Source organism: Streptomyces sp. NPDC034103 (genome assembly GCF_055575395.1).
The window spans coordinates 225504-456189 of the sequence record NZ_JBVISS010000008.1 but is presented as its reverse complement, the minus strand read 5'-3'; the positions used below and the strand labels follow the sequence as shown (position 1 = coordinate 456189).

The window sequence follows — 230686 nt, the reverse complement described above, 5'->3', positions numbered from 1 at the left end:
GGGCGGACAGGGCGAGGGCCTGCGGGGTCATGTGGCCGACGATGTGACCGACCCCGGCGAACGGCAGGGTCACCACCGAGGCCGCGACCATGGAGACCGCCAGCCCGCCCAGGCCCGTGAACTGGGCGCCCACCCGTTTGGTGAGCAGGATGTAGCCGGCCCAGCCCGCCGCCGCCCCGAGCGCGAAGCCGACCCCGGTCAGATCGACCTCGCCGCTCCAGGGCCGGGTCAGGGCGAGCACACCGAGCGCCGCCGTCAGCGGCCACAGCACGTCGATCCGGCGCCGCAGCCCCGCCACCGCCACCCCCAGAGGGCCGAGGAACTCCAGAGCCGTGGCCGTGCCCAGGGGGATGCGGACGACGGCCTCGAAGTACAGCAGGGTGAGCAGCCCGCTGACCGCGCCGAGCAGCAGCGCGGTCCCCGTCTGACGCCGGTCGCGGCCGCGGACGCGGGGCCGGGCGATGAGCCACAGGACGACCGCCGCCCAGGTCAGGCGCAGCCAGGCGGTGCCGGCGGGCGTGAACTTCTCGAAGAGATAGCTGGAGGCGCCGGCCCCGGTCTGCACACTGGCCATGGCCACGAGGGCGAGTGCCATGCCCCGGTAGCGCGGCCCGGCGTCCGGACCGAGGGACAGCTTCGGGCCGTGGTTCATGAGGCGCGCGCTCCGTGGGCTGCGAGGTCCGCCGGGGTGCCCGGGGCAGGCGGGGTGGTGACGGCGCCGGCGTCCGCCGGTTCGTCCCGGACCGGCGGTGTGGTGACGACGGTGGCGATCGGGTGTCCGGTGGCGTGCCCGGCGGCCGGTGCGGCCTCCTCGTGGTGGCCCTCGGTGAGGGCGAGCAGCCACCGGCCCACCTCGGGCGCCCAGGGCACCCCCAGGGTCTCGGCGTCCCGCTCCACGCGCTGCGGACGGTCCGCCGCCTGCCGGGCGAGGTAGAGCTGTGCGCGGTCCGGGTCGACGGCGGGCAGCGAGGGCAGCCGGGCGGTGACGAAGTCGAGCCAGTGCGCGTCGCCGTCCTCCAGGGCGTCGTCCAGCAGTGCCCCCACGTCCTCGGCACGCAGGCGCACCCCGCCGCGCTCGCACGCCAGCTCGACCAGGGTGCGGTCACCGACCGAGGCGCCCAACGCATAGGCCTGCGGGGCGTGTTGGGCGAGCAGGTCGGCGTCGTCGTAGCGTTCGAAGGCGAAGCGGACGGCGGGGGCGCTGTCCGAGGACAGCAGCCGCCGCCACAGCGGGGCGTCGAGGTACCACCAGTCGGCGTCCGCGAACACCGTGAACAGGGCGGGCAGTTCGGCGAAGCGGTCCTCGGACACCAGGCGCCGGAACACCTCCGCGAAGCCCTCGACACGGGGCGGCGGACGCAGACAGGCGAGGGCCTTGGCCAGGTCGTTCAGGGTGCCGTCGGTGACCGCCTCGGCGACGGCGCGGTGGATCTCCCGGGCGTCGAGGCGGACTTCCACGTCGGCGAGGCGGGCCAGCTTGCGCAGCGGTCCGTATCTGCCGCTGGCGAGCAGAGTGCGGATGCCGGTCGCGGCGGCCTCCGGGTCGAAGCGCACGCGCACACCGGAGAGTTGGCGCATGTAGTCCACGGCCCCGAGGCGGCCGGCGGCCACCAGGACGTCGTAGGACCGCAGGACCGTCTCCTCGTCCAGGGTGGGCCGCACCCCGGTCGCGGTGATGATCTGCTCGATGCCGCCGGCGTTGCCCCGGCGCGCGAGGCGGGCACAGGCCCGGTCGATGCGTTCGGGGGCCGTCCGTACGGCGGCCGGCAGATGCGCGTACAGAAAGCAGAAGTCGTCGACCACGCCCCGGTCCAGCGCCCGCTCGGCCGCACGGGCCACTGCCTCGGTGGGCAGCCCGGCCATGACGGGTACGTGTTTGTTCACCTGCTCGAGGACGTATATCTCGTCCCTTTCGAGCAGCCGTCGCACCTGCTCGGTGAGGAATTCCGCCGGCAGCCGGGTGAGCTTCTCGGGGGCGTCCTCGGAGAGTTTTTTGAAGAGATTCCGGTACGCGCGCATCGTCCTATCCCGCCAGCGCCATTTGCTTGGGCACGAAAGGCAGCAGGTGGCCGAAGTCGTGGTCACGGTTGAAACGCACCATGGCCTTGCGCAGTTCGGGGTCGTACCCTTCGCGGCCGCGGAAGTCGGTGCTCTCATCGGCGAGTTCCTCGCTCCACAGACCCGTGTAGACGGGAAGCCCCAGGGCGTGACCGGCCAGGACGACCTCGAAGATGCCCTGAATGGTGGGCGGCGTCCAGTCGCCCGGCTGCGTGGTCTGCTGGAGATGCGAACCCTCGGCGACATACGTGGGCGTCAGATAGATGACCAACTCGGTGCCGTGGCGGTCACAAAGGTCCTTGAGGTACTCCATCGTCGCGACCGCCTCGCGCACCCCGTGCTCGTCCGACATCCGCGGCGCCGGCTTGATCAGGACGTACGACGTCAGACGCACCCCCAGCGCGCCCAGCAGCGCGACCCGGTCCTCCATCACCCGGCGGGAGATCTTCTTCTTCAGGACGGTCTGCCGGATGAAGTCGTCCTGCGTCTCGAACCCGACCGTCACATCGAGCCGTGGCGCGTGCGTGGTCCGGGCGATGTGCTCCAGGTAGTCCCGCTTGACGTACTCGGGCCGGGTCTCGATCGACAGCACCTCGAGGTTCTCCATCTCCCGGGCGCGGTGCAGCAGATGATCGACGGACTCCCGGTGGAAGCGCCGCGGGTCGAGGGCGGAACCCTCGTTGCCGAAGCACAACTGACGGTACTCGCCCAGCTCACCGGCTTTGCTGTCGAAGACGTGGTCGATCTGGTTGTTGATCTGCTCGGCCGTCACCTCGAAGGTCGCCGAGCGGGTCGGCAGAGCGCAATACGTGCACTGGAACTGGCATTTCGTCGTGTAGAACGACAGGACGAGGTCGCGCCTGCCGAGGAACTTCCGAGTGCCGACGTAGAGCGGTGTGTTCGGATCGTGGGTCTCGATGTTCTCAGACATGGTGTGGCTGCCTTCCGTCGATGTACGGCCGTTCGGATTGAGGTCGGTCGTTCGTGCGTCAGCGCCACGGATACAGAACGATCTTTCCGCATTCCCTGGTGAGCTGGAGTTTCCAGGCCTGCTCGATGTCGTCGAGCGCGAAGGTGTGGGTGATGAACCGGTCGATCAGCGGGCCGGTGCGGGAGATGACGTCGAGCATTCCCGGCGCGTGCTGGAGATACAGATCGAGGCTGCCGCGGAGGGTGACACCCTTCTGGATCAGGTCCCGGTCGACGTGGAGCGACAGCTCGCCGGACTCCCCGAGGAAGGTGACCCGCCCGCCGCGCCCCACCGCGTCCAGGCCGAACCGCTGGTGGGTGGCCTGCGCCGAACAGTCGATGACGTGGTCGACGCCCCGGCCCCCGGTGAACACCCGTACTACGGACAGGGCGTCCGGCGCACCCAGGTCCACGATCGACTCCGCGCCCAACTCCCGTGCCAGTTCCCGGCGGTAGGGGCTGCGGCCGGCGCAGATCACCCGGGCTCCTCTGGCCCGCCCGTTGATCACGGCGCCGAGCCCCACCTGACCGAGCCCGGTGACCAGGACCGTGTCGCCCGCGGCGACGCCCATGTTCTCCATCGCCGTGTACGTCGCGCCCATCCCGCAACAGGCCATCGCGGCATGCTCGTACGGCATCCCGTCGGGGATCCGGAGCAGCAGCCGCTCCCCCTTGATCATGTACTGCGCGAAGCCGCACTCACCGGACTCGCCGGCGCACACCGCGAGCGGGTCCTCGGTGTCGTCGCAGTGCGCGTACCGGCCCGAGACGCACATCGCGCAGCGCCCGCACGGATAGCCGCTGAGCACCACCACCCGGTCACCCGGCCGGAACGGGCTGCCGGGGCGGGCCTCGACCACCTCGCCGGCCGCCTCGTGCCCGAGCGAGTCCCAGCGGTTGCGGTCCCTGAAGTCCCAGTGCTCGTACGCCAGATGCTCATTGCACATCGGGGCCGCGATCACCTTCACCAGGACGTAGTCCTCGGCGATCCGCGGCAGCGGCTTGTGGATGATCCGGCTGACGCCGGGGCCGTCCAGTGCGGCGACTTTCATACGTGCCTCTTCGGCCATGGTCGGTGCTCCAGGAGGTCGGGGAGGTCGTCGATCCGGTCCGGGGCGGCGCGGCCCACGCGGCTCGTGGCGTGCTGGTCGAGGAACCGGAGTCGGCGCGCGCTGTGTGCTGTTCGTGGCCGGACGGCGCACCGTGTGGGTGGGGGCGCGACCGGGGCACCGCGAGGGGTGGGGGGTGCCGCCGGCGATCGCCGCCGCACACCCGCGCGGCACACGGATCCCGACGCCTTGGCTGGACGCCGCCTCGTGCGGGGTCGCAGCGCCTCGCCAGATCCGCTGGAGCGATCGTTCACAGTCTCTGTGGACCCACTAGGGCTCGACTCGACCGACGGCGGAGCGGTCCTCTTCAAGGGCCGGCACCCTGCCGCGTACGGCGATAATTCGGGTGCCCCACACCTTTAGCGCTCCCTACACTCGCCACGCACCCCCACATCGGGCAGGTGCACGCCATGACGAGCATCGACGAGTGAGGGGAGACCGGCCGTGCGAGACCGCGCCGCTGTCGTCGTTCCCCCGTCGTACGACGTGATCCTCGTGTCCTTCTCCGTCCGGTGCCCGCTGCGCGGCCGGTACCGGATGCCCCGGACACTCGTCTGACCTTCAACGCACGCTCTCTGTACTTTTATTGACGTGCCGTCAGCCATGCAACCCTGTCCGGGAATCGCGCCACCCTGTCACCTCGCACCCGAAAGGCCTTGGGCCGTGCGCACCCACCTCAACACCCTCGCCGTCGTCCGCAATCTCGGCATCCTCGCCCACGTCGACGCCGGCAAGACCACCGTCACCGAGCGGATCCTCTTCGCGACCGGCACCACGCACCGGCGCGGTGAGGTCCACGACGGCACGACCGTCACCGACTTCGACCCGCAGGAGCGCGACCGTGGCATCACGATCTTCGCGGCGGCCGTCAGTTGTGCCTGGGACGGCCACCGGATCAACCTGATCGACACACCGGGGCACGTCGACTTCGCCGACGAGGTGGAGCGCTCGCTGCGGGTGCTCGACGGGGCGGTCGCGGTCTTCGACGCCGTGGCGGGGGTCGAGCCGCAGAGCGAGTCGGTCTGGCGGCAGGCCGACCGGTACGGCGTACCGAGGATCGCGTTCGTCAACAAGCTGGACCGCGCGGGCGCCGACCTCGACACCGCCGTCGAGTCGATCCGTGCGCGACTGCACCCGGCCCCGCTGGTCGTGCAGTTGCCCATCGGCGCGGAGGACGGCTTCCGCGGTGTCGTGGACCTGGTGCGGATGCGGGCGCTGACCTGGACCGACGGCGGCGAGATGGTCGTAGGGGAGGTGCCCGGGGAACTGCGTGAGGAGGCGCTGCGGCGGCGCCGGGTCCTGGAGGAGACGGTGGCCGAACTGCATCCGGCCGCACTGGAGGAGTTCTGCGCACGGTCGACATCCGACGCGCGGGCGCTCGACACGCAGGCACTCGACACGCGCACGCTCGTCCGCGCCCTCCGCGACCTCACCCGCAGCGGCGACGGTGTGGTCGTCCTGTGCGGCTCGGCCTACCGCAACCGCGGGATCGAGCCGCTGCTGGACGCGGTGGTGGCCTACCTGCCGTCGCCGCTGGACGTGCCGCCGGTGCGGGGCACGCTCGGCGAGACCCCGCAGGAACGGCCCGCCGACCCGGCGGCGCCCTTCGCGGCGCTGGTGTTCAAGGTGAACGCCACCCCGACCGGGCGGCTCACCTACCTGCGGGTCTACTCCGGAACGATCGAGAAGGGAGACACGGTCATGGACACCGGCGCGCGACGCAGCGAACGCGTGGGCCGCATCCTGCGGGTGCGGGCCGACCGGCACGCCCAGCTGGAGCGGGCCGTCGCCGGTGACATCGTGGCCGTCGTGGGGCTGAAGTCCGCGCGGGCCGGGGCGACCCTGTGCGCGCCGCAGGCCCCGCTCGTCCTCGAACCGCCGAGCGTCGCCGAACCGGTCGTCTCGGTGGCGGTCGAGGCGGTCCGGTCCACCGACACCGACCGGCTGGCCACGGCTCTCGCGCGGCTCGCGGAGGAGGATCCGTCGCTGGTCGTGCGGACCGACCCGGAGACCGGGCAGACGGTGCTGTCCGGCATGGGCGAACTGCATCTGGAGGTCGCGCTGGAGAAGGTGCGGCGGGACCAGGGGCTGGACGTCAACACCGGGCGGCCGAGAGTCGCACACCGTGAGACCGTCGTGCGCGGGGTGTCCGGGCATGTCTTCCGGCACGTCAAACAGGACGGCGGCGCGGGTCAGTTCGCGCATGTCGTGCTCGACGTGGAGCCGTGGGACGGTGACGCCGGGTTCGAGTTCCGGTCGGCCGTCACCGGCGGGCGGGTGCCGCAGGAGTACGTGCGGGCGGTCGAGGCCGGCTGCCGGGACGCGCTGGCCGAGGGGCCGATCGGCGGCCATCCGGTGACCGGGGTGCGCGTCACGCTCACCGACGGGGCGACCCACGTGAAGGACTCCTCCGACACGGCGTTCCGTACGGCGGGCCGGCTCGGGCTGCGGCAGGCCCTGCGCGCCTGTGCGACGGTCCTGCTGGAGCCGGTGGCCGAGGTCACGGTCACCGTGCCCGAGGCCGCGGTCGGGGGAGTGCTCGGCGACCTCGCGGCACGGCGCGGCCGGGTCACCGCGTCGGCCACGCGGGCCGGCTCGGCGGTCGTCACGGCCACCGTGCCACTGGCCGAACTCTTCGGTTACGCCACCCGGTTGCGCAGCCGGACCCAGGGCCGCGGCACCTTCACGGCCCGCCCGACGGGCTACGCCCCGGCACCGACAGCCACGACACCGGCCCAGCGGTAACGCCGACGGGGGCGGGCAGCGGTGACGCCGGCGCGGGTGGCCCAGCGGTGACGCCGGCGCGGGTGGCCCAGCGGTGACGCCGGCGCGGGCGGACCAGTGGACGTCGGCGCGGGCGGACCAACGGATGCCGGCGTGGGCGGACCAACGGATGACGGCGCGGGCGGCCCTCCCGATCCGGGCACGGGCGGGCCGCCTCGCGCGGGGGCAGCGGTAGCGGCAGGGCGGGCGGCCCTCCCGTACGTGAGACGGGTGGGCCGCCCGTGTCCTGCACGGGTGGGGCGCCCGCGTCCTGCACGGCCAACCCGTACGCACCCCGCGCGGACGGGGCGCCAGAACGACACGCGGCCTGCCCGCACCGGCTCGTCTGCCCGTACCCCCCACTGGCGGCCAGCCCGTACGCACCCCGCACGGGTGGGGCGCCCGCGCCCCGTACTGGCGGCCCACCCGTCCGTACCCCGCGGATGGGGCGCCACCGTCCCGCACGGGCGGCCCACCCACATCCCGCACGGATGGGACGTCCGCACCCCACTCTCGGCCCGCCCACACCCCGCACGGGCGGGCCGCCCGGACGCACCCCGCACGGGCGGCCCGTCCACACCCGGCACGGATGGGCACCCGCACCCCGCCCGCGCGCCCCGCCCACCCGCCCCCACCCGCACCCCCCCTTCAGAAAACGACCCCCCCAACACAGAACGCGCTTTCCCCTCGAACTGCGCTCGCGCAACCCCTTGACGTCCTGAAGCCGTGGCAGTTAACTCACGTCCTAAATTAAGCCGTGAGTGCATTCCCTGAAGGGACACCAGGAGCCATGCGCAGCATCCGAGCCGCGGCCGTAGGCGCCGTCACCATGTCTCTCGCCCTGGCCGCGTCGGCCTGCGGAGGCGGTTCGTCCACGGACGGCGGGTCCAACGACTCGCCGAAGACCCTCACCTACTGGGCCTCCAACCAGGGGGCGAGCATCGAGGTCGACAAGAAGGTCCTGCAACCCGAACTCGACAAGTTCGAGAAGCAGACCGGCATCAAGGTCAAACTGGAGGTCGTGCCCTGGTCGGACCTGCTCAACCGGATCCTCACCGCCACCACCTCGGGCCAGGGCCCCGACGTGCTGAACATCGGCAACACCTGGAGCGCCTCGCTCCAGGCCACCGGCGGGCTGCTGCCGTGGGACGCCAAGAACTTCGCGAAGATCGGCGGCAAGGACCGCTTCGTGGACTCCGCGCTCGGCTCGACGGGCGCCGTGGGCAAGGACCCGGCCGCGGTACCGCTGTACTCGATGGCGTACGCCCTGTACTACAACAAGAAGCTCTTCGCCGAGGCGGGCATATCCGGGCCGCCCGCCACCTGGAGCGAGCTGGTCGCCGACGGCAAGAAGCTGTCCAAGGACGGCAAGTGGGGCCTGGGCGCGGAGGGTTCGAACCCGTCGGAGAACATCCACCACGCGTTCGTCTTCGCCAAGCAGCACGGCGCCGACTTCTTCACCGCCGACGGCAAGGCCGACTTCACCAATGACGGGGTCGTCGCCGCGGTCAAGCAGTACGTGGACCTGATGGGCAAGGACAAGGTCATCGCGCCGGGCAACGCCGAGTACGCGCAGAACCAGTCCGTCAGCGACTTCGCCAAGGGCAAGACGGCGATGCTGCTGTGGCAGTCCGCCTCCGCCAACCTCAAGTCGCAGGGCATGAGCGAGGACGACTACGGCATCGCCCCCGTCCCCGTGCAGTCCGGCACCCCGGGCACCGGCACACAGGTCAACTCGATGGTGGCCGGCATCAACATGGCCGTCTTCAAGAACACCGACAACCTCGACGGCGCGACGAAGTTCGTGAAGTTCATGACCAGCGACGCGGAGCAGAAGATCCTCAACACCGCGTACAGCTCGATCCCGCCGGTGAAGACCGCCCAGAGCGACGCCACCTTCAACACCCCGGCCACCGCCGTGCTCAAGGACACCCTCGCCAAGAGCGCCGCCGCGCTGCCGCAGGTCGCCGACGAGTCGCAGTTCGAGACGGCGGTCGGTACGGCGATCAAGGACCTGTTCGCCGACGCGGCCGCCGGACGGGACATCACCACCGGCTCGGTGAAGGCGGCGCTGGAGAAGGCCCAGCAGCAGATGCCGGGCGCGTGATGACCACGACCCTGGAACGCGCCGCACCGAAGGCGCCGCCCGGCGAGAAGCGGCCGGCCCGCCCCGGCCGCATCCGCCGGATCGGACTGCCGTACCTGCTCCTCCTGCCCGCCCTGCTGCTCGAACTCCTCGTGCACCTGGTGCCGATGGGCGTCGGCATCGTGATGAGCTTCAAGGAGCTCACGCAGTTCTACATCCGTGACTGGGGCTCCGCGCCCTGGTCCGGGCTCGACAACTTCAAGGTGTCGGTGGACTTCGACGCCCCGGTCGGCGAGGCGTTGCTGCACTCCTTCCTCGTCACCGTCGCCTTCACCCTGCTGTCGGTCGCCCTGTGCTGGCTGATCGGCACCGCGGCGGCGATCTTCATGCAGGACACCTTCCGAGGCCGCGGCCTGCTGCGGGCACTGTTCCTGGTGCCGTACGCGCTGCCCGTCTACGCGGCCGTCATCACCTGGGTGTTCATGTTCCAGCACGACAACGGGCTGGTGAACCACGTCCTGCACGACCAGCTCGGCCTCACCGACAAGCCGTCCTTCTGGCTGATCGGCGACAACAGCTTCATCGCCCTGCTGACCGTGTCGGTGTGGAAGGGCTGGCCCTTCGCCTTCCTCATCGTCATGGCCGGACTCCAGAACATCCCACGGGAGTTGTACGAGGCGGCCGCCCTCGACGGCGCCGGGGTGTGGCAGCAGATCCGCCGCATCACCCTGCCGTCGCTGGGCGCCGTCAACCAGGTGCTGATCCTGGTGCTGTTCCTGTGGACGTTCAACGACTTCAACACCCCGTACGTCCTGTTCGGCAGGACCGCCCCGGAGGCGGCCGATCTGATCTCCGTCCACATCTACCAAGCCTCGTTCGTCACCTGGAACTTCGGCACCGGCTCCGCCATGTCCGTGCTCCTGCTGCTCTTCCTGCTGCTGGTGACGGGCGCCTACCTGGTCCTCACCTCGCGCGGACGGAGGACCTCGCGTGCGTAACCCCCCGATGGCGGCACGGCCCGACTCGCCGATGGCGCCCCCGCGTTCGTTCCTGTGGACCCGACGGATCTTCCTCACCGTGCTCGCCGGCTTCGTGCTGCTGCCGGTGTACGTCATGGTCTCCAGCTCGCTGAAGCCGCTCGCCGACGTCACCGGCAAGTTCCGCTGGACACCGAGCGAGGTGACGATCCGCCCGTACATCGACATCTGGTCGACCGTCCCGCTCGCCCGCTACTTCGTGAACTCGCTGATCGTGGCGGGCGCGGCGACGGTCTGCTCGGTGGTGATCGCGGTCTTCTCCGCGTACGCCGTCAGCCGCTACGACTTCCGCGGCAAGCGGGTCTTCACGGTCACCGTGCTGTCGACGCAGATGTTCCCGGGCATCCTCTTCCTGCTCCCGCTCTTCCTGATCTACGTCAACATCGGCAACGCCACCGGCATCGCCCTGTTCGGCTCGCGCGGCGGGCTGATCCTGACGTATCTCACCTTCTCCCTGCCGTTCTCGATCTGGATGCTGATCGGGTACTTCGACTCGGTGCCGCGCGACCTGGACGAGGCGGCGCTGGTCGACGGCTGCGGTCCGTTGAAGGCGCTGTTCCGGGTCGTCGTGCCGGCCGCGATCCCCGGCATCGTCGCGGTCGCCGTCTACGCCTTCATGACCGCCTGGGGCGAGGTGCTGTTCGCGTCGGTGATGACCAACGACACCACCCGCACCCTCGCGGTCGGCCTCCAGGGCTACTCCACGCTCAACGACGTGTACTGGAACCAGATCATGGCCGCCTCGCTGGTCGTGAGCGTTCCGGTCGTCGCGGGCTTCCTCCTTCTCCAGCGCTACCTCGTCGCCGGGCTGACGGCGGGCGCCGTCAAATGACCGCCTCCGAAAGGACTTACGTGACCATCGACCTCGCCGCACTCCCGCACGACTTCCTGTGGGGCACGGCCACCTCGGCGTACCAGATCGAGGGAGCCGTGGCGGAGGACGGCCGTGCGCCATCGATCTGGGACACCTTCGCGCACACCCCCGGGAAGATCGCGGGCGACGACCACGGCGACGTCGCCTGCGACCACTACCACCGCTGGCGCGATGACATCGCGCTCATGCGTCAACTGGGCACCAACGCCTACCGGTTGTCGATCGCCTGGCCGCGTGTGCTGCCGGGCGGCGACGGTCCGGTCAACGCCAAGGGCCTGGACTTCTACGACGAGTTGGTCGACGGTCTGCTGGCGGCGGGCATCACCCCGTCCGTCACCCTCTACCACTGGGACCTCCCGCAGGCGCTCCAGGACCGGGGCGGTTGGCCCGAGCGGGAGACCGCCGAACACTTCGCCGCGTACGCCTCCGTGGTGGCCGCGCGCCTGGGTGACCGGGTCGGCCACTGGACCACCCTCAACGAGCCCCTGTGCTCGGCCTGGATCGGCCACCTCGAAGGCAAGATGGCGCCGGGCCTCACCGACCTGACCGCCGCCGTCCGCGCCTCCTACCACCTGCTCCTGGGCCACGGGCTCGCCGTACAGGCCATCCGGGCGGCCGTCGCGGACGCGCAGGTCGGGATCGTCAACAACCTCTCCACCGTGTACCCCGCCACCGACCGCCCGGAGGACGTCGAGGCCGCCCGCCGCATGGACGGCCACACCAACCGCTGGTGGCTGGACCCGGTCCACGGCCGCGGCTTCCCGGAGGACATGCGCAAGGTGTACGGCGTCGAACTCCCCGAGCGCGCAGGGGACGTGGAGACGATCGCCACCCCGCTCGACTGGCTCGGTCTGAACTACTACTTCCCGCAGACGGTCGCCGACGACCCCAGCGGGCCGGCCCCGCACGCCCGTGCCGTACGCCGCCCCGGCGTGCCCCGCACCGGCATGGACTGGGAGATCGACGCGAGCGGCATCGAGACCCTGCTGCTGCGCCTCACCGAGGAGTACGGCGCCCGCAAGCTGTACGTCACGGAGAACGGCTCCGCCCATCCGGACGTCGTACGCCCCGACGGCACCGTCGACGATCCCGAGCGGCAGGACTACCTGGCCGGTCACCTCGCCGCCTGCGCGTCCGCCGCCCGCCGGGGCGCCCCGCTGGCCGGCTACTTCGCCTGGTCGCTGCTGGACAACTTCGAGTGGGCCTACGGCTACGACAAGCGCTTCGGACTGGTCCACGTCGACTACGAGACCCAGGCCCGCACCATCAAGGGCTCCGGGCACCGCTACGCGGAGATCATCCGGGAGCACCGGGCGGGGGCGCGGCGCGCCGCCTGAGACGGGCCGAAAGTCCCTGGTGAAGGGGTTTTCGGGCGGGGGGCACGCCGGCCGGCGGCCGGCGTGCCCCCCGCGCCCGTCTTATTGCGTTGCCGCAGGTCGGCCCGGCTGACAGCCTCACCCCATGCCCACCTTCACCGCCCCCGACGGCACCACCCTCGCCTACCACGTCTCCGGCGACGGCCCGCCCCTGGTCTGCCTCCCCGGCGGGCCGATGCAGGACTCCGCCTACCTCGGTGACCTGGGCGGCCTCGGCGCCCACCGGACCCTGATCCGGCTGGACCTGAGGGGCACCGGCGACTCGGCGGCCCCCGAGGACCCGGCGTCGTACCGCTGCGACCGGCAGGTCGACGACGTCGAGGCGCTGCGGAAGGAACTGGGCCTGGACCGCCTGGATCTGCTGGCCCACAGCGCCGGCGCCAACCTGGCCGCCCTCTGCACTGCCCGCCGTCCCGACCGGGTCGGCCGCCTCGCCCTGATCACGCCGAGCGTGTACGCGGTCGGCCTCGGCATCACCGCGGAGGACCGGTTGGGCACCGCGCGGCTGCGCCGGGACGAGGAGTGGTTCGCCCCGGCGTACGCGGCCCTGGAGGCGGTCACCGAGGGCCGCGCGGACGCCGACGCCTGGCAGGCCGTCGCGCCCTTCTGGTTCGCGCGCTGGGACGAGGAGGCGAAGGCGGTCCGGGCGGCGGAGGAGAGGCAGCGGAACGACGAGGCGGCGCGGATCTACGGCTCGGAGGGTGCCTTCGACCCGGCCGCCACGCGCGCGGCGCTGGCCGGTTTCCCGGGGCGCGTGCTCGTGCTGGCGGGCGAGGTGGACGTGGCGGGGCCGCGGCGGGCCATGGCCGAGTACGCCGCGCTGTTCGCGGACGCGGAGCTGGTGGTGCAGCAGGGGGCCGCGCACTTCCCCTGGTTGGACGAGGCCCGGAGGTTCGTGGCGCACACCGCGCGCTTCCTCGCCTAGTCCGCCGAGCGTCCGTCCGGGGCGGGTTGTCAGTGGCGCCTGCCATGATCCCAGGCATGCTCTACGACGACGTGCTCCGGGCGTTGACCGACCCCGCCTTCGTCCTCGACGTGTGCTCCGCCGATCTGGCCGGGCTGTCCGACGAGGACCTCGGCGGGCTGCTCCCGGCGGCGTACCGGTCGCGCCCCGGCGCCACGGACGCGATGGCGCGGACGCGGGTCGCGGTCCACGGGGCGGCGCGGGACCGGGCGCCGCGCTACACACCCGAGGCGTGCCGCCGGATGGTCGAGGCGGTCGCCGCCTGCATCGAGAACCCCGACGACGTGGTGAGCCTGCGCCCGGTGGCGGACGCGCTGGGGCACTGCACGGGGCCGTGGCCCGAACTGTCCGGCCCCGCACACGCCCTGACCGCGTTCCTGGTGCGGCGCGGCGACGTGTCCCACCCGTACTCGCTCCTCGTGCTGGCCGGTCTCGCGGACCAGGCCACCCTGCGCGCGGCGGCGGACCTCCTGGGACGCGACCAGGGAGCCATCGCCAGGGACGGCGTCGACACGGCCCTCTCCCTCACCCAGGCCGAGCAGGCGCTGCTCATGAAGGTCGACGGGGTCAACTCCTACGAACCGCCGCCGGACGCCCCGGACCTGTGGCGCGAGGTGGCCGAGATCCCGGCGTTCGTCGCCTTCGCCCGGCGGGCCCTGGAGGCGGCGGCCGACCGTGCCGACGCCATAGGGCGCGGCGACCTGCCCTACCGTGCCGACAAGGCGTTCACCGCCCGCGAGGTCGAGATGCTCGGACAGAGCGCGCGGGTGGCACTGCTGCGCGACGAGTCATGGCTGCCCGGGGTCCTCGACCGGCTGCTGCCCGGCATCGCCGTCGCCCCGACCGCCGCGAAGTCCGTACCGTCGCAGGCGCTGCTGTACGAACTGGGGCGCGCCGCGCGGGACTTCCCGACCCCGGAGGCCGTCGCCGCGCTGCGCACCGCCCGGTCCGTCACCCGGCACGCCGCGGTGCCCAAGCAGATCGACAAGCTGCTCAAGAACGTCGAGGCGGCCCTGGCCGAGCGGACCGAGGTGGCGCTGCGGCTGCCGAGGGCGGGCTTCGACAATGGCGGTGTCCTGCGCCGCGAGGCGGGTGGCGGCTACACGGCCGTCGTCACCGTCGCCGAGACCGCCGAGCTGACCTGGGAGAAGGACGGCCGCCCGCTGAAGAGCGTCCCCGCGCCCGTGCGCCGCGACCAGGCCGACCTGGTCAGGGAACTCCGCGACCTGGTGAAGCGGGTCGGTGTCCAACTCGGCACCCTGGCCAGGGCGCTGGAGGGGGGCTTCACCGTCGAAGCCGTCCACCCCTACGCCCGGTGGCGCGCCGAACTGGCCGAACACCCGCTCGCGCGGGCGGTCGTGCGCCGGCTGATCTGGGAGATCGAGGGCGCGCCAGGGCAGTGGCGGTCCTTCCTGCCGGCGATCGAGGACCTCCCCGAGGCGCCCGACCACGCCTCCGTACGGCTGTGGCATCCGATCCGCGCGGACGCCGGGACGGTGGCGGCCTGGCGGGACCGGATCGTCGACGGGCGGATACGTCAGCCGTTCAAGCAGGCGTTCCGCGAGATCTACCGGCTCACCCCGGCCGAGGAGGAGACCCACCTGCACTCCTTCCGCTTCGCCGCCCATCTGGTGCACTACCAGAGGATGGCCGCGCTGTTCCGGGCGCGTGGGTGGCGCAGCCGGCTGCTCGGCCCGTGGGACTGCGGGGACGGGGACTCGGCCCTGCGCACCCTGGGGGTGGGGGAGTGGCGGGTCGCCTTCGCGCACACCTACGTGGACGGGACGGACGGCGGCGGGGTCGCCTCGACGGACCGCGTGAGCTTCGAGCACCGGGTCGACGGTGCCTGGCGCCAGGCACCGCTCGCCGCGGTACCGCCCCTGGTCTTCAGCGAGGCGATGCGCGACGTGGACCTCTTCGTCGGCGTCACCTCGATCGCCGCCGACCCCGACTGGACCGAGCAGGGGCCGGCCCGCGCCTACTGGGAACGGGCCGGGTTCGCCGAGCTGTCGGAGAGCGCCGAGGCCCGCCGCGACGCCCTCGCGCGCATCCTGCCGCGCCTGAAGATCGCCGACCGGTGCACGCTCGACGGCCGTTTCCTGGTCGTCCGGGGCGACCTCAGGTCGTACCGGATCCATCTCGGCTCGGCGAACATCCTGATGGAGCCGGACGACTCCTATCTCTGCGTGGTCCCGTCGCGCGCGGCGGTCGGCGGCAAGGTGTTCCTGCCGTTCGAGGACGACCGGCTCACCGTGATCCTCAGCAAGGCCCTGCTCCTCGCCGCCGACACCTCGATCACCGACCCGACGATTCTCCGACAGATCAGGAGAGGGCAGACCTGATGACCCCGGAAGCCCCCGACGGCCGCCGTACGGACGGGTCAGCAGTCCCGGAACTCCGGTGACTGGTTCAGGATCTGCGAGCGCACCGAGGTGAAGCGCGCGTAGGTCTCGCTGTCCTGCGACCCCGGGCGGAAGGCCGCGACCCTGTCTGTGCGTTGAGGGGGGTGAGGGGTCAGGCGGGGGACGCGGGGCCGGGCACGAAGTCGGGGTCGACCTGGGACGCCAGGTCCTCGCCGGCCCAGGCCCGGGCGTTGCGCAGATGGAACTCCACGGCGTGGGCGTGCAGCGTCGCCCAGTCGCGGGGGCAGGCGTCCACGGCCTCGCGCAGGAGGTTCAGGGCGTGCCGGTTGTGCGCCTCCAGCTCGCCCCGCTCGCGGCCCTGTTCGGCGGCGCGGACGAACGGGGACTGGACGAGGTGGGTCAGCAGGTCGTCGCCCACCTCCTGCTTGAGGAAGAGCAGGTCGTCCTCGCCGGTCACCTTGTTGCCGACCACGGCGATCCGGATGCCGAACTCGCGGGCGTGGTCGCGGTACTGGCGGTAGACGGAGACGCCCTTGCGGGTGGGTTCCGCCACCAGGAACGTCATGTCGAAGCGGGTGAAGAGGCCGGAGGCGAAGGCGTCCGCGCCCGCCGTCATGTCCACCACCACGTACTCGCCGGGGCCGTCGAGGAGGTGGTTGAGGTAGAGCTCCACGGCGCCCAGCTTGGAGTGGTAGCAGGCCACCCCGAGGTCGCTCTCCTCGAACTCGCCCGTCACCATGAGCGGCACCTCGCCCACCCGCCGGACGTGCCGGGCGTGCAGTTCGTCGTCGCCGAGCAGGTGCAGCAGCCGGGAGCCGCGGCCGGGCGGGGTGGTCTTGATCATGGACTCGGGGGAGGGGATACGCGGGTTGGTGCCGCGCAGGAAGTCCTTGATGCCGGTCAGGTGGGCGCCCAGCGCAGGGGCGGCCGGTGCGGACCCGTCGTGGCCGAGCGCCTCGGCCAGGTGCTGGTTGATGTCCCCGTCCACGGCGAGCACGGGAGCACCGGTCGCGGCGAGATGACGGGAGAAGAGTGCCGACAGGGTGGTCTTGCCGCTGCCACCCTTGCCGACGAAGGCGACGCGCATCAGCATCCCGCCCTTGCCGCACCTAGGGCGGTTTTGAAAATGGATGTCATGTCGGTAGGTTCTATGGGTGTCCTCGATCACTGTCAAATCGCCAGGTGATCAACGAGTTCCGCTTAATGCATATGATGTGCAAGTGCGTGACTACAGCATCAGGGCCGCCGGCCCGGACGACCTCGACGCTGCCCGAGCGGTGATGCTCGACACCCTCTACCGCGACTTCGGCACCGGGTACGTGCCGCGCTGGCACGGCGACATCATCGACCCGGCCGCCGCCTATCTGCTGCCGGAGCGCCACACCCTCCTCGTGGCGACCGACCCGGCGGACGGCCAGGTCATCGCCACCGGCGCCCTCGACTCCCGCGGCCCCGCCCACCCGCCGAACCCGCGCCAGATCGCCGAGAGCTACCCGTCAGGCGAGACCGCGCAGCTGCGCCGCGTCTACGTCCGCCCCGAGCACCGCAGGCGCGGGCTCGCCCGGCGGATGGTCGCCGAACTCATGGCGTTCGCCGTGGCCGACGGCGGCTACCGCTCCGTCTATCTGCACACCGACCCGGCCGTGCCCGGCGCCGAGGCCTTCTGGCGGTCGCTCGGCAAGCTCGTGCACGACGAGCGCGCGGACCCCGAGGGCGCCCACGACGTCCTCCACTTCGAGATCCCGATGGGGCGATGACCGCATGACCCGACCGCGTTACCTCCTCGCCCTCCTGCTCGCCCCCGTCCTCACCGGCTGCTTCGCCTCCGGCGGCGCGGGCGGCTCCTCCGACGACGCGGGCGGCGGCTCCCGGCTGCGCGTCGCCCTCGCCTTCCCGCCGGCCGAGAACCTCACCCCGTACGGCGCCGACGCCACCCTCCTCAGCCGCCTCGGTGTCACCGAGGGCCTGACCGCCCTCGACGCCAACGGCGCCGCCGTCCCCGCACTCGCCGCGTCCTGGACCCGCGAGAACGACCGCACCTGGCTGTTCACCCTGCGCGAGGCCACCTTCCAGGACGGCGCCAAGGTCACCCCCGCCGCCGTCGCCGCCGCCCTCACCCACGCCACCGAGGCCAAGCCGGCCCCCGCCGCCCTCTCCGGCGTCACCCTCACCGCCAAGGCGTCGGGCGGCACCGGTGTACGCGTCAGCACCAAGGACCCCGACCCCGCGCTGCCGCTGCGGCTGTCCAGCCCGAGCCTCGCCGTGCTGTCCGCGAAGGCGTACGGCGGGACGGACCGCGTCGACCCGGTCGGCCACGCCACCGGCCCCTTCCGGCTCACCAAGGTCATGGGCGCCACCGCCGCCACCCTCGACCGCTACGACGACTACTGGGGCGGCCGCGCCCAGGCCGCGGGCATCGACGTGAAGTTCGTCGCCGACGGCACCGCCCGCGCCAGTGCCCTGCGCACGGACCAGGTCGACCTCGCCGAGGCGATCCCCGTCGCCCAGGCCGCCACCCTCGACAAGGGCCTGCGCAGGGCCACGGCCACCACCCGCACCACGAGCCTGCTCCTCAACACCGAGTCGGACGTGTTCAAGAACCCCGGCCTCCGGGCCGCGGCCCGGCAGGCCGTCGACACCTCCGCACTTGCCCAGGGCGTCTACGAGGGGTACGCCGACGCCGGCGCCGGTCTCTACGGGCCCGCCGTGACCTGGGCCGAGGGCAGGCGCGTCGCGCCGGTCGGCCGGGCGAGGGCGACCGATCCCGGGGGCCGCGCGATCACCCTCGCCACCTACGACAACCGGCCCGAACTCCCCGAGGTCGCCCAGGTGTTGAAGCAACAGCTGGAAAAGGCCGGCTTCGAGGTGGAGTTGGAGGTGCGCGAGTACTCGCGACTGGAGAGCGACGCGCTGGAGGGCAGGTTCGACGCCTTCGTCGGCGCCCGCAACAGCCTCCTCGACACCGGCGACCCGGTCTCCGTCCTCGCCAGCGACTTCACCTGCGACGGCAGCTACAACCTCGCCCTGCTGTGCGACAGGCACGTCGACAACGCGGTGAAGAAGGCCGAGGGCATCACCGACACCACGCAGCGGCAGGACGCGGCGATGGCCGCCGAGGCCGAGATCCTCGGCACCGACGCCGTCGTCCCGCTGGTCCACCAGCGCGTCATCACCGGCATCGGCCCCACGGTCAGCGGCGCGCTCCTCGACCCCTACGAGCGCACCCTCGTCGGCACCGGCACCCGGCGCTGAGGCATGCGGCAGCACGCGGCCACCCTGCTGTGGCGGGCCGGGATCGCCACCGCCCTGGTGTGCGCGGTCGGCCTGCTGCCGTGGCTGACCCGCACCGACCCGGCCCTGACCGTCCTCAAGGCCCGCTCGGCGGAACGCGACCCCGACCCCCGGGTACTCGCCGACATCCGGGCACAACTCGGCCTGGACGACGGCCCGTTCCGCCTCCTCGGACAGTGGATCGGCGGACTGGGGCGCGGGGACGCGGGCCAGTCGTGGATCTCCGGCGACGAGGTCACCCCCGCCGTCCTCCAAGCCCTGGGCGCCTCCCTGCTGTTGATGGCGGCGGCCCTCGCGGTCGCCGCCGGCACCGCCGCGCTGATCTGCGCCCGCACCCTCTGGCTCGGCGCACACCGGCGGCTCGACGGACGCCGCGCGGGCGGCGGCGGTTCCGCGGTCCTCGCCGCGCTGCCGGAGTTCCTCACCGCGTCCGTGCTCGCCACCGTCGTCGGCGTCCAGCTCGGCTGGCTGCCCGCCCTCGGCTGGTACGGGCCGCGGTGGACGATCCTGCCCGCTCTCGCCCTCGGCCTGCCCGCGGGCGCCGTCCTCGGACGGCTCCTCGACGACCTGCTGCCCGGCGCCTTCGCCGAACCCTGGGCGCTGGCCGCCGCCGCGCGCGGACTGCCCGGCCGCTCCATAGCCCGCCAGGCGCTGCGCCGCTGTCTGCCCGGACTCCTGCCGAACACCGGCCTGTTCGCGGTCGGCCTCACCGGCGGCGCGGTCGCGGTGGAGCAGATCTTCGACATCCCCGGCCTCGGCCGCACCACCCTTCAGGCCGCCCTCGCCCAGGACCTCCCCGTCCTCCAGGCCGGCACCCTCGCCCTCGTCCTCCTCGCGGCCGCCTTCGCCGGACTCGCCGCGCTCGCCACCCGCCTGCTGATCGGCACGGCCCTGCGCGACGGCGCCCTGCCGTCCCCGCACGGCCCGACGCCGCCCGCCCGCGGCATCCAGCCGTTCGCCTACGGGGGGCTGCTGACGCTCGTCATCGCCCTCGGCCTGCCCCGCGACCCGCTCGCCCTCGACACCCGGCGGCGCCTCCAGGCCCCGTCCGCCGCCCACCCGTTCGGCACCGACGCCCTCGGCCGTGACGTGCTCGCCCGGGTCGCGCACGGCGCCGTCGAGACCCTGCTGCTCGCCCTCGCGATCGGCGCCGCCGCCCTGCTCATCGGCGTCACGCTCGGCCTGTCGCCCCGGCTGTCCGGACCGCTCGTCGACACGGTCACCGCCCTGCCGCCGGTCCTGGTCGCCCTCCTGGTCACCGCCGTCGCCGGCAGCGGCCCCGCCACCCCAGCGCTCGCCGTCGGCGCCGTCGCCTGGGCACCCCTCGCGGCCCACACCTCCGCCCTGCTGCGTCAGGAACGCGCCGCCCTCCACATCACCGCCACCCTCGCCCTGGGCGCCGGCCCCTGGCACCTGCTCCGCCGCGAGCTGCTGCCCGCCGTCCTGCCGCCCGTCACCCGCCACGCCCTGCTGCGGCTCCCCGGCATCGCCCTCGCCCTCGCCTCCCTCGCCTTCCTGGGGCTCGGCGCCCAACCGCCCGCCCCGGAATGGGGCCTGCTGCTCGCCGAGAACCAGCCCTACGCCGAGCGCGCCCCCTGGGCCGTCCTCGCCCCCGCCGCCGCCCTCGCCCTGCTCGGCGCGCTCGCGGTGACCGCGGCGGGCGGGGTGCGCCGACCGCGACGCGGGCCCCGCCCGGCTGTGCCGGAACCCCGGCAGCGGCCCCGTACCACGCCACAAGAGGTGGGAACCCGATGAGCTCGATCGCCATGGCCCCGCGCAAGGAACGGGGCCGCACCCGGCTCACACCGCTGCTGCGGCTGCTGATCCTCACCCAACTCGCCTTCAACCTGGGCTTCTTCGCCGTGCTGCCGTTCCTGTCGGAGCATCTCGGCACCGCGGTCGGCATGGCGGGCTGGATGGTCGGGTTCGTGCTGGGGCTGAGGACCTTCAGCCAGCAGGGGCTGTTCGTGGTGGGCGGGGCGCTGGCCGACCGGTACGGCATCCGGCCGGTCGTGCTCGCGGGGTGCGCCCTGCGGATCGCCGGGTTCGCCTGGCTCGGGTACGCCGAGGCGACCGGTGCGGTCATCGGGGCCGTCCTGCTGATCGGGTTCGCCGCCGCGCTGTTCTCGCCCGCCGTCGAGTCCGAGGTGGCCCGGCAGGCCGTCGTCCACGAGGAGGAGGGCGGCGGGTCACGGACCCGGGTGCTCGCGCTGTTCACCGTGGCCGGACAGGCGGGGGCGTTCGTCGGACCGCTCCTCGGCGCACTGCTGCTGGCGGTGGACTTCCGGACCGTGTGCCTGGCCGGTGCCGGCATCTTCGTGCTCGTCCTCGCCGGACACGCGTGGCTGCTGCCGCAGCGCATCCCCGGACGGCCCCGAGTCGACGTCAAGGGCGGCATACCGGTGCTGCTGCGCAACCGGCGCTTTCTCGCACTGGCCTGCGCGTACGGCGCCTATCTGCTCGCCTACAACCAGCTCTACCTCGCGCTGCCCGCCGAGGTGGAACGCGTCACCGGCTCCCAGTCCGCGCTGGCCTGGCTGTTCGCCCTGTCCTCGCTGCTGGTGGTGACCGCCCAACTGCCCGTCACCCGCTGGGTCGGCGACCGGCTGGCGCTGCGCCGCTCCATGGCGGCCGGACTGCTGCTCATCGCCGCCGGGTTCGCGGTCGTGGCGCTCGCCCGGCCGGCCGGCTGGACGGGGACGGCGGGGCTGCTGCCCGCGGCCGGGTTCGTCGTCCTGCTCACCTTCGGCCAGATGCTCGTCGCGCCCGTCGCCCGCGCCTGGGTCCCCGACCTCGCCGAGGAGGGCCGGCTCGGTCTCTACACCGGGGCGCTGTCCTCGGTGTCCGGCCTGATCGTGCTGGTCGGCAGCTCCGCGACCGGCACTCTCCTCGACAGCGGACTGCCGGTGGCGGTGCCGTGGCTGGTGCTGGCCGCGGTACCGGCCGCGGCCGTCGCGCTGCTGCCGCGCCGGCCGTAGGTCATCCGGCGACCAGCTCGCGCACGTCCTCCAGGGGGAGCTCCATGAGCCGGGAGGTGCGGAAGAGCCACAGGACGTCCCGGCCGAACGACCACACCAGCGCGCCCAGCGCCGTCGCCACCACCCCGAACTCCAGGGCGTGCGGCAGCAGACCGGAGGCGGCCAGGAGGAGGAAGACGCCCTGGAGGGCGGCGACCGTCTTGCGGGCGGTGCTCGGCGGGAGCGGGGCGTTCAGCCACGGCCAGACGCGGGCGGCGGCGACGAAGGCGTAGCGCATGCCGCCGATCAGCAGCACCCACGGGCCGTGCGCCATCGACACGTACACGCTGAGCACCAGGATCAGGAACGCGTCGACCTCCATGTCGAAGCGCGCGCCGAGCGGGGTGGAGGTGCCGGTGGCGCGGGCGACCTTGCCGTCGACGCCGTCGAGGATGAGGGCGACGGCCGTCAGGCCGACGAACACTGTGATGGGCGGGGAGCTCTGGAAGGAGTCGGCGACCAGTGCCGTCACCCCGCCGACCAGGATCGAACGGCCGAGGGTCACCCGGTTGGCGGGACCGAAGGAGCGGGACCGGGAGCGGTGCAGGGCCCGGGAGAGCACCGCCCAGGTGGCGACGGCGAAGACGAGACCGGTCAGCCAGCCCGCCGGCCCCAGCCCGATCGCCGTACCGAGCAGGGCCAGCAACAGGATCTGTACACCCGCTCCGACAGCGGTCTCCTGCTGGACCAGCCTTGCCTCGTAAGTGTTGTTCAGGGCCACCGAACATCCTCCGGCCGTGTGACAGAGTCGATCAACGCCGCGTACTGTGCGCGACCTGTGCACACCTCGGTACGTGAACCACTTCCCGATCGTTCAGGAGGACGCCGATGAAGCGCGCCGCGAGTGCGTTCTGGCTCAGCAGTCCGGGTGAAGGCGAGATACGCCGGTTCACCCTTCCGGCCCCCACCGAGGGGGAGGTGCTGGTCCGCGCACTGTACTCCGGCGTCAGCCGCGGCACGGAGACCCTGGTCTTCCGCGGCGGGGTCCCCGCAAGCCAGCACGCGGTGATGCGGGCGCCGTTCCAGGAGGGCGACTTCCCGGCCCCCGTGAAGTACGGCTACCTCAGCGTCGGAGAGGTCGAGGAGGGCCCGGCGGACCTCGTCGGCCGTACGGTCTTCTGCCTCTACCCGCACCAGACGCGTTACGTCGTCCCGGTGACCGCCGTGACCCCGGTGCCCGAGAACGTGCCCGCCGAACGGGCGATCCTCGCCGGCACGATCGAGACCGCCGTCAACGCCCTCTGGGACGCGGCACCGCTCGTCGGTGACCGCATCGCCGTGGTCGGCGGCGGCATGGTCGGCTGCTCGGTCGCCGCGCTGCTGGCCCGCTTCCCGGGCGTGCGGGTCCAGCTGGTCGACGCCGATCCGGCCCGGGCCGAGGTCGCGGAGGCGCTCGGGGTCGGCTTCGCGCTGCCCGCCGACGCGCTCGGCGAGTGCGACCTCGTCGTCCACGCCAGCGCCACCGAGCAGGGACTGGCCCGCGCGCTGGAGCTGCTCAGGCCGGAGGGCACGGTCCTCGAACTGAGCTGGTACGGCGACCGGCAGGTCAGCCTGCCGCTCGGCGAGGCCTTCCACTCCCGGCGGCTGGTCATCCGCAGCAGCCAGGTCGGCACCGTCTCCCCGGCCCGATCCAGCCGTACCTACGCCGACCGACTCGCCCTGGCCCTCGAACTCCTCGCCGACCCGGCGCTCGACGCCCTCGTCACAGGAGAAAGCACGTTCGAGGAGCTGCCACGGGTGATGCCCCAGCTCGCTTCCGGGGAGATCGCGGCGCTGTGTCACCGGGTGAGGTACGGCACGAGCGCCTGACCTGAGAAAAGAGTGAGAGACGGCTGAACACGGGGAAGCGAAGAGCCGTACTACTCGGCATCCCCGCCGGCAAGCAGGGCGGGGGATCGAAGGCGCCGCACCTGGAGGGTCGTCCGTTGTTCAGTGTCACCGTCCGCGATCACATCATGATCGCCCACAGCTTCCGCGGTGAGGTCTTCGGACCAGCGCAGCGTCTGCACGGAGCCACGTTCCTCGTGGACGCCACCTTCCGGCGTGAGCAGTTGGACGACGACAACATCGTCGTCGACATCGGCCTGGCCACGCAGGAGCTCGGTGCCGTCGTCAGCGAGCTCAACTACCGGAACCTCGACAACGAGCCCGACTTCGCGGGGATCAACACCTCGACGGAGTTCCTGGCCAAGGTCATCGCCGACCGGCTCGCCGAGCGCATCCACAAGGGAGCGCTCGGCGAAGGGGCCCGCGGCATCGCCGCGATCGGGGTCACGCTGCACGAGTCGCATGTCGCCTGGGCGAGTTACGAGCGTGCGCTGTGACCGACGTGACCCTGGAGAAAACCCCCCAGGCCGCGCTGGGCTACGTGCCCGTGCAGCACTCCGTCCTCAAGAACGCGGACATCGTGCCCATGTCTTTGCGCACCGTGCACTTCGTCATGCCGGGCGGCGTCGACGACCCGGCCGCGCCGAGCGGCGGCAACGCCTATGACCGGCGGGTGAGTCTGGACCTGCCCGGCTTCGGCTGGCAGGTCCACAAGCACGCGGTGACCGGCACCTGGCCCCGGCCGGGCGCCGACGCCCGTGCGGAACTCGCGCGCACCCTGCGCGAGTTGCCCGACGACACCGTCGTCCTGATGGACGGCCTGGTCGCCTGCGGAGTCCCCGAGATCGTCGTCCCCGAGGCGGAGCGGCTGCGGCTCGCCGTCCTCGTGCACCTTCCGCTCGGCGACGAGACCGGCCTCGACCCGGCCCTGGCCGCCGAGTTGGACGCGAAGGAACGCGCGGTGCTCCGCGCCGTGCCCGCCGTGATCGCCACCAGCGACTGGGCCGTGCGCCGGCTCGTCTCCCACCACGGCCTCGCCCCCGACCGGGTCCATGTCGCCGCCCCCGGCGCCGACATCGCCCCCCTCGCCTCCGGCACCGACGGCGTCTCCCGCCTGCTGTGCGTCGCCGCCGTGACCCCCCGCAAGGGACAGCACCGGCTCGTCGAGGCGCTCGCGACGGTGCGGGACCTGCCGTGGAGCTGCGTCTGCGTGGGAGGACTCACCCAGGACCCCCAGTACGTGGCCGACCTGCGGTCCCTGATCGCGAAGTACGGCCTGGAGCACCGGCTGGAGCTGGCCGGACCGCGGGCCGGCGCCGAACTCGACGCCGCGTACGCCGCCGCCGACCTGATGGTCCTCACCTCCTACGCCGAGACCTACGGCATGGCGGTCACGGAGGCCCTCGCGCGCGGCATCCCGGTCCTGGCCACCGACGTCGGCGGCCTCCCCGAGGCGGTCGGCCGCGCCCCCGACGGAGGGGTGCCCGGCATCCTCGTCCCGCCGGAGGACCCCGCCGCCCTCGCCGCGGAACTGCGCGGCTGGTTCGGTGAGGCGGACGTACGGCGCCGGCTCAAGGCGGCTGCCCGGGGCCGCCGGGCCGCCCTGGACGGCTGGGCGGCCACGGCCCGCAGCCTGGCCGGGGTACTGGGCCGGCTGTCGAGCGAGCCCAGGAGGGCGGCATGAGGAAGACGGCGACGACAGCGCAGCGCGGTGGGATGATCCCGGCGCAGGCGGGGCCGCGGGACGTGCCGGCGGCCGACGGGGAGATGGATGCCGTGGGAGCGGAGACCGAGGACGCGCCCGGACAGCCGGGTGCGGCGAGCGGGCCCGAGCGCCCGGAAGCCGTCGCGGCCGTGGAGGAGGCCCCGCGGGGTCCGACCGTCGCCCCGGACGCCGCGGCGCACTCCGCGATGCCCGGCGCCGGTCCCGCTGAGCGGCCCACCGTACGGCTCCGCGAGGACGGCCCCGAGGAGCAGCCGAGGTACGCGCCCGAGTGGCTGGAGCTGCGGGAACCCGCCGACGCCGGGGCGCGCTCGCTCGACCTGCTCGACCCGTTGCGGATCCGGCTCGCCAACCTGCCGGGCAAGGCCGGGGTGGTCATCCACGACCTCGGGTGCGGCACCGGCTCGATGGGCCGCTGGCTCGCGCCCCGGCTCGACGGCCCCCAGCACTGGGTGCTGCACGACCGCGACCCCTACCTCCTGCACTTCGCCGCCGTCGCCTCGCCGCGCGTCGCCGCCGACGGCAGCCGCGTCACCGTCGAGACCCGACGCGGCGACGTGGCCCGGCTGACCGCGGACGCCCTCTCCGGCGCGTCCCTGGTGACCACCTCCGCCCTCCTCGACGTCCTCACCCGCGAGGAGATCGACACCCTCGCCGCCGCCTGCACGGGCGCGGGCTGCCCGGCCCTGCTGACCCTCTCCGTGGCCGGCCGTGTCGAACTCACCCCGGCCGACCCGCTGGACGAGGAGATCGTCGAGGCGTTCAACGCCCACCAGCGGCGCTCCGGCATGCTGGGCCCGGACGCGGTCGCGGCCGCCTGCGACGCCTTCTCCGAGCGGGGCGCCACCGTACGGCTGAACTCCAGCCCCTGGCGCCTGGGCCCGGCCGAGTCCGCCCTCACCGCCCAGTGGCTGCGCGGCTGGGTCGGCGCGGCGGTGGAAGAGCGCCCGGACCTGCGCGAGCGCGCCGACCGCTACCTCCGCGAACGCCTGGAGGCCTGTGCGGCGGGCGAGCTCGACGTCGTCGTCCACCACACCGACCTGCTGGCGCTGTCCCGGCCGACGGGCGGGTCGGCATGAGCGTGGAGACGGTACGGGCGGCCCACGCGGGCCGACGGGGACCGGCCCGCCGCCGACGCTGGGCGGGACCGGCCGGAGGGACGCGCGGGCGTGGGCGCACGGCGGTGACGCCGGTGGCCGGGACCGCGTCGGTGCGGGGCGTGGCCGCGTTCGTGGCGGGCGCGCGGCTGGCGGAGCGGTACGCGGAGGCGATGGCCGGGGCTGCCGAGGGGAGCCGGGTGGCCGGGGGGACTCTTCCCGAGGTCGCCGCCCTCGTCGCGCCGCCCGTCAAGGCCGTTGCGCCTCCGCCCGTGGCCGTCTCCGGTGACCGCATCGGCGTGATCGTCGGCAGGCCCCGGCCCGAGGCGGCCGCCGCCACCGCGGCCGGTGCCACCCATGGCGCCTCCTGGTGGCGAAACGTTCTCTCGCGCCTCACGTCCCCGGCCGTACGCACCCACCTCGGCAGCGCCGTCGGCGTGCTCATCCTCGCCGTACTGCTCTGGCGGCTCGGCACCGGTGTCTTCCTCGACGGACTGCGCCGCATCGACGGCGGGACGCTGCTGGCCGCGCTCGGCATCGGCGCCGTGACCACCGTCCTCAGCGCCTGGCGCTGGCAGTTGGTCGCCCGGGGCCTGCACATCCGGCTGCCGCTCGGCGCCGCCGTGGCCTCCTACTACCGGGCCCTGTTCCTCAACGCGGCCCTCCCCGGCGGCGTCCTCGGCGACGTGCACCGGGCGGTCCGGCACGGGCGGAGCACCCAGGACCTCGGCCGCTGTGTACGGGCCGTCGTCCTCGAACGGGTCGCGGGACAACTGGCGTTGGCCGTGATCGGCGCCGCCGTGCTGCTCACCATGCCGTCCCCGGTGCTCACCCAGGCCCGGCATCTCGCGCCGCTGCTCCTGCTCGGCGCGCTGGGCGCGCTCGCCGTCGTCCTCGCGCTGCGGACGAACCGGACGTCCGCCCGCTGCGGCAAGGTGCTGCGCGAGGCCCGCGAGGGACTGCTGTCGCGGGAGAACGGACCCGGTGTCGCCCTGTCCTCGGTCCTCGTCCTCGCCGGGCACCTCGCGATGTTCGTGCTCGCCGCCCGGGTCGCCGGCTCCGCGGCCTCCGTCGCCGTCCTGCTGCCGATCGCCGTACTCGCCCTGCTCGCCATGGGGCTGCCGCTGAACGTCGGCGGCTGGGGCCCCCGCGAGGGCGTCACCGCCTGGGCGTTCGGCGCGGCCGGGCTGGGTGCCGGCAGCGGGCTGGCCGTCGCGGTCGTCTACGGGGTGCTCTCCCTCGCGGCCAGCCTGCCCGGCCTCCTCGTCCTGCTCGCCCGCTACCCGCGCGCCGCATCCCCGTCGGAGGTGAGCAGTGAGAAATACGCGCCGAAGGAATCCGCCAGGCTCGCAAGCAGCGCTTTGCCCTTTTCCGCCGAACCCAGTGAAGGTCGCCCGATGACACCGGAATCGGTATAGGCGGACATACCGAGGGTGAGCAGATGACGTCGGTCGTCGGCGACGAAATCGCCGGACTCATAACCGGGTCGGACATATTCGGGAGACGTGTGCAGAAGGATGGAGGTCTCGATTTCCCCCGCGTGCATGTCGGAGAGCAGCGAGGTGGTCACGCCCGCCCGCTCCCGCGCCGTCTCCCAGTCCTCGGCGGCCGGGAACAGCGCCATCTTCTCGCCGCGGGCGGAGGATTCCTGAACGACGTTGCCCAGTACGTAGTTTCCGCCGTGGCCATTGACCACGACCAGGGCCTCGACGCCGGACCGGCGCAGCGAAGAGGCTATGTCCCGTACCACCGAGTGAAGGGTCACCGATGAGATGCTGACGGTTCCCGCCCACGCGGCGTGTTCGTGCGAGCAGGAGATCGTCACCGGAGGGAGGAGGTGCACCGGGTACGCCGCGGCGATCTCCCGGGCGACGGCACAGGCGACGAGGGTGTCGGTCGCCAGGGGAAGGAACGCACCGTGCTGCTCGAAGCTCCCGACCGGAAGGACGGCGACCTGTCGTGAGACACCCGCGCCCCGCGTCCGTACGTCTTCCGTGGTGTCCGCCGGCAACGGACCGTATGCCGCCGACCGCATTTGCGAACCGCTCATTCTTTCACGGCCTTTCGTCTCTGCTTAGGAACTCGAGAATCATGACAGAAAAAATTGGCGTACTCGGCACGAAGTCTCCTCAGCGCACGGGTGTGGAACGCGTGGTGAATGCGCCGCTGCCCACCGTGTACGGGCAATTCCGGGCCGTCGGATACCTCGACCACGATCGCGGCGACGAGCAAGTGGCCCTGGTCTACGGCGAGATCGGCACGGACGAGGTCCTGACCCGGCTGCACTCGGAATGCCTCACCGGTGACGCGTTCGGCTCCCGGCACTGCGAGTGCGGCGAACAACTCGACTCCGCGCTACGGGCCGTTGTCGCCGAGGGCAGCGGCATCGTCGTCTACCTGCGCGGCCACGAGGGCCGGGGCATCGGACTGCTCGCCAAGCTGCGCGCGATGGCGCTCCAGGCGGAGGGTCTGGACACCGTGGAGGCGAACCTCGCCCTCGGTCTGCCGGTGGACGCCCGCGACTACGGGGTCGCCGCCGGGATGCTGGCCGACCTCGGGGTGCGTTCGGTGCGGCTGATGTCCAACAACCCCGACAAGCGCGAGGCGCTGATCCGGCACGGCATCGAGGTCGCCGAGACCGTGCCGCTGCTGATAGCGCCGTGCGAGAGCAACATCACCTACCTGCGCACCAAGCGGGAACGCCTGGACCACCACCTGCCGCATCTGGACGCCGTGGCCCACCTGTCCTGATTACGGGAACCCGAGTCCGGACAGGAACAGGGGACCGGCCCCGACGCCCCTGGGAGGCTCGCCCGTGGACACACAGGCCAACGCCGTCGTGATCGGCGGTGGGGTGATGGGCACCAGCATCGCCTACCACCTCGCCGCCGCGGGGGTCCGCGACGTCGTGCTCGTCGAACGGGACGAACTGGCCTCCGGTTCCACCTCCAGGGCGGCCGGGGGTGTGCGGGCGCAGTTCTCCGACGCGCTCAACGTGCTGCTCGGCGCCCGCAGCCTGGAGGCGTTCGGCCGGTTCGGTGAGGAGGTCGGGCACGACATCGGCCTGCACCGCGTCGGCTATCTGTTCCTGCTCTCGACCCCCGAGGACGTCGCCTCCTTCGAGGCGGGCGTGCGGCTGCAGAACTCCCTCGGCGTGCCCAGCCGCATGCTCACCCCCAAGGAGGCCCGCAAGCTCTCCCCGTTGATCAGCACCGACGGACTGCTCTCCGCCGCCTACTCGCCGGACGACGGCCACTGCACGCCCGAGGCCGTCGTCCACGGCTACGCCTCCGCCGCCCGCGCCCTGGGCGCCCGCATCCTGCGGCACACCGAGGCCACCGGCATCACCGTGCGCGGCGACATCATCCGCTCCGTCGAGACGACCCTCGGCACCATCGCCACCGACACGGTGATCTGCGCGGCCGGCGCCTGGTCCCGCTCGGTCGGCAGGATGGTCGGGGTGGACCTGCCGGTGGAGCCGCTGCGCCGCCAGATCGCGGTCACCGAGCCGGTCCCGGGCCTGCCGCCCGGCCTGCCGATGACGATCGACTTCAGCAGCACCCTCTACTTCCACCGCGAGGGCCCCGGCCTGCTCGTCGGCATGTCCGACCCGGACGAGCGCCCCGGCTTCGCCACCGACACCCACGACCGCTGGATCCCCCGCCTCACCGCCGCGATGCACCACCGCGCCCCGTCCCTGCTCGACCTGCGCCGCACCGGCGGCTGGGCGGGCCTGTACGAGGTCACCCCGGACCACAACGCCCTGATCGGCGAGGCGACGACGGTGTCCCGCTTCCTGTACGCGACCGGCTTCTCCGGCCATGGCTTCCTCCAGGGACCCGCCGTCGGCGAGGTCGTCCGCGACCTGTGCCTGGGCCGCGTACCCTTCGTGGACGTCAGCCCGTTGCACGCCGGCCGGTTCGCGGCCGACGCCCCGCGCCCGGAGGCCAACTGCGTATGACCGAGCTCCACTTGTGGCTGCGCCACGAGGTCCGGCCCACCGAACGCCGGACCCCCCTCGTGCCGTCCGACGCCCGCCGGCTCGTGGAGAGCGGCGTGACCCTGACGGTCGAGGAGGCCCCGCAGCGGATCTTCCCCGTGACGGAGTACGAGGCGGTCGGCGCCCGGGTCGCGCCCGCGGGCTCCTGGGTGTCGGCGCCGGCCGACGCGGTGGTCCTCGGTCTGAAGGAACTCCCCGACGCACCGGCCGAGTTGTCCCACCGGCACATCTTCTTCGGGCATGCCTACAAGCGGCAGCCCGGCGCCGCCGACCTGCTGCGCCGGTTCGCCGCCGGGTCAGGCGCGCTGCTCGACCTGGAGTACCTGGTCGACGACCGCGGGCGACGGCTCGCCGCCTTCGGGTACTGGGCGGGATACCTGGGCGCGGCCCTGGCGGTGCTCCAGCACCGGGGCCGGCTCGCCACCCCCCTCACACCCACCGCGAAGGAGGACCTCGACGAGATCCTCCGGCCCGCCCCCGGCGACGAGGAGTTCACCGCGCTCGTCATCGGTGCCCTGGGCCGCAGCGGACGCGGCGCCCGCGTCGCCCTGCGGGCCGCCGGGATCGATCCCACCTGCTGGGATCTCGACGAGACCCGCGACCTGGACCGCCCGGCCCTGCTGGCGCACGACGTCCTGGTGAACTGCGTCCTGGCCACCACCCCCATCCCGCCCTTCCTCCGGGAAGCCGACCTCGACGACCCGGCCCGCCGGCTGCGCACCCTCTGCGACGTCACCTGCGACGTCGGCTCGCCCCTGAACGTCCTGCCGGTCTACGACCGCACCACCGAGTGGACCGAGCCGGTGCGCCGTCTGCACAAGGAGCCCCCGCTCGACCTGATCGCCATCGACAACCTGCCCTCGCTGCTGCCGAGGGAGTCCAGCACCGACTTCTCGGGGCAACTGCTGCCCCTGCTGCTGGAGTTCGGCACCGGCGGGGCATGGGGCCGCTGTCTGGACCGGTTCCGGGACGCCTCCCGGGAACTCGGTGCCCTGGACGTCGTACAGGAGGAGTCACGGGATGTCTGACCTGGTTCCGGCGAGCGGTACCGTCCACTGGATCGGCACCGGCCTGTCCACGGGAAGCGGACTGGCCGGGCTGTGCGAGACGGCCGAACGGGTGCGCGTCTGGCACCGCACCGAGGAACGCGCCGCCGAGGCCCTCGACCGGCTCGGCCTCACCGGCCGTGCCGAGCCCCGCGCCTACACCCTGCCCGCCCTCACGGCGGAGCTCGCGCCCGGGGACGTGGTCGTGTCGATGCTGCCCGCGCCGGAGCACGCCGGGATCCTGGCCGCCTGTGTCTCCCGCGCGGCGCACTTCGCCTGCTCCAGCTATGTGTCGGACGCGGTCCTGGAGCAGGTGCCCGCGGCCCGCGCGGCCGGGGTGGTGGTCCTCACCGAGGCAGGGCTCGACCCGGGCATCGACCACCTCTTCGCGCACGGCCTGGTCGCCCGCGCCCGGGACGCGATCGGCGCCGGCACAGCGGCCTCGTACCGTCTGACCTCCTACTGCGGCGGCGTTCCGGCGGTGCCGAACGACTTCCGGTACCGGTTCAGCTGGGCGCCCCTCGGCGTGCTCAACGCCCTGCGCTCGCCCGCCCGTTACATCCAGGACGGTGCCGAGACCGTCGCCGAGCGGCCCTGGGAGGCGACCCGGCGGCACGTCGTCGACGGGGAGGCCTTCGAGGTCTACCCGAACCGTGACAGCGTCCCCTTCGTCGAGCAGTACGGGATGCCGGGCGCCTGGAGGCCGCGGACCTTTGTGCGGGGCACCCTGCGCCTGGAGGGGTGGCTGCGGGCCTGGGAGGCGGTCTTCGAGGAGCTCAAGGGCGGGGACGACGACCGGATCGCCGCGTTGGCGCGGGAGTTGGCGGCGGCGTACCCGACCACGGACGCCGACCGCGACCGGGTGGTCCTCGCCGTGTCGCTGGACGTCGAGGGCCCGGCGGGGCGGTCCTGGTCGGGCGCCTATCTGCTGGACCTGGTGGGGGACGAGGAGGAGAGCGCGATGGCCCGCTGTGTCTCGCGCACCCTCGCCCTGGGCGTCGGGCACATCCTGGACGGCTCGCTGCCACCGGGCCTGAACCGGGCCGCCGAGACGGCGGCCCGGTCGGAGCAGTGGCTGCGGGAACTGGCGCTGGACGGGATGGAGTTCACGCTACGGGTGGACGCCTGACCGGTCGAGCGCGGCCGGGGGCCTTGTGTGCGGCGCCCCTGATCAGACCCTCGCGGCGTGGGCGCGGGGCTGCTGACCGGTCGGTCGCGGCCCCGTGCGCGACTGCGGCTCAGTCGGTGATCGCCTGGTGCACCAGCCGCCGGAGGTCCGGGTTGAGCTTCAGGGTCTTCGGCCGTACCTGCGTGTAGAACTGCACGGTCAGATCGTGGCGCGGATCGACCCAGAAGGTCGTGGACGCCGCCCCGCTCCAGCCGAAGGTGCCCTGGCTCATGGGCGCGAGGGTGCGGGCGGGGTCGATCGCCACGGAGACGCCGAGGCCGAAGCCGAGCCCGTCGTTGTTGGGTTCGTCGTGGGCCGGTTTGCTGCCGAAGGCGCGCAGGTCCACGCCGCCGGGAAGGTGGTTGCTGGTCATCAGGTCCACCGTGCCGGGAGTCAGCAGCCGGACGCCGTCGAGTTCGCCGCGGCGGCGCAGCAGTTCCATGAAGCGGTGCATGTCGTGGGCGGAGGCCACCATGCCGCCGCTGCCGGACAGGAAGCGGGGCCGGCCGGACAGCGGCAGGCCGGCGATCGGCTCGATGCCGCCGTCGTCCTTCTCGCCGTACAACTCGCCCAGCCGGTCCGCCTGGTCGTCGGGTACGCAGAAGCCGGCGTCGGTCATCCCGAGCGGTTCGAAGATCCGCTCGGCGAAGAAGGCGTCGAGGGGTTGGCCGGACACCACCTCGATGACCCTGCCCAGCACGTTGGAGGAGACCGAGTAGTTCCACTCGGTGCCGGGCTCGAACTGCAGCGGCAGGCTCGCGTACACGTCGACCGTCTCGGCCAGCGTCGAGCCCGGCACCACGGACGAGTCCAGACGGGCCTCGCGGTAGCGGGCGTCGACCGGGTGGGAGTGGTAGAAGGCGAAGGTCAGGCCGCCGGTGTGGGTCATCAAGTGACGTATCAGCAGCGGATTCTCGGCAGGCCGGGTCACCATGTCGGCGCCGGAACCGCTCACGTACACCCGCGCGTCGGCGAACGCCGGCAGGTGCCGGGCGACCGGGTCGTCCAGCGACAGCCTGCCCTCCTCCACCAGGGTCAGGGCGGCCACCGCCGTGACGGGCTTGGTCATCGAGTAGATCCGCCACAAGGTGTCCGTCTCGACGGGCAGTTGTGCCGCGAGGTCGCGCTGCCCGTGCGCCGTGAGGTGGGCGACGCGGCCGCCGCGGGCGACGGACACGAGGAAACCGGGCATGCGCCCCTCGTCGACGTAGTGGGCGAAGTGCTGGTCGAGGCGGTCCAGTGCCTTCACATCCAGTCCGACCTCACCCGGGTCGACCTCTTGCCGCAAGCGTGCCATGGCTGTCCTCCGATCGCGTTCGTCGAGGTGCGGTCCGGAATACCCCGCCGGACCGGCCTCCGATCTCATCGTCGCGCAGGAACGGCCGGACGTCCGCCCGGTTGACCTTGACCGGACGGTGTGGCGCGGAAACGTCCTGCCAGGACCGCCCCCGCCACGGCGAGGAGGGCGAGCAGCGTCAGTGGCACGGCCTGCCCCATGAGCGGTGTCACGACGGCCACGCCCAGGGTCGGCCCGACGTTCATCGCGGTCTGCTGGAGCCCGCCCGCCACCCCCGCCGACTCGACGGGACTCTGCTGGATCACGGCATGGGTGGCCGCCACCATGACGGTGCCGAAACCGGCCCCGAGCAGGGCGGCCCCGGTGCCCAGGGCGAGCGTGCTGGACGCCCGTGAGAGCACCAGGATCCCGGCGGCGAGCACCACCATCGCGGCCACCGTGGTCCAGCGGGCCCCCGCCCGGCGCAGCGCCATCGGGCAGAGCGCGGCGGCGGCCACCATCAGCACGGCCAACGGCAGACAGCGCAGGGCGCTGCGGACGGGGTCGAGGCCGAGTGTGTCCTGAAGGACGTAGGTGGCGACGAACACCGTGCCCGACAGGGCGGCCGACGCGGTGACCAGGACGCCGAGCGGTGCGCCGGGGACGGCACGCGGTATCAGCGGGTTCGCGGTCCGGCGCTCGTGGCGCACGAGGACGGCGCCGGCGACGGCGGCCACCGCCGGACCGGGCCACCATCGGGCGGTGGCGAACGCGTGGACGAGGCAGCCCAGGGTCACCGCGAGCAGGACGGCTCCGGGCAGATCCAGCCGGACCCGGCCGGTGCGCTCCGGCTCCCGCACGGCGAGGGCGAGGGCGCCGAGGACCAGCGCGGGGCCGACGTTGAGGAAGAACACCGCCCGCCACCCGGACCCAGCGACCAGCACCCCGCCGACCAGGGGCCCGACCGCGGCGGACACCCCGATGGCCGCGGTCCGCAGCGCGATGGGCCCGCGGAGCCGGTCCGCCGGGTAGGCGGCCCGCAGCATGCCGAGCGTGGCGGGTTGCAGCAGGGCCCCGAACACCCCCTGGACCACCCGTAGTCCGATCACCCAGCCGATACCGGGGGCCAGCCCGATGCCCGCCGACGCGGCCCCGAAGCCGAGCATGCCGATGCCGAACAACCGCTGGTGTCCGTAGCGGTCACCGAGCCTCCCGGCGAACACCAACAGGCTCGCCACCGCGACGAGATAGCCGGTGCTGGTCCACTGCACCTGCGCGAAGGACGCGCCCAGATCCTTGTGCAACGTGGGCTGGGCGATGGTGAGGACGGTGCCGTCGAGGGCGACGATCACGGCTCCGGTGACGCTGCCGGCGAGGACGAGGCGGGGCTTCACGCGTCCTCCTGACCGAGGTGGGCGTCCAGGGCCGACCGCAGCAGGGGCGCGAAGTCGTCGGCTCCCGTGGCGAGTTGGAGGCTGCCCCAGCTCCACAGCTGGGCGATGCCGTGCAGGTTCGCCCACCAGGCCCCCGCGACCAGGCGGGCGTCCGCGTCCGGGCGGGCCTGGGCGACCAGCTCCACCAGACGACCGAAGAGCGGCAGGCTGGTGTCCCGCAGGCCGAGATGGCCGCTCTCCAGCAGGTCGTGACGGAACATCAGCTCGTACATGCCGCGGTTGTCCAGCGCGAACTCCAGATACGCCCGCCCCAGCGAGGTCAGCTGGGCCCGGGGGCTCGCCGTACCGTCACCGGCCGCCGTCGCCACCCGCTGCGCCAGGTCGGCGAAGCCCTGGCGGGCGATGGCCGACAGCAGCTCCAGGTGGGTGGGGAAGTGGCGGCGTGGCGCGCCGTGGGAGACACCCGCCCGGCGGGCGATCTCCCGCAGCGTCAGCGCCTGCACGCCCTCGCGGGCGACCAGGTCCACGCCGACCTCGACCAGCCGGGCCCGCAGCCCGGTCTCGGGTTCATCCATAGACAGTGTCTACCAGGGGGCGTAGACACTGTCTACCCGCGCTCCTGGGTGGGGAATGCCCGCACCCCGTGCGCCGGTTGACCCAGACATGACTCAGGACGCGACGCAGAACGCATTGCTCGGACTGCTCTCCGAGGGACACGACGGGGTGCTGGTCACCCTCAAACGCGACGGCCGACCCCAGCTGTCGAACGTCAGCCACGCCTACTACCCGGACGAGCGGATCATCCGGATCTCGATCACCGACGGCCGGGCCAAGACCCGCAACCTGCGGCGCGATCCGAGGGCCTCGTACCACGTGACCGCCCCCGACCGCCGTGCCTACACGGTCGCCGAGGGCACGGCCGAGCTCTCGCCGGTCGCCCAGGACCCCTACGACGAGACGGTCGAGGAACTCGTCCGCCTCTACCGTGACGTCCTGGGCGAGCACCCCGACTGGGACGACTTCCGTGCCGTGATGGTCCGCGACCGGCGGCTGGTGGCGCGGGTGAAGGTGGAACGGGCGTACGGCATCCCGGCGGGGGCGAACCGGGGCTGACAGCGCGCACCCACCCCGCCGGCGCGACGGCCGCGGCGGGGCGAGGCGCGGGGCTCACGCGTCGGAGCGCCGGGCGGGGAAGCCGTGGACGCGCGCCCCCGCCACCACCGCGAGCACCGGCAGCAGCAGCACCAGCACGCTCCACGGGAACGCTCGCGCGCCGAACAGCCCGAGCAGCGCCCCGCCGACCGCCCCGCCACCCGCCATCGCCGCGTTCCACAGCGTGACCAGCATCGCCTGGGCGGCATCGGCCTGTTCGCCGCCCGCGTCCGCCACCGCGGTCTGGAGCAGGGTCGGAGCACCGCCCCAGCCGAGACCCCACAGCGCGGCGGCGACGTACACGAGGACCTGACTGTCGGCGAAGCCGGCCAGCAGCGCGGCCGCCCCACCGATCAGCAGGGTGCTCGCCACGGTCAGGGCCCGCAGCCGCCGGTCGATGTGCGCGCCGACGATCCAGATGCTCACCAGCGAGGCGCCGCCGAACACCAGCAGCACCAGATCCGTGGCCTCGCCGAGGCCGAACCGGTCCAGGAACGTGGCGATGTAGGCGTACAGCACGGTGTGCGCGAGGACGAGGACCAGCGTCACGAAGAGGACCGGTACGACTCCCGGCACCGCGAGCACCCGCGCGGTCGGGACCCGGCGGCCGGGCTCCTGGCCGGGCCGGTCCGGCACCAGCAGCGCTATCCAGCCGAGCAGTACCACGGCGACCGCGGTCATCAGCGCGAACGCCGTCCGCCAGCCCAGTGCCCCGCCCAGAAACGTCCCCGCGGGCACACCCACCGACAGTGCCACCGGCACGCCGGTCATGACGACCGCGACGGCCCGGCCCTGGAGCGGGGCGGGGACCAGCCGCCGGGCGTAGCCGGCCAGCAGCGCCCAGGCGAGACCGGCGGCCACGCCCGCGAGGAACCGGGCCGCCAGGGTGAGCGCGTAGTGCGCGGAGACGGCGGTGACCGTGTTGGCGACGGCGAACCCGGCCATCGCCGTGAGCAGCAGCCGCTTGCGCGGCCAGCCGGCCGTCGCCGCGGACAGCGGGATCGCCGTGAGGGCGGTACCGACCGCGTAGACGGTCACCGCCTGTCCCGCCGCCGCCTCGCTCACCGCCAGATCCCCGCTCATCGCGGGCAGCAGCCCGGCCGGGAGGGTCTCGGTGAGGCTGGTGACGAAGACGGCGGTGGTGAGGGCGAGGAGGGCGGGCAGGGGCAGGCCGCGGGTTCGCGCGGCGGGTGTGGTGTCGGTGGTTGCCATGCCGGGAGGGTCGGCCCTGACACCGGTGTCAGGTTCAAGGGCCGTTCCGCGTGTACCGGCCGCTCCGCGCGTACCGGCCGTCCCTGAATTCGGCCGGTACGCGCGGAGCCCTCCCCTCCCCGGTCAGGCCGCACCCGCGGCGGGGGCTGTTCTTCTCTGCTCGTTCCGGCCGATGTTCTTGCCGAGAACGTCAACTGTCAACGGGGTCGACGAGGTTCGCGCCGACTGCTCACCCCCGTGAGCAGGGGCGCCCCGTTCAGCCGCCGACGTACTCCGCGAGGTGTTCGCCCGTGAGGGTGGAACGCGCCGCGACCAGGTCGGCCGGGGTGCCCTCGAAGACGATCCTGCCGCCGTCATGGCCGGCGCCGGGGCCGAGGTCGATGATCCAGTCGGCGTGCGCCATGACCGCCTGGTGGTGCTCGATGACGATGACCGACTTCCCGGAGTCGACCAACCGGTCGAGCAGGGCCAGCAGTTGCTCCACATCGGCGAGATGGAGGCCGGTCGTCGGCTCGTCGAGGACGTAGACCCCGCCCTTCTCGCCCATGTGGGTGGCCAGCTTCAGCCGTTGCCGCTCACCGCCCGACAGCGTGGTCAGCGGCTGGCCGAGGGTGAGGTAGCCGAGCCCGACGTCCGCGAGCCGTTCGAGGATCTTGTGCGCGGCCGGCGTACGGGCCTCGCCCGCACCGAAGAACTCCACCGCCTCGGACACCGGCATCGCGAGCACCTCGCTGATGTCCCGCCCGCCGAGGCGGTACTCCAGCACGGCCGCCTGGAACCGCTTCCCCTCGCACTCCTCGCAGGTGGAGGCCACCCCGGCCATCATCGCCAGGTCGGTGTAGACGACGCCCGCGCCGTTGCACGTCGGGCACGCACCCTCGGAGTTGGCGCTGAACAGGGCCGGCTTCACCCCGTTGGCCTTGGCGAACGCCTTGCGGATCGGCTCCAACAGCCCGGTGTACGTGGCCGGGTTGCTGCGTCGGGAGCCGCGGATGCCCGTCTGGTCCACCGTGATCACCCCGTCCCGCCCGGACACCGAGCCGTGGATCAGGGAGCTCTTGCCGGACCCGGCGACCCCGGTGAGGACGACCAGCGCGCCGAGGGGGATGTCGACGTCGACGTCCTGGAGGTTGTTGGTCCCGGCACCGCGCACCGACAGCACACCGGACGGCTCGCGCACCGACTTCTTCAGCGCGGCCCGGTCGTCCAGGTGCCGTCCGGTGAGCGTGTCGGCGGCCCGCAGCCCCTCGACGGTGCCCTCGAAGACCACCTCGCCGCCCGCGGAGCCGGCGCGCGGGCCGAGGTCCACGACGTGGTCGGCGATCTCGATGGCCTCCGGCTTGTGCTCGACGACCAGCACGGTGTTGCCCTTGTCGCGCAGCTGGAGCAGCAGCTCGTTCATCCGGCGGATGTCGTGCGGGTGCAGCCCGATCGTCGGCTCGTCGAAGACGTACGTGACGTCGGTGAGGGAGGAGCCGAGGTGGCGGATCATCTTGGTGCGCTGCGCCTCACCGCCCGACAGGGTGCCCGAGGGGCGGTCCAGGCTGAGGTAGCCGAGACCGATCTCGACGAACGAGTCCAGCGAGTGACCCAGCGAGGCCAGCAGGGGGGCCACCGACGGATCCTTCAACTCCCGTACCCAGGCGGCGAGATCGTCGATCTGCATGGCGCAGACGTCGGCGATGTTCTTCCCCTTGATCTTCGACGAGCGCGCCTCGGCGCTGAGCCGGGTGCCCTCGCACTCGGGACAGGTCTGGAAGGTCACCGCGCGCTCCACGAAGGCGCGGATGTGCGGCTGGAGGGCGTCGACGTCCTTGGAGAGGAAGGACTTCTGGATCTTGGGCACCAGACCTTCGTAGGTCAGGTTGATCCCCTCGACCTTGATCTTGGTCGGCTCCTTGTACAACAGGTCGTGCAGTTCCCGCTTGTTGAACCTGCGGATCGGCTTGTCGGGGTCGAAGAACCCGCTGCCCCGGAAGATCCGGCCGTACCAGCCGTCCATGCTGTAGCCGGGGACGGTCAGCGCGCCCTCGTTGAGCGACAGGCTGTCGTCGTACAGCGCCGTGAGGTCGAAGTCGCTGACCGAGCCCATGCCCTCGCAGCGCGGACACATGCCGCCGAGCCGGTGGAAGGTGGCCTTCTCCGCCTTGGTCTTGCCGCCGCGCTCCACGGTGATCGCACCGCTCGCCGAGACCGAGGGCACGTTGAAGGAGTATGCGTTGGGCGGGCCGATGTGCGGTGTGCCGAGCCGGCTGAACAGGATGCGCAGCATCGCGTTGACGTCGGTGACCGTGCCGACGGTCGAGCGGGCGTTGGCGCCCATCCGCTCCTGGTCGACGATGATCGCCGTGGTCAGACCGTCCAGGACGTCGACCTCGGGCCGCGCCAGCGTCGGCATGAACCCCTGGACGAAGGCGCTGTACGTCTCGTTGATCAGCCGCTGCGACTCCGCCGCGATCGTGTCGAACACCAGGGAGCTCTTGCCCGAGCCGGAGACGCCGGTGAACACCGTCAGCCGGCGCTTGGGGATCTCGATGCTGATGTCCTTGAGATTGTTCTCGCGCGCGCCGTGCACACGGATCAGATCGTGGCTGTCGGCGGGGTGCGGCTCGGACGACCGTCCGCTCGTCGGCTCGGCCATGCTCATCGTCTCTCCATCGTTCGGGGCGGGCCGCCCGGGCGGCCTGTCGTCGCTGTCGCCTGGTTCGATCTCACCGGCTGGGAGCATTAGGTCTGATTTCCCCGCGGGAACAAAGGGTTCCGGGGTGTTTCGCGCCTGATCAGTCGCGTTCCTGGAGACGGACCGGGATGCCCCCGGGGTCGCGGAAGGCGCGGTCGCGCACGAAGGGAGAGATCCATGTCCCCCACGCTAGGCGCAGGCCCGGGCCGTGCGCTTCTCGATAACTGACCGGCCGGGATCGGGTCGGCTGGCGGACCCCCAGGGCGGCGGCCGGTCCGTCGTCGACAGGGCGAGCGGGACGACACCGTACGCCCCGAACCGGCCGGAGGCGACGAGTGGGCCTGCGTCAGACCAGCGCGCCGAGCCCCCGGAGCCAGTGCGGCGTCCGGGGGCTCAGGGGGGCCGGGAGCGGGGTGTCAGGCGGTGACGGTCTCCCGGTCGGCCGCCGTGTCCGGGGTGCGCTCGCCGAGGTGCTCGGTGGCGATCCGATGGGTCTCCCGGGCCGTGAGCGCGGCGATGACCGGCGGGACGCACAGGGCGGCCGTGAACAGGGCGACCGCCGACCAGTCGTCGCCGTCCGGTCCGGCGATCCGTGCCGCGAACGTGACCGCGAAACCGGCCACCGCGAAGCCGATCTGGGTGCCGATCGCCATGCCCGACAGACGGACGCGGGTCGAGAACATCTCGCCGTAGAAGGACGGCCAGACACCGTTCGCGGCGCTGTAGACCACACCGAAGGCGAGGACGCCCAGCAGCAGGGTGAGGGGGTAGTTGCCCGTGGAGATCGCCCACAGGTACAGGAACATCGCGATCGCGCTGCCGGCGGCGCCGATCAGATAGACCGGGCGGCGGCCGATGCGGTCCGAGAGCGTGGCCCACGCCGGGATCGCGCCGAGGGCGACCAGGTTGGCCAGCGCGCCCACCCACAGCATCGAGGACCGGCTCATGCCGACCGAGTCGCTCGTGGCGTACGCCAGCGCCCACACCGTGAAGATCGTCGAGACCGAGGCGACCAGCGCGCCCGCGACGACCCGCAGCACGTCCGCCCAGTGGTGGCGCGCGAGGACCGCGAGCGGCATCTTCACGACGCCCTCGGTGGCGCTCTGCTGGGCGAAGGCCGGGGTCTCCTCCAGCCTGCGGCGGATGACGTAGCCGACGACGGCGACGGCGATGCTCAGGAAGAACGGGATCCGCCAGCCCCAGGACAGCAGTTGGTCCTCCGGGAGCGCGGCGATCGGGATGAAGGCCAGTGTGGCGAGGAGCTGGCCGCCCTGGGTGCCGCTGAGGGTGAAGCTCGTGAAGAAGCCGCGCCGGTGCGCGGGCGCGTGTTCCAGCGTCATGGAGTTCGCGCTCGCCTGCTCACCGGCGGCGGAGATGCCCTGCAGGACACGGCACAGCACCAGCAGGACCGGTGCGAGCGAGCCGACCTGGTCGCGGGTGGGCAGACAGCCGATGAGGAACGTCGACAGGCCCATCAGGATCAGCGTGAAGACCATGATCTTCTTGCGGCCGGCCTTGTCGCCGAAGTGGCCCAGGAAGAGCGCGCCGACCGGACGGGCGGCGTAGGCCACCCCGAACGTGGCCAGCGACAGCAGGGTCGCGTTGGCCGGGTCGGACTCGTCGAAGAACACCTTCGGGAAGATCAGCGCGGCCGCGCTGCCGTAGATGAAGAAGTCGTAGTACTCCAGCGCGCTGCCGATCCAGGCGGCAGTGGCCGCCTTCCTGGGCTGCCCGACGGCTTCGGCGGGGACGGACGACACGGGGTGCTCCTTCGGGGGGACTCCGACGCAGGCGGAGTGAGCGGCGGGGAGGTGGTGCCGAGTCCCGGGGGGTGAGGGGGTCGGCCGCGCCGGGCGGGCGGAGCGTTCACTGCTCCGCGCCCCGGCTAATTAACCCACTGGATAGTTAGTAGCGGTTGGCTACGGATGGTGCGCGCCCCTGCCCCGCCTGTCAAGGGGTCCCGCCGGCCCCTCCTCAGCCGGCCGCGCGGTCCGCCGTGAGATACGCGATCACCATGTCGCCCAGCATGTTCCGGTAGTGCTCGCGCTGCGCGGGGTCGACCAGGTCGCGGCCGAACAGGGCGCCGAAGGTGTGCCGGTTGGCGACCCGGAAGAAGCAGAAGGAGCTGATCATCGCGTGCAGGTCGACGGCGTCCACGTCGGCCGTGAACAGGCCGGACTCCTGCCCGGCCGCCAGGATCCGGCGGATCACGTCCAGCGCGGGCGAGCCGATCCTGCCGAGCTCCTCGGAGGCCGCGATGTGCTCGGCCTCGTGGATGTTCTCGATGCTCACCAGGCGGATGAAGTCGGGGTGCTGCTCGTGGTGGTCGAAGGTGACCTCGGCCAGCTTGCGGATGGCCGCGACCGGGTCCAGGTGCTCGACGTCCAGCTCCTGCTCGGCCTCGCGGATCACGCCGTACGCCCGCTCCAGGACGGCCGTGAAGAGCTGCTCCTTGCCGCCGAAGTAGTAGTAGATCATCCGCTTGGTGGTGCGGGTCCGGGCGGCGATGTCGTCGACGCGGGCCCCGGCGAAGCCGGCCCGGGCGAACTCGTGGGTGGCCACGTCGAGGATCTCGGCCCTGGTGCGCGCGGCGTCACGGGTGCGCCCGCCTGATGCTGCCGGTTCTTCGACGCTGGTCATCGGCTTCCTTCGGTGTGCGGCCAGTGCCGCGATTCTAGAAGCCCGCCGCCCCGCGGGACGGGGGAGGGCTTCCCCACCGCGCCGACCGGGTGCTATGACTAACTCACTAGTTCGTACATTGGCGAGCCGCTCAGGAGGTCCATCCGTGGCCAAGGACTCGTATCTCGTCGGGTTGATCGGCGCGGGCATCGGCCCCTCGCTCAGCCCGGCCCTGCACGAGCGGGAGGCCGACCGCCAGGGGCTGCGCTGCCTGTACCGGCTCATCGACATCGACGTCCTCGGTGTCGGCCCCGAGGCGGTCGGCGAACTGCTGCGGTCCGCCCGCGACACCGGCTACGACGGGCTCAACATCACCCACCCCTGCAAGCAACTCGTCATCGAGCACCTCGACGCGCTCTCTCCGCAGGCCGAGGCGCTCGGCGCGGTCAACACCGTGGTCCTCGAGGACGGCCGGGCCGTCGGCCACAACACCGACGTGACCGGCTTCGCCGCCTCCTTCGCCCGCGGTCTGCCGGAGGCACCGCTGGAACGGGTCGTGCAGCTGGGCGCGGGCGGCGCCGGCGCGGCCGTCGCGCACGCCACCCTCACCCTCGGCGCCGGACGGGTCACCGTCGTGGACGCGCTGGGCGACCGGGCCGCGGATCTCGCCGCGGCGCTGAACCGCCGCTTCGGCGCCGGCCGGGCCACCCACGCGACCCCCGACCGGCTGCCGGAGCTGCTCAGGAGCGCCGACGGGATCGTCCATGCCACTCCCACCGGCATGGCCGCCCATCCCGGTCTCCCCTTCGCGGCCGACCTCCTGCACCCCGGCCTGTGGGTCGCCGAGGTCGTCTACCGCCCCCTGGAGACCGAACTCCTGCGTGCCGCCCGCGCGACGGGCTGCGCCACGTTGGACGGGGGCGGGATGGCCGTGTTCCAGGCCGCGGACGCGTTCCGCCTGTTCACCGGGCGGGAACCCGACGTCGCGCGGATGCTCGCGGACATCACCGAACTGGCCGGTGCCGTCAGGACCCCGAAGTAGAGACGCAGCAGGAAGAGGTACCCACGTGCGGACATCCATCGCCACCGTCTCCCTGAGCGGCTCCCTCACCGAGAAGCTCACGGCCGCCGCCCGGGCCGGCTTCGACGCGGTGGAGATCTTCGAGAACGACCTCCTCGCCAGCCCCCTCACCCCCGAGGAGATCCGCGCCCGCTGCGCCGACCTCGGCCTCGGCATCGACCTCTACCAGCCGATGCGGGACATGGAGGCGGTGCCCGAGGAGCAGTTCGCGGCCAATCTGCGCCGCGCCCGCCGCAAGTTCGAGCTGATGCGGCGCCTCGGCGCCGACACGGTCCTCGTCTGCTCCAGCGTCCACCCCCTCGCCGTGGACGACGACGCGCTCGCCGCCGAGCAGCTGGGCCGACTGGCCGACCTGGCGGGGGAGTTCGGGATCCGGGTCGCCTACGAGGCGCTGGCGTGGGGCCGGCACGTCAGCACCTACGACCACGCCTGGCGGATCGTCCGGACGGCGGACCATCCGGCGCTGGGCACCTGCCTGGACAGCTTTCACATCCTGTCCCGCGGGTCCGACCCGAAGGGCATCGAGGACATCCCCGGCGAGAAGATCTTCTTCCTCCAGCTCGCCGACGCCCCGCTGCCCGCGATGGACGTCCTCCAGTGGAGCCGCCACCACCGCTGCTTCCCCGGGCAGGGTGGTCTCGACGTGACGGATCTCGTCCGCCGTGTCCTGCGGACGGGCTACGACGGTCCGCTCTCCCTCGAAGTCTTCAACGACGTCCACCGGCAGGCCGAGGCCGGTCCCACCGCGGTGGACGCGCACCGCTCGCTGTTGGTGCTCCAGGAAACCGTCGGCGTCTCGACACCGCCCGCCGCCGTGGCCCCCACGGGCGTGGCCTTCGCCGAACTGCTCACCCCGGACGCCGCACCCGTCACCGCGCTGCTCGGCGCGCTCGGCTTCACCCGGACCGCCCGCCACCGCAGCAAGCCGGTGGACCTGTGGGAGCAGGGGGAGGCCCGGCTGCTGGTCAACACCGGCCCGACCGGGCGCCGCGACGGCACCGGGCTCGCCGCGATCGGCCTGGAGTCCCCGGACCCCCGGGGCGCCGCCCGCCGAGCGGAGGCCCTGCTCGCACCGGTCCTGCCACGCCGCCGAGCCGCCGAGGACGCCCCGCTGGAGGCGGTGGCGGCGCCCGACGGCACGGAACTGTTCTTCTGCGCCACCGACCGCGCCGAACTGCCCAACTGGCGTGCGGACTTCGCGGCCGTGCCGCACGAGCCGGCGGGGCTGGGTCCGCAGCGGGGGCCGGGGCCGGCGTACACGGGTGCGGTGCGGCGCATCGACCATCTCGCCCTCGTGCAGCCCTGGCACCAGTTCGACGAGGCGGCGCTGTTCCACCGCAGCGTGCTCGGGCTGCAGGCCCAGGAGAGCGTGGACGTCGCCGACCCGTACGGCCTGATGCGCAGCCGTGCGGTGACGAACACCGACGGCAGCGTCCGTATCGCCCTGAGCGTCGGGGCGGCGCCCAGCGACGACACGGTGCACGCCCAGCACCTCGCGTTCGCCACCGACGACGTGGTGGCGGCGGCCCGTCGCTTCCGGGACGCGGGCGGCCGCCTGCTGCCGATCCCCGCGAACTACTACGACGACCTCGCCGCCCGCTTCGAGTTCGCCGACGGGGAGCTGGAGACCTACCGCGAACTCGGCATCCTCTACGACCGGGACGCCTACGGAGAGTTCCGCCACTGCTACACCCGCACGGTGGGCCGCGTCTTCCTCGAACTGGTCCAGCGCGACGGGTACCGGGGCTACGGCGCGCAGAACGCGCCGGTGCGGCTCGCGGCACAGCACACGGCCACGGCCGGCTGACGGCCCGGGCCACCGCGTCAACCCCCTGGCGTTGCAGGGGTGTTGGTGACGCGGTGGCCCGGGTCGTGGTTCAGTCGCTCACGGTCGCGCGTTCCACTCGGCGAGGACCGGTCGGCCGTGTTCCGTGGACAGCCGGCTGACCGTGCCGGTCGCCAGCTGGAACAGCCGTCCGTCCGCCGGGGGGAGGCCGAGTCTGCGGGCGGTGACCACCCGCAGGAAGTGGGCGTGCGCCACGAGGACCACGTCCCCGTCGGGCAGCGCCCCGTCCACCCGGGCCAGCACCCGGTCGGCGCGCGCGCCGACCTCGGCGGGCGACTCCCCGGGGTGCCCCTCGGGGCCGGGCGGCACGCCGTCGGTCCACAGGTACCAGTCGGGCCGGGTCCGGTGGATGTCGACGGTGGTGACGCCCTCGTAGCCGCCGTAGTCCCACTCGTGGAGCTCGTCCCAGGGTGACACCCCGGCCAGGCCCGCGAGTTCGGCGGTGCGCAGGGCGCGGCTCAGCGGACTGCTGAGCGCGAGCGCGAAGGCGCGCCCGGAGAGGTACGGGGCGAGGGACTTGGCCTGTTCCTCGCCGTGTGCGGTGAGGGGCAGGTCGGTCCAGCTGGTGTGCTGGCCCGACACGCTCCACTCCGTCTCCCCGTGGCGGACCAGCAGAAGATCCCCCATGGCGCGCCTACTTCGCGGACTCGACCGCGTGGCCACCGAACTGGTTGCGCAGCGCCGCGATCATCTTCATCTGCGGGGAGTCGTCCTGACGGGACGCGAACCGCGCGAACAGGGAGGCCGTGATCGCCGGTAGCGGCACGGCGTTGTCGATGGCCGCCTCGACGGTCCAGCGGCCCTCGCCGGAGTCCTCCGCGTAACCGCGCAGCTTGTCCAGGTGCTCGTCCTCGCCGAGGGCGTTCACGGCCAGGTCCAGCAGCCACGAGCGGATGACCGTGCCCTCCTGCCAGGACCGGAACACCTCGCGGACGTCGGTCACCGAGTCGACCTTCTCCAGCAGCTCCCAGCCCTCGGCGTAGGCCTGCATCATCGCGTACTCGATGCCGTTGTGGACCATCTTCGCGAAGTGCCCGGCGCCGACCTTGCCCGCGTGGACGAATCCGAAGTCGCCCTCGGGCTTGAGGGCGTCGAAGACCGGCTGCACCTTCGCGACGTGCTCGGCGTCGCCGCCGACCATCAGCGCGTAACCGTTCTTCAGGCCCCACACGCCGCCGGAGACACCGGCGTCGACGAAGCCGATGCCCTTGGCGCCGAGCTCCCCGGCGTGCTTCTCGTCGTCCGTCCAGCGGGAGTTGCCGCCGTCCACGACGACGTCACCCGGCTCCAGCAGTTCGGCCAGCTCGTCCACCGTCGACTGGGTGGGGGCGCCGGCCGGCACCATCACCCAGACCACGCGCGGGCCTTCGAGCCGGTCCACGAGTTCGGCGAGGCTCGCCACGTCGGAGACCTCGGGGTTGCGGTCGTAGCCGATGACGGTGTGGCCGGCGCGGCGGATCCGCTCGCGCATGTTCCCGCCCATCTTGCCGAGGCCGATCAGTCCGAGCTGCATGTCAGTGCACTTCCTTGAGTTCACGGTAGGCGGCCACGAGGGCGGCGGTGGACGCGTCGAGGCCGGGGACCTCGGCGCCTTCGGTGAGGGCGGGTTCGACCCGCTTGGCGAGGACCTTGCCGAGCTCGACGCCCCACTGGTCGAAGGAGTCGATGTTCCAGACGGCGCCCTGGACGAACACCTTGTGCTCGTACAGCGCGATCAGCTGGCCCAGCACGGACGGGGTGAGTTCCTTCGCCAGGATCGTCGTCGTCGGGTGGTTGCCCCGGAACGTCTTGTGCGCCACCAGTTCCTCGGGCACGCCCTCGGCGCGCACCTCGTCGGGCGTCTTGCCGAACGCGAGGGCCTGACCCTGGGCGAACAGGTTGGCCATCAGCAGGTCGTGCTGCGCCTTGAGTTCGTCGCTCAGCTCGTCCACCGGACGGGCGAAGCCGATGAAGTCCGCCGGGATCAGCTTGGTGCCCTGGTGGATCAACTGGTAGTACGCGTGCTGCCCGTTGGTGCCGGGCGTGCCCCACACCACGGGACCGGTCTCCCAGTCCACGGGTCGGCCGTCACGCTGCACCGACTTGCCGTTGGACTCCATGTCGAGCTGCTGGAGGTAGGCGGTGAACTTCGACAGGTAGTGGCTGTACGGCAGTACCGCGTGCGACTGGGCGTCCAGGAAGTTGCCGTACCAGATCCCCAGCAGGCCCAGGATCAGCGGGGCGTTGGCCTCGGCGGGCGCGCGGAGGAAGTGCTCGTCGACGATCCGGAAACCGTCGAGCATCTCCCGGAAGCGGTCCGGGCCGATGGCGATCATCAGGGACAGGCCGATCGCCGAGTCGTAGGAGTAGCGGCCGCCGACCCAGTCCCAGAACTCGAACATGTTGTCCGGGTCGATGCCGAACTCGGTGACCTTGCCGCCGTTCGTCGACAGCGCCACGAAGTGCCGGGCGACCGCCTTCTCGTCGCCGCCGACGCCCTCCAGCAGCCAGGAGCGGGCCGAGGTGGCGTTGGTGATCGTCTCGATGGTGGTGAAGGTCTTGGACGCGACGATGAACAGCGTCTCCGCCGGGTCCAGGTCGCGCACCGCCTCGTGCAGGTCGGAGCCGTCGACGTTGGAGACGAAACGGAACGTCAGCTCGCGGGCCGTGAAGGCGCGCAGCGCGTCGTACGCCATCGCGGGGCCCAGGTCCGAGCCGCCGATGCCGATGTTGACGACGTTCCTGATGCGCTTGCCGGTGTGGCCGGTCCACTCGCCGGAGCGGACCCGGTTCGCGAAGTCGGCCATCTTGTCCAGCACCGCGTGCACCTGCGGCACGACGTTCTCGCCGTCGACCTCGACGACCGCGTCGGCCGGGGCGCGCAGCGCGGTGTGCAGGACCGCCCGGTCCTCGGTGAGGTTGATCCGCTCGCCCCGGAACATGGCGTCGCGCAGGCCGAACACGTCGGTGGCGGCGGCCAGTTCCCGGAGCAGCGCCATCGTCTCGTCGGTGATCAGGTGCTTGGAGTAGTCGATGCGCAGATCGCCCACGCGTACGACGTACCGCTGCGCGCGAGCGGGGTCGGCCGCGAACAGCTCACGCAGCTGGGGGCGCCCCTCGGCGCGGTGGTCCTCCAGCGCGGTCCACTCGGGCCGCCGGGTGAGGTGGGGGGTGTCGGACATCAGCGGTTCTCCTTGCCGGACTGGCCCCGCAGGGCGACGGCGTACATCTCGTCCGCGTCGAGGCGCCTGAGCTCCTCGGCGATGAGTTCGGAGGTGGTGCGGACCTTCAGCGCTAGGGTGCGCGGGGGCTGACCGGGCAGGGACAGCGTGGCCAGCGGGCCCTCGGGGCGGTCGATGACGACCTCGCCGCCCGCGGTGCCCAGGCGGACGGCGGTGACGACCGGACCGGCGCTCACCACCCGTTCCACGCTGACGCCGAGGCGGGCCTCCAGCCAGCGGGCCAGCAGTTCGGCGGCCGGGTTCTCCTCCTCGGCCTCCACGGCCGCCGAGGTGATCTTCTCCTTGGCCTGGTCGAGGGCGGCGGCCAGCATCGACCGCCAGGGAGTGAGGCGGGTCCAGGCGAGGTCGGTGTCACCGGGCGCGTAGGTGTTCCTCCGGGCCGCCAGGACCCGAAGGGGGTTCTCCACGGCGTACAGGTCGGTGATCCTGCGCTGTGCCAGGGCGCCCAGCGGGTCCTTCGCCGGGTTCTCCGGGGCCTCCACCGGCCACCAGACCACCACGGGGGCGTCGGGCAGCAGCAGCGGCAGGACGACGGAGTCGGCGTGGTCGGACACCTCGCCGTAGGTCCGCAGCACGACCGTCTCACCGGTGCCGGCGTCGGCACCCACCCGGACCTCGGCGTCCAGCCGGGAGGACTGGCGGTCGCGCGGGGTGCGGGCGTGCCGCTTGATGACGACCAGGGTGCGCGAGGGGTGCTCGTGCGAGGCCTCCTCGGCCGCCTTGATCGAGTCGTAGGCGTTCTCCTCGTCCGTGACGATGACCATCGTCAGGACCATGCCCACGGCCGGGGTGCCGATGGCGCGGCGCCCTTGCACCAGCGCCTTGTTGATCTTGCTTGCCGTGGTGTCGGTCAGGTCGATCTTCATGGCCTGCGCCAGCTCCGTCCGTCTCGTGCGAGCATCTCGTCGGCTTCCTCGGGGCCCCAACTGCCCGACGCGTACTGCGCGGGCCTGCCGTGCTGGGCCCAGTACGCCTCGATCGGGTCGAGGATCTTCCAGGACTCTTCCACTTCCTGGTGACGGGGGAAGAGGTTGGCGTCGCCCAGGAGGACATCCAGGATGAGCCGCTCGTACGCCTCCGGGCTGGACTCGGTGAACGACTCGCCGTAGGCGAAGTCCATCGACACGTCCCGGATCTCCATCGAGGTGCCCGGCACCTTGGAGCCGAACCGGACCGTCATGCCCTCGTCCGGCTGGACCCGGATGACGATGGCGTTCTGGCCGAGTTCCTCGGTGGCCGTCGAGTCGAACGGGGAGTGCGGGGCGCGCTTGAAGACGACCGCGATCTCCGTGACCCGGCGGCCGAGCCGCTTGCCGGTGCGCAGATAGAACGGGATGCCCGCCCAGCGCCGGTTGTCGACCTCCAGCTTGATGGCCGCGTACGTGTCGGTCTTCGACTGCGGGTCGATGCCCTCCTCCTGGAGGTACCCGGGCACCTTCGCGCCGCCCTGCCAGCCCTCGGCGTACTGCGCCAGCACGGTGTGCTTGCCGATGTCCTCCGGCAGTCGCACCGACTTCAGCACCTTGAGCTTCTCGGTGAGCAGCGACTCGGCGTCGAAGGCGATGGGCTCCTCCATGGCGGTGAGCGCCATGAGTTGCAGGAGGTGGTTCTGGATGACGTCACGCGCGGCGCCGATGCCGTCGTAGTAGCCGGCCCGGCCGCCGATGCCGATGTCCTCGGCCATCGTGATCTGTACGTGGTCGACGTACGACCGGTTCCAGATCGGCTCGTACATCTGGTTGGCGAAGCGCAGCGCCAGGATGTTCTGGACGGTCTCCTTGCCGAGGTAGTGGTCGATCCGGAAGACCTGGTCCGGCTCGAACACGTCGTGCACGATGCGGTTCAGCTCCCGCGCGCTGGCGAGGTCGCTGCCGAACGGCTTCTCGATGACCGCCCGCCGCCAGGAGTCCTCGGGGGCGTTCGCGAGGCCGTGTTTCTTCAGCTGCTGGACGACCTTGGGGAAGAACTTCGGCGGTACCGAGAGATAGAACGCGTAGTTGCCGCTGGTGCCCCGGGAGGCGTCCAACTCTTCGACGGCGTCCCGCAGTTGCTTGAACGCGTCGTCGTCGTCGAAGTCGCCCGGGATGAACCGCATGCCCTCGGCGAGCTGCTGCCAGACCTCCTCGCGGAACGGGGTCCGGGCGTGCTCGCGCACCGAGTCGTGGACGACCTGGGCGAAGTCCTGGTCCGCCCAGTCCCGGCGGGCGAACCCGACGAGTGAGAAGCCCGGCGGCAGCATGCCGCGGTTGGCCAGGTCGTACACGGCCGGCATCAGCTTCTTGCGGGACAGGTCACCGGTGACACCGAAGATGACGAGCCCGGAGGGTCCGGCGATGCGGGGGAGCCGGCGGTCCTGGGGGTGGCGGAGCGGGTTCTCCCAGTCCGGCTCGGAGGCCGCGACGGTCTCGGCGGCCGCCGCGAGGGCCTCGGCGGCGGAGTTCGCGGCGGAAGCGGACTCCTCGCCAGGAGCCGCGGCCGCGGACGTCGCGATCGCGGAAGCCTCGGCGGCAGAAGTCTCGGTCACGGGAGTCTCGGCCGCAGGAGTCTCGGTCGTAGAAGCCTTGGTCTTGGAGGGCTTGGGCGCGGGCGTCCTGGTCATTCCGACTCCACCCCCTTGGCGTCCAGCGACTTGGCGACGGCGGTCAGCAGGTCGTTCCAGGCCGCCTCGAACTTGGCGACGCCCTCGTCCTCCAGCTGCTGCACGACCTCGTCGTAGGAGATCCCGAGCGCCGCCACGGCGGCCAGGTCGGCGCGCGCCTGGGCGTAGCCGCCGGTGACGGTGTCGCCGGTGATCTCACCGTGGTCGGCGGTGGCGTTCAGCGTCGCCTCGGGCATCGTGTTGACGGTGCCGGGCGCGACCAGCTCGTCGACGTAGAGGGTGTCCTTGTAGGCCGGGTCCTTGACGCCGGTCGAGGCCCACAGCGGGCGCTGCTTGGTGGCGCCGGCGCCGGCGAGGGCGGTCCAGCGGTCACCCGCGAAGACCTCCTCGTACGCCTCGTAGGCGAGCCGCGCGTTGGCGAGGGCGGCCCGGCCCTTGAGGGCGAGCGCCTCGTCGGTGCCGAGAACGGTCAGCCGCTTGTCGATCTCGGAGTCGACGCGCGAGACGAAGAAGGAGGCGACCGAGTGGATGGCGGAGAGGTCCAGGCCCCTGGCGGCGGCCTTCTCCAGACCGGCCAGGTAGGCGTCCATGACCTCGCGGTAGCGCTCCAGCGAGAAGATCAGCGTGACGTTGACGCTGATGCCGAGGCCGATGACCTCGGTGATCGCCGGGAGGCCGGCCTTCGTCGCCGGGATCTTGATCATCACGTTGGGGCGGTCGACGAGCCAGGCGAGCTGCTTGGCCTCGGCGACCGTCGCCGCGGTGCGGTGGGCCAGACGCGGGTCGACCTCGATGGAGACCCGGCCGTCCCGGCCGCCCGTCGTGTCGTGGACCGGACGCAGGACGTCGGCGGCCGCGCGGACGTCGGCGGTCGTCATCATCCGTACGGCCTCGTCGACCGTCACACCGCGCACGGCGAGGTCGGTCAGCTGCTCCTCGTAGCCCTCTCCGGAGCCGATGGCGGCCTGGAAGATGGACGGGTTGGTGGTGACGCCCACGACGTTCTTGGTCGTGAGGAGTCGGGCGAGGTTGCCCGACTCGATCCGCCCGCGCGAGAGGTCGTCCAGCCAGATGGAGACCCCTTCGTCGGACAGGCGCTTGAGTGCTCCCGCGGTCGCGGTCGCTTCGGTCACAGTGATCATCTTCTTTCTGGCGATCGGATCAGCCGCGCGCGGCGGTGAGGCCCGTAGTGGAATCAAGTGCAGCCCTGGCCGCCGCGACGACGTTCTCGGCGGTGAAGCCGAACTCGGCGAAGAGGGTCTTGGCATCGGCGGAGGCGCCGAAGTGTTCGAGGGAGACGATGCGTCCTGCGTCACCTGTGAACCGGTACCACGTCAGACCGATCCCGGCCTCGATCGCGACCCGTGCTCGCACGGACGGCGGAAGGACGCTGTCGCGGTACTCGCGCGGCTGCTCATCGAACCACTCCACGGACGGCATCGACACCACGCGCGTGGCGACCCCCTCGGCCTCCAGCCGCTCGCGTGCCGCGACGGCGAGCTGCACCTCGGAGCCGGTGGCGATGAGCACCACGTCGGGGGTGTCCTTCGAGGACTCGGCGAGGACGTAACCGCCCTTGGCCGCGTCCGGGTTGGGCGCGTACGTCGGCACGCCCTGCCGGGTGAGGGCCAGGCCGTGCGGGGCCGGCTTGGTGGCGTGCCGCCTGAGGATCTCGGCCCAGGCGATCGCGGTCTCGTTGGCGTCGGCGGGCCGGACGACGTTCAGGCCCGGGATGGCGCGCAGCGAGGCCAGGTGCTCGACCGGCTGGTGGGTGGGGCCGTCCTCGCCGAGACCGACGGAGTCGTGCGTCCACACGTAGGTGACGGGCAGCTGCATCAGCGCGGACATCCGGACGGCGTTGCGCATGTAGTCGGAGAACACCAGGAAGGTGCCGCCGTAGATCCGGGTGTTGCCGTGCAGCGCGATGCCGTTCATCTCCGCGGCCATGGAGAACTCGCGGATGCCGAAGTGGACCGTACGGCCGTACGGGTCAGCCTCGGGCAGCGGGTTGCCGGCCGGCAGGAACGACGAGGTCTTGTCGATGGTCGTGTTGTTGGACCCGGCGAGGTCGGCGGAGCCGCCCCACAGCTCGGGGATCACTGCGCCAAGCGCCTGCAGCACCTTGCCGGACGCGGCGCGGGTGGCGACCGAACCACCCTCCTCGAACACCGGGATCGAGGACTCCCAGCCCTCGGGGAGCTGACCGGCGACCACCCGGTCGAAGAGCGCCGCGCGCTCCGGCTGGGCGTCCCGCCACTCCTGGAGCCGCTTGTCCCAGGCCGCGTGCGCCTCGGCGCCCCGGTCCAGGGCCCGGCGGCTGTGGGCGAGGACCTCGTCGGCCACCTCGAAGGTCTGCTCCGGGTCGAAGCCGAGGACGCGCTTGGTGGCCGCGATCTCGTCCTCGCCGAGGGCGGAGCCGTGGGAGGCCTCGGTGTTCCGGGCGTTCGGCGCGGGCCAGGCGATGATCGTGCGCATCGCGATGATGGACGGCCGCCCGGTCTCGGCCTGCGCGGTCTTGAGCGCGCCGTACAGGGCCGGTACGTCGATGTCGCCGTCCACGGAGGGCTCGACGCGCTGGGTGTGCCAGCCGTAGGCCTCGTACCGCTTCAGGACGTCCTCCGAGAAGGCGGTCGCGGTGTCGCCCTCGATGGAGATGTGGTTGTCGTCGTAGAGGAGGACGAGGTTGCCCAGCCGCTGGTGACCGGCGAGCGAGGAGGCCTCGGCGGAGACGCCCTCCTCCAGGTCGCCGTCGGAGACGATCGCCCAGATGGTGTGGTCGAAGGGGGACTCGCCCTCGGGGGTCTCCGGGTCGAACAGACCGCGCTCGTAGCGGGCGGCCATGGCCATGCCCACGGCGTTGGCGAGGCCCTGCCCGAGCGGCCCGGTGGTGGTCTCGACGCCGGCGGTGTGCCCGTACTCGGGGTGACCGGGCGTCTTGGAGCCGTGCGTGCGGAACGCCTTCAGGTCCTCGAGCCCGAGCTCGTACCCGGCGAGGTAGAGCTGGGTGTAGAGGGTGAGCGAGGTGTGGCCCGGGGACAGGACGAACCGGTCACGGCCGGTCCACTCGGGGTCCGCCGGGTCGTGCCGCATCACCTTCTGAAAGAGCGTGTACGCCGCCGGGGCCAGGGCCATCGCGGTGCCCGGATGCCCGTTCCCGACCTTCTGTACGGCGTCGGCCGCCAGCAGCCGGGCGGTGTCGACGGCACGCCGGTCGAGGTCGGTCCATGGGAGGCGGTCCGGTGTCTGCGTGCTCATCTTCAAGAAGTCCTTGGTGGGAGCGGGTATCTGCTCTGACGTGTTCAAACTTAAAAGTCGGACTTTTACGGGGGAAGGTCGCGGTGTGTCAGCCTGTGGTGAAAGTGGGACACGGAGCACTCCAGGTAGATGGCACGAGAAGGACATGGCGGACAGAACCCCTCAAGGTGTCGACGGCGACGCGATCACAACGTTCCCCTTCCCGGTCGAGCTGAGCGTCGGCGGTGTCGGCATGCAGGTCGGTCCGATGGGCCCGCACCGCACCTGGCATGCCGATGCCCCGCTGCACCGCGTCCATCGCATCGACTTCCATCTCGTGATGTTCTTCGACAAGGGCCCGGTCCGCCACATGATCGACTTCGCCGAGTACGAGGCGTACGCCGGCGACGTGCTGTGGATCCGCCCGGGCCAGGTCCACCGCTTCTCGCAGACCAGCGGGTACCTCGGAACGGTGCTGACCATGCAACCGGGCTTTCTGCCACGGGCGACGGTCGAGGCGACGGGGCTGTACCGCTACGACCTGCCGCCCCTGTTGCACCCCGACGCGGGCCAACTGGCGGGGCTGGGGGCGGCGCTGGCGCAGCTGCGGCGCGAGTACAAGGACACCGCGACCCTGCCCCTCAGCGTGCACACGGCGGTGCTGCGGCACTCCCTGACGGCGTTCCTGCTCCGGCTGGCGCATCTGGCGGCCCACTCGCGGGAGGGGGTCCAGGAGGCGTCGGACACGACGTTCACCCTCTTCCGGGACGCGGTGGAGCGGGACTTCGCGACCAACCACAGCGTCAGCGCGTACGCCGACGCCCTCGGCTACTCCCGCCGCACCCTGGTCCGCGCGGTGCGCGCCGCGACCGGGGAGACCCCGAAGGGGTTCATCGACAAGCGGGTCGTCCTGGAGGCCAAACGGCTCCTCGCGCACACGGACCTGCCGATCGGGCGGGTGGGCGCGGCGGTGGGCTTCCCGGACGCGGCGAACTTCTCCAAGTTCTTCCAACTGCACGCGGGTCAGACCCCGGTGGCCTTCCGGGCGGAACTGCGGTAGGGGCTCCGCCGCCGCGGAGCCCCTCACCGAGAGGGCGGGTCAGTGCCCGAAGGTGAACCAGTTCACGTTCACGAAGTCCGCCGACTGGCCGCTGGTGCCCGCCGCGTCTGTCAGGGGTGCTGGATGGCGGGGGCCGTTGCCAGGAGTCCGGGTGGGCGGGCCGGGGTGCTTGTCAGGGGTTTTGGATGGCGCGGGCCGTTGCCATGAGTCCGGTGGGCAGGCGGGGGTGCCTGTCAGCGGTGCTGGATGGCGCGGGCCGTTGCCACCAGCTCGGCGGGCAGGCCGGGGCCGGCGCAGGCGTGGTCGATCAGCAGGCCCAGGTAGGAGTCGTTCGGCAACTCCGGTGCCAGGGCCATGAGTTCGCTCAGCTCGGCGGGCGAGCCGGTCAGCCGTGCCCGGTAGGCGGCCCCGGCCGCGCGCAGGGTGAGCTCGCTCGGCGCGCACCGCGCTCCCCGGTCGACCATGTCGACCGCCGCGGCGAAGTCGCCCTGCTCGGCGTGGACATCGGCCAGGTCGAGGTGGAGCGACCAGTTGCCCGGGTCCAGGGCGAGAGCGCGCTCGAACGCCGCCACCGTCTCTCCCGGGTCACCGGCCTTGCGCCAGGTCCCCGCACGCACGACCTCCGTCAGCATGACCCGCTCGACGGCGTCCGCCCGGTCGCAGAGCGCGAACGACGCGTCGGTGCGCCCGCAGGCCCGCAACAGGATCGCCATCCTGGCCAGCGCCTCTGCGGCGGGCCGGTCGGCGGCGACCAGGTCGATGGCGTCGAACCAGGGCCGCAGCCGTTCCCGCGTCGGCTCGGTGTCCAGGTCGTGGCCGTAGTCCATGATCCGCATCGCGGCCTCGGCCAGCGCGTCGGCACTCACCACCCCGAGAAAACGCTCGTCCCCGAACCAGGGGGCCCTCGCCCACGCGATGTCGGGCCGCGCACCCGTGACCGACCCGAGCGCCATCGCCGCGTCGTCCATGGAGTTCTCGAGGAAGTCGACGTACGACCGTGCCGTCACCGCACTCAGGGAGTCGGCGCCGCGGACGACCTCGGCCAGCTCCGACGGCTGATCCCGCCACAGCTCGGCGAGGACCGCGTACGGCTGAGGGTCCTCCGGCGCGGAGGCGATGGCCCCCACCAGATGACGCACGGCCGCCTCCGTACTGCCCCCGCAGTGCGCCAACACCCGTGCGAGACCTACTGCGGCAGCCACTTCCCGACTCGACATCGCCCGAGCGTATCCGCCGTGCGGCGCGGTGCGCGGGGGCGGGGGTGGGGGCCGGTGCGCAGCGTCCCGCGGGCGTCGGGTCACGGCCCCACGGCCCCACGGCTCCCGGCCGGGGGTCCCTAGAGCAGGGAGCTCTCGTAGAACCGGTGGCGACGCGTCCCCCAGCCGGTGACCGCGGACGAGGGGGCCCGGGCCCGCCGGACCCCCTCCCGCGCGCTCACACCCGCATCGCTACCTGCGGCTCCGGTGCCCCCTCCTCGCTCGGTCCGAACCGGTCGTGCGCCCGCCGCAGCGGTTTCGGTGCCCACCACGCATGCGCCCCAGCAGCGCCATCGTCGCCGGGACCAGCAGCATCCGTACGATGGTGGCGTCGATCAGGACCGCGAGGGTGAGGCCGAGTCCGATCTGCAGGATGGGCGAGAAGCCGCCCGTCATGAAGGCGCCGAAGACCACGGCCAGCAGCAGGGCCGCGCAGGTGACGACCCGGCCGGAGCGGCGCAGCCCGGTGACCACCGCCTCCCGGTCGTCAGCGCCGCGGCGCCGGGCCTCCCGCATCCGGGCCAGGATGAACAGTTCGTAGTCCATGGCCAGCCCGAACGCGAACGCGATGATCAGCGGCGGCGCCGTCAGGCTCAGCGCGCCCAGGCCCTCCGCGCCCAGCAGACCCGCCAGATGGCCGTCCTGGAAGACCCACACCACCATGCCCAGCGCGGCACCCAGACTGCGGCGACCGGCGCGAGCCGGAACTGGGCGGACATGGGCGGCTCCTCGGGGCAAGGGCCGTACCAGTATCACGAGGGGGGACGGGCCCGGCCTCGCCGGTGCGAGGGATATCCGGGACGACTGCGGCCACCGCCACCGCAACCGCCTGCCTCCTACCGCCCGGCGTCAACCGCCCACCGCCCACCGCCCGGCGTCAACCGTCCACCGACGGACGCCACCCCAGCGCCCGCGATATCCCCCGGGCCGCCACCTGCACCGCCGGCACCAGCACCGGTACCTGGGCGTCGGCGTGGGGCACCACGATCGAGGCGGCCGCCCGCACCACCCCGCCCGTGCCGCGCACGGGGGCCGCCACCGAGAGCGCGTCGTCGGTGACCTGGCGGTCGCTGACCGCCACCCCCGTGCGCCGGACGTCGGCCAGCACGCGGCGCAGGCGGGCCGGATCGGTGAGGGTGTAGGGGGTGAAGGCGGTCAACGGGCCCGCGCAGTACCGTTCCTGGAACTCCGGGGTCTCGTGGGCGAGCAGCGCGAGGCCGACGCCGGTGGCGTGCAGGGGCCAGCGGGCGCCGACGCGGATGTGCACGCCGACCGACGAACGCCCCGAGAGCCACTCGATGTAGACGACGTCGGTGCCGTCGCGCACGGCCAACTGCACGTTCTCGTGGGTGGCTTCGTACAGGTCCTCCAGGTACGGCAGGGCGATCTGCCGCAGTGCGAGGCCGCGCGGGGCGAGGGCGGCGACCTCCCACAGCCGCAGCCCGACGTGGTACACGCCTGACTCGTCCCGCTCCAGGGCGCCCCAGTCGGTCAGGGCGCCCACGAGCCGGTGCGCGGTGGTCAGGGTCAGCCCCGCCCGCCGGCTGATGTCCGACAGGCTCAGGGCCGGGTGTTCGAGGTCGAACGCGGCGAGCACGGACAGCAGTCGGTCGGGCGCGGTGGGGGTGCCCCCGCGCGAGCGGAGTCGGGAGGGGGGAAGGACGGTCATGGCCGGGCGTCTCCCGGGTGCGCGAGGTCGTAGGGGCGGGGGTAGGACGCGGGCCGGTGACGCACGTACCGCGGTGCGCTCGACGGATCCGCCTGTGCGGAGCGCGAGTTGAGAGCCGCGGGCGAGGCGTCCCAGCGGCCGGTGTCCAGGCGGTGCTCCAGGGTGTGCAGGGCGCCGATCATCTCACCGGTGGTGAAGGTGCAGTGGCCGGGGCCGTCGACGTAGGCCTGGCTCAGGAGCCTGCCGGAGCCCGCCGCCGTGGCGGTCCGCCGGTAGGCGCTCTCGGCCTGGACGGGTATCAGCGCGTCGCCGGTGGTGTGGATGTCGAGCTGGGGGTCGGTCAGGCGGCCCGAGAGCGCGCTGGTCCGCCGCATCCACCGTACGGCGGAGGGGTCGGCGGAGATCCGCGGAGCGCTGTCGAGGGTCCCCAGGTCGGCGCGCAGGGAAAGCCTGGCCTCCTTGTAGAGCTCCGTCACCTCTTTGTACAGCGGGGAGCGGGCGAGCATCGCCCGGTAGTCGACGCCGGTGTTCCAGGACATGTTGCCGCCGGCGCGGCTCTCGGCCTCCTGCCGCCAGCTGAAGGCGGGCCACTGCAACAGGCCCGTGACCGCCGCGTACTGGTTGGCCTGCTGGGCGTCCCGGTCGGTGGGGGCGGGCTCGGTCTGGGCGGGGTCGTTGTAGCCGGGGATGTCGTGCAGGGCGGCGGCGAGCGCGATACGGGCCCGGCCCTCGGGGGTCCGCTGGGCCTCGGCGGCCTTCGTCGTGAGGGCGTTCGCGGCCGTGACCGCGGCCGACTGGTCGGCGAAATCGGTGAGGGGGATGTCCGCGTCCGGGGCGAGCAGGGTCTTGAGCGCGAACACCGGGTCCAGTGTGCTGTTCCAGTTCGCGACACCGCCCTGCACGAGTCCGCACATGGACAGCGAACCGTCGAAGCGGTCGGCGTGCCGCTCGGCGAGCGTGGTGGTGACGAGACCGCCGTAGGAGGTGCCCCAGGCGATCGTCCGCTCGGCCGCGCCGAACGTCGCGGTGAACAGGTCCAGCGTGGCCAGTTGGTCCGGCACGGCGTCGGTGATCGCCCAGCCGTTCGTCGCGTACGAGGAGCCGATGAGCGCGTAGCCCTCGTCGAGGAGGTCGGTCGAGGTGGCCGAACCGGGCGCGTTCTGCGCGGCGACGGGGGCCGCCGCCGGTCGGTAGCCGTGGCTGTACAGCAGCACGGTGCCGTTCCAGTCGGCGGGCACGTCCATCACGTACGTGGCGCCTGAGGGGAGTCGGCCCTCCAGGTGGCTGTCCGTGGCGGCGTCGGCCTGCGCGGGGAGGGCGGTGGCCGCACACAGCGTGACGGCCAGCAGGGTGAGCGCGGTGGGGGTTCTCGACACGGGGTCCCTTCCGATGCGGGGGGCGGGGGTGCGGGACCCGAGTGAAGCTAGGCAAGACGCATGCCGCCGTCAATCACTTGCACAACATCAGCTGAGTCCGTCCTCCGCGATCCGCAGCAGCAGCCCGTGCAGCGCCTCCCGCTCGGCCTCGTCCAGTGGGCCCAGGAGGTCGTTGGTCACCCGCAGGCCCGCCTCGTCGGTGTCGCGCAGGAAGGCGCGGCCGTGCTCGGTCAGGGCGACGATCCGGCTGCGGCGGTCGTCGGGGGAGGGGCGGCGCTCGGCGAAGCCCAGCTTCTCCAGGTCGTCCACCAGGCCGACGATCGCGCTCGGGTCGTAGCCGAGCCGGTTGCTCAGTTCGCGCTGGAGCGCGCCCTCGCAGCCCGCCAGGAAGCGCAGCACCGCGTAGTGGCGCAGACGCAGCCCCGACGCCTGGAGGAACGTGTTGAACAGCTGACCCGAGCGCAGGCCCAGCCGGTACAGCAGATAGCCCGTGTCGGCGTGCAGCCCGCGCATCCACGGCTCGTCCGCGTCGATCGGGTTCGGGTCGGTGACGTGCTGGCGTGTGATGGCGGGCTCCCTGGGTCGGACTGTCGTGCAGATTCCAGCATGACGTACCCGAAGGTCACCAACAACTATTGACGTCAACAATTATTGCTCTTAGCTTCGATCTCGGCAGCGGCGCCCTGAGCGGCGCCCGCACCACCCGCATCAGCTCGTGAAGGGACCTCCCCCGTGCCCAGCATCGATCTCTCCGGCAAGGTCGCCGTCGTCACCGGCAGCGGCCGGGGCCTCGGCCTGGCCTATGCGCACGCCCTCGCCGCCCACGGCGCGTCCGTGGTCGTCAACGACGTCGACGAGGCGGTGGCCGAGGCGGCCGTGAAGTCCATCGCCGACGCGGGCGGCACGGCCGTCGCCGAGGTCGTCGCCGTCGGTACCACCGAGGCCGCAGAGCGGCTCGTGAACCGGGCCGTCGCGGAGTTCGGGCGGATCGACGTCCTGGTCACCAACGCGGGCATCCTGCGCGACAAGGTGCTGTGGAAGATGACCGACGACGACTTCGACGCGGTGATCACCACCCACCTCAAGGGCACCTTCACCTGCGCCCGCGCCGCCGCCGTCCGGATGCGCGAGCAGGGTGAGGGCGGCTCCCTGATCCTGGTCGGCTCCCCGGCCGGACAGCGCGGCAACTTCGGCCAGACCAACTACGCCGCCGCCAAGGCCGGCATCGCCGCCTTCGCCCGCACCTGGTCCATGGAACTGGGCCGCGCCGGCATCACCGTCAACGCGATCGTCCCGGTCGCCGCGACCGCGATGACCGAGACCATCCCCGCCTTCGCCCCGTACATCGAGGCCATGAAGAACGGTGAGCCGCTCCCGGACTTCCTCCGCAAGGGCGAGGGCTTCGGCACCCCCGAGGACTGCGCGGCCCTCGTCCCCTTCCTCGCCTCCGAGGCCGCGCGGAACATCACAGGTCAGGCCATCGGCATCGGCGGCGACAAGGTGGCACTCTGGTCGCACCCGCAGGAGATCCGGGCGGCCTACGCCGACGGCGGCTGGACCCCCGACACGCTCGCCGACGCCTTCCCCACCTCCGTCGGCGCCGAACTCCAGTCCGTCGGCATCCCGGCGCCGAAGCTTCCGGAGGCGTGATGGACCTGAACGACCTCGTCGCCATCGACGTGCACACCCACGCGGAGGTCTCCTCCCAGGGCCACTCCTCCCTGGACGACGACCTGCACGACGCCTCCTCCGCCTACTTCAAGGTCGAGGGCAAGCGGAAGCCGACGATCGAGGAGACGGCCGCCTACTACCGCGAGCGGAAGATGGCCGCCGTGATCTTCACGGTGGACGCCGAGTCCGCGACCGGCACCGCGCCCGTCCCCAACGAGGAGGTCGCCGAGGCCGCGGCCGCCAACGCCGACGTCCTCATCCCCTTCGCCTCCATCGACCCCTTCCGGGGGAAGGCGGGCGTCAGGCAGGCCCGCCGCCTGGTCGAGGAGTACGGGGTGAAGGGCTTCAAGTTCCACCCCAGCATCCAGGGCTTCTTCCCCAACGACCGCGCGGTGGCGTACGACCTGTACGAGGTCATCGAGGAGACGGGCACGATCGCCCTCTTCCACACCGGTCAGACGGGCATCGGCGCCGGCGTCCCGGGAGGCGGGGGGATCCGGCTGAAGTACTCCAACCCCCTGCACGTGGACGACGTCTCCGCCGACTTCCCGCATATGAAGATCATCCTGGCGCACCCGTCCTTCCCCTGGCAGGACGAGGCCCTCGCCGTCGCCACCCACAAGCCGGGCGTGCACATCGACCTGTCCGGCTGGTCGCCGAAGTACTTCCCGCCACAGCTGGTGCAGTACGCCAACACCCTGCTCAAGGACAAGGTCCTCTTCGGCTCCGACTTCCCCGTCCTCACCCCCGACCGCTGGCTCGCCGACTTCGAGAAGCTGTCGATCAAGGACGAGGTCAAGCCGAAGATCCTCAAGGAGAACGCCGCCCGACTGCTCGGGCTGACGAAGCCGTAAGGGGCCCCGCATGCGCAACGAGGGACTGGGGTCGTGGCCCGCACGCCGGGCCCGCAAGACCCCGCACCGCACGGCCCTGGTCCACGGCGAGCAGTCGACGGACTACCGCACCCTGTACGCGCGCACCACGCGCCTGGCCCACGCCCTGCGCGCGAGGGGCGTGCGCCGCGGCGACCGAATCGCCTACCTCGGCCCCAACCACCCCTCCTACCTGGAGACCCTGTTCGCGGCCGGCACCCTCGGCGCGGTCTTCGTCCCGCTCAACACCCGCCTGGCGGGCCCCGAGATCGCCTACCAGCTCGCCGACTCCGGCGCCAAGGCCCTCGTCCACGGCCCCTCGCACACGGGCCTGGTCGCCGGGCTGCCGGGCAACACCGACGTACGGATCTACGTCGAGGTCGGCGCCGAGTACGAGGACGTACTGGCGTCGGCCGCCACCGAGGCCATCGACGAGCCGGTCACCCCCGACGACACCTGCATCATCATGTACACCTCGGGCACGACCGGCCGCCCCAAGGGCGCCATGCTCACCCACGGCAACCTCACCTGGAACGCGATCAACGTCCTCGTCGACACCGACCTCGTCGCCGACGAACGCGCCCTGGTCTCCGCCCCGTTGTTCCACACGGCCGGGCTGAACATGCTGACCCTGCCGGTGCTGCTCAAGGGCGGCGCCTGCGTCCTGGTCGAGGCCTTCGACCCGGCGGCCACCCTCGACCTGATCGAACGACACCGCATCACCTTCATGTTCGGGGTGCCGACCATGTTCGAGCAGGTGGCCCGGCACCCCCGCTGGGCCGACGCCGACCTGTCCAGCCTGCGGATCCTCACCTGCGGCGGCTCCCCGGTCCCGACCCCGCTCATCGCCGCGTACCAGGAGCGCGGCCTGACCTTCCTCCAGGGCTACGGCATGACGGAGGCGAGCCCCGGGACGCTGTTCCTCGACGCCGAGCACGCCCTCGACAAGGCGGGCTCGGCGGGCGTGCCGCACTTCTTCAGCGACGTACGGGTCGTCCGGCCCGACCTCGCCCCCGCCGACGTCGGCGAGACCGGCGAGGTGCACGTCCGAGGACCGCATGTCATGCCCGGCTACTGGGGGCTCCCCGAGGAGAGCGCCGCCTGCTTCGCGGACGGCTGGTTCCGCAGCGGGGACGCGGCCCGGGTCGACGACGACGGTTACGTGTACATCGTCGACCGCATCAAGGACATGATCATCTCGGGTGGGGAGAACGTCTATCCCGCCGAGATCGAGGATCTGCTCCTCGGCCACCCGGACATCGTCGAGTGCGCGGTCATCGGCGTGGCCGACGACAAGTGGGGCGAGGTGCCGCGCGCGGTCGTCGTGCCCCGCGAGGGCGCCTCGCTCGACGCCGACGAGGTCCTGGCCTCCCTCTCCGGCCGCCTCGCCAAGTACAAGATCCCGAAGTCGGTGGTGATCGCGGACGAGTTGCCGCGCACCGCCTCCGGGAAGCTCCTCAAGTCCCGTGTCCGTACCCGCTACGGCAACAGTGAAGGAACCTCATGAGCATCACCGTGAACGGCATCGACGAACTCAAGAAGCTGGCGGGCAGCGATCTCGGCGTCAGTGAGTGGATCGAGGTCACGCAGGAGCGCGTCAACACCTTCGCCGACGCCACGGGCGACCACCAGTGGATCCACGTCGACCCCGTGAGGGCCGCCGAGGGACCGTTCGGGGCGCCCATCGCCCACGGCTATCTCACCCTCGCCCTCTTCATCCCGCTGTTCACCGAGCTCCTCGACGTCCAGGGGGTGACGACGAAAGTCAACTACGGCCTGAACAAGGTGCGCTTCCCCGCCCCCGTGAAGGTCGGCTCGCGCATCCGGCTGGTCGGCAGGCTGGCCGAGGTCGAGGACGTGCCGGGCGGGGTGCAGATCACGGTCGACGGCACGATCGAGATCGAGGGCGGGGCCAAGCCGGCGGCCGTCCTGCAGAGCCTGTCCCGCTTCTACGCCTGAGCGTCGGGGACGAGATCGAGAAGGCGTTCCGCGGAGGCCGTCGCGAGCGGGGTGAGCCGCTCGTGGACCGCCCGGAACGTCTTCTCCGCCTGCTCGGCCGGCCAGTCGTCCGGCAGATGCCTGACCGGCAGCCGCGGATCTCGGCGGATCACCCGCAGCCACTCCGCCTGCAACAGCAACCGCCGTGCCAGCGCCTCGCCGGGCTCCGGGCCCCGGGCCTCCCACGGCTGCCAGCGCCGTACGAACTGCTCGTAGCGCTCGGCCAGTTCGGCCAGCTCCCAGGTCTCCTCGATCATCGCGCCGATGTCCATGCCGACGTCGGCGTGCGCGCGGAAGACCTTCACATGCGCCGACAGCCCCAGCTCACCGACGAGTTCGGCCACGTCGACCTCGCCGGGCGCGATCCACAGACCGCTGAACAGCGGGCCGAACCCGCTCCAGGTGAGCTTGGAGCGCAGGTCGTGGCGCTGGCGCTGCCAGGACTCGGGCAGGGAGAAGCCGAGCAGCGTCCAGGTGCCGTCCCACTGCCGGTTGACGGCGCCGGTCTGCCAGATGCGCCGTTCGCCGTCGCGCAGGACGGCCGTCGAGTGCTCGGTCAGCCCGAAGTACATCCGCCGGCCCTCGCGCTGGCGGCGCAGCAGACCGCGGTTCACCATCCGGGTCAGCGTGGAGCGGGTCGCCTGCTCGCCGACGCCGACGCGGGCGAAGACGTCGATGACACTGCCCGAGTACACACAGACGTCCCGCCCGAGCACCTGATCGCCCAGGAACGTCAGCATGAGGGACTGCGGCCGCAGCGACTCTTCCGTGGTCACGCGGCCACCGTACCTCGCCCCGATCAGCCGGTGACCTGCCGGTACGAGGACACGGCCGCGACGACCGCGCACGCGCCCGGGGGGATCACCAGGTGGCGCTCCCCGGGTCGTGGTCGACGCCCTCGGTCTGCCGGGAGCCGTCCGCCCGACCGGCGGGACCCTGCCGCGACGCCCCGTCACCGGGCCCCTGCCACGTCGACGAACACCGGGTTGGAGTAGAACCAGGTGTCCGCCCACGGGTCGCCGTCGCCGGGCTCGTGCGGGAGCGGCCCGTTCGGGTCGACCGAGGCGCCGAGGAGGCCCGCGCCATGACGGTTGCCGTCGCTGCCGCGCAGCCGGACGTAGAAGGACTCGTCGCCGACGGTCAGCGGGACGCGCAGGGTGTACGTCCCCTCGCGGCCCGACACGTCCCACGTCTGGACGACCCGGGTGTCCGGTGCCTGCCAGGAGTCCCGGTCGGTCACCGGGCCGCGCACGGCGCCCCGGATCACGTCGACGTGGGCCGGCTCGGGCAGGATGCCCTCCGGGTTGGGGCGGGAGGCGGTCGTGACGGTGACGTACAGGCTGATCCGCTCGCCCTCGCGGACCCGTAGCCGGCCGCCCAGCGTGACGCCCCGTCCGGCGTCGTGGTCCCGCTTGACCCGTACGTCGAGCCCGTCCAGCAGATGCCCGTGGTCCAGCCAGACGCGGCCCGCGCGCAGGCCCGCCATGACCGCGCGGTAGCCGTAGCGGGTGACGCCGACGTGGGTGCGGCTGAACTGGCCGGGCCAGAAGTCGCTGCCCGGCTGCGGGGTGTCGGTGTTCACCGGGTCGGGGAGCCTGCCGGTGGTGTCGAAGTTCTGGCCGGCCGGCCAGTCGCCGTTCTTCCAGGTGTCGAGGACGGTCCGGTGGTTGTCGGAGTTGGTGGTGATCGAGAACAGCCTGCCCTCGGCCAGCATCGAGTCCCACAGCCCGCCGACGGTCGCCGTGGCCCAGTCGAACCCGCCGTAGGTGAGGTAGGCGTCCGCCGGATAGCCGGGCCAGGACTGCGCGGACGGCTTGTTCTCGTACTCGCCGCGGACCGAGGTCGCACCGCGCAGGCCGGGGATGGCGGCGCCCTGGGCACCGGGTGCGCCCTCCATGCCGATCATGATCTCGGGGGCCGCGTCGCGCCAGGCGCGCATCTCGTGCGGGGAGTCGATGCCGAGGCGCAGCGGGTGGTTGGCGAGCACGAGGACGTCGTCCACGTACCCCGAACGGCGTTGTTCCGCCAGCCACTTGATCGCCCTGACGGCATGGGCCTCGTTGCGGGCCGTGTCGGTCGCACCGGCCGAGCCCTCGGTGTAGCCCAGCAGCTTGCCGTCATAGGCGAGCTCGAACCGGGTGAGCAGGTCCACCTCGTGGGGGCCGGGTGCCGCGAACACCGTGCCGTGCTCGGCGGCCGGGATGTACCACTCCAGCCCCTGGAAGATCAGCTGACGCGGGTTCTCCGCACGGGCCTTGAGGATCTCCCGGTGCTCCAGCCTCGCACCGTGGGATGCGTGCCCGAAGTTGGCGTGCTCGTTGAACACCATCCAGTCCAGGCCGTACCGGGCGGCGGCCCTCGCCTGCTGGGAGAACGTGTACTTGGCGTCGTGGCTGTAGACGGAGTGGACGTGGTGGTCGCCCACGAGGTACGCCAGCCGCGGGTCGTCGCCGCCGGGGTGCCGCGGGGAGGCGGTGGCGGGCACGGCGGCCGGGCCGAGGGTGAAGGCGGCGCCGAACAGGCCCGCGCGGCGCAGGAGTCCACGCCGGGAGAGGCCCTGCGGATCGAGCGCCGAGGGGGAGACGGACGGGTCGGCCCAGTCGGGCAACTGCTGCTCGGGCATGGTGATCCTCGCGAAGGGGGTCAGTGCGTCATGAAGGAGGTGACGGGCAGCGCCCGTTCGACGACGCGGACGTCGCCGAGGCGCCCGTGCAGGATCTGGTCGATCTTCCCCGCGTACTCGTAGCCGCCCAGCAGCCACGGCAGCCCGACCGAGGTGATGCCGATCGAGGTGGCCCTCGGGTTGCGCACCACCGGGCAGCCCTCGACATACAGCGTGGTGTGCCTGCCGTCGTTGACGACCGCGAGATGCCACCAGGTCTCCAGCGGCGTCTCCTGGCCCCAGTTGGTGGCGATGCCCTCCTGGTTGAGCGGCCGCATCGCCCACTGCGGCTCACGGTCGTTGGACAGCGACAGCGTGGCCAGCGGCTCGTCGGGGTCGTCGCCCGTCTTGCCCGCGGCGCCGCCCGTGCCGGTGCGGCTGACGATGCCGGACCAGGCATGGTGGGCGGGGTCCCAGTCGGCGGGGAGGCGGTAGAAGGCCTCGATGGTGTAACCGGACCTGAAGGTCGCCGAGTTGAGCGGAGCCCCGTCGACGGTACGAAGACAGGCGCCCTTGAGCGGGGACTTGTCACCCTGGAACTCCAGGCTGCCGTGCCCGGGCTGGTCGGGGTGGTGGTCGGGCGACCAGCCGAGGGTGCCGCCGCCGACCCGCACGAGGGAGAGGTCGTTGCCGCGCCCCGACAGGTCGCGCACGGTGTCGGTGACGGCGCTGTCGAAGCGCCAGTAGGCCACCGTGCCCGGGATCAGCATCCGGGACACCGGCCGCTCCGCCCGTACGGGCACCGGGTCGAAGCCGGCGAAGCGGTCGGCGAAGTCGACCTCGACCGTGAACCGGTCGGCGTCCCCGCTGAGTTCGATCTCCTGCCGCTCCAGCTCGTTGAGGCCCTTCCCGGCCCGGCCGAGGATCCACGGCGAGACGGTCTCGACGTCGATGACGTTCCGGTCGAGGTCGAAGCGGTACAGGCGGATCATCGCCGCACCGCCGAAGTAGCGGTTCTGGTAGTTCGTCAGGTGGAGGTGGACGTCATGTCCCGCCGCGTTCTGGCGGGTCGCGCGGGCGGCGGGCCAGTAGTGGCCGCCGAGGGCGAGGAAGATCTGGTCGTGGTCCTCGATCAGCCGGTCCCACAGCTGCTGACCGTAGGCCGACAGGGTGTCGTCCTCTACTACCAGTTCGTGGGTGGTGAGGATGACGGGCGTCCTCGGGTGCCGCGCCAGGACGTCCTTCGCCCAGGCGTACCCCTTCGCCGACAGCCGCCAGTCCAGTGCCAGGACCATCCACGCGCGGCCCGCGGCCGTGAAGAGGTGGAAGGTGTTGTAGCCGTCGGAAGAGGCGCCGCCGAAGGTCGACCTGCCCTGGAACCGGGCCGGCCCGAAGGCGTCCAGGTACGGCGTCGAGCCGCGCTGGTCGTCCGTCGAGGATTTCACGTCGTGATTGCCGGCCAGGACGCTGTAGCCGACCCCGCGCCGGTCCAGCAGCCGGAACGCCTCGCTGATCGCGGTGACCTCGGCGGCCGCGCCGTTCTGCGTGAGGTCGCCGAGGTGCGACAGGAAGACGAGGTTCTCGTCCTCGCCGTGCTCCAGCAGATAGCGCAGGGACGCCTCGACGGGCGCCTTGTCGATGCTCGGTCCGTCGAAGAGGTACTGCGTGTCGGGCATCACCGCGAGGGTGAAGCGCCGGCTGTCGGTGTCGGGCCGCCAACGGCCCTGTGCGGCGGCCTCGGCGACGCTCGGCAGTGCGACCCCGGCTGTGGCGGCGGCACCGATCAGCGCGGTCGCTCGCAGGAAGCCACGGCGTCCCGCGTCCGCCTGGGCATGCTCGGACCCGTGTTCAGGCAAAGTGCACACGTACGCTCCGTAAAGGGGTGAAAAGCAGGGGGAGTTCAGAGAGTGCGCAGGGTCCAGCTCCAGCGGTGGACGCCCGGTGCGACGCGAGGGAAGGGGGAGGTGCCGGGGCCGCACGACGCCGTGCCGAGCCCCCGGTGCGCCGCGTCGAGGTGCACCACGCACCCGGCGCGCGGCACCAGTTGGTCGTGAGGGGCGGCGGAGGTGAGGTCCGCGGCCCGGTAGCGGGTCACGGAGACCTGGCGCGGCTCGTCGAGCACGACCGTCAGCCCGGTCGCGTCCGGCGCCGACAGCGTGAAGCGCCGTACGCCGTGGCGACCGTCGCCCTCCTGCGGACGCGGACAGGGGGTGGACAACGCGTCGGCCGGCACGGAGTGATGGCCCACGGGCGCGCCCGCGCTCCGGTCGGGGTACGACTCCCAGGGCCCCTGCCCGAACCACTCCAGCAGGTCCAGGCCCGCCACCGTCTCGAACACCGACCCGATCCGCGCCACGTCGTCGAACTCCGACGGCAGCTCGGCCTCCTCCTCGACCCGGACCCCGTCCTCGACGGCCGTCAGGACGGGTTCCTGCAGTCGTGCCTGCGGTACGGGAGCGGGTTCCTGCAGTCGTGCCTGCGGTACCGGAGCGGGTTCCTGCAGTCGTGCCTGCGGTACCGGAGCGGGTTCCCGCAACCGTGCCTGCGGTACCGGAGCGGACACCCGCAGCCGTACCTGCGGCAGACACACCACCGTGCCCCGCGGCGCCCACGCCTCGTCCCGCGCGGTCGTCACCCGTAGCGTCAGCCAGGCCTCGCCGCCGTCGCGCGGCACCTCGAAGGGCAGCGGCACGACCGCGCTCTCGCCCGGCCGCAGCGCGGGCAGCTCGGCAGGCGCGGTCAGCGTGCCGCCGTCGGCCGGCGCCAGCCGCCACTCACCGGCCAGCCAGTCCAGGCCGCGAAAGCGCTGGTGGTTGCCGAGCACGATGCCCTCGTGCCGGAAACACTCGATGCGCACCGGCGCCGCGATCTCCTGGTGCCCGTACATCACCGGCTCGGGCGTGCGGTCCGGGAGGACGACACCGTCGGCGATGAACGCGCCCTCGTGAATCGTCTCGCCGAAGCCGCCGCCGTACGCCCCGTGATGGCCGGGCGCGGCGACACCGCTGTCATGGAGCCCGGCGCCCCCACGCCCGACCGGTCTTCCGTCGTTCACACGCTGGAGGATGCCGTGGTCCCAGAACTCCCGGATGAACCCGTCCTGAAGACCTGGCGTGGACTCGATGGCCGCCCAACGCGTGAGGGTGCCGTTGCTGTCGCCTACGGCGTGCGCGTACTCGGACTGGTTGAGCGGCCGGGTCCGCTGGTCGACGGCGGTCATGGGCGACCGCCCCCAGGAGGTCACCTCGGGTCCCTCCCGGGGGCGCGGGGCCGTCAGCGGAGCGCCGGTCATCCGCGGACGGCTCCCTTGGCGAGATCGCCGATGATCTGCTTCGCGCCGACCGCGAAGACGAGGAGCAGCGGGATCAGGGCGAGCAGGGCGCCGGTCATCACGACGCCGTAGTCGGTGGTGCCATGGGTGCCGTTGAGCTGGGACAGCGCGACCTGGAGGGTCACGTTGTCGGGGTCGGTGAGGGCGATCAGGGGCCAGGCGAAGTCGTTCCACTGGCCCATGAAGGTGAAGATGCCGAGGAAGGCCAGACCGGGGCGGACCACCGGCAGCGCCACGTGCCAGTACTGGCGCAGGAAGTTCGCGCCGTCGAGCCGGGAGGCGTCGAGGAGCTCGTCGTGGATGGCGGTCCTCATGTACTGGCGCATCCAGAAGATGCCGAAGGCGTTGGCCGCGGCCGGCACGATCAGCGCGGTCATCGAACCGATCCAGCCGATCCTCGCCATGATCACGAACTGCGGGATGACCGACAGCTGCGCCGGCACCATGAAGATGACCATGAGCAGCCCGAACAGCGCGTTCTTGCCGGGGAACGCGAACTTGGCGAAGACGAAGGCCGCGAGCGAGTCGAAGAGCAGGACCAGGAAGGTCACGGACACCGCGACCAGCAGCGAGTTCCACATGGACCCGAAGAAGTCGACGGCGTCGAAGAGGCCCCGGACGTTCTCCAGGAAGTGCGTGCCCGGCAGCAGCTTGGGCGGGTAGGAGAAGATCTCCGACGAGCTGTGCGTCGACATGATCACGGCCCAGTAGAACGGGAAGGCCGAGATCAACGTGCCGGCGATCAGCGGCAGATGCAGCGCGATCCCGCTGCGGCGGGCCCCCTTGACGGAGGTGCGGGCCCCCCTGACGGAGGTGCGGGACTCCTTGACGGACCTGTGGGACTCCTTGACGGATGCCATAACGCGCGCCCTTTCCTAGTCGCCCCGGCGCCGCACGAGGCGCCAGTTGATGATCGAGAAGAGGACGACGACGAGAAAGATGCCCCACGCCACCGCGGCGCCGTACCCGAAGTCGTTGTTGTCGAAGGTCTGTTGGAAGAAGTAGAGGACCATCGTCTGGCCCGAGTGGCCCGGACCGCCCGCGAACGTGGAGTCGTTGGAGGAGGTCTGGAGCAGCACCTGCGGCTCGGAGAAGCTCTGCAGTCCGGTGACCGTCGAGACGACGAGCACGAACAGCAGGGTCGGCCGCAGCAGCGGCAGCGTGATCCGGAAGAAGGTCTGGACCGGGCCGGCGCCGTCCATGCGCGCCGCCTCGTACAGGTCGCCCGGGACGGTCTGGAGCCCGGCGAGGAAGATGATGGCGTTGTAGCCGGTCCACTGCCAGGTCATCAGGGCCGCGATGGTGACCTTGATGCCCCAGGGCGTGTTCAGCCACGCCACCTGGTCGATCCCGACCGCGTGCAGGACCGCGTTCACCATGCCGGCGTTGGTGGAGAAGATCGAGCCGAAGACGATGGCGACGGCGACGACCGAGGTGACGTTCGGCAGGAAGTACGCGAAGCGGTAGACGTTTTTGAAGCGCACCGCGGAGTTGAGCATCACGGCCGTGACCATCGCCAGGACGATCATGGGGAAGGTGGCCAGCGCCCAGATGACGAGGGTGTTGCCGATCGAGTGCCAGAAGTCGCTGTCGCTCAGCAGGTACTGGTACTGGGAGAGCCCGGCCCACTCCATCGGGCCGAGGCCGTCCCAGCGGTGGAAGGACAGGTAGAGCGAGAAGCCGACGGGGAAGAGGCCGAAGGCGAGGAAGATCAGGTAGAAGGGGGAGATCGCGGCGTAGAGGTGCCAGTAGGCGCGCAGGCCCTTCTTGGGCGGGCTCGCGGCGGGCTGTCTCACGGCGGGCGGGGTCTGCTCAAGAACGGCCATCAGTAGCTCACCCCCAGGTGCTCGGCGACGCGACGGCACTTGCTCATGGCGTCCCTCCAGGCTGTCCTCGGGTCCTTGCCGAGGACGCCGACGTTCTTGATCTCGTCCTTGAGGGGCTGTCCGAGGGCGATGTCGAACGGGCTGTTGTAGGCGACGGCGATCCTCCGCGCGGCCGGACCGAAGACGTCGGTCGTGACCTGGCCGCCGAAGAAGGCGTCCGGCTCCCGCATCTGCGCGAGGTCGTACGAGGCGGGCGTGGAGGGGAAGAGGCCAGCGTCGACGTACCCCTGTGCCTGGTTGGCCGCGTCGAGGATCCAGGTGATGATCTCGAAGGCCCGCTCGGGCTCCCGGCACGCCTTGGTGATCGACAGGAACGAGCCGCCGTTGTTGGCGGGCCGCACCGGCATCTGCGCCACCCGCCATCTGCCCTTGGTCCTCGGCACGCCGTTCTTGATGTCGAAGGCGGCCCAGGAGGCGTTCAGTTGGCTCGGCAGCTTGCCGTCCTGGATGGCCGAGAACTGGTCCGGGGTGCCGCTGACCAGGTCCGAGACGATGCCGCGCCGCTTGGCCTCGACGGCGAGCGCCCAGGCCCGCCGCACATGCTCCTGGTCGCCGATGAAGTGGCGGTCCTTGTCGACGTAGCGTCTCGCGCCCTGCTGCACCACGTTCTCGAAGACGGAGTTGACGTCGGTGAGCAGCTTGGCGCCGGGGACGCGCTTGCCGAGCCGCACGCCCGCGTCGAAGAACTTCTCCCAGGTGTCGAGTTCGTTCGTCACGTCGTCGGGCTCGTACGGGAGCCCGGCCTCGCGGAAGATCTCGTACTGGTAGTAGTGCGCGACCGGCCCGCAGTCGATCGGGAAGCCGACCATCGTGCCGTCGTCGGCGACGCCCTGGTCCCATTTCCAGGACAGGTACCGGGACTTGTACGTGTCCGCGCCGAGCGTCCGCAGGTCCACGAACTGGTCCGCGTTCGGGAGATAGGCCGCCATGTCCTCGCCCTTGAGCCCGGCGATGTCGGGGATGTGGGCGCGGCCGGTGATGGTGGTGATGAGCTTGGAGCGGTACTGGCCGCCGATCTGGATGGCCTGGAGGTCGACCGAACTGTCGTAGCGGGCCTTGGCGTTCTTCACGACGGTGTCGCTCAGACCGCCGCTCCAGTACCACAGGACCATGTTCCGGCCGGTCGAGCCGGTCGGGACGGCACAGCCGGACGCCAGGCCGCCGAGCGCCGTGGCGGCCGTACCGGCCAGGCCCGCGCGCAGCAGGCCTCTTCGTGAGAGCCGCACAGCTCCCACCGCCTTTCGGGGGATTTCGGGTCTTCGCAGGGCTACGGGGATCGGAACCGCTGTGGGGGCGGGACAGCACACAGGGGGTCAGAGCCGCCGTGCGGGGGGTGTGACGGGGGCGTACCGGACGGGGGGCCCGGGATCGGCCGGGATCCGGTCGGACAGGAACCCGTACGCGGTCCTCAGGTCACGGTCGGCGGGCGACAGCGACCGCCACCAGCGGTCCACGCCGTACCAGCCCGGTGCCGCGAGCGCCCCGCCCGGGTGGCGGACGGACAGTCCGGCGGCGAGCACCGCGAACCGCAGCCGCTCCGTGAGCGGCCAGCCGCCGAGGGAGGCCGCGACGAAGCTCGCGCCGAAGACGTCGCCGGCGCCGGTCGCGTCCAGGACATCGATGTCGAGCGCCGGGACGTCCGCGTACTCCCCGGTGATCTGGTCGACGGCCACCGCGCCGTTCCCACCGCGGGTGACCACCGCGACCGGCACCAGCTCCGAGAGCGTGCCGAGCGCCGCGATCGCGCTGTCGGTCCGGGTGTAGGCCATCGCCTCGGCCTCGTTGGGGAGGAAGGCGTGGCAGAGCCTGAGCTGGTCCAGCAGGTCGGTGGACCACTGCCGGGTGGGGTCCCAGCCGACGTCGGCGTAGACCCGGGTGCCGTTCGAGGCGGCCTTGGCGATCCACTCGCGGGGTTCGGCCTCGAGGTGGACGAGGGCGGTGCGCGCCTCGGGCGGGTCGCCCATCAGCGTGTCCTGCGAGAGTGGGGGTTCCTGGCCGTGGGTGACCAGGGCGCGGTCGTTCCCGTAGGCGAGGGAGACGGTGACGGGGGTGGGCCAGCCGTCGGCGGTGCGGGAGAGCGAGAGGTCGACGCCCTCCTGGCGGGCGAGGACGTCCCGGCAGTGGGCGCCGTAGAAGTCGTCGCCGAGGACCGTGGCGAGGGAGGTCCGCAGGCCGAGGCGGGAGGCGGCGACCGCCAGGTTGGCAATACCGCCGGGGCCGCAGCCCATGCCGCCCGTCCAGATCTCCTCGCCGGGCGTCGGCGGACCGCCCAGACCCGTGAGGACGAGGTCGTAGAAGAGCAGCCCGGTCAGCAGCACATCGGGCCGGTCGTCGTCCACGCGCACATCCTCTCGTCGGTGCTCGTCAAAACTCGTCAATTTCGATGACGGGAATCGTGCGCCGCCCGACGACTTTGGTCAATACCCAAGCAGAAGTGAGCATAGAAATGATTGGCAATGACGAGTACCGTTCACGTCGTGCTGGCAGAACGACGACATCAACTCATCCTGCGGGCCCTGCGCTCCGGCGGCCCCGCGGCCGTGACCGACCTCTCCGAGCAGCTGGGCGTGAGCCCCGCCACCATCAGGCGCGACCTGGTCAAACTGGAGGAGGACGGGCTGCTCACCCGCGTCCACGGCGGGGCCCGCGCGGAGGAGGGCGACCAGCCCTTCGCCGAGGTCGCCGAGGTGCGCGTGGCCGAGAAGGACGCCATAGCCGCGCACGCGGCGGGACTGGTCGCGGACGGTCAGTCGGTGCTGCTCGACATCGGCACCACCGCCTACCGGCTGGCCCGCCGGCTGCACGGCCGCCGCCTCACCGTGATCACCAGCAACCTGGTGGTCTACGAGGAACTCGCCGACGACGAGGGCATCGAACTGGTCCTGCTCGGCGGCATGGTCCGCCGCGAGTACCGCTCCCTGGTCGGCTTCCTCACCGAGGACAACCTCCGCCAGCTGCACGCCGACTGGCTCTTCCTCGGCACCAGTGGAGTGCGCCCCGGTGGGCAGGTGATGGACACGACGGTCGTGGAGGTGCCGGTCAAGCGCGCCATGATCGAGGCGAGTGACAAGGTCGTGCTGCTCGCCGACGCGGCGAAGTTCCCCGGCACGGGGATGGCGAAGGTCTGCGGTCCGGAGGACCTGGACGTGGTGGTGACGAACGCGCCGGTGAACGCGGCGACGCGGACCTCCCTGGAGGAGGCGGGCGTCGCGGTGGCGGTGGCAGGAGAGGTGCAGGCGTGAGGCTGACGATTCTGGGCGGCGGCGGGTTCCGGGTGCCGCTCGTGTACGGGGCGCTGCTGGGCGACCGGGGCGAAGGGCGGGTCACGGAGGTCGTCCTGCACGACCTCGACGACAGCCGGCTGCACGCGGTCGCCCGGGTCCTGGCGGAACAGGCGGCGACCGTCGAGGACGCCCCCGCCGTTACCGCCACCACCGACCTCGACGAGGCGCTGCGCGGCGCCGACTTCATCTTCTCCGCGATCCGCGTCGGCGGACTGGAGGGCCGGGCGGACGACGAACGCGTGGCCCTCGCCGAAGGCGTCCTCGGCCAGGAGACCGTCGGCGCGGGCGGCATCGCCTACGGCCTGCGCACCGTCCCCGTCGCCGAGGACATCGCCCGGCGTGTCGCCCGCCTCGCCCCCGACGCCTGGGTCATCAACTTCACCAACCCGGCCGGCCTGGTCACCGAGGCCATGTCACGGCACCTCGGGGACCGTGTCATCGGCATCTGCGACTCGCCGGTCGGCCTCGGCCGCCGTATCGCCCGGGTGCTCGGCGCGAACCCGAACGAGGCGTGGATCGACTACGTCGGCCTCAACCACCTCGGCTGGGTCCGCGGTCTGAAGATCGCCGGCCGGGACGAGCTGCCCCGCCTGCTCGCCGACCCCGAACTGCTCGGCTCCTTCGAGGAGGGCAAGCTCTTCGGTGTCGACTGGCTCCAGTCCCTCGGCGCGATCCCCAACGAGTACCTGCACTACTACTACTTCAACCGCGAGGCCGTCCGCGCCTACCAGCAGGCCGACCGGACCCGCGGCGCCTTCCTGCGCGACCAGCAGGCAGGGTTCTACGAGGAGGTGCGGCGGCCCGACATCTCCGCCCTCACCGCCTGGGACCGCACCCGCGCCGAGCGCGAGGCCACCTACATGGCCGAGAACCGGGAGACCGCGGGCGCCGGCGAGCGTGACGCCGACGACCTGTCCGGCGGCTACGAGAAGGTCGCCCTCGCCCTGATGCGGGCCATCGCCCGTGACGAGCGCACCACCTTGATCCTCAACGTCCGCAACCAGGGCACGCTCGCCGTGCTCGACGACGAGTCCGTGATCGAGGTGCCGTGCCTCGTCGACGCCAACGGCGCGCACCCGGTCGCCGTCGCCCCGCTGCCCGACCACGCCACCGGCCTGGTCTGCGCGGTGAAGGCGGTCGAGCGGGAGGTGCTCGCGGCCGCCGAGTCCGGCTCACGGACGACGGCGGTCAAGGCCTTCGCGCTGCACCCGCTGGTCGACTCCGTGAACGTCGCCCGTCGCCTGGTGGAGGGCTATGCCGAGGTCCATCCGGGCCTGGCGTACCTTAGGTGACACTCCGCTGGTAAGCGCTTTCCCTCTCGTCCTCCTCTCTGGAGCCCGCCATGCACGACGAACGCCGCCGAATCGAAGAACGCGTCGAACGCCTCCACACCCAGCGCATCAAGCCCGCGCTCTACGCGGCCACCGTCCCCTTCGAGGTGGAGGCCTGGCAGGCGCCCGGGGAGCCGGTCTCCTTCGAGGAGGCCGCGGCCGCGCGCTACGCGCCCTTCGCCATGGACACCCCGTGGGGCCCGCCGTGGGGCACCACCTGGTTCCGGATGCGGGGCGAGGTGCCCGCGGAGTTCGCCGGCCGGCGCGTCGAGGCGGTCATCGACCTCGGCTTCGTCGGCGACTGGCCCGGCAACCAGGCGGAGGCCCTGGTCCACCTGCCCGACGGCCGGCCGCTGAAGGCGGTCAACCCGCTCAACCAGTACGTGCCGATCGCCAACCCGGCGACCGGCGGGGAGCGGATCGACTACCTGGTGGAGGCCGCCTCCAACCCGGACATCCTGGCGGACGGCTTCCGGGCGCCGACGCTGCTCGGCGACGTACTGACGGCGGGCGACCGCCCCCTGTACACCTTCCGCCGCGCCGACATCGCCGTCCTCGACGAGGAGGTCTTCCACCTCGACCTGGACCTCCAGGTGCTGCTCGGCGTGATGACCCACCTCGGCGACCACGAGCCCCGCCGCCACGAGATCATGCACGCCCTGGACCGGGCCATGGACGTCCTCGACCTGGACGACATCTCCGGCAGCGCGGCGGCGGTCCGCGAGGTGCTGGCGCCGGTCCTGGCCAAGCCCGCCCACGCCAGCGCCCACACCGTCTCCGGCGTCGGCCACGCCCACATCGACTCCGCCTGGCTGTGGCCGATCCGCGAGACCAAGCGCAAGACGTCCCGGACCTTCTCCAACGTCACCGCCCTCGCCGACGAGTACGACGACTTCATCTTCGCCTGTTCGCAGGCCCAGCAGTACGAGTGGGTGCGCGACAACTACCCGCACGTGTGGGCCCGCATCCAGGACTCGGTGAAGAAGGGCCAGTGGGTGCCGGTCGGCGGCATGTGGGTCGAGTCCGACGGCAACCTGCCCGGCGGCGAGGCGATCGCCCGCCAGCTCGTCCACGGCAAGCGGTTCTTCATCGAGCACTTCGGCATCGAGACCAAGGGCGTCTGGCTGCCGGACTCCTTCGGCTACAACGCCGCCTACCCGCAGCTCGCCAAGCTCGCCGGCAACGACTGGTTCCTCACCCAGAAGATCTCCTGGAACCAGACCAACAAGTTCCCCCACCACACCTTCTGGTGGGAGGGCATCGACGGCACCCGCATCTTCACCCACTTCCCGCCCGTCGACACCTACAACGCCCGCTTCAGCGGCGAGGAGATGGACCGCGCGGTCCGCAACTACTCCGAGAAGGGCGCCGGTACGCGCTCGCTGGCCCCGTTCGGCTGGGGCGACGGCGGGGGCGGACCCACCCGCGAGATCATGGAACGCGCCCGCCGCCTCGCCGACCTGGAGGGCTCGCCCAAGGTCGTCGTCGAGCACCCCGACGAGTTCTTCGCCAAGGCCCGCGCCGAGTACGAGGACGCCCCCGTCTGGAACGGCGAGCTCTACCTGGAGCTGCACCGCGCCACCTACACCTCCCAGGCCCGCACCAAGCAGGGCAACCGCCGCAGCGAACACAAGCTGCGCGAGGCCGAGTTGTGGGCCACGACGGCCGCCCTGCACGCGCCGGGCTACGCCTACCCGTACGAGCAGTTCGACCGGCTGTGGAAGACGGTCCTGCTGCACCAGTTCCACGACATCCTGCCGGGATCGTCCATCGCCTGGGTGCACCGCGAGGCGGAGGCCGAGTACGCGCGCGTCGCCGAGGAGCTGGAGGCGCTGACGGCGCAGGCGCTGGCAGCCCTGGGCGCCGGCACGGCACGGGTCTTCAACACCAGCCCCTACGACCGCGCCGAGGTGGTCCGGGACGGCTCCGGGGCCCCCGCCTACGCGCAGGTTCCCGCGAACGGCAGCGCCCCCCTCGCGCCCACCGAGCCCGCGCACCCCGTCACGGTCGAGGGCCGCGTCCTCGACAACGGCCTGGTCCGCGTGGAGGTCGCCGAGGACGGCACCCTGGCGTCCGTCCACGACATCCGGGCCGACCGCGAGGTCCTCGCCGAGCCCGGCAACCTCCTGCGTCTGCACACCGACCTCCCGAACTACTGGGACGCCTGGGACATCGACAAGCACTACAAGAACCGCTACACGGACCTGCTGGACACGGACGGCGTCACCGTCGTCGAGGCGGACCCGCTCCTCGGCGCCATCCGCGTGGAGCGCACCTTCGGCAAGGGCTCGAAGATCACCCAGACGATCAGCGTCCGCGCCGGCAGCCCCCGGATCGACATCGAGACGGACCTCGACTGGCACGAGGCCGAGAAGATCCTCAAGGCGGGCTTCCCCGTGGACATCCGCGCCCCGCACTCCTCCGCCGAGATCCAGTTCGGCCACATCCAGCGCCCCACCCACACCAACACCAGCTGGGAGGCGGCCCGTTTCGAGGTCTCCGGCCACCGCTGGGTGCACATCGCGGAGCCCGGCTACGGTGTCGCGGTCATCAACGACTCGACCTACGGCCACGACGTCTCCCGCACGGTCCGCGAGGACGGCGGCACCACGACCAAGGTCAGCCTCAGCCTGGTGCGCGCCCCGCGCGTCCCGGACCCGGAGGCCGACCAGGGCAGGCACCGCTTCACCTACTCCCTGCTGCCCGGCGCGAGCATCGAGGACGCGGTCGCCGAGGGCTACGCCCTCAACCTCCCCCTGCGGGTGGCGGATTCGGCGGGCGCCCCCGAGCCGGTCGTCTCCGTCGAGGGCGAGGGCATCACCGTCGAGGCGGTCAAGCTCGCCGACGACGCCTCGGGCGACGTGGTCGTACGGCTCTACGAGTCCCGCGGCGGCCGCGCCCAGGGTGTGCTGCGCACCGGCTTCCCGCTCGCCGGGGCCGCCGTCACCGACCTCCTGGAGCGCCCGCTCGACCAGGACGAGGCCGCCGTCGACGGCACGGTGCCGGTGACGCTGCGCCCCTTCCAGATCCTCACCCTCCGGCTGCGGCGCGGTGCCGTGAGCTGACCCGGGGCCAGGCCAACACTGGTTCATCGGCGCCGAGTTGGGGACGACCGCGGGCCCGGGGAGGGCGGACCGCGGTCACGGCGCCTTCGATGCAGAACCGCCCCCACGCCCGGCCGGGTCGGCGCAGGCGTGGGGGCGCTCCGTGGGGGGAGTCCGGTCGGCCGGCTCAGCCGGTGAAGCCGGCCGTGATCGAGGTGAACTGCCAGGTGCTCTGGCTGATGCCGGAGCAGTTGCTGACCACGCCGCCGCCCGGGCACGGCCGGTCACGGTTGACCGACCAGAACGCGAGCCGTGCGATGTGGTGGGAGTTCGCCCAGTCCCGGACGGAGGTCCAGGTCGCGGGCGAGGTGAGCTCCTGCTGGTCGGAGAGACCGTTCATGCCGGAGATGCCGATGTGCGCGTAGGCGGTGGCGTCGTCCCACCCGAAGGTGGACTTCAGCTTGGCCTTGAGGCCCTCCGTCGCGTTCACGGTGCTGCCGTACATGTCGGCTCCGCCACCGAAGTCGAACGGCATGATCGTGAAGACGTCGATGCCGGCGTTCAGCGCCTTGGCCTGCTCGATGAGCCGGTTGCCCCAGTAGGTCGGGCCGGTGGTGGAGGTGCCGAAGGTCAGGACGGTCCGCAGGCCGGGGTTGTTCGCCTTGACGATCCTCAGGGCGTTCAGGATCCGGTCCTGCACGGTCGCGTTCTCGAACTCGTCGGTGTTCTCGATGTCGACGTCGATCGCCTTGAGCCCGTAGGCGTCGATCACCTTCTGGTACGCGCCCGCCAGTGCCTCCGCGGTCGAGCAGTTCGGCCCGAGCTTGTTGCCGCTCCAGCCGCCGATCGACGGCACGATGTCGCCGCCCGCGGAACGGATGGAGTTGATGACGCTCTGGTCGTTGCCGCCGGTCAGCGGCCTGCTGCCGTCCCAGGCCGGGTCGCAGCCGCCGGAGGACAGGATGAACGCCATCGTGAACCACTTGATCCCGGTGGCGCTCATGACCGAGGTCGCGCTCGGCGGATCGCCCCAGCCGAGGTAGAGATAGGGCGCGGCCTGCTTGAGGCCGCCGCCCCCGCCGCCCGGATCGGTGGTGACGTTCACCGCGTCGGAGGCCCCGGAGGAGTTCCCGGCCGCGTCCCGCGCCCGCACGGTGAACGTGTAGGCGGTGCTCGGGGACAGCCCGCTGACCGTGGCGCTCGTACCGGAGACGCTGAGCACCTGGTGGGAGCCGCTGAAGATGTCGTAGCCCGTGACCCCGACGTTGTCCGTCGAGGCGTTCCACGCCAGCGACACGCTCGACGAGGTCTTCCCGGTGGACCGCGGACTCGCGGGCACGGTCGGCGCCTGCGTGTCCGAACCGCCGCCCGGGCCGTCGAGACTGATGTCGTCGGCGTGGTAGGTGCCCTGCGCGTACCACCCGTGGGTGTAGACGGTCGCGCTGGTCTGCGAGGCGCCGGTCGTGAACGACACGCTGAGCCGGCTGTACGCCGAGGGGGACGAGGTCCAGGTGGAGGAGGCGCCGTCCACGCCGAGGTACACATAGCTGCCGCGCACCCAACCGCTCAGCGTGTACGCGGTGTCGGGCCGTACGGCGACGGTCTGGCTGCACTTGGCGATGTCGCTGGAACTCACCACGCCCGCGAGGGACTTGGAGCCACCGTGCACGGGGGAGGAGACGACCGAGCCGAGGTTGCCGGTGCAGGTCCAGGGGGAGAGGGCGCCGGTCTCGAAGCCGGGGTTGGCGAGGACGTTGGCCGCTTGCGCGGTACCGGGAAGGGCGACGGCCCCGGCGAGCGCGAGGCCCGCCGTGGCGAGGAGGGCGAGGAGACGTCTGGAACGTCCGAGTGGGTTGCGCACGCGATCTCCCTGGTGGATGTGGGGTGTTCGGGAGGGGCACAGAGGTGCGGTGGTGCGCAGTCCAAGTTGGTATGGACCAATCCCGCTGTCAAGCGTGTGCGCGGGATTGGTCCATACCGGTGGTCGTCTAGAGCGGCAGCGCCTGCCCCGCGGGCTCGACGACGACGGTCCCGGCGGTGGCCGGCGCGGGCACCGCGGGCAGCGGCTCCGGGACCTCGGCCCGCTGCTGGGGAAGGGACACCGGGCGCAGCTGTCGCAGCCCCGAGACCACCGTGTAGTCCTGGCCCAGGAACGGCGGGGTCATCTCCCCGGGGTCCTCGCCCAACGCCAACTGCACCGCGGCCCACGGCGCGTTGACCCCGCACAGCGACAGCTGGTGCAAGCCGCCCGCGGGTCGCGTGTTGACGTCCATCAGCACCGGGGTGTCACCGAACATGCGGAACTGGATGTTGGACAGGTAGTGCAGCCCGAACCCCTCCGCGATCCGCCGCGCGGGCTCCAGCCACTGCTCGTGCAGCGTGAAGCCGCGGCGACGGCCGTTCTTGGTGCGGCCCACCGCCAGCCGGATCCGGTTGTCGGGGCCGGTCAGGCAGTCCACCGACACCTCCGGCTGCTCCAGGCGCGGCATGACCAGCCAGTCGACCGGCTCGTCGGACTGCGTCAGGGCGTCCACGACGAGGTCCAGCGGCACCTGGGGGCCGGGGAACCCGTTGAGGTGAGCGAGCGAGAAGGGGGTGCGCGTGATCACCCGGAAGCCCACCCCGCCCGCGCCAGACGCCGGCTTGAAGCACGCCTTGTGGCCGCCCGCCTCCAACTCCTCGACCGCGACGACGAGTTCCTCGGCGGTGCGCACCCGGTACCAGGGCGGTACGGGCACCCCGATCGCCTGCACGGCCTCGTAGGCGATCACCTTGTCGTGGAAGACGGCCACCGCCTCCGGCGGCGGCGCCAGCAGCGCCGTACCGGCCGCCTCGAACTCCGCGCGGTGCGCCACGACCGCCGCCTGGTGCAGCCGGGGCACGAACACGTCGATGCCGCGCCGGACGCACTGGTCGAGGGCGTACTCGACGTAGGCGGCCGGGGACAGACCCTCCGGCTCCAGTTCGGCGGTGTCGGCGGCGGCCAGCACGGGGGAGTCCGGATCACCGTGCGTCGCATGGATCTCGACCGCCCGGTCACTGGGATTTCGGCGGAGCTGATCCATGAAGAACACGTTCTCCGCGTACGTGCGGTTGAGCCAGACGCGTACGCGAGAGATCATGCAAGCCGCCTTTCGGGGTCTGCGGGCACGGCGCAGCAGGCCGAGCCCGGCCAGGGTGTGTGGAGGGACACCAAAACGTCCCGCGCTGAGGCAGGTTCAAGGCGTTGGTGTTGGGGCGATCATACGGCTTCCCGAGCCCCCGAGTGCAACGCACGGGTTACGGATTGTTCGATCATGAACTGTCTCCGGCGCAAGGCCGAGAGCCGCAGGGCCCGCTTGTCCGCGCGCCGCGAATGTGCTGTCGTGGTCCCATTCGCGTGCTCGGAGGAGGCCAGTGGTGACGTCGAGGGCCGGTGGTGCCGGACAGCTCCTGGCCATCAGCGATCTGCACGTCGGCTACCCGGAGAACCGCGCCCTCGTCGAGCGCATGCGACCGGAGACGGACGAGGACTGGCTGCTCGTCGCCGGTGACGTCGCCGAGACCGTCTCCGCGATCCGCTGGACCCTCCAGACCCTCGCCGCCCGGTTCCGCAAGGTCGTCTGGGTCCCCGGCAACCACGAACTGTGGACCCACCCGAGCGACGAGGTCACCCTGCGCGGCGTCGAGCGCTACGAGCACCTGGTCGCGCTCTGCCGCGAACTCGGCGTCGTCACCCCCGAGGACCCCTACCCCGTCTGGGAGGGCCCCGGCGGCCCCGCCGTCGTCGCCCCGCTGTTCCTGCTCTACGACTACTCCTACCTGCCCGCCGGCTGCGCCACCAAGGACGAGGGACTGGCGTACGCGCACGGCACCGGCATCGTCTGCAACGACGAGCACCTGCTGCACCCCGACCCCTACCCCACCCGCGAGGCCTGGTGCCGGGCCCGGGTGGAGGCGACCGCGCGCAGGCTCGCCGAACTGCCCGAGGACCTGCCCACCATCCCCGTCAACCACTATCCCCTGCACCGGCACCCGACCGAGGTGCTCTGGCACCCCGAGTTCGCCATGTGGTGCGGCACGGAGCTCACCGCGGACTGGCACCGCAGGTTCCGCGTCGACACCATGGTCTACGGTCATCTGCACATCCCGCGGACCACCTGGCAGGACGGTGTCCGCTTCGAAGAGGTGTCGGTCGGATACCCCCGCGAGTGGCGCACCCGCTCCGACCCGCCGGGACGGCTGCGCCGCATACTGCCCAAGGAGGTCGGGCCTCGTGATCGAGGAGCTGCTGCCGGACACGGTGGTGGCCGTGGAGACGTACGGTGACGAGGATGCCGCGCCGCTCTACCCCGAGGAGGCGGCGGTCGTGGCGCGGGCGGTGGACCGGCGCCGACGCGAGTTCACCACGGTACGTGCCTGCGCCCGCCGGGCCATGGACAAGCTCGGCGTCCCGCCGCAGCCCCTCGTCCCCGGCGTCGGCGGCGCCCCCCGCTGGCCCGCCGGTCTGACCGGCAGCATGACCCACTGCGACGGCTACCGCGCCGCCGCCCTGGTCCGCGCCGCCGATCTGGCCGCCCTCGGCATCGACGCCGAGCCCCACAAGCCGCTCCCCGACGGGGTCCTCGCCACCACCTCCGTGCCCGCCGAGGTGGAACGGCTGCGCCGACTGGCCGAGGTGCGGCCCCGGATCCACTGGGACCGGCTGCTGTTCAGCGCCAAGGAGTCCGTCTACAAGGCGTGGTACCCGCTCACCGGGAAGTGGCTGGACTTCACCGAGGCCGACATCGAGTTCCGCGTCGGCCCCGGTGACGGGTTCAGCGGCGGCCTGAGTGCCGAACTCCTCGTCCCCGGACCGACGGTGGGCGGCCGGCGGCTCGGTCGCTTCGAGGGGCGCTGGACCGTCCGGCGCGGGCTGGTCGCGACGGCCGTCGTGGTGCCGCACAGCTGAGCCGGGCGCTCACGGCTGCGGGAACCAGCCCTTCAACAGCCGGAAGAACTCCTCCTCGTTGCCCACGAGCCCCGCGTCGGCCAGCGCCTGCTCCGCCTCCGCGAGCACGGCGGGCGGCACCACGGGTGGTCGCCCCGGGTCGGGCGAACCGTCGAAGGCGGCGCGCACGGTGTGCAGAAGCCGCAGATAGGCCTGGACGGCGGTGCGCTCGCGGTCGGTCATCACGGCGGTGGGCATCGGTCGGCTCTCCCCAAGTCGGCTCAACGGTCACGCACCCGTACCAGGGGTGCACCGTCCAGCTTGCCGCCCACCACTGACAATGAGGCGCGGCGGCGCCCCGGTTCGCCCGCTTAGCGGAGGTGAAACCTCACCGAAATCACCGCGGGAAAAGGCGTTCTACGCTGGGGTGAAGGGCTTTCGGCCGCCGCCCGGCGGCCGGCGAACGGGGAGGCGCGCGTGGTCGACGTCCCGCACCGGCGCCCGGCGCGCACCGTAGGGCTGCGCCCGGTCGGCGACGGTGAACTCACGGTGCGGTACCGGGTCGTGCACGGATACCGCCGTGCCTTCCGGATGGCCGGCGAGGGTCCCGCGCTGGTCCTCGTGCACGGCATCGGTGACTCCTCCGCCACCTGGGCCCGGCTCATCCCCGACCTCGCCCGCACCCACACCGTCATCGCCCCCGACCTGCTCGGCCACGGGGACTCGGACAAACCGCGCGCCGACTACTCGGTGGCCGCGTACGCCAACGGGGTGCGCGATCTGCTGACCACGCTCGGCATCGAGTCGGCCACGCTCGTCGGGCACTCGCTGGGCGGCGGGGTGGCCATGCAGTTCGCCTACCAGTTCCCCGAGCGCACCGAACGGCTCATCCTGGTCAGCGCGGGCGGCGTGGGCCGGGAGGTGAATCCGGTGCTGCGCCTGGTGTCGCTGCCCGGCGCCCACCTGATGCTCTCGACCTTGCGGCTGCCCGGGATGCGGCTGCACGTGGGGCTCGCCGCACGGCTGATGAAGCTCCTCGGCACCGACCTCGGGCAGGACGCGCCCGAACTGCTCCACCTCGTGGACGCGCTGCCGGACGAGACCTCGCGCGACGCCTTCATCCGCACCCTGCGCGCCGTGGTCGACTGGCGCGGCCAGGTGGTGACCATGCTCGACCGCTGCTATCTGACCGAGGGCATGCCGACGATGCTGCTCTGGGGCGACCGCGACAGCGTGGTGCCGGTACGGCACGCGTTCGCGGCGCACGCGGCCATGCCGGGCAGCCGGCTGGAGATCTTCGAGGGGGCGGGGCACTTTCCGTTCCACGCCGATCCCGGGCGGTTCGCCTCGCTGGTCGAGGAGTTCACGGCGGGTACGGCTCCGGCGGACTGGAGCCGTGAGCACTGGCGCGACCTGCTGCGCGAGGGACGGCCGGGCCCGCCGCCCGGCCGCGTCACGGACAGCGACCTGCGCGAGGCGAGCGAACGCAGCGCGACGTGAACGGCGCTCGCGCGAGGCGGGCGAACGCGGCGCGACGTGAACGGCGCTGCGTCACCGCTCAGTTCTGCGGGCCGAGGTATCCCAGCGACGTCTCGATGCGGCCGGCGAGGCGGTCGCGCCGCACGGGGCCGCGCACCGGGGAACCGTCCAGCCAGGTGGTGCACCTGCTGGCCAGAAGGAGGCCGAAGCGCTCGGCCTCCTTCTCCTCGGCCTCGTCGAAGCGGGTGCGGGCGGCGACCTTCAGGACGGCGGCCCGCAGGTCGGCGTCGTCACTGAGCAGACGGGCCGCCACCGCGGCACCCTCGACGTGATGGCTGCAGTGACCGGCCTGCATGTGCCACAGCTCGTGGCCGAGGATCACCAACTGGTGCCCGGGCGCGGTGCGTTCCTCCACGACCACGAGATCCTGGTCGGCCATGTCGAGCCACAGCCCGCTCGCCGTGCCGGGCGGGAAGGCGGCCGTACGGAAGTGGACCGGGCGACCGCGGCGGCGGCTCATCGTGCCGCACAGCGCGCTGTACAGGTCCGTCGGGCGGGCCGGGGCGGTGAGGTTCAGCTCCGCCACCAGCTCGCCGCACAGGCGGCGCATGTCCCTACCGATGCCCACAGTTGTCCCCTCGGCTCACGACTCGGGCCGTTTGACGCTCTCCAGGAGCATGTCCAACCATTCGGCGACCTTGTCGCGGTGCTGGTCGGTGGGCAACTGCGCGGCCCGCCAGGCGATCCCGCGGACGCCGTGGTCCTGCAGCAGCCGCTCCAGCGGGTCACCGGCCGCCGCGGTCGCCTCCTTCTCGCGGTCGGCCAGTTTCTGCAGCAACTCCTGTTCGGTGCGCTGCAACGCACCGGCGAGCGCCTCGGGGTCCTCGGCCGTCAGGAACCCGGCGTGCACCCGGAAGAAGCGCTGGATGGCGTCGCAGTGCTCCATGGTGGGACGCCGGTCGCCGTTGATGAGGGCACCCGCCTGCTGCCGGGACATCCCGGCGCCGTCGGCGATCTCCTGCTGGGTGTACTTGCGGCCGTTGGGCTTGAGCCGGGTGCGGCGCAGCAGGTCCAGGCGTTGCAGGAAACGGGCCTGGACGTCGGGCTCGCCCGCGGGACGGCCGCTCAGCAGCGCCTTGACCACGGGCTCGGGGACGCCGGAGGCCGCGGACAGGCGGCCGGTGCGGAAGACCTCCGCGTGCGGCACGCCGAGCCGGTCGGCGAGTACGGTGACCCGGGCGACGACGGCCGACAGCGCGGCCGGCACCGCGGCGGCGGGACTCGCGAAGCCCTCCGTCACCGACAGATCTCCTACGTCTCTCACTGGCTTCTCACAAGCACATCATCACAAGCGGTTGCCGTGAACTCCGGGGAGAGTAGCCCCTTGTTCGAACTCACGACCAGGTCTCGCCACAACTGTGGCCAATTTCAGCCGTCAACAGGCACGAAATGCCACGATAGTTGACACGCCTTGTGTGCGGGCAGCAGGATCAGGGCGCCGCGTGAAGGCCGCATAGGCAAGAGGGGTGACCTCCCGATGGCACAACAGGCAGGAGGGCAGCGGCCGAAGCCGCGGCCCGCCCCCGACAGTCTTGAGGCCCGGGCGTATCTGGAGGACTACACCACCCTTCTGGAAGCGGTTCCCTTTCCCTCGGTCGTCCTCGACCACCGATGGGACGTCGTGTTGTCGAACACCGGTTTCGCGACACTTTTCCGCGAGGTGGGCCCGCATCCCACCGCCATGCCCGACGACAACTTCCTCAGGTTCGTCCTGTTCCACCCGGACGCGGGCATGGTCCTCGGTGAGCACGAGTCGAGTTGGTGCCTACCGATGCTCGCGCACTTCGCGGCGGCCGTCGAGCGCCACGGCCACGACCACGGACTCCAGGCGATCCGCCGGGACATCGCCCAGGACCCCATCATGGAGGCCGCCTACCGGCACGGGCTGCCGCACTGGATCCGCGCGGTCGGCGAGCGGGCCTTCGCCCTCGACGGGGCGGTCCGTCCGGTCCTGCACCCAGACCCGCGCTGGGGCGCCACCGACTGCCGTGTGGTCGACGAGACACCGGCGACGTTGAAGGAGCTGGGCTACACGCGGCTGACCCTGGTGCTCCGCGAGACCCGCCGCACGTCGTCCAGGTCCCGTGCCGCCCGCCGTTCCGCCGCTCACCTCAGGGTGGTCGCCGCGGCCGAGTGAACGGCGGGTGCCTCGCACCCGGTCACTCCTGTCCACAAGCCCGCGCGCCGTGTGCGCACGCGCCGACGCCACTTCCCGCTGGTGCGCTCGGCGCCGCACGCGGGACGCACCATTCCCAGAAGGTGCGACATGTGACATGGTACTGAGGTGAGCGAGCGACCGACCTGCGACGTCGTGGTCGTCGGAGCCGGAATGGTGGGCGCGGCGTGCGCCCTGTACGCGGCCCGGGCGGGTCTCGACGTGATCGTGGTGGACCGCGGCCCGGTGGCCGGCGGCACCACCGGAGCGGGCGAGGGAAACCTGCTGGTCTCCGACAAGGAACCCGGCCCCGAACTGGACCTCGCCCTGCTGTCGGCGCGCCTGTGGGCGGACCTCGCCGAGGAGTTCGGGGAGACCGTCGAGTACGAGGCCAAGGGCGGCGTGGTGGTCGCCTCGACGCCGGACGGGCTCGACGCCCTGGAACGGTTCGCGCACGGACAGCGCGCCGCCGGGGTCGCCGCCGAAACCGTCGTGGGGGAGCGGCTGTACGACCTCGAACCGCACCTCGCTCCCGGCCTGCCCGGCGGTGTGCTGTATCCGCAGGACTGCCAGGTCATGCCCGCCCTGGCCGCCGCCCACCTCCTGCGGGCCGCCGGCGCCCGCCTGTTGACCGGCCGGCGCGTGACCGACGTCCTGCGCACCCCCACCGGCGCGGTGCGCGGCGTGCGCACCGACCGCGGCGACCTCCACGCCCCGGCGGTCGTCAACGCGGCCGGCACCTGGGGCGCCGAACTGGCCGCGCTCGCGGGAACACACCTCCCCGTCCTCCCGCGGCGCGGCTTCGTCCTGGTCACCGAGCCCCTGCCGCGCCGGGTGCGGCACAAGGTGTACGCCGCCGACTACGTGGCCGACGTGGCCAGCGACTCGGCCGCGCTCCAGACCTCACCCGTCGTGGAAGGCACCGCGGCGGGGCCCGTGTTGATCGGCGCGAGCCGGGAACGCGTCGGCTTCGACCGGTCGTTCTCGCTGCCCGTGCTCCGGGCACTGGCGGCCGGCGCGACGCGGCTGTTCCCGTTCCTCGCGGACGTCCGGGCCCTGCGCGCCTACGTCGGCTTCCGGCCGTACCTGCCCGACCATCTGCCCGCGATCGGCCCCGACCCCCGCGTCCCGGGCCTGCATCACGCTTGCGGCCACGAGGGGGCGGGCATCGGACTCGCCACCGGCACCGGGCACCTGATCGCCCAGGCACTGTCCGGGAAGACACCCGAGCTGGACCTGGCGCCGTTCCGCCCCGACCGTTTCCCCGACCCCGGCGCCGCCCCTGTGCCCGGGGGCGGCCCTGACGAGGAGTCCGTGTGAGATCCCCTCTCGACCTCGCCGACGCCCGGCCCGGCCCGGCGTTCACGGTCACCCTCGACGGCCGGGAGATCGAGGCCCTGCCCGGCCAGACCGTCGCCGCCGCGCTCTGGTCGGCCGGCGTCATCTCCTGGCGCGCCACCCGCGGCGAGGGCCGCCCGCGCGGGGTCTTCTGCGGCATCGGCGTCTGCTTCGACTGCCTGGTGACCGTCAACGACCGCCCCAACCAGCGGGCTTGCCTCGCCCCCCTGAACCCCGGCGACGCCATCCGTACGCAGGAGGGGACGGGCCACGATGAGTGAACGACCCAGCCTCGCCGTCGTCGGCGCCGGTCCCGCGGGCCTCGCCGCCACGATCGCCGCCGCCTCCCGAGGCGTACGGGTCATGCTGCTCGACGCGGCCCCGGGGGCCGGCGGACAGTTCTACCGCCAACCCGCCACCGGCCTCAACGCCCGCCGCCCACACGCCCTCCACCACCAGTGGCGCACCTGGAAGCGGCTCCGCGACGGACTGCACGCCTGTGTCGAGGCGGGCGCGGTACGGCACTTGACGGAGCATCAAGTCTGGTTCGCGGAACGGCTGGACGGCGACTTCGCCGTGCACGCGCTGCGCGGCGCCGGGGAGGAACCCGTCGAGGTACGCGCCGACGCCGTCCTCCTCGCCACCGGAGGCTACGAGAAGGTGCTGCCCTTCCCCGGCTGGACCCTCCCCGGGGTCATCACCGCGGGTGGCGCCCAGGCCATGCTCAAGGGGTCCCTCGCGGTGTCCGGACGCACCGCCGTCGTCGCCGGCACCGGCCCCCTGCTCCTCCCCGTCGCGACCGGCCTCGCCGCGGCCGGAGTGCGGGTCGCCGCACTGGTCGAGGCCGCCGACCCGAAGACCTGCGTACGGCACTCCCGCGCACTGGCCGCCCAGCCCGACAAGGTCGCCGAAGGGGCCTGGTACGCCGCCCAGTTGCTCCAGCACGGGGTGCGCACCCTCGCCCGGCACACCGTCGTCCAGGCGCACGGCGCCGAGCGCCTGGAGGCGGTCACCGTCGCCGCCCTCGACGCCGGCGGACGGGTCAGGGCCGGCACGGAACGCCGTATCGCCTGTGACACGCTGGCCGTCGGCCACGGCATGCTCCCGCACACCGACCTCGCCGAGGCGCTGGGCTGCCGCCTGACCGGCATGGCCGTGCACGTCGACGACGAGCAGCGCACCGACGTGACCGGCGTCTGGGCCGCGGGCGAGACCACCGGTATCGGCGGCTCGGCGCTCTCCCTCGCCGAGGGGCACATCGCGGGACGGTCGATCGCGGCCCGCCTGCACGGCACCGCACCCGACCCGCGCGAGTGGGCCGCCGCCGCGAGGTCCCGTACCCGGCTGCGCGCGTTCTTCGCCGCGCTCGACGCGGTCTGCGCGCCGCCCGTCCACTGGACCGAGCAGGTCACCGACGACACCGTCGTGTGCCGGTGCGAGGAGGTCGCCGCCGGGACGGTCCGCGAGGCGGTGCACGAGCTCGGCGCCGGTGACGTACGGACCGTGAAGCTGCTGACGCGGGCCGGGATGGGCTGGTGCCAGGGCCGGGTGTGCGCACCCGCGGTCGCGGGCCTCGCCGGGTGCGAACTCACCCCCTCCCGGCGGCCGTTCGCCCGCCCCGTACCGCTCGGCGTCCTCGCCCGAGAACTCGACACGCCCCCGAACGAGAGAGAGCCCTCATGACCGGCCACCGCCCCTGGCGCGGCGTCCTCGTCGCCACCGCCCTCCCGCTCAACGACGACCTGAGCGTCGACTACGACCGCTACGCCGAGCATTGCGCCTGGCTGGTCGAGAACGGCTGCGACGGCGTCGTGCCGAACGGGTCCCTCGGCGAGTACCAGGTCCTCACCCCCAGGGAGCGGGCCAGGGTCGTCGAGACGGCGGTGGCCGCCATTGGCGGCGGGCGCGTGATGCCCGGCGTGGCCGCCTACGGCTCCACCGAGGCCCGCCGCTGGGCCGAGCAGGCCGGGGAAGCGGGCTGTGCCTCCGTGATGCTGCTGCCGCCCAACGCCTACCGCGCCGACGAGCGGTCCGTGCTCGCCCACTACGCCGAGGTGGCGCGGGCCGGGCTCCCGGTCGTGGCGTACAACAACCCCATCGACACCAAGGTCGACCTCGTCCCCGAACTGCTGGCCGAACTGCACGCCGAAGGGCACATCCACGCGGTCAAGGAGTTCTCCGGTGATGTCCGCCGCGCCTACCGGATCGCCGAACTCGCCCCGGAACTGGACCTGTTGATCGGCGCTGACGACGTCCTGCTGGAGCTGGCGATCGCCGGCGCCAAGGGCTGGGTGGCCGGCTACCCGAACGCGCTGCCCAGGGCGAGCGTGGAGCTCTACCGGGCGGCGGTCGCGGGCGACCTCGGCACGGCGAGGAAGCTGTACGAGCAGCTGCACCCGCTGCTGCGCTGGGACTCCCAGGTCGAGTTCGTGCAGGCCATCAAACTGTCGATGGACATCGTCGGCCGGTACGGCGGCCCCGTACGCCCGCCGCGCGTCCCGCTGCTGCCCGCGCAGGAGGCCGCGGTCCGGGCGGCCACCGAGCGGGCCGTCGCCGCCGGACTCGCCTGAAGCGGCGTCCCTCCCGTCCCGAGCAGAAGGAGCGTCATGCGCAGCAAACTCGTCCTGCACGCCGTCGACTCGCACACCGAGGGCATGCCCACGCGGGTGATCACCGGCGGTATCGGCACGATCCCCGGCGCGACCATGAACGAGCGGCGGCTGCACTTCCGCCAGCACCGAGACGACATCAAGCAGCTGCTGATGAACGAACCGCGCGGGCACGCGGCGATGAGCGGCGCCGTCCTCCAGCCGCCCACCCGCCCGGACTGCGACTGGGGCGTCATCTACATCGAGGTCTCCGGCTATCTGCCGATGTGCGGCCACGGCACCATCGGGGTGGCCACCGTGCTGGTGGAGACCGGCATGGTCGAGGTCGTCGAACCGGTCACCACCATCCGACTCGACACCCCGGCGGGTCTCGTGGTCGCCGAGGTCGCGGTCGAGGACGGCGCCGCGAAAGAGGTCACCCTCAAGAACGTGCCGTCCTTCTCCGTGGGCCTCGACCGCAAGATCACACTCGCCGACGGGCGCACGGTGACATATGACCTGGCATACGGCGGCAACTTCTACGCCATCCTGCCGCTGGAGGAGTTCGGCCTGCCCTTCGACCGCTCCCGCAAGGACGACATCCTCCAGGCCGGTCTCTCGCTCATGGAGGCGATCAACGCGGAGGAGGAGCCCGTCCACCCCGAGGACCCGTCGATCCGCGGCTGTCACCACGTCCACCTCCTCGCGTCCGGCGCCACCGCCCGCCACTCCCGGCACGCGATGGCCATCCACCCCGGCTGGTTCGACCGCTCACCCTGCGGCACCGGCACCAGCGCGCGCATGGCCCAGCTGCACGCGCGCGGCGAACTCCCCCTGCACACCGAGTTCGTGAACGAGTCCTTCATCGGCACCCGGTTCACCGGACGGCTGCTCGACACCACCGAGGTCGCCGGCATCCCCGCCGTCCTGCCCAGCTTCACCGGCCGGGCGTGGATCACCGGCACCGCCCAGTACCTGCTCGACCCGACCGACCCGTTCCCGGCGGGATTCGTCCTGTAGGGCGGGGTGGCGGACAGGGCGGTGCGAGGGACAGGGCCGGCATGGAACGGGACCCGGCATCGCCCGGTGTCCGGCCCCGGACGCGCGGCCCGATAATGGGTCGATAGCGCGTGACATAGCACCCGTAGGAGAGCCCATGCCCGCCGCCCGCACCAGCTCGCCCGCCGCCGCCCCGGCCCTTCCCAGCCTCGGCGGCCAGAAGCGCAGCTACCGGGAGCGGGTCGCCGAGTCCCTGCGGGCCGCGCTGATCGCCGGTGAGCTGCTGCCCGGCGAGGTGTACTCCGCGCCGACGCTCGCCGCCCGCTTCGGCGTCTCGGCGACCCCGGTCCGCGAGGCCATGCTGGACCTGGCCAAGGAGGGGCTGGTCGACACCGTTCCCAACAAGGGCTTCCGGGTCACCGCGGTCTCCGAGAAGCAGCTCGACGAGTACACCCACATCCGTGCCCTGGTGGAGATCCCGACGGTGGTGGACCTGGCCAGGACCGCCGGACCCGCTTCCCTGGAGGCGCTGCGCCCGGCGGCCCGGGAGATCGTGCAGGCGGCGGCCCGCGGTGACCTCGTCGCCCATGTCGAGGCCGACACCCGCTTCCACCTCGGCCTGCTCGCCCTCGCCGGCAACGACCACCTCGTCGAGGTCGTCGGCGACCTGCGAGGACGCTCCCGCCTGTACGGCCTCACCGCCCTGCTGGAGTCGGGCCGCCTGCTGGCCTCCGCCGAGGAGCACCTGGAGCTCCTGGACGCGCTCACCGCCCGGGACGAGGACGCGGTCCGCGAGGTGATGACCCGTCACATAGGCCATGTGCGGGGTCTGTGGGCGGCCCAGTAGGCGGACCTCGGTGCCGACCCCGGGGTGCGCCCCGCGGTCCGGTTCAACGGGGCGGAGGTGTATCGGCCTTGAGCACCTCCTGAGGTGTCCCGCGCTTCGCCGCCTGGATCTGCTCGTACACATGGGTCCGCAGTTCGGCGAAGCGCGGCGCCACCCGCGTGTGCAACTGGTCGCGCTCGTCAGGGAGATCGACCTTGAGCTGTTCCTGGACGACGGTGGGGGAGGCCGACAGCACGATCACCCGTTGGCCGAGGTACACCGCCTCGTCGATGTCGTGGGTGACGAAGAGGATCGTGATGCCGCGCTCCCGCCACAGCCGCCGTACCAGGTCCTCGAGATCGGCGCGGGTCTGGGCGTCCACCGCCGCGAACGGCTCGTCCATGAGCAGCACTTCGGGCTCGTACGCCAGCGCCCGGGCGATCGCCACCCGCTGCTGCATACCGCCGGACAGTTGCCAGGGGTACGCCCCGGCCGCGTCCGCGAGCCCCACCGACCCCAGCGCGTCGGCGACCAGCTCCCGGCGCCGCTGCCTGGACAGGTCCTTCTGCCTGAGCGGGAGTTCGACGTTCTCGCCGACGCGCTTCCAGGGGAACAGGCTGCGGCCGTACTCCTGGAAGACGAAGGCCATCCCGGGCGGCGGACCGCTCACCTTCTTCCCCGCCAGCAGGACGTCGCCGCCCGTCGGCGTGAGCAGCCCGCCCACGCACTTCAGCAGGGTCGTCTTGCCGCAGCCCGACGGGCCGACCAGGCAGACGAGTTCGCCCGCCTCGACGGTGAAGGTGAGGTCGCGCACCGCCTCCACGCGGCGCCCGGACCCCTCGTAGACCTTGTTCAGACCGCGTACGTCGAGCATGGACCGCCCTTTCGTGAGCGTCACGGGGACCGCCGGGTCTGGGCCCGCAGACCGTGGTACCAGCCGAGCACCCGCCGCTCGACCAGCTGGAAGACGACGGAGAGCAGGAAGCCGAGCAGGCCGAGGACGAGGATGCCGGTCCACATGTCGGGGACGGCGAAGCTGCGTTGGAACTGCACGATGGTGAAGCCGATTCCGTCGCTGGCGGCGAACATCTCGCTGATGACCATGAGGATGATGCCGATCGACAGGGCCTGGCGCAGGCCGGCGAAGATCTGCGGGCTCGCCGAGCGCAGCACGACCTCCCTCAGCCGTGCGAGGCCCGTGATGCCGTACGAGCGGGCCGTCTCCGCCATCACGGAGTCCACCGCGCGCACGCCCTCGACGGTGTTGAGCAGGATCGGCCAGACGCAGCCGCTGGCGATCACGAGGATCTTCATGGTGTCGCCGATGCCGGCGAACAGCATGATGACCGGAACCAGCACCGGCGGCGGCACCGCCCGCAGGAACTCCAGGACCGGCTCGCACACCGCCCGCACCCGCCGGTAGGAGCCGATGACCGTGCCGAGCGCGACCCCCACGACCGCGGCGACGGCGTAACCGGCCGTGAGGCGCAGCAGACTGGGCAGGACGTCGTTCCTGAGCCGCTCGCCCGTCCACACGTCCGGGAAGGTCTCGAAAATGGTCCGCAGCGGTGGCCAGAACACGTTCGTGCTGCCGTCGGAGGCGAACCACCAGGCCGCCGTCAGCAGCAGCGGCAGGGCGAGCACGAAGAAGACCCGCAGCAGCACGCCCCTCACACCGCCACCTCCCCGCGCACCGACTGGTGCCACGCCAGGGCCCGCCGCTCCACGGTACGCGCGCCCACGTTGACGAGCAGCCCCAGCACACCGGTCACCACGATCAGCGCGTACATCTCCGGCACCGCCTGGGAGTTCTGGGCGACGGCGATACGCGCCCCCAACCCCGGCGCGCCGATGACGAGTTCGGCGGTGATGGCGAGGATCAGCGCGACCGCCGCGGCGAGCCGGACACCGGTCATGACGTACGGCAGCGCGGTCGGCCACAGCACGTGCCGCACCCGCGCCCAGGTGCCCAGACCGTACGACCGCGCCGTCTCCTCGGCGACCGGGTCGACGTCCCGGACGCCGTACAGGACCTGGATGAGCACCTGCCAGAACGACGCGTACACCACGAGCAGGAGCACCGACCTCAGCTCGGTGCCGTACAGCAGCACCGCCAGCGGGATCAGCGCGACCGAGGGGATGGGGCGCAGGAACTCGATGGTGGAGGCCGTGACGTCGCGCAGGTACGGCACGACCGCGATGAGGACGCCGAGCACGATCCCGGCGCAGGACGCGATCGCCAGGCCCAGCGCCCAGCCGGTGAGGGTGTCGCCGAGCGCGGTCCAGAAGGTGTCGTCGGAGAGCTCGGTGCCGAGGGCGTCGGCGATGCGGCTCGTGGGCGGGAAGTAGTCCTCCTCGACGAGGCCGAGCCGCGGCACCGCCTCGCCCAGGGCGAGGAAGGTCGCGAGCCCGGCTGCGCCGAGCGCGAGGTTCAGTCCCCTCACGGCAGCAGCTTGTCCAGGTCGGGGGCCGTCTGGAAGAGGCCGTCGTCCTGACCGAGCTTCTCCAGCGCGTCGAGCGAGGCGCGGTTCGGGTCGGCGGGCCAGGCCGGCAGGGTGACCTTCGCCAGCACCGCCGCCGGGATCTTCGTGTAGGAGGTGACGATCTGCCGGGCCTCGTCGGGGTGGGCGTCCGCGTAGGAGAGGGACTCGGCGAGGGCGTCCTTGAACTTCGTCACGAGGGCCGCGTTCCGCTGCTCGTACGAGGTGGAGGTGAAGTACATCGCCACCGTCAGGTTCGGGGCGACGTCCACCAGCGGCGAGGCGATCTCACGGCCGCCCTGGCTCTTGACGGTGGCCAGCGCCGGCTCGACCACCATGGCCGCGTCGATGTCACCACCGTCGAGGGCGGCCGGCATCTGGTCGAAGGCGAGCTCCACGAACTTCACCTTGTCCGGGTCGCCGCCCGCCTTGCGCACCGACGCGCGCACCGCGGTCTCGTTGATGTTCTTGAGGGTGTTGATGGCGACCTTCTTGCCCTCGAGCTGGTCGGCCGTCTTGATCGAGCTGTCGCCCTTCACGGTGAGCGCCCCGAAGTCCTTGCCCTGGACGCCTGTTGAGGCGATGCCGTTGGAGACGACCTTCACCGGCACGTTGTGGGACTGGGCGATCATCAGTGACGTGGAGTTGGAGAAGCCGAACTGGTACTGCCCGCTGGCCACGGCGGGCACGATCGCCGCTCCGCCTTGCGCGAGCGATATCTCCAGTTCCAGGCCCCGCTTCTTGAAGAAGCCCTTCTCCTGCCCCAGATAGAGCGGGGCGACATCGACGATCGGGATGACGCCGACCTTCACCTTGGTGGTGCCGCCGGGCGACGACGCCTTGTCCGACCCCGAATCGTCCCCGGACGAGCCACAGGCGGACACGGTGACCAGGAATGCTCCGGCCGCTAAGACGGCGAGCACACGACGCATGGCTCCTCCTGCACAGACTTCATGGTTCCGACAGGGTGTGCGCATAGCGCACAGTGGTGCACAGCGCGAAAGGTAGAGTCTTTGCCCGCCGCGGTCAATGGCTTTTGCTGACAGTATTGTTGACAATTGTCGGGATGTGTGTCCGGCCCGACGCCGCGACGCACGTCACGCGTCCCTGTGGAGGCGACGATGCCTGCACCAGCCCGCGCCCCGCACTTCGTCCGCTCCTTCGAGCGGGGTCTCGCCGTGATCCGCGCATTCGACGCGGAACACCCGGAACTGACGCTCAGTGAGGTCGCGCGCACCTGCGGACTGACCCGCGCGGCGACCCGCCGCTTTCTGCTGACCCTCGCCGACCTCGGATACGTGCACGCCGACGGCCGCACGTTCCGGCTCACCCCACGCGTACTGGAGCTCGGCTACGCCTACCTCGCGGGCTTCTCGCTGGCGCAGATCGCCGAGCCGCATCTGGAGCAACTGGTCGACCGGACCAGGGAATCGTCGTCCCTGTGCGTGCTCGACGGCGACGACATCGTGTACGTCGCCCGGGTGCCCGCCCGCCGCATCATGGCCGCCGCGATCACCGTCGGCACCCGCTTCCCGGCCCACGTCACCTCCGTGGGCCGCGTGATCCTCGCCCATCTGCCCCGCGAGGAACGGGAGTCGAGGCTGGCCCGCACCGAACTGCGGCCGCTGACCCCGCGCACGATCGTCTCCGCGGACCTGCTCCGGGCCGAGCTGGAGAGGGTGCGGGCGCGCGGATACGCCATCGTCGACCAGGAGTTGGAGGAGGGACTGCGCTCGATCGCCGCCCCGGTGCGGGACCGGGGCGGCGAGGTGGTCGCGGCGGTGAACATCCCGGTGCACGCCAGCCGCGACACCCTGGCGTCGCTCCGCCGCGACCTGCTGCCCCCTCTGCTGGACACCGTCGCGGGGATCGAGACGGACCTGCGGATGGCTACAGGTCGAGGACGAGCCGCCGCCCCCGGCACCGGGACACACAGATCATCATCGTCTCCCCGGCCTCCCGCTCCTCGTCCGTGAGGACCGAGTCCCGGTGGTCCGGATCGCCGTCCAGGACATCGGTCTCGCAGGTCCCGCAGGTGCCCTCGGTGCAGGAGAACAACACCTCGACACCGGCGGCGCGCACCGCGTCCAGCACGGTCACCTCGGGCGGGACCGTCACCGTACGGCCGCTGCGCGCCAACTCGACCTCGAACTCGGTGTTCTCACCGGACGCCTGGTCCTTGGGCGTGAACCGTTCCAGGTGCAGCAGCTCCGCCGGGCAGCGCGCCTGGACCGCGTCCAGCAGCGCGGCGGGCCCGCAGCAGTACACGAGCGTGCCCTCGGGGACGTCGTCGAGCACCGACGCCAGGTCCAGCAGCCCCGTCTCGTCCTGGGGCGCGACCGTGACGCGCTCGCCGTAGCCGCTCAACTCCCGCGTGAACGCCATGGAGTCGCGGGTGCGGCCGCCGTACAGCAGGGTCCACTGCGCGCCCCGGGCCTCCGCCTCGGCCAGCATCGGCAGGATCGGTGTGATGCCGATACCGCCGGCGATGAACCGGTAGCGGGGCGCGGGCCTGAGCGCGAAGTGGTTGCGCGGCCCGCGCACCCGGACCTTGTCACCCTGCCCCAACTGCTCGTGCACATGGGCGGATCCACCCCGCCCGGCCGGCTCCCGCAGCACCGCGATCCGCCAGGTGTCCCGGTCGGCCGGGTCGCCGCACAGCGAGTACTGCCGCTCCAGGCCGGGGCCGAGCACGACGTCGACATGGGCGCCCGGCTCCCACGCGGGCAGCCGCTCGCCCAGCGGGTGGCGCAGGGTGAGGGCGAGCACCCCCTCGGCCGCGGACTCCCGCCGCTCGACGACGAGTTCGGCTTCGTAGACCGTCATGAACTGCTTCCTCGTGGTTCGTGTCCCTGCGGATGGGCCAGCATCCACTCCCACATCTCGACCGGATCCTGCGAGGTGTGTTCGCGGCCGCAATGACAGGTGCCGTGCAGCACGTCCGTGCCCGGCAGCCAGTCGATGCGGTAGATCTCTCCCGTCCGGCCGGTCACCGGACCTTCTCCACGGGCTTCGCGCCCTCCTCGACCAGCCGGGTGAGGATGCGGCGGGCGGCCAGTCCGCCGGTGTCGATGTTGATGCTCAGCTCCTGGTACCCCGTCCGCTCGGTACCGAGCGTCTTCTGGAGCAGGTTGAGCGCGTCGACGTCCTGCATGACGACGGTGTGGTTGTTCTTCCGCAGGAACTCGGTGACCTCGTCGTTTCCGGTCGCCCAGTCCCGCGAGACCATCCAGAAGTCGTACACCTTGCCGTCCGAGGAAGGGGTGATGGCGTACGTGACCTCGGTGTGGAAGCCGTTCGGGTCGCTGCCGTCCGCCTCGGGCACCACCCCGACCGGGGCGACGCGGCTGTGCAGCAGGTACAGGCACGGCGCGTGGTACTCGATGTCCTGCCAGCGGGTGATCCGGCCGGTGATCCCGGTGGATTTGGCGTAGAACGGCGGGCACTCGGCGTCGTCCATGTGCCGGCTCACCCGCACGATCCCCGCGCCCTCGTCGACCTCGGTGGTGATCGGCGTCTCGGCGACCTCCGGGGTGCCGATGTAGCCGCCGTGCAGATAGGTCTCGTGCGAGAGGTCGAGCAGGTTGTCGACGAGCAGCCCGTAGTCGGCGTCGATGGGTTCCATGCCGCGCACGGTGACCCAGCCGGGGGAGTCCAGGTGCCTGGCCCGCGGGATGGTGCCGGCGTCGGCGAGGGCGGGGTCGCCGATCCACACCCAGATCAGGGAGTCCTGCTCGACGACCGGGTACGAGGCGACGCGCGCCGTGCGCGGCACGCGTTTCTGCCCCGGCACGTACACACAGGTGCCGGTCGTGTCGTAGGTGAACCCGTGGTACCCGCACACGATCCGGTCGCCGTCCAGCCGGCTCGGCTTCTCGTGCAGCGGGAACCTGCGGTGCACACACCGGTCGGCCAGCGCGACCGGCGTATTCTCCTCCTCGGTCCGGTAGAAGACGAGCGGCTCATCGAGGATGGTCCGGCCGAGCAACTCCTCGCGCCCCACCTCGTGGCTGTACGCGGCGACGTACCACTGGTTCCTGGCGAAAGCGGTCATGTGAGGCATGGGGCTGGCTCCCGTCTCTCTGTGATGGCGCCATCGTCGGGAAGCGCGTCGGGGAGGCGCAATACCGCTTCCGTCTCACGGAAGGGACGATGCGAATCTCCTGGTCAGAGGGGTGAGGGAGATGCGCGTAACGGCCCGCACACTTGTTCGCCGTACCATCGACGCAGGCTGCCGGTGCAGATCACGCCGGGGCCTTGAGTCCCCACAGCGAGCACAGTCGAGGAAACGGTGACAGACACCCACGGAGCAGCCCGGCCCGGCCAGCTGTCGATCGACCGCACCAGCGTCGACGGCGTCCGGGTGGTCACCCTGCGCGGCGAGATCGACCACACCGTCAAGGACATGCTCAGCGAGGTCCTCCTGGCCCACGACGGATCGGCGCCCCCGCGAACCGTGGCGGACCTCAGCGGTGTGACCTTCATGGACTCCAGCGGCATCAACTTCTTCGTCGCCGCCCATCAGGCCGCGAGTGACGGCCAGGGGTGGGTGCGCATCGCCGCCGCCCAGGAATCGGTGCTACGGCTCCTGGAGATCGTCGGCCTGGACGAGGTCATCGGCTGCCATCCCACCGTCGAACAGGCCCTGACCGCCTGACTCGCGCCGTTCCCGGCCACCGCGTCTCCGCCCTCCGCAGGCGACGTTCTGACACCTCCGGTAACGTCGCCGGGCGGCGTGCCGATTGGCCGCTCTTCCCGAGACGTCATCTCCGGGGGAATCAATATCTGTTCCCGAGGGATCAGGTTTTGGGTGGTCATGCGGCGGGAGTTTTTGGGACGAAGAGCAGAGGGCGATTTCCCAACGCACACAGGCGGCTGGGGCGTGCTACTGTCTATCTCAGTTGCAGTTGTGGTTCCCAAAACTTCAAGTGCCCCCACCGGCTTCTGTCGGTCGGGAGCACTTTTGTATTTCCGGTCATTTCCGGGCGGGGTAATCATCGCAGCGACACGGCGTCCGCAAGGTGTGGACGCCGACGCACTGCCCCGAAGGAGATATGACATGGCTACTGGTACCGTGAAGTGGTTCAACGCGGAAAAGGGCTTCGGCTTCATCGAGCAGGACGGTGGCGGCGCCGACGTGTTCGCCCACTACTCGAACATTTCCGCGCAGGGCTTCCGTGAGCTGCTCGAAGGCCAGAAGGTGGCCTTCGACATCGCCCAGGGCCAGAAGGGCCCGACGGCCGAGAACATCGTTCCGGCCTGACGCTCACGCGCAATCCGTAGCTGGGGCCCGCATCCTTCGGGGTGCGGGCCCCAGCTGCACGCGTATTCCGCGGCGGTTTTCACCCGCGGGGCGCCCCGAAGGAATCTGCGGTACCTCCGCAAGCGGTTCCTCCTTCAGGACGCCAAGGCATCCTGAAGTGCTGCACCGCAGCCGGCGCCCGGATCGCGAGATCTTCACCGCGTCACCAAATTCAGCACCTGTGCCCACGGATATGTGTTCCCGGCCAGATCTGCTTTCTTTTTTCCAACGGTCCATACTTGTAATTCTCCACGCCATTCATCGCGGCCAGAATTCCTTGGTATGTGCCACATCGAGGAAGGTTCCGCATGAACCGCACGTACACGAACGACCGCTCCGCCCGCACCCGTGACGGCCGTGCCGACGCCGGTAGGGGCGGCGGCTACCGCTCGCAGGCACCGCGTCGTACCGGCGCGCCCGTCCGCTCCGGCGGTTACGGCCGTCGGCCCGCCGCCGTGCAGGGTGAGTTCGCGCTGCCCAAGACGATCACCCCCGCGCTGCCGGCGGTCGAGGCCTTCGCCGATCTCGACATGCCCGAGCAGCTGCTGGCCGAACTCGGCAGGCAGGGTGTGACCGCGCCGTTCCCGATCCAGGGCGCGACGCTGCCGAACTCCCTGGCGGGCCGTGACGTTCTGGGCCGCGGCCGCACCGGGTCCGGCAAGACCCTGGCCTTCGGCCTCGCCCTGCTCGCCCGCACCGCCGGACAGCGCGCCGAGCCCCGCCAGCCGCTGGGACTGATCCTCGTCCCCACGCGCGAGCTGGCACAGCAGGTGACCGACGCGCTGACCCCGTACGCCCGCTCCGTGCGGTTGCGGCTGGCCACGGTGGTGGGCGGCATGTCCATCGGCCGGCAGGCCAGTGCGCTGCGCGGTGGCGCCGAGGTCGTCGTCGCGACGCCGGGCCGGCTCAAGGACCTCATCGACCGCGGCGAATGCCGGCTGAACCACGTGGGCATCACCGTGCTGGACGAGGCCGACCAGATGGCCGACATGGGCTTCATGCCCCAGGTCACCGCGCTGCTCGACCAGGTGCGCCCGGAAGGGCAGCGGATGTTGTTCTCCGCCACCCTGGACCGCAACGTCGACCTGCTGGTACGCCGCTACCTGACCGACCCCGTCGTGCACTCCGTCGACCCGTCGGCCGGTGCGGTCACGACGATGGAGCATCACGTCCTGCACGTCCACGGCGCCGACAAGCACGCCGCCACGACCGAGATCGCCGCCCGCGACGGCCGCGTGATCATGTTCCTGGACACCAAGCACGCCGTCGACAGGCTGACCCAGGACCTGCTCAACAGCGGGGTGCGGGCCGCCGCGCTGCACGGCGGCAAGTCGCAGCCGCAGCGCACCCGCACGCTGGCGCAGTTCAAGACGGGGCACGTCACCGTGCTGGTGGCGACCAACGTCGCCGCGCGCGGCATCCACGTCGACAACCTCGACCTGGTCGTCAACGTCGACCCGCCGACCGACCACAAGGACTACCTCCACCGCGGCGGCCGCACCGCCCGCGCCGGCGAGTCCGGCAGCGTCGTCACCCTGGTCACGCCGAACCAGCGCCGAGGCATGGTCCGTCTGATGTCGGACGCCGGGATCCAGCCGCAGACCACCCAGGTCCGCTCGGGCGACGAGGCCCTGAGCCGGATCACCGGCGCCCAGGCCCCGTCCGGCATCCCCGTCGTCATCACCGCACCGGTGGTCGAACGCCCCAAGCGCAGCGCCACGTCCCGAGGCCGTCGCCGCCCCGCCTCGGCGGCCAGGCGCACCTCCGCACGCCAGTCCGGCTTCGGCTCGGTGGCCTAGAACCGTCTGACCGGGTAAGCGGACGCGACCCGAAACCCGATCCATAGTGTGGGCCCGACCGGTACGCCGGTCGGGCCCACACTGCTTGAACCATCCGTGGACCGCGCGGGCTGCCGGCCGAGGCGGACTACCTCATCTTTGAGTACGCGGAAATCTATGCCAGCCACAGTAGACATTCGTTGGCGATGTGGTTATGGTTTCTCTCGTAGTCGAGATCGAGCAAGGCCCGGCAGAGATGAACTGCCGGGCAGTAGTACGCAGTTGCAGTGCGCAGGACGGTGCGGTGGTGGAGTTCCGAAGCCAGGGCAGTTGCAGGACGGCGACGGGACTGACGACCGGACCGGGTGGCCCGCAGTGATCAGGGGCCGCCATGAGCAGTACCAGGCAAGTGAGGTTCGCAGTACCCCGCAGTGAAGTCAGTGAGTAGTTGATCAAGAGGGAGAACGGAGGAGCCGAACACCATCAGGATCGCCCGGGCGGAAATCTTGGACCCGGGTACCGCAGGACATCGATAGTGAGGTGGTCTCCGGTCAAGCAACCGCGATCCCCGCGCCCCCGACGGCAACTCGGTCGGGTCCGCGGAAACACAGGGCCGGCGCAGTATCAGGGCCGGCAGATGGTGTAGTAGTTCCTTCGGGGCCCTGGCGGCAGTACGGCGTCAGGGCCCCTCCACGCGTTCCGCAGAGAGGTGCGATGACAGCAGACGACACATTCGGCCGTCTCGATGACGACGACTACCCCGCCTACACCATGGGCCGAGCCGCCGAACTGCTCGGCACCACCCAGGGCTTCCTCCGCGCCATCGGTGACGCCCGCCTCATCACCCCACTCCGCTCCGCAGGTGGACACCGCCGCTACTCCCGCTACCAGCTGCGCATCGCCGCCCGCGCCCGGGAACTCGTCGACCAGGGCACCCCCATCGAGGCCGCCTGCCGGATCGTCATCCTCGAGGACCAGCTCGCGGAAGCCCAGCGCCTCAACGCCGAATACCGCCGTGCCGCCGAAAGGGTGAACCCCACGGCAGCCTGAGATGAGCGTGCCCGTCAGCGTCGGCGGGCACCGCACACGCGGTATCGGCGCGCGGTGTGATCATTTTCTCTGGTGACACGGCATGCGGGCGTGTAGCGTCTGCGTCAGCTGTCGTGGTTCGGAATTCCCTCTTGCCCACGCCTTTGGCGTGGGCGTTTTGCTGTGCAGTGCCGCAGGGACCAGGGCGACCACCTCCGTCTCCCGCATCGAGTGGGAGGCGTTCATCGACTGGAAGGCATGAGACATGGCTACGGGAACTGTGAAGTGGTTCAACGCGGAAAAGGGCTTCGGCTTCATCGCCCAGGACGGCGGCGGCCCGGATGTCTTCGCGCACTACTCCGCGATCAACTCCACCGGCTTTCGTGAGCTCCAGGAGGGCCAGGCCGTGACGTTCGACGTCACCCAGGGCCAGAAGGGTCCGCAGGCCGAGAACATCAACGTGGCCTGACCTCGCAGGTCTGCCCGAAAGATCGCGCACGAGCGGCGGCCGTCCGGCCGCCGCTCGTGCGGTTTCTCCAGCCGCCGGCCAGACCCGCCAGGCGATACCGAGTTCGCGGCCTCCGCAGCCGCGATGGCCGACCCTGGGCACCGTGGCTCCGTCAGCTCGGAGCGTGCCCTCTTATCGTGTCCCGGCTGTGTGGTCGCCGGCCCTGGGGCTGGGAAGGGGCGCCCGCGCCTTCTCACGGCGGAGCGCGTGGGCGATGGCCCGCGCCTCGACGCCTGCCTGCCGAAGGACCCCTGTGAGGGGATTGGTGTATCCGGCGAAGTACAGGCGCGCGGCTTCGGGATGGGTCTGTGCCCCTACGGCGAGGGGTTGTCCGTCCTCGTCGAGTACGCCCAGGGAGCCGACCAGGTCATGCAGGTCGGGCCGGTAGCCGGTGGCCGCGATGACGGTGTCGGGTCGCAGGCGGGCGCCGTCGACCAGGATCACCTCGGGGCCGTCGAACGCCCGGACGGCCGCGACCGGTTCGACCCGCCCGGACCGGACGGCGTCCACGAAGCCGTGGTCGAGCACCGGGTTGACCCCTTCGCGGGCATTGCGGGTGTACAGGCCCGTGCGAGGCCGCGGCAGTCCCCGTGAGGTCAGGTCGGGGACCGCGAGACGCTGCATGAGCAGGGAGGTTCGGTCCCGCCATGCGAGCGGGAGGGCTTCCGTCAGCCGGCCGACCGCATGCCATCGGGCGCTGGAGCGGGGCAGGATGTTGGGCGGGGTACGGACGGCGATCCATACCCGTTCGGCTCCGGCCCCGGCCAGGACGCCGGCGATCTCGGTACCGCTGTTACCGGCGCCGACCACCAGGACGCCCTGCCCGCGGTAGGGGGCCGGAGAGCGGTACCGCGCCGAGTGCAGCAGCGTGCCGGTGAAGGTCGAACGCCCCGGCCACTGAGGCAGGTTGGGGGTACGGCAGCGGCCCGTGGCCACCACGACCGCACCGGTGGTCACCGGACCGCCGGGGGTGTGGACCAGCCACTGTGCTCCCGAACCGGGCCCGGCCCGTTCAACGCGCTGCACCGGGGTGCTCAGCCGGACGTCGAGCCGGTGGCGGGCGACGTAACGCTCCAGGTATCGCACATACTCGTCCCGGCTCACCCACGGGCCCGCCTGGCGTGGCACCGACAGGCCGGGGAGCTTCGAGGAGCCGGGGGTGGTGTGCAGGCGTAGATGGGCATAGCGCTGCACCCAGCTCGCGCCCACTCGGTCCGACCGTTCCAGGATCACGGTCGGCACCCCGGCGCGGCGCAGCAGCGCGGCGACCGCCAGACCGTGAGGGCCGGCTCCGATCACGATCGTGGGAGCGCTGAAGTCTCGCTGTGGTGTCGGGAGCATCGCCTCCTACAACGGCGGACCGGCGCTCACGTCACGCTCAACGTGCAGGCGGGCCTTATGAGTGGCTGCGCCGTCCGTTCAACGGGGCAGCGGGTGGCTGCCGTTACACCGGCGGCGCGGACTCGTTGACACCGGGCAGTAGCGCGCCACCTCGCGACGGGGACCGGCCGCCCAGGACCGGACCGTTCGAGCCCGGCGCGGCCGAGAGGCCAAGAGCCGGACGGGCCAGGCGACATGAGCCCTGCGGCCCCGCCACCTGCGGCCGACGGGTCCTCGGGGGCGACCCGCTCCACCTGTCCGACTTCTGAGAGGCTCATGTGCAGGCGGTAACGACGACCCACCCGCCACGGCTGCGGATCAGCGGAGTCTGCAAGGCGTACGGCAGCAAGCAGGTCCTGCGCGACGTCGACCTTGCCGTGCCCGCCGGGACGCTGGTAGGGATCGTCGGCGAGAACGGGGCGGGCAAGAGCACTCTGCTGCGGATCGCCGTAGGGCACCTCGCACCTGACCGTGGAACCGTGACACGAACCGGGGCCGTGGGGTACTGCCCGCAACGCGCCGTACTGAACGACGCGTTCACCGTCGGACAGCATCTGCGGTTGTTCCAGATGGCCTACCGGCTGCCGACTTCGGCGCGCGCCGACGAGCTGATGGAGTCGCTGGCACTGACCGGCTGCCGACGACTGCAGGTCGGCGAACTCAGCGGCGGAACGCGACAGAAGCTGAACCTGCTGCTCGCCCTCATGCACGACCCGCAGTTGCTGGTCCTGGACGAGCCCTACCAGGGCTTCGACTGGGACACCCATCAGCGGTTCTGGACCCTGGCCGCCGATCTGCGTGATCAGGGCCGGTCGATCATCGTGGTGTCCCACCTGCTGCACGACCTGCACCACTTCGATGCCATCGCACAACTGCGCCAAGGGCGCCTGCACTTCGAGGAGACCGACCGTTGAGGCTCTCCTGGACGGCGTTCACCGAACTGCTGCGCTGCACTCTGCTCGGCCACCTGCGCAACCGGCTGGCGCTGCTTCTGGCGGTCGCGTTCATCCCGGTCTGGATCGCCGTGGCACGCCTGTGCACCTCCGACCACGTCGTGCGCATCTGGCTGGCCGCCCTCAGCGCCCCCGTCTCCGCCCCGGCCAGCCAGGCGGGCCAGGTGGCCAGCGCGCTGGGCGCCGTCACCATGGTCGCCGGTTTCATCACGTTCACGGAGACCTTTCAGTCCCGGGAGATGGACAGACGTCTGCTGCTGGCGGGCTACCCCCGGCTGCCGATGCTGCTGGCCAAACTCGCCGCCGTCGCCCTCACCGCCGCCCTGCTGGCCTCGTACACCACGCTCCTGCTGTGGATCTCCCTGCCCGTACGCCACGCAGGCCCCCTGGGGCTGGCCCTCGCGGGCGCGGGCCTCGCCTACGGCGGCATCGGCCTTCTGCTCGGCTCTCTGGTCCGCGGCGAGTTGGAGGGCTTCTTCCTCATCATCATGCTCAGCCTGGTCGACACCGGTTTGCAGAATCCCGTCTTCAACACCCTCATGGACGTGGCGGGCGTGTCCGCGCTTCCCCTGTACGGCGTGAACCAGCTGGCGCTGAGCTCAGCCCTCACCCCCCGCATCCCCTGGTCCCACGGCCTGCTCTCCCTCACCTGGTCCGCGGCGACCGGCGCCCTGGCGCTGCTGGTCCTCCACACCCACCGCCCTTCCCGCTCCCCGGGGTGCCGTACGAGGTCGTACTCTCGCCGCGGTCCACTCTGAAAGGTGGCTGCTCTCCAGGTGTGACGCTCCAGAGGCAGGTAAGGAGGAAGATGCGAAGGAAAGACGACAGCGGTCTTCAGCTGACCTGAGACAGAGGGGACCCCGTGTTCGAGGCGCACGACATCAGGGAATGGCGAGGCCACGACGTGGTCGACCACGAAGGGCACAAGATCGGCGTCCTGGAGGCGATCTATGTCGACACGGCCACGGACCAGCCCGCCTTCGCGACGGTGACGATCGGCCTGCCGACCCGGCACCGGCTGGTGTTCGTCCCCCTGGGCGACGCGACGGTCGGTCCCGGCTATCTGAAGGTCGCCTACGACAAGAAGCAGGTCAAGGAAGCGCCCTCGATCGGCACGGACGGCGAACTGCTCGCGGAGGACGAGAAGACAGTCTTCGCGCACTACGAACTCGACTACCGAACCGGTGCGGGCGGCGAACGTCGCCTCGCCCGCCGCTGATGCCCCCGACAACGCCCTTCACCACGAGGTGACACCCATGGCTCTCTTCCTCCTGCTGCTCCTCGTGGCCCTCGTGCTCGGCATGATCGGCGTGCTGGCGAAGGGCCTGTTCTACCTGCTGGTCATCGGCGTGGTGGTCCTGATCGCCGACCTCGTCCTCGTCGGCCTGCGCCTGGGCCGCCGCCGCAGGCACCTCCCCCGGTGACGCGTCCAGACGGGGCGGGAACCGGACGCCGCGGGGACCGTGGCTGACGTCGGCGATCGCCGACCCCCGCTTGGTTCTCCTCAGCGGAACGGGGTCCGTCGCCAGACGGGTCGTCGTCCGGTGGTCACGGGCCGGGGCGCACCTGGCCGTGCTGCCAGGCCCAGGCGGCGATCTCGACGCGGTTACGGGCGCCGAGCTTCAGCTGGACGCTGGAGAGGTGGGTCTTGACCGTGGAGAGGGAGACGTAGAGCTCGGCAGCGATCTCGGCGTTGGTGCGCCCGAGGGCGACGAGGCGGACGACATCGATCTCACGGTCGGTGAGCGGTTCCCGCAGCAGCGGCGCCGGGGTCCGGGGCGTCGCACCGGTGAGGTGGCTGAGCAGGCGGACGGTGACCGAGGGGGAGACGAGGGCGTCGCCCACCGCCGCGGAGCGGACGGCCTCGGCGAGCAGCGTCGGCCCGGAGTCCTTGAGCAGAAAGCCGCAGGCACCGCCCTTCAGGGCGCCGTAGACGTACTCGTCGAGGTCGAAGGTGGTCACCACGACGACCCGCAAAGGGTCGGCGACATCCGGTCCGGCCAGCATTCGGGTGGCCTCCAGCCCGTCCAGCTTCGGCATCCTGATGTCCAGCAGGCACACGTCGGGCCGCAGCCGCCTGGCCAGCGTCACGGCCTCCTCCCCGTCGCGGGCCTCGGCCACCACCGTGATGTCCGGCTGCGCGTCGAGGAAGAAGCGGAATCCCGTACGGACCATGTCCTGGTCGTCGGCGATCAGAACACGGATCGGGGAGCGGTCACGGTCGTTCATGGGCGCATCATGCCTGAGGTGGGGGACGGGGCGTGCCTCTGGAGAGGGCGGGGCTGTGACATGTGGGTCCACGCCGCCGGCCACGGACGGCCGAAGCCAGACCACGGCCACAGACCGGCCAGCCCATGGCCCGGGCCGCTCCCCATGATCGCGGCTGTCACCGTCAATCCGGCTGCTGAGTCGGATTGCCGGTGACGGCCCGCAACAGCGGCCGACTGGTCCCGATCGCCGCGAACATCGCCCCCGCGCCAAGCACCACGCACGCGGCGAGTTGCAGTGCGCCCGAGGTGTCGATCGTGGTGCCCCACGCCTTGTTCAGCTGCATCGCACCGTAGACACCGCACCCCGTCATGGTCCCGGCGAGGAGGACCAGCGGGACGACCGTCTCGCGGACCCGGGCCCGGTCCAGTACCCGCAGGGGCGTACCGGCCAGCCGGAGCATGTCGTACACCCGGCGGCGGTCCAGGACGTTCGCGGCGGCCGTGAGTCCGGCGGAGGCGGTGGCGACGAGGAAGCTCAGGGCCATCGTCGCCAGGCTCAGGCTTCGCAGCTGGCCGATGGAGAGGTCGTCGACGGCGGTGAGTTGCTTGTCGGTGTAGGGCGGTGCCGCGGGGTTCAGCGGTGCCAGCACGGTCACGGCGGTGTCGAGCCGGGCCGGCCCGCCGGAGATCCGGGCCGTGATGCCCGCGTTGCCCAGCAGCGGCGACTCGTTGGCCTGGTCGCCCGTGGGGACGCGCACGGTGGCGGGCACCTCCGCGTCCTTCAGCAGCGAGCGGGCCCGCTCGGCGGTCTTCCGTACGGCACCGGACGCGTCGGATCCGGCCGGCACGGTCACGGCGACCTGGTCGGGGTGGGTGACACCGCCGATGCTCAGGTGCGCCACGGAGAAGAACCCGGCGACGAAGCCCGCCAGGACCAGGCCGCTGACGGTGCGCCAGGCGCCGCGGGGGTCGTCGCTCAGCCTGCGGGCGGCCAGCAGGGTGGCGGGGCGGCGGGCGAAGCGGCCCATGATCCTGCCGAGCCGGTCCACGGCCCAGGGGCCGACGATCCAGAACGCCCCGTAGAAGACGATCATCAGCGCGACAATCTGGGAAGTCCTGAGACCGCCGTCCTGAGCCGTGGTGACGACGTAGAGGACCAGGCCGACGAACAGGACCAGGCGGATCATGCGGGTGCGTCGCGGGTCGGACTGCTGGGCGACGCCCAGCGGCGAACGGACCACCTCGCGCAGCGCGCTGACCGCGCTGAGTGCGGTGAGCAGGGCCACTGAGGCGACGACGGCGAGCACGGCGGGCGCCCCGACCCACAGGTCGCCGGTGAACCAGGTGCCGATGCCGTAGGGGAGACGGGCCAGGGCGGGCAAGAGCGCCGCGTACGCGAGGGCACCGGCGGACGCTCCCGCCGAGCCGACGGCCGCCGCCTCGGCGCCGGTCATCGTGAGGATCTGCCGGGGTGTGGCGCCGGCCAACCGCAGGGCGGCGAGCCGCTGTTCGCGGCGGGCGGCGCCGAGCCGTCCGGCGGCGGTGGCCAGCACGATCACCGGCACGACGAGCAGGCCGACGCCCAGAAGCACCCCCTCTCTGTCGTGTGCGGTGAACGCGTTCGGGGTGGTGCCGGAGAAATCGGAGACGACGGCTCGGGCCGTCAGACCGGTGTCCAGGAGGCCCTCGCCCGCGGCCTCGGACACCGCGGGGTCGGTGGGCGTACGGCCGATCACCGCGAGGAGTTCGTCCGGGGCGGCCAGTCCTGCGTCACCGACTGCTCCGTACGCCGAGGGCTTGGGGAAGCGGTCGGCGAGTTGGTTCGCGGGCAGCTCGTCCATCAGCTCGGCGAGCGCGGGCGAGAGGTAGACCTGCCCGGGCTTGGGAAAGGCGGGCACGCCGGGTGGGGCGGGGGTGGCCTTGTGGCCGGGCAGATGGGCGAGGTTGACGACGGTGACCGGTTCGCCGCGTACGAAGGTGGTGGCCAGGGCCTGGATGGCTGTGCCGTTTCTGTCGGGCTGGGGTGTGTGCCAGGCGGTGCGGTCCGCGCGGGCGCCGGCGCCCAGCCAGGCCGCGGTCAGCGCCAGCAACACCAGGGCGCTCACCGCGGCGGCGCCCGCGGCCAGCAGGTGGGACTGCAGGCCGCGGCGCCCGGAGCGGCGGGCCAGGTGCCAGGTCAGCGGCAGGAGTGAGGGCATGGGGGTCTCCGAACGTACGGGTCGGGAGCGTGGGGTGTCGGCCGCGCTCGACGGGGCGCTCACAGGTCGACGCAGATCAGAACGCGGGCCCGTCTCGCAGGGCCCGCGCGGGAAGAAGTGGGGCGCGCTCCGTCAGGGAATGACCGTGTACTGGCTGTGGCCGTGCACGCGGCCGTCTCGGACCTGGAGGACGCGGTCGCAGTGGGCGGCGACGTCGGCGTCATGGGTGACCATGACCAGGCAGGCGCCCTGTTCGCGGGTGACGGAGGTGAGCAGCCGGATGACCGCCTCGCCGGTGGACTGGTCGAGCGCGCCGGTCGGTTCGTCGGCGAAGACCACGTCCGGTTCCGCCACCAACGCACGGGCGATCGCCACCCGTTGGACCTGTCCGCCGGACAACTGCCCGGGGCGGCGCTGTTCCAGACCGTCCAGGCCCAGCGGGGCGAACCAGCGGCGGGCCCGCGCGACGGCCTGACTGCGGGGTACGCCCTCCAGCATCAGCGGCAGGGCGATGTTCTCCTCGGCCGGGAGTTCGGGCAGCAGTTGGCCGGACTGGAAGACGAAGCCGAAGCGTCCGCGCCGCAGCGCGCTGAGCCGGTTCTCGCTCCAGTGGTCGATGCGTTCGCCGCGCAGGAGGACCTGTCCGTCGTCCGGGCGGATGATCCCGGCGAGGGTGTGCAGGAGCGTGGACTTGCCGGACCCGGAGGGGCCCATGATGGCCAGCGACTCGCGCTCGCCGACCTCGACGTCCACTCCGGCGAGTGCTGTGGCGGACGCGTACTTCTTGACCAGGCCGAGCCCGGACAGGACGGTGCCCATGGTGATGTGTCGTTCCCTTCTCGGTGGTTCGCGGTGGGGTGCGTCTCAGCGCTCGAACTGCCAGGTGATCGACGTGTCACTGGCCTTGACGACGCTCACCGGGATCCCCACCCGCTCGCCGTCCGCCTTCGCGGTGCACGTGAGGGAGGCACCCGTCACCGCTTTCAGCCCGCTCGGGCAGGACACGGGGCCGATGTCCCGGCCGATCCAGGGCAGCGGCCGGTACTTGGACTGGATGCGGCCCTCGAGGATTCCGGCGCTGAGGGCCTTGTGGCCGTCCACCGTCACGGTGGTGTAGCGGTCGAGCCCTGTGGTGGACTGCGTGCCGCTGAACGCGTAGGTCACTCCGGCACCGCCGGCGGCGATCGCGACGCCCGTGACGCCGATGACGATCAGATGCTTGCTCCGCATGGCGCTTCTCTCCTGAGGTCGAGGTGTTCGATGTGCCTCGACTCTCGCCGCCGGACAACCCCGCGCGCCTCGGCCGAACGGCCACTGTCCGGCCGGCCCCTCGACGACCCGGTCAGCCGATCGGCCGATCCCCTGACCTCGGCCGTTCCGTACGCTCGGCGGCGTGCATCTCAAGCATCCGATCGACGGCCCCGCCGCGCCCCGCGCCCGCCGACAGAGCTGTCTGCGGGCGGTCGGCGTCACCGTGCTGGTTCTGCTGGCCCTCACGGATCTGGTGATCACGGCCAACGGCGGCGGCGTCCTGTGGCCGTTGTTCGTGATGCTGCCGCTCGGTCTGGCGGCCGTGCTCTGGCCCCCCGCGCGTCAGCCCGCCCGGCTCACCCCTCAGCTGCGTACGGCGGTGCCCGCCGGCGTCTCCCTGGTGATCACGGCCGTGGCCGCCCGGACGGGCTGGATGGGGGAGTTCGGGCCCGGTGAGAGCGCGATCCTGCTCTGCCTGTTGCTCGTCGCCGTCCGCGGCTGCCCGCCGCGCTGGGTGGTCGCGTGCTCCCTGCTGGGCGGCGTGGCCGTCCTCGTGCTGCCGCTGCGGGCGATCCGGGGCTCACTCGCGGACAACAGCACGGAGAGCATGATCGGGGCCGTCCTGGTGCTCGTGCTGCTCGTCGCCGTCATGGCCGGGCTCGGCGGCTATCTGCGGGTTCTGGACCACCGACGCCGTGTCGCGGTCACCGAGACCCGCCGCGCCGAGCGGCTCGCCATGGCCGCCGATCTGCACGACTTCGTCGCGCACCATGTCACCGGCATCCTGGTCCAGACGCAGATGGCCCGCATGATGGCCGTCACGGAACCCGAGAACCTCGATCCGGTCCTCGCGGGCATCCAGAACGCGGCCACCGAGGCTCTCTCCTCGATGCGCCGTACGGTCGGCATCCTGCGCGAGGGCCCGCGGGACCTGACCGGCCCGGAGCCCGCCGACCAGCACCCGGCGGCCGACCTGTCCTCGCTCGCGGACCTGGTCGCGGGGTTCGGCGGCGTGGTCGGCCCGAAGGCCGTGCTGCACCGCGCTGCCTCGGTGCCCGCGGACCTGCCGCACGAGGTGCAGGCCGCCGCGCATCGCGTGGTCCAGGAGGCCCTGACGAACGTACGCCGTCACGCGGGCGACGCCACCGAGGTCACCGTCGGCCTGACGTACGAGGGCGGCACGCTGCGGGTGTCGGTACGCGACGACGGCCGCGGCGGCACGCCGATGCCGCATGCCGCCCGTGGCGGTGGCTTCGGCCTCGTGGGTCTCAGCGAACGCGTCACCGCCCTCGGCGGCGAACTGCGCACCGGCCCGCGCTCGGACGCAGGCTGGGAGGTCATGGCCCTGCTCCCCGTGGCCAGGACGGACGCGAGGCGGCCCGCCCTCTGAGGACGATCCTCCGTGCACCGCGCCGCCGGAAGGCCACAGGGCCCAGGTGACAAAGGGCAGTTGCCAGGGCGGGGACACGCCTCCACGTCAGCGGTCAGGAACAGCGAGAAGTCGAAGAACCGCCTCGGTGCTGGGATGTGCACCCCGTTCAACAGGGAGCTGGGAGGGGTCCTTGCGTCGACCTCCACGATTGCGTCGGCAGCGTGTCGTCACGAGGGGGCACCCTTGCGAACCGGAGGTGTAGCCCGCCACACCCCGCGAAATCGGAGCGGCACCCCCCGTACCGCCGACTTTCACATCGGCGCCACCGGACCCTTCCCTGACGTTTGGTGCCCTTGGAACACTCGCTGCGCGCACACTCCGTCACGTTCCGGCCATCCGCATCCCTGGATGAGAGGCAGCACCCACCCATGCCCGAAGTCAACCGGCGCAGATTCCTCCAACTCGCGGGCGCCACCTCGGCGTTCACCGCGCTGTCGAGCAGCATCCAGCGGGCCGCCGCGCTCCCGGCCAACCACCGCACGGGGTCGATCGAGGACGTCGAGCACATCGTCGTCCTGATGCAGGAGAACCGCTCCTTCGACCACTACTTCGGCAAGCTCAGGGGCGTGCGCGGCTTCGGCGACCCGCGGCCCGTCCAGCACGCCAACGGCAAGTCGATCTGGCACCAGTCGGACGGCACCAAGGACGTCCTGCCGTTCCACCCGACCGCCGACGACCTCGGCATGCAGTTCCTGGAGGGCCTGCCGCACGGCTGGACCGACGGCCAACAGGCCTACCACGGCGGCAAGTACGACCAGTGGGTGCCCGCCAAGGGCACCACGACGATGGCGTACCTGACCCGCGAGGACATCCCGTTCCACTACGCGCTCGCCGACGCCTTCACCGTCTGCGACGCCTACCACTGCTCGTTCATCGGCTCGACCGACCCCAACCGCTACTACATGTGGACGGGGTACACGGGCAACGACGGCACCGGCGGCGGCCCGGTCCTCGGCAACGACGAGGTCGGCTACGGCTGGACGACCTACCCGGAGCGTCTGGAGCAGGCCGGCGTCTCCTGGAAGATCTACCAGGACATCGGCGACGGCCTGGACGCGGCGGGCTCCTGGGGCTGGATCGCGGACGCCTACCGGGGCAACTACGGCGACAACTCCCTGCTGTACTTCGACAAGTACCGTAACGCCCAGCCCGGCGACCCCTGGTACGACAAGGCCCGCACCGGCACCGACGTCAAGAACGGCGACGGCTACTTCGACCGGCTGCGCGCCGACGTCAAGGCCGGCAAGCTGCCGCAGATCTCCTGGATCGCCGCCCCCGAGGCCTTCTCCGAGCACTCCAACTGGCCCTCCAACTACGGTGCCTGGTACATCGCCCAGGTCCTGGACGCCCTCACCTCCAACCCGGAGGTCTGGTCCAGAACGGCCCTGTTCATCACCTACGACGAGAACGACGGCTTCTTCGACCACGTCGTGCCGCCGCTCGCGCCCACGTCCGCGGCGCGCGGCAAGTCGACCGTCGACGTCTCGCTCGACGTCTACCCGGGCGACAGCAGGCGCCCGGCGGGCCCCTACGGCCTCGGCCCGCGGGTGCCGATGCTGGTCGTCTCGCCGTGGAGCAAGGGCGGTTACGTCTGCTCCGAGACCCTGGACCACACCTCGATCCTGCGGTTCATGGAGCGCCGCTTCGGGGTGCGGGAGACCAACATCTCGCCCTGGCGCCGGGCCGTCTGCGGCGATCTGACCTCGGCCTTCGACTTCTCCCGCAAGGACAGTCGGCCCGCCGCGCTGCCGGAGACGGACGAGTACGCGCCGCAGGACCGCGAGCGGCACCCCGACTACCGGCCGACGCCGCCCGCCGACGCGGACATGCCCCGGCAGGAGCGCGGCCTGCGCCCGGCCCGCCCGCTCAAGTACGCCCCGCGCGTGGACGGTTCCGTCGACGCGGCGGCCGGCAGGTTCACGCTGACGTTCGCCTCCGGCACCAGGGCGGGTGCCGCCTTCCACGTGACCTCGGGCAACCGCACCGACGGCCCGTGGATGTACACCACCGAAGCCGGCAAGTCCGTCGCGGACACCTGGAACTCGGCGTACTCGGGCGGCTCGTACGACCTGACCGTGCACGGCCCGAACGGCTTCGTGCGCTCCTTCAAGGGCGCGAACAAGAAGGCCGGTCCCGAGGTCACCGCACGGCACACCGGCGACGACGTGGAGCTGACCCTCACCAATTCCGGCACCGCCACCGTCCGGCTCAAGGTCGTCAGCGGGTACGGCGGCCGGGCCCGCACCGTCACCGTGCGGCCCGGCGGCACGGTCCGCCACTGTGTGGACCTCGCGGCGAGCCGGCGCTGGTACGACCTGACCGTCACCGCCGACGGCGACCCGGCGTTCGTGCGGAGGTTCGCCGGGCACGTCGAGAACGGGCGCCCCGGGGTGAGCGACCCGGCGATCATCACCGAGTAGCCCGGCTCACAGCGGCGTGAGGTGTCCCGGCCCGGGTTGCCGGGGCATCCACGCCGGCTCGGACGAGGCGCGCGCCGGCTCCAGCGCGAGGACGGCGGCGACGGGGTGGTCGTGGTCGGGGGCCACGAGCACACGGTCGTACGGCCGTTCCGCCGCGGCGGAGTCCTCGTAGAGCTGCCCCACGGCGACGACGTCGTCGTACCGCTGCTCCGCCGGCACCGCCACCACGTCCGGCGTCACCCGGCTCAGCAGCACCACGCCCCAGGCCGACAGCGCCGCCCCGGCGAGCGCCAGCAGCACGCCCGCCGGGCCGCCCTGGAGGCCCTCGCCCAGCAGGGACAGCCCGATGACCGCGGCCGCCACCGGGTTCGCCAGGGTGACCACCGCGAGCGGGGCGCCGAGGCCACCGCGGTAGGCGACCTGTGACAGCAGCAGACCGCCCGCCGCGAACGCCGCGACCAGCAGGGCGACTCCGACGACCTGCACGCTCAGCAGGGAGTGCGAGCGGTCGGTCGCGGCCACCGTCACGGTCTGGGTGAGCGCGGAGGCGACTCCGGAGGCGAGACCGGACGCGGAGGCGTGCCGCAGTCCGGGCCGGGTGCCGCGCCGGGCCAGCAGCCCGATCACCGCGGCCGTCACTCCGGCCACCGCCAGCGCCTCCGGCACGCTGAGCACGTCGTCGGGCGCCGCCCCGGACGCCGTGACGAGGATCGCGGCCAGCCCGATCAGGGTGTACGCCGTGCCCCGCCACTCCGTCGCGCTGACCCGCCGCCCCGCGACCCGCGCGCCCATGGGCACCGCGGCGACCAGGGTGAGCGCGCCGAGCGGCTGCACCACGGTCAGCGGACCGTACTTCAGGGCCACCACGTGCAGCAGCGCGGCGGCGGCGTTGAGTCCGACGGACCACCACCAGGCGCCCGAGCGCAGCAGCCGCAGCATCCCCGCACCGGAGTCGCGGGAGGCCAGGCGCTCCTGGCCGACGGCCGCGGCCGCGTAGGCGACGGCGGAGAACAGGGACAGCACGACCGCGAGGACGGTCGCGCTCATCGGTCCGCTCCGACCAGCACGTTCTTCTCCTCCGCGGTGTCCTGGGCGAGGGGTCGCGGCGTCCTCGCGGCCCGTGTCGGGGTGCTGTCCGTGTGGTGCGGCGGGCGGAGCAGCGCGAGGGCGACGCCGAGCATGGCGGTGGCCACGAGCGCGTCGAGCCAGTAGTGGTTCGCGGTCCCGACGATCACCATCAGGGTCACCAGCGGGTGCAGCAGCCACAGCCACCGCCAGCGGGAGCGGGTGGCCGCGATCAGGCCGATCGCCACCATCAGGGCCCAGCCGAAGTGCAGCGAGGGCATCGCCGCGAACTGGTTGGAGAGGTGGTCCGAGGACGGCGGTCCGTAGACCGACGGCCCGTACGCGCGCGCGGTGTCGACGAGCCCGGTGGCGGCCAGCATCCGCGGCGGGGCGAGCGGGAACACGAAGGGGAGCACCAGCGCCGCGGAGGTGACCGCGGCCAGGACCCGGCGGGCCCACACGTAGTGCGCGGGGCGGCGCAGGTAGAGCCAGACCAGGAAGGCCACGGTGGCGGGGAAGTGCACGGTCGCGTAGTAGGTGTTCGCGAGGTGCACGAGTGTGTCGCCGTGCAGCAGCAGGTGCTGCACGTCGCCCTCGCCGGGCAGCCGGAGGAGGCGCTCCAGATCCCAGACGTGGTGCGCGTTGCGGAACGCCTCGCCGGTGTGGCCGGTCGCCAGCTGACGGCCGAGTTTGTAGACGAGGAAAAGTCCTACGACGAGCAGGAGCTCACGGACGAGCGGCGGCCGCGCTGACGCGCGGGTCTCCGCTTCGGAAGGCTCGGTGCGGGCATTCATCCCCCGGCCCCTTCGCTGACGGTGGTGCGGGCTGAGCTGGTGACTCGTCGGGTGCGGCGAACTCATCGCTCTCATCGATACGGGTGCGTACCGATACGTTAGTGTACCGATACGGACGTGTACCGGTACACTCGCGTATCGATAGAGATACGCCACACTGGAAGCGGTCCCTCATCACCTTGTATGAAGTCACTCAAGGCCCACTCGAACGAGGAGAAGAGCAGATGACGTCGCAGGCAGCGGACGGACCGGAGACGGTCACCGCCTCGCGCCGCTCCAAGATCACGCCCGAGCGTGAGCAGGAGTTCTACGACGCCGTGCTCCAACAGATCCGCGAGTGCGGATATGAAGCCGTGACCATGGAGGGCATCGCCGCCAGCACCCGGTGCAGCAAGTCCACGCTCTACCGGCAGTGGAAGACCAAGCCCCAGTTCGTGGTGGCCGCGCTGCGCTCCCGGCGCCTGTCGAAGTTCGACGGCATCGATACAGGAACGCTCGCGGAGGACTTGCGAGAGGTGGCGCGGGCCGCGGGCCGCTGGTCGAATAACGACACCAAGCTGCTCCAGGCCCTCGGACACGCCGTCACGCAGGACCCGGAGCTGGCGCAGGCACTGCGGGAGGCGCTCATCGACCCGGAGATCGCGTCGCTGAAGGAGATCCTCCAGCGCGGGGTCGAGCGGGGCGAGGTCGCCGCCGAAAATCCGGCGCTGGAGTACATCCCGGCCCAGATGTTCGGCGTGATCCGGGCGCGGCCCATCCTGGACGGGGAGTACGCCGACCCGAACTATCTGGTCTGTTTCGTGGAGGCCGCGGTGCTCCCCGCACTGGGACTCACCTGAGACCCAGGCCGCCGTCCACGGGATGACTGGACGGTGACCTGCTCGCGCCGCACCGTGGGGACGGGGGCGGCGCGCACCCCCCGGCCGGGTGGGGTTCCTCTTGAGCGGAGAGGTGCCCCACCCGGCCGACTGGCGTCCGAGGGGCCGTCAGACGTCCTGGCCGCTGCCGCCGCCCTTCGCCACCTTGATCCCCTTGGTGATCTCGTCGATCACGTTCTGCTTCTCCCCGACGTCGACGCCGAAGCGCACCACGACGATCTGCCGCGCGTTCGCGGGGGAGGGGAAGGCCAGTGACTCGACATAGCCGTCGGCACCCTTGCTGGTGACCGCCTTCCAGCGGACCAGGTAGCCCTTCTGCCCGGCGACGGTCACCGCCTTGGACTCCAGCACCTCGTGCGAGGTGATCGCCCCGTAGGTCTTGCCGCCGTAGGACTGCTCGGCGTTGGCCTTGATGTCGGCCTTGGCGACCTGCTCGGCCGTCGTGCCCGAGGTGCCCAGCAGCATCGCGGGCGCCGAATAGGCGCCGCCCTTGGTGCAGGTCTCGGCGGTGTCGCCGGGGCACTGGTAGGAGTCGTTGGAGGTGACCGAGGCGCCGGCCTGGATCTGCTGGCCGTACCAGTCGTCCGGGATCGGGATGCTGATCCCGCTGACCGCGTCGGTCACCGAGCCGCTCTCGATCCTCGGCGCCTCGGACTGCTCCGGCGACGGCGAGGCGCCACCAGAACCACCGGAGCCCCCAGAGCCACCGGAACCGCCCGAGCCCCCGGAACCACCGTTCCCGCCGGGGCCGCCCGGCCCCTGCTGCGAACTCGCGGTGCCGCCGGCGTCGTCCCGGGTCAGCGCCCACACGCCCACACCGATGCTCGCCAGGACCGCCGCGGCCACCGCCACGGCTATGCCCGTGCGCAGACCGCGCCGCCCGCCGGCCGGCGGCTGCCCGGGATACGCCGGGTAGGCCGGGTACGCCGGATACGCGCCCGCCGCGGGGCTCTGCGGCGGAGGACCCCATACGGCGGCCGACCCCACGGGGCGCGTCTGGTCGGTCCATGCCTTGCCGTCCCACCAGCGCTCGGTGGCGGGACCGTCACTTGTCTGTCCGGGATCGGGGTACCACCCGGGAGGAGTCGCCTGCGTCATGCCACCACCGTATGAGGCGTCGGTGAAAGGCGGATGAGAGGGCCGGAGCGCATTTCCGTCACTCCAGGACGAGTCGTACCGGACGTGCGGTCGCGGGCGGTGGCAGACGCAGTCCGTCCCGTCCGGGGGTCAGTGAACCGAGTACGCGCGCGTGCCGGGCGCCGGTGCTCGCGGGTACGGTCCCGGGCAGGCCGTGCGCGGTGAGGAACCCCAGAACGGCGAAGGCGTACGCCTCCTTCGCGGCCGAGGGCAGCCCCAGCTCGTCGGAGGTCCGCAGCGTGATGTCCGCCAGCCGCTCGGCCAGCAGACCCATCAGTGTCGGATTGCGGGTCCCGCCGCCCGAGGCGATCACCTCCGTCGCCCCGACCGTCCGCACCGCGTCGGCGACCGTCCGGGCGGTGAGCGCGGTCAGGGTGGCGACGACGTCCTCGGCCGGCAACGTCCCGAGCCCGGCCAGGGCGTCCCGCAGATGCCCGAGGTGGAAGAGCTCCTTGCCGGTCGTCTTGGGCGGCGCCAGCGCGTAGTACGGGTCGGCGAGCAGCCGCTCCAGCAGCACCTCGCGCACCGCCCCGCGAGCGGCCAGCGCCCCGTCGGCGTCGTAGGACAGGCGCCCGCCGCTGAAACCCCGGGCCGCCGCGTCGATCAGCGCGCACCCCGGGCCGGTGTCGAAGGCGGTGCCGTCGGGGGCGGTGAGGTTGGCGATGCCGCCGAGGTTGAGGGCGACCGGTCTGCCGGGGCGGCCGCGCAGCCACAGCAGGTCGACCAGGCTGACCAGCGGCGCGCCCTGGCCGCCGGCGGCGATGTCCCGCGGCCGGAAGTCGGCGACCACGGGCAGTCCCGTCGCCTCGGCGATCCAGGCGGGCTGCCCGATCTGCAAGGTGCCGTGCACCCGGCCGTCAACGGCCCAGTGGTACACGGTCTGCCCGTGCGAGGCGACCAACTCGCCGCGCCCCGCGCACAGTTCGCGATTCGCCCGGACGGCCGCCGCCGCGAAGGCCTGTCCGACGAGGGTGTCCAGCCGGCACACCTCGGCCAGGGTCGTGGTCCCCGGCGGAAGCGCCGCCCCCAACGCCTCGCGCAGCGCTTCGTCGTACGGCTCGCTCACCATGCCCAGCGGCCTCAGCACCAGGGCGTCGCCGACGAGCTCCAGGTCCGCCGCCGCCGCGTCGATGGCGTCGTACGACGTGCCGGACATCAGTCCGATCACCCGCATGCCCTCAACCCGCTCTCCTCGAAGGGGACTTCGCGAGTGCCAGTACGCTCACCGCGCAGGTAGCCGCCGCGTAGTACCCCGGGATGTCCACGTTCCCGGTCCGCTCCACCGTCCTGGTGATGATGAGCCCGGCACACCCCGAGAACACCGCATTGGACAGCGCGTAGGCGAGTCCCAGGCCGGTGTAGCGCACGTTCGTCGGGAACAGCTCCGCCAGCATCGCGGGCCCCGGCCCCGCCATCAGCCCCACCACACCGCCCGCCGCGCACACGGCGACGCCCTTCACGGTGGTCGAAGTCCCAGGGTCCTGGAGGAGGTTGAGCAAGGGGACGGAGAAGACCGCGACGAGCAGCGCCCCCGCCAGCATCACCGGTCTGCGGCCCACCCGGTCGCTCAGCAGCCCCGCCGGCAGGATGGTCGCCGCGAAGCCCAGGTTGGCCAGCACCGTGGCGATCAGCGCCTGCTGGAAGCTCGCGTCGAGGGTGCTCTGGAGATAGGACGGCAGCACCACCAGGAAGGTGTACCCGGCCGCCGCCCAGCCCATGATCCGCCCCGAGCCCAGCGCGACGGCCCCCACCACCCGGCGCGCGGGCGGGCGTTCGGCCTCGTGGTCCTTGCGGAACGCGGGCGTCTCGTCCAGCCGCAGCCTCAGCCACAGCGCCCCGAGCCCCAGCGGCAGCGTCAGCAGGAACGGCAACCGCCAGCCCCAGTCGCCCAGTTGCTCCGTACTCAGCACGGTGGCCAGGAGCGCCGCGGCACCCGCCCCGGCCAGCAGCCCCAGGGCCACGGTGAACGACTGCCACGAGCCGTACAGACCCCGTCGCCCCGGCGGCGCGAACTCGGTCATCACGGACACCGCCCCGCCGAACTCGCCGCCTGCGGACAGCCCCTGAAGAACCCTCAGAAAGGTGAGCAGCCAAGGCGCCAGAGAGCCCACCTGTGCGTACGTGGGCAGCGCGCCGATGAGCGTCGTCGCGCCCGTCATCAACGCGATCACCAGGATCAGCACCGGCCGCCGTCCGATCCGGTCCCCGAGCCGGCCGAACAGGGCCGCGCCGACCGGCCGGAAGAAGAACGCCAGCGCGAACGAGGCGTACGTCCTGACCAGCGCCTCGGTCGCACTGCCCCCCTCCGGGGTGAAGAAGCGGGCCGCGATGATCGTGGCGAAGTAGCCGTAGACGCCGAACTCGTACCACTCGATGAAGTTGCCCACCGACCCCGCGACCAGCGCGCGGCGGGACCGGCCGGTCTTCTGATCCTGGAGAATGCCTACCTCCCAAGCTTTTTGACCATCGGTCAGACGACACGACGGGGCAGGTCACGGGCCGGGCGCGTCGCCTCCGCGAAGGCGCTGTCACCCATCACGGCAACAGGTGCCCGGACCGCCCTCCACACAGGCAATCGGACGGCTACGCTCGAGGTCTGTACGTCGTTCGGGCGACTTGGGGAGGTACGGGATGACGGAGGTACGGCCCGCACAGGCCGCCTCGGCCTTCCTGTGGGAGCGCGAGGGGGAGGTCGCCGCCGTCGAGCAGGCGATCGACGCGCTCTGCGCGGACCGCTCGTCCTCGGGCAGCGTGCTGGTCTTCCGGGGCGAGGCGGGACTCGGCAAGACCGCGCTGCTCACCGAGACACGCCGCATCGCCGAGGCCCGCGGCTGCGCCGTCTGGTCGGCCCGCGGCGGCGAGACCCTCAGGTCCGTCCCCTTCAACGTGGTGCGCCAGCTCCTCCAGCCCGCCCTGCTGAACCTGATGCCGGAGGAGGCACGCGAGTACCTGGGCGACTGGTACGACATCGCGGGCCCCGCCCTCGGCATGACCGAACCCGGTGAGCGCCAGGCCGACCCGCAGGGCGTGTGCGACGGTCTGGTGGCCGCCGTACGGCGTCTCGCCCGCCGCGACTGGCCGCTCGTGCTGGTCGTCGACGACGCCCACTGGGCCGACCAGGAGACCCTGCGCTGGCTCGCCGCGTTCACCGAGCGCCTCGACGACCTGTCCGTGCTGGTCGTCGTCGCCCGCCGCCCGGGAGACGTCAACGGCGAGAGCGCCCGCCTCCTCGACGCCGTCGCCGCCACCGCGTCCGGCCCCGTCGCCACGCTCAGCGCCCTCACCCCCGACGCCACCGCCGGCCTCACCCTCGCCACCCTGGGAGCCCACGCCGACGCCCCGTTCTGCCGCGAGGTGTGGGCCGTCACCGGCGGCAACCCGTACGAGACCGTCGAACTCCTCGCCAAGGTCCAGGACAGCGAACTCGAACCCGTCGAGGCCCAGGCACCCGAACTGCGCGCCCTGAACCGCTCGGCCCGCGGCGGCGGCCTCGTCGCCCGCCTGGAGGGACTCGGCATCGAGGCCACCCGGTTCGCCTGGGCGGCCGCCATCCTCGGCACCGGCATCTCCGTCGACCTGGTCGCCCAACTCGCCACCATGGGCCGCGAGAACGCCGTCCGATGCGCCGAACTGCTGCGCACCGCCCGCATCCTGACCGAACCCGACCCGGCCGCCGCACCGGCCGGCGACGGCGACCTGGAGTTCGTGCACCCGCTCATCGCGACCGCCGTCTACAACTCCATCCCGCCCGCCCTGTGCACCGCGATGCACGGTATCGCCGCCCGGGTCGTCGCCGACTCCGGACTCGGCGCCGCCATGGCCTCCCGCCACCTGCTTCAGGTGCACCCGGACGACGACGAGGAACTCGTCGAGCAGCTGCGCGAGGCGGCCCGTGAACACCTCGCCGTCGGCGCCCCCGACGCGGCCCGCCGCTGTCTGGAACGGGCCCTGAAGGAACCTCCCCTGCCCGAGAGCCACGCGCGCGTGCTGTACGAACTCGGCTGCGTCACCCTGCTGACCGCCCCCGCCACCACCGTCGAACACCTCCAGTCCGCGCTCGCGATGCCCGGTCTGGACGGCGCCGAACGCGTCGACGCGGTCTTCCGCCTCTCCCAGGCCCTCATCCACAACGACCAGTTGGAGGACGCCGTCCGCACGGTCGAGGCGGAGGCCGCCCGGCTCGAACCCGGCCCCGCCCAACTGCGGCTCCGGGCCGTGCAGTACATGTGGGAGGGCATCCACGCGGGCGAGACCAGCTCCCCGGGCCGCTCCGAGCGGCTCGCCGACCTCGCCGGGACCTGTACCGGCCGCGACAACTCCGAGCGGGCGCTGCTCATTCTGCGCGGCTTCGACGCCATGACCCACGGCGAGAACGCGGAAGTCGTCGTCGAACTGTGCGACCGGGCCCTCGTCAACGGCCGCCTGGCCCCCGGACTCGGCTGGACCGACACCGAGTGGGGCCTGGAGATCCTCATGATGCTCGCCAGCTCCTACACCTACACCGACCGGCTCGACCGCGCCGAGAGCATGTTCACCGAAGCCCTGCGCACCTATGAGTCGGCCGGCTGGAGCGGCGGTCAGCTGGCGCTGGCCCACGCCTTCCTCGGGTTCTCGCACCGGCGGCGCGGCCGTCTCAGGGAGGCCGAGTCCACCCTGCGCGAATCGCTGCGCATCGCCGAGCGCGTCGGCCGCGGACTGCCCCTGTACTGGTCGGCGACCTGCAACCTGGTCGACACGCTGCTCGCCCGCGGCCATGTCGAGCGGGCCTGGGAGGTCGCCGAGCAGTACGGCTTCGCGCCGCCCTACCCGTCCACCATCGTGCTGCCCGACCCGCGCTCCGTCCGCGGCCGCCTGCTGCTGGCGGTCGGCCGCACCCAGGAGGCCATCAACGAACTGGAGGCCGCCGAGAAGGCGGCGACCGCCCGCGGCCACCACAACCCGGTGATGGTCCCCTGGGCGCTCGACCTCGCCCGCGCCCTCGCCACCGAGGACCCGAGCCGCGCGGCCCGGCTGGTCTCCGACGCCCGCCGCCGCGCCGAGCGCTTCGGCACCGACACCGCGATAGGAGAGGCGCTGCGCTGCGCCGCCGCGCTGGAGACCGGCCAGCGCGCGGTGCGGCTGCTGTCCCAGGCGGTCACCTATCTGGAGGCGTCACCCTGCCAGTACGAACACGCGGCAGCGCGCGTGGAGTACGGCATCGCCGCCCGCTCGGTCGCCGAGATCAACCGCGGCCTGGCACTCGCGCGTTCCTGCGGAGCGGACGGGCTGGTCAACCAGGCACGGGAGGTGCTGGAGACCGGACGGGGCCTGCGCTAGCGCGTCGGTGGCCGATCGGTGACCGCAGACCGCGCCTTCTGTACGCCCTGACCGCCGACGGCGCCGTTGGTGCGCCCCCGCCTCCCTGACCGTCCCTGCGTCGCGGGCGAGGTCACCCCTCTTCCTCCGCCAGCACCCGCTGGGCCGTGGCGAACGCCGAGTTGGCCGCCGGGACCCCGCAGTACACGGCGGTCTGGAGCAGCACCGCGCCGATCTCGTCCGGGGTGAGTCCATTGCGCCGGGCCGCCCGGACATGCATCGCCAGCTCGTCGTAGTGGCCGTGCGCGACCAGGGCCGTCAGCGTGATCATGCTGCGTTCGCGGCGGCTGAGCGTCGGGTCGGTCCAGATCTCGCCCCACGCGTAGCGCGAGATGAAGTCCTGGAAACGCGCGGTGAACGGCGACTGCCGGGACTGCGCCCGGTCCACGTGGGCGTCACCGAGCACCTCGCGCCGTACCCGCATGCCACGCCTCGCACCGCCGTCGAAGTGGGCGCGCAGGGCGGTCAGTACGGCCTCCGGGCGCTGCGCGACCGCCAGGTGCGAGGCGCCCGGGATCTCGACGAGCGCGGCGCCCGGCACCACGTCGGCGATCTCCCGCAGATGCGCGGGCGGGGTCGCCGGGTCCTGCCGGCCCGCGACGAGGAGGGTCGGCGCGGAGATCTCCGCCAGCCGGTCCCGGATGTCGAAGGCCGCGAGCGCGTCACAGCAGGCCGCGTACGCCTCCGGGTCGGCCTCCCGATGGTCCCGGACCAGCCGGGGCACCGTGAACCCGGGGGTGAACCAGCGGGCGTCCGCGCTCTCCACCAGCCAGTCCACGCCCTCGGCCCGGACGCGCGCGGCCCGCTCCCGCCAGGCCTTCGCGCCGCCGAAGTGAGCCGACGAGCAGAGCACGGCCAGCGCCGAGACCCGCTCCGGGTGGTGCGCGGCCAGGTGCAGTCCGACCGCCCCGCCCAGCGACACCCCGGCGTAGGCGAACCGCTCCACGCCGAGCGAGTCGGCGAGCGCGAGCACCAGGTCCGCGAGGTCGCCGACCCTCGTACCGGGACCGATCAGGTCGGCCGCGCTGCCGCCATGCCCCGGCAGGTCCCAGCGGACCACCCGATGGGTGACGGACAGCTCCGGCGCGACCTGGTCCCACAGGGCGGAGGAGGTCCCGAGCGACGGCCCGAGCAGCAGCGGTGGAGCCGCATCGGGCCCCTCGATACGGTGGTTGAGGGCAGTGTGGGTCAACGTCGCTCCAGAGCACGGTCGGTGAGGGTGGCGGCGGCGCCCGTGTACCGGGTGGGGTCGGTGAGGCTGTCGAGGTCGATGCCGCTCAACTCCGGCTCCTGTGCCAGAAGTTCGCCCAGGCTGTGCCCCTCCGCGTAGGTGCGCCGGGCGAGTTCCGTCAACAGGGCCTTGGCGCGGGCCCGGCCCAGCACGGGCGCCAGTTCGGCGGAGAGCCGCTCGGACACGATCAGCCCGTGGGTGAGGTCCAGGTGGTCACGCATCACGTCCGCGTGCACCCGCAGCCCCTCGGACAGTTCCGCGGCGTCCCGCGCGGCGCCGCCCGCCAGGCGCAGCAGGTCGCGCAGCGGCTCCCACTCGGCGTGCCAGGCCCCGGCGGGCCGCTCGTCCCCGGCCGCCAGCGACCCGTAGAGCACGGCCGCGAGCTGCGGTGCCCGCCGGGCCGCGGCGTCGATCAGCGTCGACCGTACGGGATTGGCCTTGTGCGGCATCGCCGACGAGCCGCCGCCGCTGCCCTCCGCGACCTCGCCGATCTCGGTACGGGCGAGCGTGAGCACGTCCGTGGCGAGCTTGCCGAGCGCGCCGGCCGTGAGGGCCAGACAGCCGGCGAGGTCGGCGATCGGGGTGCGCAGCGTGTGCCAGGGCAGGTCGGGTGCCCGCAGGCCGAGTTCGCGCGCGTACGCCACCGGCAACGCGGTCGGGTGGGTGGCCCCGTAGGCGGTGAAGGCGGCCAACGTCCCCGCCGCGCCGCCGAGTTGGGCGGGCAGTGTGTCGCGTACGGCGGTGATCCGGTCCCGGGCGTCCAGGACCAGCGAGCGCCACCCGGCGGCCTTCAGGCCGAAGGTCGTCGGCACGGCGTGCTGGGTGAGCGTGCGTCCCGGCATCGCGGTGTCCCGGTGCTCGGCGGCGAGCCGGGCCAGTGCCGCCTCGGTGCGCCCGAGGTCGGCGCGGACCAGGTCGAGGGTGCGCACCGCGACCAGCATCGTCGCGGTGTCCATGATGTCCTGGCTGGTCGCGCCCCGGTGCACGTACGGTCCGTGCTCCGTCCCCACCGCGTTCGTCAGGTCGGCGACGAGCGGGATCACCGGGTTTCCGCCGCCGCGCGCCCGTACGGCGATGTCCTGGGCGTCGAAGCGTCCGGACTCCGCGGCCGCGGTCACCGCGGTGGCGGCCGCCCCGGGGGCCAGCCCGAGCGTCGCCTGGGCGCGGGTCAGCGCGGCCTCCGCGTCGAGCAGCGCCCGCAGATACGCGGCATCGCTGGTCGCGGTGGCTGCGGGGGAGCCGGCCCACCCGGGGGCGAGCAGACCGGCGTCGGGCTCCGCGGCAGATGTCACTGGAACTCCAGGAAGACCGTCTCGCCTTCGCCCTGAAGGCGGATGTCGAAACGGTACGTCCCCGGGGCCCCCTCGGTCGCGATCAGCGTGCCGCGCCGCTCGGGGTCGACCCGGGCCAGCAGCGGGTCGGCGGCCAGCGCCGCGTCGTCGCCCGGCAGGTAGATCCGGGTGTAGAGGTGCACCAGCAGACCGCGCGCGAACACGCAGACGGCGAGGTAGGGCGCGCTGTGACCGCGTGCACCCGGTCGCAGGGTCCGCGCGGACCAGTGCCCGCTCGCGTCCGTCTGGCTCCGTCCCCACCCGGTGAACTCCACGCCCGTACGGCCCATGAAGCCACCGCTGGCCCCGTCGCGCCGCATCGAACCGTCCACCCGGGGGATGTTGCCGTCCGGGTCCGCGCCCCACAGCTCCACGAACGCGTCCGGCAGCGGGTCGCCCGCGCCGTCGCGGATGACACCGTGCACGGCGATGGTGTCCGGGTGGCCGACGGGTGCGATGTCCTCGCCGCCGGGGAAGGGCAGGGCGTGCCCGTAGAAGGGCCCGACCGTGTGCGACGGTGTGGGCAGCACCGTCTCGGGACGACTGGTGTCGATCTTCGTCATGGCAGCTCAGCGCCCTTCTTCGAGCCAGGTGGCGTGCGGGCCGTCGAGCACGATGTCCCAGTGGTAGCCCATCGAGAACTCCGGCACCGACAGTTGGTGGTCGTACGTCGCCACCAGACGCTGGCGGGCCGCGTCGTCCGTCACCGACTGGATGATCGGGTCGTAGGGGAACAGCGGGTCGGCCGGGAAGTACATCTGCGTCACGAGCCGCTGGGTGAACGCCGAACCGAACAGCGAGAAGTGGATGTGCGCGGGCCGCCAGGCGTTGAGGTGCTGACGCCAGGGGTACGGGCCCGGCTGGACGGTGGTGAAGTGGTACTGCCCCTGGTCGTCGGTCAGGGTGCGGCCGACGCCGGTGAAGTTCGGGTCCAGCGGGGCGTCGTGCTGCTCGCGCTGATGGGCGTACCGGCCCGCCGAGTTGGCCTGCCAGATCTCGATCAGCTGACCGCGGACCGGACGTCCGTCACGGTCCAGCAGCCGCCCGGAGACGGTGATGCGCTCACCTATCGGCTCGCCGTTGTGCTGCCGGGTGAGGTCGTTGTCGAGGTCGGTGATGTCCCGCTCGCCGAAGGCGGGGGAGTGCAGCTCCACCAGCTCCGGGTCCTTGGACACGTCGATGGCGATCGGCGGCTGCTTGGGGTGGCGCAGGACCGAGGAGCGGTACGGCGCGTAGTCGCGGCGCGGCTGGTGCTCGACGGGGGCGCCGTCGGCGACGCGCTTTTCGTACGCGGCGTGCTCGGCGGCGATTTCCCGGTCGATGTCGGCTTGCGTGAGAGTCATGAGCGCATCCCGTGGGGTCTTAACGTTCGAGGACGAGGGCGAGGCCCTGGCCTACGCCGATGCAGAGGGTGGCGACGCCGACGCCGCTGCCCCTGCGGGCCAGTTGGTGGGCGACCGTGCCGGCGAGCCGGGCGCCGGAGGCACCGAGGGGGTGGCCGAGGGCGATGGCGCCGCCCTGCGGGTTGAGGATCGCCGGGTCGAACTCCGGCCATTCGGCGACGCATCCGAGGACCTGCGCGGCGAAGGCCTCGTTGAGCTCCAGGACTGACAGGTCGTCAAAACCCTTGCCTGCCTTGGCGAGGGCCCGGTTGACGGCCTCGACGGGGGCGAGCCCGAAGTAGTCGGGGTCCAGGGCGTTGACGCCGGTCGCCGAGACCCGGGCGAGAGGCTCGCGGCCGGTGGCCCTCAAGCCCGCCTCGTCCACCAGCAGCAGGGCGGCGGCACCGTCGTTGAGGGGGGAGGCGTTGCCGGCGGTGACCGTGCCGCCCTCGGTGCGGAAGGACGGCTTGAGCTTCGCCATCGCACCCGGGGAGGCGTCGGGGCGCACGCACTCGTCGGCGCCGAACACCACCGGCTCGCCCTTGCGCTGCGGGATGACCACCGGTGCCAGCTCGGCGTCGAAGAGCCCCGCCTCCCGCGCCCCGGCCGCCTTGCGGTGGCTGGCGAGCGCGAACTCGTCCTGCTGCTCCCGCGTGATCCCGTGCTTGTCGGCGATCAGCTCCGCGCTCTCGCCGAGCGGGATGGTCCACTGCGGGTCCATCCTCGGGTTGACCATGCGCCAGCCGAGCGTGGTCGAGTACAGCTCGGTGTGGCCGGCGGGGAAGGCCCGGTCGTTCTTGGGCAGCACGTACGGCGCCCGGGTCATCGACTCCACGCCACCGGCCACGGCGATCGAGGCGTCCCCGGCGGCGATGGCACGGGCCGCCTGGATCACGGCCTCCAGACCCGAGGCGCACAGCCGGTTGACGGTCACGCCCGGCACCGAGGTGGGCAGGCCCGCGAGCAGCGCGCCCATGCGGGCCACATTGCGGTTCTCCTCGCCGGCGCCGTTGGCGTTGCCGAAGTAGACGTCCTCGATCCGGGACGGGTCCAGGTCGGGGGTGCGGGCGAGGAGTTCGCGCAGGGTGTGCGCGGCGAGGTCGTCAGGGCGGACCGGGGCGAGGGCGCCGTTGTAGCGGCCGATCGGGGTTCGGACCGCGTCGACGATGTACACGGGCTTCACAGCAGGTCCTCCGCGACGGTCAGCTTGGCGTCGGTCCTGGCGATGACGTCGTCGACGGTGACCCCGGGGGCGACCTCGGTCAACACGAGGCCCTGCGGCGTCACGTCGATCACGCCGAGGTCGGTGATGACCCGGTTCACACACGCCTTGCCGGTGAGCGGCAGCGCGCACTCCTCGAGGATCTTCGGCGATCCGTCCTTGGCGGTGTGGGTCATGATCACGATGACCGTACGGGCACCGTGCACGAGGTCCATCGCGCCGCCGATCCCGGTGATCATCTTGCCGGGGACGGCCCAGTTGGCCAGGTCGCCCTTGGCGGAGACCTGCATGGCCCCCAGGACGGCGACGTCGATGTGGCCGCCGCGGATCATCGAGAAGGACAGCGCCGAGTCGAAGAAGGAGGCGCCGGGCAGGACCGTCACGGTCTCCTTGCCCGCGTTGATCAGGTCCGGGTCGACCTGTTCCTCGGTCGGGTAGGGCCCGGTGCCCAGGATGCCGTTCTCCGACTCCAGGATCACCTCGACGCCGGGCGGAAGGTGGTTGGGGATCAGCGTCGGCAGGCCGATGCCGAGGTTGACGTAGGCGCCGTCGGTGAGTTCCCGCGCCGCGCGGGCGGCCATCTGCTCGCGTGTCCAGGCCATCAGCTGCTCACCGTCCGCTGCTCGATCCGCTTGTCGGCGGCCTGCTCCGGGGTCAGGGCCACCACCCGTTGCACGAAGATCCCCGGCAGGTGCACGGCGTCCGGGTCGATCCCACCGGGCTCGACGAGCTCCTCGACCTCGGCGATCGTCACCCGTCCGGCCATCGCGGCCAGCGGGTTGAAGTTGCGGGAGGACTTGTTGAAGACGAGGTTGCCGTGCCGGTCGCCCTTCCAGGCCCGCACCAGCGCGAAGTCCGTACGGATGCCGCGCTCCAGCACGTACTCGGTGCCGTCGAACTCCCGGACCTCCTTCGGCGGCGAGGCCAGCGTGACGCCGCCCGCACCGTCGTAGCGCCAGGGCAGACCGCCCTCGGCGACCTGGGTGCCGACACCGGCCGGGGTGTAGAAGGCGGGGATGCCCGCGCCGCCGGCCCGCAGCCGTTCGGCGAGCGTGCCCTGAGGGATCATCTCGACCTCCAGCTCGCCGGACAGGTACTGCCGGGCGAACTCCTTGTTGGCCCCGATGTAGGAGCCCGTCACGCGGGCGATCCGGCCGGCGGAGAGCAGCACGGCCAGCCCGGACCCCATCGCCCCGCAGTTGTTGGAGACGACACCGAGGCCGCTGACCCCACGCTCGTACAGGGCCTGGATCAGCACGTTGGGCACACCGCTCAGCCCGAAGCCTCCGACGGCGAGTGTCGCGCCGTCCGGCACATCGGCCACCGCCTCGGCGGCGGTGGCGACCACCTTGTCCATGCGTGAAGCTCCATCCCGCTGATTAGTCAGGGCACTGAGTATTTCGGTGAAGTTTCCTTCACGCTGCCACCGGACGGGGATGGCGTCAAGACCCGGGAGAAGTGTGAGGTCATGCCCATGAGGGGTGAGGCAGACAGCTCCGGGCCCGCCGGGTATCGTTCAGTGCACTTACGAATCCGTGCACGTATGAACCGTGCACTGACGAATCCGACCTCAGGAGCGCACATGGCCGCGGTGGATCTGACCACCCACCCCGGGCACCTGGCCCGGCGGCTCCAGCAGGCGCACTACCTGCTGTGGAACACGATGGTCTCGGAGGAGATCACCTCTCCGCAGTTCGCGGTCCTCAACGCGCTGGTCGCCGAGCCCGGCCTGGACCAGCGCACGGTCGGGGAGCGCGTAGGGCTCGACCGGTCCACCATCGCCGAGGTGATCAGCCGGCTCGGCCGTCGCGGGCTGGTCGACAAGGTGCGCGACCCGCAGGACGGCCGGCGCTTCCTGCTGCGCCTGACCGAGGACGGGACGCGCACCCACCGCAAGCTGACCGTGCGCACCGCCCGGATGAACCAGGTCTTCCTCGCCCCGCTCTCCGCGGCCGAGCAGTCCGTCTTCTTCGACCTGATCCAGCGCGTCTGTGACGCGGCGGAGGGGCTGCGCAACCCCGCGGAACCCCTCGTCGCCCAGCGCTGACCAGGCGGCGCCCGGCATCAGGCGTCCGGCACCCGGCATCAGGCACCCGGCCCCCAGGACCCGGCCCGCGGCCCCCGGCGACCTCAGGAGGCCTTGGCGAAGACCACCCACACCTGGCCCTCGGCGAAGTTCACCGGGTCGCCGCCGTCCGTCGTGAACGTCGTGCCGTCCCTGGCCGTCCCGCGCTCCCAGATGACGTCGTACGCCTTCCCGCCGCGCAGCACCTTCGCCTTCCCGGAGCCCACGGTCTCGGTGTACGGCGTGTTGTTGCCCAGGAAGTCGTGGAAGTCGGACCTGCGGATCTTCACGTACTGCACCACGACCGTCGCCGGGGCGAGCCGCTTGCCCGTGGTCGTCACGGCCGGTGCGCCGTCCATCGAGACCAGGTAGCGCCCGCGGCTCGACGACCAGGTGAAGGTGAACGAGGCCGCCGGGTAGCGCACGGTCTCGGAGGTGTCCCTCGTCCCGCCGGCCGGGGCGCTGCCGAAGGTGAACCCGGTGGTCAGGGCGTCCGGGCCCGGAACCGTGGGCGTCAGGCGGTCGGGGCGCACGTAGAGGTTGTGCGGCGCGGGCCTGGTGGCGCCGCGGTGGTAGGCGCCGGACGTCTTGTCGGGCGTCTGCGCGTTCAGCGGCGCCTTGTCGATCAGCGGCAGCAGCTTGCCCTGCGCCCCGGAGAAGGCGAGCGTGGGGTTGTCGAACTGGCGCAGCAGCTCCAGATCGGACTCCCGCGCGCTGCGCACGGGTCCGACGATCTTCGGGAGCTTGGTGGCGTACACCGCCATCAGCCGGCTCAGACCGCCCTCGACCTGCTCGGTGTAGACGACGTCCGCGGAGTCGGTGCCGGTGTGCGGCCGGGCCGCCCGGGCGTTGTCGATCTTCACGGCGAGCACCGACGCGCCGGTCAGCCCGCTCTGCGGCGGCCACTGGTCCTCGCCCTGGTCGGGTGTCCCGCTCCGGCCCCCGCCGTGTTCGGTACCCCTTCCGTCCTCGACCGGCCCCGGCCGGTTCGTGCCCGTGCAGCCCGCCGCCAGGGAAACCGTCAGAGCGGCGGCCAGCAGTGCCGCCGCCGTCGTGGCGCGTGTCGTGCGCGCCCTTCGCCCCATGCCCACCGTCGCCACCCAAGAGTCGTTTCACTGATTGTGCGCTTATGCGTTCATTGCTGGCCATACCCGGTCGGGTTCGGTGGCCCGGGGTGAATACCTCCGAAGGGGCGGGTCCCTACGCCGAGCGGCCGAAGAACGCGGTTCGGCGTCGTGTGCCCCGGGTACCCGGGGCGCCTCCGCCGCGCGGAAGGGAGCCCACGATGAAGGCAGTGACCTGGCAGGGCAAGCGGGACGTACGGGTGGAGGAGGTGCCCGATCCACGGATCCAGGAGCCGACGGACGCGGTCATCCGCATCACCTCCACCGGGCTGTGCGGCTCCGACCTGCATCTCTACGAGGTGCTCACCCCGTTCATGACACCGGGTGACATCCTCGGGCACGAACCCATGGGCATCGTCGAGGAGGTCGGCGCGGGGGTCCAGGACCTCAAGGCGGGCGACCGGGTCGTGGTGCCGTTCCAGATCGCCTGCGGCAACTGCTGGATGTGCCTGAACGCGCTGCCGACCCAGTGCGAGACCACGCAGGTCACCAGCGAGGGCATGGGCGCGGCCCTGTTCGGCTACACCCGCCTGTACGGCGCGGTCCCGGGAGCCCAGGCCGAGTACCTGCGCGTCCCGCAGGCCCAGTACGGCCCCATCAAGGTGCCCGAGGGCCCGCCGGACGACCGGTTCGTCTATCTGTCCGACGTGCTGCCGACGGCCTGGCAGGCGGTCGAGTACGCCGACATCCCGCAGGGCGGCAGCGTCGCCGTACTGGGCCTCGGGCCCATCGGTGACATGGCCTGCCGGGTCGCTCAAGTGCGGGGCGCCGGGCGGGTGTTCGGGGTGGACCTGGTGGGCGATCGGCTGCGCCGGGCACGCGCGCGGGGTGTCGAGACGTACGACCTCCGCAGCTTCGACAACGAGAAGGAGCTCGTGCAGGCGATCCGTGACGAGACCGACGGCCGAGGCCCCGACGCCGTGATCGACGCGGTCGGCACCGAGGCGCACGGCAGCGCGGCGGCCCGGCTGGCGCAGCAGGCCACGGCCGTGCTGCCGCGCCGGATCAGCGGCCCGTTCGCCGAGCGCTTCAGCATCGACCGGCTCGCCGCCCTGTACACCGCCATCGAGCTGGTGCGGCGCGGCGGCACCCTCTCGCTCGTCGGCGTCTACGGCGGGATGGCCGACCCGATGCCGATGCTCACCCTGTTCGACAAGCAGATCCAGATGCGGATGGGGCAGGCGAACGTGCGCCGCTGGAGCGACGCGATCATCCCCTACCTCACCGACGAGGACCCGCTCGGCGTCGACGACTTCGCCACCCACCGACTGCCGCTCAGCGACGCGCCGCACGCGTACCAGATGTTCCAGCGCAAGCAGGAGGGCGCGGTCAAGGTGCTGATGCAGCCCTGAGTCCGACTGCCCCGGCGGCCCAGGGTCAGGGGCCGCCGAGGATCTCGTCGAGGTCGTACCGGACCGGCTCCTCCAGCTGCGCGTAGGTGCAACTGGTGGGAGTCCGGTCCGGGCGCCAGCGGCGGAAGCGGGCGGTGTGCCGGAAGCGTGCCCCGTTCTCCATGTGGTCGTACGCCACCTCGGCCACCCGGTCCGGCCTGAGCGGCACCCACGACAGGTCCTTCTTGCCCGACCAGCGGCTCGGTGCGCCGGGCAGCCGGGCCGTCTCGTGGGCGGCCTCGTCCGACCAGGCCGCCCACGGATGCCCGCTGACGTCGTCCATGCGCAGCGGCTCCAGCTCCGCCACCAGTTCGGCGCGCCGCTTCATCGTGAACGCGGCCGACACGCCCACGTGCTGGAGCACACCCTGGTCGTCGTGGAGGCCGAGCAGGAGGGAGCCGACGACCGGGCCGCTCTTGTGGAAGCGGTAGCCGGCGACCACGACATCCGCCGTGCGCTCGTGCTTGATCTTGAACATGGCCCGCTCGTCCTGGAGGTAGCGCAGGGTGAGCGGCTTGGCGATGACCCCGTCGAGCCCCGCGCCCTCGTACTGCTCGAACCAGCCCCGCGCGACCTCGATGTCGGTGGTCGCCGGCGCCAGATGGACCGGCGGGGTGACGTCCTCCAGGGCTCTTTCCAGCAGCGCGCGCCGGTCGGTGAGCGGGACGTCCAGCAGCGACTCGTCCGCCAGGGCCAGCAGGTCGAAGGCGACGAAGGACGCCGGGGTCCGCTCGGCCAGCGTGCGCACCCGGGAGTCGGCCGGGTGGATGCGCTCGGTGAGCGCGTCGAAGTCCAGCCGCCCGTCCCGCGCGATGACGATCTCCCCGTCCAGCACGCATCGCTTCGGCACGCGCTCGCCGAGCGCCGCCACCAGCTCCGGGAAATACCTGGTCAGCGGCTTGCCGGTACGGCTGCCCAACTCGACCTCGGTACCGTCGCGGAACACGATCGCCCGGAACCCGTCCCACTTCGCCTCGTACTGCATGTCCGGCGGGATCTTCACCACCGACTTGGCGAGCATCGGCTTCACGGGCGGCATCACCGGCAGATCCATGCTGCTGATTCTGCACCTGTACGTCACTGAATGCCCGGTGTGCGAGGTATGCGTGGTGCGCCTACCGTGGCTGGCATGGGAGACGCGGTGGAACTGGAGGTGGGCGGCCGGACCGTACGGCTGTCCAGCCCGGACAAGATCTTCTTCCCGGAGCGTGGCTTCACCAAGCTCGACCTCGCCCGGTACTACCAGGCGGTCGCCCCCGGCATCCTGCGGGCCCTGCGGAACCGGCCCACCACCCTGGAGCGCTATCCGGACGGGGTGGCCGGCGAGTCCTTCTTCCAGAAGCGCGCGCCGAAGAACATGCCCGACTGGATCCCGACCGCGCACATCACCTTCCCCAGCGGCCGCAGCGCCGACGAGATGTGCCCCACCGAGGAGGCCGCGGTCCTGTGGGCCGCCCAGTACGGCACCCTCACCTTCCACCCCTGGCCGGTACGCCGCGACGACGTGGACCGCCCCGACGAACTCCGGATCGACCTCGACCCGCAGCCGGGCACGGACTACGACGACGCCGTGCGTGCGGCCGGTGAACTCCGTGCCGTGCTGGAGGAGTTCGGCGGACTGCGGGGCTGGCCGAAGACGTCCGGCGGCCGGGGGCTGCACGTCTTCGTGCCCATCGAACCCCGCTGGACCTTCACGGAGGTCAGGCGGGCCGCCATCGCGGTGGGCCGGGAGATGGAACGCCGGATGCCGGACCAGGTGACGATCAAGTGGTGGAAGGAGGAGCGGGGCGAGCGCATCTTCATCGACTACAACCAGACCGCCCGGGACCGCACCATCGCCTCCGCCTACTCCGTACGGCCCCGCCCGCACGCCCCGGTCTCCGCGCCCCTGCGCTGGGACGAGGTCGGCGAGGCGCATCCCCAGGACTTCGACCTCGCGACCATGCCCGCGCGCTTCGCCGAACTCGGCGACGTGCACGCCGACATGGACGACCACGCCTTCTCCCTGGACGCCCTGCTGGAGCTGGCCCGCCAGGACGAGCACGACCACGGACTGGGCGACCTGCCGTACCCGCCCGAGTACCCGAAGATGCCCGGGGAGCCCAGACGGGTACAGCCGAGCCGGGCGCGGCACGAGGACAGTTGACGGCCCGTCGCGGACGACCGGGTCCGCACGTCAGATGGGTGCGGCCCGCCGCCACCGCGACGGGCCGCACTCGTCGATCATCTGAGGGACCCGGGCGTCCCGCTCACAGCTCCTTGATCCGGATGTCCCGGAAGGAGACGACGTCCGTCGTGCCGTGCACCTGGAGCCCGAGGTAGCCGGTGGCGAACCGCCTGCCGTCCGTGCCCGGGTCGTCCGCGCGGGACGGCACGAAGTCCTGGCCGCCGACGTTGTCGAACTCGTTGATCAGCACACCGTTGCGGTAGACCGAGTAGTGCTGGTCGACCACCCGGATCTCGTAGTCGTTCCAGGTGCCCTTCTGGGTCACGCCCGCGCCGGCCAGGCCCACGCGGTCGAACCCGTAGATCGAACCCGTCTTGTACATGTCGCCGTCGGGCCGGTCCAGGATCTGCACCTCGTGCCCGTACTTGATGGCGACCCACTCCGGCCGGGGCTCCTCCGGATGGTCATGGACCCACGGGAACCGCACGAGCACACCGGAGTTGGCGTTGCCGGTGCCGGGCGCGTCGTCCCGCCACTGCAGGCGCAGCGAGAAGTCGCCGTACTTGCGCTCGGGGAACCACAGCATGCCGAGCCCCGACCTCGTCGTCCCCGAGGTGATGGACCCGTCGGCGTTCAGACCGAACGAACCCCCGCCCACGTGCTGCCACTTGGCGAAGGACTCCGCGCTGCCGTCGAGGATGGTGCGGTAGCCCTCGGTCTGCCCGGGCCTGCCGATCCCGGACTGCCGGGCGGCCTTCCGGATCGCGTTGTACTCCCGCTGGTCGACGACCCCTTCCTTCAGCAGCCTGTCGAGGACGGTCTTCACGTGCTTGAGGAACAGGGCGTGGGAGGTCCACTCCTTCTCGTCCTCGATCAACTCGTTGATCCGGCACCGGCTGTTGGTGAGCCGGTTGGGCACCCCGGAGTCGACCTCGCCGACGATCACCGTCAACCGCTCGTCGAACTCCGGGCAGTTGGGAGCGGGCACCTGGCTCGACACGACGGTGAAGGTCACCGTCCGGGCGGCGGCGGTGTTGCCCGCCTTGTCGCTCGCCCGGTAGGCGAGGGTGTGGGTGCCGGCACGGTCGACGACCACCGGCGCGGTGTACGCGAGGTAGGGTCCCCCGTCGATCGAGTACTCGATCCGGTCGACACCGGAACCGCCGTGCTCGTCCGCCGCGCTCACCGTGACCCGGGCGTTGCCGACGTAGGCCCCGTCCGAGTTCCTGGTGCCCTCGACGGTCACGCCCGTCACCGGCGGTGTGGTGTCCGGCGTCGGCGTCGCCACCACCGTGAACCGCACGCTCTTCACGGCGGCGACATTGCCCGCCTTGTCGGTGGCCCGGTAGCGCACGGTGTGGGCGCCGATCTGGTGCACCATCACGGGCGCGGTGTACGGCTGCCAGGCACCGTCGCCGATCGCGTACTCGATGGTGTTGACCCCGGAGCCGGTGTCCGAGGCGGACACGGTCACCGTCGCCATGTCGAGGTAGGCCCCGGTGGCGTCCTGCTCGCCGGTCACCGTCGCGGAGGCGTCCGGGGCAGTGGTGTCGTCGGAGGCAGGCGGGACGACCGTGAACTGGACGCTCTTCTCGGCGGAGACGTTGCCCGCCTTGTCGAGCGCCCGGTAGCGGATCGTGTGGCTGCCGACCTGGTCGACGACGACCGGGGCGGTGTACGGCAGCCAGTCGCCGGTGCCGCCGACCGCGTACTGGATGCCGTCGACCCCCGACCCGCCGGGGTTGTCCGTCGCGCTGATCGCGACACTCGCCGAGCCGACGTACTCGCCCTGCGCGTTCTGTGTCCCGGTGACCTGTGCCGCCGCCTCGGGCGGGGTGGTGTCCTCGCCGGTGCCCTCGGTCACCACGAGGATGCCCTGCATCTGCCCGTGGCCCGGGATCGTGCAGTGGTAGAAGTAGCGGCCCGGGGTGAGGGTGACCTCGGCGGTGTGGCGGCCGCCCATGTCGTCGTTCGGGTTGGCGAGGATGTTCAGCGTGACGTCGCTGTTGAACTCGGGGTCGCTCGTCACGAACGTCAACGTGTGCGGCATCCCGGTGGTGTTGCCGGTCGCCGTGCTGTTCTCGAAGACGATCGTCGCCGGTCCCGCCACCGCCGTCGCCGGGGCCGAGGTGTACTTGGTGATGTCGTCACCGGCCGTCCAGGTGAGCGTCTGGGCGGCGGCGGTGGCCCGTTCCACGGGTTGCCGGGCGGAGACGGGGGCCGTCTGGAGGCCGAGCGTGATCAGTACGGCGGCCAGCAGGGCGGTCAGCACTCTGCGTCGCTGTCTCACCGAGCAGCCCCCCTCGCCAGTTGACCGGCGGCCGGAGTGGCGTCGCCGCCCGTGTAAGTGACCCGCCACAAAGCCGACTTGGCGTCCGAGGTGAAGAACCCACGGCCGTAGTCGAGGACGTACAGCGAGCCGTCCGGACCGAACTTCCAGTCCATGAGGTTCTTGATGCCGTCGTTGCCGATCGGCACGATCTTCTTCAGCGACTCCGAGTGCACCGGCAGGCCGCCCTCCCCGTGTGTCCTCGGATCGGTGATGACCGCGTTGCGCGGCTGGTCGGCGTCGTAGAAGTCACCCACGAACCACTTTCCGTCCCAGTACGCGGGCCAGGCGGTCGCACCCGCGCTCGCCGCGTCGTAGCGGTAGACCGGGCCGTTCATCGCGGCCTGACCGCCGCCCTTCAGCCACGGCAGCAGATAGGTGGACTCCTCCTGCTTGTAGGAGGGGATCCCGTTCGCGTCGCGCGGGAAGTCCGGTGCGCCGCCCTGGGGCGAGTACCAGATGTTGTTGCCGGTGACCGGCGGGAGGTTGACGAGCCCGTCGTTGTTCGGGGACTCGTTCTTCGGGTGGTCGCAGTCGTACCAGCCCAGCGGTTTGGTCGGATCGGGGAGGTTGCGGTCGCGGTAGGGCTGCTTGTTGCCCATGCAGTACGGCCAACCCCGGTTGCTCGCCTTGGTGATGACGGCGAACGTGTCGTACTTCGCCGGACCCCAGGTGGTCGAGGGCGCCGAGGCGTCCGGGCCGACCCAGCCGGCGTACAGGATGTCGGTCGTACGGTCGACGAAGATGCGGGCCGGGTTCCTGACCCCCATCACATAGATCTCGCCGCGGGTCTTCCCGCCGCCCTCGTCGGTCTCCCGGCCGGTGAAGAGGTTCCCGGCGGGGAGGGTGTACGTCCCGTCCGGCTCCGGATGGATGCGCAGGATCTTGCCGTTGAGGTTGTTGGTGTTGCCGGCGGTGCGGCGCGCGTCGGCGAAGGAGACGCCCTTGAAGTTCGGCTCCGGGTTGTTGCCCGAGTAACCACCGCTGAAGCCACTGGAGTTGTTGTCACCGGTCGCGATGTACAGGTTGCCCCGGGAGTCCCAGGCCATCCCGCCGCCCGCGTGGCAGCAACTGTGGATCTGTACCGGCCACTTGAGCAGCACCTTCTCGCTGCCCAGGTCCAGCTTGTTCGTGGCGAGGTCGAGCGTGAAGCGGGAGACCCGCCGCTCGGCCATGCGGGTGTCGCGGTTGATCCGGGAGTGCGGGGTGTAGTGCAGGTACACCCACCCGTTCTCCTCGAACCGCGGATCGAGCTCGATGCCGAGGAGCCCCTCCTCGACCTTCACGAGTTCGTCGCCGCCGCCCTTGTTGCCGAAGACCGTCAACGCCCCCGCCAGGGTGACCTTCTTGGTCGTCGGGTCGTAGACGTGGATCTCGCCCTTGCCCTTGCCGATGTCGGGGTTGTTCCAGTCGGTCACGACGGGTTGCGAGGAGTCCGCGCCGCCGCGGCCGATGTAGAGCACCCGTCCGTCGGGCGCGGCGACCAGGCCGTGCGGCTCGCCGATCTGGTCGTTCTGGCCTGGCTGGTTGGGCTGGGTGAGGCGCTCGGCCTTGTAGTTGCCGGTGATGGTCGCCTTGCAGTCGGCCCGCGCCAGCCGGGTGGTCCACATCAGGGCGCCGCGCAGATGCGCGCGGAAGTCGCTCTCGTCGTACGACGACACCGTGCCGCCCATGCCGGTGTAGAAGGAGCGGCCGCCGTCGTAGTCGCGGCACCAACTCACCGGGTGGTCCGAGCCGTTCCGGCCGGGGCCCGGCTGGTACGACGACTCGCGGACCCGGGCGACGGTGTGCACCTCGCCCGACGGGTTCTTGGCCCAGTTGAACCACTGATCGGGTCGCTTCCACTGCACCGGAAGGTCCTTCGTGGCCGGATGCCGGCGGTCCCCGACCTCGACGACGGCTCGCTGCACGGCCGTTGGGCCGCCGGCCGCCGGACGGGCGCCGACGAGGCCGGTGAACCAGTCCGAGTACGGCTCCGCGCGGGCGGCGTCATGGATGCCGACGAATCCGCCGCCGGCCTCCATATAGGCCTCCAGACCGGCCTCCTGCTCCGGATCGAGGACGTCACCGCCGCCGGTCAGGAAGACGATCGCGTTGTAGCGGCCGAGCCTCGTCTCGTTGGTGAACACCGAGGCGTCATCGGTGGCCTCGGTCCTGAACCGCTGCTCGGCGGGGCCCGTCAGGCCGATCTTCTCGATCGCCGCGATGCCCGCGTCGACCACCGGCGACTCCTCCCCGGCGGCGGAGCCGTGGAAGAGCAGCACGCGTACGTTCGCGCCACCCGGCGGCGACTTGATGGACATCGTTGTCAGGGGTGGTTCCGGGGCCGGACGCGCGCTGGCGGCGGGACCCGCCAGCAGTCCGGCGACGACGACCCCGGCGGTCACACCCGCCACGCCGACCCGTCTCCTCGTGCTCAACCCTCGTAAGTGCATGGGCACCTCCTCGGTCACAGCGACAGCGCGATGGAAACTAGACCCCTTCGCGCAACTCGCCAATAGCTATGACCGAGTTGGAGTCAACTTTGTCCTGAGTGTGGATAAACAGCGGAAGCGCCGGTACCGTCTCACAGGTTCATCACAGGTACGCCTCCGCAAATTCCGTATCAGGGTGGGGAGTTCCGCATGGACAGACGCGGGTTCAACCGGCGGGTGCTGCTCGGCGGCGCGGCGGTGGTCGGCACCGGCGCGGCCGCGACATCGTTGTCGCTGGCGCCGGACGCGGCGAGCGCCGACGGTACGGCGCGGACCGCACCGGCCGGGGGCGAGGTGAGACGCATCAAGCTGTACGCCGAGAAGCTCGCCGACGGGCAGATGGGCTACGGCTTCGAGAAGGGCGGCGCGACGATCCCCGGCCCGCTCATCGAGCTCAACGAGGGCGACACGCTGCACATCGAGTTCGAGAACACCATGGACGTCAGGGCGAGCCTGCACGTCCACGGCCTGGACTACGAAATCACCAGCGACGGAACCTCGTTGAACAAGAGCGACGTCGAGCCCGGCGGCACCCGCACCTACACCTGGCGCACCCACGCCCCGGGCCGCCGCAAGGACGGCACCTGGCGGGCGGGCAGCGCCGGCTACTGGCACTACCACGACCACGTGGTGGGCACCGAGCACGGTACGACCGGTATCCGGAAGGGCCTGTACGGCCCGGTGATCGTCCGACGCAAGGGCGACGTCCTGCCGGACGCGACCCACACGATCGTCTTCAACGACATGCTCATCAACAACAAGCCGGCGCACTCCGGCCCCGACTTCGAGGCCACCGTGGGCGATCGCGTCGAGTTCGTGATGATCACGCACGGCGAGTACTACCACACCTTCCACATGCACGGACACCGCTGGGCCGACAACCGCACGGGCATGCTCACCGGCCCCGACGACCCGAGCCAGGTCATCGACAACAAGATCGTGGGCCCGGCGGACTCCTTCGGCTTCCAGGTGATCGCGGGGGAGGGGGTCGGGGCGGGCGCGTGGATGTACCACTGCCATGTCCAGTCCCACTCGGACATGGGGATGGTGGGCTTGTTCCTGGTGAAGAAGGCGGACGGGACGATCCCGGGGTACGAGCCGCACGAGCACCGGCACGGTCACTGACGGGCGGGGTCGCACGGGGGCCATGCCCTAGGCCTTCTCGGCGTCGTACGGCGGTGCGCACGCTGCTCCCGTCCGCCGCGCAGGCTCGTTTGCGGCGTCGGAGAGCGCTCTCACACGCGGTCGGCCAGGGCTATCCTGATCCGCAACCGCGAGGAGGGCCCCGAAGTGACCGAGACAGCACCGCGTCCCACGCTGGAGGCCGTGGCCGAGCGGGCCGGGGTCTCGCGGGCCACCGTGTCCCGGGTGGTGAACGGCGGTGACGGGGTGCGGGAGCCGCTCGTCGAGCGGGTCCGGCGGGCGGTGGAGGAGCTGGGGTACGTGCCCAATCAGGCAGCCCGCAGCCTGGTGACGCGCCGGCACGACGCGATCGCCGTGGTGGTCGCCGAACCGGAGACCCGGGTCTTCGCCGACCCCTTCTTCGCACTGCAACTCAGGGGCATCAGCAAGGAGTTGACGGCCCACGACAACCAGCTGGTCCTGCTGCTCACGGAGGGCCGCGACGACCACGCCCGGGTGGGCCGGTATCTCGCCGGCGGCCACGTCGACGGGGCGCTCGTCTTCTCCCTCCACCTGGACGATCCACTGCCCGGGCTGATCCAGGGCGCCGGCATCCCGACCGTGTTCGGCGGGCGACCCGGCTGGAAAGGCGGCACCGGGGACGACGTCGTGTACGTCGACAGCGACAACCGGGGCGGGGCGCGGGACGCCGTACGCCATCTCGTGGGGCTCGGCCGCACGCGCGTCGCGCACATCACCGGCGCCCTGGACCAGACGTCGGCGGTGGACCGGCTGGAGGGGTTCCGGGACGTCACGGGGGACACCGACCCGGGGCTGGTGGTCGAGGGGGACTTCACCCCGGGCGGTGGGGAGCGGGCGATGCGGGAGCTGCTGGAGCGGTGCCCGGACATCGACGCCGTGTTCGCCGCGAACGACCTCACCGCCACCGGCGCTCTGCGGGTGCTGCGCGAGCGGGGCCGCCGGGTCCCGGAGGACGTCGCCGTCATCGGCTTCGACGACATGCTCCCGATCGCGGAACAGACCGACCCGCCCCTGACGACCATCCGCCAGGACATCGAGGAGATGGGGCGGCTGATGGCGCGGCTGCTGCTGGGCGGGGCGGGGGAGGCGTCGTCGGGGGTGATACTGCCGACGACGCTGGTACGCCGGGCCTCGGCCTAGACCGGCCGGCGGCCCCGTTCCGCGCGGCTCCTGTCGCCCCTCACCTCGTCACCCCGCCATCGGCGCGCTCTTGATCACCGCGAACCTGGCCCCGTACGGGTCGGTCAGGCGGGCCACACTGCCGACGCCCTCGATGTCCGTGGCGGGCATGCGGACGGTGCCCCCGAGTTCCGCCGCACTGGCGGCGACCGCTTCCGTGTCGGAGACCTCGAAGTACGGCAGCCAGTACGGCTCGCTCTCCTCGGCGGACTCGGCCAGGGGGATCAGGCCACCGAACATCCCGTCCTCGGAGGTGCCCGCGGGGTTGAGCGTGGTGTAGGTGCCGCCGGGGAAGTCGACGCCGTAGGTCTCCAGGCCGAGGACGGCGTTGTAGAAGAACGCGGCGGCGGGCTGGTCCGGTGTGTAGAGCTCCAGCCAGCACAGCGAGCCGGGCTCCTGGACGACGTCGAGGCCCTTGTTGCGGCCGGGCTGCCAGATGCCGAAGGAGACGCCCGCCTTGTCGGCGAGGATGGCCATGCGGCCCTGGTCCATGACGTCCATCGGCTGCATCAGCACCGCGCCGTGCGCCTGCTCGGCGGCCTTGGCCGTGGCGTCCGCGTCCGCGGTCTGGAAGTACACCGTCCACGAGGGCGGGCCCTGCTCCGGGGTGGTCTGCATGCCGGCCGCGGCCGTCCGGCCGTCCAACTCGAAGAAGCCGTAGCCGCCGACCTCGGGCGGCCCGGGCCGGAACCGCCAGCCGAAGAGGGCGCCGTAGAAGGACGCGGCGCCGTCGATGTCGGGGGTGCCGAGATCGATCCAGTTCGGAGCGCCGCTGACATAACGGGTCGTGAGCATCGCTGCCCCTCCTCATCGGGGTCCCGTTGCCTGTATTGCCGAGTCTCGCACCGCCCACTGACAATCGCCCCGGGCAGTGACCGTCCGTGACCGTCAAGCCTCTCCCAGTTTTCCCCCGATTCCGCGCGCCGCCGTGCGCCACGCCGTGTCGCGGAGGACCATCAGGGCGGCCGGAGGCCCGTGAACGCGGCGTTGATTTCGCGTTGATCGAACGTTTTTCGCCGCCAGGCACGATCCTCGGCATGCTCATCGAAACGATCACCCCGCCCGGCCTCGACTGGCAGGACGAGGCGCTGTGCGCGCAGACCGGCGGTGACTTCTTCTTCCCGGAACCGGGCAGCTCCGTACGGGAGGCGAAGCGGATCTGCGGTCTGTGCCCGATCCGCTCCGCCTGCCTGGAGTACGCCCTCGACAACGACGAACGCTTCGGCGTCTGGGGCGGTCTGTCGGAGAAGGAACGCCTGGAGATCAGGCGCACGCCCCGCTGACCCCTCCTCCGGTCACCCGTGGATCCCTGCTCCGGTCACCCGTCGATCCCTCGTCGGGTCATTCGTTGATCCCTCTCGGTCACCCCGTTGCTCACGCGTACGTCACGCTGAACCGCCACGTCCCCGCCGGCACCTGTACGTCCTGGCCGGTCACGGGGATCTTGTGGCGTTCGCCTCGGCCGACCGCACCGCGCCGAATCGGCAGGGATGGACGAACCGCACACCCTCCGGCGCCTCGGTGATGTCCACGGTCACCGTCCGGGTCGCCGGGTCGTGGGCGAGCCGGTAGCCGAACGGCGAGCCGAAGAGCGTGGGGGCCGCGTCCACGGTGACCCGTCCTTGGACTCGTAGGCGCCGGAGTCGAAGTCGTCGCTCCAGCGTCGGAAGGCCTGCTGCGCCCACCAGGGCACGGGATACGGGATCCGGTCCCGTCCCGCCCAGCCGCCCCACATGACCTCGTAGAACATCCACTCGTGGGCCTGGGCCCTGGTGTTCACCCCCAGCGAGCACCGTTGCACCGCGCGGGCGTCCCGTAAATCGGTGCGACCGGCCATCGGGAGTGCGGTTAGGATCCGGGGGCGCGGTCCGGACGTAGCGCAGAGGCAGGCGCATCGCCTTGCTCAGGCGACCACGCCGGTTCGAATCCGGCCGTCCGGATGCGTGCGGGGTCCCGTAGAGCAGAGGCAGACTCACCGCCTTGTCAGGGCGGATACGCCGGTTCGAATCCGGTCGGGACCGCGGTACGGCGAACACGGGCGGGGACGACGGGACATGGGCGAGACGATCACCGAGGGCACGGCGGGCGCGCAGGCCGTCACCGACGCGGAACTGGCCGTCTTCCACCAGGTCGTGGGTAAGTTGCGCGCCCTCCCCGTCGACGACCCCGTACGGCTGCGCGCCGAGCAGGTCGCCGCCTCCTTCGCCCGCGACGGACGGCTGCGGCGCCGCAAGGTGCGGGGCGCCGAGGCCTCCGCCGCGGACGCGCGGGCGATGGCCGCGACCGCGACCGGCGCGCTGGAGCGGCGCGAGGACGCGCCGCTGGCCGCCGTCGGAGACGCTGGCGTCTTCCGTAAGCCCCGCACCTGCTATGTCTGCAAAGCGACCTACCGGCAGGTGGACGCCTTCTATCACCGACTGTGCCCTGTCTGCGCCGCCGACAACACCGCGCGGCGCCGGCTGAGCACCGACCTAGGGGGCCGTCGCGCCCTGCTCACCGGCGGCCGGGTCAAGATCGGCTTCCAGCTGGCGCTGATGATGCTGCGCGACGGCGCGGAGCTGCTGGTGACCTCCCGCTTCCCCCACGACACCGTGCGCCGGTTCCGTGCCGAGCCGGGCAGCGAGAAGTGGCTCGACCGGCTGACCGTGCTCGCCGTCGACCTGCGCGACCCGCGCCAGGTGCTCGGCCTGTGCGAGGAGTTGAGGCAGGACGGTCAGCCGCTGGACATCCTCGTCAACAACGCCGCCCAGACCGTGCGCAGGCCCCCGGAGTCCTACGCGCTGCTCGCCTCCGGGGAGTACGACGCGCTGCCCGAGGGGGCCCGGCGGGCGCCCGGGTTCACACCGATGCGGACCCTGGGCAGCGGCGCCGCCTCGCTTCCCGTCGCCCTGCGCGAGGCCGACGAGGCCGGGCTGCTCCCCGACCCCTCGCCGGAGAACTCCTGGTCCGCCCGGCTCGGCGCCCTCGACCCGGCCGAAGTGCTGGAGACCCAGCTGGTCAACGCCCTCGCCCCGGCCCTGCTGTGCGACCGGCTGCTGCCCCTGCTGCTGGCCTCGCCGCACCCGCGCCGGTACGTCGTCAACGTGACCGCCGTGGAGGGCCGTTTCGCCGTCCGCAACAAGATGGCCGGTCATCCGCACACCAACATGGCCAAGGCCGCCCTCAACATGCTCACCCGCACCAGCGCGGCCGAACTCGCCGAGCGGGGCGTGCACATGTGCGCCGTCGACACCGGCTGGATCACCGACGAGAACCCGGCACCGAAGAAGGCGCGGATGGCCGGGGCCGGGTTCCGGACGCCGCTGGACGTGGTGGACGGGGCGGCCCGGGTGTACGACCCGATCGTGCGCGGCGAGGCGGGGGACCCCGTCTCCGGGGTGTTCCTGAAGGACTACCGGGAGGCGGAGTGGTGACACCGGACGAGGAGAAGCCGCTGGTGGCGGGCGGGTTCGCCGGTGTGCCGTCCGTCGTGCCGCGCCCGGCGACCGAACTCGCCCCGCTGCTCGACTGGTTGCGCGCCGGGCGCCCGGCGGGCGAACGCCTGGACTTCCCGGCGGGCACGGCGCTGCCCGACGGCCGGCTCGACCTGTGCAAGCAGGAGCTGGGAGCGGAGGGCGCCGCGCTGGTCGCGGACGCCCTGGGACGAGGGCCGTCCCCGGTACGGCACTTGCTGCTGGGCACGGACGGGCTCGGCGACGCCGGAGCGGTCGCCGTGGCGGGGGCGAGCGAGGAGGTGGAGACCCTGTACCTCGGCTGCAACGGCATCACCGCGGGCGGCGCCTGCCGGATCGCCGACCAGCTGCGGGCCTCGCCGCAGGTCGTCACCGGCGTATGGCTCAAACGCAATCCCCTCGGCGCCGGGGGAGGCCATGCCGCAGCCGAACTCATCGCGTCGGCGCGGTCGTTGCGCACGCTCGACCTCGTGCAGACCGGGCTCGACGCGGCGGGGGCGACCGTCCTCGCCGACGCGCTGCTCGCGGCCGCCGGGAACGGGCGCCGCATCGAGCGGCTCTTCGTCGGCGGCAACCCGCTGGGGACGCGGGGCGCGGAGGCGCTCGGCGCGGTCATCGCGGCCGGCGCGATCGACGAACTCTACGTCTCCGCCGCCCGGTTGGGGGACTCCGGCGCGCTCCGCCTCGCCGACGCGCTGGAGCGCGCGCCGCAGGGGAGGCTCACCCGGCTCTCCGTCGCGAGCAACGGCATCGGACCGGCGGCCGCCGCCCGGCTGGTCACGGCGGCCACCACCGCCGACGTCACCCTGCTGGACCTCGGCCGGGTGCGCGCGGCGGCGGCGCTGGGGGCCGCGGACAACCACGTCGACCTGGCCGCCGCCGAGACGATCGCACAGACCCTGGCCGCCGCCGAGCACCGCCTGACCCACCTCGTCCTCACCCACACCGGTATGCGCAGCCGCGAGGCCCACCGCCTCCTCGACACCGCGCCCCGCGCCCTCACGGCCACGCGCTTCGTGCTCGGCCAGGGCATCGCGGCCAGCGTCAAGCGCCGACTGAACGCGCTCAGCGCACACCTTCCGCCACCAGCGGTCCCCGCCGACGTCGCGGCCGTGCGGAGCGTGCACAGGACAGCCCCGCCCGATGCCTGAGGCTCACCGCTTTCGCATCTCCACGAACACCTCCGTCCAGAACCTCTGCTGCCGCTCGGACGCCCCCACGAGATAGGTCGCCCGGAGCTTGGCCGGCAGCAGCGCCACCAGGCGGGTGACGACCGCCCGGTGCTTCCTCAGCTGGGACAGCTCCGCGTTGGCGAGGATCTGGTGGACGACGTCGCTGTCGTTGCCGCCCTCCTCGGACTGCGCGGCGGCGCGGCGCAGCCGGGCCTCCCACGCGTCGGCGTCGCGGGCGAGCTCGCGCAGGCCCGTGACCTGACGGCCCTTGAAGCGGTCCAGGAGCGCGGTGAGCGGGACGGGCGCGTACTCGCCGTCGCCCAGATAGACCATGCCCATCTCCAGCGGCAGCCCGCGCCGGTGCAGCTTGATGAGCCGCTCCAGGGTGCGCTTGGTGATCCAGGCGCGACCGTCGTCGTCGATGTCGTGCTTCCACCACTCAAGGACGGTCTCGGCGTCCGCGCCGTACCGCGCGAGCAGCCACTCGTTGGCCGGGATGTCCTCGGGACGCACCTCCAGCGAGGCGGTGAACCGCGTCGCCTGCGCCAGGTTGTTCCGGGACACCAGCAGCTTGCGGCCGAGATGGTACGGCGGGTTCTGGACGGCGATCTGGGCGCGCAGGTTCTCGATCCGCCGTCCGGCCAGGGACCACTCCTGGGTGATCTCCATGAGCTTGGCGAACGCGGCCTTGTCCTTGGGCCGGTTGTACTCGTCCCACACGATCGCCTTCGGCTCGGGACCCGTGAAGTGCGCGGCGAGCAGGTTGTCGAGGGTGCCGTCGGCCGACGGGATCGGCGCGCACAGGTCCTCGACGTTCGTCACCGGCAGCGAGAAGTACAGCGCGTCCCGGCCGAGCCCCGCCCGCACCGTCTCGCGCACCAGCTCCGTCTTGCCGCACCCCGGCGGGCCCTGGAGCAGCACCGTCCAGCGGTTGCGCAGCGCGGCACGCACGACCTGACGCACCGGGTCGGGGACCGTCGCGGGGTTGGCCACGCCCACCGCCTCGGCGATCCGGTCCAGGATCTCGTGGGTCCGGTTCTGACCGGGCCGGCCGTCGGGTCCCGGCTCGGCCAGCCGCAGCCGCTCGCCGTCGACCAGGGGCAGGCCCCAGCGCAGCGGGAAGCCCTCCTTGGCGTTGGCCAGGACGTGGTCGAGGGTGCGCGGCGAGAGCAGTTCGCGCAGCGCGGGGGAGAGGGACGCCCACAGCGAGAACACCGGACGCAGGTCCCACGGCCGGTACCTGAGCGCCAGATGCTCGCGCCAGGACGTGTCGTTGGCCGTGATCCGCAGCGTGACCATCCGGTCCAGGAGCGCCAGGTCGCCGCGCCGGGCCGAGGTCTCCGCCAGTGACTCGTTGTCGGTGAGGAACACACCGACGCAGCCGAGCGCGCGCAGATCGTGCTCGCCCAGCGTCCAGTTGCAGGCGATCTGCATCAGCTGCGACTGGATGGTGTCGCCCGCCTGGAGCGAGTCGTCGATGAGCAGCACGAACGGCGTGCCCGGCTTCAGCGGGCTCATCACCAGCTGGCGCAGCACCAGTTCACCGGTGTGCGGGTCGCGCACGGGCGCGTTGACGAGCAGGTCGTCCGGCGTCAGGTTCGCCGCCGGGACATACACGAGGGTGGTGTCCGGGTGGGCGCGGGCCAGGTGCGAGAAGAACGTCGCCGTCTTGCCGATGCCGTGCTCGCCGAAGATCTGGCCCGTCTGCCCCATGTCGATCATCGCGTCGATGAAGGACTCGAGCCGGGAGAGGGACCGTGTGGGCGTCGACTGCTGTGTGTGCGTGGTCATTTACCGTGATCCTGTGGTGACGCGATGGCAGGCCATCGTGGGTGTGTACCGCTCGGGCCACTCGTCGCCGCCCTCGGTGATCAGCCAGATCCATTTGTCCGGCTCGGCCGGGGTGATGGTCGGCGCGTACCCGTCGGTGAGGACCAGGACGGCGTCCGGTGTCTCCTCGAAAAGGCGCCCCTTCACCGTCGTACGGCCCTCCACGTAGTCCGCGACTGCCTGGAAGCTGGTGCCGCCACCGCCGCGGACCGGCTCTCCCGGTACGAAGGGCATGACCACGGCGTCGAAGGAGAGCCAGTGCGCCTGAACGCCGTCGATCCGGCCGACCAGTTCGGTGAGCCAGGTGATCACGTGGTGCGGCATCGAGGCCGAGGTGTCGAACGCGATGACCAGCACCTTGTCCCGCACCGGGCCGCGGCGCGCCAGCATCGGGTCCTGGCCCAGCGCCGCCAGCAGCGCGCCCCGCTTCTTGGGGTACACCAGCCGCTCGCCGTCGCGCAGTCGGGAGCCGAGCACGTCGACCAGCCAGCGCTGCCACCAGTGGACCGTGCGAGTGCGCGTGGTCTCGCCGCGCAGCGCGCCTGCGCCCAGGTTTCCCCAGATCCGGCTCGCCCGGGGGTTGCCGTCCTCGGTGCGGCCCATCAGGTCGAGCAGCTCCCGCTCCGCGCCCGCGTGCCCGCGCCGGGCCGCCAGCAGGGAGTTGAGCAGCGCGGAGGAGGTGACCGCGTCGACGGTCTCCTGATCGGCCGGGACCGGGTGGCCGCCGGTCAGGTGCACGCAGAGGCGGCGCTCGGGCACCGGGGGGTGACGCATCCGCTTCAGTTCGCCGTAGACCCGCATGTCCGTCTCGGTGAACGTCTCGTACGTCACCGGCTCCAGGCCGTGCGCCGTCAGGTCCGACGCGTAGGCCTCGTACACCCGGCGCGGATCGATGCCGGTCGGCCGGCCGTCCAGCAGGGGCAGTCCGTCCCGGTCGAGCCGGACCAGCGCCACATGGTTGATGGACACCTCGGCGGCCAACTCGAAGACCGGGTCGTCCCGCAGCGCCGGGTCGGTGAACAGATGGCGGTGGACCAGATGGCGTGCCTCGTGGAAGAGGACGAACTTCACGCCGCCCAGGCCGAGTTCGACGAAGAAGTCGGGGTTGTAGAGCAGCAGGCAGGTGCCGTCGCCGGACGCCACCACGGCTGCGGTGTCGATCGCGGTCGTCGGGATCTGGTGGTGGCACTTGGCGTACAGCCAGGACGCCACCGCCGACTCGGTCAGCCCGAAGTCCAGCAGCGCGGCCTCCTTCAGCCGCCGCGCCTCGGCCACCACCCCCGGATCGGCCGGACGGTACGCCTCAAGCGCCCGCCGGTCGGCGAGGTCGACCACCGGGGCACGCCGCCCCCGCTCCCCGTACGCCATCCCATGCCCCCGTACTGCTGTGCCTCCGTGGCTCATTGGTACCAGGACCCACTGACATCGGGCCAAGGCATTACGCTCTGCTGCCAAGGGCGGGGTCGTAGCGCAGAGGCAGGCGCACCGGTCTCCAAAACCAGAACACGCTGGTTCGAATCCAGCCGCCCCGCCCCCTTGGCGTGCTGCCCGGCCCGCCGCCCCGCCCCCTTGGCCGGCTGTCCGGTCCGCCGCGCCGCCCCTCGGCCGGCCGCGGGGTCTGCCGCCCAGCCGCCGCCATGGCCCCCTGGCCCACCGCGCGGTCTGCCGACCAGCCGCACCGCCCCCTTGGCCCGCTGTCCGGTCCGCCGCCCCGCCCCCTTGGCCGGCCGCGGGGTCTGCCGCCACGGCCCCTGGCCTACCGCGCGGTCCGCCGCCCGGCCGCCCCGGCCCTTTGGCCCACCGCGCGGTCCGCCGCCCGGCAGCCCCGGCCCCCTGGCCCACCGCGCGGTCCGCCGACCAGCCGCGCCGCGCCCGTGGCCTGCCACCCGGTCCGCCGGCCAACCGCCACCCGCTCCTACGCGATGGCGCCCGCGGTCACCACCAGCTCGGGCGCGTTCCCGTGGAAGGTCTCCATCAGCTGGGCCAGCACCGCCCACGCCTCCTCGCGGTCGCCCAAGTGGTCCCGGACGAGCGGGCGGAGAGCGTTCTCGGCCTCCTGCACACGGGCCGGGAACAGCGCATGCCCCATCGCGAGCACCTCCAGGACGTGGACGGCGGCGCCCCTGGACGCCACATAGTCCGCGGGGCCGTCGAACACACCGGCCTGGCGCAGTCGATGGGTGAACTTGGCGTGCGTGCCGAATCCCGCCCGCACCGAGGGCGGGCAGTCCGGGCGTACGGACAGTGCCCAGCGTGCGTAACCGGGCAGCGCCCGCTCGGCGTCCGCCGCGCCGACCGTGCGCCAGTCGTCCCGCGTCAGCACCATGGACGCGGCGGCACGGCCGGTCTCCATGGAGCGGACCTCGCGCAGCGCGCCGACGAGGCCGTGACGGACGTAGGCCTCGGGGATCTCGGGTTCCTGCCCGCGGAGGGCGCGGCCGACCGGGATGGTTCCGGTGCGCCCGGGGCCGAACGGCACACCGCGCGCGACGGCCCTGCGCAGCCCGGCGTCGATCGAGCCGTGCGTCCAGACGGCGGCGTTCAGGCGCGGATCGTCGTTCTCGAGGATCCACAGCGCCACGGACGCCGGCAGTCGCCTCGCCCAGGTCCACGTCCGCCGCAACCGTTCCCCGGCGGCCTCGGACCGCTCGGGCGCGGGCAGCCCGGTCCGTGCCCGGACCCGCTCGGCGGTCTCCCCGTCGACCAGGCCGAGCAGGAAGCCGACCGCCTGTTGTGCCCCGCTGTTCTGCCGCATGGCCGCATGATGCCGCAGGCCGGAGCCGACCCGCACCGGAAAATCGCTCCGCGCGGGCCGGCTCTCGTGCTCGTCGGTGGCGTCAGCCCGCCGCGCGGGCCGCCATCCGCGCCTTGCGCGCCGCCAGCTTCTCGTCGAACTTGAGGGCCTCGGCGTCCAGGCCGCTCATGAACATGCCGAGTTCCTCCTGCGCCCGCAGACCCTCGGGGCCCAGGCCGTCCATCTCCAGGACGCGCAGGTGGCGCAGGACGGGCTGGAGGACGTCGTCGTGGTGGATGCGCATGTTGTAGACCTCGCCGATCGCCATCTGGGCGGCGAGGCGCTCGAAGCCGGGCATGCCGTGGCCGGGCATCCGGAAGTTCACGACCACGTCGCGCACCGCCTGCATGGTGAGGTCGGGGGCGAGTTCGAAGGCGGCCTTGAGCAGGTTCCGGTAGAAGACCATGTGCAGGTTCTCGTCGGTCGCGATGCGCGCCAGCATGCGGTCGCAGACCGGGTCGCCGGACTGGTGGCCGGTGTTGCGGTGCGAGATGCGGGTCGCGAGCTCCTGGAAGGCGACGTAGGCGACCGAGTGGAGCATCGAGTGCCGGTTGTCCGACTCGAAGCCCTCGCTCATGTGGGCCATCCGGAACGCTTCCAGCTTGTCCGGGTCCACCGCGCGCGAGGCGAGGAGGTAGTCGCGCATCACGATGCCGTGGCGGCCCTCCTCGGCGGTCCAGCGGTGCACCCAGGTGCCCCAGGCGCCGTCGCGGCCGAAGAGCGAGGCGATCTCGTGGTGGTAGCTGGGGAGGTTGTCCTCGGTGAGGAGGTTCACGACGAGTGCGATGCGGCCGATCTCGGTGACCTTGGACTGCTCCTTGTCCCAGGCCTCGCCGTCCTCGAAGAAGCCCGGGAAGTTGCGGCCGTCCGACCACGGGACGTACTCATGGGGCATCCAGTCCTTGGCGACCTTCAGATGCCGGTTCAGCTCGGTCTCGACCACTTCCTCCAGGGCGTACAGCAGCTTGGCGTCGGTCCAGACGGAAGGGCTGCCGAGGTGAGGGGTGGTGATCGTCACGGAAACTCCAGGGGGACGCGTAACAGGGCGGAACAAACCGGCGAGCGGGTGCCGGGCTACCGGGGAACTTACGAAAGCGTAGGCTACGAATCCGTAGGTTACGAGACCGTAGGTTAAGTGTGGAGTAAAGATCGCAGATCAGCCCATCTTGCCGGAGATGCGAAAATGCCCCAGGTCTCGCAGGTCCCGGGGCTGAACGGGCCGTCCACTCGGTCAGGCGTACAGCTCCCGCATCCGGACCGAGAGACATGTCACACAGCCCTCGAGCTTCTCGAACTCGCTGATGTCGACGACGACCGGCTCGTGTCCGAGATCGGCGAGCAGTTCCGTGGTCCTCGGCGCGCTCGCCGAGATCAGCAGCTGGTGCCCGCCGAGCAGCACCACATGGCCGCCGGCCTCCTCGGGCACCGACAGGAAGCGCGGGAAGAGCGAGGGCCGGTCCACCTTCGGGATGTGCCCGATCACCGTCCCGTCCGGCAGGGCCGTGACCGCCGACTTCAGATGCAGGACCTTGCTCACCGGCACCGCGACGACCCGCGCCCCGAGCGGCTCGAAGGCCGCCCGCAGCTGCTGGACGCCGGCCGCGTTGGTACGGCCGCCCCGGCCGACGTAGATCGTGTCACCGACCTTCAGCACATCGCCGCCGTCCAGCGTGCCGGGCTCCCAGACCCAGTTGACCGAGCAGCCGAGCGAGGCCACCGCCTCCTCGACCCCGGCGGTCTCCGGGCGCCGGGACTCCGCGCCGGGCCGCGTGATCAGGGCGACGTTCTTGTACATGACGACCGTGTCCTCGACGAACACGGCGTCCGGGCAGTCGTCGGCCGGATCCACCTCGACGGTCTCCCAGCCGTGCGCGCGCAGGGTCTCTACGTACGCCTCCCACTGCTCGAGCGCGAGATCGACGTCGATCTTCTCGCGCTCGATGTGCGTCACCAGGCCTTCGGCGAGGCGCGGGCTCGGGCGGCGGACGAGGGCCTTCTTGCTGGGCACGAGGAACTCCGTAACGGCGGCAGGGACGGCGCCCCGGAAAAGCGGCACCGGCCGCCATCATGCAGGGCGGGCCCGCGCACACAAAACCCCTGTTGTCAGGCTGTGGCCCTCCTGAGATACGCGCCGGTAACCGGTCCGGGCCGCACGGGGGCGCGCGGCCCGGACCGGCTCTAGGCGGGATCGCCGAGGGCCTGCGCAGTGGTCTCCCGCAGTTCCCCGTCCAGCAGCAGCCAGCGGGTGATGCCGATCGACTCCAGGAACGGCAGGTCGTGACTGGCCACGATCAGCGCCCCCTCGTACGACTCCAGCGCCGTGGTCAGCTGACGAACGCTCGCGATGTCGAGGTTGTTCGTCGGCTCGTCGAGCATCAGCAGCTGCGGCGCGGGCTCGGCCAGCATCAGCGCCGCCAGCGCCGCCCGGAAGCGTTCGCCGCCGGACAGCGTCGCCGCCTTCTGGTCGGCCCGGGCACCCCGGAACAGGAAGCGGGCGAGACGGGCCCGGATCCGGTTGTTGGTGGCGCCCGGCGCGAACCGGGCCACGTTCTCGGCGACCGACAGCTCGTCGTCGAGGACGTCCAGACGCTGCGGCAGGAAACGCAGCGGCACATGGGCCCGCGCCTCGCCCGCCACCGGCGCCAGCTCCCCGGCGATCGTCCGCAGCAGCGTCGTCTTGCCCGCGCCGTTGCGCCCGGTCAACGCGATCCGCTCCGGACCGCGCAGATCGAAGCCGCCGCCCACATGGGCGCCGTACGCCAGCTCCAGGTCCATCAGCGTGAGGACCTCACGGCCCGGCGGCACGGCCGTGTGCGGCAGGTCGACACGGATCTCGTCCTCGTCCCGTACGGCCTCCACCGCGTCGTCGAACCGTTCCCTGGCCTCGGCGAGCCGCTCCTCGTGCATGATGCGGTGCTTGCCCGCGGACTCCTGCGCCGCGCGCTTGCGCGCCCCCATGACGATCTTCGGCTCCCGCTTCTGGTCCCACATCTTCTGCCCGTACCGCTTGCGACGCGCCAACTTGACCTGGGCGTCCACCAGTTCGCGCTTCTGTTTCTTCAGGTCCGCCTCGGCGACCCGCACCATCCTTTCCGCCGCCTCCTGCTCGACGGCGAGCGCCTCCTCGTACGCGGAGAAGTTCCCGCCGTACCAGGTGACCTCCCCGGCGTGCAGATCGGCGATCTGGTCGACCAGGTCCAGCAGTTCGCGGTCGTGGCTGACCACGACCATGACCCCGGGCCAGGACGCGACGGCCGCGTACAGCCGCCTGCGGGCGTACAGGTCCAGGTTGTTGGTCGGCTCGTCCAGCAGCAGCACGTCGGGGCGGCGCAGCAGCAGCGCGGCCAGCCGCAGCAGTACCGACTCACCGCCCGACACCTCGCTGATCGTGCGGTCCAACCCGATGTCACCGAGGCCGAGTTCGCCGAGCGTGGCCAGGGCGCGCTCCTCCACGTCCCAGTCGTCGCCGACGGTCTCGAAGTGCTCCTCGGCGACGTCACCCGCCTCGATGGCGTGCAGTGCGGCGCGCCGGGCCGCGATACCGAGCGCCTCGTCGACCCGGAGGCCGGTGTCGAGCGTGACGTTCTGCGGGAGGTAGCCCACCTCGCCCGCGACGCGCACGGCGCCGTCGGCCGGGGTGAGTTCTCCGGCGATGAGTTTCAACAGGGTTGATTTTCCGGACCCGTTGGCACCGACGAGGCCGGTGCGGCCCGGGCCGAAGGCCACGTCCAGACCTTCGAAGACGGGGGTGCCGTCGGGCCAGGTGAAGGACAGGGACGTGCAGGTGAGGGAAGTAGACATACGGGCCTCGCGGTTGCTCGATGCGGCTGGGGGCAAACGCGTATCGAGACACCTGCGACCAGGGAGAGGCGAGGCTCCGTGAGCGAGATCCGTGAGCGAGATCCGAGGGCGGGGCCCATGGACGGGATCCGTGAACGGGATCCTCGGGCATGAGAAAAGCCCTGCACCGGAGGACGGCTCGGACGCCGAGGTCGCACGCGGCGCACCCACACGTGACGTGTGCGGTGACGCGGTGTCTCAGGACCTCAGACGAGCAACGTCCTTCTCCAATCGACGGCAACAGAACCGTCATACACCGTACGAGGGGGCGCGTGGGCTGTCAACGAATTAACGTGGCGCCCGTCCGCACCGCCCCGAAGGAGGCCCCGTGCCCATCGGCTCGCTGTCGCTGCCGGCCCGGCTCTACCTGCTGGCGTGGGACACCACGAGGAACGAGCTGGCCGACACCACCCACCTCCACCACCTGGTGCGGGCCGGCGCCCTCACCGAGCTGGCCCGGCACGGGCTGCTCGTCGACGACGACGGCATCGCCACCCCCGTCGACCTGGACTCCCGCATCGGGGACCCCGTCCTCGACGGCCTCCTGGAACTCGTCCGCGAGTCCCGCCCGCACCGGTGGCGCAGCTGGGTGCCGCTGCACGCGCGCGTGACGTTCGAAGCCGTACGGGAGCAGCTGGCCGCCGAGGGCTACCTGCGCGCGGAGAAGCGGCGCGCCCTGGGCCTCTTCCCGACCGTGGAGTACGCCGTCGAGCGGGTCGCGGTCGTCGAGGTGCTGCGCGAGGAGGCCCGCCAGGTCCTGACCGGGCCCGTGCGCGCCACCGACGTCTCCGACCGGGACGCGGCCGTCACGGTCCTCGCGGCCGCCGCGGAACTGCGCACCCTGGTCTCCCGCGGGGCATGCGGCCGGTACAAGGAACGCCTGACGGAGCTGACCGAGAGCAGCGGGACGGCGGCGCCGGTGCTGCGGAAGGTCGTACCGGAGCTGTGCGCGGCGCTTGCGACGGTCGAGGCGCCCGCGGGGGCGTGACGGTCCCGGAACTGGCCGCGCTCGGCGTCGCGCGCGTGAGCGCCGGTTCGGGCATCGCCCAGGCAGCGCACGCACTGGTCCACCGCGCCGCACGACCCAGACGCCGCACGCCGTAACCGCGCCGTACGCCCCACCCGCCGAACCGCCTCTGATGCCCCGCGTGGAGCGCTACGCGTCCCGCATCAGCTCCGCCAGCTGCTCGTCCAGGTCGAGCTGGAGGTGCTCCAGCCCCACCGGCACCAGGTCCGCCGTGGCCTCCAGGAACCGCCGCACCTCTCCCGAGCGGACGTGCACCACGGCGGTGCCCTCGGGGGCGTGGAACTCCAGGACGGTGCGGTCGTACCCGTACGGCCGCACCCGCACGTCGCCGTGCCCCTCGGCGGTCTCCAGACCCGCGGTGAGCAGCTCGCGCGCGAAGGTCCAGCAGACGTCCACGCCCTCCAGGGTGGCGGGGGCCGGGAAGGTCATGCGGACGGCGAACGGATCGCGCCGGTCGTAGTGCAGCGTGGCGGGAATGCTCGGCATCCGCGGCGCGGCGGCGACGAGGCGGGCCTCAACGGGCTGCTCGATGACAGTGGACAACGCGTTGCTCCCTTGTGACGGCTGGACTGACTTCCGGGCGGAAGAGGGCGGGCACTGGAAGAGACGACGGAATCGGCCAATCCGTGTACACGAAAGGCGAGTGACCTCGGTCACCGTTTTTCATGCACGTAAGTGGCGCAGACCACCTCCCGTGGCCCAAGGGGCACTTGTGGCGAGCACCGCCCACGTGAGGGCGGTCTGGACGGTCACGGGCGCGTGGGCTAGCTTCGCCCGCCATGAGGCGCTTGGGGAGCACGCGACGCACGGGGCACAGGGGACGTACCGGCAGGCGGGTCGCCGCGGGGGTGGCGTGCGCGGCGGCGCTGGCCGCGCTGACGGCCGTACCGGCACAGGCACAGCAGCCGCACGGGGCGCCGCACTGGGAGCTCAAGGACAGCGGGACCCCGGACGTGCGGTTCCGCGGGCTGGCGGCCGTCAGCCGGACCACGGCCTGGGTCGCGGGCACCCGGGGCACCGTCCTGCGCACCACGGACGCGGGCGCGACCTGGCGGAACGTCTCGCCGCCCGGCGCCGGTGAGCTCCAGTTCCGGGACATCGAGGCGTTCGACGCGCGGCGGGCCGTGGTCCTGGCGATCGGCGAGGGCGAGGCGTCCCGCGTCTACCGGACCGACGACGGCGGGGTCACCTGGACCGAGTCCTTCCGCAACACCGACGCCCGCGCCTTCTACGACTGTCTCACCTTCTTCGACCGCCGCCACGGACTGGCGATGAGCGACCCGGTGGACGGCAAGTTCCGCATCCTGTCGACGAGCGACGGAGGCCGCTCCTGGAAGGTGCTGCCCGACAAGGGCATGCCGGCCGCGCAGGAGGGCGAGGCCGGGTTCGCGGCCAGTGGCCAGTGCCTGGTCAGCTCCGGCCCGAAGGACGTCTGGCTGGCCACCGGCGGAGCGGCGCACGCACGCGTGCTGCACTCCTCGGACCGCGGCCTGACCTGGACGGCCACCGACACGCCGATCCCGGCCGGCGACCCCGCCAGGGGCGTCTTCGCGCTCGCCTTCCGCGACCGCACGCACGGTCTCGCGGTCGGCGGGGACTACCGCGCCGACCAGGCGTCCCCGAACGCGGGCGCGGTGACCCGGGACGGCGGCCGCAGCTGGCGGCCCGCCGCCACACCCCCGCCCGCCTACCGCTCGGGCGTCGCCTGGCTCCCGCACAGCCGCACCGCGGCCCTCGCGGTCGGTCCCACCGGCACCGACCTGACGACGAACGCCGGACGCACCTGGCACACCGTCGACACGGGCTCGTACGACACCGTGGACTGCACCCCGGACCTCGGCTGCTGGGCGGCCGGTGAGAAGGGCCGCGTGGCCCGCCTGGAGCGCTGACCCGGGAGCGCCACGCATCCGTCCCCGGGTCCAGCCCATCGCCCCCGCCGCCGGTGAGCTGGATCCGGGCGCACATGCCCGGCCCGCCGTCGGACAGCTCACCCGGAATGTGGGTACCCGGTCGCCCAGCGCGGAAGGAGGCACCCCTATGCCACGCGGTTCGAGCCCGAAGAGGGAACGCCAGTACGAGCACATCAAGGAGAGCGCCCAGGACCGGGGTGAGAGCGAGAAGCGCGCGGAGGAGATCGCCGCCCGCACGGTCAACAAGGAACGCGCCCGCTCCGGCGAGTCCAAGACCGCCAGTCGCAGCTCCACCCAGGACATGTCGTCCGGCAAGAGGGGCGGCCAGCGGTCCGGCAAAGGCTCCGAGGGCCCGACCTACGACCAGCTCTACGCGGAGGCCAAGCGCCGCAACATCAGCGGCCGTTCGGACATGAACAAGAGCCAGCTCAAGCGCGCGCTCGGCGACGAGTGACGCCTTGGCAGGCGGCCTGAGGACCGGCTCGGCCACGGCTGCCCGCCGTCCGCCGAGCCGCCTCACGTGAACGTCGGCGCGGCGTCACCCCCAGGGCACCGGCAGCAGGGAAGTCCAGAGGACCGCGTTCTCCCAGTTGCGCTGCCAGTTCTCCTCGGGCCACACCGCGCCCCGCGGAACCGGCATGATCGCGAGCCCCGCCCCCACGTACGCTCGTCCCACCATGACGACCGTGACGATTCCCGCGGGCTGGCCCGCGACCGAGGAGCAGGCCCGCGCCGCCCAGGACGAACTGCGGACCAGGGTGGTGCTCGACGAGCCGGGCCCGCCGCCCGGCGCCGGGCACGTGACCGGGGTGGACGTGGCGTACGACGACGAGAGGGACGTGGTGGCGGCCGCGGCCGTCGTCCTGGACGCGGCGACCCTCGACGTCGTCGCCGAGGCCACGGCGGTCGGCCGGATCTCCTTCCCGTACGTCCCCGGCCTGCTCGCCTTCCGGGAGATCCCCACGGTCATGGCCGCCCTGGAGGCCCTGCCGTGCCCGCCGGGGCTGGTCGTCTGCGACGGCTACGGCCGCGCCCACCCGCGCCGCTTCGGTCTCGCGAGCCACCTCGGCGTCCTCACCGGCCTCCCGACGATCGGCGTCGCCAAGAACCCCTTCACCTTCACCTACGACGCCCCCGGCGCCGCGCGTGGCAGCTCCGGCCCGCTCCTCGCGGGTACCGAGGAGGTCGGCCGCGCCCTGCGCACCAGGGAGGCCGTCAAGCCGGTCTTCGTCTCCGTCGGCCACCGCGTGAGCCTCCACAACGCCTGCGCCCACACCCTGGCGTTGACCCCGCGATACCGCCTCCCGGAGACCACCCGCCGAGCCGACGCGCTGTGCCGGGCCGCGCTGAAGGAGGCGACCGCGGTTCGCAACCCGCAGGCGCAACAGGCGGCGGCGGACCCCGAGCGGAGCTGGGGGCGCACGGTCTACGAACGCCAGGCCGACCCCGTGACCTGGGCGGGCCGGGTCCTGGACGCGGTGGCCCACGGGCCGTACCGGACACCGGAGATCGTGGCCGCGCTGCACCTCGCGGGCGACCGCGACCAGTGGCACCGGGGCCGCGAGGTGTTCGAGCGGGTCCGCGCGGGCACGCCGTTCGACGGGCTCACCGAGGCGGGGCGCTCGGTCTTCCGCATCGCCGAGACCGTCGCCAAGCTCGCCCACAACGCGGCCGGTCCCGCACCGTACTTCGACCACCACGCGGGCTGGCGGATCGCCCCTCTCGCCCGTCTGGCCACCGCCGGCGACCCCGAGCGGCGCGGGCGCGTGGACGCCGTACTGGGCGGCTGAGTACGCGAACTGAGTATCTGTACGGATGCGGGTGCGCCGCCCTGATCGGCAGGCTGGGCCGCATGACGACGCACCGCATGCCCAGGCACCGCTCCCCGAAGCCGCTCGCCGACCCCGACCGGCCGGTCGAGCGCGCGGTGACGGCCGCGCTGGTGCTCGCCGTGCTGGCGGGCCTCGGCTGGATCTGCGGGATGATCTACACGGTCGCCACCTGGCCCCTGTAGGTCAGCGGCTCCTGGCCACCCGGAAGACGATCCCCGCGCGCGTGAGCCGCTCGGTCAGCGCGTCGCCCATGGCCACCGCGGTGGTGACCTGGCCGGAGGTCGGCGGAAGGTCGTCGAGGGCCAGGGACAGTGCCGCCTCGGCGAAGATCTTCGCCGTCTCGTCGTAGCCCGGGTCGCCGCCCGACACCTCGGTGAACACCTGGCGGCCGCCGCCCTCGCCCACGAAGCGGACCGAGAACCAGCTCTTCGCGCGCTTCTCGGCGCTCGGACCGTCCCCGGGCTTGAGCCGGTCGGACAACCAGCGCCGCGCGGGCGGCAGTTGAGCCGCCGCGAACAGCGCGCCGACCGCGGCGACCCCGCCCACGGCCATCGGCAGCCGGCGTACGGCCGCGTAGTGGCGGTAGCGGAAATCCGGGCCGAAACGTTCCAGCGCCCGGGCCGAACGCCCCACGATCTGCGCGTCGATGGTCGGCAGCGGCAGTGCCCAGGCGCCGACCTCCCCGGCGAATTTCGGGGCACCGTTCGGGGTGGAGGCCCGCCGTCCCACCAGCCGCGGTTCGTGCCGTGCGCGGTCCCGTGCGGCGGCGATCATCTGCCGTCCGCGCGCGAACTGGTTCAGCGCCGAGGCGAACGTGCCGCCCGAGAAGGTGGCGTCCGCCGTCACATACCCGTCGACCGTGAGCGGGACGCCCTCCGGCAACTGCCGCACGGTGAAGTACACGCCCAGGTCGTGCGGCACCGAGTCGAAGCCGCAGGCGTGCACCAGCCGTGCACCGGTCTCCCGCGCGCGTGCGTCGTGCCGGACGTACATCCGGTCCACGAACTCCGGCTCACCGGTGAGGTCGAGATAGTCCGTCCCGTGCTCCGCGCAGGCCGCCACCAGTTCCTCGCCGTACGTCACATAGGGGCCCACCGTCGTGGCCACCACGCGCGCGTGCTCGGCGAGCGCCCGCAGCGAGGCCGGGTCGGACACGTCCGCCCGCAGTACCCCGACCTCGGCGCCGGCCGGCAGCCGCTCCCGCAGCGCCCGGAGCTTGTCCTCGCTCCGCCCGGCGATCGCCCAGCGCAGTCCCTCGGGGGCGTGCGCGGCCAGGTACTCCGCGGTGAGGGTCCCCACGAACCCGGTGGCTCCGAAGAGCACGATGTCGTACGGACGGTCCGCCCTGTTCAGCCTGCTCATGACACCCCTCGGTTCCGCACCACGCGCCGTTGTCGGTGGCCGAGGCTAGCGTGAGGGGTGCGGAACCGGGACGACGAGGTCGCGGGTGCGTGGTGGCGGCGCCCAGGAATGCCCTGAAGAAGGGGGAAAAGGGCGCGCGCCCTCGTGGCTCGACCATGACGCCCGGTCGCCGCCGGCGCCGGCGGCGACCGTGAGGAGGACGAACACACCTGACACCGGAGCTGGACGGGCGGTGAGCGCAATGATTGCCTAAGCGCTTGCTCGTTCCGTCGCGTTCAGGTCTTGTGTCCGGTGGAACGTGTTCTTAGCATCACTGGTGTTACATCGGTTGTGTCACGCCAATGGGGGCTGGATGACGACGGCAACGACGCCGGGGCAGGGCCCGCTCACCGGCGTGCGCGTACTGGAGCTGGCCGGTATCGGGCCGGGCCCGTTCGCCGCCATGCTCCTGGCCGACCTCGGCGCCGACGTGGTGCGCGTGGACCGGCCCGGCGGCCCCGGGCTCGCCATCAAGGCCGAGCACGACATCACCAACCGCAACAAGCGCTCCGTGGTCGTCGACCTGAAGGCCCCGGACGGCCCCGCCCGCGTCCTCGACCTCGCCGCCCGCGCGGACATCCTGATCGAGGGATTTCGCCCCGGCGTCGCCGAGCGGCTCGGCATCGGCCCCGAGGCCTGCCACGCCCGCAACCCGAGGCTCGTCTACGGCCGGATGACCGGCTGGGGCCAGGACGGCCCGCTCGCCCCGCGCGCCGGCCACGACATCACCTACATCGCCCTCACCGGCACCCTCGGCATGACCGGCAGCCCCGGCGAGCCCCCGCCCGCCCCCGCCAACCTCCTCGGCGACTACGCGGGCGGCTCCCTCTACCTCGTCGTCGGCGTCCTCGCCGCCCTGCACCACGCGCGCGCCACCGGCACCGGCCAGGTCGTCGACGCCGCCATCGTCGACGGCACCGCCCACCTCTCGGCGATGATCCACGGCATGCTGGCCGCCGGCGGCTGGCAGGACCGGCGCGGCGCCAACCTCCTGGACGGCGGCTGCCCGTACTACGGCACCTACGAGACGGCCGACGGGCGGTACATGGCGGTCGGCCCGCTGGAGCCGCAGTTCTACGCCGAGTTCACCCGTCTCCTCGACCTCGCCGAGCACGCCGACGCCCGCACGGACTGGACCCGCTGGGGCGAGCTGCGCGAGGCCGTCGCCGCCCGCTTCAGGTCCCGTACGCGGGACGAGTGGACGGCCCTCTTCGACGGCACGGACGCGTGCGTGGCCCCCGTGCTGTCCCTGCGCGAGGCCCCGCACCACCCGCACCTCGCCGCCCGCGGCACCTTCACCGACCACGGCGGCCTCACCCAGCCCGCGCCCGCCCCGCGTTTCTCCGCGACCCCGACGAGCGTGCGCACCGGACCGGCACAGCCCGGCACCGGCACCGCCGACGTGGCGCGCGACTGGGACGTACCCGACCTCCTGAAGGGCCTCGACACCCCATGAAGCGGCAGATCTTCGCCCCCGAGCACGACGCGTTCCGCGAGACGGTCCGCGCCTTCCTGGCCAGGGAGGTGCTGCCGTACTACGAGAGCTGGGAGAAGGACGGCATCGTCTCCCGCGACGCCTGGCGGGCGGCGGGCAAGCAGGGGCTGCTCGGGCTCGCCGTGGACGAGGAGTACGGGGGCGGCGGCACCGCCGACTTCCGCTACAGCGCCGTCCTCGCCGAGGAGTTCACGCGCGCGGGGGCGCCCGGACTCGCCCTCGGGCTGCACAACGACATCATCGGCCCGTATCTGACCGGCCTGGCCACCGAGGAGCAGAAGCGGCGCTGGCTGCCCGGCTTCTGCGACGGCACCCTGATCACGGCCATCGCCATGACCGAGCCCGGCGCCGGTTCCGACCTCCAGGGCATCCGCACCCACGCCGAGGACCGCGGCGACCACTGGGTGCTCAACGGTTCCAAGACGTTCATCTCCAACGGGATCCTCGCCGACCTGGTGATCGTGGTCGCCAGGACCACCCCCGAGGGCGGCGCGCGCGGCCTGTCGCTGCTCGTCGTCGAGCGCGGCATGGACGGCTTCGAACGGGGCCGCAACCTCGAGAAGATCGGCCAGAAGGCGCAGGACACCGCCGAGCTGTTCTTCCACGACGTGCGCGTGCCCAAGGAGAACCTGCTCGGCGAGCTGAACGGCGCGTTCGTCCACCTCATGACGAACCTCGCCCAGGAGCGGCTGAGCATCGCCGTCTCCGCGATCGCCGCCGCCGAGCACCTGCTGGAGATCACCACGGAGTACGTCAAGGAGCGCGAGGCCTTCGGCCGGCCGCTGGCCACCAAGCAGCACATCCGCTTCGAGGTGGCGGAGATGGCCACCGAGTGCGCCGTCACCCGCACGTTCCTCGACCGCTGCGTCGAGGATCACTCGAACGGTGAGCTCGACGCGGTCCACGCCTCCATGGCCAAGTGGTGGGCGACCGAACTCCAGAAACGGGTCGCCGACCGGTGCCTGCAACTGCACGGCGGCTACGGCTACATGAGCGAGTACCCCGTCGCCCGGGCCTTCACCGACGGCCGCATCCAGACCATCTACGGCGGGACGACCGAGATCATGAAGGAGATCATCGGGCGTTCCCTGCTCGGCTGAAGGCCTTCCCGCACGGCTGGAGGCACTCCCGCTCGGCTGAAGGTTCTTCCCGCTCGGCCCACCCTCGTTGAAAGGCGTCTTTGTGAGCACCGAAGCGTACGTGTACGACGCGATCCGCACCCCGCGCGGCCGCGGCAAGGCGAACGGCGCCCTGCACGGCACCAAGCCCATCGACCTGGTCGTCGGACTCATCCACGAGATCCGCGACCGCTTCCCCGCCCTGGACCCGGCGGCCATCGACGACATCGTGCTCGGCGTGGTCGGACCCGTCGGCGACCAGGGCTCCGACATCGCCCGGATCGCCGCCGTGGCCGCCGGACTGCCGGACACCGTCGCGGGCGTCCAGGAGAACCGCTTCTGTGCCTCGGGTCTGGAGGCCGTCAACATGGCCGCCGCCAAGGTCCGTTCCGGCTGGGAGGACCTCGTCCTCGCGGGCGGCGTGGAGTCCATGTCCCGCGTGCCGATGGCCTCGGACGGCGGGGCCTGGTTCAACGACCCGATGACCAACCTGGCGGTCGACTTCGTGCCGCAGGGCATCGGCGCCGACCTCATCGCCACGGTCGAGGGCTTCTCCCGCCGGGACGTCGACGAGTACGCGGCGCTGTCCCAGGAGCGCGCGGCGACGGCCTGGAAGGAGGGCCGCTTCGACCGGTCCGTCGTCCCGGTCAAGGACCGCGCGGGCCTCGTCGTCCTCGACCACGACGAGCACCTGCGCCCGGGGACCACGGCGGATTCGCTGGCCAGGCTCAAGCCGTCCTTCGCGGACATCGGCGACCTGGGCGGCTTCGACGCCGTGGCGCTCCAGAAGTACCACTGGGTCGAGAAGATCGACCACGTCCACCACGCGGGCAACTCCTCCGGCATCGTCGACGGCGCCTCGCTGGTGGCCATCGGCTCGCGTGAGGTCGGCGAGCGCTACGGCCTCACCCCGCGCGCGCGGATCGTCTCCGCCGCCGTCTCCGGCTCCGAGCCGACCATCATGCTCACCGGCCCCGCGCCCGCGACCCGCAAGGCCCTCGCCAAGGCGGGGTTGTCGATCGACGACATCGACCTGGTGGAGATCAACGAGGCCTTCGCGGCCGTGGTCCTGCGCTTCGTGAAGGACATGGGCCTGTCCCTGGACAAGGTCAACGTCAACGGCGGCGCGATCGCGCTCGGCCACCCGCTGGGCGCGACCGGCGCCATGATCCTCGGCACGCTCGTCGACGAACTCGAGCGCCAGGACAAGCGCTACGGCCTCGCCACCCTCTGCGTCGGCGGCGGCATGGGCATCGCCACCATCGTCGAGCGCATCTGACCCCCTCCCGACGGACACGACGGATCACACGGAGCACCTCCACATGAGCACTCAGTCCACGACCATCCGCTGGGAGCAGGACCGCGAGGGCGTCGTCACGCTCGTCCTCGACGACCCCCATCAGTCCGCGAACACCATGAACCAGGCGTTCCGCGACTCCCTCGCGCACGTCACCGACCGCCTGGAGGCCGAGAAGGACTCCATCCGCGGCGTCATCATCACCTCCGCCAAGAAGACCTTCTTCGCGGGCGGCGACCTGCGCGACCTCATCCGGGTGACGCCGGAGACCGCGCAGGAGCTGTTCGACGGCGGCATGGCCATCAAGCGCGACCTCCGCCGCATCGAGACCCTCGGCAAGCCGGTCGTCGCGGCGATGAACGGCGCGGCCCTGGGCGGCGGTTACGAGATCGCCCTCGCCTGCCACCACCGCGTCGCCCTGGACGCCCCCGGCTCCAAGATCGGCTGCCCCGAGGTCACACTCGGCCTGCTTCCGGGCGGCGGCGGTGTGGCCCGTACGGTCCGCCTCCTCGGCATCGCCGACGCCCTGCTGAAGGTCCTCCTCCAGGGCACCCAGTACTCCCCGCAACGCGCCCTCGACAACGGCCTGATCCACGAGGTGGCCGCCACCCAGGACGAGCTCCTCGCCAAGGCCCGCGCCTTCATCGAGGCCAACCCCGAGTCGCAGCAGCCCTGGGACAGGCCCGGCTACCGCATCCCCGGCGGCACCCCCGCGAACCCCAAGTTCGCCGCCAACCTGCCCGCCTTCCCGGCCAACCTGCGCAAGCAGACCAACGGCGCGCCCTATCCGGCGCCCCGCAACATCCTCGCCGCGGCGGTCGAGGGCGCCCAGGTCGACTTCGAGACCGCGCAGGTCATCGAGGGGCGCTACTTCGTCGAACTCGCGGCCGGCCAGATCTCGAAGAACATGATCCAGGCGTTCTTCTTCGACCTCCAGGCCGTCAACTCCGGCGCCAACCGCCCCCAGGGCATCGCACCGCGCCCGGTCCGCAAGGTGGCCGTCCTCGGCGCCGGGATGATGGGTGCGGGCATCGCCTACTCGTGCGCCCGCGCGGGCATCGAGGTGGTCCTGAAGGACGTGTCGGAGCAGGCGGCGGCCAAGGGCAAGGCGTACTCCGAGAAGCTGTGCGCGAAGGCCGTCAGCAGGGGCCGTACGACCCAGGAGAAGGCGGACGCCCTGCTGGCCCTCATCCGGCCGACGGCAGACCCCGCCGACGTGGCGGGCTGCGACGCGGTGATCGAGGCCGTCTTCGAGAACCCGGAGCTCAAGCACAAGGTGTTCCAGGAGATCCAGCACCTCGTCGAACCGGACGCGCTGCTGTGCTCCAACACCTCCACGCTGCCGATCACCGTGCTCGCCGAGGGCGTGGAGCGGCAGGCCGACTTCATCGGGCTGCACTTCTTCTCGCCGGTCGACAAGATGCCGCTGGTGGAGATCATCAGGGGCGAGCGCACCGGCGACGAGGCGCTGGCCCGCGCCTTCGACCTGGTCCGCCAGATCAAGAAGACCCCGATCGTCGTCAACGACTCCCGCGGCTTCTTCACCTCCCGCGTGATCGGCCACTTCATCAACGAGGGCGTCGCGATGGTCGGCGAGGGCATCGAGCCCGCGTCCGTCGAACAGGCCGCGGCGCAGGCGGGCTACCCCGCCAAGGTCCTCTCCCTGATGGACGAGTTGACCCTCACCCTCCCGCGCAAGATCCGCAACGAGTCCAAGCGAGCCGTCGAGGAGGCGGGCGGGGTGTGGCCCACGCACCCCGCGGAGGCCGTCATCGACCGCATGGTCGACGAGTTCGGCCGCACCGGCCGCAGCGGGGGAGCGGGCTTCTACGACTACGACGACAGCGGCAGGCGCACGCGCCTCTGGCCGGGCCTGCGTGAGCACTTCACCCGCGAGGGCGCGGAGATCCCCTTCCGGGACATGCAGGAACGCATGCTCTTCTCCGAGGCCCTCGACACGGTGAAGCTCCTGGAGGAGGGCGTCCTGACGTCCGTCGCCGACGCCAACATCGGCTCCGTCTTCGGCATCGGCTTCCCGGGCTGGACGGGGGGCGTGCTCCAGTACATCAACGGCTACGAGGGCGGCCTGCCGGGCTTCGTGGCACGCGCGCGTGAGCTGGCCGAGCGGTACGGGGACCGGTTCACCCCGCCGGCCCTGCTGGTGGAGAAGGCGGAGAAGGGGGAGCGGTTCGCGGACGCGTGACGCCGGGCTGGTACGGGCAGGGGCGGCGGGGGTGACGGCCTTCCCGCCTGCCCCCGCCCCGTACCGCCGTGCGCCACCACGGGCTTGCTCCCCGGGTCCGGAACGCCCACGCTGGCCTGTGAACCGGCCCCCTCCCCGCCGAGGAGCCCCCATGGGAACGCGCCCCGCCCTCGCTCTGGTGGACATCCTCCGCGACGAGGGCGTGGACCGGATCTTCGGGAACCCCGGAACGACCGAACTGCCCTTCCTGGCCGCGCTGTCGGAGACCGAGGGCGCCCCCGAGTACGTCCTCGGCGTGCACGAGGGCGCCGTCGTCGCCATGGCCGACGGATACGCCCGCGCCACCGGCCGGCCCGCCTTCGTCAGCCTGCACGCGGCCGGAGGCCTGGCCAACGGGATCCTCGGCCTGCTCAACGCCCGCCGCTCCCGGACCCCCCTCGTGGTGACCGCCGGCCAGCAGGACCGCCGCCACCTCCAGCAGGACCCGATGCTCTCGGGTGACCTCGTCGCCCTCGCGGCCCCCGCCGTGAAGGCGGCCTACGACATCCAGCACGCCCACGACCTGCCGCTCGCGTTACGCCGGGCCTTCGCCCTCGCCGTACGCCCGCCCGCCGGGCCGGTGTTCCTGTCCGTCCCCACGGACCTGCTCGCCGAGGACACCGAGGTCGAGGTCCCGGCCCGCACCCCGACGCCCCCGCCGGGCCCGGCCCCCGGCATCGAACACGCCGCCGTCCTGCTCGCCGGCGCCGCCCGCCCCGCCATCGTCGCCGGGGACGGCGTCGGCCGCGAGGGCGCGGTCGCCGCCCTGGTCCGTACGGCGGTGGCCTGCGGCGCGACCGTCCACCACCAGCCCATGGCCGACTGCCTCGACTTCCCGACCACGCACCCCCTGTACGCCGGGATGCTGCCGCCCCGCCACGACGCCATCCGCGCCGCCCTCGCCCCGCACGACGTGCTGCTCATCGCCGGCGCCCACGCCTTCACCCCGCACCAGTACACCCCCGGCCCCGCACTGCCGCCCGGCCTCACCGTCGTCCAGCTCGACTCCGACCCGGACGAGATCGGCCGCAACTTCCCCGCCGAGGCCGGACTGGTCGGCGCCCTCGAACCCTCCCTCGACCGCCTCGCCGAACTCCTGCGCGAACGCGTCCCCGCCCACACCGCCAAGAGCCGCACACTGCGCGCCGGCGAGCGGCACGGCACCGCCCGCGACCGTGCCGAGTCCGCCGCCCGCGCCGCCTACTCCGCGGCCCCCCTGGACCCGCGGGCCGCCGCCCACGCCGTGGCCCACGGCCTGCCGCCGGGCACCGCGGTCGTCGAGGAGGCCATCACCGTGGGCCTGTTGCTGCGCCGGCTCGTACGGCTGGAGCGGCCCGGCAGCTACACCCACACCGTCGGCGGCGGCCTCGGCTGGGGGATCGGCGCCGCCGTCGGCCGTGCCCTCGCCGAACCCGGGCGCCCCGTGGTCGCCGTACTCGGCGACGGCTGCGCCCTGTTCGGCCTCCAGGGGCTGTGGAGCGCCGCCCGGCAGTCCGCCCCCGTCCTGTTCGTCGTCATGGGCAACGGCGCCTACCGCACGGTCCAGGACACCTACGAGGCGATGGGCGGCCGGGGCAGGTGCCCGGGAACCGAACTGGGCCCGCTGGACTTCACCCGGGCGGCCGGTTTCTTCGGCGTCGACGCGGTCCGTGCCCACAGCGCCCGGCACCTGCGCGAACTGGTCTCCGGAGCAGCTGACTTGACCGGTCCGCTGCTGGTCGACGTACCCCTGCGGCCATGAACCGCCGCCGGCCGCCGCGCACCGTGCCGCCCGCCTCGACGTGTCAGGCGGAACCGCCCACTTGTGAGGGGGCCACCCACTCGCGAAGCTCCTCCTTGAGCGAGCGCTGAAAGGTCGTCAGCAGCGCCTGCACGACGATCGGATGCATATGGGCGGACAGCGACTTCACGTCGTGCGCGTCCCGCTCCGACACCTCGCCGCGGAACAGCTCGGCCAACTCGTGCGCCGCGGCACGGGAGTGCTCCACCAGGACGTTGCGCGCGGCGAGGATCGACTCCGACGACAGCGGTACGTCGAGCAGTTGGACACCGAGGCGCAGCAGTCCCGAGTCGAAGCGGAAGGTCTCCCCGTCCGGTCGCAGCACGTTCATGGCCGTCAGCCGCTCCACGTCCTCGTCGCTCAGCGCCCGGCCCGCCCACCGGTCCAGCTCCGCGCGGGTGGCCGTCTGAGCGATGTCCGGCGCCCAGGAGGCCACGACCGCGCGGTGGATGGCGAGGTCGTGCGGGCTCAGGTCCGGCGGCAGCTGCCGCAGATAGCGCTCGATCGCGGCCAGGGTCATCCCCTGGTGCTGGAGCTCCTCGATCAGCGCGAGCCGCGAGAGGTGCTCCTGTCCGTAGTGCCCCACCCGCCGCGGACCGATCACCGGCGGTGGCAGCAGCCCCTTGGTGCCGTAGAAGCGGACCGTGCGGACCGTGACGCCCGCCCGCGCGGCCAGCTCGTCGATCGTGAGGGCCATCGCGTCGGTCTCGGGGGGTTCGGTCGCCATGTGCAGCAGTATCGCTGTCTCACCAGTGCTGTGAAACCTCGTGGGCCACCCCCGTCCGATCATGTGAGATGTCCCGCTGTGTGAAGTCCGCCACCGCGTGACCGGCCCGGTGCGGGGGAAGGTGGCTCCTTGGTCTGTGCCTCCACCGAGCGCGCAGGCCATACGTACGTCCGGACACCCGAGCGCGATCCGCTCGGGCGCACCAGAGAGCGGTACCACTCGTGAGCAAGGACGCCGTGGACACGGCACAGGCCGCAGCCCCCACTCTCGCGGCCCAGGCGCCCGCGGACGCGGGCGACGCCGGTTACAGCAAGGACCTCAAGGCCCGCCACGTCAACATGATCGCCATCGGCGGCGCGATCGGCACCGGCCTCTTCCTCGGCGCCGGAGGGCGCCTGAACAACGCGGGCCCGGCGCTCGCGATCGCCTACCTGGTCTGCGGCGTCTTCGCCTTCTTCGTGGTCCGGGCGCTCGGCGAGCTCGTCCTGTACCGCCCCTCCTCCGGCTCCTTCGTGTCGTACGCGCGCGAGTTCCTCGGTGAGAAGGGCGCGTACGTCGCCGGCTGGATGTACTTCCTGAACTGGTCGACCACCGGCATCGCCGACATCACCGCGATCGCGCTCTACACGCACTACTGGAGCCTGTTCACCGACATCCCGCAGTGGGTGCTGGCCCTGATCGCCCTGGCGGTGGTCCTCGTGGTCAACCTGATCTCGGTGAAGATCTTCGGCGAGATGGAGTTCTGGTTCGCGATCATCAAGGTCGCCACGCTCGTCGCCTTCATGTGCGTCGGCATCTTCCTGCTGGCCACCCGGCACGAGGTCGGCGGTCAGACCCCGGGCCTGAGCGTGATCACCGACCACGGGGGCGTCTTCCCGCAGGGCGTGATGCCGGTCGTCCTGGTCATGCAGGGCGTGATCTTCGCGTACGCCGCCCTGGAGCTGGTCGGGGTCGCCGCGGGCGAGACCGCCGAACCGGAGAAGGTCGTCCCGCGCGCGGTGAACTCGATCATGTGGCGGGTCGGTCTGTTCTACGTGGGCTCGGTGGTCCTGCTGGCCCTCCTGCTGCCGGGCTCGGTGTACTCGGCCGACGAGAGCCCGTTCGTGACGGTCCTGTCGAAGATCGGTGTGGAGGGCGCGGGCGACGTGATGAACCTGGTGGTCCTCACGGCCGCCATGTCGTCCCTGAACTCCGGCCTGTACTCCACGGGCCGCATCCTGCGGTCCATGGCGATGGCGGGCTCGGCCCCGAAGTTCACCGCCCGCATGAACCGCAGCCAGGTCCCCTACGGCGGCATCCTGCTCACCTGCGCGGTCTGCGTGCTCGGCGTCGGCCTGAACTACCTCATGCCCAGCCAGGCCTTCGAGATCGTCCTGAACGTGGCCTCCCTCGGCATCATCTCCACCTGGGTGATCATCATGGTCTGCCACCTGGCCTTCGTCCGCCGCGCGCGGGCGGGCCTGCTGACCCGCCCCTCCTTCCGCCTCCCGCTCAGCCCGGTCACGGAGATCACCACGATCGCCTTCCTGCTGGCCTGCCTCGGCATGATGGGGAAGGACCCCGAGGTCGGCCGCAAGACCCTCCTGCTGATCCCGGTGATCGCTGTGATGCTGGTCGCCGGCTGGTACGCCGTCCGCCGCCGGGTCACCACGACGACCGACCGGGAACTGACCGACCTCACGAAGTAGCCCGGGCCGGTTGTCAGTGCCGGCCTCTACGGTGGCGTCATGTCGGAGATCACGTACGTCCGGTGTGACGCCACCGTTCCGTCGGTGACGGGCGTCAAGCTGATCGCCCCTGTCTGCAAGGGCTTCGTGCGGGAGGCCGACATGGTCGGCCAGCGCGGGACCCGCACCGGCAGCAAGGGCGTCCCGGTGCGCTACGAAGCCATCGACACGGCCCTCGCCCGGGTCGCCGACAAAGCCACGGAACTGGGCGCCTCCGTGCACATGCCACGGATAGGGTGCGGGTTGGCCGGAGGCACGTGGTCCCGGGTCGAACCGCTCGTCCAGGAGCGGCTGACCGAGCAGGGGATCGCCGTCACGGTCCACGACCACGGGGAGGGCCGGAGTTGAGCACGGACATCGACGTTCTGGTCCTGGGCGGCGCGGGCGTCGACACCATCGTCCACGTGCCGGAGCTGCCGCTGCCGTACGCCGACAGTTACATGATCGACTCCGGTATCCGCACCCGCGCGGGCCAGACCGGGGACTTCGTCGCCGTGGGCCTGAGCGCCCTCGGCCTGCGCACCCACCACATCGACATGCTCGGCGACGACCCCGAGGGCGACCTCGTCCGCGCCCTGCACCAGGAGCGGGGCATCGGCCTCACCGCCGTCCCGCAGCCGGCCGGCACCAAGCGCGCCGTCAACCTCGTGGGACCCGACGGCCGACGCCTCTCCCTGTACGACGTCAGCCGCTCGCACCCGGACGACCGGCTGCCCGAGGCGACGGTCCGGGCGCTGGCGGCGACGAGCCGGCACGCGCACGTGTCGATCACCCAGCCCTGCGCCCACGCCCTGCCCGCCCTGCGCGAGTCCGGGGTGAGCATCTCCACCGACCTGCACGACTGGGACGGTGAGAACCCCTACCACGAGCCGTTCGCCCACACCGCCGACGTGGTCTTCCTCTCCGCCGCCGCCCTGCGGGACCCCGAGCGGACCATGCGCCGGATCACCGACCGCGGCCGCGCCGAGATCGTCGTCGCCACCGCCGGAGCCGAGGGCGCCTACCTCCTGGCCGACGACGCGCTGACCCGGATCCCCGCGGTCCCGCCGCCCGCCCCGGTGGTGGACTCCAACGGCGCGGGCGACGCCTTCGCCGCCGCCTTCCTCTACGGCGGGTTGACCGGCGAGCCCCCGCTTCGGTGCGCCCTGTACGGCGCGGTGGCCGGCGCCCATGCCTGCACGGTCCCGTCGACGCGGACGGACGCGATAGGACGGGACGCGCTCCACACGCGTGTGGCCGGTCTTTCGGATGCGGGGGATGCGGGTACCCGGGCGGGGTGAGAAAGGTGCGCTGGATCGGCACGCTGGCCGTCCTGTCCCTCTGCGGACTGGGACTCGGCGGTTGTGACAGTGTCGGAGAACGTGACTCGGCGGCCTCCGCGGCCGCCCGCGGGTTCGAGCGCGCGCTGCGCTCCCACGACGCCGAGGGCCTGTGCGCGGCCCTCGCGCCGGAGACCCGCGGCGAGGTGGAGCAGTCCGAGAAGAAGTCCTGCGAGCAGGCGATCGCCGCCCAGGACCTACCCCTCGGCGGTGATGTCCGCGGCACCGACGTCCACGGCCGGCAGGCGCGCGTGGTCCTCGCCTCGGACACGCTGTTCCTGTCCCGGTTCGCGGACGGCTGGAAGGTCGTCGCGGCCGGCTGCGCCCCCCGCCCGGGTCAGCCCTACCAGTGCGTGATCAAGGGAGGGTGAGGAGCCGTGCGGATCATGTTCACGCTCTGTCTGGTCATCGTCCTCAGCGGCCTCTTCTACTTCACCGCCGTAGGGCTGATGCAGCGATGACCACCACGACAACGCGCGGATTCCTCCGCGACAACGGACTGGGCCTGGGATTCGGTGTCGCCTTCCTGCTGGCCCTCGTGGGCCAGGCGATCGCCGGGCACGCCGACTTCAACAACCAACTGGCCGCCGACGGGCTCGCCCAGGTCGGGTTCGGCGAATATCTGATGTCGTCCGATTTCGCCGTCGACGTCACGGAGAACTGGCAATCCGAGTATCTCCAGTTCTTCCTCTACATCACCGCCACCGTGTGGCTTCTCCAGCGGGGTTCGCCCGAGTCCAAGGAAATGGACAAAGCCGGGACGGAGTCGGACGGGGACCAGCGGGTGGGCCGCCACGCCCATCGGAACTCGCCGCGCTGGGCGCGGGGTGACGGCCTTCGTCGGCGGGTCTACTCGCACTCGCTCGGTCTGGTGATGGGCACCCTGTTCGCCCTGTCCTGGCTGGCCCAGTCGATCAGCGGGGTCGCCGCCTACAACGAGGAGCAGCTGCGCGGGCTCCAGGCGCCCATGAGCTGGAGCGGCTACATCGGCTCGGCGGACTTCTGGAGCCGGACTCTGCAGAACTGGCAGTCCGAGCTGCTCGCGGTCGCCTCCATGGCCGTCCTCTCCATCTACCTGCGCCAGCGCGGCTCGCCGGAGTCCAAGCCGGTCGGGGCGGCCCACACCTCGACCGGGATCGAGGGCTGACCACCCCGCCGCCTTCCTCCTAGTGCCCGTGCCTGTGCTCGTGCCCGTCCCGGTGCACGTCGTTCGTCGCGGCGATCTTCTTCCACGACCTCGGCTGCGCGGGCACGGCCGACGACCTCGCGATGGACGCCTTCGCCGCCGCACCGGCGGCCGGCTTCGACGGCTGGAACAGCCAGGTGTCGAAGAGCGCGGACAGCGACCGCCCGGACACCTCCTCCGCGTACGCCCGGAAGTCGGCCACCGAGGCGTTCCCGTACGCGTACTTCTGCGGCCACCCCTTGAGCACCCGGAAGAACGCCTCGTCGCCGATCTCGTTCCGCAGCGCCTGGAGCGTCAGCGCCCCACGGTCGTACACGGCGGCGTGGAACTGGTTCTCCGGCCCCGGGTCACCCGGCTTCGCCGTCCAGAAGGGATCGTCGGCCGGACGCGAGGCGTACACGTAGTCGGCGATCTCCTGCGCGGTGCCCTCGCCCTCGTGCTCGGACCACAGCCACTGCGCGTAGCGGGCGAAGCCCTCGTTGATCCAGATGTCCTTCCAGCCCTTGACCGACACGTCGTCGCCGTACCACTGGTGGGCCAGCTCGTGCACGACGACGGACACGTTCGCACCGCTCGCGAACTGCCGGGGGCTGTAGAACGGCCGGGTCTGGGTCTCGAGCGCGTACCCCACCTGCGGGGTGTTGGGCACATAGCCGCCGACCGCGTTGTAGGGATACGGCCCGAAGTACTCGCTCAGCCAGTCGGTGACCTCCCCGCTCCGCTCCAGGCTCGCCCGCGCCGAACCGGCGTTGTCGCCGAGGTCCTTGCTGTAGGCGTTGACGACCGGAATGCCGCTCTCGGAGGTGCCGGTGGTGACGTCGAAGCGGCCGGCCGCGAAGGTGGCGAGGTAGGTGGCCTGCGGCTTGTTGGAGCGCCAGTTGTAGCGGGTCCAGCCCAGGCGTGAAGTCGTCGACTGGAGCGTGCCGTTGGAGATGAACTGGGTGCCGTTCGGGACCTGTACCGACACGTCGTAGGTCGCCTTGTCGAGCGGGTGGTCGTTGCTCGGGAACCACCACCAGGCCCCCTCCGGCTCGCCCGCGGCGACACCTCCGTCGGGCGTGCGCAGCCAGGCGTTGAAGCCGTACGCCTCCTTCGAGGACGGCACCCCGCTGTAGCGGACGACGACGGTGACGGCGGTGCCCTTCGCGAGCGGTGTCCTCGGGGTGATCTCCAGCTCATGCTCCCCGGAGGTGGCGAAGGACGCCTTCGCGCCGTTGACCCGGACCTCGGAGACGTCCAGCAGGAAGTCCAGGTTGAAGCGCGACAGGTCCTCGGTGGTGCGGGCGAGCAGGGTGGCCGTGCCCTCCAACTCGTCGGTCGCCGGCTGGTACTTCAGCCGCAGGTCGTAGTGGGAGACGTCGTATCCGCCGTTGCCGTAGGCCGGGTAGTAGGGGTCGCCGATGCCCGGAGCGCCGGGGGAGTGGCTCGCGGCCGATGCCGGGATCGCCAGCAGGACGGACGCGGCGGCCAGTGCGCCGGGCGCGATGAGTCTGCGGTGCACGAAAGCTCCAAGTCGTAGGGGCACGAAGTCTGTTCGGAGCCTATTCATCACCTGTGGGCCCGCGGTGTCCACGGCGGCAGCCGTCACACGATCGCCATTCGGCCGTCACGAGCCATCCCGTCCCACGCACCTTTCCGGCCACTCCTTCGTCGCCCCGATGGGCCCTCTTTTGCACGGGAGTTGACCGCTGTACCGTCCGCGCATGCCGATTCGCACGCGCTTCACGATCTGGAGACCGTCGAGCGGGGCCCGGACCCGCTTCGCGACGGCGGCCACCGCCGCCCTGCTGGCCACGTTCCTCACGCCCGCCGCCGCACAGGCGGGCCCGCGCGAGAGCAAACCCGTCTACTCCTACGACAACGCCGTCCGCGAGGCCGTCTGGGTGGACACCGGACTGGACGGGGACGGCGACGGGAAGCACGACCGGGTGGCCGTCGACATCGTCCGTCCCCGCGAACTCGCCCGGCAGGGCCGCAAGGTTCCGGTCATCATGGACGCCAGCCCCTACTACTCCTGCTGCGGGCGCGGCAACGAGAGCCAGAAGAAGACGTACGACGCGAACGGTCACGTCGTCCAGATGCCGCTCTTCTACGACAACTACTTCGTGCCGCGCGGCTACGCCGTCGTCGGCGTGGACCTCGCCGGCACGAACCGCTCCGACGGCTGTGTCGACGTGGGCGGCCGCTCGGACATCCTTTCCGCCAAGGCGGTGGTCGACTGGCTGAACGGCCGGGCCACCGCGTACACCAGCCGCACCGGCACCGCACGCGCCAAGGCGACCTGGACCAACGGCAGGACGGGGATGATCGGCAAGAGCTGGGACGGCACCATCGCCAACGGCGTGGCCGCCACCGGCGTCAAGGGCCTGCGGACGATCGTCCCGATCAGCGCCATCTCCTCCTGGTACGACTACTACTTCCAGCAGGGCGCCCCGCTCTACGACTCCGGCCCCGACTGGCTGTCCGACTACGTCAACAGCCCCGACGCCCGCGCCAAGTGCGACGCCGTCCAGCAGAGGATCGTCGACGGCGCCCCGCGCACCGGTGACTGGACCGGCCTGTGGACCGAGCGGGACTACGTCAAGGCCGCCTCCAAGGTGAGGGCCAGCGTCTTCGCGATCCACGGACAGCAGGACCTCAACGTCCGTATGAAGCACCTCGGCCAGTGGTGGGACGCCCTCGCGAAGAACGGCGTCGAGCGCAAGATCTGGCTCTCCCAGACCGGCCATGTCGACCCCTTCGACTTCCGCCGCGCCACCTGGGTCGACACCCTGCACCGCTGGTTCGACCACGAACTCCTCGGCTACGACAACGGCATCGACCGTGAGCCGATGGCCGACATCGAACGCCACCCCGACCAGTGGGTGACCTCCAAGTCCTGGCCCCCGCGCGGCACCTCCGCGGTCGCCCTGCGCCCCGCCCAGGGCGACACCCCCGGCGTCGGCACCCTCGGCCTCACCCGCGGGCGCGGCACGGAGACGTTCACCGACGACCCGGCGCTCAGCGAGACCGACTGGGCCGCGCGGATCGACACCGCCACCCCCGAGAAGGCGGGCTTCGCCACCGGCGTCCTCACCAAGGACCTGCGCCTGGCCGGCTCCTCGAAGGTCATGGTCACCGCGACCCCGACCACCACCACGGCCCATCTCTCCGCCGTGCTCGTGGACCTCGGTCCGGACACCATCCGCGACTACGCGGCGAGCGGCGAGGGCATCACCACCCTCACCGACCGCACCTGCTGGGGCGCGAGCACCGCGGGGGACAGCGCCTGCTTCAAGGAGACCAGGGCCAGGACCGCCGACGTCGAGTACAACGTGGTCAGCCGCGGCTGGGCCGATCTCGGCACCTACGCCGACCCCGGCAAGGGCGTCCCGCTCACCCCGGGCAAGGCGTACACCCTCACCATCGACCTGGCCGCCACCGACCATGTCGTCCCCGCCGGTCACCGGCTCGCGCTGATCGTCGCGGGCACCGACAAGGACCTGATCGACCCGCCGTCGACGAAGCCGACGCTCACGATCGATCTGTCGCGCACCAAGGCGCGTGTCCCGCTGGTCGGCGGCGCCGCGGCCTTCGCGCACGCCACCAAGGGCGCCGGGGCAGCCGTGGCGGAGCCCATGACACTCGACGGCGTCCATGCCCCGCGCTCGGTCCACCGGGTCCCGGGGGCGGAGCGTTGATCCGAGCCCTCACCCTGAGCACGGCGGCCCTGGCAGCGTCCCTGGTCGCCGTGCCGGCCCAGGCGACCGACTCCCCGCCGCGCACCGGCTTCGAGCGGTCCAACGGTGCCCGTTGGACCGGCGAGAGGGAGGAACAGGACTTCCTGGCGGCCGTCGACGCGGCGAGCGGCCGGGTCTCGGTCGCCCGCATCGGTACGACGAAACAGGGGCGCCCCCTCCAACTGGTCCGGCTCGGCAGGCCGAACGCCTCGAACAGGGTCCTCCTCGTGTGCAGCCAGCACGGCGACGAGCCGTCCGGCCGCGAGGCCTGTCTGTCCAAGGTCCGCGACCTGGCGTACGCGAAGGACGCCGGCACCCGGCGCTTCCTGGACCGCACCACGCTGTTCGTCGTGCCCACCGCCAACCCCGACGGCCGGGCCGCCGACACCCGCGGCAACAGCGACGGCGTCGACGTCAACCGCGACCACCTCGCCCTCGCGACCGCCGAGGGGCGGGCCCTGGCCGCGGTGCTCCGCGACCGGCGGCCCGACGTCGTCTACGACCTGCACGAGTACTCGCCCACACCGCCCTACTACGACAAGGACCTCTTCGACCTCTGGCCCCGCAACCTCAACACCGACGCACAGGTCCACGACGAGGCCGAGACCCTGTCCCAGGGGTACGTCCGCCCCGCCGCGCGGCACGCCGGGTACACCACCGGCACCTACGGCATCTGGACCGACCCCGTCACGGGCGAACCGGTCCGGCAGACCGCCGGCGACGGACAGGAACGCATCCTGCGGAACATGTCCGGCGTCAAGCACGCGGTCGGCCTGCTCATCGAGAGCCGCGTCGACGCACTCGCCGACGTCGACGAGGCGACCAACAACCGGCGTCGGGTGAACTCCCAACTGGCCGCGCTGAAAGGCCTGTTCCGGTTCACCGACGACCGGCGCGGCCGGATCGAGGCGGCGACGACCACGGCTCGCCACACGGGCTACGCCGACACCGGCCCCGTCTACCTCGGCGGCGCCGACAACGACCCGCCCGAACCCGCCGAGGTGATCCCGGACCCGCCCTGCGGCTACCGGCTCACCAAGGACCAGTACCAGCAGGTCAAGGACGAACTCGCCCTGCACGGCGTGCGGACCAAGGGCACCTACGTCCCGCTCCGGCAACCGCTGCGCGCCCTCGTCCCGCTGCTCCTCGACGAACGCGCGGCATACCGTCTCACGGTCGGGGAACCCGACACTGACTGTTGAAAGAGTGACGATCCGCGACACCTGTGGTAGGTCGTAACCACGACTTTCAGGAAAAGGTGCCGCAAAATGACAGAAGACCTGATGAAAAGGGGAGGTCGGGAAGGTCCTTCGGACGTTTCCGACCCCCACCCCACGGACTGGGTGGTGTTCGGGGTCACCGCCGTCATCACCCTCGCCTTCGTGATCTGGGGCTCGACGGCGACGGACTCCCTGGAGAGCGTCTCCACCAAGATGCTCAACGGCCTCATCCACAACGGTGGTTGGGCCTTCATGCTGGCCGCATCCTGTTTCGTGGTCTTCGCCCTCTGGCTCGCCGCCAGCCGCTACGGCCGCATCCACCTCGGCGCGGAGGGCGAGGAGCCCGAGTTCAAGACCGTGTCGTGGGTCGCGATGATGTTCAGCGCCGGCATGGGCATCGGCCTGATGTTCTACGGCGTCAGCGAGCCCCTCTCGCACTACACCACCGCACCCCCGGGCACCGACCCCGCCAACTCCGGCGAGCGCATGGAGACGGCGATGGCCACCACCCTCTTCCACTGGACGCTGCACCCCTGGGCGATCTACGCGGTGGTCGGCCTCGGCATCGCCTACAGCACCTTCCGCAAGCGCCGCCGCCAGACCATCAGCGCCGTGTTCACCCCGCTGATCGGGGAGAAGAACGCCAACGGCACCGCGGGACGGGTGATCGACATCCTCGCGATCATCGCCACCGTCTTCGGCTCCGCGGCCTCCCTCGGACTCGGCGCGCTCCAGATCGGCTCCGGCTTCCAGGAGCTGGAGTGGATGGACGACGTCAGCGAGGGCCTGCTCGTCACCATCATCGCCGTGCTGACCCTGGCCTTCGTCCTCTCGGCGGTCTCCGGGGTCGAGCGGGGCATCCAGTGGCTGTCCAACACCAACATGGTGCTCGCCCTGATCCTCGCCGTGTTCGTGTTCGTCGCCGGGCCCACCATCATCGTCCTGGACCTGCTGCCCACCTCGATCTTCGCCTACCTCGGCGACCTGCCCCAGCTCGCCGGCCGCACCGAGGCCAGCGGCGGCGAGGGCGTCGCGGACTGGCTCGGCAGCTGGACCGTCTTCTACTGGGCGTGGTGGATCTCCTGGACGCCGTTCGTCGGCATGTTCATCGCCCGCATCAGCCGCGGCCGCACCATCCGCCAGTTCGTCGGCGGCGTCATCCTCGTCCCCAGCACCGTCAGCCTGGTCTGGTTCGCCGTCTTCGGCGGTACGGCGATGAAGCTCAAGGAGGGCGGCGCGCTCGGTGGTGAGGACACCCCCGAGGGCCAACTCTTCGGTGTCCTCCAGGAGTTCCCCATCGCCACGGCCACCAGCCTGCTCGTGATGATCCTGGTCGGCATCTTCTTCGTCTCGGGCGCCGACGCCGCCTCCATCGTGATGGGCACGCTCTCGCAGCGGGGCGCGCTCGAACCCGGCCGTTTCGTCGTGGTGTTCTGGGGCGTGGTGACCGGCGCGGTCGCCGCGATCATGCTGCTCGTCGGCAGCGGCCAGGGCGACGCCCTCACCGGCCTGCAGAACCTCACGATCCTCGCCGCCGCCCCCTTCGTCCTGGTGATGATCGGCATGTGCGTCGCCCTCATGCGCGACCTGCGGCGCGACCCGGTCATCGTGCGCGGCGAGATGGGCTCCGAGGCCGTCGAACTCGCCGTCATCGAGGGCCACAAGAAGTACGACGGCGACTTCGAGATCAAGGTCGGTCCGGGGCCGGGAACGGAGACGGAGGGCGACCCACTCGGCCACGACCACGGCTGAGCCGCGGAGTTCAGGGGGAGGCGAGCACCGCCGCCTCCCCCGCGCACCCCCACGCCACGGTCACCCCGGCCCCGCCGTGCCCGTAGTTGTGCACCAGCACCCGCCCACCCGGCAGCGCCTCCCGCTCCAGGCGCACGGCGTGCCGCGCCGGCCGCAGACCCACGCGATGCCCCAGCACCCGCGCCCCGGCGATCTCCGGCCGCAGCGCCGCACACCGCCGTACGATCGCCTCGGCCACCGCCGGATCCGGCTCCCTGGACCAGGCGTCCTCCTCGGCCGTGCCGCCCAGCACCAGCCGGTCCGGGTGCGGGAAGAAGTACGCCAGCCCGCCGTCCGTGTCGGTCGAGACGGCCCAGGTCCGCACCCCCGGGTTCGCCACCACGACCACCTGTCCCCGCACCGGCCGCACGGACGCGTCGGGCACCAGCTCCCGCGCGCCCAGCCCGGTGCAGTTGACCACCACCGGTGCTTCCACCGCCGCGAGGTCGGACACCGCGCGGGTCTCGACGATTCCGCCCGCCTCGCTCAACCGCCGCCGCAGCCAGGGCAGATGGACACTCATGTCGACCAGCGGCAACCGCGCCCAGAGCCCGCTCCCGGCGTACTCCGCGCCCGTCGCCGCCCGCAGCCCCGGCACCCGCTCGCCCAGCCAGGCCCGGGCCTCGTCCAGGTCCCCTTCGCCCAGTACTCCTTCGACCATGCGTACGCCGGTCCGGTCGGGGTCCGCCGCCAGCGCCTCGTACACCTCCAGCGAGCGCAGCGCCCACGCCCGCGCCGACGCGGCCGGCTCGATCCGGTAGGGCCACCACAGCGCCCCGGCAACCGCCGAGGTGGTGCGCTCGACGGGATCCCGGGTCCACACGCGGACCCGCCTGCCGCGTTCCGCGAGAACCACGGCCGTCGTCAGCCCGATGACCCCGCCGCCGACCACGACGATCTCGCTGCCCAGCTCACTGTCCACGCCAGGACGTTAGCGGAATGTCCCAATGCCGTGCTCTGAGGGCGCTTGCTGCGGGAATACTCGCAGCATGTCTGCCGCGTACGCGACCTTCGGCCTGGCACCGGCGATGCGTGCCGGTGGAGTCCTCGTCAACGGTGACTACCAAGTCCACCGGGACTTCGTGGACTTCATCGTCGACGGGCGACCGCTGCTCTTCCAGCTCTCCGACCTCGACGCCGTCTCCCCGCTGGCCTCGGACGTCCCGCCCGCCATCTTCGCCGCCCAGGTCCGCAGCCTGCTGCTGGAGACGGACGCCCCCCTGCGGGACGGCCGCTACATCATCTACGGCTGCCCCGAGTGCGAGGACCTCGCCTGCGGGGCGGTCACCGCCGTCATCGAGAAGGAGGGCGGCGACTTCATCTGGCGGGACTTCGCCTGGCAGACCGACGAACACGCCGACCTGGAGCTCAACGGCTACCACGGCATCGGGCCCTTCCGCTTCCACGGCCCCGAGTACCGCCGGGCCCTGGACTCCCTGCTCGCCCCCGACTCCGCGAGCCCGCGCCGCCGCGTCCTGCTGATCGGCGCCCGGGTCGCGCTCCTGGCCAAGCTCGCCGCCGCCCTGCGCACCATCGGCATCGGCGCCGACATCACCCAGGACGCCGACGGCGTCCCCGCCGACGAACTGCGCGCCTACGGCGCCGTCGCCTTCGGCCGCGCGGTCGGTCAGCAGGAACGTGCCGCCGTGCGCCGCTCCTTCGAAGCCGCCGACGTCGAGGTGACCTACGTCGACGGCCTCGCCCCCATCGTCCCGCTCCTCGTCGCCCAGATAGAGCACGCCCTCGACCGCAGCCCGCAGGAGCAGCGCCGGCTGACCCGGCTGGTCGCCGCCGACGGCGAGGCGGGCATCGAGGTCACCTCGCCGTGCCGGGTGCGCCTGACGGCGTACCGCCTCGACCGGCTCCTGCGCACCCACGCGGCGGAGGTCTTCGACGGCGTCCTGGAGGCCGGCCGGCACCGCATCGCGCTGGACGCCAAGGCGGTGAAGGGAGAGTCGTTCGTGGTGGCGCGGACCGCGGACAGCGTCCTGGTGGAGGCGATGGCGCACTGAGGGCGGGCCCTCGGCGCGCGGCGGGCCCGGCGCGTCAGTGGAACAAGGGGTGCCCGAGCCGCCGCCCACGACACCGCGGGGCGCCGGCCCCAGGCACCCGGCCGGAACAGGGAGGAGACCCGCCCGCGGCCCTCGCTAGGATCACCCCTGATGACTGCAACCCTCGTCGCCAAGAATCTCGCCGCCGGCCACGGCGACCGCGCCCTGTTCACCGGACTCGACCTCGTCGTCGCGCCCGGCGACGTCATCGGGCTGGTCGGAGCCAACGGCGCGGGCAAGTCCACCCTGCTCCGGCTGCTCGCCGGGCTCACCCCGCCCGAGTCGGGCGAGCTGCGGCTCTCCCCGCCGACGGCGAGCGTCGGCCACCTCCCGCAGGAGCCGGAACGCCGGCCCGGCGAGACGATCCGGGATTTCCTGGCCCGCCGCACCGGCGTCGCCGAGGCCCAGCGGGTCATGGACGAGGCGACCCAGGCCCTGGTCGACGGGGCGCCGGGCGCCGACGACGCGTACGCGACGAGCCTGGAGAGCTGGCTCGACCTCGGCGGCGCCGACCTCGACGAGCGCGCCGAGGAGGTCGCCGACTCCCTGGGCCTGGCGGTCGACCTGGACCAGCCGATGACGTCCCTGTCCGGCGGCCAGGCGGCACGGGCCGGGCTGGCATCGCTGCTGCTCTCCCGCTACGACGTCTTCCTGCTCGACGAACCGACCAACGACCTCGACCTGGACGGCCTGGAGCGCCTGGAGCGCTTCGTCAGCGGCCTGCGGGCCGGCACGGTCGTCGTCAGCCATGACCGCGAGTTCCTCACCCGCACCGTCACCAAGGTCCTCGAACTCGACCTCGCGCAGAACCAGATCAACCTCTACGGCGGCGGGTACCAGGCCTATCTGGAGGAGCGCGAGGTGGCCCGCCGGCACGCCCGCGACGACTACGACGAGTACGCCGACAAGAGGTCCGCCCTCCAGGACCGGGCGCAGACCCAGCGCTCCTGGATGGACAAGGGCGTGAAGAACGCGCGCCGCAAGGCGGGCAACGACAACGACAAGATCGGCCGCAAGTTCCGCAGCGAGGCCAGCGAGAAGCAGGCCGCGAAGGCCCGCCAGACCCAGCGCATGATCGAACGCCTGGAGGTCGTCGAGGAGCCGCGCAAGGAGTGGGACCTGCGCATGGAGATCGCCTCCGCCCCGCGCTCGGGTTCGGTCGTGGCGACCCTGCGGGAGGCGGAGGTCCGCCGCGGCGACTTCGTGCTCGGCCCGGTGACCCTCCAGATCGACTGGGCGGACCGGGTGGCGGTCACCGGCGCGAACGGCGCAGGCAAGTCGACGCTCCTCGGCGCCCTGCTGGGCCGCGTCCCGGTCGACGCCGGCAGCGCGGCCCTCGGCTCGGGCGTACTGATCGGCGAGGTCGACCAGGCCCGCAAGCTGTTCCACGGCCCGGAGTCACTCCTGGACGCGTTCGGTGCCGCGGTACCCGACACCGAACCGGCGGAGGTGCGCACCCTCCTGGCCAAGTTCGGCCTGAAGTCGGAGCACGTCCTGCGCCCGGCGGCGACCCTCTCACCCGGCGAACGCACCCGCTCGGCGCTCGCCCTGCTCCAGGGCAGGGGCGTCAACCTCCTGGTCCTCGACGAGCCCACCAACCACCTCGACCTCCCCGCGATCGAACAGCTGGAGTCCGCCCTGGACGCCTACGAGGGCACCCTCCTGCTGGTCACCCACGACCGCCGCATGCTCGACGCCGTCCACGTCACCCGACGCCTGGAGGTCGCGGACGGCAAGGTGACCGAGCGGGCCTAGGCGGCCCCGCGGCGCAGCAGGGCGCAGACGAAGTTCTCCTGCACGGCGCGCATCCGGCGCAACAGGTCGGGCTTCTGGGCCTGGTTGACCTGGGTGGTCACGGAGAACGTCAGCGACCGGTGGCCGTCCGGTGTGGCGGCGATCAGCTGGGTGTAGCCGAGGGTGTTGCCGGTGTGCCCCAGCACCACGCCGCACCGGGTGGTGTACCGGAAGAGGGCGAGCCCCGCGTCGTTGCGCCCGGGGCCCTTGGGCTCGGACGAACCGGGGATCCAGTCGCGCTGCTTGCGCACGACGTGCGGGCTGTACAGCCGGCCACCGGCGTACCCGCGGATGAAGCGTGTCATGTCCGAGGGCGTGGAGACGATCCCGCCCGAGGCCCACACACCGGACATGCCGAGGACCTCGCTCACGTCCTCCGGCGGCTCGGGCGGGCTCACGTCATAGCCGTGCAGATACGGCTCCGGCATCCGGTAGCCCTGCGGCAGGCTGGTCTCGCGCAGGTCCAGTGGCCGGTACACGAGCTTGCGCAGTAGTTCCTCGTACCGGACGCCGGTGGCCGCCTCCGCCATCAGGGCCACGGCGATGTTGTCCGAGTTGGAGTACCGGTACCGGGAGCCGGCCCGGAACTCCAGGGGCTCGTCCGCCACGAAGTCCAGCAGGCGGCGCGAGTCGAAGCGGTGCCGGGGGTCGGCGAGGACGATCTTCAGGAACCCGGGGCTGCGCGAGTAGTCGGGCAGACCGCTGGTGTGCTGGAGCAGCTGGCGCAGCGTCACGGCGTGCCAGGCCTTGGGCAGGTGGGGCAGCCGCTTCCCGATCGTCTCGCCGAGGCGCAGGTCACCCCGGTCGACCAGGGTGAGCGCGACGGCGCCGCTGAACGCCTTGGCCGTACTGGCGATCCGCATGTGGTCGTGCGGTCTGGGCGGGCGACGGGACTCCAGATCGGCGACCCCGGCCCGGACGACCCGGGTGTGCGCGCCGTCGCGGAGCACGGCGATGGCCCCGGGCGGCCCACCGGGCGCGGCGACGAGCTCGTCGAGCTGCCGCTGAAGTCGGTCGTCGGCGTGCGGCCCGGGAGACGTGGCGGCGTCGGCGGCCGGTGACAGGGCGGCCAGGCAGGCCGCGACCAGGGCTACGGCGGTGAGCCGACGGGATCTGACGGATCGGACGGGCATGGGCTCTCCCGGGCAGGTGGGACGGGGGACTGACCCGCCCAGCTTCGCCCGGCCCGAAGCGGGGGAGCCGCTTGAGCTACTGCACCTGGCTCAATGCGAGGAGGCGCGAGGCGACCCCGCCCACGGGCACGGGGAACCGCGCGATCGGCCCCGGCGGGCCCGCGGTTCCCCACGACCTGTCACGACGTGTCAGCGCCGCCCCTTCTTCGCGTCGAGCAACCCGGCCTTGCGCAGCGCATCGGCCATCGCGCTGTTCGCCGGCGGCGCCGCCTGACGCGACGCGCCGCCCTGGCCCCCGCGGCCCCCGGTCTGGCGCTGCCGGCCCTGCTGCCGCTGCTGAGGCGGCCGCCCGCCCCGCTGCTCCCGGCGCTCACCGCCGGAGGCCTGCGCCTCGTCGTCCAGCCGCAGCGTCAGCGAGATCCGCTTGCGCGGGATGTCGATGTCGAGGACCTTCACCTTGACGATGTCACCCGGCTTCACCACGTCCCGCGGGTCCTTCACGAACGTCTTCGACAGCGCGGAGACATGGGCGAGACCGTCCTGATGGACACCGATGTCGATGAACGCCCCGAACGCCGCCACGTTGGTGACGACACCCTCCAGGACCATCCCGGACTCCAGGTCGGAGATCTTCTCGACGCCCTCCTTGAAGGTGGCCGTCTTGAAGGCGGGCCGCGGGTCGCGCCCGGGCTTCTCCAGCTCCTTGAGGATGTCGGTGACGGTGGGCAGACCGAACGTCTCGTCCACGAACGCCTCGGGCCGCAGCGAGCGCAGCACACCGGTGTTGCCGATGAGCGAGGCGACCTCCTGGCCGGAGGTCTTCACCATGCGCCGCACCACCGGGTACGCCTCGGGGTGCACGCTGGACGCGTCGAGCGGGTCGTCCCCGCCGCGGATGCGCAGGAAGCCCGCGCACTGCTCGTAGGCCTTCGGGCCGAGGCGGGCCACCTTCTTCAGCGCGGTGCGCGAGGTGAACGGGCCGTTGGCGTCGCGGTGCGCCACGATGTTCTCGGCGAGCCCGGAGGTGATGCCGGAGACCCGGGACAGCAGCGGGGCGGACGCGGTGTTGACGTCCACGCCCACGCCGTTCACACAGTCCTCCACCACCGCGTCCAGGGAACGCGACAGCTTCACCTCGGACAGGTCGTGCTGGTACTGGCCGACACCGATGGACTTCGGGTCGATCTTCACGAGCTCGGCGAGCGGGTCCTGGAGCCGGCGCGCGATGGAGACGGCGCCGCGCAGGGAGACGTCCATGTCGGGCAGTTCCTGCGAGGCGAAGGCGGAGGCCGAGTACACGGACGCGCCCGCCTCGGAGACCATCACCTTGGTGAGATTCAACTCCGGGTGCCTGGTGATGAGTTCACCGGCGAGCTTGTCGGTCTCACGGGACGCCGTGCCGTTGCCGATCGCGATCAGCTCGACCGCGTGCTCCTTGGCGAGCCGGGACAGCTTGGCGATGGCCTCGTCCCACTTGTTGGCCGGGACGTGCGGGTAGATGACGTCGGTCGCGACGACCTTGCCGGTGGCGTCGACGACGGCGACCTTCACGCCCGTACGGAAGCCCGGGTCCAGGCCCAGCGTCGCGCGCGTGCCGGCCGGGGCGGCGAGCAGCAGGTCGCGGAGGTTCGCCGCGAAGACGTTCACCGCCTCGTCCTCGGCGGCCGTCCGCAGCCGCAGCCGCAGGTCGATGCCGAGATGCACCAGCAGGCGGGTGCGCCAGGCCCAACGGACGGTGTCCGTCAGCCACTTGTCACCGGGGCGCCCGCGGTCGGCGATGCCGAACCTGTGGGCGACGATCCCCTCGTACGAGGAGGGCCCCTCGGTCGGCTCCTCCGGCTCCAGGACGAGGTCGAGGACCTCCTCCTTCTCGCCGCGCAGCATCGCGAGGACGCGGTGCGAGGGCAGTTCCGTGAAGGGCTCGGCGAAGTCGAAGTAGTCGGCGAACTTGGCGCCGGCCTCCTCCTTGCCGTCCCGCACCTTTGCGGCCAGCCGCCCCCGCACCCACATCCGCTCGCGGAGTTCGCCGATCAGGTCGGCGTCCTCGGAGAACCGCTCGGTGAGGATGGCGCGGGCGCCGTCGAGCGCGGCCTGCGGGTCGGCGACGCCCTTGTCGGCGTCGACGAACGCGGCGGCCGCGGCGAGCGGTTCGACCGTCGGGTCGGTGAGCAGCCCCTCGGCGAGCGGCTCGAGCCCCGCCTCCCGGGCGATCTGCGCCTTCGTCCGCCGCTTGGGCTTGTACGGCAGGTAGATGTCCTCGAGCCGCGCCTTGGTCTCGGCCCCCCGGATCCGTGCTTCCAGCTCCTCGGTGAGCTTGCCCTGCTCGCGCACCGACTCCAGGATCGCCGTCCGCCGCTCCTCCAGCTCCCGCAGATAACGCAGCCGCTCCTCGATCGTGCGCAGTTGCGCGTCGTCGAGCATCTCGGTCGCTTCCTTGCGGTAGCGGGCGATGAAGGGAACCGTGGAACCACCGTCGAGCAGTTCCACGGCGGCCTTGACCTGCCGCTCCCGAACGCCGAGCTCCTCGGCGATCCTTCCTTCGATGGATCCGATGTCGATGGGCTCGCGTGTCGTCACGATGCCGTACCGCCTTCTCACAGAGGTTGCGCGGCAATTGTGGCAGGTGGCACCGACAATCGGGGATCAGGGCGCGGACATCAGGCCCGGCGGCTGCGCGTCGAGCCGGAGGCCCCGCCGAAGAGCCGGGCCAGCGCCCGGAAGGGCAGCGTCACGACGGTGGCGATGGCGCCGCCGATCTGGCGCAGGACGTCTGCGATGGCTCGGAACACGAGCTTCCCCTTTCGTCGGCCGACCACGGTGGTCGGAAGGTGCGGGTACCTCGACGAGACGGTGTCATGCGTCCGAAGTGCAGAGATGTGGCCGGGGTTTGGCTCTGCCTCCCGGGAGCCGCTGCTGAGCGGGCCCGCCGCTCAGCCCTTGCCGATCAGGTCCGCCGGGTAGGCGCCCGCCGCCAGCGCCGCCCGCGCGAACCCCGCCCCGAGTTCGGTCAGCCGGGCCACGCCCTCGGCGCCGAGGTGCTCGTACGGCGCCCGGTCCAGGCGGTCCGTCATGTCCTCGATGTCGGCGCGCAGCGCCACGCCCCGCTCGGTCAGTTCGCCGTCCGCGGCCAGCAGACCGCGATCCCGGAGCCGTCCGGTCGCCGCGTCCCACTCGTCCTGACTCCAGCCGCGCGTGGTGAGCACCCACTTCGGGGTCATGCCCTTGCCGGTCGCCGTGTGGGTCACCATGGCCTCCAGGCCGTCCAGCTCGGCTGCCGTCAGCGCGGCGAGATGGCCGTCGCCCCGGTGCTCGCGCAGCAGAGTCGTGGCGTGGAAGTACGCCAGGTGCGGTTCCTCGGGCACGGGCAGGTCCGCGTGCGCCGCGTAGAGCGGGCGGGCGCCGCGGGAGCAGGCCTCGGTGGCCCGCAGCGCCAGCTCCGCGGCCTCGGCCATCTCCGGGGACGTCAGCGTGTCCGCGCCGAGCAGCCGCCGCAGTGCCGCGTCCACGCCACGCACGCGTGCCGCGAGGACGGCCTCGGGCGAGGCCTGGTCCCATACGGCGGGGACGAACCGGGCCACGAGGCTGTGCTTGTAGTTGTAGAAGGTCGCCGTGACCGTCCCGGCGCCCACGGCTCCCAGGGCGGCCGCCCGCACCGCGAAGTTCGCGGCCCGGGGATGCGTGATCCCGATCGCGGCCAGCTCCTCGCCCAGCTCGGGCGCGAAGTAGGAGGTGGCGTGCAGGGAGTTGAGCGCGTTCGCGCAGCGGCGGGCGGCTTTGGGCGCAAGGGAGGCGGTGGTCATGCCGGGCAGGTTACCAACCGCTTGGTATGCCACCTGGAGGGGTGGGAGCCAAGTGGCAGAAAAGGTGGGCTGCTCGTCATTGCGGCCATCCGGGGGCGCCGCCCAGACTCGGGTGCATGACGCAGCGAACCGTTCTCGTCGTCCTGTTCGACGACGTACAGAGCCTCGACGTCACGGGCCCGCTGGAGGTGTTCGCCGGGGCCGAGACGCACACCCCGGGCACGTACCGCATCCGCACCGCCTCCCTGGACGGCGCCCCCGTGCGCACCTCCAGCGGCCTGCGCCTCGTACCGGATCTGGCCCTGACCGACGCGCCGGTACCGCACACCCTCCTCGTCCCCGGCGGCCAGGGCACCCGCTCCCCGGATCCGCGCCTGACCGACTGGCTGCGTGCACACGCCCCGTCCGCCGAGCGCCTGGTCTCCGTCTGCACCGGCGCGATCCTGCTCGCCCGGGCGGGCCTGCTGGACGGCCGACGCGCCACGACGCACTGGGCGTACGCCGACAAGCTCGCCCGGGACCATCCGGAGATCGACGTCGAACCCGACCCGATCTACATCCGGGACGGCCGCGTCGCCACCTCCGCGGGCGTCAGTTCCGGCATCGACCTCGCCCTCGCGCTGGTGGAGGAGGACCTGGACCGGGACGTCGCCCTCACCATCGCCCGTCATCTGGTGGTATTCCTGCGCCGGCCGGGGAACCAGGCCCAGTTCAGCGCCCAGCTGGCGGGCCAGACCGCCCGCCGCGAGCCCTTGCGGGAGGTCCAGCGGTGGATCACCGAGCATCCGGACGGCGACCTCGGCGTGGAGTCCCTCGCCGCCCGCGCCCGTCTCTCGCCGCGCCACTTCGCCCGCGCCTTCCGGACCGAGACCGGCATGACCCCCGGCCGCTATGTCGACCGGGTCCGCCTGGAACACGCCCGCCGCCTCCTGGAGGACACCGCCGACGGCGTCGAGGAGATCTCCCGGGCCAGCGGCTACGGCACCCCGGAGGCGATGCGCCGTGCCTTCATCCGGTCCCTCGGCACGCCACCGGCCGAGTACCGCCGCAGATTCCGCCCGACACCGACCCACTGAGCGTCGCGGGTTCCCGGCGCCTGCGAGCGACGCCACCGGCCCGCCCCGCACCCACCCCCCGAAAGGCATCCGATGCAGATCGCCATCGTCCTGTTCGACCGGTTCACCGCCCTCGACGCCGTGGGCCCGTACGAGACCCTGGGCCGCCTCCCGGACGCGGAAGTGGTGTTCGTGGCCGAGCGTACGGGCCCTGTCCGCACCGACACCGGCACCCTCGCGCTCACCGCCGACCGCTCGCTCGCCGACGTGCCTAGCCCCGACATCGTGGTCGTGCCCGGGGGGCCGGGCCAGACTCCGCAGATGGAGAACGAGACGCTCCTGGACTGGCTGCGCGCCGCCGACGCCACCAGCACCTGGACCACGTCCGTGTGCACCGGCTCCCTGCTGCTGGCCGCCGCCGGACTCCTTCGGGGACGCCGTGCGACCTCCCACTGGCTCGCCCTGGACCTCCTCGTGCGGTACGGCGCCGAACCGACGGGGGAGCGGGTCGTCCTCGACGGCAAGTACGTCACCGCGGCCGGTGTCTCCTCCGGCATCGACATGGGCCTCACACTGCTCGGCCGGATCGCCGGCGACGAACACGCCCAGGCCGTACAGCTGTTGACCGAGTACGACCCCCGGCCGCCCTACGACGCGGGCTCGCCGGAGAAGGCCCCGGCCCACCTCGTCGAGGAGTTCCGCGGCAGGAGCCGGTTCATCCTGACGTAGTCCAGGTGAAGCGCGGCTGCCTCCGCTCCAGGAACGCGGCGACGCCCTCCGCGGTGTCGCCGTTGCCGCGCGCCTGCCGCGCCCAGTGCTCGTCCCGGTCCGTGCGCCCGTCCGCGAACTCCTTCGCCGCGGCCTGGGTCAGCTGTGACCGGGACACCAGGATCCGGGTGAACTCCGCGACCCGCTTGCCCAGTTCGCCCTCCGGCAGCACCTCGTCGACCAGCCCGGTGCGCAGCGCCCGCCCGGCGTCGATCAACTCCCCGGAGAACAGCAGGTACTTGGTGGTGGCCGGCCCCACCAGCGCCACCAACCGCCGCGTGGAGGAGGACGGATACACGATCCCCAGCTTGGCCGGGGTCACCCCGAACAGCGCCCCCTCCTCCGCGAACCGCAGATCGCAGGCCGCCGCCAACTGCGACCCACCGCCCACGCAGTGCCCGCGGATCGCCGCCAGTGTCGGCTTGGGAAAGGCCGCGAGGGCCTCCTCGGCCGCCACCGCGAGCCCCTGCGCCTCCTCCGGTGAGCCCCGCAGCGTGGAGATGTCGGCCCCGGCGCAGAACGTCCCGCCCTCCCCGGTCAGCACCAGAGCCCGTACGTCCGGGTCGGCGGCCAGGGTGTCGAGCAGCGGCGGCAGCGCGCGCCACATCGCGGCGGTCATGGCGTTGCGCTTGGCCGGACGGGCGATGACGACGGTGGCCACCGAGTCGGTGACGCTGTACTGCACCTGCTGCTCCATGGGCCGGATGCTAACGGCACCCGCCGCCCGTCCCCCGGGGAGGGGCCCCGTGCGGCGAGACGCCGATGGCGGCTCGCCGCCGAGGGCGATACACGGAGCGAACCGGACGAGGCGGCCACCAAACCCGTACAACCCGAATAGTTCGCGAACTGGACACGGGTGGGGCAAAGGCGTTCACGCTGTCGACCATGTCGTACAGGCGCGGTCACAAGCGCTCGATATGCGCTGACTTCTGTTCAGTCATCCGGTGCGAAGCGACTCGTTGCCAACACTCGACGTGTGGTGACAATCGAGCGCGAGGGTGGCGACCGGACGATGGAGAACCATGGGCGAGGGTCAGGCCCACGCCCAGCGGCAGACGAGGTGGAGGGGCCGGCTCCCGGCCCGACCGGGCCACTGCCGTACGAAGGCGTCTGGCGGTTCACCGCCCCCGCCGTGGACGCCTCGGTCCCGCAGGCGCGGCACGCCGTGCGGGACCTGCTGCTGCGGCAGGGCGTACCGGTCCCGGACGACCTGGTGCAAGGGCTGCTGCTGATCGTCTCCGAGCTGGTCACCAACGCGGTGAAGCACGCGGCCCTGCTGTCGCCGACGCTGGCCGTGGAGGTCGCCGTCGGCGCCGAGTGGGTGCGGGTGTCCGTGGAGGACGACCACCCCTACCGTCCCACCGCCCTGGAGGCCGACCACGGCCAGACCGGCGGACGCGGACTGCTGCTGGTGCGCGAGGTCGCCCGGGAGGCGGGCGGCGTCTGCGACGTCGAGCACACGGCGAACGGCGGGAAGGTGATCTGGGTCGCCCTGCCGTTCGCCCCCGCGCGGGTGCCCTAGCGGACGCCCGTCACCAGCCGACGGACGCGCCCGTCAGCTCCCTGACCGCCGGACGGGCCGCGTCCAGCACTGTCATGAACCAGGACGAGAAGGTGTCCTTCGCGTGCCGCTCCGCGAGCTCCGCGGGGGTCACGAAGGCCGTGGCGCCCACCTCCTCGGTGTCCGGACGCGGCGGCGACTGCACCAGCCCGACGAAGAGGTGGTTGTACTCCTGCTCCACCAGGCCCGAGTCCGGGTCCGGGTGGTTGTAGCGGACCGTGCCCGCCTCCGCGAGGAGCGACGGCGCGACGCCCAGCTCCTCGTAGGTGCGCCGGGCCGCCGCCGCGAACGGGGCCTCGCCCGGGTAGGGGTGCCCGCAGCAGGTGTTGGACCACACGCCGGGGGAGTGGTACTTGCCCAGCGCGCGCTGCTGGAGCAGCAGTCGGCCCCGCTCGTCGAAGAGGAACACGGAGAAGGCGCGGTGCAGCTGCCCCGGGGGCTGATGGGCGGCGAGCTTCTCCGCGGTGCCGATCGTGACGCCGTTCTCGTCGACCAGTTCCAGCAGGATCGCGTCAGCGGTGCCGTTCGACGTACGGTGCGTCGCGGTGGCAGGTGTGATCGGCATACCCATCCTTCGCATCGGTTTTTCGCGCCCCAAGTGTGCCGCACGAAAACGGCACACCCGGCAGTTGATCGTGCCCGGCGCGGCGGACGGGGAACCGTCCGGGGCGGCGCTGCGCGGAGAAGGACGCGACCGCGCACCGGATCGCTGCATTCCCCCTGAACCACCCGTACGGGACGTCCGGGTGCGCTCACGGACGTTCAGTGACAGAGCCTCGCCTCGTGCTCCGCGTGCCCGCCCGGCTCCAGCTGGAAGGTGCAGTGCTCCACGTCGAAGTGGTCGCCCAGGCAGCCCTGGAGCTCGTGGAGCATCTTCTCGTGGCCGATGGTGTTCAGCGCGTCCCCGCTCACCACCACGTGCGCCGACAGCACCGGCATGCCGGAGGTGATCGTCCAGGCGTGCAGGTCGTGGACGTCCTCCACGCCGTCGAGGGCGAGTATGTGGGCCCTTACGTCGTCCATGTCGACGTCCTTCGGGGCCGCCTCCAGCAGCACGTCGAGGGTCTCGCGCAGCAGCTTCCAGGTCCGCGGCACGATCATCAGGCCGATGACCAGGGAGGCGATCGGGTCGGCGGCCTGCCAGCCGGTGGTCAGGATCACCACCGCGGAGATGATCACCGCGAGCGAGCCCAGCGCGTCCGCGGCCACCTCCAGGAACGCCCCGCGCACGTTCAGGCTCTCCGCCTGACCGCGCATCAGCAGCGACAGCGAGATCATGTTGGCGACCAGACCGATCGCGCCGAACACGATCGTCAGCCCGCCCTCGGTGCCCGCGGGTGTGAGGAACCGCTGGATCGCCTCGTAGAGCACGTAACCGCCGACGCCGAGCAGCAGCAGGCAGTTGGCGAGCGCGGCGAGGATCTCAGCGCGGGCGTAGCCGAAGGTGCGCTTGCCGCTCGGCGGGAGGCTCGCGAAGTGGATCGCCATCAGGGCCATGCCGAGGCCCAGCGCGTCCGTCGCCATGTGCGCCGCGTCGGCGACCAGGGCGAGGGAGTCCGCGAGGACGCCGCCGACGATCTCGACGACCATGACGGTGAGCGTGATGGACAGCGCGACGCGCAGCCTGCCGCGGTACGCCGCGGTGGCGGTACCGCCGGTCGGCGCATGCGAGTGCGCGTGCCCGTGATCGTGCCCAGCCCCCATGAAGGCCGCCTCCTGTGGTTCGTCGGGATCACCAGTGAACTACGGGTGGGGGGTATCGGGCAACGCGGCACTGAACACCGTTGTCATGTGCCCTGACCTGCGCAAACGATCCGCAGGTCAGGGCGGTTCGGTTCACCGGGCGTGGTGCAGCCGCCAGCCCTGCCACGCCGACTCGACCATGGCGCGCACGTCCCGGCGGGCGGTCCAGCCCAGCTCTTCCGCGGCCCGGGCCGCGGAGGCGACCGAGACCGGGGCGTCGCCCGGGCGCCGCGGTTCCACGACGGGGGCCCGCCGGTCGCCGGTCACCTCGCCGATGACGGTGACCATCTCGCGCACGGAGACGCCCTCGCCACGACCGATGTTGACCGTCAGGTCGCCCACCGGGCCGCCCTCGGCCAGGCGCCGGGCCGCGGCGAGGTGCGCCTCGGCCAGGTCGGCGACATGGATGTAGTCCCGCACGCAGGTGCCGTCGGGTGTCGGGTAGTCGTCGCCGAAGATCCGCGGGGCCTCGTCACGGGTGAGCCGGTCGAAGACCATCGGCACGATGTTGAACACACCGGTGTCCGCCAGCTCGGGCGCCGCCGCTCCCGCCACGTTGAAGTAGCGCAGGCACACCGTCGAGATGCCGTGCGCCTGACCCGCCGCCCGCACCAGCCACTCCCCGGCGAGCTTCGTCTCCCCGTAGGGGTTCACCGGGGCGCACGGGGTCTCCTCGGTGATCAGCCGCACATCGGGGTTGCCGTAGACGGCGGCCGAGGAGGAGAAGACGAAGCGCTCGATCCCGGCCCCGGCCACCGCTTCCAGCAGCGTCGCCAGTCCGCCGACGTTCTCCTGGTAGTACCGCGTGGGCTGCGCCACGGACTCGGCGACCTGCTTGCGCGCCGCCAGGTGCACCACCCCGCTCACCTCGTGCTCGGCGAGCACCCGCTTCAGCAGAGCGGCGTCCAGCGACGAACCCCGGACGAGCGGGACGTCCGCCGGCAACCGGGCCGGGACCCCGGCCGACAGGTCGTCCAGCGCCAGGACACGCTCCCCGGCCTCCGTCATGGCCCGCGCCACATGGGCCCCGATGTATCCCGCTCCGCCTGTGATCAGCCATGTCATGGTCGCCCACCCTATGCCGAGCCCGGAACGGCCACCGCTATGTCCGAGATGCCCCCTGCGCCCGGGGCGCGGTTTGTGGGCGGGGCCCGTGATCACCCATGATGATCGCGGCAAAGGCCGGGGGAGACACCGTTGATCGGCCCATGAACGGGCGGTGAACGAGGGCCTCCCGGCATCCGATAGCCTCTGCCGACATGCCGCCCGACCGTCATCGGTAAGGGGCGCCCCCACCGTGTACCGACCGGCGCCCAGGCGCCGGCACCCAGGGAGTGAGTTCGGTTGCCGACCGCCATCCTCACCGGTCAGCCGGTCCCCGGATCGTCGATCGAGAGCGATCTGCGGTCCCTCGGCTTCGACGTCCGGATCGCCTCGGACGCCACCGACGCCGAGACGCTCCTCGCCCAGGTCCCCGGTGACCAGCGGGTCGCCGTGGTCGACGCCCGCTTCGTCGGCCACCTGCACGCCCTGCGCCTCGGCCTCACCGACCCCCGCTTCCCGCTCGCCGCGGTGCCCGGCGCCGTCACCGCCCAGCCGGCCGGCCGCCAGGCCCTGACCCGCGCGATGGCCCGGGAGAGCAGCGCCGGGAGCGGTACGACGGACGGGAGCGCCCCCGGGCACACGAAGCTGAGCGTGAGCACCGTCGGGGACCTCGCCGACCGCGTCGTCACCGCCCTGGACGCCGACGACGCAGGCGTCCACCGCCCCGAGCTCGGCAGCCTGGTCGCCGTCGTCCCCACCGACCCGCAGGCCCGCAACGAGGCACGGCAGGCCGTCGCGGACGTCGACGACGAAGCCGTACGCCTGAAGTCGGCCGTGAAGTCCCGCGACGGCTTCTTCACCACGTACTGCGTCAGCCCGTACTCCCGCTACATCGCCCGCTGGTGCGCCCGCCGGGGCCTGACCCCGAACCAGGTCACCACCGCCTCCCTGATCACCGCCCTGATCGCGGCGGGCTGCGCGGCCACCGGCACGCGCGGCGGGTTCGTCGCGGCCGGCGTGCTGCTGATCGCGTCCTTCGTCCTGGACTGCACCGACGGCCAGCTCGCCCGCTACTCCCTCCAGTACTCCACGCTCGGCGCCTGGCTCGACGCCACCTTCGACCGGGCCAAGGAGTACGCCTACTACGCGGGCCTCGCCCTCGGAGCGGCCCGCGGCGGCGACGACGTGTGGGCCCTCGCCCTCGGCGCGATGATCCTCCAGACCTGCCGGCACGTCGTGGACTTCTCCTTCAACGAGGCGAACCACGACGCGACCGCCAACACCAGCCCCACGGCCGCCCTCTCGGACAAGCTCGACAGCGTCGGCTGGACCGTGTGGGTCCGGCGGATGATCGTGCTGCCGATCGGTGAACGCTGGGCGATGATCGCGGTCCTCACGGCGGCCACGACTCCTCGGATCACGCTCTACGCGCTGCTCATCGGCTGCGCGTTCGCGGCGACCTACACCACGGCGGGCCGGGTCCTGCGCTCGCTGACCCGCAAGGCCAAGCGGACGGACCGCGCGGCGCAGGCCCTGGCGGACCTCGCGGACAGCGGGCCGCTGGCCGAGGTGATCGCGCGCTTCCTGCCGGGCCCGTCGCGTCCCACGGCCCCGCTCAGCGCCGCCGCCGGCGCTCTCCTGGTGACCCTCGGGGCCTGGGCGTGGGGACCGAACTGGTGGGTCGTGCTGATGGCCGGCGGCTACATCATGCTGTCCGCGGAAGCCATCGAGCGGCCCCTCAAGGGCGCCCTCGACTGGTTGATCCCCCCGTTCTTCAGGGCGGCCGAGTACGGCACCGTCCTGCTCCTGGCGGCCAAGGCGGACGTGAACGGCGCCCTTCCTGCGGCTTTCGGGCTGGTGGCCGCGGTCGCCTACCATCACTACGACACGGTGTACCGCATCCGCGGCAACGCCGGCGCGCCCCCGGCCTGGCTGGTGCGCGCCATCGGGGGGCACGAAGGGCGGACGCTGCTCGTCACCGTCCTGGCCGCCGCGCTCACCGCCTCGCAGTTCACGGTCGCGCTCACGGCCCTCGCCGTGGCCGTGGCCCTGGTGGTGCTCGTCGAGAGCATCCGCTTCTGGGTGTCCGCTGGGGCACCCGCCGTACACGATGAAGGAGAACCCGCATGATCGGCCTCGTGCTCGCGGCCGGCGCCGGACGGCGTCTGCGCCCCTACACCGACAGCCTTCCCAAGGCTCTGGTGCCGGTGGGCCCCGCGGGCATAGAGGGCGAGCCAACGGTTCTCGACCTCACCCTCGGCAATTTCGCCGAGATCGGGCTGACCGAGGTCGCGATCATCGTCGGCTACCGCAAGGAGGCCGTCTACGAGCGCAAGGCGGCCCTGGAGGCGAAGTACGGCCTCAAGCTCACCCTCATCGACAACGACAAGGCCGAGGAGTGGAACAACGCCTACTCCCTGTGGTGCGGCCGGGACGCCCTCAAGGACGGCGTGATCCTCGCCAACGGCGACACCGTGCACCCGGTCTCCGTGGAGAGGACGCTGCTCTCCGCGCGCGGTGAGGGCAAGCGGATCATCCTCGCCCTGGACACGGTGAAGAGCCTCGCCGACGAGGAGATGAAGGTCGTCGTCGACCCCGCCAAGGGCATGACGAAGATCACGAAGCTGATGGACCCCGCCGAGGCCACCGGCGAGTACATCGGCGTCACCCTCATCGAGGGCGACGCCGCCCCCGAGCTGGCCGACGCGCTGAAGACGGTCTGGGAGACCGACCCGCAGCAGTTCTACGAGCACGGCTACCAGGAGCTCGTGAACCGCGGCTTCCGGATCGATGTCGCGCCGATCGGCGACGTCAAGTGGGTCGAGATCGACAACCATGACGATCTCGCCCGTGGACGGGAGATCGCGTGCCAGTACTGACGAGGCTCATCCCCTCACCGGTCGTCGTGGACATCCGCGCGGGTGCCCTCGACGACCTGGCCGCCGTGCTCGCCGACGAGCGCGTCTCGCACTCCGGCAAGCTCGCCGTCGCCGTCAGCGGCGGTTCCGGCGCCCGGCTGCGGCAGCGGCTCGAACCCTCGCTTCCCGGCGCCACCTGGTACGAGGTCGGCGGCGGCACCCTCGACGACGCCGTGCAGCTGGCCAATGACATAAAGGCCGGCCACTACGACGCGGTCGTGGGCCTCGGCGGCGGCAAGATCATCGACTGCGCCAAGTTCGCCGCGGCGCGTGTCGGCCTGCCCCTGGTCGCCGTCCCCACCAACCTCGCGCACGACGGCCTGTGCTCGCCGGTCGCGACGCTCGACAACGACGCGGGCCGCGGCTCGTACGGCGTTCCGAACCCGATCGCGGTCGTCATCGACCTGGACGTCATCCACCAGGCCCCGGCCCGGTTCGTGCGCGCGGGGATCGGGGACGCCGTCTCCAACATCTCCGCGATCGCGGACTGGGAGCTGGCCAACCGGGTCAAGGGCGAGAAGATCGACGGCCTCGCCGCCGCGATCGCCCGCCAGGCCGGCGAAGCCGTGCTCAGGCACCCCGGTGGCATAGGGGACACCGACTTCCTCCAGGTGCTCGCCGAGGCGCTCGTGCTCAGCGGCATCGCCATGTCGGTCTCGGGCGACTCCCGCCCGTCCTCCGGCGCCTGCCACGAGATCAACCACGCCTTCGACCTGCTGTTCCCCAAGCGGGCAGCCGCCCACGGCGAGCAGTGCGGACTCGGCGCGGCCTTCGCGATGTTCCTGCGGGGGGCGCACGAGGAATCGGCGTACATGGCCTCGGTGCTGCGCCGGCACGGCCTGCCGGTGCTGCCGGAGGAGATCGGCTTCACGGTGGACGAGTTCGTCCGTGCCGTGGAGTTCGCTCCGGAGACCCGGCCCGGCCGGTACACGATCCTCGAACACCTCGACCTCAAGCCCGACCAGATCAAGGATCTCTACGTCGACTATGTCAAGACCATCGGTAGCTGAACTCCGTCCGGTCGTCCACCCCGCCGGGGTGAAGGACCGGCGCAGCGGTGAGCACTGGATGGGGCGCCTCTACATGCGCGAGGTGTCCCTGCGGGTCGACCGCTATCTGGTCAACACCAGGGTCACGCCCAACCAGCTCACGTACCTGATGACCGTCTTCGGCGTCCTCGCGGCCCCGGCGCTTCTCGTGCCGGGGATCTGGGGGGCCGTGCTAGGCGTGGTCTGCGTGCAGATGTATCTGCTGCTGGACTGCGTCGACGGCGAGATCGCCCGCTGGAAGAAGCAGTACTCCCTCAACGGCGTCTACCTCGACCGGGTCGGCGCCTACCTCACCGACGCCGCCGTGCTCGTCGGCTTCGGCCTGCGCGCCGCCGACCTGTGGGGCAGCGGCCGCATCGACTGGCTGTGGGCCTTCCTCGGCACCCTGGCCGCGCTCGGCGCCATCCTGATCAAGGCGGAGACCGACCTCGTCGGTGTCGCCCGCCACCAGGCCGGCAAGCCGCCGGTCCAGGAGTCGGCGGCCGAGATGCGCTCCTCCGGCATGGCGCTGGCCCGCAAGGCCGCCTCCCTGCTCAAGTTCCACCGGCTGATCCTCGGCATCGAGGCGTCCCTGCTCATCGTGGTCCTGGCGGTCGCCGACCACCTGCGCGGCGACCTGTTCTTCTCCCGCCTCGGTGTCGCGGTGCTGGCCGGTATCGCGCTGCTCCAGACCCTGCTGCACCTGGTGTCCATCCTCGCCTCCAGCAGGCTGAAGTGAGTGGCCTGAAGGTCGGCGCGGTCGTCATCACCATGGGCAACCGCCCGGACGAGCTGCGCGCCCTGCTCGACTCGGTCGCCAAGCAGGACGGCGACCGGGTCGAGGTGGTCGTCGTCGGCAACGGCTCGCCCGTCCCCGACGTCCCGGAGGGCGTGCGGACCGTCGAGCTGCCCGAGAACCTCGGCATCCCCGGCGGCCGCAACGTCGGCATCGAGGCGTTCGGCCCCAGCGGTCGCGATGTCGACATATTGCTCTTCCTGGACGACGACGGCCTCCTCGCGCAGCACGACACCGCCGAGCTGTGCCGCACGGCGTTCGCCGAGGACCCCGAGCTCGGCATCATCAGCTTCCGCATCGCCGACCCGGACACCGGCCTCACCCAGCGCCGCCACGTCCCCCGGCTGCGCGCCTCCGACCCCATGCGCTCCTCGCGCGTGACCACCTTCCTCGGCGGTGCCAACGCCGTCCGCACCCAGGTCTTCGCCGAAGTCGGCGGCCTGCCGGACGAATTCTTCTACGCCCACGAGGAAACCGACCTGGCATGGCGGGCTCTCGACGCGGGCTGGATGATCGACTACCGGTCCGACATGGTGCTGTACCACCCCACGACCGCGCCCTCGCGGCACGCGGTCTACCACCGCATGGTCGCCCGCAACCGGGTCTGGCTGGCCCGCCGCAACCTCCCCGCGCTCCTGGTCCCGGTCTACCTCGGGGTCTGGATGCTGCTCACCCTGGTGCGCCGCCCCTCGCGGCCCGCGCTGAAGGCGTGGTTCGGCGGGTTCCGGGAAGGCTGGACCACCGCGTGCGGCCCACGTCGGCCGATGAAGTGGCGTACGGTGTGGCGGCTGACCCGACTGGGCCGCCCCCCGGTCATCTGACAAGCTCGAACCTGAGAGCGGCACCGGGCCCGACCCCGGCCCCCGGCTCATGCCCAAGCCCGCACGGGCTGTGCATCTCGAAGACGAAAGTTTCCACTAGTGAGTGAGACAACGCACGACGGCCAGATCGCGGTGACCGCGCCTCCGTCGCCCGACGAGGGCCTCACGGCGGCGCAGCTGGCCGACAAGTACGGGCTGTCCGTGAGCGGTGCCCGCCCCTCGCTCGTCGAGTACGTCCGCCAGCTCTGGGACCGCCGCCACTTCATCCTCGCGTTCTCGCGGGCGAAGCTGACCGCCCAGTACAGCCAGGCCAAGCTCGGCCAGCTGTGGCAGGTGGCCACACCGCTGCTGAACGCGCTCGTGTACTTCTTCATCTTCGGTCTGCTGCTGGGCGCGCGGAAGGGCATCCCGCACGACATCTACGTGCCGTTCCTGGTGACGGGTGTCTTCGTCTTCACCTTCACCCAGAGCTCGGTCCTCGCGGGCGTGCGCGCCATCTCCGGCAACCTCGGTCTGGTCCGCGCGCTGCACTTCCCACGCGCCTCGCTGCCGATCTCCTTCGCGCTCCAGCAGCTCCAGCAGCTGCTGTACTCGATGATCGTGCTGGTCGTGGTCATGGTGGCGTTCGGCAGTTACCCCGGCCTGTCCTGGCTGCTGGTGCTGCCCGCGCTGGTCCTGCACTTCGTCTTCAACACCGGCCTCGCGCTGATCTTCGCCCGCATGGGCAGCAAGACCCCCGACCTGGCCCAGCTGATGCCGTTCGTGCTGCGCACCTGGATGTACGCCTCGGGCGTCATGTTCAGCATCCCGGCCATGCTCGCCGACAAGGACATGCCGGGCTGGGTCACCGAGGTCCTGCAGTGGAACCCCGCAGCGATCTACATGGACCTGGTCCGCTTCGCGATGATCGACGGCTACGGCTCGGGGTACCTGCCCCCGCACGTGTGGGCCTTCGCCGTGGGCTGGGCGGTGCTGGCCGGGGTGGTCGGCTTCGTCTACTTCTGGAAGGCGGAAGAGAGGTACGGCCGTGGCTGAGCAGCAGACCGACGTGCGCCCCACCGTCATCGCGGACGATCTGCACATCGTCTACCGCGTCAACGGCGCCAAGTCTGGCAAGGGCAGTGCCACCGCCGCCCTCAGCCGCATCGTCAAGCGCGGCGAGGAGCGCGGGGTGCGCAAGGTGCACGCCGTGCGCGGTGTCTCCTTCGTCGCCTACCGCGGCGAGGCCATCGGACTGATCGGCTCCAACGGCTCCGGCAAGTCCACGCTGCTGCGGGCCATCGCCGGACTGCTGCCCGCCGAGAGCGGCAAGGTCTACACCGACGGCCAGCCCTCGCTGCTCGGCGTCAACGCGGCACTGATGAACGACCTCACGGGTGAACGCAACGTCATATTGGGCGGGCTCGCCATGGGCATGACCCGGGAACAGATCAGGGAGCGCTACCAGGAGATCGTCGACTTCTCCGGGATCAACGAGAAGGGCGACTTCATCACCCTTCCGATGCGCACGTACTCCTCCGGCATGGCGGCCCGGCTGCGCTTCTCCATCGCCGCGGCCAAGGACCACGACGTCCTGATGATCGACGAGGCCCTGGCCACCGGCGACCGCAAGTTCCAGAAGCGCTCCGAGCAGCGGATCCGCGAGCTGCGCAAGGAGGCCGGCACGGTCTTCCTGGTCAGCCACAACAACAAGTCGATCCGGGACACCTGCAACCGGGTGCTGTGGCTGGAGCGCGGCGAGCTGCGCATGGACGGACCCACCGACGAGGTCCTCAAGGAGTACGAGAAGTTCACGGGCAAGTAGTCCACCCGCCCCTGGACGCACCGGGGCACGAGGCTTCGCGGGGCCCCGCCGGAACTGCTCCGGCGGGGCCCCGCGTCTGCAAAGGAAACGTCAACTTCGGTACGGCGTAGGAATCTTGAAGTCAATCGGTGTGTTGTTGTGATGTCCAGGAGACCCCGGCTGCCCGCGCCGAGTTGTACAACGTAAGCTGTACCGGTCCCGAATCGCGGCAAGTGGGGCGATAATGCCCGACACCCTCAGTCAGGGCCGCTCCGCGGAAGGCTGGGCGGCGTGTCCGAAATAGTGCGTATTGGGTCTGCGGTGTAGAACGGGAGATGTGACGGCCATGGCTACGGAAACTCCCCAGCTCCAGGCAGTTGCCGTCCCCGCCCCGGGCAGTTCGCGGTGACGGGAACCGACACGGCGCGCGCCCCCGATCCGGAGCGCGGAACGCTGGACAAGGCCGCGGGTGAGAACTTCCCCGTGGCTCCCTTCTTCCTGCCCCGGGCCTGGCGCACCGATCTCATGGCGGTGTACGGCTTCGCCCGTCTCGTCGACGACATCGGCGACGGGGACCTCGCCCCCGGCGGCGCCGACGCCCGCCTGCTCGGCGTCGGACCCGGGGACGCCGAGGACCGGCTCCTGCTGCTGGACGCCTTCGAGGCCGACCTGCGCCGGGTCTTCGACGGCACCCCCCGCCACCCCCTGCTGCGGCGCCTGCAGCCGACGGTCCGCCGCCGCTCGCTGACCCCCGAGCCCTTCCTCGCCCTGATCGCCGCCAACCGCCAGGACCAGCTGGTCCAGCGCTACGAGACCTACGACGACCTGCTCGCCTACTGCGAACTGTCCGCCAACCCCGTCGGCCGCCTGGTGCTCGGCGTCACCGGCACCTCCACCCCCGAGCGGGTCCGGCTGTCGGACGCGGTCTGCACGGCGCTCCAGATCGTCGAACACCTCCAGGACGTCGCCGAGGACCTCGGCCGCGACCGCGTCTACCTGCCCGCCGAGGACATGAAGCGGTTCCATGTCCAGGAGGCGGATCTCGCCACGACGACCGCGGGCGCATCGGTGCGCGCACTGGTCGCGTTCGAAGCACAACGCGCCCGCGATCTCCTGAATGAAGGCGCCCCCCTGGTGGGTAGCGTCCACGGCAGGCTGAAGCTGCTGCTCGCGGGGTTCGTGGCGGGGGGAAGGGCGGCCGTCCAGGCGATCGCCGCCGCCGAATACGACGTACTTCCCGGCCCGCCCAAGCCCGGCAAGCTCCGGCTGCTGCGCGAGGTGGGCCTGACTCTGCGAGGAGAGGGGTGATCCGGACCGTGGAGGCCGAACCACGCGTGTCCGCACCGGTACTCGCCGCCTACAGCTACTGCGAGACCGTCACCGGACAGCAGGCCCGTAACTTCGCGTACGGCATCAGGCTGCTGCCGACGCCCAAGCGGCGTGCGATGTCCGCGCTCTACGCGTTCTCGCGCAGGGTCGACGACATCGGAGACGGCGCGCTGGGCGACGACATCAAGGCGGCCAGACTCGAGGACACCCGGGCGATGCTGGCCCGGGTGCGCCGCGGCGCGGTCGAGGAGGACGACACCGACCCGGTCGCGGTCGCCCTCGCCCATGCCGCCGAGACCTTCCCGATCCCGTTGGACGGCCTGGACGAGCTGATCGACGGCGTCCTGATGGACGTACGCGGCGAGACCTACGAGACCTGGGACGACCTGAAGGTCTACTGCCGCTGTGTCGCCGGTGCCATCGGACGGCTCTCGCTCGGGGTGTTCGGCACCGAACCGGGGGCGCGCGGCGTCGAGCGCGCGCCGGAGTATGCCGACACGCTCGGACTCGCGCTCCAGCTCACCAACATCCTCAGAGACGTCCGCGAGGACGCGGAGGACGGACGCACCTATCTGCCCGCCGACGACCTCGCGAAATTCGGCTGCTCGGCCGGGTTCAACGGGCCGATCCCACCGGAGGGCTCCGACTTCGCGGGCCTCGTCCACTTCGAAGTGCGACGGGCCCGCGCCCTTTTCGCCGAGGGCTACCGGCTGCTGCCGATGCTCGACCGGCGCAGCGGCGCCTGTGTCGCCGCCATGGCCGGGATCTACCGGCGGCTGCTCGACCGCATCGAGCGCGACCCGCAGGCGGTGCTGCGTGGGAGGGTCTCGCTGCCCGGACGCGAGAAGGCGTACGTCGCCGTGCGCGGTCTGTCCGGACTCGACACCCGGCATGTCACGCGGCAGACCGTCAGGAGGCGCGCCTGATGGGCAATTCGGTCCAGGGTGACGCCGCCGGGGAACAGTGCGACGCAACCCCCCGCTCAGGGACCGCGTCCCTGACTGCGACGGCCGGCCGTGCATCGTTCACACACCACGGTGGCCGGGCAGGGGAGGACGCACGATGACCGACGGCAATCAGCCGGGGCGGGACGCCGTCGTGATCGGCGGCGGGCTCGCCGGCATCACCGCGGCGCTCGCCCTCGCCGACGCGGGCGTCCGCGTCACCCTCCTCGAAGGACGGCCGCGCCTGGGCGGGCTCGCCTTCTCCTTCCAGCGCGGCGATCTCACCGTCGACAACGGACAGCACGTCTACCTGCGCTGCTGCACCGCCTACCGCTGGTTCCTCGACCGGATCGAGGGGGCGGCGCTGGCACCGCTGCAGAGCCGTCTCGACGTGCCCGTGGTCGACGTCGACAAGCCCGAGGGACGGCGGCTCGGCCGACTGCGGCGCGACCCGCTGCCGGTGCCCCTGCACCTGGGGCGCAGCCTGGCGACGTACCCCCACCTCTCGCTCGCCGAACGGGCCAGGGTCGGCCGCGCCGCGCTCGCGCTCAAGGGGCTCGACCTCGCCGACCCGAGCCTGGACGCGCAGGACTTCGGCAGCTGGCTGGCCGCGCACGGTCAGTCGGCACGCGCCGTCGAGGCACTGTGGGACCTGGTCGGGGTCGCCACCCTCAACGCTGTGGCCTCCGACGCCTCGCTGGGGCTCGCCGCGATGGTGTTCAAGACCGGTCTGCTGTCCGACCCGGGCGCGGCGGACATCGGCTGGGCGCGTGTCCCGCTGGGTGACCTGCACGACCGGCTGGCCCGCAAGGCGCTCGACTCCGCGGGCGTGCGTACCGAGGTCCGTACCCGCGTCACCTCCCTGTCCGCCGACGAGAACGGGACCTGGCGCGTCCAGGTGCCCGGCGAGACGCTTTACGCCGACTGTGTGGTGCTCGCCGTACCGCAGCGCGAGGCCCACGACCTGCTGCCCGCAGGCGCGCTCGACGCCCCGGAACACCTGCTCGCGATCGGCACCGCGCCGATCCTCAACGTGCACGTCGTGTACGACCGCCCGGTGCTGAACCGTCCCTTCTTCACCGCCCTCGGCACCCCGGTGCAGTGGGTCTTCGACCGCACCGACGCCTCCGGGCTCGCCCAGGGGCAGTACCTGGCGCTGTCCCAGTCGGCCGCGGCGGACGACATCGACGAGCCGGTCGCCGCGCTGCGGGAGAAGTACCTCCCGGAGCTCCAGCGGCTGCTGCCCGGCGCGCGCGGCGCCGAGGTGAAGGACTTCTTCGTGACCAGGGAGCGGACGGCGACGTTCGATCCCGCCCCCGGCGTCGGACGGCTGCGGCCCGGCGCCCGCACCAAAGCCCCCGGCCTGTACCTGGCCGGATCGTGGACCGCCACAGGGTGGCCCGCGACGATGGAGAGTGCGGTCCGCAGTGGCGTCAGTGCGGCGGACGCCGCGCTGGGCGCCCTGGGCCGGCCCCGCCCCCGTCACCTCTTCGAGTTCGAGGAGGCGGCGTGATGCTCGACCAGCGCGCGGCAGGCCCCCGCACCCCCGGCACCGCAACAAGAGGAGAGACTGTGCCCACTGTGCCCCCGGCCTCGACGGCTGCCGAGGCGGTGGACGTGACCGCGCTGCTGGAGCGTGGCCGAACCCTGGCCACTCCGGTACTGCGGGCGGCGATCGACCGCCTCGCCCCTCCCATGGACACCGTTTCCGCCTACCACTTCGGCTGGATCGACGCCGCGGGCAACCCCGCGGACGGCGACGGCGGCAAGGCCGTGCGTCCCGCGCTCGCCGTGCTGTCCGCCGAGGTCACCGGTGCCGCGCCCGCGACCGGCATCCCCGGCGCCGTCGCCGTGGAGCTGGTGCACAACTTCTCGCTGCTGCACGACGACCTGATGGACGGCGACGAGCAGCGCCGCCACCGCGACACGGTCTGGAAGGTGCACGGCCCGGCCCAGGCCATCCTCGTCGGCGACGCCCTGTTCGCGCTCGCCAACGAGGTCCTCCTCGAACTCGGCACCGTCGAGGCCGGCCGCGCCACCCGCCGGCTGACCGCCGCCACCCGCGCCCTGATCGACGGACAGGCCCAGGACATCTCCTACGAGCACCGCGACCGCGTCAGCGTCGAGGAGTGCCTGGAGATGGAGGGCAACAAGACCGGTGCCCTGCTGGCCTGCGCCAGCTCCATCGGCGCCGTGCTCGGCGGTGCGGACGACCGCACCGCCGACACCCTGGAGAAGTACGGCTACCACCTCGGTCTCGCCTTCCAGGCCGTCGACGACCTCCTCGGCATCTGGGGCGACCCGGTCTCCACCGGCAAGCAGACCTGGAGCGACCTGCGTCAGCGCAAGAAGTCCCTGCCGGTCGTCGCCGCGCTCGCGGCGGGCGGTCCCGCCTCCGACCGGCTCGGCGAGATCCTCGCCGCGGACGCCAAGAGCAGCGACTTCGAGAACTTCTCCGAGGAGGAGTTCGCGGCCCGCGCCGCCCTCATCGAGGAGGCGGGGGGCCGGGACTGGACGGCCGGTGAGGCCCGCCGCCAGCACGCCATCGCCGTCGAGGCGCTCGACGCCGTCGACATGCCCGACCGGGTGCGGGCCCAGTTCACCGCGCTCGCCGACTTCGTCGTCGTACGAAAGAGATGAGCCCTATCAGCCGAATAGCCCTCGCGTAGTCGCCGGCCGGTGCTGCGAGGAAAGGAAAGGCACCGGCCGACGGCGGACCCACAGCAGAGCACCGCATTGCACACTGCACGAAGGGGAAGCCATGACAGCGACGACCGACGGAAGCACCGGGGCCCTGCCGCCCCGGGCTGCCGCGGCCAGCGAAACCGACCTCGACACCCCCGCGGCGGCCGGGGTACAAGAAGCCGCCGTACACGCCGTGCAACGCGCCACGGCGTTCCTGCTCGCCCGGCAGGACGCCGAGGGCTGGTGGAAGGGCGACCTGGAGACCAACGTCACCATGGACGCCGAGGATCTGCTGCTCCGTCAGTTCCTGGGCATCCAGGACGAGTCGACCACCCGCGCGGCCGGTCTCTTCATCCGCGGCGAGCAGCGCGAGGACGGCACCTGGGCCTCCTTCTACGGCGGACCCGGCGAACTCTCCACCACCGTCGAGGCCTACGTCGCCCTCCGGCTGGCCGGGGACGCCCCCGACGAGCCGCACATGGCGAGGGCCTCGGAGTGGATCCGCGCCCAGGGCGGCATCGCCGCGGCCCGGGTCTTCACCCGGATCTGGCTGGCCCTGTTCGGCTGGTGGAAGTGGGAGGACCTTCCCGAACTCCCGCCTGAGCTCATCTACTTCCCCAAGTGGATGCCGCTCAACATCTACGACTTCGGCTGCTGGGCCCGGCAGACCATCGTCCCGCTGACGATCGTCTCCGCGAAGCGGCCGGTGAGGCCCGCGCCGTTCCCGCTCGACGAACTGCACATCGACCCGGCGAACCCCAACCCGGCCACGCCCCGTGCCCCGGTGGCCAGTTGGGACGGCGCCTTCCAGAGGCTGGACAAGGCGCTGCACCAGGTGCGCAAGGTCGTGCCGCGCCGGCTGCGCAGGGCGGCCATGAACACCGCCGCCCGCTGGATCATCGAGCGGCAGGAGAACGACGGCTGCTGGGGCGGTATCCAGCCGCCGGCGGTGTACTCGATCATCGCGCTGCACCTGCTGGGCTACGACCTCCAGCACCCCGTGATGCGCGAGGGGCTGGCGTCCCTGGACCGCTTCGCCATCTGGCGCGAGGACGGGGCCCGGATGATCGAGGCCTGCCAGTCGCCCGTGTGGGACACCTGCCTGGCGACCATCGCGCTCGTCGACGCCGGGGTGCCCGCCGACCACCCGCAGGTCGTCAAGGCGGCGGACTGGATGCTCGGCGAGGAGATCGTCCGCCCCGGAGACTGGGCCGTAAAGCGGCCTCAACTCCAGCCGGGCGGCTGGGCGTTCGAGTTCCACAACGACAACTACCCCGACATCGACGACACCGCCGAGGTGGTCCTGGCGCTGCGCCGCGTCAGGCACCACGACCCGCAGCGGGTGGAGAACGCCATCGGGCGCGGGGTGCGCTGGAACCTCGGCATGCAGTCGAGGAACGGGGCGTGGGGCGCCTTCGACGTCGACAACACCAGCCCCTTCCCCAACCGGCTGCCGTTCTGCGACTTCGGCGAGGTCATCGACCCGCCCTCCGCCGACGTCACCGCGCACGTCGTCGAGATGCTCGCGGTCGAGGGGCTCGCCCATGACCCGCGCACCCGGCGCGGCATCGAGTGGCTGCTCGCCGAACAGGAAGCGGACGGCTCGTGGTTCGGGCGCTGGGGCGTCAACTACGTCTACGGCACCGGGTCCGTCGTCCCCGCGCTCGTCGCCGCCGGCCTCCCCGGCGCGCACCCGGCGATCCGGCGGGCGGTGGCCTGGCTGGAGTCCGTCCAGAACGACGACGGCGGCTGGGGCGAGGACCTGCGCTCCTACCAGGACTCCACGAAGTGGAGCGGCCGCGGCGCCTCGACCGCCTCGCAGACGGCCTGGGCGCTGATGGCGCTGCTGGCCGCCGGCGAGAGGGAGTCCAAGGCGGTCGAGCGGGGCGTGAAGTGGCTGGCCGCCACCCAGCGGGAGGACGGCTCCTGGGACGAGCCCTACTTCACCGGGACCGGCTTCCCGTGGGACTTCTCCATCAACTACCACCTCTACCGGCAGGTGTTCCCGCTGACGGCGCTCGGCCGGTACGTGTACGGGGACCCGTTCGCCGACAAGGGGAAGCTGTCCGCCGAGGCCCGGAAGTCGTTCGCTGACGCGGGGAGGTCCTTCGTCGGCTCGGGGAAGCCGTCCGTCGACGCGGGGAAGCCCTTCGCCGAGGCGGGGGAGGCGTGAGATGAGCGCCGGACCGGTCCCCGCACCGCTGCTGATCGCCTGCGCGCTCGGTATCGAGCACCTCGCCCTGCGCAGCGGCGACCGCGGCGGCGCCGACGGGCCGGTCACCGTCCTGCGTACCGGAATGGGCCCGAGGGCGGCCGAGCGGGCCGTGACCCGGGCCCTCGCCGACCCGGCCCTCGCCGATGCCGCGGTGCTGGCCACCGGCTTCTGCGCCGGGCTCGCCTCCGGGATGCACCCCGGCGACCTCGTCGTCGCCGAGGAGACCCGGGACCCGGACGGAACCGTTCCGTGCGTGGGGACCGACCTACTCGTCAAGGAGCTGGCCCGGGCCGTCCCCGGACGTACCGTCCACACCGGACCGCTCACCGGTTCCGACCACGTCGTCCGTGGTCACGAACGGTCCGACCTGCTCGCGACCGGCGCGATCGCGGTCGACATGGAGTCAGCGGCCACGCTCCACAGTGCGGTACGGACGGGCGCACGCCCTGTTGCGGCCGTACGGGTGGTCGTGGACGCTCCAGAACATGAACTCGTCCGGATCGGCACGGTACGCGGTGGAATATCAGCCTTCCGCGTCCTTCGTTCCGTCCTTCCCGCTTATTACGAATGGCACCGTTCCTTGCTGCTCCCCAGGAGGTGAGCCAGATGGCCATGCCGCTGCGTCAGTCCATCAAGGTCGCTACATACTTGGCCGAACAGAAGCTCCGCAAGCGGGACAAGTTCCCGCTGATCGTGGAGCTGGAACCTCTCTTCGCGTGCAACCTCAAGTGCGAGGGCTGCGGCAAGATCCAGCATCCGGCGGGGGTGCTCAAGCAGCGCATGCCGGTGGCGCAGGCCGTCGGCGCGGTCCTTGAGTCCGGTGCCCCGATGGTATCCATCGCCGGGGGTGAGCCCCTGATGCACCCTCAGATCGACGAGATCGTGCGGCAGTTGGTGGCGAAGAAGAAGTACGTCTTCCTCTGCACCAACGCCATGCTGCTGCGCAAGAAGATGGACAAGTTCACCCCCTCGCCCTATTTCGCCTTCGCCGTGCACATCGACGGGCTGCGTGAGCGGCACGACGAGTCGGTGGCCAAGGAGGGCGTGTTCGACGAGGCGGTGGCGGCGATCAAGGAGGCCAAGCGGCGCGGCTTCCGGGTCACCACCAACTCGACCTTCTTCAACACCGACACCCCGCAGACCATCATCGAGGTGCTCAACTTCCTCAACGACGACCTCAAGGTCGACGAGATGATGATCTCGCCCGCCTACGCCTACGAGAAGGCTCCCGACCAGGAGCACTTCCTCGGCGTGGAGCAGACCCGCGAACTGTTCAAGAAGGCCTTCGCGGGCGGCAACCGGCGCAAGTGGCGGCTCAACCACTCCCCGCTCTTCCTGGACTTCCTGGAGGGCAAGGTCGACTTCCCCTGCACCGCCTGGGCGATCCCCAACTACTCCCTGTTCGGCTGGCAGCGGCCCTGCTACCTGATGAGCGACGGCTATGTGCCGACGTACCGCGAACTCATCGAGGAGACCGACTGGGACAAGTACGGCCGCGGCAAGGACCCGCGCTGCGCCAACTGCATGGCGCACTGCGGCTACGAGCCGACCGCCGTCCTCGCCACCATGGGCTCGCTGAAGGAGTCGCTGCGGGCCATGCGCGAGACCGTCAACGGAAACCGCGAGTAGTGCCGTGACGGCCATTTCCCTGGGCGTCCCCGAGGTACCGGTCCGGCCGATCGCCGAGCGGCGTGTGTCACGCCAGATCATGGTCGGGCCGGTGGCGGTCGGGGGCGGGGCCCCGGTGTCGGTGCAGTCGATGACGACGACCCGCACGTCCGACATCGGCGCCACGCTCCAGCAGATCGCCGAACTCACCGCGTCCGGCTGCCAGATCGTCCGCGTCGCCTGCCCCACGCAGGACGACGCGGACGCGCTGGCCACCATCGCCCGCAAGTCGCAGATCCCGGTGATCGCGGACATCCACTTCCAGCCCAAGTACGTCTTCGCCGCCATCGAGGCGGGCTGCGCGGCCGTACGCGTCAATCCCGGCAACATCAAGCAGTTCGACGACAGGGTCAAGGAGATCGCGCGGGCCGCGAAGGACCATGGCACCCCGATCCGGATCGGGGTCAACGCGGGATCGCTGGACCGGCGGCTGCTGAAGAAGCACGGGAGGGCGACCCCGGAGGCGCTCGTCGAATCGGCGCTGTGGGAGGCGTCGTTGTTCGAGGAGCACGGCTTCCGGGACATCAAGATCTCCGTCAAGCACAACGACCCCGTGGTGATGGTGGGGGCGTACACGCTGCTCGCGGAGAGCTGCGACTACCCGCTGCATCTCGGGGTCACGGAGGCCGGCCCCGCCTTCCAGGGCACGATCAAGTCGGCCGTGGCCTTCGGAGCCCTCCTCAGCCGGGGCATCGGCGACACCATCCGGGTCTCCCTGTCCGCGCCGCCCGCCGAGGAGGTCAAGGTCGGCATCCAGATCCTGGAGTCGCTGAACCTCAGGCAGCGGCGCCTGGAGATCGTGTCGTGTCCGTCCTGCGGGCGCGCCCAGGTGGACGTCTACAAGCTGGCCGACGAGGTCACGGCGGGCCTGGAGGGCATGGAGGTGCCCTTGCGCGTCGCGGTCATGGGATGTGTGGTCAACGGCCCCGGAGAGGCGCGGGAGGCCGACCTCGGGGTCGCCTCCGGCAACGGCAAGGGGCAGATCTTCGTCAAGGGCGAGGTCATCAAGACCGTCCCCGAGTCAAAGATCGTGGAGACCCTCATCGAGGAGGCGATGAAGATCGCCGAGCAGATGGAGCAGGACGGCGTCGCGTCGGGGGAGCCGGCCGTCACCGTGAGTTGAACAGCACGGACCGAAGGGGGCCCGAGCGTGACCATTCTGGAGACCATCCGGGGACCACGCGACCTAAAGGCGCTGTCCGAAGCGGAACTCGGCCAACTGGCCGAGGAGATAAGGGAGTTCCTGGTGCAGGCGGTCGCCAGGACCGGCGGACACCTCGGGCCCAACCTGGGGGTGGTGGAACTCTCCATCGCGCTCCACCGGGCCTTCGAGTCGCCGGTCGACCGCATCGTGTGGGACACCGGCCATCAGAGCTATGTGCACAAGCTGCTGACAGGGCGTCAGGACTTCTCCAAGCTGCGCGGCAAGGGCGGCCTGTCCGGCTACCCCTCGCGCGAGGAGTCCGAGCACGACATCGTCGAGAACAGTCACGCCTCCACCGCGCTCGGCTGGGCCGACGGGCTCGCCAAGGCCCGCGACGTGCGGGGCGAGCAGGGGCACGTGGTCGCGGTCATCGGTGACGGGGCGCTGACGGGCGGCATGGCCTGGGAGGCGCTGAACAACATCGCGGCGGCCAAGGACCGGCCGCTGATCATCGTCGTCAACGACAACGAGCGGTCGTACTCGCCGACCATCGGGGGCCTCGCCAACCACCTGGCCACCCTGCGCACGACCGACGGCTACGAGAAGTTCCTCGCCTGGGGCAAGGACGTCCTGCTGCGCACCCCGGTCGTGGGCAACACGGTCTACGAGTCGCTGCACGGCGCGAAGAAGGGCTTCAAGGACGCGTTCGCGCCCCAGGGCATGTTCGAGGACCTCGGGCTGAAGTACGTCGGTCCGATCGACGGGCACGACATCGGCGCCGTCGAGTCGGCGCTGCGGCGCGCGAAACGTTTCCACGGGCCCGTGCTGATCCACTGCCTCACGGAGAAGGGCCGCGGTTACGAGCCCGCCCTGGCCCACGAGGAGGATCACTTCCACACCGTCGGGGTGATGGACCCCCTCACCTGCGAGCCGCTCTCGCCGTCGGGCGGGCCGTCCTGGACCTCGGTGTTCGGCGACGAGATCGTCGCGATCGGGGAGGAGCGTGAGGACGTCGTGGCGATCACGGCGGCCATGCTGCACCCGGTGGGGCTCGGCAAGTTCGCCGCGCGGTTCCCGGACCGGGTGTGGGACGTCGGCATCGCCGAGCAGCACGCGGCGGTGTCCGCGGCCGGGCTCGCGACCGGCGGTCTGCATCCCGTCGTCGCCGTGTACGCGACCTTCCTCAACCGGGCCTTCGACCAGCTCCTGATGGACGTCGCGCTGCACCGGTGCGGGGTGACGTTCGTGCTGGACCGGGCCGGCGTCACGGGCGTCGACGGGGCCTCGCACAACGGCATGTGGGACATGTCGATCCTCCAGGTCGTCCCCGGACTGAGGATCGCCGCGCCCCGGGACGCCGACCAACTGCGGGCGCAGCTGCGGGAGGCGGTCGCCGTGGACGACGCGCCGACGCTGGTGCGGTTCCCGAAGGAGTCGGTGGGCCCGGTGGTCCCGGCCGTGGACCAGGTGGGCGGTATGGACGTGCTGCGCCGGGGCGAGCGGCCCGAGGTGCTTCTCGTCGCCGTCGGTGTGATGGCGTCCGTCTGCCTCCAGGCCGCCGAGCTGCTGGAGGCGCGGGGCGTCGACTGCACGGTCGTGGACCCCCGGTGGGTCAAGCCCGTCGATCCCGCGCTGCCGGGCCTCGCGGCGGAACACCGGCTGGTGGCCGTGGTCGAGGACAACAGCCGGGCCGCCGGAGTGGGCGCCGCGGTGGCGCTGGCGCTCGGGGATGCCGAAGTCGACGTACCCGTACGGCGGTTCGGGATCCCGGAGCAGTTCCTCGCGCACGCCAAGCGTGGTGAGGTGCTCGCCGACATCGGTCTGACGCCGGTCGAGGTGGCGGGACGGATCAGCGCGAGCCTGGCCGTGCAGGCACAGGCCGAAGCCAAGGAGACTGCTGGATGACCACGGAGTTCGACCTCGGCAGACTCCTGGCCGAACGCGGAGCCGAGCGCTACGAGTTGCACACCAGGTACCTCAACCACCAGCTCCCGCGCATGCTGCACACCATCGGCTTCGACAAGGTCTACGAGCGGGCCGAGGGCGCGTACTTCTGGGACGCGGACGGCAACGACTACCTGGACATGCTCGCCGGGTTCGGGGTGATGGGCCTGGGGCGCCATCACCCCGTGGTCCGCAAGGCGCTGCACGACGTCCTCGACGCCCAGCTCGCCGACCTCACCCGGTTCGACTGCCAGCCGCTGCCCGGGCTGCTGGCGGAGCGGCTCCTGTCCCACAGCCCGCACCTGGACCGGGTGTTCTTCGGCAACAGCGGCACGGAGGCGGTGGAGACCGCGCTGAAGTTCGCCCGGCGCGCCACCGGCAGGCCGCGCGTCCTGTACTGCGAGCACGCCTTCCACGGGCTGACCACGGGCTCGCTGTCGGTCAACGGTGAGGACGGCTTCCGTGACGGCTTCGCCCCGCTGCTGCCCGACACCGCCGTACCGCTCGGCGATCTCGACGCCCTGGCACGGGAGTTGCGCAAGGGTGACGTCGCCGCCCTGATCGTCGAGCCCATCCAGGGCAAGGGCGTGCACGAGTCCCCGCCCGGCTATCTGCGGGCCGCCCAGGAACTGCTGCACCGGCACAAGGCGTTGCTGATCGCCGACGAGGTCCAGACGGGACTCGGCCGGACCGGCGACTTCTACGCCTACCAGCACGAGGACGGCGTCGAGCCGGACCTGGTGTGCGTCGCCAAGGCGCTCTCCGGTGGCTATGTGCCGGTCGGCGCCACGCTCGGCAAGGACTGGATCTTCAAGAAGGTCTACTCGTCGATCGACCGCGTCCTGGTGCACTCGGCGAGCTTCGGGGCCAACGCGCAGGCCATGGCGGCGGGACTCGCCGTGCTGTCCGTCATGGAGAACGAGCAGATCACCGCCAACGCCCGCGCCACGGGCGACCTGCTCAGGTCCCGGCTCGCCGCCCTGGTCGACAAGTACGAGCTGCTCGCCGACGTGCGCGGCCGAGGACTGATGGTCGGCATCGAGTTCGGCAGGCCCAGGTCGCTGGGTCTGCGCAGCCGTTGGACCATGCTCCAGGCCGCCCGCAAGGGACTGTTCGCGCAGATGGTCGTCGTACCGCTGCTCCAGCGGCACCGGATCCTCACCCAGGTCTCCGGCGACCACCTGGAGGTGATCAAGCTGATTCCGCCGCTGACGATCGGCGAGCGGGAGGTGGACCGGTTCGTGGACGCCTTCACCGAGATCATGGACGACGCGCACGGCGGTGGCGGGCTGATGTGGGACTTCGGGAAGACGCTGGTGAAGCAGGCGGTGGCCAATCGCTGATCCGGACCGCCGTTGATGTCGAACTCCCGGTAGTGGCTTTTGCCTCTGAGGCAAGAAATTTGCCGCAGAGGCAAGCCTGCGGCTGAATGGGGAGCATGAGCTCTCCCGAGAACGAGCCGCCGGCGGGCGGGGCCCTCCCCGCCGTCGCGCCGCAGCTTCGTGCGCTGCGCCGCCGGGCCTCCCTCACCCTGGAGGCGGCGGCCCGGGCGGCGGGGTCGTCCCCCGCCCACCTCTCCCGCCTGGAGACCGGGCAGCGCCAGCCCTCGTTGCCGATGCTGCTCGCGCTCGCCCGCATCTACGGTACGACGGTCTCCGAACTGCTCGGCGAGACGGTCGCCGAACGGGACGCCGTCGTGCGCGCCGCCGACATGGAACCGACCGCCGCGGGCGGCTGGACCTACCGGCAGGCGGGCGCCCCCGGACGCGGCATGCAGGCCCTGCGCCTGCACGTCCCGTACGGCTCCCAGGGCGACATCGTGCGCGTGCACCCGGGCGAGGAGTGGCTGTACGTCCTCACCGGGCGGCTGCGGCTGCGCCTCGGGGACGCCACGCACCGGCTCGCCCCCGGCGACAGCGCGCACTTCGACTCGCTGACCCCGCACCGGATCGCGGCCGAGGACCCCGACGGGGTCGAGCTGCTGTTCGTCCACACCCTGTTGCAGAGCCCCACGGCCACGCTGTGCCTGGGCCCCACCCCTGGAGAGATGCCATGAGAGACATGGAGGAGAAGTTCCCCCGCGCCCTGTGGGTGCGGCTGATCATCTACATCGCGGTGGGGCACGTCTTCGCGGCGTTCATCTACCTGCTGTTCGAACTCGGTGCCAAGCAGTAAGCGGTAGCCGAGGAAGAGCCGCCAAGGAGCCGGGGAGCGGCCGACGTCAGTCCAGCAGGCGCTCGCGCAGTCCCTCCCGGAGCTCCGGGGTGACGCCGAGGCCCTGCTCCAGGTAGGTGTCGACATCGCCCCAGGTCTCCTCGATGGTCTCGAAAGCGGCCTGGAGATACTCGGCGCGCGCCTCGAAGAGGGGGCTGAGCAGCTCCATGACCTCGGGGGAGTAGCCGGCGGCCGAGCTGCTGCTGCGGTGCACCTTGTAGCGGCGGTGCTTGGCGTTGGACTCCAGGTAGTCCGCGAGGATCGCCTCCTGCTCCACGCCGAGGGCGAGCAGCGTCACCGCGATGGACAGACCCGCGCGGTCCTTGCCCGCCGCGCAGTGCATCAGCGCGGGCACACTCTCCTCGGCGAGGGAGCGCAGGACACGGGAGTGCTCGGCGGTGCGCTCCTTGATGATCTGGCGGTACGAGGCGATCATGCGGTTCGCCGCCTTGCCGTCGCCGAGGATCTCGCGCAACTGCTCGATCTCGCCGTCGCGGACCATCTTCCAGAACTCCGAGCCCTCCGCCGGGTCGCTCAGCGGGAGGTTCACGTTGCGCACGCCCGGCAGCTCGATGTCGGGGCCCTCCAGCTTCTGGTCCGAGGCGTTGCGGAAGTCGAAGACCGTGTGCAGTCCGAGCGAGGTGAGGAACGCGGCGTCCTCGTCGGTCGCGTGTGCCAGGTGGCCGCTGCGGTACAGCACTCCGTAGCGCACCCGCCGTCCGTCGACGGTCGGCAGCCCGCCCACGTCGCGGAAGTTGCGCACGCCGGCCAGCTCGGGCTCGGTCGACGGGATCTGCTGCGTCACGGGGGCTCCTCCCGGTCGGGACCGTCGCCGCGGCTCGTCGACGGGCTTTCATGACGATACGACATCGGTTCCCGGGGCAATCAGTTGTCCACAGACGTTGCCTCCAGGCCCGGAAGCCCTTGATGATGTTGGCGATTGAGCGTCCATGTTCGAATGTGTGAGGGTTTGATGCTGGAGATCTCCGAAACCGGCCGTACCTGGCTTCTCTCCGGGCCGGCCAGCAGTTACGCCGTCCACCTCACCGAGGACGACGTTCTGCTGCACCTCCACTGGGGCCCGAGCATCACGCTCGCCGACGCCGAGGAACTCGCCGCCCGGCCGCTGCCCGCCGAACGCGGTTTCGAGTCCCCGCTCGACGGCCGTGAGGAGTACCCCGTCGAGGGCGGCCCCCGCTTCGTGCGCCCCGCGCTGTCCGTGCGCGCGGGCGAGCGGCGCGGTACCGAGTGGAGCTTCGAGGCGTACGAGGCGCCGAACGGCGCCGGGGGCGACGAACTGCGGCTCCGCTTCCGCGACGGAGGACTCGCGATCACGCTCCACTACCGCATGCGCGGCGACGTCGTGGAGCGCTGGGTGGGCCTGGACAACCAGGGGCCCGACGCCGTGGAGCTGCTGCGCGCCGACTCCGCCACCTGGACGCTGCCCGAGCGCGAGGACTGGCGGCTGTCCCATCTGCACGGCCGCTGGGCCGCCGAGTCCCGGCTGACCAGCGCGCCGCTCACCTACGGCGAGCAGGTCATCGGCAGCCGCCGCGGCCACACCGGGCACCAGCACCTGCCGTGGGTGGCGCTGGACACCGACGCCACCGAGGAGCGCGGCGAAGTGTACGGCTGCGCTCTCGGCTGGTCGGGCTCCTGGCGGATCACCGTGGCCCAACTCCTGGACGCGCGTGTGCAGATCACCGGCGGCGCCGGGTACGACGAGTCGGGTCTGCTGCGGCTGGCGGCGGGGGAGACCTTCACCACGCCCGTCTTCGCCGGACTGTGGAGCGACGGCGGCTTCGGGGGCGCGAGCCGGGCCTGGCACGCGTACCAGCGGACGTACGTCGTCCCGGACGCGGACCGGGACCGGCCGGTGCTGTTCAACTCCTGGGAGGCCACCGAGTTCGACATCTCCGAGGAGCAGCAGGAGGCGCTCGCCCGGCGCGCCGCGGACATCGGCGTCGAGCTCTTCGTGGTCGACGACGGCTGGTTCGGCGCCCGTACCAGCGACCGCGCCGGGCTCGGCGACTGGGCGCCCAACCCGGACCGCTTCCCCGGAGGCCTGAAGCCGCTGGCCGACCAGGTGCACGCGCTCGGCATGCAGTTCGGGATCTGGGTCGAGCCGGAGATGGTCAACGCGGACAGCGATCTGTACCGGGCGCACCCGGACTGGGTCCAGTACCAGCCGGGACGAAAGCGGACGGAATTCCGCAATCAGCTCGTACTGAACCTGGCGCGCGAGGACGTCCAGGAGTACCTGTTCGGCCGGCTCGACGCCCTCCTGGCCGGCGCCCCGATCGACTACGTGAAGTGGGACTTCAACCGCAGCTTCACCGACGCCGGCTGGCCCGGCGAGCCGTATCCGCAGCGGCTCTGGGTCGACCACGTGCACGCCTTCTACGCCCTGCTGGACCGGCTCAGGGCGGCCCACCCGGACGTCGCCTTCGAGTCCTGCTCGGGCGGCGGCGGCCGGATCGACCTCGGTGTGCTGAGCCGGACCGACCAGGTGTGGACCTCCGACAACACCGATCCGCTGGACCGGCTCGCCATCCAGCACGGCTTCAGCCAGATCCACCCCGCGCGCGTGATGGCCGCCTGGGTGACCGACAGCCCGAACGCCATGCTCAACGGCCGGGTCAGCTCGCTGCGGTTCCGGTTCGTCAGTGCCATGGCCGGGGTGCTCGGCGTGGGCGGCGACCTCACCCGGTGGACCGAGGAGGAGCTCGCCGAGGCCCGTGAGTGGGTGGAGCTCTACAAGGAGATCCGGCCCCTGGTGCAGCGCGGCGACCAGTACCGGCTGCGGCCGCCGCGGGGCGGGCTGAGCGCCGTGCAGTACGTCCTCGGGGACGAGACCGTGGTCCTCGCCTCGCTCCAGGCGCAGAGCTACGGCGAGCCGGTGCCGGCGCTGCGGCTGCGGGGGCTCGATCCGGCGGCGTCGTACGAATGCCTTGAAACGGGCGAAATCCACAGAGGGGCTGTATTGCTGCATCACGGACTTCGCGTCGGCTTGCGGGGCGATTTGGATGCGACAGTTCTTCGGTTGCGCCGCATCTGAGCCTTCTGTCCGAATTGGCGCCTTCATTCGTGTTGCGATGCGTTCATTCCAACTCGCTCTGGAATAGCGGGACCTGTGAATCGGGCACGTGAGGAGCGTCATACCCGTGACGGTGCGTCGCCCGTCATGTTCACGTAATCTCCATGTTTTTCCTGGGGTTTGGAGGGGTGGAGGCGGACGTAATTCACGCACGGTGACCGGTAATTCCCACAGGGGATCACGAGGAACGCATTCACCTGGAACCTCTTACTTGTCCCTTTGCGTCCTGCTCGCTTACGTTCGCCATCCATCCGGACGGACGCCCAATCCTGCCGCCGCCCGGAGTCCCCACTACTCACCCGTGAACGGCAGGAGCGGGGGACCCACAGGTACAACTGCCTGTTCCGGTCTCCGGAACGGCTAGGGGTTAAGCCGCACCTCGGTGCGGCCGGGCATCTCCAGCTCGCACCCGACAGCTCACCTCGTAGGCGCCGGAGAGGAATTCGCCATGCCCGCGAAGGGTAAGCACCGCCGTCCGAAGGCCCAGCGCCTGACCCGCTCGATCGCCGTCGCCGGTACCGGCGGAGCGGCACTCGCCCTCCCGCTGATGGGTGCCGCGGGTGCCCACGCGGCCCCCTCACAGTCCGCTGCGCAAAAGGCCGTCCAGTCCCTTCCGGCCGCCGAGAAGACGGCTGTCGACAAGGTGGCGGAGAAGAAGAGCGCCGCGAACACCGCGACCGTGCGCACCTATTCGGTGCGGGCCGGTGACTATCTTTCGAAGATCGCCGACGAGCAGAACGTCAGCGGCGGCTGGCAGAAGCTCTACTCCGACAACCGCGAAATCGTCGGCTCCGACCCGTCGCTGATCCACCCCGGTCTGAAGCTGACCCTCGGCAAGAAGGCCGCGGCGAGCACGGAGAAGTCGGCGGACACGTCCACGAGCACCCGGAAGTCCTCGTCCTCCGCGTCCGGTTCGTCCTCGAAGGCCTCCTCGAAGTCGAGCACGACGGCCGCCACCCAGAGCAGCGAGTCGACCGGCGCGAGCAGCAGCGCCGGCGGCTTCACGCTCCCGGTCGCCGGTGCCACCGTCGGCACGCCGTACCGCATGGCCGGCAGCATGTGGTCCAGCGGGTACCACACCGGCGTCGACTTCGTCGTCCCGACCGGTACCTCGCTCAAGGCCGTCGGCGCCGGCACGGTCGTCTCCGCCGGCTGGGGCGGCGCGTACGGCAACCAGGTCGTCATCAAGCTCGCCGACGGCTACTACGCCCAGTACGCCCACCTGTCCTCGCTCTCGGTCTCGTCCGGCCAGACCGTCTCCGCGGGCCAGCAGGTCGGACTCTCCGGCGCGACCGGCAACGTCACCGGTCCGCACCTGCACTTCGAGATCCGCACCACCCCGGACTACGGCTCGGACGTGGACCCGGTCGCCTACCTCCGCGCGAAGGGCGTCTCCGTCGGCTGACCCCCACTCCACGTGCCACCGAAGGCCGGACCCCGATCCCCGGGTCCGGCCTTCGGTGTTGCCGTGGGTGCGTTCGTGACCGCGGCGTTGCGTTCCTGTGGCGCGGGTGCCCGGGGCATCGACAGGAAGGGGTGGGTGAGGGCAGGGTGATCCTCGCCGCCGAGCAAGCGCTTTCTATCCTCGCTCGCCGATACGCGCATCTCGGGGGCACCGCTTCCCCCGAGCGTCCAGGGGCGCCGCAAGGTGGCCGACCGGCCCTTTCACAGAGGAGCAGTATGACGACCACCCGTAGAGCCTTCGGCGCGCTCGCCGCCGGTGCCGCGCTCGCCGCCCTCGGCCCCGCCGGGAACGCCGCCGCCGGGCCCCGCCACCGTCGCCTGATCGCCCACGACGACTTCCGTCACGGCCTTCGCCAGTGGGCCGTGGAGCTGGAGAAGGGCGGCACCGTCACCGCCTCCCGCGGCGCCCTGGAGGTCGAGGTACCGGCCGGCGCGACGATCTGGTTCAGGAAGCGGCTCGAAGGGCCCTACGTCATCGAGTACACGGCCACGCCCGTGTCCGAGGGCGGCGTCAACGACCGGGTCTCCGACCTCAACAACTTCTGGAACGCGGTCGACGTCCGTTCCCCCGCGGACCTCTTCGCCACTCAGCGAGGCGGGGCGCTGGCCGAGTACGACCACCTCCGGACGTACTACGTCGGCTACGGCGCCAACACCAACACCACGACCCGGCTGCGGCGCTACGTCGGTGAGGCCGGCGTCCGTCCGCTGATCTACGACTACACGGAGCCGCTGCTCGTGCCGAACGAGCCCCACCGGGTCCGGATCGTCTCCGACGGCTCCACCCAGCGGTGGTGGAACAACGGGCGCCTCGTCTTCGACCACACCGACCCGGAGCCGTACACGAGCGGGCACTTCGCCTTCCGGACGACGTGGAGCCACTTCCGCCTGCACGACTTCCGGGTATGGCGGCTGAGCCCTCAACGCCAGTGATCGGAGGCCTATTCCAGGCTTGGGGAACACTTTAGGAGTGGCTTATCTCACCGCCCGTCAATCCCGCCTTACGGTCGCGTAGGTCACATTCGAAGGGGAATCATGGGCCGACGTGGCAGACGATTCGAAGAGTGACAGCAGAGCAGTGATCGGGTCGTACGTTGCGGTGGGGGACAGCTTCACCGAGGGCGTCGGCGACCCCGGCCCCGACGGGGCGTTCGTCGGCTGGGCGGACCGCTTCGCGGTGCTCCTGGCGGACCGGCGGCCCGAGGGCGCGTTCACGTACGCCAACCTCGCGGTACGCGGGAAGCTCCTCGACCAGATCGTCGAGGACCAGCTGCCCAAGGCCGTGGCCCTCGCGCCGGACCTGGTCTCCTTCTGCGCGGGCGGCAACGACATCCTCCGGCCCGGCAGTGACCCCGACGAGGTCGCCGAGCGCTTCGAGCGGGCGATCGCCCGGCTCACCGAGGCGTGCGGCACCGTGATGGTGACCACCGGCTTCGACACCCGTGGCGTGCCCGTGCTCAAGCACCTGCGCGGCAAGATCGCCACGTACAACGGACATGTGCGCGCGGTCGCCGACCGCTACGGCTGTCCCGTGCTCGACCTGTGGTCCCTGAAGACGATTCAGGACCGCAGGGCCTGGGACGGAGACCGGCTCCACCTGTCGGCGGACGGGCACACGCGCGTGGCGCTCCGGGCGGGCCAGGTGCTCGGTCTGGAGGTTCCCGCCGACCCTGACCAGGCGTGGCCCCCGCTGCCGCCGCGCGGCACCCTCGACGTCCGGCGCGACAACGTGCAATGGGCGCGCGAGTACCTGGTGCCGTGGATCGGGCGCCGGTTGCGCGGGGAGTCCTCGGGCGACCATGTGACGGCCAAGGGCGCGCTGTCGCCGGACGACATCAAGATGCGGATCGCGGCGGTCGCCTGACGAGCCGGAGAGCGGCCTCGTGAGGCGCGTGACGGCCGCTGCGGACCAGTGAGGTGACCGCGCGGGGGTGTGTGCGGTTCGGCTTCCGGGCCGGCGTCGGGTGACGGCACACCGCCACCCGACGCCCGATTCCCGGAGGGCCGGTCGCGCATGCCTGTTCCGCGTACGACCGTCACGGTCATGGCCGCGCCCCTCCGCCCCGGGGCTGCGCGGTGCTGCCGCACCGGCGACTGGGGCCGTCACCTCCGGGCCCTGCTGGAGGCCCTCACCGATGCCACTGGCGTGGGGTGCCGCCGGTACCGGGACAGCTCAGGGCGACGGCGACGGCGACGGCGTCGGTGGCGGCGGCTTGCGGAGGGGCCCGAGGGGCGAGGGGGAGCCGTTGAGGCACCCGAAGGGCGAGCTGGAGCTCGTGGAGCGTCTTCTCGTGGCCGATGGTGTTCAGCGGGAGCCGATCAGGCCCGGATCCACCGGCGAAGCGTCTCGACCGTGTTCTCCGGCGCGGAGTTGAAGCACAACCGGATGCCGGGCGCCTCCTCGACGAGGAGGTTGACCAGTCGTTCGAACAGGACGGTGTGCTCCGGCATCATCCGGACACCGCCCCCGATCATCGCCAAGCCGAACGTGTGCGCCCGGAGCGCTTCCCGGACGGCCGCCTCGGCTTCGTCCGCCGCGGTCCCGATCAGGCAGGACCGCACATCGAACCCCGCCTCGCGCAGTGCCGTGTGCGCCGCCTCGATCCGGGCCGTGAAGGCCTTCTCGTCGATCCCCTCGGGCAGTCGGCCGTAGTCGAGGACGCGCGGGTCCAGCCCGATGGACAGCACCTTCGTCGTGCTCGGCAGGGGAGCGGAGGCCGTCGAACGGACCATGGGCGGGACCCTCTTCTGTCGACGGAGGGCCAGGGCTGCTCCCTCAGCCCTCCTGGGCGCTCAACGTGCCGGTGCCCAGCCCGAGTTCCCGGGCCAGCGCCTCGTCCGCCCACTCCTGCGCGCGGGCCCGGGACACCGCTTTCGGGTACGAGGTCAGCTGCACGGCGAGACCGTCGAGGAACGCCGTCAGGCGCAGCGCCGAACCCTCGGGGTCGGGGCAGCGGAACTCGCCCGCGGCCACGCCCTCCCGGACGACCTCGGCGATCGCCGCCTTCCACTGTCGGTCGAGGTCCCGGGTGACCTCCTGGAGCGCGGGCTCGCGCAGCGCCGCCGCCCAGCCCTCGATCCACAGCCGCCAGCCCTTGGCGTGGCCGGTCGGGGCGTACCAGCGCACGGCCGAGCGCAGTCGACGCAGCGCCGTCGTCCGCCGGCCGAGCAGCTTGCGCAGGTGGGCGAGGTCGTCCGCGGCGGCGTGGGCGAACGCGGCGGCGACCAGCTTCTCCTTGGTGGAGAAGTGGTAGAGCACCAGGGCGTTGCTCACCCCCAGCGCCGCGGCCACGTCGGCGATCCTGACCGCCGCCACGCCCCGCGCCTCGATCTGCTCCACGGCGGCCCGCAGCAACTCCGCACGCCGCTCGGCCACGTCCAACCGCACTCTCGCCACCCGGTCACCCTATCCAGGCGGGGCCCGGGGAGACCGGGTTCCGCAGGAGCCCAGGCCGCCGGACGGCCGCCGTCACCGGTACCACCCGAACCGTTCCGCGATCACCGGCAGCCGGTCCTCGACGATCGCGTGCGCGGCGGCCCGAGGTGACGTGCCGTCGGCCTCCGCGCGGGCCAGCATCAGGTCGACCAGGGCCCGCATGGCGCGGCGGGTGTGCGCGAAGGCCTCGTCGGCGTCGGGGCCGATGTCGCCGAACAGGGTCCACCACCACCAGGCGTTCGTCCCGGAGTTCACGACCACGTCGGGCAGGACGGTGACACCGCGCGCGGCGAGCAGCGCCTCCGCGGCGGGCAGGACGGGCATGTTCGCGGCCTCCACGATCCAGCGGGCGGTGACCCGCCCCTGGTTCGCCGCGTCGATCGCGTACGACACGGCCGCGGGCACCAGCACCTCCGCGTCGGTGGACAGCCAGGCGTCGCCCGGCAGTTCACGGTCGCCGGGGCGCAGCGCGGCACGGTCCACGGTGCCGTACGCGTCCCGCGCGCGCAGCAGTGCCTCCACGTCCAGCCCGGCGGGGTTGGCGATCGTGCCCTTGATGTCGGCGACGGCCACGACGGTGAGCCCCGCGCGCGTGAGGAAGCGTGCCGTGGCCCCGCCCATCGTGCCCAGCCCCTGCACCGCGACCCGCGTGCCGGGGCACGGCACGCCCGCCCGGTCCAGGGCCGCGAGCACCGACTCGGCGACCCCGCAGCCGCCGACCAGTTCGTCCAGGCCGATGCCGTCCACCTCCACGGCGAACGCGTCCGCGAGCCGTCGCCGGGCCGCCGTCTCGTCGTCGAGCAGCGGATACACAGCCTGGATCGAGGAGACGAGCCCGGCCTCGGCCGCCGCCCGGTCCACCAGGTCCTGGGTGAGCCCGAGGTCCTCGCCCGTGGTCCACACGCCCTCGACGTACGGTCGCGTCGCGCGCAGGAAACGCACGAGGATCCCGTACGCCGCCGGGTCCCGCGGGTCGCAGTCGATGCCGCCCTTGGCGCCGCCCAGGGGGACGTAACGGCTCTCGGGGTCGTAGTGCAGCGCCTCCTTCATGGTCATGCCGCGGGCCAGTCCGGTGACCTCGTCCAGGGTGCAGCCCTCGCGCATGCGCAGCCCGCCGCTGGACACGCCCCGGACCAGCCGGTCGACGACCAGGAAGCCCTGGCGGCCGGTGACGTGGTCGGTCCAGGTGAGCGAGAGCAGGGGGGTGGTCATCGGAGGTCTCTCCTGAGCGAGGGGGCGAGGGGGTGAGGGGGCGAAACCGGGCGGCCGGGCGTATTACTGAACGGCGAGTCAGTATCAGGACGCCGTCGGGACGCTGTCAACGCGG

General features: G+C 71.9%; 198 protein-coding genes, 3 tRNA genes, 6 pseudogenes and 1 riboswitch (1 of these 208 running past the window's edge). Of the genes and pseudogenes, 113 read left to right on the top strand and 94 right to left on the bottom strand.

What is annotated here, in order from left to right; translation table 11 throughout:
* The 4 genes and pseudogenes from ACZ56U_RS20560 to ACZ56U_RS20545 form a co-directional block, all read right to left on the bottom strand.
* Nucleotides 1-574: pseudogene (locus ACZ56U_RS20560) on the bottom strand (EamA family transporter) (its annotated part extends 176 nt beyond the left edge of the window); the annotation flags it as partial.
* A 74-nt stretch (nt 575-648) separates the two neighbouring features.
* Nucleotides 649-2019 carry a hypothetical protein gene (locus ACZ56U_RS20555; protein ID WP_469085421.1) on the bottom strand — a complete coding sequence of 457 codons (1371 nt, stop codon included), beginning with the start codon at nt 2017-2019 and terminating at the stop codon, nt 649-651.
* A 4-nt stretch (nt 2020-2023) separates the two neighbouring features.
* Nucleotides 2024-2989, bottom strand: a complete 966-nt coding sequence (locus ACZ56U_RS20550; RefSeq protein ID WP_469085420.1) for a hypothetical protein — start codon at nt 2987-2989, stop codon at nt 2024-2026.
* Between the two features lie 58 nt (nt 2990-3047).
* Nucleotides 3048-4097 carry a zinc-dependent alcohol dehydrogenase gene (locus ACZ56U_RS20545; RefSeq protein ID WP_469085419.1) on the bottom strand — a complete coding sequence of 350 codons (1050 nt, stop codon included), beginning with the start codon at nt 4095-4097 and terminating at the stop codon, nt 3048-3050.
* Between the two features lie 702 nt (nt 4098-4799).
* Here ACZ56U_RS20545 and fusA point away from each other — a divergent pair.
* The 7 genes from fusA (at nt 4800) to ACZ56U_RS20510 (ending at nt 15578) form a co-directional block, all read left to right on the top strand.
* Nucleotides 4800-6881: an elongation factor G gene (gene fusA / locus ACZ56U_RS20540; protein WP_469085418.1), complete on the top strand. Its 2082-nt coding sequence runs from the start codon at nt 4800-4802 to the stop codon at nt 6879-6881.
* An 808-nt stretch (nt 6882-7689) separates the two neighbouring features.
* Nucleotides 7690-9006, top strand: a complete 1317-nt coding sequence (locus tag ACZ56U_RS20535; protein ID WP_469085417.1) for an ABC transporter substrate-binding protein — start codon at nt 7690-7692, stop codon at nt 9004-9006.
* Entirely contained in the window at nt 9006-9983 is a 978-nt protein-coding gene (locus tag ACZ56U_RS20530) for a carbohydrate ABC transporter permease (RefSeq protein WP_469085416.1), read from the top strand. The genes ACZ56U_RS20535 and ACZ56U_RS20530 overlap by 1 nt, the downstream gene beginning before the upstream one ends.
* A gap of 31 nt (nt 9984-10014) precedes the next feature.
* The gene (locus ACZ56U_RS20525) at nt 10015-10854 is read left to right on the top strand and encodes a carbohydrate ABC transporter permease (protein ID WP_391235664.1); all 840 of its coding nucleotides are present in this window, start codon (nt 10015-10017) and stop codon (nt 10852-10854) included.
* Nucleotides 10855-10874: 20 nt separating this feature from the next.
* On the top strand, nt 10875-12233 hold the full coding sequence (locus ACZ56U_RS20520; RefSeq protein WP_469085415.1) for a GH1 family beta-glucosidase: 1359 nt from the start codon (nt 10875-10877) through the stop codon (nt 12231-12233).
* Nucleotides 12234-12357: 124 nt separating this feature from the next.
* Complete coding sequence (locus tag ACZ56U_RS20515) at nt 12358-13197, top strand: alpha/beta fold hydrolase (RefSeq protein ID WP_469085414.1); 840 nt, start codon at nt 12358-12360, stop codon at nt 13195-13197.
* 56 nt (nt 13198-13253) lie between these two features.
* The gene (locus ACZ56U_RS20510; RefSeq protein WP_469085413.1) at nt 13254-15578 is read left to right on the top strand and encodes a DUF4132 domain-containing protein; all 2325 of its coding nucleotides are present in this window, start codon (nt 13254-13256) and stop codon (nt 15576-15578) included.
* Nucleotides 15579-15616: 38 nt separating this feature from the next.
* On the opposite strand, the pseudogene ACZ56U_RS20505 reads toward ACZ56U_RS20510, so the two are convergent.
* Both ACZ56U_RS20505 and ACZ56U_RS20500 read right to left on the bottom strand, forming a co-directional pair.
* Nucleotides 15617-15736 (bottom strand): annotated as a pseudogene (locus ACZ56U_RS20505) (SCO5389 family protein); the annotation flags it as partial.
* A gap of 14 nt (nt 15737-15750) precedes the next feature.
* Nucleotides 15751-16686, bottom strand: coding sequence for an ATP-binding protein (locus ACZ56U_RS20500; RefSeq protein WP_469085412.1), 936 nt, complete (start codon nt 16684-16686; stop codon nt 15751-15753).
* A 133-nt stretch (nt 16687-16819) separates the two neighbouring features.
* On the opposite strand from ACZ56U_RS20500, the gene ACZ56U_RS20495 reads away from it, so the two are divergent.
* Genes ACZ56U_RS20495 through ACZ56U_RS20480 form a run of 4 tightly spaced genes read left to right on the top strand, consistent with a single transcriptional unit; the run spans nt 16820 to nt 21868 of the window.
* Nucleotides 16820-17356, top strand: a complete 537-nt coding sequence (locus ACZ56U_RS20495; protein WP_469085411.1) for a GNAT family N-acetyltransferase — start codon at nt 16820-16822, stop codon at nt 17354-17356.
* 4 nt (nt 17357-17360) lie between these two features.
* Nucleotides 17361-18851: an ABC transporter substrate-binding protein gene (locus ACZ56U_RS20490; protein WP_469085410.1), complete on the top strand. Its 1491-nt coding sequence runs from the start codon at nt 17361-17363 to the stop codon at nt 18849-18851.
* A 3-nt stretch (nt 18852-18854) separates the two neighbouring features.
* A complete protein-coding gene (locus tag ACZ56U_RS20485) occupies nt 18855-20645 on the top strand; it encodes an ABC transporter permease subunit (protein ID WP_469085409.1) in 1791 nt (596 codons plus the stop codon).
* Nucleotides 20642-21868 (top strand): MDR family MFS transporter, encoded by a 1227-nt coding sequence (locus tag ACZ56U_RS20480; protein ID WP_469085408.1) that lies wholly within the window; start codon nt 20642-20644, stop codon nt 21866-21868. The genes ACZ56U_RS20485 and ACZ56U_RS20480 overlap by 4 nt, the downstream gene beginning before the upstream one ends.
* A gap of 1 nt (nt 21869) precedes the next feature.
* Here ACZ56U_RS20480 and ACZ56U_RS20475 read toward each other — a convergent pair whose 3' ends face one another.
* Nucleotides 21870-22628: a CDP-alcohol phosphatidyltransferase family protein gene (locus ACZ56U_RS20475; RefSeq protein WP_469085407.1), complete on the bottom strand. Its 759-nt coding sequence runs from the start codon at nt 22626-22628 to the stop codon at nt 21870-21872.
* Nucleotides 22629-22735: 107 nt separating this feature from the next.
* Between ACZ56U_RS20475 and ACZ56U_RS20470 the strand changes: the two genes are divergently transcribed.
* From ACZ56U_RS20470 to ACZ56U_RS20450, 5 genes and pseudogenes are all read left to right on the top strand, one after another.
* Nucleotides 22736-23716 (top strand): zinc-dependent alcohol dehydrogenase, encoded by a 981-nt coding sequence (locus ACZ56U_RS20470; protein WP_469085406.1) that lies wholly within the window; start codon nt 22736-22738, stop codon nt 23714-23716.
* A 116-nt stretch (nt 23717-23832) separates the two neighbouring features.
* Nucleotides 23833-24231 carry a 6-pyruvoyl trahydropterin synthase family protein gene (locus ACZ56U_RS20465; RefSeq protein ID WP_391235536.1) on the top strand — a complete coding sequence of 133 codons (399 nt, stop codon included), beginning with the start codon at nt 23833-23835 and terminating at the stop codon, nt 24229-24231.
* The gene (locus ACZ56U_RS20460) at nt 24228-25418 is read left to right on the top strand and encodes a glycosyltransferase family 4 protein (protein ID WP_469085405.1); all 1191 of its coding nucleotides are present in this window, start codon (nt 24228-24230) and stop codon (nt 25416-25418) included. Before ACZ56U_RS20465 ends, ACZ56U_RS20460 begins: the two co-directional genes overlap by 4 nt.
* Nucleotides 25415-26536 (top strand): class I SAM-dependent methyltransferase, encoded by a 1122-nt coding sequence (locus ACZ56U_RS20455; protein WP_469085404.1) that lies wholly within the window; start codon nt 25415-25417, stop codon nt 26534-26536. Before ACZ56U_RS20460 ends, ACZ56U_RS20455 begins: the two co-directional genes overlap by 4 nt.
* Nucleotides 26533-27741, top strand: a pseudogene (locus ACZ56U_RS20450) (lysylphosphatidylglycerol synthase transmembrane domain-containing protein); the annotation flags it as partial. The gene ACZ56U_RS20455 and the pseudogene ACZ56U_RS20450, both read left to right, overlap by 4 nt.
* Nucleotides 27742-27833: 92 nt before the next feature.
* Here the strand turns inward: ACZ56U_RS20450 and ACZ56U_RS20445 are convergent.
* Entirely contained in the window at nt 27834-28604 is a 771-nt protein-coding gene (locus ACZ56U_RS20445; protein WP_391235527.1) for a creatininase family protein, read from the bottom strand.
* A 41-nt stretch (nt 28605-28645) separates the two neighbouring features.
* Here ACZ56U_RS20445 and ribA point away from each other — a divergent pair, with 41 nt between their 5' ends.
* From ribA to ACZ56U_RS20425, 4 genes are all read left to right on the top strand, one after another.
* A complete protein-coding gene (gene ribA, locus ACZ56U_RS20440) occupies nt 28646-29305 on the top strand; it encodes a GTP cyclohydrolase II (protein ID WP_391235524.1) in 660 nt (219 codons plus the stop codon).
* Between the two features lie 64 nt (nt 29306-29369).
* Complete coding sequence (locus ACZ56U_RS20435; RefSeq protein ID WP_469085403.1) at nt 29370-30515, top strand: NAD(P)/FAD-dependent oxidoreductase; 1146 nt, start codon at nt 29370-29372, stop codon at nt 30513-30515.
* Entirely contained in the window at nt 30512-31582 is a 1071-nt protein-coding gene (locus ACZ56U_RS20430; protein WP_469085402.1) for a saccharopine dehydrogenase, read from the top strand. The genes ACZ56U_RS20435 and ACZ56U_RS20430 overlap by 4 nt, the downstream gene beginning before the upstream one ends.
* Nucleotides 31575-32729: a saccharopine dehydrogenase family protein gene (locus ACZ56U_RS20425; protein ID WP_469085401.1), complete on the top strand. Its 1155-nt coding sequence runs from the start codon at nt 31575-31577 to the stop codon at nt 32727-32729. Before ACZ56U_RS20430 ends, ACZ56U_RS20425 begins: the two co-directional genes overlap by 8 nt.
* 109 nt (nt 32730-32838) lie before the next feature.
* Here the strand turns inward: ACZ56U_RS20425 and ACZ56U_RS20420 are convergent, their stop codons facing one another.
* The 3 genes from ACZ56U_RS20420 to ACZ56U_RS20410 all read right to left on the bottom strand — a co-directional run bounded on the left by ACZ56U_RS20420 (nt 32839) and on the right by ACZ56U_RS20410 (nt 36013).
* Nucleotides 32839-34065, bottom strand: coding sequence for a serine hydrolase domain-containing protein (locus ACZ56U_RS20420; protein WP_469085400.1), 1227 nt, complete (start codon nt 34063-34065; stop codon nt 32839-32841).
* A 65-nt stretch (nt 34066-34130) separates the two neighbouring features.
* A complete protein-coding gene (locus ACZ56U_RS20415; protein WP_469085399.1) occupies nt 34131-35438 on the bottom strand; it encodes an MFS transporter in 1308 nt (435 codons plus the stop codon).
* Nucleotides 35435-36013, bottom strand: coding sequence for a TetR/AcrR family transcriptional regulator (locus ACZ56U_RS20410; RefSeq protein ID WP_469085398.1), 579 nt, complete (start codon nt 36011-36013; stop codon nt 35435-35437). The genes ACZ56U_RS20415 and ACZ56U_RS20410 overlap by 4 nt, the downstream gene beginning before the upstream one ends.
* Before the next feature lie 88 nt (nt 36014-36101).
* Between ACZ56U_RS20410 and ACZ56U_RS20405 the strand changes: the two genes are divergently transcribed.
* Nucleotides 36102-36551, top strand: a complete 450-nt coding sequence (locus tag ACZ56U_RS20405; protein WP_469085397.1) for a PPOX class F420-dependent oxidoreductase — start codon at nt 36102-36104, stop codon at nt 36549-36551.
* A 54-nt stretch (nt 36552-36605) separates the two neighbouring features.
* Here the strand turns inward: ACZ56U_RS20405 and ACZ56U_RS20400 are convergent, their stop codons facing one another.
* The 4 genes from ACZ56U_RS20400 to ACZ56U_RS20385 form a co-directional block, all read right to left on the bottom strand.
* Nucleotides 36606-37802 carry an MFS transporter gene (locus ACZ56U_RS20400; RefSeq protein ID WP_469085396.1) on the bottom strand — a complete coding sequence of 399 codons (1197 nt, stop codon included), beginning with the start codon at nt 37800-37802 and terminating at the stop codon, nt 36606-36608.
* Nucleotides 37803-38058: 256 nt separating this feature from the next.
* Complete coding sequence (locus ACZ56U_RS20395; protein WP_469085395.1) at nt 38059-40449, bottom strand: ATP-binding cassette domain-containing protein; 2391 nt, start codon at nt 40447-40449, stop codon at nt 38059-38061.
* 449 nt (nt 40450-40898) lie between these two features.
* Complete coding sequence (locus ACZ56U_RS20390) at nt 40899-42242, bottom strand: MFS transporter (protein WP_469085394.1); 1344 nt, start codon at nt 42240-42242, stop codon at nt 40899-40901.
* Between the two features lie 214 nt (nt 42243-42456).
* Entirely contained in the window at nt 42457-43122 is a 666-nt protein-coding gene (locus tag ACZ56U_RS20385) for a TetR family transcriptional regulator (protein ID WP_469085393.1), read from the bottom strand.
* 94 nt (nt 43123-43216) lie between these two features.
* On the opposite strand from ACZ56U_RS20385, the gene ACZ56U_RS20380 reads away from it, so the two are divergent.
* Together ACZ56U_RS20380 and ACZ56U_RS20375 are read left to right on the top strand one after the other, a co-directional pair.
* Nucleotides 43217-44143, top strand: a complete 927-nt coding sequence (locus tag ACZ56U_RS20380) for a shikimate dehydrogenase (protein ID WP_469085392.1) — start codon at nt 43217-43219, stop codon at nt 44141-44143.
* Nucleotides 44144-44168: 25 nt separating this feature from the next.
* Entirely contained in the window at nt 44169-45989 is a 1821-nt protein-coding gene (locus ACZ56U_RS20375) for a bifunctional sugar phosphate isomerase/epimerase/4-hydroxyphenylpyruvate dioxygenase family protein (protein ID WP_469085391.1), read from the top strand.
* Between the two features lie 78 nt (nt 45990-46067).
* On the opposite strand, the gene ACZ56U_RS20370 is transcribed toward ACZ56U_RS20375, so the two are convergent.
* From ACZ56U_RS20370 to tkt, 7 genes are read right to left on the bottom strand one after another with little or no spacing between them, the layout of a single operon-like run.
* Entirely contained in the window at nt 46068-46655 is a 588-nt protein-coding gene (locus ACZ56U_RS20370; protein ID WP_469085390.1) for a histidine phosphatase family protein, read from the bottom strand.
* A gap of 7 nt (nt 46656-46662) precedes the next feature.
* On the bottom strand, nt 46663-47541 hold the full coding sequence (gnd, locus tag ACZ56U_RS20365) for a phosphogluconate dehydrogenase (NAD(+)-dependent, decarboxylating) (protein ID WP_469085389.1): 879 nt from the start codon (nt 47539-47541) through the stop codon (nt 46663-46665).
* A gap of 1 nt (nt 47542) precedes the next feature.
* A complete protein-coding gene (gene pgi / locus ACZ56U_RS20360) occupies nt 47543-49189 on the bottom strand; it encodes a glucose-6-phosphate isomerase (protein WP_469085388.1) in 1647 nt (548 codons plus the stop codon).
* Nucleotides 49189-50115 carry a glucose-6-phosphate dehydrogenase assembly protein OpcA gene (gene opcA / locus ACZ56U_RS20355; protein ID WP_469085387.1) on the bottom strand — a complete coding sequence of 309 codons (927 nt, stop codon included), beginning with the start codon at nt 50113-50115 and terminating at the stop codon, nt 49189-49191. Before opcA ends, pgi begins: the two co-directional genes overlap by 1 nt.
* Nucleotides 50112-51848 (bottom strand): glucose-6-phosphate dehydrogenase, encoded by a 1737-nt coding sequence (gene zwf, locus ACZ56U_RS20350; RefSeq protein ID WP_469085386.1) that lies wholly within the window; start codon nt 51846-51848, stop codon nt 50112-50114. The genes opcA and zwf overlap by 4 nt, the downstream gene beginning before the upstream one ends.
* Nucleotides 51845-52990 carry a transaldolase gene (gene tal, locus ACZ56U_RS20345; RefSeq protein ID WP_469085385.1) on the bottom strand — a complete coding sequence of 382 codons (1146 nt, stop codon included), beginning with the start codon at nt 52988-52990 and terminating at the stop codon, nt 51845-51847. The genes zwf and tal overlap by 4 nt, the downstream gene beginning before the upstream one ends.
* 19 nt (nt 52991-53009) lie before the next feature.
* Nucleotides 53010-55103 carry a transketolase gene (gene tkt, locus ACZ56U_RS20340; RefSeq protein ID WP_469085384.1) on the bottom strand — a complete coding sequence of 698 codons (2094 nt, stop codon included), beginning with the start codon at nt 55101-55103 and terminating at the stop codon, nt 53010-53012.
* A 145-nt stretch (nt 55104-55248) separates the two neighbouring features.
* Here tkt and ACZ56U_RS20335 point away from each other — a divergent pair, with 145 nt between their 5' ends.
* Nucleotides 55249-56142: a helix-turn-helix domain-containing protein gene (locus ACZ56U_RS20335; RefSeq protein WP_469085383.1), complete on the top strand. Its 894-nt coding sequence runs from the start codon at nt 55249-55251 to the stop codon at nt 56140-56142.
* A gap of 233 nt (nt 56143-56375) precedes the next feature.
* Here ACZ56U_RS20335 and ACZ56U_RS20330 read toward each other — a convergent pair whose 3' ends face one another.
* The 5 genes and pseudogenes from ACZ56U_RS20330 to ACZ56U_RS20310 all read right to left on the bottom strand — a co-directional run bounded on the left by ACZ56U_RS20330 (nt 56376) and on the right by ACZ56U_RS20310 (nt 60956).
* Nucleotides 56376-57281 carry a tetratricopeptide repeat protein gene (locus ACZ56U_RS20330; protein ID WP_469085382.1) on the bottom strand — a complete coding sequence of 302 codons (906 nt, stop codon included), beginning with the start codon at nt 57279-57281 and terminating at the stop codon, nt 56376-56378.
* A gap of 295 nt (nt 57282-57576) precedes the next feature.
* Nucleotides 57577-58082, bottom strand: a pseudogene (locus ACZ56U_RS20325) (MMPL family transporter); the annotation flags it as partial.
* 193 nt (nt 58083-58275) lie between these two features.
* Nucleotides 58276-59067, bottom strand: coding sequence for an IclR family transcriptional regulator (locus ACZ56U_RS20320; RefSeq protein ID WP_469085381.1), 792 nt, complete (start codon nt 59065-59067; stop codon nt 58276-58278).
* Complete coding sequence (locus ACZ56U_RS20315) at nt 59064-60443, bottom strand: alpha/beta fold hydrolase (RefSeq protein ID WP_469085380.1); 1380 nt, start codon at nt 60441-60443, stop codon at nt 59064-59066. Before ACZ56U_RS20315 ends, ACZ56U_RS20320 begins: the two co-directional genes overlap by 4 nt.
* 87 nt (nt 60444-60530) lie before the next feature.
* On the bottom strand, nt 60531-60956 hold the full coding sequence (locus ACZ56U_RS20310) for a MarR family winged helix-turn-helix transcriptional regulator (protein WP_469085379.1): 426 nt from the start codon (nt 60954-60956) through the stop codon (nt 60531-60533).
* Between the two features lie 219 nt (nt 60957-61175).
* On the opposite strand from ACZ56U_RS20310, the gene ACZ56U_RS20305 reads away from it, so the two are divergent.
* From ACZ56U_RS20305 to ACZ56U_RS20290, 4 genes are read left to right on the top strand one after another with little or no spacing between them, the layout of a single operon-like run.
* A complete protein-coding gene (locus ACZ56U_RS20305) occupies nt 61176-62093 on the top strand; it encodes an SDR family oxidoreductase (RefSeq protein WP_469085378.1) in 918 nt (305 codons plus the stop codon).
* Nucleotides 62093-62968: an amidohydrolase family protein gene (locus ACZ56U_RS20300; protein ID WP_469085377.1), complete on the top strand. Its 876-nt coding sequence runs from the start codon at nt 62093-62095 to the stop codon at nt 62966-62968. The genes ACZ56U_RS20305 and ACZ56U_RS20300 overlap by 1 nt, the downstream gene beginning before the upstream one ends.
* 10 nt (nt 62969-62978) lie before the next feature.
* Complete coding sequence (locus ACZ56U_RS20295; RefSeq protein ID WP_469085376.1) at nt 62979-64493, top strand: acyl-CoA synthetase; 1515 nt, start codon at nt 62979-62981, stop codon at nt 64491-64493.
* On the top strand, nt 64490-64945 hold the full coding sequence (locus ACZ56U_RS20290; protein WP_469085375.1) for a MaoC family dehydratase: 456 nt from the start codon (nt 64490-64492) through the stop codon (nt 64943-64945). Before ACZ56U_RS20295 ends, ACZ56U_RS20290 begins: the two co-directional genes overlap by 4 nt.
* On the opposite strand, the gene ACZ56U_RS20285 is transcribed toward ACZ56U_RS20290, so the two are convergent.
* The 8 genes and pseudogenes from ACZ56U_RS20285 to ACZ56U_RS20250 all read right to left on the bottom strand — a co-directional run bounded on the left by ACZ56U_RS20285 (nt 64936) and on the right by ACZ56U_RS20250 (nt 75142).
* Nucleotides 64936-65760 (bottom strand): PaaX family transcriptional regulator, encoded by an 825-nt coding sequence (locus tag ACZ56U_RS20285; RefSeq protein ID WP_469085374.1) that lies wholly within the window; start codon nt 65758-65760, stop codon nt 64936-64938. The genes ACZ56U_RS20290 and ACZ56U_RS20285 overlap by 10 nt on opposite strands.
* 176 nt (nt 65761-65936) lie before the next feature.
* Nucleotides 65937-67607: a histidinol-phosphatase gene (locus ACZ56U_RS20280; RefSeq protein WP_469085373.1), complete on the bottom strand. Its 1671-nt coding sequence runs from the start codon at nt 67605-67607 to the stop codon at nt 65937-65939.
* A gap of 20 nt (nt 67608-67627) precedes the next feature.
* A complete protein-coding gene (locus ACZ56U_RS20275) occupies nt 67628-69451 on the bottom strand; it encodes a LamG-like jellyroll fold domain-containing protein (protein WP_469085372.1) in 1824 nt (607 codons plus the stop codon).
* A 35-nt stretch (nt 69452-69486) separates the two neighbouring features.
* A pseudogene (locus ACZ56U_RS20270) lies at nt 69487-70791 on the bottom strand (beta-galactosidase small subunit-related protein); the annotation flags it as partial.
* A gap of 83 nt (nt 70792-70874) precedes the next feature.
* Nucleotides 70875-71777, bottom strand: a complete 903-nt coding sequence (locus ACZ56U_RS20265; protein WP_469085371.1) for a carbohydrate ABC transporter permease — start codon at nt 71775-71777, stop codon at nt 70875-70877.
* 15 nt (nt 71778-71792) lie between these two features.
* The gene (locus ACZ56U_RS20260) at nt 71793-72743 is read right to left on the bottom strand and encodes a carbohydrate ABC transporter permease (protein ID WP_469085370.1); all 951 of its coding nucleotides are present in this window, start codon (nt 72741-72743) and stop codon (nt 71793-71795) included.
* Nucleotides 72743-74029, bottom strand: coding sequence for an ABC transporter substrate-binding protein (locus ACZ56U_RS20255; RefSeq protein WP_469085369.1), 1287 nt, complete (start codon nt 74027-74029; stop codon nt 72743-72745). The genes ACZ56U_RS20260 and ACZ56U_RS20255 overlap by 1 nt, the downstream gene beginning before the upstream one ends.
* A gap of 87 nt (nt 74030-74116) precedes the next feature.
* Nucleotides 74117-75142 carry a carbohydrate kinase family protein gene (locus ACZ56U_RS20250; protein WP_469085368.1) on the bottom strand — a complete coding sequence of 342 codons (1026 nt, stop codon included), beginning with the start codon at nt 75140-75142 and terminating at the stop codon, nt 74117-74119.
* A 138-nt stretch (nt 75143-75280) separates the two neighbouring features.
* On the opposite strand from ACZ56U_RS20250, the gene ACZ56U_RS20245 reads away from it, so the two are divergent.
* The 3 genes from ACZ56U_RS20245 to ACZ56U_RS20235 are packed head-to-tail and all read left to right on the top strand — an operon-like array spanning nt 75281 to nt 80483.
* Nucleotides 75281-76045, top strand: coding sequence for a DeoR/GlpR family DNA-binding transcription regulator (locus ACZ56U_RS20245; protein ID WP_469085367.1), 765 nt, complete (start codon nt 75281-75283; stop codon nt 76043-76045).
* Nucleotides 76042-77379: a 6-phospho-beta-glucosidase gene (locus ACZ56U_RS20240; RefSeq protein ID WP_469085366.1), complete on the top strand. Its 1338-nt coding sequence runs from the start codon at nt 76042-76044 to the stop codon at nt 77377-77379. Before ACZ56U_RS20245 ends, ACZ56U_RS20240 begins: the two co-directional genes overlap by 4 nt.
* Nucleotides 77380-77429: 50 nt before the next feature.
* Nucleotides 77430-80483 carry an alpha-mannosidase gene (locus ACZ56U_RS20235; protein WP_469085365.1) on the top strand — a complete coding sequence of 1018 codons (3054 nt, stop codon included), beginning with the start codon at nt 77430-77432 and terminating at the stop codon, nt 80481-80483.
* 166 nt (nt 80484-80649) lie between these two features.
* Here ACZ56U_RS20235 and ACZ56U_RS20230 read toward each other — a convergent pair whose 3' ends face one another.
* Both ACZ56U_RS20230 and ACZ56U_RS20225 read right to left on the bottom strand, forming a co-directional pair.
* Entirely contained in the window at nt 80650-82323 is a 1674-nt protein-coding gene (locus ACZ56U_RS20230; protein ID WP_469085364.1) for a carbohydrate binding domain-containing protein, read from the bottom strand.
* Between the two features lie 127 nt (nt 82324-82450).
* The gene (locus ACZ56U_RS20225; RefSeq protein WP_469085363.1) at nt 82451-83584 is read right to left on the bottom strand and encodes an ATP-grasp domain-containing protein; all 1134 of its coding nucleotides are present in this window, start codon (nt 83582-83584) and stop codon (nt 82451-82453) included.
* Between the two features lie 277 nt (nt 83585-83861).
* On the opposite strand from ACZ56U_RS20225, the gene ACZ56U_RS20220 reads away from it, so the two are divergent.
* Together ACZ56U_RS20220 and ACZ56U_RS20215 are read left to right on the top strand one after the other, a co-directional pair.
* Entirely contained in the window at nt 83862-84770 is a 909-nt protein-coding gene (locus ACZ56U_RS20220) for a metallophosphoesterase family protein (RefSeq protein WP_469085362.1), read from the top strand.
* A complete protein-coding gene (locus ACZ56U_RS20215) occupies nt 84718-85392 on the top strand; it encodes a 4'-phosphopantetheinyl transferase family protein (RefSeq protein WP_469085361.1) in 675 nt (224 codons plus the stop codon). The genes ACZ56U_RS20220 and ACZ56U_RS20215 overlap by 53 nt, the downstream gene beginning before the upstream one ends.
* A gap of 9 nt (nt 85393-85401) precedes the next feature.
* On the opposite strand, the gene ACZ56U_RS20210 is transcribed toward ACZ56U_RS20215, so the two are convergent.
* Nucleotides 85402-85629, bottom strand: a complete 228-nt coding sequence (locus ACZ56U_RS20210; protein ID WP_469085360.1) for a hypothetical protein — start codon at nt 85627-85629, stop codon at nt 85402-85404.
* 219 nt (nt 85630-85848) lie between these two features.
* On the opposite strand from ACZ56U_RS20210, the gene ACZ56U_RS20205 reads away from it, so the two are divergent.
* Nucleotides 85849-86871 (top strand): alpha/beta fold hydrolase, encoded by a 1023-nt coding sequence (locus ACZ56U_RS20205; protein ID WP_469085359.1) that lies wholly within the window; start codon nt 85849-85851, stop codon nt 86869-86871.
* A 58-nt stretch (nt 86872-86929) separates the two neighbouring features.
* Here the strand turns inward: ACZ56U_RS20205 and ACZ56U_RS20200 are convergent, their stop codons facing one another.
* Complete coding sequence (locus ACZ56U_RS20200) at nt 86930-87460, bottom strand: toxin-antitoxin system, toxin component (protein WP_469085452.1); 531 nt, start codon at nt 87458-87460, stop codon at nt 86930-86932.
* Nucleotides 87461-87493: 33 nt separating this feature from the next.
* Nucleotides 87494-88150, bottom strand: a complete 657-nt coding sequence (locus ACZ56U_RS20195; RefSeq protein ID WP_469085358.1) for a helix-turn-helix domain-containing protein — start codon at nt 88148-88150, stop codon at nt 87494-87496.
* A 237-nt stretch (nt 88151-88387) separates the two neighbouring features.
* Here ACZ56U_RS20195 and ACZ56U_RS20190 point away from each other — a divergent pair, with 237 nt between their 5' ends.
* From ACZ56U_RS20190 to ACZ56U_RS20160, 7 genes are all read left to right on the top strand, one after another.
* Entirely contained in the window at nt 88388-89047 is a 660-nt protein-coding gene (locus ACZ56U_RS20190; protein ID WP_469085357.1) for an MmyB family transcriptional regulator, read from the top strand.
* A 147-nt stretch (nt 89048-89194) separates the two neighbouring features.
* A complete protein-coding gene (locus ACZ56U_RS20185; RefSeq protein ID WP_469085356.1) occupies nt 89195-90385 on the top strand; it encodes an NAD(P)/FAD-dependent oxidoreductase in 1191 nt (396 codons plus the stop codon).
* Nucleotides 90382-90684: a (2Fe-2S)-binding protein gene (locus ACZ56U_RS20180; RefSeq protein ID WP_469085355.1), complete on the top strand. Its 303-nt coding sequence runs from the start codon at nt 90382-90384 to the stop codon at nt 90682-90684. The genes ACZ56U_RS20185 and ACZ56U_RS20180 overlap by 4 nt, the downstream gene beginning before the upstream one ends.
* Nucleotides 90677-92086 (top strand): FAD/NAD(P)-dependent oxidoreductase, encoded by a 1410-nt coding sequence (locus tag ACZ56U_RS20175; protein WP_469085354.1) that lies wholly within the window; start codon nt 90677-90679, stop codon nt 92084-92086. The genes ACZ56U_RS20180 and ACZ56U_RS20175 overlap by 8 nt, the downstream gene beginning before the upstream one ends.
* Nucleotides 92083-92973, top strand: coding sequence for a dihydrodipicolinate synthase family protein (locus tag ACZ56U_RS20170; RefSeq protein ID WP_469085353.1), 891 nt, complete (start codon nt 92083-92085; stop codon nt 92971-92973). The genes ACZ56U_RS20175 and ACZ56U_RS20170 overlap by 4 nt, the downstream gene beginning before the upstream one ends.
* Before the next feature lie 36 nt (nt 92974-93009).
* A complete protein-coding gene (locus ACZ56U_RS20165; RefSeq protein ID WP_469085352.1) occupies nt 93010-94011 on the top strand; it encodes a proline racemase family protein in 1002 nt (333 codons plus the stop codon).
* Between the two features lie 136 nt (nt 94012-94147).
* Nucleotides 94148-94837 carry a GntR family transcriptional regulator gene (locus tag ACZ56U_RS20160; RefSeq protein ID WP_469085351.1) on the top strand — a complete coding sequence of 230 codons (690 nt, stop codon included), beginning with the start codon at nt 94148-94150 and terminating at the stop codon, nt 94835-94837.
* 43 nt (nt 94838-94880) lie between these two features.
* Here ACZ56U_RS20160 and ACZ56U_RS20155 read toward each other — a convergent pair whose 3' ends face one another.
* The 4 genes from ACZ56U_RS20155 to ACZ56U_RS20140 are packed head-to-tail and all read right to left on the bottom strand — an operon-like array spanning nt 94881 to nt 98228.
* Nucleotides 94881-95690, bottom strand: a complete 810-nt coding sequence (locus tag ACZ56U_RS20155) for an ABC transporter ATP-binding protein (protein WP_469085350.1) — start codon at nt 95688-95690, stop codon at nt 94881-94883.
* A gap of 20 nt (nt 95691-95710) precedes the next feature.
* Nucleotides 95711-96490 carry an ABC transporter permease gene (locus ACZ56U_RS20150; protein ID WP_469085349.1) on the bottom strand — a complete coding sequence of 260 codons (780 nt, stop codon included), beginning with the start codon at nt 96488-96490 and terminating at the stop codon, nt 95711-95713.
* Nucleotides 96487-97260 carry an ABC transporter permease gene (locus ACZ56U_RS20145; RefSeq protein WP_469085348.1) on the bottom strand — a complete coding sequence of 258 codons (774 nt, stop codon included), beginning with the start codon at nt 97258-97260 and terminating at the stop codon, nt 96487-96489. Before ACZ56U_RS20145 ends, ACZ56U_RS20150 begins: the two co-directional genes overlap by 4 nt.
* Complete coding sequence (locus tag ACZ56U_RS20140) at nt 97257-98228, bottom strand: ABC transporter substrate-binding protein (RefSeq protein WP_469085347.1); 972 nt, start codon at nt 98226-98228, stop codon at nt 97257-97259. The genes ACZ56U_RS20145 and ACZ56U_RS20140 overlap by 4 nt, the downstream gene beginning before the upstream one ends.
* Nucleotides 98229-98417: 189 nt before the next feature.
* Between ACZ56U_RS20140 and ACZ56U_RS20135 the strand changes: the two genes are divergently transcribed.
* Nucleotides 98418-99272: an IclR family transcriptional regulator domain-containing protein gene (locus ACZ56U_RS20135; RefSeq protein WP_469085346.1), complete on the top strand. Its 855-nt coding sequence runs from the start codon at nt 98418-98420 to the stop codon at nt 99270-99272.
* Here the strand turns inward: ACZ56U_RS20135 and ACZ56U_RS20130 are convergent.
* Genes ACZ56U_RS20130 through ACZ56U_RS20120 form a run of 3 tightly spaced genes read right to left on the bottom strand, consistent with a single transcriptional unit; the run spans nt 99187 to nt 101359 of the window.
* Nucleotides 99187-100122 carry a PDR/VanB family oxidoreductase gene (locus ACZ56U_RS20130; RefSeq protein ID WP_469085345.1) on the bottom strand — a complete coding sequence of 312 codons (936 nt, stop codon included), beginning with the start codon at nt 100120-100122 and terminating at the stop codon, nt 99187-99189. The genes ACZ56U_RS20135 and ACZ56U_RS20130 overlap by 86 nt on opposite strands.
* Nucleotides 100119-100289, bottom strand: a complete 171-nt coding sequence (locus ACZ56U_RS20125) for a hypothetical protein (RefSeq protein ID WP_469085344.1) — start codon at nt 100287-100289, stop codon at nt 100119-100121. Before ACZ56U_RS20125 ends, ACZ56U_RS20130 begins: the two co-directional genes overlap by 4 nt.
* Nucleotides 100286-101359, bottom strand: coding sequence for a Rieske 2Fe-2S domain-containing protein (locus tag ACZ56U_RS20120; RefSeq protein ID WP_469085343.1), 1074 nt, complete (start codon nt 101357-101359; stop codon nt 100286-100288). Before ACZ56U_RS20120 ends, ACZ56U_RS20125 begins: the two co-directional genes overlap by 4 nt.
* A 228-nt stretch (nt 101360-101587) precedes the next feature.
* On the opposite strand from ACZ56U_RS20120, the gene ACZ56U_RS20115 reads away from it, so the two are divergent.
* The 5 genes from ACZ56U_RS20115 to ACZ56U_RS20095 all read left to right on the top strand — a co-directional run bounded on the left by ACZ56U_RS20115 (nt 101588) and on the right by ACZ56U_RS20095 (nt 105874).
* Nucleotides 101588-101953, top strand: a complete 366-nt coding sequence (locus ACZ56U_RS20115) for an STAS domain-containing protein (RefSeq protein WP_469085342.1) — start codon at nt 101588-101590, stop codon at nt 101951-101953.
* A gap of 402 nt (nt 101954-102355) precedes the next feature.
* Nucleotides 102356-102559, top strand: a complete 204-nt coding sequence (locus ACZ56U_RS20110; RefSeq protein WP_469085341.1) for a cold-shock protein — start codon at nt 102356-102358, stop codon at nt 102557-102559.
* 347 nt (nt 102560-102906) lie between these two features.
* On the top strand, nt 102907-104397 hold the full coding sequence (locus ACZ56U_RS20105; protein WP_469085340.1) for a DEAD/DEAH box helicase: 1491 nt from the start codon (nt 102907-102909) through the stop codon (nt 104395-104397).
* Nucleotides 104398-105090: 693 nt separating this feature from the next.
* Nucleotides 105091-105426 (top strand): MerR family transcriptional regulator, encoded by a 336-nt coding sequence (locus ACZ56U_RS20100; RefSeq protein WP_469085339.1) that lies wholly within the window; start codon nt 105091-105093, stop codon nt 105424-105426.
* A gap of 244 nt (nt 105427-105670) precedes the next feature.
* Nucleotides 105671-105874 (top strand): cold-shock protein, encoded by a 204-nt coding sequence (locus ACZ56U_RS20095; protein ID WP_031104458.1) that lies wholly within the window; start codon nt 105671-105673, stop codon nt 105872-105874.
* Between the two features lie 171 nt (nt 105875-106045).
* Here ACZ56U_RS20095 and ACZ56U_RS20090 read toward each other — a convergent pair whose 3' ends face one another.
* Complete coding sequence (locus ACZ56U_RS20090; RefSeq protein ID WP_469085338.1) at nt 106046-107254, bottom strand: flavin-containing monooxygenase; 1209 nt, start codon at nt 107252-107254, stop codon at nt 106046-106048.
* Nucleotides 107255-107571: 317 nt separating this feature from the next.
* Between ACZ56U_RS20090 and ACZ56U_RS20085 the strand changes: the two genes are divergently transcribed.
* From ACZ56U_RS20085 to ACZ56U_RS20070, 4 genes are all read left to right on the top strand, one after another.
* Nucleotides 107572-108207, top strand: coding sequence for an ABC transporter ATP-binding protein (locus ACZ56U_RS20085; RefSeq protein WP_469085337.1), 636 nt, complete (start codon nt 107572-107574; stop codon nt 108205-108207).
* Complete coding sequence (locus tag ACZ56U_RS20080; protein WP_469085336.1) at nt 108204-109004, top strand: hypothetical protein; 801 nt, start codon at nt 108204-108206, stop codon at nt 109002-109004. The genes ACZ56U_RS20085 and ACZ56U_RS20080 overlap by 4 nt, the downstream gene beginning before the upstream one ends.
* Nucleotides 109005-109108: 104 nt before the next feature.
* Nucleotides 109109-109465, top strand: a complete 357-nt coding sequence (locus ACZ56U_RS20075; protein ID WP_469085335.1) for a PRC-barrel domain-containing protein — start codon at nt 109109-109111, stop codon at nt 109463-109465.
* Nucleotides 109466-109502: 37 nt separating this feature from the next.
* Nucleotides 109503-109670 (top strand): hypothetical protein, encoded by a 168-nt coding sequence (locus ACZ56U_RS20070; RefSeq protein ID WP_469085334.1) that lies wholly within the window; start codon nt 109503-109505, stop codon nt 109668-109670.
* 124 nt (nt 109671-109794) lie between these two features.
* Here the strand turns inward: ACZ56U_RS20070 and ACZ56U_RS20065 are convergent, their stop codons facing one another.
* The 4 genes from ACZ56U_RS20065 to ACZ56U_RS20050 form a co-directional block, all read right to left on the bottom strand.
* Nucleotides 109795-110475, bottom strand: coding sequence for a response regulator (locus ACZ56U_RS20065; protein ID WP_469085333.1), 681 nt, complete (start codon nt 110473-110475; stop codon nt 109795-109797).
* A 163-nt stretch (nt 110476-110638) separates the two neighbouring features.
* The gene (locus tag ACZ56U_RS20060; RefSeq protein ID WP_469085332.1) at nt 110639-112654 is read right to left on the bottom strand and encodes an FtsX-like permease family protein; all 2016 of its coding nucleotides are present in this window, start codon (nt 112652-112654) and stop codon (nt 110639-110641) included.
* A gap of 132 nt (nt 112655-112786) precedes the next feature.
* Complete coding sequence (locus ACZ56U_RS20055; RefSeq protein ID WP_469085331.1) at nt 112787-113473, bottom strand: ABC transporter ATP-binding protein; 687 nt, start codon at nt 113471-113473, stop codon at nt 112787-112789.
* Nucleotides 113474-113518: 45 nt separating this feature from the next.
* Nucleotides 113519-113884 carry a DUF4333 domain-containing protein gene (locus ACZ56U_RS20050; RefSeq protein WP_469085330.1) on the bottom strand — a complete coding sequence of 122 codons (366 nt, stop codon included), beginning with the start codon at nt 113882-113884 and terminating at the stop codon, nt 113519-113521.
* Between the two features lie 163 nt (nt 113885-114047).
* On the opposite strand from ACZ56U_RS20050, the gene ACZ56U_RS20045 reads away from it, so the two are divergent.
* Together ACZ56U_RS20045 and ACZ56U_RS20040 are read left to right on the top strand one after the other, a co-directional pair.
* Nucleotides 114048-115295 carry a sensor histidine kinase gene (locus ACZ56U_RS20045; protein WP_469085329.1) on the top strand — a complete coding sequence of 416 codons (1248 nt, stop codon included), beginning with the start codon at nt 114048-114050 and terminating at the stop codon, nt 115293-115295.
* Nucleotides 115296-115705: 410 nt separating this feature from the next.
* Nucleotides 115706-117757, top strand: a complete 2052-nt coding sequence (locus ACZ56U_RS20040; RefSeq protein ID WP_469085328.1) for a phosphocholine-specific phospholipase C — start codon at nt 115706-115708, stop codon at nt 117755-117757.
* Nucleotides 117758-117763: 6 nt separating this feature from the next.
* Here ACZ56U_RS20040 and ACZ56U_RS20035 read toward each other — a convergent pair whose 3' ends face one another.
* Together ACZ56U_RS20035 and ACZ56U_RS20030 are read right to left on the bottom strand one after the other, a co-directional pair.
* On the bottom strand, nt 117764-118804 hold the full coding sequence (locus ACZ56U_RS20035; RefSeq protein WP_469085327.1) for a DMT family protein: 1041 nt from the start codon (nt 118802-118804) through the stop codon (nt 117764-117766).
* On the bottom strand, nt 118801-119616 hold the full coding sequence (locus ACZ56U_RS20030; RefSeq protein WP_469085326.1) for a phosphatase PAP2 family protein: 816 nt from the start codon (nt 119614-119616) through the stop codon (nt 118801-118803). Before ACZ56U_RS20030 ends, ACZ56U_RS20035 begins: the two co-directional genes overlap by 4 nt.
* Before the next feature lie 224 nt (nt 119617-119840).
* On the opposite strand from ACZ56U_RS20030, the gene ACZ56U_RS20025 reads away from it, so the two are divergent.
* On the top strand, nt 119841-120455 hold the full coding sequence (locus ACZ56U_RS20025) for a TetR/AcrR family transcriptional regulator (protein ID WP_469085325.1): 615 nt from the start codon (nt 119841-119843) through the stop codon (nt 120453-120455).
* A 147-nt stretch (nt 120456-120602) separates the two neighbouring features.
* Here ACZ56U_RS20025 and ACZ56U_RS20020 read toward each other — a convergent pair whose 3' ends face one another.
* The 3 genes from ACZ56U_RS20020 to ACZ56U_RS20010 are packed head-to-tail and all read right to left on the bottom strand — an operon-like array spanning nt 120603 to nt 124018.
* On the bottom strand, nt 120603-121592 hold the full coding sequence (locus ACZ56U_RS20020) for a DUF2510 domain-containing protein (protein WP_469085324.1): 990 nt from the start codon (nt 121590-121592) through the stop codon (nt 120603-120605).
* A 58-nt stretch (nt 121593-121650) separates the two neighbouring features.
* Complete coding sequence (locus ACZ56U_RS20015) at nt 121651-122805, bottom strand: anhydro-N-acetylmuramic acid kinase (RefSeq protein ID WP_469085323.1); 1155 nt, start codon at nt 122803-122805, stop codon at nt 121651-121653.
* Between the two features lie 4 nt (nt 122806-122809).
* Nucleotides 122810-124018: an MFS transporter gene (locus ACZ56U_RS20010; RefSeq protein WP_469085322.1), complete on the bottom strand. Its 1209-nt coding sequence runs from the start codon at nt 124016-124018 to the stop codon at nt 122810-122812.
* 244 nt (nt 124019-124262) lie between these two features.
* On the opposite strand from ACZ56U_RS20010, the gene ACZ56U_RS20005 reads away from it, so the two are divergent.
* The gene (locus tag ACZ56U_RS20005; RefSeq protein ID WP_469085321.1) at nt 124263-126947 is read left to right on the top strand and encodes an ATP-binding protein; all 2685 of its coding nucleotides are present in this window, start codon (nt 124263-124265) and stop codon (nt 126945-126947) included.
* Nucleotides 126948-127059: 112 nt separating this feature from the next.
* On the opposite strand, the gene pcaDC is transcribed toward ACZ56U_RS20005, so the two are convergent.
* From pcaDC to ACZ56U_RS19970, 7 genes are read right to left on the bottom strand one after another with little or no spacing between them, the layout of a single operon-like run.
* On the bottom strand, nt 127060-128178 hold the full coding sequence (gene pcaDC / locus ACZ56U_RS20000) for a bifunctional 3-oxoadipate enol-lactonase/4-carboxymuconolactone decarboxylase PcaDC (RefSeq protein ID WP_469085320.1): 1119 nt from the start codon (nt 128176-128178) through the stop codon (nt 127060-127062).
* The gene (gene pcaB, locus ACZ56U_RS19995) at nt 128175-129509 is read right to left on the bottom strand and encodes a 3-carboxy-cis,cis-muconate cycloisomerase (protein ID WP_469085319.1); all 1335 of its coding nucleotides are present in this window, start codon (nt 129507-129509) and stop codon (nt 128175-128177) included. Before pcaB ends, pcaDC begins: the two co-directional genes overlap by 4 nt.
* Nucleotides 129506-130111: a protocatechuate 3,4-dioxygenase subunit alpha gene (gene pcaG / locus ACZ56U_RS19990; protein WP_469085318.1), complete on the bottom strand. Its 606-nt coding sequence runs from the start codon at nt 130109-130111 to the stop codon at nt 129506-129508. The genes pcaB and pcaG overlap by 4 nt, the downstream gene beginning before the upstream one ends.
* 6 nt (nt 130112-130117) lie before the next feature.
* Nucleotides 130118-130891: a protocatechuate 3,4-dioxygenase subunit beta gene (gene pcaH, locus ACZ56U_RS19985; protein WP_469085317.1), complete on the bottom strand. Its 774-nt coding sequence runs from the start codon at nt 130889-130891 to the stop codon at nt 130118-130120.
* Nucleotides 130892-130910: 19 nt separating this feature from the next.
* Nucleotides 130911-132113, bottom strand: coding sequence for a thiolase family protein (locus tag ACZ56U_RS19980; RefSeq protein WP_469085316.1), 1203 nt, complete (start codon nt 132111-132113; stop codon nt 130911-130913).
* Entirely contained in the window at nt 132110-132754 is a 645-nt protein-coding gene (locus tag ACZ56U_RS19975; RefSeq protein WP_469085315.1) for a CoA transferase subunit B, read from the bottom strand. The genes ACZ56U_RS19980 and ACZ56U_RS19975 overlap by 4 nt, the downstream gene beginning before the upstream one ends.
* The gene (locus ACZ56U_RS19970; RefSeq protein ID WP_469085314.1) at nt 132754-133509 is read right to left on the bottom strand and encodes a CoA transferase subunit A; all 756 of its coding nucleotides are present in this window, start codon (nt 133507-133509) and stop codon (nt 132754-132756) included. Before ACZ56U_RS19970 ends, ACZ56U_RS19975 begins: the two co-directional genes overlap by 1 nt.
* A 225-nt stretch (nt 133510-133734) precedes the next feature.
* On the opposite strand from ACZ56U_RS19970, the gene ACZ56U_RS19965 reads away from it, so the two are divergent.
* Nucleotides 133735-134199 (top strand): MarR family winged helix-turn-helix transcriptional regulator, encoded by a 465-nt coding sequence (locus tag ACZ56U_RS19965; protein WP_469085313.1) that lies wholly within the window; start codon nt 133735-133737, stop codon nt 134197-134199.
* A gap of 83 nt (nt 134200-134282) precedes the next feature.
* Here ACZ56U_RS19965 and ACZ56U_RS19960 read toward each other — a convergent pair whose 3' ends face one another.
* Nucleotides 134283-135302 (bottom strand): DUF3048 domain-containing protein, encoded by a 1020-nt coding sequence (locus ACZ56U_RS19960; protein WP_469085312.1) that lies wholly within the window; start codon nt 135300-135302, stop codon nt 134283-134285.
* Nucleotides 135303-135502: 200 nt separating this feature from the next.
* Here ACZ56U_RS19960 and ACZ56U_RS19955 point away from each other — a divergent pair, with 200 nt between their 5' ends.
* Entirely contained in the window at nt 135503-136693 is a 1191-nt protein-coding gene (locus ACZ56U_RS19955) for a zinc-dependent alcohol dehydrogenase (protein WP_469085311.1), read from the top strand.
* 25 nt (nt 136694-136718) lie between these two features.
* Here ACZ56U_RS19955 and ACZ56U_RS19950 read toward each other — a convergent pair whose 3' ends face one another.
* Nucleotides 136719-137786 carry an ATP-dependent DNA ligase gene (locus ACZ56U_RS19950; protein ID WP_469085310.1) on the bottom strand — a complete coding sequence of 356 codons (1068 nt, stop codon included), beginning with the start codon at nt 137784-137786 and terminating at the stop codon, nt 136719-136721.
* Nucleotides 137787-137861: 75 nt separating this feature from the next.
* Between ACZ56U_RS19950 and ligD the strand changes: the two genes are divergently transcribed.
* Nucleotides 137862-138878 (top strand): non-homologous end-joining DNA ligase, encoded by a 1017-nt coding sequence (gene ligD / locus ACZ56U_RS19945; RefSeq protein ID WP_469085309.1) that lies wholly within the window; start codon nt 137862-137864, stop codon nt 138876-138878.
* Between the two features lie 103 nt (nt 138879-138981).
* On the opposite strand, the gene ACZ56U_RS19940 is transcribed toward ligD, so the two are convergent.
* Together ACZ56U_RS19940 and ACZ56U_RS19935 are read right to left on the bottom strand one after the other, a co-directional pair.
* Nucleotides 138982-141189, bottom strand: coding sequence for an OmpL47-type beta-barrel domain-containing protein (locus ACZ56U_RS19940; RefSeq protein ID WP_469085308.1), 2208 nt, complete (start codon nt 141187-141189; stop codon nt 138982-138984).
* Nucleotides 141186-143663, bottom strand: coding sequence for a ThuA domain-containing protein (locus ACZ56U_RS19935; protein ID WP_469085307.1), 2478 nt, complete (start codon nt 143661-143663; stop codon nt 141186-141188). The genes ACZ56U_RS19940 and ACZ56U_RS19935 overlap by 4 nt, the downstream gene beginning before the upstream one ends.
* 189 nt (nt 143664-143852) lie before the next feature.
* On the opposite strand from ACZ56U_RS19935, the gene ACZ56U_RS19930 reads away from it, so the two are divergent.
* Together ACZ56U_RS19930 and ACZ56U_RS19925 are read left to right on the top strand one after the other, a co-directional pair.
* Nucleotides 143853-144827, top strand: coding sequence for a multicopper oxidase domain-containing protein (locus tag ACZ56U_RS19930; RefSeq protein WP_469085306.1), 975 nt, complete (start codon nt 143853-143855; stop codon nt 144825-144827).
* 165 nt (nt 144828-144992) lie between these two features.
* Nucleotides 144993-146006, top strand: a complete 1014-nt coding sequence (locus ACZ56U_RS19925; RefSeq protein ID WP_469085305.1) for a LacI family DNA-binding transcriptional regulator — start codon at nt 144993-144995, stop codon at nt 146004-146006.
* A 48-nt stretch (nt 146007-146054) separates the two neighbouring features.
* Here ACZ56U_RS19925 and ACZ56U_RS19920 read toward each other — a convergent pair whose 3' ends face one another.
* The gene (locus ACZ56U_RS19920) at nt 146055-146840 is read right to left on the bottom strand and encodes a VOC family protein (protein WP_469085304.1); all 786 of its coding nucleotides are present in this window, start codon (nt 146838-146840) and stop codon (nt 146055-146057) included.
* A gap of 203 nt (nt 146841-147043) precedes the next feature.
* Between ACZ56U_RS19920 and ACZ56U_RS19915 the strand changes: the two genes are divergently transcribed.
* Complete coding sequence (locus ACZ56U_RS19915) at nt 147044-147328, top strand: WhiB family transcriptional regulator (protein ID WP_391235266.1); 285 nt, start codon at nt 147044-147046, stop codon at nt 147326-147328.
* Nucleotides 147329-147478: 150 nt separating this feature from the next.
* Here ACZ56U_RS19915 and ACZ56U_RS19910 read toward each other — a convergent pair whose 3' ends face one another.
* Nucleotides 147479-147655, bottom strand: coding sequence for a hypothetical protein (locus ACZ56U_RS19910; protein ID WP_469085303.1), 177 nt, complete (start codon nt 147653-147655; stop codon nt 147479-147481).
* Nucleotides 147656-147913: 258 nt separating this feature from the next.
* Here ACZ56U_RS19910 and ACZ56U_RS19905 point away from each other — a divergent pair.
* The 4 genes from ACZ56U_RS19905 to ACZ56U_RS19890 all read left to right on the top strand — a co-directional run bounded on the left by ACZ56U_RS19905 (nt 147914) and on the right by ACZ56U_RS19890 (nt 150648).
* A tRNA-Ser gene (locus ACZ56U_RS19905) sits at nt 147914-147985 on the top strand.
* Between the two features lie 9 nt (nt 147986-147994).
* Nucleotides 147995-148066: transfer RNA gene (locus tag ACZ56U_RS19900), tRNA-Asp, on the top strand.
* Between the two features lie 33 nt (nt 148067-148099).
* Entirely contained in the window at nt 148100-149458 is a 1359-nt protein-coding gene (locus ACZ56U_RS19895) for an SDR family NAD(P)-dependent oxidoreductase (RefSeq protein WP_469085302.1), read from the top strand.
* Nucleotides 149452-150648 (top strand): leucine-rich repeat domain-containing protein, encoded by a 1197-nt coding sequence (locus tag ACZ56U_RS19890; RefSeq protein ID WP_469085301.1) that lies wholly within the window; start codon nt 149452-149454, stop codon nt 150646-150648. The genes ACZ56U_RS19895 and ACZ56U_RS19890 overlap by 7 nt, the downstream gene beginning before the upstream one ends.
* 3 nt (nt 150649-150651) lie before the next feature.
* On the opposite strand, the gene ACZ56U_RS19885 is transcribed toward ACZ56U_RS19890, so the two are convergent.
* Nucleotides 150652-152460 (bottom strand): AAA family ATPase, encoded by a 1809-nt coding sequence (locus ACZ56U_RS19885; protein ID WP_469085300.1) that lies wholly within the window; start codon nt 152458-152460, stop codon nt 150652-150654.
* Nucleotides 152461-153867, bottom strand: a complete 1407-nt coding sequence (locus ACZ56U_RS19880; RefSeq protein WP_469085299.1) for a DUF2201 family putative metallopeptidase — start codon at nt 153865-153867, stop codon at nt 152461-152463.
* A gap of 89 nt (nt 153868-153956) precedes the next feature.
* Between ACZ56U_RS19880 and ACZ56U_RS19875 the strand changes: the two genes are divergently transcribed.
* Nucleotides 153957-154032 (top strand) — tRNA-Trp (locus ACZ56U_RS19875).
* Between the two features lie 382 nt (nt 154033-154414).
* On the opposite strand, the gene ACZ56U_RS19870 is transcribed toward ACZ56U_RS19875, so the two are convergent.
* The 4 genes from ACZ56U_RS19870 to ACZ56U_RS19855 form a co-directional block, all read right to left on the bottom strand.
* Complete coding sequence (locus ACZ56U_RS19870; RefSeq protein WP_469085298.1) at nt 154415-155254, bottom strand: hypothetical protein; 840 nt, start codon at nt 155252-155254, stop codon at nt 154415-154417.
* An 82-nt stretch (nt 155255-155336) separates the two neighbouring features.
* Nucleotides 155337-156311: an acyl-ACP desaturase gene (locus ACZ56U_RS19865; RefSeq protein ID WP_469085297.1), complete on the bottom strand. Its 975-nt coding sequence runs from the start codon at nt 156309-156311 to the stop codon at nt 155337-155339.
* A 213-nt stretch (nt 156312-156524) separates the two neighbouring features.
* Nucleotides 156525-157301: a dimethylargininase gene (gene ddaH, locus ACZ56U_RS19860; RefSeq protein WP_469085296.1), complete on the bottom strand. Its 777-nt coding sequence runs from the start codon at nt 157299-157301 to the stop codon at nt 156525-156527.
* 170 nt (nt 157302-157471) lie between these two features.
* Nucleotides 157472-159094, bottom strand: coding sequence for an ABC-F family ATP-binding cassette domain-containing protein (locus ACZ56U_RS19855; protein WP_469085295.1), 1623 nt, complete (start codon nt 159092-159094; stop codon nt 157472-157474).
* Nucleotides 159095-159461: 367 nt separating this feature from the next.
* Here ACZ56U_RS19855 and ACZ56U_RS19850 point away from each other — a divergent pair, with 367 nt between their 5' ends.
* Nucleotides 159462-160121 carry a GOLPH3/VPS74 family protein gene (locus ACZ56U_RS19850; RefSeq protein ID WP_469085294.1) on the top strand — a complete coding sequence of 220 codons (660 nt, stop codon included), beginning with the start codon at nt 159462-159464 and terminating at the stop codon, nt 160119-160121.
* 168 nt (nt 160122-160289) lie between these two features.
* On the opposite strand, the gene ssgD is transcribed toward ACZ56U_RS19850, so the two are convergent.
* Entirely contained in the window at nt 160290-160703 is a 414-nt protein-coding gene (ssgD, locus tag ACZ56U_RS19845; protein WP_469085293.1) for a spore wall synthesis regulator SsgD, read from the bottom strand.
* 236 nt (nt 160704-160939) lie between these two features.
* Here ssgD and ACZ56U_RS19840 point away from each other — a divergent pair, with 236 nt between their 5' ends.
* A complete protein-coding gene (locus ACZ56U_RS19840; RefSeq protein WP_469085292.1) occupies nt 160940-162049 on the top strand; it encodes a WD40/YVTN/BNR-like repeat-containing protein in 1110 nt (369 codons plus the stop codon).
* A gap of 148 nt (nt 162050-162197) precedes the next feature.
* Nucleotides 162198-162524 carry a plasmid stabilization protein gene (locus ACZ56U_RS19835; RefSeq protein WP_469085291.1) on the top strand — a complete coding sequence of 109 codons (327 nt, stop codon included), beginning with the start codon at nt 162198-162200 and terminating at the stop codon, nt 162522-162524.
* 84 nt (nt 162525-162608) lie between these two features.
* Here ACZ56U_RS19835 and ACZ56U_RS19830 read toward each other — a convergent pair whose 3' ends face one another.
* A complete protein-coding gene (locus ACZ56U_RS19830) occupies nt 162609-162749 on the bottom strand; it encodes a hypothetical protein (RefSeq protein WP_469085290.1) in 141 nt (46 codons plus the stop codon).
* Here ACZ56U_RS19830 and ACZ56U_RS19825 point away from each other — a divergent pair.
* Together ACZ56U_RS19825 and mmpA are read left to right on the top strand one after the other, a co-directional pair.
* Nucleotides 162748-163434: pseudogene (locus tag ACZ56U_RS19825) on the top strand (endonuclease V); the annotation flags it as partial. The gene ACZ56U_RS19830 and the pseudogene ACZ56U_RS19825 overlap by 2 nt on opposite strands.
* Nucleotides 163435-163937: 503 nt before the next feature.
* Nucleotides 163938-164084, top strand: a complete 147-nt coding sequence (gene mmpA, locus ACZ56U_RS19820; protein ID WP_391235649.1) for a morphogenic membrane protein MmpA — start codon at nt 163938-163940, stop codon at nt 164082-164084.
* 1 nt (nt 164085) lies between these two features.
* Here the strand turns inward: mmpA and ACZ56U_RS19815 are convergent, their stop codons facing one another.
* Nucleotides 164086-165264 (bottom strand): saccharopine dehydrogenase family protein, encoded by a 1179-nt coding sequence (locus tag ACZ56U_RS19815; protein ID WP_469085289.1) that lies wholly within the window; start codon nt 165262-165264, stop codon nt 164086-164088.
* Between the two features lie 352 nt (nt 165265-165616).
* Between ACZ56U_RS19815 and ACZ56U_RS19810 the strand changes: the two genes are divergently transcribed.
* From ACZ56U_RS19810 to ACZ56U_RS19790, 5 genes are all read left to right on the top strand, one after another.
* Nucleotides 165617-166759: a CaiB/BaiF CoA transferase family protein gene (locus ACZ56U_RS19810; protein ID WP_469085288.1), complete on the top strand. Its 1143-nt coding sequence runs from the start codon at nt 165617-165619 to the stop codon at nt 166757-166759.
* On the top strand, nt 166756-167898 hold the full coding sequence (locus ACZ56U_RS19805) for an acyl-CoA dehydrogenase family protein (protein ID WP_469085287.1): 1143 nt from the start codon (nt 166756-166758) through the stop codon (nt 167896-167898). Before ACZ56U_RS19810 ends, ACZ56U_RS19805 begins: the two co-directional genes overlap by 4 nt.
* An 82-nt stretch (nt 167899-167980) precedes the next feature.
* Nucleotides 167981-169195 carry an acetyl-CoA C-acetyltransferase gene (locus ACZ56U_RS19800; RefSeq protein WP_469085286.1) on the top strand — a complete coding sequence of 405 codons (1215 nt, stop codon included), beginning with the start codon at nt 167981-167983 and terminating at the stop codon, nt 169193-169195.
* Nucleotides 169196-169238: 43 nt separating this feature from the next.
* Entirely contained in the window at nt 169239-171416 is a 2178-nt protein-coding gene (locus tag ACZ56U_RS19795) for a 3-hydroxyacyl-CoA dehydrogenase NAD-binding domain-containing protein (protein WP_469085285.1), read from the top strand.
* A gap of 151 nt (nt 171417-171567) precedes the next feature.
* Nucleotides 171568-173196: a thiamine pyrophosphate-binding protein gene (locus ACZ56U_RS19790; RefSeq protein ID WP_469085284.1), complete on the top strand. Its 1629-nt coding sequence runs from the start codon at nt 171568-171570 to the stop codon at nt 173194-173196.
* A gap of 43 nt (nt 173197-173239) precedes the next feature.
* Here the strand turns inward: ACZ56U_RS19790 and ACZ56U_RS19785 are convergent, their stop codons facing one another.
* Nucleotides 173240-173962 (bottom strand): MerR family transcriptional regulator, encoded by a 723-nt coding sequence (locus ACZ56U_RS19785; protein ID WP_469085283.1) that lies wholly within the window; start codon nt 173960-173962, stop codon nt 173240-173242.
* A 221-nt stretch (nt 173963-174183) separates the two neighbouring features.
* Between ACZ56U_RS19785 and ACZ56U_RS19780 the strand changes: the two genes are divergently transcribed.
* From ACZ56U_RS19780 to ACZ56U_RS19760, 5 genes are all read left to right on the top strand, one after another.
* Nucleotides 174184-175650: an amino acid permease gene (locus tag ACZ56U_RS19780; RefSeq protein ID WP_469085282.1), complete on the top strand. Its 1467-nt coding sequence runs from the start codon at nt 174184-174186 to the stop codon at nt 175648-175650.
* 39 nt (nt 175651-175689) lie between these two features.
* Entirely contained in the window at nt 175690-176037 is a 348-nt protein-coding gene (locus ACZ56U_RS19775; RefSeq protein ID WP_469085281.1) for a macro domain-containing protein, read from the top strand.
* Nucleotides 176034-176969: a PfkB family carbohydrate kinase gene (locus ACZ56U_RS19770; protein ID WP_469085280.1), complete on the top strand. Its 936-nt coding sequence runs from the start codon at nt 176034-176036 to the stop codon at nt 176967-176969. Before ACZ56U_RS19775 ends, ACZ56U_RS19770 begins: the two co-directional genes overlap by 4 nt.
* Nucleotides 176966-177379 (top strand): hypothetical protein, encoded by a 414-nt coding sequence (locus ACZ56U_RS19765; RefSeq protein ID WP_469085279.1) that lies wholly within the window; start codon nt 176966-176968, stop codon nt 177377-177379. The genes ACZ56U_RS19770 and ACZ56U_RS19765 overlap by 4 nt, the downstream gene beginning before the upstream one ends.
* An 86-nt stretch (nt 177380-177465) precedes the next feature.
* A complete protein-coding gene (locus tag ACZ56U_RS19760; protein ID WP_469085278.1) occupies nt 177466-178155 on the top strand; it encodes a DUF6766 family protein in 690 nt (229 codons plus the stop codon).
* A 19-nt stretch (nt 178156-178174) separates the two neighbouring features.
* Here the strand turns inward: ACZ56U_RS19760 and ACZ56U_RS19755 are convergent, their stop codons facing one another.
* Complete coding sequence (locus ACZ56U_RS19755; protein ID WP_469085277.1) at nt 178175-179695, bottom strand: M1 family metallopeptidase; 1521 nt, start codon at nt 179693-179695, stop codon at nt 178175-178177.
* A 202-nt stretch (nt 179696-179897) separates the two neighbouring features.
* Between ACZ56U_RS19755 and ACZ56U_RS19750 the strand changes: the two genes are divergently transcribed.
* From ACZ56U_RS19750 to ACZ56U_RS19740, 3 genes are all read left to right on the top strand, one after another.
* Nucleotides 179898-181874: a Xaa-Pro dipeptidyl-peptidase gene (locus ACZ56U_RS19750; protein ID WP_469085276.1), complete on the top strand. Its 1977-nt coding sequence runs from the start codon at nt 179898-179900 to the stop codon at nt 181872-181874.
* Nucleotides 181871-183115 carry a M14 family metallopeptidase gene (locus ACZ56U_RS19745; protein WP_469085275.1) on the top strand — a complete coding sequence of 415 codons (1245 nt, stop codon included), beginning with the start codon at nt 181871-181873 and terminating at the stop codon, nt 183113-183115. The genes ACZ56U_RS19750 and ACZ56U_RS19745 overlap by 4 nt, the downstream gene beginning before the upstream one ends.
* A gap of 66 nt (nt 183116-183181) precedes the next feature.
* On the top strand, nt 183182-184885 hold the full coding sequence (locus ACZ56U_RS19740) for a BCCT family transporter (protein WP_469085274.1): 1704 nt from the start codon (nt 183182-183184) through the stop codon (nt 184883-184885).
* Nucleotides 184886-184895: 10 nt separating this feature from the next.
* On the opposite strand, the gene ACZ56U_RS19735 is transcribed toward ACZ56U_RS19740, so the two are convergent.
* The gene (locus ACZ56U_RS19735) at nt 184896-185846 is read right to left on the bottom strand and encodes an FAD-dependent oxidoreductase (protein ID WP_469085273.1); all 951 of its coding nucleotides are present in this window, start codon (nt 185844-185846) and stop codon (nt 184896-184898) included.
* Nucleotides 185847-185913: 67 nt separating this feature from the next.
* On the opposite strand from ACZ56U_RS19735, the gene ACZ56U_RS19730 reads away from it, so the two are divergent.
* Nucleotides 185914-186936 carry an oxidoreductase gene (locus tag ACZ56U_RS19730; protein WP_469085272.1) on the top strand — a complete coding sequence of 341 codons (1023 nt, stop codon included), beginning with the start codon at nt 185914-185916 and terminating at the stop codon, nt 186934-186936.
* 150 nt (nt 186937-187086) lie between these two features.
* Nucleotides 187087-188730, top strand: a complete 1644-nt coding sequence (locus ACZ56U_RS19725) for an ABC-F family ATP-binding cassette domain-containing protein (RefSeq protein WP_469085271.1) — start codon at nt 187087-187089, stop codon at nt 188728-188730.
* Here ACZ56U_RS19725 and ACZ56U_RS19720 read toward each other — a convergent pair.
* From ACZ56U_RS19720 to ACZ56U_RS19705, 4 genes are all read right to left on the bottom strand, one after another.
* Nucleotides 188727-189902, bottom strand: a complete 1176-nt coding sequence (locus tag ACZ56U_RS19720; RefSeq protein ID WP_469085270.1) for a serine hydrolase domain-containing protein — start codon at nt 189900-189902, stop codon at nt 188727-188729. The genes ACZ56U_RS19725 and ACZ56U_RS19720 overlap by 4 nt on opposite strands.
* Before the next feature lie 189 nt (nt 189903-190091).
* Nucleotides 190092-192479: a Tex family protein gene (locus ACZ56U_RS19715; protein ID WP_469085269.1), complete on the bottom strand. Its 2388-nt coding sequence runs from the start codon at nt 192477-192479 to the stop codon at nt 190092-190094.
* Nucleotides 192480-192559: 80 nt separating this feature from the next.
* Entirely contained in the window at nt 192560-192691 is a 132-nt protein-coding gene (locus ACZ56U_RS19710; protein WP_252100555.1) for an LPFR motif small protein, read from the bottom strand.
* A 141-nt stretch (nt 192692-192832) separates the two neighbouring features.
* Entirely contained in the window at nt 192833-193702 is an 870-nt protein-coding gene (locus tag ACZ56U_RS19705) for an SCO6745 family protein (protein WP_469085268.1), read from the bottom strand.
* Nucleotides 193703-193818: 116 nt separating this feature from the next.
* On the opposite strand from ACZ56U_RS19705, the gene ACZ56U_RS19700 reads away from it, so the two are divergent.
* Both ACZ56U_RS19700 and ACZ56U_RS19695 read left to right on the top strand, forming a co-directional pair.
* Nucleotides 193819-194778: a GlxA family transcriptional regulator gene (locus tag ACZ56U_RS19700; RefSeq protein WP_469085267.1), complete on the top strand. Its 960-nt coding sequence runs from the start codon at nt 193819-193821 to the stop codon at nt 194776-194778.
* Between the two features lie 72 nt (nt 194779-194850).
* Nucleotides 194851-195486, top strand: a complete 636-nt coding sequence (locus ACZ56U_RS19695; protein WP_469085266.1) for a DJ-1/PfpI family protein — start codon at nt 194851-194853, stop codon at nt 195484-195486.
* On the opposite strand, the gene ACZ56U_RS19690 is transcribed toward ACZ56U_RS19695, so the two are convergent.
* Nucleotides 195473-196222 (bottom strand): enoyl-CoA hydratase/isomerase family protein, encoded by a 750-nt coding sequence (locus ACZ56U_RS19690; protein WP_469085265.1) that lies wholly within the window; start codon nt 196220-196222, stop codon nt 195473-195475. The two genes, ACZ56U_RS19695 and ACZ56U_RS19690, sit on opposite strands and share 14 nt — an antisense overlap.
* Nucleotides 196223-196537: 315 nt before the next feature.
* Between ACZ56U_RS19690 and ACZ56U_RS19685 the strand changes: the two genes are divergently transcribed.
* On the top strand, nt 196538-197047 hold the full coding sequence (locus ACZ56U_RS19685) for an ATP-binding protein (RefSeq protein WP_469085451.1): 510 nt from the start codon (nt 196538-196540) through the stop codon (nt 197045-197047).
* Nucleotides 197048-197057: 10 nt separating this feature from the next.
* Here the strand turns inward: ACZ56U_RS19685 and idi are convergent, their stop codons facing one another.
* The 3 genes from idi to galE all read right to left on the bottom strand — a co-directional run bounded on the left by idi (nt 197058) and on the right by galE (nt 199894).
* Nucleotides 197058-197651, bottom strand: coding sequence for an isopentenyl-diphosphate Delta-isomerase (gene idi, locus ACZ56U_RS19680; RefSeq protein WP_469085264.1), 594 nt, complete (start codon nt 197649-197651; stop codon nt 197058-197060).
* A gap of 197 nt (nt 197652-197848) precedes the next feature.
* Nucleotides 197849-198790, bottom strand: a complete 942-nt coding sequence (locus tag ACZ56U_RS19675) for a cation diffusion facilitator family transporter (protein WP_469085263.1) — start codon at nt 198788-198790, stop codon at nt 197849-197851.
* Nucleotides 198791-198922: 132 nt separating this feature from the next.
* The gene (gene galE, locus ACZ56U_RS19670) at nt 198923-199894 is read right to left on the bottom strand and encodes a UDP-glucose 4-epimerase GalE (protein WP_469085262.1); all 972 of its coding nucleotides are present in this window, start codon (nt 199892-199894) and stop codon (nt 198923-198925) included.
* 279 nt (nt 199895-200173) lie between these two features.
* On the opposite strand from galE, the gene ACZ56U_RS19665 reads away from it, so the two are divergent.
* The 20 genes from ACZ56U_RS19665 (at nt 200174) to ACZ56U_RS19570 (ending at nt 221323) form a co-directional block, all read left to right on the top strand.
* Nucleotides 200174-202003, top strand: a complete 1830-nt coding sequence (locus ACZ56U_RS19665; RefSeq protein WP_469085261.1) for a DUF5941 domain-containing protein — start codon at nt 200174-200176, stop codon at nt 202001-202003.
* Nucleotides 202000-202752: a phosphocholine cytidylyltransferase family protein gene (locus ACZ56U_RS19660; protein WP_469085260.1), complete on the top strand. Its 753-nt coding sequence runs from the start codon at nt 202000-202002 to the stop codon at nt 202750-202752. The genes ACZ56U_RS19665 and ACZ56U_RS19660 overlap by 4 nt, the downstream gene beginning before the upstream one ends.
* A complete protein-coding gene (locus ACZ56U_RS19655; protein WP_469085259.1) occupies nt 202740-203801 on the top strand; it encodes an iron-containing alcohol dehydrogenase family protein in 1062 nt (353 codons plus the stop codon). The genes ACZ56U_RS19660 and ACZ56U_RS19655 overlap by 13 nt, the downstream gene beginning before the upstream one ends.
* The gene (locus tag ACZ56U_RS19650; RefSeq protein WP_469085258.1) at nt 203779-204558 is read left to right on the top strand and encodes a CDP-alcohol phosphatidyltransferase family protein; all 780 of its coding nucleotides are present in this window, start codon (nt 203779-203781) and stop codon (nt 204556-204558) included. The genes ACZ56U_RS19655 and ACZ56U_RS19650 overlap by 23 nt, the downstream gene beginning before the upstream one ends.
* Nucleotides 204559-204590: 32 nt before the next feature.
* A complete protein-coding gene (locus ACZ56U_RS19645; protein WP_469085450.1) occupies nt 204591-205436 on the top strand; it encodes a glycosyltransferase family 2 protein in 846 nt (281 codons plus the stop codon).
* A 99-nt stretch (nt 205437-205535) separates the two neighbouring features.
* Nucleotides 205536-206471, top strand: coding sequence for an ABC transporter permease (locus tag ACZ56U_RS19640; RefSeq protein WP_469085257.1), 936 nt, complete (start codon nt 205536-205538; stop codon nt 206469-206471).
* Nucleotides 206464-207240 (top strand): ABC transporter ATP-binding protein, encoded by a 777-nt coding sequence (locus tag ACZ56U_RS19635; protein WP_469085256.1) that lies wholly within the window; start codon nt 206464-206466, stop codon nt 207238-207240. Before ACZ56U_RS19640 ends, ACZ56U_RS19635 begins: the two co-directional genes overlap by 8 nt.
* A 384-nt stretch (nt 207241-207624) precedes the next feature.
* Nucleotides 207625-208527 carry a squalene synthase HpnC gene (gene hpnC / locus ACZ56U_RS19630; protein ID WP_469085255.1) on the top strand — a complete coding sequence of 301 codons (903 nt, stop codon included), beginning with the start codon at nt 207625-207627 and terminating at the stop codon, nt 208525-208527.
* A complete protein-coding gene (gene hpnD, locus ACZ56U_RS19625; protein ID WP_469085254.1) occupies nt 208524-209474 on the top strand; it encodes a presqualene diphosphate synthase HpnD in 951 nt (316 codons plus the stop codon). Before hpnC ends, hpnD begins: the two co-directional genes overlap by 4 nt.
* Nucleotides 209474-209614 (top strand): DUF6380 family protein, encoded by a 141-nt coding sequence (locus ACZ56U_RS19620; protein ID WP_469085253.1) that lies wholly within the window; start codon nt 209474-209476, stop codon nt 209612-209614. Before hpnD ends, ACZ56U_RS19620 begins: the two co-directional genes overlap by 1 nt.
* Nucleotides 209611-211005, top strand: a complete 1395-nt coding sequence (gene hpnE / locus ACZ56U_RS19615; RefSeq protein ID WP_469085252.1) for a hydroxysqualene dehydroxylase HpnE — start codon at nt 209611-209613, stop codon at nt 211003-211005. Before ACZ56U_RS19620 ends, hpnE begins: the two co-directional genes overlap by 4 nt.
* The gene (locus ACZ56U_RS19610; protein WP_391235170.1) at nt 211005-212132 is read left to right on the top strand and encodes a polyprenyl synthetase family protein; all 1128 of its coding nucleotides are present in this window, start codon (nt 211005-211007) and stop codon (nt 212130-212132) included. The genes hpnE and ACZ56U_RS19610 overlap by 1 nt, the downstream gene beginning before the upstream one ends.
* 121 nt (nt 212133-212253) lie before the next feature.
* Entirely contained in the window at nt 212254-214350 is a 2097-nt protein-coding gene (shc, locus tag ACZ56U_RS19605; RefSeq protein ID WP_469085251.1) for a squalene--hopene cyclase, read from the top strand.
* Between the two features lies 1 nt (nt 214351).
* The gene (locus ACZ56U_RS19600; RefSeq protein ID WP_469085250.1) at nt 214352-214993 is read left to right on the top strand and encodes a phosphorylase family protein; all 642 of its coding nucleotides are present in this window, start codon (nt 214352-214354) and stop codon (nt 214991-214993) included.
* 5 nt (nt 214994-214998) lie between these two features.
* A complete protein-coding gene (gene hpnH / locus ACZ56U_RS19595) occupies nt 214999-216021 on the top strand; it encodes an adenosyl-hopene transferase HpnH (RefSeq protein WP_391235165.1) in 1023 nt (340 codons plus the stop codon).
* A 4-nt stretch (nt 216022-216025) separates the two neighbouring features.
* On the top strand, nt 216026-217183 hold the full coding sequence (gene ispG, locus ACZ56U_RS19590; RefSeq protein WP_469085249.1) for a flavodoxin-dependent (E)-4-hydroxy-3-methylbut-2-enyl-diphosphate synthase: 1158 nt from the start codon (nt 216026-216028) through the stop codon (nt 217181-217183).
* A 27-nt stretch (nt 217184-217210) separates the two neighbouring features.
* Complete coding sequence (gene dxs, locus ACZ56U_RS19585) at nt 217211-219109, top strand: 1-deoxy-D-xylulose-5-phosphate synthase (protein ID WP_469085248.1); 1899 nt, start codon at nt 217211-217213, stop codon at nt 219107-219109.
* The gene (locus ACZ56U_RS19580) at nt 219106-220491 is read left to right on the top strand and encodes an aspartate aminotransferase family protein (protein WP_469085247.1); all 1386 of its coding nucleotides are present in this window, start codon (nt 219106-219108) and stop codon (nt 220489-220491) included. Before dxs ends, ACZ56U_RS19580 begins: the two co-directional genes overlap by 4 nt.
* A gap of 95 nt (nt 220492-220586) precedes the next feature.
* Entirely contained in the window at nt 220587-221204 is a 618-nt protein-coding gene (locus ACZ56U_RS19575) for a helix-turn-helix domain-containing protein (RefSeq protein ID WP_469085246.1), read from the top strand.
* Complete coding sequence (locus ACZ56U_RS19570; RefSeq protein WP_469085245.1) at nt 221201-221323, top strand: DUF6126 family protein; 123 nt, start codon at nt 221201-221203, stop codon at nt 221321-221323. The genes ACZ56U_RS19575 and ACZ56U_RS19570 overlap by 4 nt, the downstream gene beginning before the upstream one ends.
* A 46-nt stretch (nt 221324-221369) precedes the next feature.
* Here the strand turns inward: ACZ56U_RS19570 and ACZ56U_RS19565 are convergent, their stop codons facing one another.
* Complete coding sequence (locus ACZ56U_RS19565) at nt 221370-222167, bottom strand: tyrosine-protein phosphatase (protein WP_469085244.1); 798 nt, start codon at nt 222165-222167, stop codon at nt 221370-221372.
* 168 nt (nt 222168-222335) lie between these two features.
* Between ACZ56U_RS19565 and ACZ56U_RS19560 the strand changes: the two genes are divergently transcribed.
* From ACZ56U_RS19560 to ACZ56U_RS19545, 4 genes are all read left to right on the top strand, one after another.
* A complete protein-coding gene (locus tag ACZ56U_RS19560; RefSeq protein WP_469085243.1) occupies nt 222336-224420 on the top strand; it encodes an alpha-galactosidase in 2085 nt (694 codons plus the stop codon).
* Between the two features lie 325 nt (nt 224421-224745).
* Nucleotides 224746-224905, top strand: a riboswitch (cyclic di-AMP (ydaO/yuaA leader).
* A gap of 2 nt (nt 224906-224907) precedes the next feature.
* A complete protein-coding gene (locus tag ACZ56U_RS19555; RefSeq protein WP_469085242.1) occupies nt 224908-225864 on the top strand; it encodes a M23 family metallopeptidase in 957 nt (318 codons plus the stop codon).
* A 275-nt stretch (nt 225865-226139) separates the two neighbouring features.
* Nucleotides 226140-226856 carry a DUF6250 domain-containing protein gene (locus tag ACZ56U_RS19550; protein WP_469085241.1) on the top strand — a complete coding sequence of 239 codons (717 nt, stop codon included), beginning with the start codon at nt 226140-226142 and terminating at the stop codon, nt 226854-226856.
* A 145-nt stretch (nt 226857-227001) separates the two neighbouring features.
* Entirely contained in the window at nt 227002-227787 is a 786-nt protein-coding gene (locus ACZ56U_RS19545) for an SGNH/GDSL hydrolase family protein (protein WP_469085449.1), read from the top strand.
* Nucleotides 227788-228242: 455 nt separating this feature from the next.
* Here ACZ56U_RS19545 and ACZ56U_RS19540 read toward each other — a convergent pair whose 3' ends face one another.
* The 3 genes from ACZ56U_RS19540 to ACZ56U_RS19530 all read right to left on the bottom strand — a co-directional run bounded on the left by ACZ56U_RS19540 (nt 228243) and on the right by ACZ56U_RS19530 (nt 230571).
* The gene (locus ACZ56U_RS19540; protein ID WP_469085240.1) at nt 228243-228656 is read right to left on the bottom strand and encodes a hypothetical protein; all 414 of its coding nucleotides are present in this window, start codon (nt 228654-228656) and stop codon (nt 228243-228245) included.
* Between the two features lie 43 nt (nt 228657-228699).
* Nucleotides 228700-229320, bottom strand: coding sequence for a TetR/AcrR family transcriptional regulator (locus tag ACZ56U_RS19535; protein WP_469085239.1), 621 nt, complete (start codon nt 229318-229320; stop codon nt 228700-228702).
* A gap of 72 nt (nt 229321-229392) precedes the next feature.
* Nucleotides 229393-230571 (bottom strand): Glu/Leu/Phe/Val dehydrogenase dimerization domain-containing protein, encoded by a 1179-nt coding sequence (locus ACZ56U_RS19530; protein ID WP_469085238.1) that lies wholly within the window; start codon nt 230569-230571, stop codon nt 229393-229395.
* Nucleotides 230572-230686: the final 115 nt, after the last annotated feature.

Coding starts and splice junctions, on each gene's coding strand:
- ACZ56U_RS20555 (WP_469085421.1), bottom strand. CDS start 2,019: ATGCGCGCGTACCGGAATCTCTTCAAAAAACTCTCCGAGGACGCCCCC.
- ACZ56U_RS20550 (WP_469085420.1), bottom strand. CDS start 2,989: ATGTCTGAGAACATCGAGACCCACGATCCGAACACACCGCTCTACGTC.
- ACZ56U_RS20545 (WP_469085419.1), bottom strand. CDS start 4,097: ATGGCCGAAGAGGCACGTATGAAAGTCGCCGCACTGGACGGCCCCGGC.
- ACZ56U_RS20535 (WP_469085417.1), top strand. CDS start 7,690: ATGCGCAGCATCCGAGCCGCGGCCGTAGGCGCCGTCACCATGTCTCTC.
- ACZ56U_RS20530 (WP_469085416.1), top strand. CDS start 9,006: ATGACCACGACCCTGGAACGCGCCGCACCGAAGGCGCCGCCCGGCGAG.
- ACZ56U_RS20525 (WP_391235664.1), top strand. CDS start 10,015: ATGGCGCCCCCGCGTTCGTTCCTGTGGACCCGACGGATCTTCCTCACC.
- ACZ56U_RS20515 (WP_469085414.1), top strand. CDS start 12,358: ATGCCCACCTTCACCGCCCCCGACGGCACCACCCTCGCCTACCACGTC.
- ACZ56U_RS20510 (WP_469085413.1), top strand. CDS start 13,254: ATGCTCTACGACGACGTGCTCCGGGCGTTGACCGACCCCGCCTTCGTC.
- ACZ56U_RS20500 (WP_469085412.1), bottom strand. CDS start 16,686: ATGCGCGTCGCCTTCGTCGGCAAGGGTGGCAGCGGCAAGACCACCCTG.
- ACZ56U_RS20490 (WP_469085410.1), top strand. CDS start 17,361: ATGACCCGACCGCGTTACCTCCTCGCCCTCCTGCTCGCCCCCGTCCTC.
- ACZ56U_RS20485 (WP_469085409.1), top strand. CDS start 18,855: ATGCGGCAGCACGCGGCCACCCTGCTGTGGCGGGCCGGGATCGCCACC.
- ACZ56U_RS20480 (WP_469085408.1), top strand. CDS start 20,642: ATGAGCTCGATCGCCATGGCCCCGCGCAAGGAACGGGGCCGCACCCGG.
- ACZ56U_RS20470 (WP_469085406.1), top strand. CDS start 22,736: ATGAAGCGCGCCGCGAGTGCGTTCTGGCTCAGCAGTCCGGGTGAAGGC.
- ACZ56U_RS20455 (WP_469085404.1), top strand. CDS start 25,415: ATGAGGAAGACGGCGACGACAGCGCAGCGCGGTGGGATGATCCCGGCG.
- ACZ56U_RS20445 (WP_391235527.1), bottom strand. CDS start 28,604: ATGAGCGGTTCGCAAATGCGGTCGGCGGCATACGGTCCGTTGCCGGCG.
- ribA (WP_391235524.1), top strand. CDS start 28,646: ATGACAGAAAAAATTGGCGTACTCGGCACGAAGTCTCCTCAGCGCACG.
- ACZ56U_RS20430 (WP_469085402.1), top strand. CDS start 30,512: ATGACCGAGCTCCACTTGTGGCTGCGCCACGAGGTCCGGCCCACCGAA.
- ACZ56U_RS20425 (WP_469085401.1), top strand. CDS start 31,575: ATGTCTGACCTGGTTCCGGCGAGCGGTACCGTCCACTGGATCGGCACC.
- ACZ56U_RS20420 (WP_469085400.1), bottom strand. CDS start 34,065: ATGGCACGCTTGCGGCAAGAGGTCGACCCGGGTGAGGTCGGACTGGAT.
- ACZ56U_RS20410 (WP_469085398.1), bottom strand. CDS start 36,013: ATGGATGAACCCGAGACCGGGCTGCGGGCCCGGCTGGTCGAGGTCGGC.
- ACZ56U_RS20405 (WP_469085397.1), top strand. CDS start 36,102: ATGACTCAGGACGCGACGCAGAACGCATTGCTCGGACTGCTCTCCGAG.
- ACZ56U_RS20400 (WP_469085396.1), bottom strand. CDS start 37,802: ATGGCAACCACCGACACCACACCCGCCGCGCGAACCCGCGGCCTGCCC.
- ACZ56U_RS20395 (WP_469085395.1), bottom strand. CDS start 40,449: ATGAGCATGGCCGAGCCGACGAGCGGACGGTCGTCCGAGCCGCACCCC.
- ACZ56U_RS20385 (WP_469085393.1), bottom strand. CDS start 43,122: ATGACCAGCGTCGAAGAACCGGCAGCATCAGGCGGGCGCACCCGTGAC.
- ACZ56U_RS20380 (WP_469085392.1), top strand. CDS start 43,217: ATGACTAACTCACTAGTTCGTACATTGGCGAGCCGCTCAGGAGGTCCA.
- ACZ56U_RS20370 (WP_469085390.1), bottom strand. CDS start 46,655: ATGGGGGATCTTCTGCTGGTCCGCCACGGGGAGACGGAGTGGAGCGTG.
- gnd (WP_469085389.1), bottom strand. CDS start 47,541: ATGCAGCTCGGACTGATCGGCCTCGGCAAGATGGGCGGGAACATGCGC.
- pgi (WP_469085388.1), bottom strand. CDS start 49,189: ATGTCCGACACCCCCCACCTCACCCGGCGGCCCGAGTGGACCGCGCTG.
- opcA (WP_469085387.1), bottom strand. CDS start 50,115: ATGAAGATCGACCTGACCGACACCACGGCAAGCAAGATCAACAAGGCG.
- zwf (WP_469085386.1), bottom strand. CDS start 51,848: ATGACCAGGACGCCCGCGCCCAAGCCCTCCAAGACCAAGGCTTCTACG.
- tal (WP_469085385.1), bottom strand. CDS start 52,990: ATGATCACTGTGACCGAAGCGACCGCGACCGCGGGAGCACTCAAGCGC.
- tkt (WP_469085384.1), bottom strand. CDS start 55,103: ATGAGCACGCAGACACCGGACCGCCTCCCATGGACCGACCTCGACCGG.
- ACZ56U_RS20335 (WP_469085383.1), top strand. CDS start 55,249: ATGGCGGACAGAACCCCTCAAGGTGTCGACGGCGACGCGATCACAACG.
- ACZ56U_RS20320 (WP_469085381.1), bottom strand. CDS start 59,067: ATGACCGTCCTTCCCCCCTCCCGACTCCGCTCGCGCGGGGGCACCCCC.
- ACZ56U_RS20310 (WP_469085379.1), bottom strand. CDS start 60,956: ATGCGCGGGCTGCACGCCGACACGGGCTATCTGCTGTACCGGCTGGGC.
- ACZ56U_RS20300 (WP_469085377.1), top strand. CDS start 62,093: ATGGACCTGAACGACCTCGTCGCCATCGACGTGCACACCCACGCGGAG.
- ACZ56U_RS20295 (WP_469085376.1), top strand. CDS start 62,979: ATGCGCAACGAGGGACTGGGGTCGTGGCCCGCACGCCGGGCCCGCAAG.
- ACZ56U_RS20290 (WP_469085375.1), top strand. CDS start 64,490: ATGAGCATCACCGTGAACGGCATCGACGAACTCAAGAAGCTGGCGGGC.
- ACZ56U_RS20280 (WP_469085373.1), bottom strand. CDS start 67,607: ATGCCCGAGCAGCAGTTGCCCGACTGGGCCGACCCGTCCGTCTCCCCC.
- ACZ56U_RS20265 (WP_469085371.1), bottom strand. CDS start 71,777: ATGGCATCCGTCAAGGAGTCCCACAGGTCCGTCAAGGAGTCCCGCACC.
- ACZ56U_RS20260 (WP_469085370.1), bottom strand. CDS start 72,743: ATGGCCGTTCTTGAGCAGACCCCGCCCGCCGTGAGACAGCCCGCCGCG.
- ACZ56U_RS20235 (WP_469085365.1), top strand. CDS start 77,430: ATGCACGACGAACGCCGCCGAATCGAAGAACGCGTCGAACGCCTCCAC.
- ACZ56U_RS20225 (WP_469085363.1), bottom strand. CDS start 83,584: ATGATCTCTCGCGTACGCGTCTGGCTCAACCGCACGTACGCGGAGAAC.
- ACZ56U_RS20210 (WP_469085360.1), bottom strand. CDS start 85,629: ATGCCCACCGCCGTGATGACCGACCGCGAGCGCACCGCCGTCCAGGCC.
- ACZ56U_RS20200 (WP_469085452.1), bottom strand. CDS start 87,460: ATGCGCCGCCTGTGCGGCGAGCTGGTGGCGGAGCTGAACCTCACCGCC.
- ACZ56U_RS20190 (WP_469085357.1), top strand. CDS start 88,388: ATGGCACAACAGGCAGGAGGGCAGCGGCCGAAGCCGCGGCCCGCCCCC.
- ACZ56U_RS20175 (WP_469085354.1), top strand. CDS start 90,677: ATGAGTGAACGACCCAGCCTCGCCGTCGTCGGCGCCGGTCCCGCGGGC.
- ACZ56U_RS20170 (WP_469085353.1), top strand. CDS start 92,083: ATGACCGGCCACCGCCCCTGGCGCGGCGTCCTCGTCGCCACCGCCCTC.
- ACZ56U_RS20165 (WP_469085352.1), top strand. CDS start 93,010: ATGCGCAGCAAACTCGTCCTGCACGCCGTCGACTCGCACACCGAGGGC.
- ACZ56U_RS20160 (WP_469085351.1), top strand. CDS start 94,148: ATGCCCGCCGCCCGCACCAGCTCGCCCGCCGCCGCCCCGGCCCTTCCC.
- ACZ56U_RS20155 (WP_469085350.1), bottom strand. CDS start 95,690: ATGCTCGACGTACGCGGTCTGAACAAGGTCTACGAGGGGTCCGGGCGC.
- ACZ56U_RS20140 (WP_469085347.1), bottom strand. CDS start 98,228: ATGCGTCGTGTGCTCGCCGTCTTAGCGGCCGGAGCATTCCTGGTCACC.
- ACZ56U_RS20135 (WP_469085346.1), top strand. CDS start 98,418: ATGCCTGCACCAGCCCGCGCCCCGCACTTCGTCCGCTCCTTCGAGCGG.
- ACZ56U_RS20130 (WP_469085345.1), bottom strand. CDS start 100,122: ATGACGGTCTACGAAGCCGAACTCGTCGTCGAGCGGCGGGAGTCCGCG.
- ACZ56U_RS20120 (WP_469085343.1), bottom strand. CDS start 101,359: ATGCCTCACATGACCGCTTTCGCCAGGAACCAGTGGTACGTCGCCGCG.
- ACZ56U_RS20110 (WP_469085341.1), top strand. CDS start 102,356: ATGGCTACTGGTACCGTGAAGTGGTTCAACGCGGAAAAGGGCTTCGGC.
- ACZ56U_RS20105 (WP_469085340.1), top strand. CDS start 102,907: ATGAACCGCACGTACACGAACGACCGCTCCGCCCGCACCCGTGACGGC.
- ACZ56U_RS20100 (WP_469085339.1), top strand. CDS start 105,091: ATGACAGCAGACGACACATTCGGCCGTCTCGATGACGACGACTACCCC.
- ACZ56U_RS20095 (WP_031104458.1), top strand. CDS start 105,671: ATGGCTACGGGAACTGTGAAGTGGTTCAACGCGGAAAAGGGCTTCGGC.
- ACZ56U_RS20090 (WP_469085338.1), bottom strand. CDS start 107,254: ATGCTCCCGACACCACAGCGAGACTTCAGCGCTCCCACGATCGTGATC.
- ACZ56U_RS20070 (WP_469085334.1), top strand. CDS start 109,503: ATGGCTCTCTTCCTCCTGCTGCTCCTCGTGGCCCTCGTGCTCGGCATG.
- ACZ56U_RS20065 (WP_469085333.1), bottom strand. CDS start 110,475: ATGAACGACCGTGACCGCTCCCCGATCCGTGTTCTGATCGCCGACGAC.
- ACZ56U_RS20060 (WP_469085332.1), bottom strand. CDS start 112,654: ATGCCCTCACTCCTGCCGCTGACCTGGCACCTGGCCCGCCGCTCCGGG.
- ACZ56U_RS20055 (WP_469085331.1), bottom strand. CDS start 113,473: ATGGGCACCGTCCTGTCCGGGCTCGGCCTGGTCAAGAAGTACGCGTCC.
- ACZ56U_RS20050 (WP_469085330.1), bottom strand. CDS start 113,884: ATGCGGAGCAAGCATCTGATCGTCATCGGCGTCACGGGCGTCGCGATC.
- ACZ56U_RS20040 (WP_469085328.1), top strand. CDS start 115,706: ATGCCCGAAGTCAACCGGCGCAGATTCCTCCAACTCGCGGGCGCCACC.
- ACZ56U_RS20035 (WP_469085327.1), bottom strand. CDS start 118,804: ATGAGCGCGACCGTCCTCGCGGTCGTGCTGTCCCTGTTCTCCGCCGTC.
- ACZ56U_RS20030 (WP_469085326.1), bottom strand. CDS start 119,616: ATGAATGCCCGCACCGAGCCTTCCGAAGCGGAGACCCGCGCGTCAGCG.
- ACZ56U_RS20025 (WP_469085325.1), top strand. CDS start 119,841: ATGACGTCGCAGGCAGCGGACGGACCGGAGACGGTCACCGCCTCGCGC.
- ACZ56U_RS20020 (WP_469085324.1), bottom strand. CDS start 121,592: ATGACGCAGGCGACTCCTCCCGGGTGGTACCCCGATCCCGGACAGACA.
- ACZ56U_RS20015 (WP_469085323.1), bottom strand. CDS start 122,805: ATGCGGGTGATCGGACTGATGTCCGGCACGTCGTACGACGCCATCGAC.
- ACZ56U_RS20005 (WP_469085321.1), top strand. CDS start 124,263: ATGACGGAGGTACGGCCCGCACAGGCCGCCTCGGCCTTCCTGTGGGAG.
- pcaG (WP_469085318.1), bottom strand. CDS start 130,111: ATGACGAAGATCGACACCAGTCGTCCCGAGACGGTGCTGCCCACACCG.
- pcaH (WP_469085317.1), bottom strand. CDS start 130,891: ATGACTCTCACGCAAGCCGACATCGACCGGGAAATCGCCGCCGAGCAC.
- ACZ56U_RS19975 (WP_469085315.1), bottom strand. CDS start 132,754: ATGGCCTGGACACGCGAGCAGATGGCCGCCCGCGCGGCGCGGGAACTC.
- ACZ56U_RS19970 (WP_469085314.1), bottom strand. CDS start 133,509: ATGGACAAGGTGGTCGCCACCGCCGCCGAGGCGGTGGCCGATGTGCCG.
- ACZ56U_RS19965 (WP_469085313.1), top strand. CDS start 133,735: ATGGCCGCGGTGGATCTGACCACCCACCCCGGGCACCTGGCCCGGCGG.
- ACZ56U_RS19960 (WP_469085312.1), bottom strand. CDS start 135,302: ATGGGGCGAAGGGCGCGCACGACACGCGCCACGACGGCGGCGGCACTG.
- ACZ56U_RS19955 (WP_469085311.1), top strand. CDS start 135,503: ATGAAGGCAGTGACCTGGCAGGGCAAGCGGGACGTACGGGTGGAGGAG.
- ACZ56U_RS19950 (WP_469085310.1), bottom strand. CDS start 137,786: ATGGATCTGCCGGTGATGCCGCCCGTGAAGCCGATGCTCGCCAAGTCG.
- ligD (WP_469085309.1), top strand. CDS start 137,862: ATGGGAGACGCGGTGGAACTGGAGGTGGGCGGCCGGACCGTACGGCTG.
- ACZ56U_RS19935 (WP_469085307.1), bottom strand. CDS start 143,663: ATGCACTTACGAGGGTTGAGCACGAGGAGACGGGTCGGCGTGGCGGGT.
- ACZ56U_RS19930 (WP_469085306.1), top strand. CDS start 143,853: ATGGACAGACGCGGGTTCAACCGGCGGGTGCTGCTCGGCGGCGCGGCG.
- ACZ56U_RS19920 (WP_469085304.1), bottom strand. CDS start 146,840: ATGCTCACGACCCGTTATGTCAGCGGCGCTCCGAACTGGATCGATCTC.
- ACZ56U_RS19895 (WP_469085302.1), top strand. CDS start 148,100: ATGGGCGAGACGATCACCGAGGGCACGGCGGGCGCGCAGGCCGTCACC.
- ACZ56U_RS19885 (WP_469085300.1), bottom strand. CDS start 152,460: ATGACCACGCACACACAGCAGTCGACGCCCACACGGTCCCTCTCCCGG.
- ACZ56U_RS19880 (WP_469085299.1), bottom strand. CDS start 153,867: ATGGCGTACGGGGAGCGGGGGCGGCGTGCCCCGGTGGTCGACCTCGCC.
- ACZ56U_RS19870 (WP_469085298.1), bottom strand. CDS start 155,254: ATGCGGCAGAACAGCGGGGCACAACAGGCGGTCGGCTTCCTGCTCGGC.
- ACZ56U_RS19855 (WP_469085295.1), bottom strand. CDS start 159,094: ATGTCTACTTCCCTCACCTGCACGTCCCTGTCCTTCACCTGGCCCGAC.
- ACZ56U_RS19840 (WP_469085292.1), top strand. CDS start 160,940: ATGAGGCGCTTGGGGAGCACGCGACGCACGGGGCACAGGGGACGTACC.
- ACZ56U_RS19835 (WP_469085291.1), top strand. CDS start 162,198: ATGCCACGCGGTTCGAGCCCGAAGAGGGAACGCCAGTACGAGCACATC.
- ACZ56U_RS19830 (WP_469085290.1), bottom strand. CDS start 162,749: ATGGTGGGACGAGCGTACGTGGGGGCGGGGCTCGCGATCATGCCGGTT.
- mmpA (WP_391235649.1), top strand. CDS start 163,938: ATGCCCAGGCACCGCTCCCCGAAGCCGCTCGCCGACCCCGACCGGCCG.
- ACZ56U_RS19815 (WP_469085289.1), bottom strand. CDS start 165,264: ATGAGCAGGCTGAACAGGGCGGACCGTCCGTACGACATCGTGCTCTTC.
- ACZ56U_RS19810 (WP_469085288.1), top strand. CDS start 165,617: ATGACGACGGCAACGACGCCGGGGCAGGGCCCGCTCACCGGCGTGCGC.
- ACZ56U_RS19805 (WP_469085287.1), top strand. CDS start 166,756: ATGAAGCGGCAGATCTTCGCCCCCGAGCACGACGCGTTCCGCGAGACG.
- ACZ56U_RS19795 (WP_469085285.1), top strand. CDS start 169,239: ATGAGCACTCAGTCCACGACCATCCGCTGGGAGCAGGACCGCGAGGGC.
- ACZ56U_RS19790 (WP_469085284.1), top strand. CDS start 171,568: ATGGGAACGCGCCCCGCCCTCGCTCTGGTGGACATCCTCCGCGACGAG.
- ACZ56U_RS19785 (WP_469085283.1), bottom strand. CDS start 173,962: ATGGCGACCGAACCCCCCGAGACCGACGCGATGGCCCTCACGATCGAC.
- ACZ56U_RS19775 (WP_469085281.1), top strand. CDS start 175,690: ATGTCGGAGATCACGTACGTCCGGTGTGACGCCACCGTTCCGTCGGTG.
- ACZ56U_RS19760 (WP_469085278.1), top strand. CDS start 177,466: ATGACCACCACGACAACGCGCGGATTCCTCCGCGACAACGGACTGGGC.
- ACZ56U_RS19750 (WP_469085276.1), top strand. CDS start 179,898: ATGCCGATTCGCACGCGCTTCACGATCTGGAGACCGTCGAGCGGGGCC.
- ACZ56U_RS19740 (WP_469085274.1), top strand. CDS start 183,182: ATGACAGAAGACCTGATGAAAAGGGGAGGTCGGGAAGGTCCTTCGGAC.
- ACZ56U_RS19730 (WP_469085272.1), top strand. CDS start 185,914: ATGTCTGCCGCGTACGCGACCTTCGGCCTGGCACCGGCGATGCGTGCC.
- ACZ56U_RS19725 (WP_469085271.1), top strand. CDS start 187,087: ATGACTGCAACCCTCGTCGCCAAGAATCTCGCCGCCGGCCACGGCGAC.
- ACZ56U_RS19720 (WP_469085270.1), bottom strand. CDS start 189,902: ATGCCCGTCCGATCCGTCAGATCCCGTCGGCTCACCGCCGTAGCCCTG.
- ACZ56U_RS19705 (WP_469085268.1), bottom strand. CDS start 193,702: ATGACCACCGCCTCCCTTGCGCCCAAAGCCGCCCGCCGCTGCGCGAAC.
- ACZ56U_RS19700 (WP_469085267.1), top strand. CDS start 193,819: ATGACGCAGCGAACCGTTCTCGTCGTCCTGTTCGACGACGTACAGAGC.
- ACZ56U_RS19695 (WP_469085266.1), top strand. CDS start 194,851: ATGCAGATCGCCATCGTCCTGTTCGACCGGTTCACCGCCCTCGACGCC.
- ACZ56U_RS19690 (WP_469085265.1), bottom strand. CDS start 196,222: ATGGAGCAGCAGGTGCAGTACAGCGTCACCGACTCGGTGGCCACCGTC.
- ACZ56U_RS19685 (WP_469085451.1), top strand. CDS start 196,538: ATGGAGAACCATGGGCGAGGGTCAGGCCCACGCCCAGCGGCAGACGAG.
- idi (WP_469085264.1), bottom strand. CDS start 197,651: ATGCCGATCACACCTGCCACCGCGACGCACCGTACGTCGAACGGCACC.
- ACZ56U_RS19675 (WP_469085263.1), bottom strand. CDS start 198,790: ATGGGGGCTGGGCACGATCACGGGCACGCGCACTCGCATGCGCCGACC.
- galE (WP_469085262.1), bottom strand. CDS start 199,894: ATGACATGGCTGATCACAGGCGGAGCGGGATACATCGGGGCCCATGTG.
- ACZ56U_RS19660 (WP_469085260.1), top strand. CDS start 202,000: ATGATCGGCCTCGTGCTCGCGGCCGGCGCCGGACGGCGTCTGCGCCCC.
- ACZ56U_RS19650 (WP_469085258.1), top strand. CDS start 203,779: ATGTCAAGACCATCGGTAGCTGAACTCCGTCCGGTCGTCCACCCCGCC.
- ACZ56U_RS19645 (WP_469085450.1), top strand. CDS start 204,591: ATGGGCAACCGCCCGGACGAGCTGCGCGCCCTGCTCGACTCGGTCGCC.
- ACZ56U_RS19620 (WP_469085253.1), top strand. CDS start 209,474: ATGGGCAATTCGGTCCAGGGTGACGCCGCCGGGGAACAGTGCGACGCA.
- hpnE (WP_469085252.1), top strand. CDS start 209,611: ATGACCGACGGCAATCAGCCGGGGCGGGACGCCGTCGTGATCGGCGGC.
- ACZ56U_RS19610 (WP_391235170.1), top strand. CDS start 211,005: ATGCTCGACCAGCGCGCGGCAGGCCCCCGCACCCCCGGCACCGCAACA.
- shc (WP_469085251.1), top strand. CDS start 212,254: ATGACAGCGACGACCGACGGAAGCACCGGGGCCCTGCCGCCCCGGGCT.
- ACZ56U_RS19600 (WP_469085250.1), top strand. CDS start 214,352: ATGAGCGCCGGACCGGTCCCCGCACCGCTGCTGATCGCCTGCGCGCTC.
- hpnH (WP_391235165.1), top strand. CDS start 214,999: ATGGCCATGCCGCTGCGTCAGTCCATCAAGGTCGCTACATACTTGGCC.
- ACZ56U_RS19580 (WP_469085247.1), top strand. CDS start 219,106: ATGACCACGGAGTTCGACCTCGGCAGACTCCTGGCCGAACGCGGAGCC.
- ACZ56U_RS19575 (WP_469085246.1), top strand. CDS start 220,587: ATGAGCTCTCCCGAGAACGAGCCGCCGGCGGGCGGGGCCCTCCCCGCC.
- ACZ56U_RS19570 (WP_469085245.1), top strand. CDS start 221,201: ATGAGAGACATGGAGGAGAAGTTCCCCCGCGCCCTGTGGGTGCGGCTG.
- ACZ56U_RS19560 (WP_469085243.1), top strand. CDS start 222,336: ATGCTGGAGATCTCCGAAACCGGCCGTACCTGGCTTCTCTCCGGGCCG.
- ACZ56U_RS19555 (WP_469085242.1), top strand. CDS start 224,908: ATGCCCGCGAAGGGTAAGCACCGCCGTCCGAAGGCCCAGCGCCTGACC.
- ACZ56U_RS19550 (WP_469085241.1), top strand. CDS start 226,140: ATGACGACCACCCGTAGAGCCTTCGGCGCGCTCGCCGCCGGTGCCGCG.
- ACZ56U_RS19540 (WP_469085240.1), bottom strand. CDS start 228,656: ATGGTCCGTTCGACGGCCTCCGCTCCCCTGCCGAGCACGACGAAGGTG.
- ACZ56U_RS19530 (WP_469085238.1), bottom strand. CDS start 230,571: ATGACCACCCCCCTGCTCTCGCTCACCTGGACCGACCACGTCACCGGC.